Annotated in this window: 208 protein-coding genes, 2 tRNA genes and 1 pseudogene (2 of these 211 only partly in view); 101 read left to right on the top strand and 110 right to left on the bottom strand. The window is 59.3% G+C overall.

The genetic code is table 11. The annotated features are described in order from the left end of the window. From ABIE63_RS05730 to ABIE63_RS05690, 9 genes are all read left to right on the top strand, one after another. On the top strand, positions 1-559 hold the 3' portion of the coding sequence (locus ABIE63_RS05730) for an SDR family NAD(P)-dependent oxidoreductase (protein ID WP_183414998.1). Its footprint begins 194 nt before the window's first position; only the last 559 of its 753 coding nucleotides appear in the window; its start codon lies beyond the left edge, outside the window; its stop codon occupies positions 557-559. An 8-nt stretch (positions 560-567) separates the two neighbouring features. Then, positions 568-1,473: a sugar kinase gene (locus tag ABIE63_RS05725; protein ID WP_354503511.1), complete on the top strand. Its 906-nt coding sequence runs from the start codon at positions 568-570 to the stop codon at positions 1,471-1,473. A 307-nt stretch (positions 1,474-1,780) separates the two neighbouring features. Further along, positions 1,781-2,557 carry a DeoR/GlpR family DNA-binding transcription regulator gene (locus ABIE63_RS05720; protein ID WP_354503510.1) on the top strand — a complete coding sequence of 259 codons (777 nt, stop codon included), beginning with the start codon at positions 1,781-1,783 and terminating at the stop codon, positions 2,555-2,557. Next, entirely contained in the window at positions 2,554-3,603 is a 1,050-nt protein-coding gene (locus ABIE63_RS05715) for an ABC transporter ATP-binding protein (RefSeq protein ID WP_354503509.1), read from the top strand. The genes ABIE63_RS05720 and ABIE63_RS05715 overlap by 4 nt, the downstream gene beginning before the upstream one ends. 160 nt (positions 3,604-3,763) lie before the next feature. Next, entirely contained in the window at positions 3,764-5,056 is a 1,293-nt protein-coding gene (locus ABIE63_RS05710) for an ABC transporter substrate-binding protein (protein WP_354503508.1), read from the top strand. A 73-nt stretch (positions 5,057-5,129) separates the two neighbouring features. Next, on the top strand, positions 5,130-6,014 hold the full coding sequence (locus ABIE63_RS05705; RefSeq protein ID WP_183414993.1) for a carbohydrate ABC transporter permease: 885 nt from the start codon (positions 5,130-5,132) through the stop codon (positions 6,012-6,014). Then, a complete protein-coding gene (locus tag ABIE63_RS05700; protein WP_354503507.1) occupies positions 6,011-6,832 on the top strand; it encodes a carbohydrate ABC transporter permease in 822 nt (273 codons plus the stop codon). The genes ABIE63_RS05705 and ABIE63_RS05700 overlap by 4 nt, the downstream gene beginning before the upstream one ends. Next, the gene (locus ABIE63_RS05695; RefSeq protein ID WP_354503506.1) at positions 6,832-7,716 is read left to right on the top strand and encodes an endonuclease/exonuclease/phosphatase family protein; all 885 of its coding nucleotides are present in this window, start codon (positions 6,832-6,834) and stop codon (positions 7,714-7,716) included. Before ABIE63_RS05700 ends, ABIE63_RS05695 begins: the two co-directional genes overlap by 1 nt. A 254-nt stretch (positions 7,717-7,970) precedes the next feature. Beyond that, a complete protein-coding gene (locus ABIE63_RS05690; RefSeq protein ID WP_354503505.1) occupies positions 7,971-9,104 on the top strand; it encodes a C4-dicarboxylate TRAP transporter substrate-binding protein in 1,134 nt (377 codons plus the stop codon). Between the two features lie 77 nt (positions 9,105-9,181). Here the strand turns inward: ABIE63_RS05690 and ABIE63_RS05685 are convergent, their stop codons facing one another. Genes ABIE63_RS05685 through ABIE63_RS05655 form a run of 7 tightly spaced genes read right to left on the bottom strand, consistent with a single transcriptional unit; the run spans position 9,182 to position 19,454 of the window. Then, entirely contained in the window at positions 9,182-10,036 is an 855-nt protein-coding gene (locus tag ABIE63_RS05685) for a nitrilase-related carbon-nitrogen hydrolase (RefSeq protein ID WP_354503504.1), read from the bottom strand. Positions 10,037-10,050: 14 nt separating this feature from the next. Next, positions 10,051-11,358, bottom strand: coding sequence for a TRAP transporter large permease (locus ABIE63_RS05680; RefSeq protein ID WP_183414989.1), 1,308 nt, complete (start codon positions 11,356-11,358; stop codon positions 10,051-10,053). Beyond that, complete coding sequence (locus tag ABIE63_RS05675; protein ID WP_354503503.1) at positions 11,351-11,953, bottom strand: TRAP transporter small permease; 603 nt, start codon at positions 11,951-11,953, stop codon at positions 11,351-11,353. Before ABIE63_RS05675 ends, ABIE63_RS05680 begins: the two co-directional genes overlap by 8 nt. An 18-nt stretch (positions 11,954-11,971) precedes the next feature. Then, complete coding sequence (locus ABIE63_RS05670) at positions 11,972-13,669, bottom strand: hydantoinase B/oxoprolinase family protein (RefSeq protein WP_354503501.1); 1,698 nt, start codon at positions 13,667-13,669, stop codon at positions 11,972-11,974. Positions 13,670-13,671: 2 nt separating this feature from the next. Then, a complete protein-coding gene (locus ABIE63_RS05665) occupies positions 13,672-15,732 on the bottom strand; it encodes a hydantoinase/oxoprolinase family protein (protein ID WP_354503500.1) in 2,061 nt (686 codons plus the stop codon). 6 nt (positions 15,733-15,738) lie between these two features. Then, positions 15,739-17,409: a hydantoinase B/oxoprolinase family protein gene (locus ABIE63_RS05660; protein ID WP_354503499.1), complete on the bottom strand. Its 1,671-nt coding sequence runs from the start codon at positions 17,407-17,409 to the stop codon at positions 15,739-15,741. A 29-nt stretch (positions 17,410-17,438) separates the two neighbouring features. Beyond that, the gene (locus ABIE63_RS05655) at positions 17,439-19,454 is read right to left on the bottom strand and encodes a hydantoinase/oxoprolinase family protein (protein ID WP_354503498.1); all 2,016 of its coding nucleotides are present in this window, start codon (positions 19,452-19,454) and stop codon (positions 17,439-17,441) included. A gap of 285 nt (positions 19,455-19,739) precedes the next feature. Between ABIE63_RS05655 and ABIE63_RS05650 the strand changes: the two genes are divergently transcribed. The 3 genes from ABIE63_RS05650 to ABIE63_RS05640 all read left to right on the top strand — a co-directional run bounded on the left by ABIE63_RS05650 (position 19,740) and on the right by ABIE63_RS05640 (position 22,740). Next, positions 19,740-20,690 (top strand): DMT family transporter, encoded by a 951-nt coding sequence (locus ABIE63_RS05650; protein ID WP_354503497.1) that lies wholly within the window; start codon positions 19,740-19,742, stop codon positions 20,688-20,690. A 113-nt stretch (positions 20,691-20,803) separates the two neighbouring features. Further along, the gene (locus ABIE63_RS05645; RefSeq protein ID WP_354503705.1) at positions 20,804-21,394 is read left to right on the top strand and encodes an XRE family transcriptional regulator; all 591 of its coding nucleotides are present in this window, start codon (positions 20,804-20,806) and stop codon (positions 21,392-21,394) included. Positions 21,395-21,447: 53 nt separating this feature from the next. Beyond that, positions 21,448-22,740 (top strand): FAD-dependent oxidoreductase, encoded by a 1,293-nt coding sequence (locus tag ABIE63_RS05640; protein WP_354503496.1) that lies wholly within the window; start codon positions 21,448-21,450, stop codon positions 22,738-22,740. Positions 22,741-22,851: 111 nt separating this feature from the next. Here ABIE63_RS05640 and ABIE63_RS05635 read toward each other — a convergent pair whose 3' ends face one another. Further along, a complete protein-coding gene (locus ABIE63_RS05635; RefSeq protein WP_354503495.1) occupies positions 22,852-23,673 on the bottom strand; it encodes an SDR family NAD(P)-dependent oxidoreductase in 822 nt (273 codons plus the stop codon). A gap of 228 nt (positions 23,674-23,901) precedes the next feature. On the opposite strand from ABIE63_RS05635, the gene ABIE63_RS05630 reads away from it, so the two are divergent. The 6 genes from ABIE63_RS05630 to ABIE63_RS05605 all read left to right on the top strand — a co-directional run bounded on the left by ABIE63_RS05630 (position 23,902) and on the right by ABIE63_RS05605 (position 29,566). Then, positions 23,902-25,041 carry a C4-dicarboxylate TRAP transporter substrate-binding protein gene (locus tag ABIE63_RS05630; protein ID WP_354503494.1) on the top strand — a complete coding sequence of 380 codons (1,140 nt, stop codon included), beginning with the start codon at positions 23,902-23,904 and terminating at the stop codon, positions 25,039-25,041. Positions 25,042-25,133: 92 nt separating this feature from the next. Then, on the top strand, positions 25,134-25,754 hold the full coding sequence (locus tag ABIE63_RS05625) for a TetR/AcrR family transcriptional regulator (protein ID WP_354503493.1): 621 nt from the start codon (positions 25,134-25,136) through the stop codon (positions 25,752-25,754). A gap of 2 nt (positions 25,755-25,756) precedes the next feature. Then, a complete protein-coding gene (locus ABIE63_RS05620; protein WP_354503492.1) occupies positions 25,757-26,305 on the top strand; it encodes a TRAP transporter small permease in 549 nt (182 codons plus the stop codon). A 15-nt stretch (positions 26,306-26,320) separates the two neighbouring features. Then, positions 26,321-27,631: a TRAP transporter large permease subunit gene (locus ABIE63_RS05615; protein ID WP_354503491.1), complete on the top strand. Its 1,311-nt coding sequence runs from the start codon at positions 26,321-26,323 to the stop codon at positions 27,629-27,631. 27 nt (positions 27,632-27,658) lie between these two features. Next, positions 27,659-28,888 carry an amidohydrolase family protein gene (locus ABIE63_RS05610; protein ID WP_183414976.1) on the top strand — a complete coding sequence of 410 codons (1,230 nt, stop codon included), beginning with the start codon at positions 27,659-27,661 and terminating at the stop codon, positions 28,886-28,888. A 33-nt stretch (positions 28,889-28,921) separates the two neighbouring features. Then, the gene (locus ABIE63_RS05605) at positions 28,922-29,566 is read left to right on the top strand and encodes an isochorismatase family protein (RefSeq protein WP_354503490.1); all 645 of its coding nucleotides are present in this window, start codon (positions 28,922-28,924) and stop codon (positions 29,564-29,566) included. A gap of 3 nt (positions 29,567-29,569) precedes the next feature. On the opposite strand, the gene ABIE63_RS05600 is transcribed toward ABIE63_RS05605, so the two are convergent. After that, the gene (locus ABIE63_RS05600; protein ID WP_354503489.1) at positions 29,570-30,514 is read right to left on the bottom strand and encodes a LysR family transcriptional regulator; all 945 of its coding nucleotides are present in this window, start codon (positions 30,512-30,514) and stop codon (positions 29,570-29,572) included. A gap of 128 nt (positions 30,515-30,642) precedes the next feature. Between ABIE63_RS05600 and ABIE63_RS05595 the strand changes: the two genes are divergently transcribed. The 4 genes from ABIE63_RS05595 (at position 30,643) to ABIE63_RS05580 (ending at position 33,829) form a co-directional block, all read left to right on the top strand. Then, a complete protein-coding gene (locus tag ABIE63_RS05595) occupies positions 30,643-31,269 on the top strand; it encodes a pyridoxamine 5'-phosphate oxidase family protein (RefSeq protein ID WP_354503488.1) in 627 nt (208 codons plus the stop codon). Positions 31,270-31,354: 85 nt separating this feature from the next. Then, positions 31,355-32,341 (top strand): methyltransferase, encoded by a 987-nt coding sequence (locus tag ABIE63_RS05590; protein WP_354503487.1) that lies wholly within the window; start codon positions 31,355-31,357, stop codon positions 32,339-32,341. Continuing rightward, positions 32,301-32,768, top strand: a complete 468-nt coding sequence (locus tag ABIE63_RS05585) for an enolase C-terminal domain-like protein (RefSeq protein ID WP_354503486.1) — start codon at positions 32,301-32,303, stop codon at positions 32,766-32,768. Before ABIE63_RS05590 ends, ABIE63_RS05585 begins: the two co-directional genes overlap by 41 nt. A gap of 29 nt (positions 32,769-32,797) precedes the next feature. Then, positions 32,798-33,829, top strand: coding sequence for a proline racemase family protein (locus ABIE63_RS05580; RefSeq protein WP_183414971.1), 1,032 nt, complete (start codon positions 32,798-32,800; stop codon positions 33,827-33,829). Here the strand turns inward: ABIE63_RS05580 and ABIE63_RS05575 are convergent. After that, positions 33,824-34,663: a hypothetical protein gene (locus ABIE63_RS05575; protein WP_354503485.1), complete on the bottom strand. Its 840-nt coding sequence runs from the start codon at positions 34,661-34,663 to the stop codon at positions 33,824-33,826. The two genes, ABIE63_RS05580 and ABIE63_RS05575, sit on opposite strands and share 6 nt — an antisense overlap. 262 nt (positions 34,664-34,925) lie before the next feature. Between ABIE63_RS05575 and ABIE63_RS05570 the strand changes: the two genes are divergently transcribed. The 3 genes from ABIE63_RS05570 (at position 34,926) to ABIE63_RS05560 (ending at position 37,755) form a co-directional block, all read left to right on the top strand. Beyond that, the gene (locus tag ABIE63_RS05570) at positions 34,926-36,551 is read left to right on the top strand and encodes an ABC transporter substrate-binding protein (protein ID WP_354503484.1); all 1,626 of its coding nucleotides are present in this window, start codon (positions 34,926-34,928) and stop codon (positions 36,549-36,551) included. Beyond that, a complete protein-coding gene (locus tag ABIE63_RS05565; protein WP_322091204.1) occupies positions 36,533-37,243 on the top strand; it encodes a TetR family transcriptional regulator C-terminal domain-containing protein in 711 nt (236 codons plus the stop codon). The genes ABIE63_RS05570 and ABIE63_RS05565 overlap by 19 nt, the downstream gene beginning before the upstream one ends. A 107-nt stretch (positions 37,244-37,350) precedes the next feature. Continuing rightward, positions 37,351-37,755, top strand: a complete 405-nt coding sequence (locus ABIE63_RS05560) for a hypothetical protein (RefSeq protein ID WP_354503483.1) — start codon at positions 37,351-37,353, stop codon at positions 37,753-37,755. A 10-nt stretch (positions 37,756-37,765) separates the two neighbouring features. Here the strand turns inward: ABIE63_RS05560 and ABIE63_RS05555 are convergent, their stop codons facing one another. Beyond that, positions 37,766-39,436: an SPOR domain-containing protein gene (locus tag ABIE63_RS05555; protein WP_354503482.1), complete on the bottom strand. Its 1,671-nt coding sequence runs from the start codon at positions 39,434-39,436 to the stop codon at positions 37,766-37,768. Between the two features lie 190 nt (positions 39,437-39,626). On the opposite strand from ABIE63_RS05555, the gene ABIE63_RS05550 reads away from it, so the two are divergent. The 8 genes from ABIE63_RS05550 (at position 39,627) to ABIE63_RS05515 (ending at position 47,815) form a co-directional block, all read left to right on the top strand. Further along, on the top strand, positions 39,627-40,229 hold the full coding sequence (locus ABIE63_RS05550; RefSeq protein ID WP_354503481.1) for a CDP-alcohol phosphatidyltransferase family protein: 603 nt from the start codon (positions 39,627-39,629) through the stop codon (positions 40,227-40,229). Between the two features lie 121 nt (positions 40,230-40,350). After that, positions 40,351-41,157 (top strand): helix-turn-helix transcriptional regulator, encoded by an 807-nt coding sequence (locus ABIE63_RS05545; RefSeq protein WP_354503480.1) that lies wholly within the window; start codon positions 40,351-40,353, stop codon positions 41,155-41,157. 130 nt (positions 41,158-41,287) lie between these two features. Further along, entirely contained in the window at positions 41,288-42,391 is a 1,104-nt protein-coding gene (locus ABIE63_RS05540) for an ABC transporter ATP-binding protein (protein ID WP_354503479.1), read from the top strand. Then, positions 42,391-43,380: an ABC transporter permease gene (locus ABIE63_RS05535; protein WP_354503478.1), complete on the top strand. Its 990-nt coding sequence runs from the start codon at positions 42,391-42,393 to the stop codon at positions 43,378-43,380. The genes ABIE63_RS05540 and ABIE63_RS05535 overlap by 1 nt, the downstream gene beginning before the upstream one ends. Continuing rightward, the gene (locus ABIE63_RS05530) at positions 43,373-44,203 is read left to right on the top strand and encodes an ABC transporter permease (protein WP_354503477.1); all 831 of its coding nucleotides are present in this window, start codon (positions 43,373-43,375) and stop codon (positions 44,201-44,203) included. Before ABIE63_RS05535 ends, ABIE63_RS05530 begins: the two co-directional genes overlap by 8 nt. Before the next feature lie 39 nt (positions 44,204-44,242). Continuing rightward, complete coding sequence (locus ABIE63_RS05525) at positions 44,243-45,280, top strand: extracellular solute-binding protein (protein WP_221205671.1); 1,038 nt, start codon at positions 44,243-44,245, stop codon at positions 45,278-45,280. 75 nt (positions 45,281-45,355) lie between these two features. Further along, a complete protein-coding gene (locus ABIE63_RS05520) occupies positions 45,356-46,591 on the top strand; it encodes a serine hydrolase (protein WP_354503476.1) in 1,236 nt (411 codons plus the stop codon). Positions 46,592-46,711: 120 nt separating this feature from the next. Next, on the top strand, positions 46,712-47,815 hold the full coding sequence (locus ABIE63_RS05515) for an NAD(P)/FAD-dependent oxidoreductase (protein WP_354503475.1): 1,104 nt from the start codon (positions 46,712-46,714) through the stop codon (positions 47,813-47,815). A 3-nt stretch (positions 47,816-47,818) separates the two neighbouring features. Here ABIE63_RS05515 and glpK read toward each other — a convergent pair whose 3' ends face one another. Beyond that, positions 47,819-49,315, bottom strand: coding sequence for a glycerol kinase GlpK (gene glpK / locus ABIE63_RS05510; RefSeq protein ID WP_354503473.1), 1,497 nt, complete (start codon positions 49,313-49,315; stop codon positions 47,819-47,821). Next, positions 49,312-50,841: a glycerol-3-phosphate dehydrogenase gene (gene glpD / locus ABIE63_RS05505; RefSeq protein WP_354503472.1), complete on the bottom strand. Its 1,530-nt coding sequence runs from the start codon at positions 50,839-50,841 to the stop codon at positions 49,312-49,314. The genes glpK and glpD overlap by 4 nt, the downstream gene beginning before the upstream one ends. Before the next feature lie 106 nt (positions 50,842-50,947). On the opposite strand from glpD, the gene ABIE63_RS05500 reads away from it, so the two are divergent. Continuing rightward, positions 50,948-51,853, top strand: coding sequence for a phytanoyl-CoA dioxygenase family protein (locus ABIE63_RS05500; protein ID WP_354503471.1), 906 nt, complete (start codon positions 50,948-50,950; stop codon positions 51,851-51,853). 27 nt (positions 51,854-51,880) lie between these two features. Here the strand turns inward: ABIE63_RS05500 and ABIE63_RS05495 are convergent, their stop codons facing one another. The 3 genes from ABIE63_RS05495 to ABIE63_RS05485 form a co-directional block, all read right to left on the bottom strand. Continuing rightward, complete coding sequence (locus ABIE63_RS05495) at positions 51,881-53,035, bottom strand: GGDEF domain-containing protein (RefSeq protein WP_354503469.1); 1,155 nt, start codon at positions 53,033-53,035, stop codon at positions 51,881-51,883. A gap of 107 nt (positions 53,036-53,142) precedes the next feature. Next, a complete protein-coding gene (locus ABIE63_RS05490) occupies positions 53,143-53,871 on the bottom strand; it encodes a GntR family transcriptional regulator (RefSeq protein ID WP_183414956.1) in 729 nt (242 codons plus the stop codon). A gap of 3 nt (positions 53,872-53,874) precedes the next feature. After that, a complete protein-coding gene (locus tag ABIE63_RS05485) occupies positions 53,875-56,877 on the bottom strand; it encodes an FAD-linked oxidase C-terminal domain-containing protein (protein WP_354503468.1) in 3,003 nt (1,000 codons plus the stop codon). Between the two features lie 511 nt (positions 56,878-57,388). Here ABIE63_RS05485 and ABIE63_RS05480 point away from each other — a divergent pair. The 12 genes from ABIE63_RS05480 (at position 57,389) to ABIE63_RS05425 (ending at position 68,854) form a co-directional block, all read left to right on the top strand. After that, positions 57,389-58,051, top strand: coding sequence for a hypothetical protein (locus ABIE63_RS05480; RefSeq protein WP_354503706.1), 663 nt, complete (start codon positions 57,389-57,391; stop codon positions 58,049-58,051). Further along, positions 57,949-58,230, top strand: coding sequence for a tetratricopeptide repeat protein (locus ABIE63_RS05475; protein ID WP_183414954.1), 282 nt, complete (start codon positions 57,949-57,951; stop codon positions 58,228-58,230). The genes ABIE63_RS05480 and ABIE63_RS05475 overlap by 103 nt, the downstream gene beginning before the upstream one ends. A gap of 212 nt (positions 58,231-58,442) precedes the next feature. Further along, on the top strand, positions 58,443-59,651 hold the full coding sequence (locus ABIE63_RS05470) for an aminotransferase class V-fold PLP-dependent enzyme (RefSeq protein ID WP_354503467.1): 1,209 nt from the start codon (positions 58,443-58,445) through the stop codon (positions 59,649-59,651). A 106-nt stretch (positions 59,652-59,757) separates the two neighbouring features. Continuing rightward, positions 59,758-60,744 carry a TRAP transporter substrate-binding protein gene (locus ABIE63_RS05465; protein ID WP_322091203.1) on the top strand — a complete coding sequence of 329 codons (987 nt, stop codon included), beginning with the start codon at positions 59,758-59,760 and terminating at the stop codon, positions 60,742-60,744. Between the two features lie 152 nt (positions 60,745-60,896). Further along, positions 60,897-61,445, top strand: a complete 549-nt coding sequence (locus ABIE63_RS05460) for a TRAP transporter small permease (RefSeq protein WP_183414952.1) — start codon at positions 60,897-60,899, stop codon at positions 61,443-61,445. After that, entirely contained in the window at positions 61,442-62,725 is a 1,284-nt protein-coding gene (locus tag ABIE63_RS05455; RefSeq protein ID WP_183414951.1) for a TRAP transporter large permease, read from the top strand. The genes ABIE63_RS05460 and ABIE63_RS05455 overlap by 4 nt, the downstream gene beginning before the upstream one ends. 28 nt (positions 62,726-62,753) lie before the next feature. Next, positions 62,754-63,533 carry an enoyl-CoA hydratase-related protein gene (locus ABIE63_RS05450; RefSeq protein ID WP_354503463.1) on the top strand — a complete coding sequence of 260 codons (780 nt, stop codon included), beginning with the start codon at positions 62,754-62,756 and terminating at the stop codon, positions 63,531-63,533. Positions 63,534-63,536: 3 nt separating this feature from the next. Then, the gene (locus ABIE63_RS05445) at positions 63,537-64,760 is read left to right on the top strand and encodes a CaiB/BaiF CoA-transferase family protein (protein WP_354503462.1); all 1,224 of its coding nucleotides are present in this window, start codon (positions 63,537-63,539) and stop codon (positions 64,758-64,760) included. 225 nt (positions 64,761-64,985) lie between these two features. After that, positions 64,986-65,846, top strand: a complete 861-nt coding sequence (locus ABIE63_RS05440; protein ID WP_354503460.1) for a xanthine dehydrogenase family protein subunit M — start codon at positions 64,986-64,988, stop codon at positions 65,844-65,846. After that, positions 65,846-66,322: a (2Fe-2S)-binding protein gene (locus ABIE63_RS05435; protein WP_183414947.1), complete on the top strand. Its 477-nt coding sequence runs from the start codon at positions 65,846-65,848 to the stop codon at positions 66,320-66,322. The genes ABIE63_RS05440 and ABIE63_RS05435 overlap by 1 nt, the downstream gene beginning before the upstream one ends. A gap of 3 nt (positions 66,323-66,325) precedes the next feature. After that, positions 66,326-68,569, top strand: coding sequence for a xanthine dehydrogenase family protein molybdopterin-binding subunit (locus ABIE63_RS05430; protein ID WP_354503458.1), 2,244 nt, complete (start codon positions 66,326-66,328; stop codon positions 68,567-68,569). 39 nt (positions 68,570-68,608) lie between these two features. Continuing rightward, complete coding sequence (locus tag ABIE63_RS05425) at positions 68,609-68,854, top strand: MoaD/ThiS family protein (protein WP_183414945.1); 246 nt, start codon at positions 68,609-68,611, stop codon at positions 68,852-68,854. Between the two features lie 13 nt (positions 68,855-68,867). Here ABIE63_RS05425 and ABIE63_RS05420 read toward each other — a convergent pair whose 3' ends face one another. Beyond that, the gene (locus tag ABIE63_RS05420; RefSeq protein WP_183414944.1) at positions 68,868-69,371 is read right to left on the bottom strand and encodes a GreA/GreB family elongation factor; all 504 of its coding nucleotides are present in this window, start codon (positions 69,369-69,371) and stop codon (positions 68,868-68,870) included. 132 nt (positions 69,372-69,503) lie between these two features. On the opposite strand from ABIE63_RS05420, the gene ABIE63_RS05415 reads away from it, so the two are divergent. The 4 genes from ABIE63_RS05415 (at position 69,504) to ABIE63_RS05400 (ending at position 74,149) form a co-directional block, all read left to right on the top strand. Next, complete coding sequence (locus ABIE63_RS05415; RefSeq protein WP_354503455.1) at positions 69,504-70,940, top strand: amidase family protein; 1,437 nt, start codon at positions 69,504-69,506, stop codon at positions 70,938-70,940. Between the two features lie 187 nt (positions 70,941-71,127). Then, positions 71,128-71,661, top strand: coding sequence for a peroxiredoxin (locus ABIE63_RS05410; RefSeq protein WP_354503454.1), 534 nt, complete (start codon positions 71,128-71,130; stop codon positions 71,659-71,661). Between the two features lie 132 nt (positions 71,662-71,793). Next, the gene (mtgA, locus tag ABIE63_RS05405; protein ID WP_183414941.1) at positions 71,794-72,483 is read left to right on the top strand and encodes a monofunctional biosynthetic peptidoglycan transglycosylase; all 690 of its coding nucleotides are present in this window, start codon (positions 71,794-71,796) and stop codon (positions 72,481-72,483) included. Between the two features lie 145 nt (positions 72,484-72,628). Next, positions 72,629-74,149, top strand: coding sequence for a PLP-dependent aminotransferase family protein (locus tag ABIE63_RS05400; protein WP_354503452.1), 1,521 nt, complete (start codon positions 72,629-72,631; stop codon positions 74,147-74,149). 416 nt (positions 74,150-74,565) lie between these two features. Here the strand turns inward: ABIE63_RS05400 and ABIE63_RS05395 are convergent, their stop codons facing one another. Beyond that, positions 74,566-74,967 carry a GFA family protein gene (locus ABIE63_RS05395; protein ID WP_354503450.1) on the bottom strand — a complete coding sequence of 134 codons (402 nt, stop codon included), beginning with the start codon at positions 74,965-74,967 and terminating at the stop codon, positions 74,566-74,568. Between the two features lie 166 nt (positions 74,968-75,133). On the opposite strand from ABIE63_RS05395, the gene ABIE63_RS05390 reads away from it, so the two are divergent. Then, positions 75,134-76,348: an aromatic ring-hydroxylating dioxygenase subunit alpha gene (locus tag ABIE63_RS05390; protein ID WP_354503448.1), complete on the top strand. Its 1,215-nt coding sequence runs from the start codon at positions 75,134-75,136 to the stop codon at positions 76,346-76,348. A 22-nt stretch (positions 76,349-76,370) separates the two neighbouring features. On the opposite strand, the gene ABIE63_RS05385 is transcribed toward ABIE63_RS05390, so the two are convergent. Genes ABIE63_RS05385 through ABIE63_RS05365 form a run of 5 tightly spaced genes read right to left on the bottom strand, consistent with a single transcriptional unit; the run spans position 76,371 to position 83,638 of the window. Beyond that, positions 76,371-77,156: a methyltransferase domain-containing protein gene (locus ABIE63_RS05385; protein ID WP_354503446.1), complete on the bottom strand. Its 786-nt coding sequence runs from the start codon at positions 77,154-77,156 to the stop codon at positions 76,371-76,373. A 33-nt stretch (positions 77,157-77,189) separates the two neighbouring features. Continuing rightward, entirely contained in the window at positions 77,190-79,241 is a 2,052-nt protein-coding gene (locus ABIE63_RS05380; RefSeq protein ID WP_354503444.1) for an FAD-dependent oxidoreductase, read from the bottom strand. A gap of 53 nt (positions 79,242-79,294) precedes the next feature. After that, the gene (locus ABIE63_RS05375) at positions 79,295-80,452 is read right to left on the bottom strand and encodes an aminomethyltransferase family protein (protein ID WP_354503442.1); all 1,158 of its coding nucleotides are present in this window, start codon (positions 80,450-80,452) and stop codon (positions 79,295-79,297) included. Between the two features lies 1 nt (position 80,453). Then, complete coding sequence (locus ABIE63_RS05370) at positions 80,454-82,046, bottom strand: FAD-dependent oxidoreductase (protein ID WP_354503440.1); 1,593 nt, start codon at positions 82,044-82,046, stop codon at positions 80,454-80,456. Beyond that, complete coding sequence (locus ABIE63_RS05365) at positions 82,046-83,638, bottom strand: NAD(P)/FAD-dependent oxidoreductase (RefSeq protein WP_354503437.1); 1,593 nt, start codon at positions 83,636-83,638, stop codon at positions 82,046-82,048. The genes ABIE63_RS05370 and ABIE63_RS05365 overlap by 1 nt, the downstream gene beginning before the upstream one ends. A gap of 212 nt (positions 83,639-83,850) precedes the next feature. Here ABIE63_RS05365 and ABIE63_RS05360 point away from each other — a divergent pair, with 212 nt between their 5' ends. Beyond that, positions 83,851-85,026: an acyl-CoA dehydrogenase family protein gene (locus tag ABIE63_RS05360; protein ID WP_354503435.1), complete on the top strand. Its 1,176-nt coding sequence runs from the start codon at positions 83,851-83,853 to the stop codon at positions 85,024-85,026. A gap of 162 nt (positions 85,027-85,188) precedes the next feature. Next, positions 85,189-86,304, top strand: a complete 1,116-nt coding sequence (locus ABIE63_RS05355; RefSeq protein ID WP_354503433.1) for an extracellular solute-binding protein — start codon at positions 85,189-85,191, stop codon at positions 86,302-86,304. 80 nt (positions 86,305-86,384) lie between these two features. Here the strand turns inward: ABIE63_RS05355 and ABIE63_RS05350 are convergent, their stop codons facing one another. The 4 genes from ABIE63_RS05350 to ABIE63_RS05335 are packed head-to-tail and all read right to left on the bottom strand — an operon-like array spanning position 86,385 to position 89,954. Continuing rightward, positions 86,385-87,512, bottom strand: a complete 1,128-nt coding sequence (locus ABIE63_RS05350; RefSeq protein ID WP_354503432.1) for an ABC transporter ATP-binding protein — start codon at positions 87,510-87,512, stop codon at positions 86,385-86,387. Beyond that, complete coding sequence (locus tag ABIE63_RS05345; protein ID WP_183414929.1) at positions 87,509-88,327, bottom strand: ABC transporter permease; 819 nt, start codon at positions 88,325-88,327, stop codon at positions 87,509-87,511. Before ABIE63_RS05345 ends, ABIE63_RS05350 begins: the two co-directional genes overlap by 4 nt. Further along, positions 88,324-89,253, bottom strand: coding sequence for an ABC transporter permease (locus ABIE63_RS05340; RefSeq protein ID WP_246377315.1), 930 nt, complete (start codon positions 89,251-89,253; stop codon positions 88,324-88,326). The genes ABIE63_RS05345 and ABIE63_RS05340 overlap by 4 nt, the downstream gene beginning before the upstream one ends. Continuing rightward, the gene (locus ABIE63_RS05335; protein WP_183414928.1) at positions 89,250-89,954 is read right to left on the bottom strand and encodes a TetR family transcriptional regulator C-terminal domain-containing protein; all 705 of its coding nucleotides are present in this window, start codon (positions 89,952-89,954) and stop codon (positions 89,250-89,252) included. Before ABIE63_RS05335 ends, ABIE63_RS05340 begins: the two co-directional genes overlap by 4 nt. 212 nt (positions 89,955-90,166) lie before the next feature. Here ABIE63_RS05335 and ABIE63_RS05330 point away from each other — a divergent pair, with 212 nt between their 5' ends. Next, the gene (locus ABIE63_RS05330) at positions 90,167-90,766 is read left to right on the top strand and encodes an META domain-containing protein (RefSeq protein ID WP_354503429.1); all 600 of its coding nucleotides are present in this window, start codon (positions 90,167-90,169) and stop codon (positions 90,764-90,766) included. 209 nt (positions 90,767-90,975) lie between these two features. Here the strand turns inward: ABIE63_RS05330 and ABIE63_RS05325 are convergent, their stop codons facing one another. The 4 genes from ABIE63_RS05325 to ABIE63_RS05310 all read right to left on the bottom strand — a co-directional run bounded on the left by ABIE63_RS05325 (position 90,976) and on the right by ABIE63_RS05310 (position 94,415). Next, the gene (locus ABIE63_RS05325; RefSeq protein WP_354503428.1) at positions 90,976-91,329 is read right to left on the bottom strand and encodes a DoxX family protein; all 354 of its coding nucleotides are present in this window, start codon (positions 91,327-91,329) and stop codon (positions 90,976-90,978) included. Between the two features lie 198 nt (positions 91,330-91,527). Further along, positions 91,528-93,471, bottom strand: coding sequence for an acetate--CoA ligase (acs, locus tag ABIE63_RS05320; protein ID WP_354503704.1), 1,944 nt, complete (start codon positions 93,469-93,471; stop codon positions 91,528-91,530). Positions 93,472-93,625: 154 nt separating this feature from the next. Then, on the bottom strand, positions 93,626-93,994 hold the full coding sequence (locus ABIE63_RS05315; RefSeq protein ID WP_354503426.1) for a Rieske (2Fe-2S) protein: 369 nt from the start codon (positions 93,992-93,994) through the stop codon (positions 93,626-93,628). A 7-nt stretch (positions 93,995-94,001) separates the two neighbouring features. Further along, a complete protein-coding gene (locus tag ABIE63_RS05310; protein WP_354503424.1) occupies positions 94,002-94,415 on the bottom strand; it encodes an EVE domain-containing protein in 414 nt (137 codons plus the stop codon). Between the two features lie 238 nt (positions 94,416-94,653). On the opposite strand from ABIE63_RS05310, the gene ABIE63_RS05305 reads away from it, so the two are divergent. Both ABIE63_RS05305 and ABIE63_RS05300 read left to right on the top strand, forming a co-directional pair. Beyond that, positions 94,654-95,892: an MFS transporter gene (locus ABIE63_RS05305; RefSeq protein ID WP_354503422.1), complete on the top strand. Its 1,239-nt coding sequence runs from the start codon at positions 94,654-94,656 to the stop codon at positions 95,890-95,892. Between the two features lie 24 nt (positions 95,893-95,916). Continuing rightward, on the top strand, positions 95,917-96,666 hold the full coding sequence (locus ABIE63_RS05300) for a creatininase family protein (protein WP_183414922.1): 750 nt from the start codon (positions 95,917-95,919) through the stop codon (positions 96,664-96,666). 33 nt (positions 96,667-96,699) lie between these two features. Here ABIE63_RS05300 and ABIE63_RS05295 read toward each other — a convergent pair whose 3' ends face one another. From ABIE63_RS05295 to tsaD, 3 genes are read right to left on the bottom strand one after another with little or no spacing between them, the layout of a single operon-like run. Next, positions 96,700-97,668, bottom strand: coding sequence for an NAD(P)H-dependent glycerol-3-phosphate dehydrogenase (locus ABIE63_RS05295; RefSeq protein ID WP_354503419.1), 969 nt, complete (start codon positions 97,666-97,668; stop codon positions 96,700-96,702). Beyond that, on the bottom strand, positions 97,665-98,231 hold the full coding sequence (locus ABIE63_RS05290; RefSeq protein ID WP_354503417.1) for a hypothetical protein: 567 nt from the start codon (positions 98,229-98,231) through the stop codon (positions 97,665-97,667). The genes ABIE63_RS05295 and ABIE63_RS05290 overlap by 4 nt, the downstream gene beginning before the upstream one ends. Before the next feature lies 1 nt (position 98,232). Further along, positions 98,233-99,270, bottom strand: a complete 1,038-nt coding sequence (tsaD, locus tag ABIE63_RS05285; protein ID WP_354503414.1) for a tRNA (adenosine(37)-N6)-threonylcarbamoyltransferase complex transferase subunit TsaD — start codon at positions 99,268-99,270, stop codon at positions 98,233-98,235. An 82-nt stretch (positions 99,271-99,352) separates the two neighbouring features. On the opposite strand from tsaD, the gene hemC reads away from it, so the two are divergent. The 5 genes from hemC (at position 99,353) to ABIE63_RS05260 (ending at position 104,006) form a co-directional block, all read left to right on the top strand. Next, entirely contained in the window at positions 99,353-100,291 is a 939-nt protein-coding gene (gene hemC / locus ABIE63_RS05280; RefSeq protein ID WP_354503411.1) for a hydroxymethylbilane synthase, read from the top strand. Positions 100,292-100,295: 4 nt separating this feature from the next. Next, on the top strand, positions 100,296-101,012 hold the full coding sequence (locus ABIE63_RS05275; protein WP_354503410.1) for a uroporphyrinogen-III synthase: 717 nt from the start codon (positions 100,296-100,298) through the stop codon (positions 101,010-101,012). Positions 101,013-101,056: 44 nt separating this feature from the next. After that, positions 101,057-102,430 (top strand): carph-isopro domain-containing protein, encoded by a 1,374-nt coding sequence (locus ABIE63_RS05270; RefSeq protein WP_354503407.1) that lies wholly within the window; start codon positions 101,057-101,059, stop codon positions 102,428-102,430. Between the two features lie 14 nt (positions 102,431-102,444). Beyond that, a complete protein-coding gene (locus ABIE63_RS05265) occupies positions 102,445-103,872 on the top strand; it encodes a heme biosynthesis HemY N-terminal domain-containing protein (RefSeq protein ID WP_354503405.1) in 1,428 nt (475 codons plus the stop codon). Between the two features lie 58 nt (positions 103,873-103,930). Then, positions 103,931-104,006: transfer RNA gene (locus ABIE63_RS05260), tRNA-Thr, on the top strand. Between the two features lie 33 nt (positions 104,007-104,039). Here the strand turns inward: ABIE63_RS05260 and ABIE63_RS05255 are convergent. Further along, on the bottom strand, positions 104,040-104,420 hold the full coding sequence (locus tag ABIE63_RS05255) for a cupin domain-containing protein (protein ID WP_354503403.1): 381 nt from the start codon (positions 104,418-104,420) through the stop codon (positions 104,040-104,042). Between the two features lie 126 nt (positions 104,421-104,546). Then, on the bottom strand, positions 104,547-105,002 hold the full coding sequence (locus ABIE63_RS05250) for a peptidoglycan-binding domain-containing protein (RefSeq protein WP_354503401.1): 456 nt from the start codon (positions 105,000-105,002) through the stop codon (positions 104,547-104,549). A 224-nt stretch (positions 105,003-105,226) separates the two neighbouring features. Here ABIE63_RS05250 and ABIE63_RS05245 point away from each other — a divergent pair, with 224 nt between their 5' ends. From ABIE63_RS05245 to ABIE63_RS05230, 4 genes are all read left to right on the top strand, one after another. Continuing rightward, on the top strand, positions 105,227-105,658 hold the full coding sequence (locus tag ABIE63_RS05245) for a heme-binding protein (RefSeq protein ID WP_183414912.1): 432 nt from the start codon (positions 105,227-105,229) through the stop codon (positions 105,656-105,658). A gap of 120 nt (positions 105,659-105,778) precedes the next feature. Beyond that, the gene (locus tag ABIE63_RS05240; RefSeq protein WP_354503399.1) at positions 105,779-106,270 is read left to right on the top strand and encodes a hypothetical protein; all 492 of its coding nucleotides are present in this window, start codon (positions 105,779-105,781) and stop codon (positions 106,268-106,270) included. A 29-nt stretch (positions 106,271-106,299) separates the two neighbouring features. After that, on the top strand, positions 106,300-106,731 hold the full coding sequence (locus ABIE63_RS05235) for a hypothetical protein (RefSeq protein ID WP_354503396.1): 432 nt from the start codon (positions 106,300-106,302) through the stop codon (positions 106,729-106,731). 141 nt (positions 106,732-106,872) lie between these two features. Further along, on the top strand, positions 106,873-107,631 hold the full coding sequence (locus tag ABIE63_RS05230; protein WP_354503394.1) for an SDR family oxidoreductase: 759 nt from the start codon (positions 106,873-106,875) through the stop codon (positions 107,629-107,631). On the opposite strand, the gene ABIE63_RS05225 is transcribed toward ABIE63_RS05230, so the two are convergent. The 11 genes from ABIE63_RS05225 to ABIE63_RS05175 all read right to left on the bottom strand — a co-directional run bounded on the left by ABIE63_RS05225 (position 107,628) and on the right by ABIE63_RS05175 (position 120,992). Continuing rightward, positions 107,628-108,668, bottom strand: coding sequence for a hypothetical protein (locus ABIE63_RS05225; protein ID WP_354503391.1), 1,041 nt, complete (start codon positions 108,666-108,668; stop codon positions 107,628-107,630). The genes ABIE63_RS05230 and ABIE63_RS05225 overlap by 4 nt on opposite strands. Positions 108,669-108,858: 190 nt before the next feature. Further along, positions 108,859-109,587 carry a Bax inhibitor-1/YccA family protein gene (locus ABIE63_RS05220; protein WP_183414907.1) on the bottom strand — a complete coding sequence of 243 codons (729 nt, stop codon included), beginning with the start codon at positions 109,585-109,587 and terminating at the stop codon, positions 108,859-108,861. Between the two features lie 163 nt (positions 109,588-109,750). Beyond that, positions 109,751-112,333, bottom strand: coding sequence for an FtsX-like permease family protein (locus ABIE63_RS05215; protein ID WP_354503390.1), 2,583 nt, complete (start codon positions 112,331-112,333; stop codon positions 109,751-109,753). 5 nt (positions 112,334-112,338) lie between these two features. Further along, positions 112,339-113,040 (bottom strand): ABC transporter ATP-binding protein, encoded by a 702-nt coding sequence (locus ABIE63_RS05210; protein WP_354503389.1) that lies wholly within the window; start codon positions 113,038-113,040, stop codon positions 112,339-112,341. Between the two features lie 73 nt (positions 113,041-113,113). Next, entirely contained in the window at positions 113,114-113,857 is a 744-nt protein-coding gene (gene phoB, locus ABIE63_RS05205; protein ID WP_354503388.1) for a phosphate regulon transcriptional regulator PhoB, read from the bottom strand. Then, on the bottom strand, positions 113,850-114,608 hold the full coding sequence (gene phoU / locus ABIE63_RS05200) for a phosphate signaling complex protein PhoU (RefSeq protein ID WP_183414904.1): 759 nt from the start codon (positions 114,606-114,608) through the stop codon (positions 113,850-113,852). Before phoU ends, phoB begins: the two co-directional genes overlap by 8 nt. 48 nt (positions 114,609-114,656) lie before the next feature. Then, complete coding sequence (gene pstB, locus ABIE63_RS05195; protein ID WP_354503703.1) at positions 114,657-115,403, bottom strand: phosphate ABC transporter ATP-binding protein PstB; 747 nt, start codon at positions 115,401-115,403, stop codon at positions 114,657-114,659. 110 nt (positions 115,404-115,513) lie between these two features. Beyond that, positions 115,514-116,806, bottom strand: a complete 1,293-nt coding sequence (gene pstA, locus ABIE63_RS05190) for a phosphate ABC transporter permease PstA (protein ID WP_183414902.1) — start codon at positions 116,804-116,806, stop codon at positions 115,514-115,516. Then, positions 116,806-118,185: a phosphate ABC transporter permease subunit PstC gene (pstC, locus tag ABIE63_RS05185; protein ID WP_354503385.1), complete on the bottom strand. Its 1,380-nt coding sequence runs from the start codon at positions 118,183-118,185 to the stop codon at positions 116,806-116,808. The genes pstA and pstC overlap by 1 nt, the downstream gene beginning before the upstream one ends. A 117-nt stretch (positions 118,186-118,302) precedes the next feature. After that, complete coding sequence (locus ABIE63_RS05180; protein ID WP_354503383.1) at positions 118,303-119,334, bottom strand: substrate-binding domain-containing protein; 1,032 nt, start codon at positions 119,332-119,334, stop codon at positions 118,303-118,305. Between the two features lie 194 nt (positions 119,335-119,528). After that, a complete protein-coding gene (locus tag ABIE63_RS05175) occupies positions 119,529-120,992 on the bottom strand; it encodes an ATP-binding protein (protein ID WP_354503382.1) in 1,464 nt (487 codons plus the stop codon). A gap of 170 nt (positions 120,993-121,162) precedes the next feature. Between ABIE63_RS05175 and ABIE63_RS05170 the strand changes: the two genes are divergently transcribed. Continuing rightward, positions 121,163-122,044: a hypothetical protein gene (locus ABIE63_RS05170; RefSeq protein ID WP_354503381.1), complete on the top strand. Its 882-nt coding sequence runs from the start codon at positions 121,163-121,165 to the stop codon at positions 122,042-122,044. Between the two features lie 35 nt (positions 122,045-122,079). On the opposite strand, the gene ABIE63_RS05165 is transcribed toward ABIE63_RS05170, so the two are convergent. Then, complete coding sequence (locus tag ABIE63_RS05165) at positions 122,080-124,368, bottom strand: NADP-dependent malic enzyme (RefSeq protein ID WP_183414897.1); 2,289 nt, start codon at positions 124,366-124,368, stop codon at positions 122,080-122,082. 202 nt (positions 124,369-124,570) lie between these two features. On the opposite strand from ABIE63_RS05165, the gene mutS reads away from it, so the two are divergent. Both mutS and ABIE63_RS05155 read left to right on the top strand, forming a co-directional pair. Then, entirely contained in the window at positions 124,571-127,204 is a 2,634-nt protein-coding gene (gene mutS / locus ABIE63_RS05160) for a DNA mismatch repair protein MutS (RefSeq protein ID WP_354503702.1), read from the top strand. Positions 127,205-127,267: 63 nt separating this feature from the next. Beyond that, a complete protein-coding gene (locus tag ABIE63_RS05155; RefSeq protein WP_354503379.1) occupies positions 127,268-130,147 on the top strand; it encodes a [protein-PII] uridylyltransferase in 2,880 nt (959 codons plus the stop codon). 8 nt (positions 130,148-130,155) lie between these two features. On the opposite strand, the gene ABIE63_RS05150 is transcribed toward ABIE63_RS05155, so the two are convergent. The 7 genes from ABIE63_RS05150 to ABIE63_RS05120 form a co-directional block, all read right to left on the bottom strand. Further along, positions 130,156-130,833 (bottom strand): thioesterase family protein, encoded by a 678-nt coding sequence (locus ABIE63_RS05150; RefSeq protein ID WP_354503378.1) that lies wholly within the window; start codon positions 130,831-130,833, stop codon positions 130,156-130,158. A 23-nt stretch (positions 130,834-130,856) separates the two neighbouring features. Beyond that, positions 130,857-132,647 carry an acyl-CoA dehydrogenase C-terminal domain-containing protein gene (locus ABIE63_RS05145; protein ID WP_354503377.1) on the bottom strand — a complete coding sequence of 597 codons (1,791 nt, stop codon included), beginning with the start codon at positions 132,645-132,647 and terminating at the stop codon, positions 130,857-130,859. A gap of 31 nt (positions 132,648-132,678) precedes the next feature. After that, the gene (locus tag ABIE63_RS05140; protein ID WP_354503376.1) at positions 132,679-135,021 is read right to left on the bottom strand and encodes a 3-hydroxyacyl-CoA dehydrogenase NAD-binding domain-containing protein; all 2,343 of its coding nucleotides are present in this window, start codon (positions 135,019-135,021) and stop codon (positions 132,679-132,681) included. Positions 135,022-135,038: 17 nt separating this feature from the next. Next, on the bottom strand, positions 135,039-136,178 hold the full coding sequence (locus ABIE63_RS05135) for a thiolase family protein (RefSeq protein ID WP_354503374.1): 1,140 nt from the start codon (positions 136,176-136,178) through the stop codon (positions 135,039-135,041). A 16-nt stretch (positions 136,179-136,194) separates the two neighbouring features. After that, the gene (locus ABIE63_RS05130; protein WP_354503372.1) at positions 136,195-136,599 is read right to left on the bottom strand and encodes a MerR family DNA-binding transcriptional regulator; all 405 of its coding nucleotides are present in this window, start codon (positions 136,597-136,599) and stop codon (positions 136,195-136,197) included. Positions 136,600-136,668: 69 nt separating this feature from the next. After that, a complete protein-coding gene (locus tag ABIE63_RS05125) occupies positions 136,669-138,357 on the bottom strand; it encodes a long-chain fatty acid--CoA ligase (RefSeq protein WP_354503370.1) in 1,689 nt (562 codons plus the stop codon). A gap of 199 nt (positions 138,358-138,556) precedes the next feature. Next, positions 138,557-139,828: an OmpP1/FadL family transporter gene (locus ABIE63_RS05120; protein WP_183414889.1), complete on the bottom strand. Its 1,272-nt coding sequence runs from the start codon at positions 139,826-139,828 to the stop codon at positions 138,557-138,559. A 486-nt stretch (positions 139,829-140,314) separates the two neighbouring features. On the opposite strand from ABIE63_RS05120, the gene pgk reads away from it, so the two are divergent. Then, positions 140,315-141,523, top strand: coding sequence for a phosphoglycerate kinase (gene pgk, locus ABIE63_RS05115; protein WP_354503369.1), 1,209 nt, complete (start codon positions 140,315-140,317; stop codon positions 141,521-141,523). Positions 141,524-141,527: 4 nt separating this feature from the next. Here the strand turns inward: pgk and ABIE63_RS05110 are convergent, their stop codons facing one another. The 3 genes from ABIE63_RS05110 to ABIE63_RS05100 all read right to left on the bottom strand — a co-directional run bounded on the left by ABIE63_RS05110 (position 141,528) and on the right by ABIE63_RS05100 (position 143,357). Next, positions 141,528-141,878 carry an AzlD domain-containing protein gene (locus ABIE63_RS05110; RefSeq protein WP_183414887.1) on the bottom strand — a complete coding sequence of 117 codons (351 nt, stop codon included), beginning with the start codon at positions 141,876-141,878 and terminating at the stop codon, positions 141,528-141,530. Further along, positions 141,875-142,609 (bottom strand): AzlC family ABC transporter permease, encoded by a 735-nt coding sequence (locus ABIE63_RS05105; RefSeq protein ID WP_354503368.1) that lies wholly within the window; start codon positions 142,607-142,609, stop codon positions 141,875-141,877. The genes ABIE63_RS05110 and ABIE63_RS05105 overlap by 4 nt, the downstream gene beginning before the upstream one ends. 61 nt (positions 142,610-142,670) lie before the next feature. After that, on the bottom strand, positions 142,671-143,357 hold the full coding sequence (locus ABIE63_RS05100; RefSeq protein WP_354503366.1) for a DUF1684 domain-containing protein: 687 nt from the start codon (positions 143,355-143,357) through the stop codon (positions 142,671-142,673). 192 nt (positions 143,358-143,549) lie between these two features. On the opposite strand from ABIE63_RS05100, the gene ABIE63_RS05095 reads away from it, so the two are divergent. Then, entirely contained in the window at positions 143,550-144,818 is a 1,269-nt protein-coding gene (locus ABIE63_RS05095) for a PQQ-dependent sugar dehydrogenase (RefSeq protein WP_354503365.1), read from the top strand. Positions 144,819-144,902: 84 nt separating this feature from the next. Here ABIE63_RS05095 and ABIE63_RS05090 read toward each other — a convergent pair whose 3' ends face one another. Together ABIE63_RS05090 and ABIE63_RS05085 are read right to left on the bottom strand one after the other, a co-directional pair. Continuing rightward, positions 144,903-145,388, bottom strand: a complete 486-nt coding sequence (locus ABIE63_RS05090) for a hypothetical protein (protein WP_354503362.1) — start codon at positions 145,386-145,388, stop codon at positions 144,903-144,905. Between the two features lie 119 nt (positions 145,389-145,507). Next, a complete protein-coding gene (locus tag ABIE63_RS05085) occupies positions 145,508-147,031 on the bottom strand; it encodes a YifB family Mg chelatase-like AAA ATPase (RefSeq protein ID WP_354503360.1) in 1,524 nt (507 codons plus the stop codon). A 170-nt stretch (positions 147,032-147,201) separates the two neighbouring features. On the opposite strand from ABIE63_RS05085, the gene ABIE63_RS05080 reads away from it, so the two are divergent. Together ABIE63_RS05080 and ABIE63_RS05075 are read left to right on the top strand one after the other, a co-directional pair. Further along, a complete protein-coding gene (locus tag ABIE63_RS05080) occupies positions 147,202-148,359 on the top strand; it encodes a tetratricopeptide repeat protein (protein ID WP_354503357.1) in 1,158 nt (385 codons plus the stop codon). A gap of 116 nt (positions 148,360-148,475) precedes the next feature. After that, positions 148,476-150,260, top strand: a complete 1,785-nt coding sequence (locus ABIE63_RS05075) for a radical SAM protein (RefSeq protein ID WP_354503355.1) — start codon at positions 148,476-148,478, stop codon at positions 150,258-150,260. A 16-nt stretch (positions 150,261-150,276) separates the two neighbouring features. Here ABIE63_RS05075 and ABIE63_RS05070 read toward each other — a convergent pair whose 3' ends face one another. From ABIE63_RS05070 to hisB, 8 genes and pseudogenes are all read right to left on the bottom strand, one after another. After that, entirely contained in the window at positions 150,277-150,825 is a 549-nt protein-coding gene (locus tag ABIE63_RS05070) for an NUDIX domain-containing protein (protein ID WP_183414881.1), read from the bottom strand. Positions 150,826-150,878: 53 nt separating this feature from the next. Further along, positions 150,879-151,247 (bottom strand): histidine triad nucleotide-binding protein, encoded by a 369-nt coding sequence (locus tag ABIE63_RS05065; RefSeq protein ID WP_354503353.1) that lies wholly within the window; start codon positions 151,245-151,247, stop codon positions 150,879-150,881. Between the two features lie 3 nt (positions 151,248-151,250). Then, positions 151,251-151,592, bottom strand: a complete 342-nt coding sequence (locus ABIE63_RS05060) for a phosphoribosyl-ATP diphosphatase (protein ID WP_354503701.1) — start codon at positions 151,590-151,592, stop codon at positions 151,251-151,253. A 21-nt stretch (positions 151,593-151,613) separates the two neighbouring features. Further along, positions 151,614-152,369, bottom strand: a pseudogene (gene hisF, locus ABIE63_RS05055) (imidazole glycerol phosphate synthase subunit HisF); the annotation flags it as partial. Continuing rightward, complete coding sequence (hisA, locus tag ABIE63_RS05050) at positions 152,369-153,100, bottom strand: 1-(5-phosphoribosyl)-5-[(5-phosphoribosylamino)methylideneamino]imidazole-4-carboxamide isomerase (RefSeq protein ID WP_354503351.1); 732 nt, start codon at positions 153,098-153,100, stop codon at positions 152,369-152,371. The gene hisA and the pseudogene hisF, both read right to left, overlap by 1 nt. Next, entirely contained in the window at positions 153,097-153,660 is a 564-nt protein-coding gene (locus tag ABIE63_RS05045) for a GNAT family N-acetyltransferase (RefSeq protein WP_354503350.1), read from the bottom strand. The genes hisA and ABIE63_RS05045 overlap by 4 nt, the downstream gene beginning before the upstream one ends. Beyond that, positions 153,657-154,301: an imidazole glycerol phosphate synthase subunit HisH gene (gene hisH / locus ABIE63_RS05040; RefSeq protein ID WP_354503347.1), complete on the bottom strand. Its 645-nt coding sequence runs from the start codon at positions 154,299-154,301 to the stop codon at positions 153,657-153,659. The genes ABIE63_RS05045 and hisH overlap by 4 nt, the downstream gene beginning before the upstream one ends. Positions 154,302-154,326: 25 nt before the next feature. Further along, a complete protein-coding gene (gene hisB, locus ABIE63_RS05035; RefSeq protein WP_183414875.1) occupies positions 154,327-154,941 on the bottom strand; it encodes an imidazoleglycerol-phosphate dehydratase HisB in 615 nt (204 codons plus the stop codon). Positions 154,942-155,148: 207 nt separating this feature from the next. Between hisB and ABIE63_RS05030 the strand changes: the two genes are divergently transcribed. From ABIE63_RS05030 to hslU, 3 genes are all read left to right on the top strand, one after another. Continuing rightward, on the top strand, positions 155,149-156,471 hold the full coding sequence (locus ABIE63_RS05030; RefSeq protein WP_354503345.1) for a trypsin-like peptidase domain-containing protein: 1,323 nt from the start codon (positions 155,149-155,151) through the stop codon (positions 156,469-156,471). A 69-nt stretch (positions 156,472-156,540) separates the two neighbouring features. Further along, a complete protein-coding gene (hslV, locus tag ABIE63_RS05025; protein WP_354503343.1) occupies positions 156,541-157,107 on the top strand; it encodes an ATP-dependent protease subunit HslV in 567 nt (188 codons plus the stop codon). Positions 157,108-157,129: 22 nt separating this feature from the next. Beyond that, complete coding sequence (gene hslU, locus ABIE63_RS05020; RefSeq protein ID WP_322091202.1) at positions 157,130-158,449, top strand: ATP-dependent protease ATPase subunit HslU; 1,320 nt, start codon at positions 157,130-157,132, stop codon at positions 158,447-158,449. On the opposite strand, the gene ABIE63_RS05015 is transcribed toward hslU, so the two are convergent. From ABIE63_RS05015 to ABIE63_RS04980, 8 genes are all read right to left on the bottom strand, one after another. Then, positions 158,446-159,360, bottom strand: coding sequence for a DMT family transporter (locus ABIE63_RS05015; RefSeq protein ID WP_354503341.1), 915 nt, complete (start codon positions 159,358-159,360; stop codon positions 158,446-158,448). The genes hslU and ABIE63_RS05015 overlap by 4 nt on opposite strands. Next, a complete protein-coding gene (locus tag ABIE63_RS05010; RefSeq protein ID WP_183414870.1) occupies positions 159,360-159,725 on the bottom strand; it encodes a helix-turn-helix domain-containing protein in 366 nt (121 codons plus the stop codon). Before ABIE63_RS05010 ends, ABIE63_RS05015 begins: the two co-directional genes overlap by 1 nt. 10 nt (positions 159,726-159,735) lie before the next feature. Then, positions 159,736-160,323 carry a Smr/MutS family protein gene (locus ABIE63_RS05005; protein ID WP_354503339.1) on the bottom strand — a complete coding sequence of 196 codons (588 nt, stop codon included), beginning with the start codon at positions 160,321-160,323 and terminating at the stop codon, positions 159,736-159,738. Positions 160,324-160,325: 2 nt separating this feature from the next. Further along, positions 160,326-161,021 (bottom strand): lactate utilization protein, encoded by a 696-nt coding sequence (locus ABIE63_RS05000; protein ID WP_354503337.1) that lies wholly within the window; start codon positions 161,019-161,021, stop codon positions 160,326-160,328. Further along, positions 161,018-162,451: a LutB/LldF family L-lactate oxidation iron-sulfur protein gene (locus ABIE63_RS04995; RefSeq protein ID WP_354503335.1), complete on the bottom strand. Its 1,434-nt coding sequence runs from the start codon at positions 162,449-162,451 to the stop codon at positions 161,018-161,020. Before ABIE63_RS04995 ends, ABIE63_RS05000 begins: the two co-directional genes overlap by 4 nt. Further along, a complete protein-coding gene (locus tag ABIE63_RS04990; RefSeq protein WP_354503334.1) occupies positions 162,451-163,218 on the bottom strand; it encodes a (Fe-S)-binding protein in 768 nt (255 codons plus the stop codon). Before ABIE63_RS04990 ends, ABIE63_RS04995 begins: the two co-directional genes overlap by 1 nt. 94 nt (positions 163,219-163,312) lie before the next feature. Further along, complete coding sequence (locus ABIE63_RS04985) at positions 163,313-164,536, bottom strand: MltA domain-containing protein (RefSeq protein ID WP_354503332.1); 1,224 nt, start codon at positions 164,534-164,536, stop codon at positions 163,313-163,315. Between the two features lie 43 nt (positions 164,537-164,579). Next, complete coding sequence (locus tag ABIE63_RS04980; RefSeq protein ID WP_354503331.1) at positions 164,580-165,296, bottom strand: Tim44/TimA family putative adaptor protein; 717 nt, start codon at positions 165,294-165,296, stop codon at positions 164,580-164,582. Positions 165,297-165,462: 166 nt separating this feature from the next. On the opposite strand from ABIE63_RS04980, the gene ABIE63_RS04975 reads away from it, so the two are divergent. The 3 genes from ABIE63_RS04975 to secB all read left to right on the top strand — a co-directional run bounded on the left by ABIE63_RS04975 (position 165,463) and on the right by secB (position 167,060). Beyond that, entirely contained in the window at positions 165,463-165,945 is a 483-nt protein-coding gene (locus tag ABIE63_RS04975; protein WP_354503329.1) for an FxsA family protein, read from the top strand. Continuing rightward, complete coding sequence (locus tag ABIE63_RS04970) at positions 165,942-166,469, top strand: histidine phosphatase family protein (RefSeq protein ID WP_354503328.1); 528 nt, start codon at positions 165,942-165,944, stop codon at positions 166,467-166,469. Before ABIE63_RS04975 ends, ABIE63_RS04970 begins: the two co-directional genes overlap by 4 nt. An 87-nt stretch (positions 166,470-166,556) precedes the next feature. Beyond that, the gene (gene secB / locus ABIE63_RS04965) at positions 166,557-167,060 is read left to right on the top strand and encodes a protein-export chaperone SecB (RefSeq protein ID WP_183414861.1); all 504 of its coding nucleotides are present in this window, start codon (positions 166,557-166,559) and stop codon (positions 167,058-167,060) included. Between the two features lie 5 nt (positions 167,061-167,065). On the opposite strand, the gene dnaQ is transcribed toward secB, so the two are convergent. Genes dnaQ through ABIE63_RS04940 form a run of 5 tightly spaced genes read right to left on the bottom strand, consistent with a single transcriptional unit; the run spans position 167,066 to position 170,668 of the window. Then, positions 167,066-167,743 (bottom strand): DNA polymerase III subunit epsilon, encoded by a 678-nt coding sequence (gene dnaQ, locus ABIE63_RS04960; protein ID WP_354503325.1) that lies wholly within the window; start codon positions 167,741-167,743, stop codon positions 167,066-167,068. A gap of 11 nt (positions 167,744-167,754) precedes the next feature. Then, on the bottom strand, positions 167,755-168,390 hold the full coding sequence (gene coaE, locus ABIE63_RS04955) for a dephospho-CoA kinase (protein ID WP_354503322.1): 636 nt from the start codon (positions 168,388-168,390) through the stop codon (positions 167,755-167,757). 3 nt (positions 168,391-168,393) lie between these two features. After that, a complete protein-coding gene (locus tag ABIE63_RS04950; protein ID WP_354503320.1) occupies positions 168,394-169,242 on the bottom strand; it encodes a shikimate dehydrogenase in 849 nt (282 codons plus the stop codon). Beyond that, positions 169,239-169,838 carry a Maf family protein gene (locus ABIE63_RS04945; RefSeq protein WP_354503319.1) on the bottom strand — a complete coding sequence of 200 codons (600 nt, stop codon included), beginning with the start codon at positions 169,836-169,838 and terminating at the stop codon, positions 169,239-169,241. The genes ABIE63_RS04950 and ABIE63_RS04945 overlap by 4 nt, the downstream gene beginning before the upstream one ends. Then, positions 169,835-170,668, bottom strand: a complete 834-nt coding sequence (locus ABIE63_RS04940) for a pyruvate, water dikinase regulatory protein (protein WP_183414856.1) — start codon at positions 170,666-170,668, stop codon at positions 169,835-169,837. Before ABIE63_RS04940 ends, ABIE63_RS04945 begins: the two co-directional genes overlap by 4 nt. A 419-nt stretch (positions 170,669-171,087) precedes the next feature. Here ABIE63_RS04940 and hemE point away from each other — a divergent pair, with 419 nt between their 5' ends. The 5 genes from hemE to ABIE63_RS04915 all read left to right on the top strand — a co-directional run bounded on the left by hemE (position 171,088) and on the right by ABIE63_RS04915 (position 177,086). Further along, positions 171,088-172,161, top strand: coding sequence for a uroporphyrinogen decarboxylase (gene hemE, locus ABIE63_RS04935; RefSeq protein WP_354503317.1), 1,074 nt, complete (start codon positions 171,088-171,090; stop codon positions 172,159-172,161). Between the two features lie 7 nt (positions 172,162-172,168). Further along, positions 172,169-173,209 carry a ferrochelatase gene (gene hemH / locus ABIE63_RS04930; RefSeq protein WP_354503315.1) on the top strand — a complete coding sequence of 347 codons (1,041 nt, stop codon included), beginning with the start codon at positions 172,169-172,171 and terminating at the stop codon, positions 173,207-173,209. Positions 173,210-173,256: 47 nt separating this feature from the next. Further along, complete coding sequence (gene hemJ, locus ABIE63_RS04925) at positions 173,257-173,700, top strand: protoporphyrinogen oxidase HemJ (RefSeq protein ID WP_183414853.1); 444 nt, start codon at positions 173,257-173,259, stop codon at positions 173,698-173,700. A 283-nt stretch (positions 173,701-173,983) separates the two neighbouring features. Continuing rightward, on the top strand, positions 173,984-175,240 hold the full coding sequence (rho, locus tag ABIE63_RS04920) for a transcription termination factor Rho (protein ID WP_183414852.1): 1,257 nt from the start codon (positions 173,984-173,986) through the stop codon (positions 175,238-175,240). 70 nt (positions 175,241-175,310) lie between these two features. Further along, positions 175,311-177,086, top strand: a complete 1,776-nt coding sequence (locus ABIE63_RS04915; RefSeq protein WP_354503313.1) for a sulfotransferase — start codon at positions 175,311-175,313, stop codon at positions 177,084-177,086. Positions 177,087-177,148: 62 nt separating this feature from the next. On the opposite strand, the gene ABIE63_RS04910 is transcribed toward ABIE63_RS04915, so the two are convergent. The 4 genes from ABIE63_RS04910 to ABIE63_RS04895 form a co-directional block, all read right to left on the bottom strand. Continuing rightward, positions 177,149-178,123 carry a quinone oxidoreductase gene (locus ABIE63_RS04910; RefSeq protein ID WP_354503311.1) on the bottom strand — a complete coding sequence of 325 codons (975 nt, stop codon included), beginning with the start codon at positions 178,121-178,123 and terminating at the stop codon, positions 177,149-177,151. A 27-nt stretch (positions 178,124-178,150) separates the two neighbouring features. Further along, the gene (locus ABIE63_RS04905; RefSeq protein WP_354503310.1) at positions 178,151-178,843 is read right to left on the bottom strand and encodes a dienelactone hydrolase family protein; all 693 of its coding nucleotides are present in this window, start codon (positions 178,841-178,843) and stop codon (positions 178,151-178,153) included. 75 nt (positions 178,844-178,918) lie between these two features. Continuing rightward, positions 178,919-179,413, bottom strand: a complete 495-nt coding sequence (locus tag ABIE63_RS04900) for a methylated-DNA--[protein]-cysteine S-methyltransferase (protein WP_354503307.1) — start codon at positions 179,411-179,413, stop codon at positions 178,919-178,921. 2 nt (positions 179,414-179,415) lie between these two features. Further along, the gene (locus ABIE63_RS04895) at positions 179,416-181,452 is read right to left on the bottom strand and encodes a thioredoxin domain-containing protein (RefSeq protein ID WP_354503305.1); all 2,037 of its coding nucleotides are present in this window, start codon (positions 181,450-181,452) and stop codon (positions 179,416-179,418) included. A 171-nt stretch (positions 181,453-181,623) separates the two neighbouring features. Between ABIE63_RS04895 and ABIE63_RS04890 the strand changes: the two genes are divergently transcribed. The 7 genes from ABIE63_RS04890 (at position 181,624) to ABIE63_RS04860 (ending at position 188,083) form a co-directional block, all read left to right on the top strand. Then, positions 181,624-181,887: a DUF6489 family protein gene (locus ABIE63_RS04890; protein ID WP_354503303.1), complete on the top strand. Its 264-nt coding sequence runs from the start codon at positions 181,624-181,626 to the stop codon at positions 181,885-181,887. Then, a complete protein-coding gene (locus tag ABIE63_RS04885) occupies positions 181,887-182,255 on the top strand; it encodes a (2Fe-2S) ferredoxin domain-containing protein (RefSeq protein WP_354503301.1) in 369 nt (122 codons plus the stop codon). The genes ABIE63_RS04890 and ABIE63_RS04885 overlap by 1 nt, the downstream gene beginning before the upstream one ends. A gap of 55 nt (positions 182,256-182,310) precedes the next feature. Beyond that, a complete protein-coding gene (mnmE, locus tag ABIE63_RS04880; protein WP_354503299.1) occupies positions 182,311-183,678 on the top strand; it encodes a tRNA uridine-5-carboxymethylaminomethyl(34) synthesis GTPase MnmE in 1,368 nt (455 codons plus the stop codon). Positions 183,679-183,789: 111 nt separating this feature from the next. Beyond that, complete coding sequence (gene mnmG / locus ABIE63_RS04875; RefSeq protein ID WP_354503700.1) at positions 183,790-185,664, top strand: tRNA uridine-5-carboxymethylaminomethyl(34) synthesis enzyme MnmG; 1,875 nt, start codon at positions 183,790-183,792, stop codon at positions 185,662-185,664. A gap of 23 nt (positions 185,665-185,687) precedes the next feature. Then, positions 185,688-186,302, top strand: coding sequence for a 16S rRNA (guanine(527)-N(7))-methyltransferase RsmG (rsmG, locus tag ABIE63_RS04870; RefSeq protein ID WP_354503699.1), 615 nt, complete (start codon positions 185,688-185,690; stop codon positions 186,300-186,302). Next, positions 186,292-187,122, top strand: a complete 831-nt coding sequence (locus ABIE63_RS04865) for an AAA family ATPase (RefSeq protein ID WP_354503297.1) — start codon at positions 186,292-186,294, stop codon at positions 187,120-187,122. Before rsmG ends, ABIE63_RS04865 begins: the two co-directional genes overlap by 11 nt. A gap of 16 nt (positions 187,123-187,138) precedes the next feature. Beyond that, a complete protein-coding gene (locus ABIE63_RS04860; RefSeq protein ID WP_354503295.1) occupies positions 187,139-188,083 on the top strand; it encodes a ParB/RepB/Spo0J family partition protein in 945 nt (314 codons plus the stop codon). An 89-nt stretch (positions 188,084-188,172) separates the two neighbouring features. On the opposite strand, the gene acnA is transcribed toward ABIE63_RS04860, so the two are convergent. Continuing rightward, on the bottom strand, positions 188,173-190,926 hold the full coding sequence (gene acnA / locus ABIE63_RS04855; protein WP_354503292.1) for an aconitate hydratase AcnA: 2,754 nt from the start codon (positions 190,924-190,926) through the stop codon (positions 188,173-188,175). Between the two features lie 182 nt (positions 190,927-191,108). Then, complete coding sequence (locus ABIE63_RS04850; protein ID WP_354503291.1) at positions 191,109-193,223, bottom strand: penicillin-binding protein 1A; 2,115 nt, start codon at positions 193,221-193,223, stop codon at positions 191,109-191,111. A 140-nt stretch (positions 193,224-193,363) separates the two neighbouring features. Between ABIE63_RS04850 and ABIE63_RS04845 the strand changes: the two genes are divergently transcribed. Continuing rightward, complete coding sequence (locus tag ABIE63_RS04845) at positions 193,364-194,083, top strand: ribonuclease activity regulator RraA (RefSeq protein ID WP_183414839.1); 720 nt, start codon at positions 193,364-193,366, stop codon at positions 194,081-194,083. 29 nt (positions 194,084-194,112) lie between these two features. On the opposite strand, the gene ABIE63_RS04840 is transcribed toward ABIE63_RS04845, so the two are convergent. Further along, positions 194,113-195,144: an NAD(P)/FAD-dependent oxidoreductase gene (locus tag ABIE63_RS04840; RefSeq protein ID WP_354503289.1), complete on the bottom strand. Its 1,032-nt coding sequence runs from the start codon at positions 195,142-195,144 to the stop codon at positions 194,113-194,115. Positions 195,145-195,340: 196 nt separating this feature from the next. Between ABIE63_RS04840 and tsaE the strand changes: the two genes are divergently transcribed. The 6 genes from tsaE (at position 195,341) to ABIE63_RS04810 (ending at position 204,545) form a co-directional block, all read left to right on the top strand. Next, a complete protein-coding gene (gene tsaE / locus ABIE63_RS04835; RefSeq protein WP_183414837.1) occupies positions 195,341-195,853 on the top strand; it encodes a tRNA (adenosine(37)-N6)-threonylcarbamoyltransferase complex ATPase subunit type 1 TsaE in 513 nt (170 codons plus the stop codon). Between the two features lie 37 nt (positions 195,854-195,890). Beyond that, positions 195,891-196,622, top strand: coding sequence for a nucleotidyltransferase family protein (locus ABIE63_RS04830; protein ID WP_354503286.1), 732 nt, complete (start codon positions 195,891-195,893; stop codon positions 196,620-196,622). Positions 196,623-196,629: 7 nt separating this feature from the next. Further along, the gene (gene addB / locus ABIE63_RS04825; RefSeq protein WP_354503284.1) at positions 196,630-199,668 is read left to right on the top strand and encodes a double-strand break repair protein AddB; all 3,039 of its coding nucleotides are present in this window, start codon (positions 196,630-196,632) and stop codon (positions 199,666-199,668) included. 1 nt (position 199,669) lies between these two features. Then, positions 199,670-203,227 carry a double-strand break repair helicase AddA gene (gene addA, locus ABIE63_RS04820; protein ID WP_354503282.1) on the top strand — a complete coding sequence of 1,186 codons (3,558 nt, stop codon included), beginning with the start codon at positions 199,670-199,672 and terminating at the stop codon, positions 203,225-203,227. 93 nt (positions 203,228-203,320) lie between these two features. Next, the gene (trxA, locus tag ABIE63_RS04815; RefSeq protein ID WP_183414833.1) at positions 203,321-203,641 is read left to right on the top strand and encodes a thioredoxin TrxA; all 321 of its coding nucleotides are present in this window, start codon (positions 203,321-203,323) and stop codon (positions 203,639-203,641) included. A gap of 274 nt (positions 203,642-203,915) precedes the next feature. Beyond that, complete coding sequence (locus tag ABIE63_RS04810) at positions 203,916-204,545, top strand: hypothetical protein (RefSeq protein WP_354503280.1); 630 nt, start codon at positions 203,916-203,918, stop codon at positions 204,543-204,545. Here ABIE63_RS04810 and ABIE63_RS04805 read toward each other — a convergent pair. From ABIE63_RS04805 to aroA, 13 genes are all read right to left on the bottom strand, one after another. Continuing rightward, on the bottom strand, positions 204,542-205,873 hold the full coding sequence (locus ABIE63_RS04805) for a folylpolyglutamate synthase/dihydrofolate synthase family protein (RefSeq protein WP_354503279.1): 1,332 nt from the start codon (positions 205,871-205,873) through the stop codon (positions 204,542-204,544). The genes ABIE63_RS04810 and ABIE63_RS04805 overlap by 4 nt on opposite strands. Beyond that, positions 205,848-206,825 (bottom strand): acetyl-CoA carboxylase, carboxyltransferase subunit beta, encoded by a 978-nt coding sequence (gene accD, locus ABIE63_RS04800; RefSeq protein ID WP_354503276.1) that lies wholly within the window; start codon positions 206,823-206,825, stop codon positions 205,848-205,850. The genes ABIE63_RS04805 and accD overlap by 26 nt, the downstream gene beginning before the upstream one ends. A gap of 45 nt (positions 206,826-206,870) precedes the next feature. Further along, on the bottom strand, positions 206,871-207,716 hold the full coding sequence (trpA, locus tag ABIE63_RS04795) for a tryptophan synthase subunit alpha (RefSeq protein ID WP_354503275.1): 846 nt from the start codon (positions 207,714-207,716) through the stop codon (positions 206,871-206,873). 25 nt (positions 207,717-207,741) lie between these two features. Next, entirely contained in the window at positions 207,742-208,962 is a 1,221-nt protein-coding gene (trpB, locus tag ABIE63_RS04790) for a tryptophan synthase subunit beta (protein ID WP_354503272.1), read from the bottom strand. A 100-nt stretch (positions 208,963-209,062) separates the two neighbouring features. Continuing rightward, positions 209,063-209,710, bottom strand: coding sequence for a phosphoribosylanthranilate isomerase (locus ABIE63_RS04785; RefSeq protein WP_354503698.1), 648 nt, complete (start codon positions 209,708-209,710; stop codon positions 209,063-209,065). A gap of 78 nt (positions 209,711-209,788) precedes the next feature. Beyond that, positions 209,789-210,613: a hypothetical protein gene (locus ABIE63_RS04780; RefSeq protein WP_354503270.1), complete on the bottom strand. Its 825-nt coding sequence runs from the start codon at positions 210,611-210,613 to the stop codon at positions 209,789-209,791. Further along, positions 210,610-211,332 carry an orotidine-5'-phosphate decarboxylase gene (gene pyrF / locus ABIE63_RS04775; protein WP_354503269.1) on the bottom strand — a complete coding sequence of 241 codons (723 nt, stop codon included), beginning with the start codon at positions 211,330-211,332 and terminating at the stop codon, positions 210,610-210,612. Before pyrF ends, ABIE63_RS04780 begins: the two co-directional genes overlap by 4 nt. Before the next feature lie 75 nt (positions 211,333-211,407). Continuing rightward, a complete protein-coding gene (locus tag ABIE63_RS04770; RefSeq protein ID WP_354503267.1) occupies positions 211,408-213,162 on the bottom strand; it encodes a sulfotransferase in 1,755 nt (584 codons plus the stop codon). A gap of 69 nt (positions 213,163-213,231) precedes the next feature. Further along, entirely contained in the window at positions 213,232-213,591 is a 360-nt protein-coding gene (locus ABIE63_RS04765) for a LapA family protein (RefSeq protein WP_354503265.1), read from the bottom strand. A gap of 88 nt (positions 213,592-213,679) precedes the next feature. Next, a complete protein-coding gene (ihfB, locus tag ABIE63_RS04760) occupies positions 213,680-213,958 on the bottom strand; it encodes an integration host factor subunit beta (RefSeq protein WP_183414824.1) in 279 nt (92 codons plus the stop codon). A gap of 311 nt (positions 213,959-214,269) precedes the next feature. Beyond that, entirely contained in the window at positions 214,270-216,102 is a 1,833-nt protein-coding gene (rpsA, locus tag ABIE63_RS04755; RefSeq protein WP_354503264.1) for a 30S ribosomal protein S1, read from the bottom strand. A gap of 148 nt (positions 216,103-216,250) precedes the next feature. Then, positions 216,251-216,910 carry a (d)CMP kinase gene (cmk, locus tag ABIE63_RS04750; protein ID WP_354503262.1) on the bottom strand — a complete coding sequence of 220 codons (660 nt, stop codon included), beginning with the start codon at positions 216,908-216,910 and terminating at the stop codon, positions 216,251-216,253. Continuing rightward, positions 216,910-218,238, bottom strand: coding sequence for a 3-phosphoshikimate 1-carboxyvinyltransferase (aroA, locus tag ABIE63_RS04745; RefSeq protein ID WP_354503259.1), 1,329 nt, complete (start codon positions 218,236-218,238; stop codon positions 216,910-216,912). Before aroA ends, cmk begins: the two co-directional genes overlap by 1 nt. 300 nt (positions 218,239-218,538) lie before the next feature. Between aroA and ABIE63_RS04740 the strand changes: the two genes are divergently transcribed. After that, entirely contained in the window at positions 218,539-219,039 is a 501-nt protein-coding gene (locus ABIE63_RS04740) for a TIGR02300 family protein (RefSeq protein ID WP_354503257.1), read from the top strand. 107 nt (positions 219,040-219,146) lie between these two features. Continuing rightward, positions 219,147-219,222: transfer RNA gene (locus ABIE63_RS04735), tRNA-Ala, on the top strand. A 77-nt stretch (positions 219,223-219,299) separates the two neighbouring features. Here ABIE63_RS04735 and ABIE63_RS04730 read toward each other — a convergent pair. After that, a complete protein-coding gene (locus ABIE63_RS04730; protein ID WP_354503255.1) occupies positions 219,300-220,811 on the bottom strand; it encodes a glycosyltransferase family 87 protein in 1,512 nt (503 codons plus the stop codon). A gap of 284 nt (positions 220,812-221,095) precedes the next feature. Here ABIE63_RS04730 and ABIE63_RS04725 point away from each other — a divergent pair, with 284 nt between their 5' ends. Both ABIE63_RS04725 and ABIE63_RS04720 read left to right on the top strand, forming a co-directional pair. Beyond that, positions 221,096-221,548 carry an Hsp20 family protein gene (locus ABIE63_RS04725; protein WP_183414818.1) on the top strand — a complete coding sequence of 151 codons (453 nt, stop codon included), beginning with the start codon at positions 221,096-221,098 and terminating at the stop codon, positions 221,546-221,548. A gap of 40 nt (positions 221,549-221,588) precedes the next feature. Further along, a complete protein-coding gene (locus tag ABIE63_RS04720; protein WP_354503253.1) occupies positions 221,589-221,807 on the top strand; it encodes a DUF1150 family protein in 219 nt (72 codons plus the stop codon). Here ABIE63_RS04720 and ABIE63_RS04715 read toward each other — a convergent pair. The 8 genes from ABIE63_RS04715 to ABIE63_RS04680 form a co-directional block, all read right to left on the bottom strand. Then, complete coding sequence (locus ABIE63_RS04715; protein WP_354503251.1) at positions 221,794-222,933, bottom strand: NAD(P)/FAD-dependent oxidoreductase; 1,140 nt, start codon at positions 222,931-222,933, stop codon at positions 221,794-221,796. The genes ABIE63_RS04720 and ABIE63_RS04715 overlap by 14 nt on opposite strands. A gap of 125 nt (positions 222,934-223,058) precedes the next feature. Beyond that, positions 223,059-223,523, bottom strand: coding sequence for a PTS IIA-like nitrogen regulatory protein PtsN (gene ptsN, locus ABIE63_RS04710; protein WP_183414815.1), 465 nt, complete (start codon positions 223,521-223,523; stop codon positions 223,059-223,061). A gap of 23 nt (positions 223,524-223,546) precedes the next feature. Then, complete coding sequence (gene raiA, locus ABIE63_RS04705) at positions 223,547-224,146, bottom strand: ribosome-associated translation inhibitor RaiA (RefSeq protein WP_354503249.1); 600 nt, start codon at positions 224,144-224,146, stop codon at positions 223,547-223,549. 150 nt (positions 224,147-224,296) lie between these two features. After that, positions 224,297-225,637, bottom strand: coding sequence for an RNA polymerase factor sigma-54 (rpoN, locus tag ABIE63_RS04700; RefSeq protein WP_354503247.1), 1,341 nt, complete (start codon positions 225,635-225,637; stop codon positions 224,297-224,299). A 5-nt stretch (positions 225,638-225,642) separates the two neighbouring features. Further along, on the bottom strand, positions 225,643-226,467 hold the full coding sequence (gene lptB, locus ABIE63_RS04695) for an LPS export ABC transporter ATP-binding protein (RefSeq protein ID WP_183414812.1): 825 nt from the start codon (positions 226,465-226,467) through the stop codon (positions 225,643-225,645). A gap of 92 nt (positions 226,468-226,559) precedes the next feature. Next, entirely contained in the window at positions 226,560-227,405 is an 846-nt protein-coding gene (locus ABIE63_RS04690) for an LptA/OstA family protein (RefSeq protein ID WP_354503245.1), read from the bottom strand. Next, the gene (gene lptC / locus ABIE63_RS04685) at positions 227,402-228,091 is read right to left on the bottom strand and encodes an LPS export ABC transporter periplasmic protein LptC (RefSeq protein ID WP_354503243.1); all 690 of its coding nucleotides are present in this window, start codon (positions 228,089-228,091) and stop codon (positions 227,402-227,404) included. Before lptC ends, ABIE63_RS04690 begins: the two co-directional genes overlap by 4 nt. A 55-nt stretch (positions 228,092-228,146) precedes the next feature. After that, on the bottom strand, positions 228,147-228,271 hold the final stretch of the coding sequence (locus tag ABIE63_RS04680) for a KpsF/GutQ family sugar-phosphate isomerase (protein WP_221205696.1). 877 nt of this gene lie beyond the right edge of the window; 125 of the gene's 1,002 nt are visible here — the last part of the coding sequence; its start codon lies off the right edge, out of view; its stop codon occupies positions 228,147-228,149.

Below are 228,271 nucleotides of genomic sequence, written 5' to 3'. Positions count from 1 at the left end.
GACGGATTGGCACAGCGTTAGTTCAACCGCCGAGGAAACCCATGCCCACCTCGGTAAAATCGACATTATGGTGAACAACGCCGGTATTTCGGGTCTCAATGCGTCCGTCGCCGATTATCCGATCGAAGAGTGGCATCGCGTGATCAATCTGGACCTGAACGGCGTCTTCCACGGCTGCAAGGCGGCGGTCCCCTTGATGACGGCGGCAGGCTACGGCCGAATCATCAATGTCGCTTCCATCGCCGGCAAGGAGGGTAATCCGAACGCAGCGGCCTACTCAGCAGCCAAAGCAGGCGTGATCGCCTTGACCAAATCACTGGGCAAGGAATTGGCCGAATTCAACATCGCGGTAAACTGCATTACCCCGGCGGCAGCCAAGACGGCAATTTTTGATCAAATGACAGAGGAGCACATCAATTACATGCTGTCGAAAATTCCGCGCAAGCGCTTTGTCGAGGTTAAGGAGATCGCCGCCATGGTGGCTTGGTTGGCCTCCGAAGATAATTCCTTCACGACCGGTGCGGTTTTTGACCTCTCCGGCGGCCGCGCAACCTATTGAGCGAGTCAATGCCCAGAATACTGGCCGTTGGCGAATGCATGGCCGAGTTGAGCCCGCCTGACGATCAGGGACGGCGATGCTTGGGCTATGGCGGCGACACCCTGAACACCGCACTTTATATGGCCCGCCTGCTGGGCAAGGGCCTCGTGGGATATGTAACCCGTCTGGGCGACGACGCTCTGAGCAAGAACATGGCCGACGATTGGCGTTTGGAGGGTCTCGACACCACACTGGTTGAAACGGCAGCGGGGCGAACCGTCGGCCTTTACGCCATCGATCTGGATGATCGTGGTGAGCGCAGCTTCACCTACTGGCGCGGGGAATCACCCGCGCGCGAGCTCTTTAATCAAGGAGCCTACGCAAAGCGGCTGGAGGCCATCGAACGGGCGGCCTTGGTCTATATCAGCGGCATCACGCTCGCCATCTTGCCGAACCAGTGTCGCCAAGCCCTGCTCGATGCGCTGGCGAAGGCTCGAGCCGCCGGCGCCATAGTCGCCTGCGATCCGAACTATCGGCCGCAGCTTTGGCCCGATATGGCCGCGGCGCAACATTGGATGGGCGAAGTTTACCGCACTTCCAGCATCGTCGTAACCAGTCCGGACGAGGAGCAACGGCTGTTTGGCAACCAGGAGATCGCTACTCGGACCGCCGCCGAGATCGTGGTGAAACAAGGAGGAGCGCCATGTCTTCTGTTGCTTCAGGGGAAGACCTTTGAGGTCACGCCACCCGCCGTTCTTAAACCACGCGACACAACCGGCGCGGGCGACGCTTTTAACGCCGCTTATCTGGCGACCCGTTTCTCCGGCGGCGACCCAATGGAAGCAGCCCGGGCGGGCCACCGCCTCGCGGCGAAGGTCATTATGTCCCCCGGCGCCATTCTGCCGAGCAATGTCATGATAGAAAGCGCCCCATGAGCCCCGGCCATTCGAGAAGTGAGACTTTGCGCGGGTACTTGCAGCGCGCACCTGTTATTCCGGTGCTGACCCCCATCTACCGCTAGAGCACGCTGCCCAAAGCGACATCCGGCTGAACCCCGCGCGCATTGTTCCGTGCAACGGCGAGGGCTTTGCCGGGTGTATTTGCATGGGAATTTTCAAATGAACATTGCTTGGAGGTATTGCAACTATTTTTACTTATTTATGACATTTAATTTTCATGTTGCCGTGCTATTGTGTTCACTTGAAACAAAATGAACGCGATTTATGTGTGAATGAGCATCGAATGAGCCTGACTGGACGACAACACACAATTGCGGGCATCGTGGCCAGGGAGGGTTTCACGACGGTCGATAGTCTTGCCGCGGCTTTTAGCGTCACCACACAGACCATTCGCCGCGACCTGCGTTCACTTTGCGATCGCGGTATCCTTCGCCGTCGGCATGGGGGTGTTGACCTGCCATCGGGTAACGAGAATCTGCCCTACCCAATGCGACAAATACTGGCTCTTCGGGAAAAGCAGCGCATCGCCCGTGCCGTCGCCGATTATGTGCCTGACGGCGCGTCCTTGGCTTTTAGCATTGGAACGACACCGGAGATTGTCGCCACGGCGCTGTCCGGCCACAAGAACCTTCGGGTTTTTACGAATAACATCAATGTCGCGGCGGCGGCCTGTCGTAATGCCAGCTTCGAGGTAACGACGGCGGGCGGACGACTTCGCAACCAGGACATGGACGTCATCGGCCCTTCAGCTGACGCGTTCTTTGCCTCTTACAAGGTTGACTTCGGGGTATTCGGTGTTGGGGGCGTCGATGCGGACGGGTCCCTTCTGGATTTCACGGAGGACGAGGTCAAGGTTCGAGAAACCATTCGCCAGAATTGCCGCCAGTCATTGCTGGTGCTCGACCATACAAAATTTGGGCGGCCCGCGCACGTCCGGGGCGGGTACATACATGAAATGTCCGTCGTCTTTTGCGATCAGGACCCACCGGAGACAATCCGCAAGTCCTTATCGGATGCGGGCGTAAAATTTGTTCTGGGACGAGGACGACCCGAGGAATGAGCAGGATCGAAGTACAGTCCCTGGTAAAGGAATGGAGCGGCCAACGGGCCGTCGACAATCTTTCTTTCGTCGTGGAAGAAGGCAGTTTCACGGTCCTTCTCGGCCCCTCCGGCTGCGGAAAATCAACAACTCTGCGGATGATCGCCGGCCTCGAGGACGTCACAGGCGGGCGCGTCATGATTGGCGAAAGAGACGTTACCAACCTGGACGCAGCACAGCGCAATTTGGCCATGGTGTTTCAGTCCTATGCGCTTTTCCCGCACCTTTCCGTGGCTGAGAACATCGTTTTCGGCCTGAAGGTCCGAAAGGTAAAGCGGGCGGAACGGGAACAGCGATTGCAGCGTGTGGCCGAGATTGTTGGACTGGAGGGATATCTGGAACGTAAACCTGCGCAGCTTTCGGGCGGCCAGCGGCAGCGTGTTGCCCTGGCGCGGGCGATCATCGCCGAGTACCCGGTTTGCCTGATGGACGAACCGCTGTCGAACCTCGACGCCAAGCTGCGCGGTGAAATGCGGGCTGAGATCCGTGGCCTGCAACGGAAGTTGGGAATCACGATGGTCTATGTCACTCACGACCAGACGGAAGCTATGTCGATGGCTGATCAGGTTGTGTTGCTGCGTGACGGTCGATGCGAACAAATCGGCACCCCAGACACGCTCTACAATCGCCCCCAAACCGCCTTCGCCGCTCGTTTTCTCGGACTTCCCCCCATGAACCTTCTGCGTCTTTCGAGAACGGCCAACGGCACGGGTATAGTCGGCCTGGGGGACCAAGGGGCCATATCATTTGAGGCAGACGAGGGCTGGCATCTCGGCTTGCGACCCGAGGACATTGAGTTTTGTGACGAGGGCGTGCCTGCAAGGGTCACCGCCATCGACTACTTGGGCGCCGATTCCGTTGTCAGCCTTGAAATTGGTGGCCAGGGCCTGGCGGTACGCACGGCCGGCCATAGCAACCTGAAACTGGGCGAAGCGGTGCATATCGGCTGGAACCCGACGGCGGCGCACCTATTCGATGCCCAAGGAGTGAGGGCTGCAGTCAGTTAGTTTCTTGAGTTCACCGGTCTGGGCACCGGTTATTCCGAGGCAATGATAAAGAAACGTTTCCGTCACCTCGGATCAAGCAAGGCCCCTGAGATGGGAGGATTGGAAGTCGGTTTCTTCCGGAACTCTCAAAATACGGCAAACCATGGAGGAACAGAATCCCATGTTTAGGATCATCAGAAATACCGCTTTCGGAGCCGCCGTAGCCCTCGTGGGCCTGGCCGCCACCGCGACAGCGGACGCAAAGACCGAATTGACCATGTATTACCCCGTAGCGGTCGGCGGACCCTTGACTGAGGTGGTCGATAAGCTGGTTGCCGACTTCGAAGCGGAGAACCCGGACATCGATGTCAACGCCATCTATGCCGGCAACTACAACGACGCGCGCATCAAGGCGCTGGCAGCGCTGAAGAGTGGTGAGCCCGCTCAGCTTGCCGTCATGTTCTCCATCGATATTTACGAGTTGATCGAGCAGGACGCGATCATTGCCTTCGACGACATCGTGAGCAGCGAGGAAGACAAGGCTTGGTTGAAGGGCTTTTACCCGGCTCTCATGGAGAACGGTATTACCGATGACAAGACCTGGGGTATTCCCTTCCAGCGCTCGACCATCGTGATGTACTACAACAAGGATGCTTTCCGCGAAGCCGGCCTGGACCCCGAGAATCCGCCGCAAACCTGGGATGAGCTTGCCTCCATGGGCAAGAAGCTCGTCAAGAAGGCAGGCGACGGCACCGTCGAGAGATGGGGCGCCATGATCCCCTCCACCGGGTATCCCTACTGGATGTTCGGCGCGTTGACCAAGCAGAACGGTCAGGTTCTGATGAGTGGAGACGGCGCCACGACCTTTTTCGACGCACCCGCCACCATCGAAGCGTTGGAGTACTGGAAAGGCCTTGGATCGGAAATGGGCGTAATGCCGGAAGGGACCATCGAATGGGGTACCTTGCGGCAGAACTTCCTGGAAGGCAAAACCGCCATTATGTGGCACTCCACGGGCAATCTGACCGCCGTGAAGGACAACGCAAGCTTTGATTTCGGTGTAGCGATGCTACCCTCGAAGGTCAGCCGCGGAACGCCAACCGGCGGTGGCAACTTCTACATCTTCAAGGACACCAGCGAGGCCGAACAGCAGGCCGCTTTGAAGCTGATTAAGTTCTTGACACAGCCCGAACGAACAGCGGAATGGAGCATCAAGACCGGTTACATCGGCACGCGCCCCGATGCCTATGAGACTGACAAGCTAAAGAACTACGTGGTCGAGTTCCCGCCGGCCGCGGTGGCTCGTGATCAGCTCGAATTTGCAACGGCTGAGCTTTCGACCTACCAGACAGGCCGGGTACGAAAACTGCTCGACGACGCCATTCAGGCGGCCCTGACCGGTAGTAAGTCACCGGCCGAAGCTCTTACCGAGGCTCAGAAAGCTGCTGACGGCCTGTTGCGGCGGTATCGCTAACAGACGGAATGCCTCCTTGTTTCCGAGGGCGCGGCAAGCCGCGCCCTCGGGACCTTTCTCGGAGTAACAACACATGGGTGGGCCCAGATTCATCAAGAACCAGGTTTACGGCTGGCTGCTGTTGATGCCCGCCGCGACCCTGCTTGTGGCATTTACCCATTACCCCGCCGTTGCAACGTTGCTGCAAAGCTTCTTTTCCTCGGGAACAGCCCGACGGCCAAGCAAGTTCGTCGGGCTCGACAATTATGCCTACATGCTGGAAGATCCGGTCTTCTGGAAAGTCCTGACAAACAACCTTTGGTATGCAGTCGGCACCATTCCGACCAGCGTCGCCATTGCGATCTTAATGGCGCTCTGGGTCAACGAACGACTGCCGCTGCGAGGCGTCGTGCGCATGGCCTACTTCACGCCGACCGTCCTGCCGATGATCGCCGTGGCGAACATCTGGCTTTTCTTCTATTCGCCCGATATTGGTTTGCTCGACCAAGTGACGCGGGTGTTCGGCTTTCACTCTCAGAACTGGTTGGGCGACCCGGACACGGTTCTTGCCTGTATCATCGTGATGACCGTTTGGAAGGAAGCCGGTTTCTTCATGATCTTCTACCTGGCCGCCCTGCAATCTCTACCCCATGAATTAGAGGAAGCCGGGCGCCTGGAAGGTGCCAGCCGCTGGTACTTCTTCTGGCGCGTAACATTCCCACTATTGATGCCGACCACGCTCTTCGTCCTGATTAACGCAGTGATCAACTCCTTCAAACTTGTGGATCATTTATTCATCCTGACCAAGGGTGGGCCGGACAACGCCTCATCGCTTCTGCTCTATTACATCTACGAAGTGGCTTTCAGTTTCTTCGATCAGTCCTACGCTTCTACCTTGACCGTTGTACTCCTCCTGCTGCTGGCCTTGATAGCGGTCGGTAAGTTCACCGCGCTCGACAAAAGGATTCACTACAGATGAGCGCGGTCAGAAACACACCGGGACGCTGGCTAGAGATCATCGGCGCCTGGATGGTAGCCGTTCTGTGGCTGCTGCCGTTGGTTTATGCATTCTGGGCAGCCTTCCATCCTCCGGAGTACGCCACCCGCTTCGATCTTTTTGCGCCTCTTACACTGGAAAATTTCGCCACCGCCTGGTCGCAGGCGCCCTTTGGCCGGTACTTCGTCAACACCTTCTTACTTGTGACGATGATACTGATCGCGCAGCTTTTCCTGTGCACCCTGGCGGCCTACGCCTTCGCCCGTTATGACTTCTGGGGTAAGAATCTGGCTTTTGCCTTGGTGCTTCTACAATTAATGATCATGCCCGAAGTTCTGATCGTCGAGAACTACCGGACGATGAGCAATCTTGGCTTGGTCGACAGCATCCTGGCCATCGGCCTCCCCTATATGGCCAGTGCGTTTGGCATCTTCCTGTTGCGCCAAACGTTCAAGACGATCCCCAAGGAACTAGAAGACGCCGCCCGCATCGAGGGTTGCTCGGAAATTTCGATCCTGTGGCGTGTCTTCGTCCCGCTGGCAAAGCCTACCTACATTGCCTTTGGGCTGGTTTCCATTAGTCATCACTGGAACAATTTTCTCTGGCCTCTGATTATCACCAACTCGGTTTCAACTCGTCCCTTGACCGTTGGTCTGGCAATCTTCGGCGCGCCGGAGTCCGGGGTCGATTGGTCAATCATAACAGCCGGAACGCTGCTCGCCGTCGCGCCGCTGCTGGTTGCCTTCCTGTTGTTCCAACGCCAGTTTGTCCAATCCTTTATGCACGCAGGCATCAAGTGATGGAGATTGTTACCTGGAATATCCAGTTCGGTCTCGGTACAGACGGCATCGCTTCGTTGGAGCGCATCGCGGCACGAATCCTGGAAAAAGGCAGGCCGGAGGTCGTCTGCCTCCAGGAAGTCGCAAGATTCCTGCCAAGCTTGGGGCCCTGCGCTGCAGGAGACCAGGTCGCAGCTTTGGCTGCCTTGTTCGATGGCTATCGCGCTGTCTATGGCCCGGCGATCGAGCGGCAATCGGCAAGCGGAGTAAACAACCGAACGCTGGAGTTCGGCAATCTGATTCTGTCACGACTCCCCGTCATTCAAGTCTTCCGGCACCCGCTGCCGCAACCCGCCGCGGCGGGCGTCAAGCACATGCCGCGTCAGGCGACAGAAGTGGTCGTTCAATCGGGTGAGCACCCGTTGCGCATCATTACAACACACCTGGAGTTTCATTCGGAACCGCAGCGTAAGGCACAGGTGGAACGCTTGAAAGCCCTGCAGCAAGAAGCCCATGATAACGAGCGGCTGGTTGCAGCGACCGTATCGGAAGGCCCCTACGCTGCGGTGCCGCGCCCGCAGGATGCCATTGTCTGCGGAGATTTTAACGCTGAGCCTAACGACGCGGTTTATCGTGCCATGCTATCGTCCATCGAAGGCCGGTCCGGCAATCTCTTCCAGGATGCCTGGCGGGTCTTGAAGGGTGATGCCCCGCATGACGGCACTTGCGGCCTAGACGACCCAAAACAATGGCCGCAGGGTTTGCATTGTCGCGACTACTTTTTTGTCAGTGAAAGACTGGCGGCCGGTCTCGTCGACATCTGGATCGACCAGGAAACCTGCGCCTCGGACCATCTTCCGGTATGGCTTCGCCTCTACCCCACGGCCGCCAAGCCTGAGCCCTGACTGACCACGGCCGGGTTAATAACACCTCGGCGTGATTCCCGCTGCGCTTTTTTCTTCTCATAGGTGGTTAGAAAATCAAGTTCACTGTAGAACAACGGGGATAATTGCTAACATGAGTTAAAAATTGTGACATTTTTTTCATTTTTGTTGAATAAATAAAAAGCATCCTTAGACTGAATGCTCGTGTTCCGGCCGCGGCGACAGCATCGCCCGCCGCAGAACATACTCTGAGAATTCATGGATGGGAGAAGGCTATGAAATTTAATATCCGCGCGGCAGGGATGGGGCTGGCCGCTGCCCTGGCAATGACGACCGGCGCACAGGCAGCCACCGAAATCAATGCGAGCATCTGGTTCCCGGATACGCACCCCTTGACCAAGTATGGCTACGTTGAGTGGGCCAAAACGCTTGAGGCCGCCTCGAATGGCGACATCAAGGTTAACCTGTTTACCGGCACCGCATTGCTGCCGCCTAACGCACATCTGAGCGGTCTGCAGGATGGCATTGCGCATCTAACCTACCACGCTGGCACCTACACACCGACCGACCTGCCCGAGGACAATACGCTTTCGATCCTTGGCTTCGGACTGCGCGACATCATGACGCCCTCCTTCGCAGTGACGGATTTCTTCATGAACGATCCGGAGATGAAAGCCCGCTTCGATTCTCTTGGCATTGTCTTTGCCGGCGGCTATGCAACGCCGCAGTACACCATCATGTGTGCCAAAGAAGTCAAAAGCCTGGATGACATGAAGGGCCTGAAAATCCGCATGCCCGGACCGGTGCATGCTGAATGGGCGCGCAGCATCGGCGCCGTTCCGGTCAGCGTCCCCTCTTCGGAGATGTTCACCGGCCTAGAGCGTGGGCAACTGGATTGCGCCTCCAACGCAGCCAATGATCTGAAGAGCCGGTCTCTTTGGGACGTTGCGAAGTACACCTATAACATTCCCCTCGGTGTCTATTTCGCCGGTTGGGAATACGCCTTCAACAAGGATTTCTGGGGCGATTTGGAAGCCGGTCAGCGCCGCATCATCCTGGACACCATTTCCGACACCTTGGTCGACACGATGATCGGCTACGTTAACGCGGCCGAAGAGGCGTTGGCTGAAGCGCCGTCGCATGGCGTGACAGTCACTCAAGCCTCGGCCGAAGATCTGGCGGCGACGAACGAGTTTGCCGCGAATATCGTCCGGGCCACGGCTATCAAGGAAGGTACGGAGCGCTTCAACGTTCCTGATCCCGAGGGTCTGGTAGCTCGCTTCGAGGCAACGTTGACCAAGTGGGAAGGCTTGCTCGATGGCATTGACCGCGCGGATGCCGCCGCGCTCAAGAAGGTTCTGAAGGACAATCTTTACAGCCGGATCGACGCCGCTTCCTACGGCAACTGAGTTCGGTCTGAAGATAGACGAAAGAAAAGGGCCTCTCCGTCGGAGAGGCCCTTTTTTCTACGGTATTCCATCCGATCTCAGGAACCTCGGAGGGTCCGATAAAGCGCCGGACGGCGTTGATCCAGCAAAGGATAGCGGCGGCGCACTTCCTCGATGAACGACAAGTCGATCTCCGCGGTTACGCAACACTCCGTATCGGATGCCGTTGCCACGATGGTCCCCCAAGGGTCCACGATCATACTCCGCCCGACAAAAGCCAGCCCGGATTTGGGCTCCACGCCATACTGTCCCGAAGCCACGACAAAGCACTGGTTCTCGGTCGCACGAGCGCGCAGGAAGAACTCCCAGTGATCGTAACGCGGGCTGAGGAATGCGGACGCACAAACCATGATATCGGTCCCCTGGAGCGCCATCTCCCGGTAGATCTCCGGGAAACGCAGATCAGAGCAGACCGAAAGGCCAACGCGACCCACGTCCGTTTGAAACACGTCAAGACAATCGCCGGCGGTAATCTTATCGGATTCGCGGATGCCCGGAGGAATGTCAGTCCGGTTGGGTGCGTCGAACAGATGCGTTTTCCGATAGGTGCCGACGATCAAACCCTGCGGATCGATAAGCGGCAGGCTGTTGTGGTAACGCCCGTCGGCCGCCTCCTCATAAAGCGATCCACCGATATACATGCCGTACTTCTGGGCTTTTTCCGCCAGCAAATTGGTCACGGGACCCGGAATTGGCTCGGCGATCGACCGGTAAACCGTCGCATCGGAGAACCCAAGGCCAGTCCATAGTTCCGGCAGAACACAAAGGCGCGTTCCCCGCTCCCCCGCTTGGTCGATCAAGTTGAGCATCTTCTCAACCGTAGCGTCCTTTTCACCGTCCACTGCGGTGATCTGAATGGCCGAAACGACAAGCCGATCAGATTGACTGGGCATAAATCTTCAACTCCTTACTGCATCAATGCGGGCAACCAGAGCGATAGCAGCGGGAAAGCCACGATAATCGCAAGGGTTACGATCTCGATTATGACGAACCAGGTAACGCCTCGGAAAATCTCCTGCAGGCTAACGATACTGCCAAGGGCGGCCTTCATCACGTAAACATTGAGCCCTACGGGGGGCGTGATAAGCCCGATTTCGAGCAGCTTTATAAGGATGATGCCAAACCAGATGAAGTCGATTCCGGCTTCACGTGCGACCGGCAAGATAATCGGCAGCGTCAACAGCAGTATACCGATGGAGTCCAGGAACATGCCAAGGGCCAGGTAGAGCACGGTAACCATGATGATCACGGTCAGCTCGTCGCCGCCGAACATCAGTAGCTCTTTCGCGATGAAGGTAGGTACGCCGCTCAGAGCCATAAACTTGCCCAGCAGAACGGTGCCGATCACGACCATGAAGATGCCAGCAGTACTCGAAAGGGTACTGAGAATCGCGTCCTTGAGCACCGGCCAGGAAAGGGTCCGACGAACGGCTGCCAGTACGATTGCCAGGAACGCGCCAACAGCGCCTGCTTCCGTCGGCGTGAATAGCCCGATGAAGATACCGACGAGCACACCCAGAACAAGCACAGGAAGGGGCCAAACTTCTTTTAGGGCATCCCACTTTTCCTGCGCGGAAAAGACCTCCTCAACCCGTGGCGCCAGCTCCGGATTGATCTTGACCCGGGTGATGATCATCAGGGACAGCATCACCGCCGACAGTAAGCCGGGGACAATACCGGCAATGAACAACTGAGAGATGGAGACCTCGGCATAATAGCCGTATAGCACCATCAGAATACTCGGCGGAATCAAGGAGCCCAAGGTACCAGCGGTAGCCACCACTCCTGTGGCAAGGCCCGGATTATAGCGATACCGCAGCATTTCCGGTGTTGCGATTCGCGCCATAGAAGAGGCCGTGGCAACACTGGAGCCGGAAGCCGCCGACATCAGCGCACAAGCGCCTACACTGGCAACCGCCAAGCCACCGGGCAAGCGCGACAGAAAGATCCGCATCGCCTTGAACAAACCCTGCGTCAGGCCCGACGAAGACGCCACGTAGCCCATCAGCAGGAACATCGGGATTGCCGTCAGGTTCCAGTCGCCGACGAAGTTGAAGGGGACTGCCGTCAGCATGCCCCACGCAGCCTTCATATTCAGGATCACGCCAATGCCGATGAAGGATACAAAACCGACGGCCACGCCAATCTGAATCCTCAGTCCAATGAGGACCAGTCCGGCGGCCAGCCCAATGAAACCGATCAGTACATTATCCATGCTTCTGCCCCTGGGCCGGCTGAGCCGAATCCTGTTCTTCCAAAGATGTTGGTGCACTCGGCGTCGGGTCGAAGTCCGGCTGCCTCAATGCTTTCCAAGCGTGGAGAAGGATCGCCATCAGAATGACTGCGAAACTGATCGGCAGGATGAATTTGGACGGCCAGATTTCGATGAAATCGACCCCCATCACCATTTCCTGTATGCGAAAGGACTTAACGGCGTCGAGCCATGTCTGATAGGCCAGAATTCCGAAGAACACGGCGCTTATCAGGTTGCCCATGATATAGAGGCCCCGCTGCGCCAATTTAGGTAGCAAACGAACGAAAAGATCTACCTGGATGTGCTCGTGCCGTAACTCCACAATGGCCAGCGGCAAGAAAACCACCGCAACCATGTAGTAAATTGAGACCACCTCCAGGTTGCTCTCGATAGGTGCATGAAAAACGTTACTCATAAACACATCGAGCACCATTTGGACCATCATCAGCACAAGGCTGATGCCGCCCACGACAGTCAGGCCCTTCGCGAAGGAGCTGATGAAACGCTCCGCCGTCGAGGCGTGGTTTGCCGCCGTCTCGCTAGATCGTTGTTCCACTTCTCTCCCCTAGAACTCTTATGATCCGCCGTTCCAGCCGTAGGATTCGGCGGCCGATTCGGGCGACACCTTACCGTTTGCAATGTCCGATGCAATGGCTGAGTTGGCACGCTTTTCAGGCTCGCCCCATCCACCTCCGCCTGCGGTTTCGACCACCAGACGATCGCCCCGGTGAAGTTGTGTTACGGTCTTGGAGCGAATCTCCTCAACTGCGCCATCGACCCTAAAAATCCGGGACCTGGCGACCCCGCCTTCCTTGCCACCGTTAAGTCCGCCGGCCGGAACGAAATGGCGCTCGCCACGGTGGGAGAAAGACACCGGTCCACTTACATCGTCGAGAATCTCGAACTCCTTGATCACACCAAGGCCCCCGCGCGAAGACCCGGCGCCGCCGGAATCCCGGCGCAACGCAACCCTGTTGATGCGCAAAGGCGCCTCCATCTCCATGGCTTCGGCAGGCAGATTCATACAGTTCGTTGCGTCAGTCTCTATCGCATCGACACCATCCAGATCGTTACCCGCGCCACTACCGCCCGCGATCAACTCCCCAGTCACGAAGGCCTCGCCCGAGCGCCGCGCACCACCAAAAGCCATGACAAGCAACTGACCAGCATTGGGGGCGGGAACTTTGCCGGGCAGCGCCTCCGCAAGCGCCGAAAGCATGCAGCCGGTGATCCGCTTGATTGTCGCGGTCCGCGCATTTACCGGTGCCGGCGACTTCGGATTGACTAATGTACCCTCTGGCAAAGTGAGACGGATGGGCTTGAAACACCCGCCATTGTTGGGGATCGACGGGTCGGTAACGGCCCGTACCGCATAGCAGGCAGCGGCCAGGCTGCCCGAGGGTACGCAGTTGATCGGACCGCGCACCTGCGGGCTGCTGCCCGTCAGGTCGAAATGGATATCGCCGTCCGCAAGAGTGACCGCGACTTCGACGCGAACCCGTTTGTCCAGATCGATTCCGTCATTATCCAACCAATCGGTGAAGCGGTAGGTGCCGTTCGGAATTTTCTTCAAGGCATCGCGGGTCATGGCTTCGGCGCGCTCGATCAGCAACTGGAACATCGTCAAACAGGCGTTGTTGCCATGCTTGTCCACCAATCCCGCGAGGCGTAATGCACCGATCTTGCAGGCCGCAATCTGAGCATGTAAATCTCCCAGAAAGATATCCGGAATCCGGACATTCAGCCGCAGCAAGGCTGTCAGTGTTTCGTCGAATACGCCACCGTGCGCCCAACGAACAGCGGGCAACCGTAGGCCTTCCTGGTAAATCTCAGTAGAGTTCGTGGGCACCGATCCGGCGCTCATTCCGCCGACGTCCTGGTGATGGGTCATGGTAGCCGCCAATGCCACCGGTCGGCCGTTGGCGAAAACCGGCATCACGACCGCGATATCGGGTAGATGTGTACCCCCATGGTAGGGATCGTTCAGCAGGTAAATATCGCCGTCGGTCATGGTCTCGGGAGGGAACTTCCGAATGATCTCGGCGACCGCCGGTATCAGTGTGCCCAGGTGGATTGGCACGGCACAAGCCTGTGAAAGCGTCGTGCCGTCCAGCATGAAAAGCGATGCTGAGGCGTCCAGCCCTTCCTTGACAATGGGGGAACAAGAACTCTTGAAGAGCGTGACCTCCATTTCCTGGGCGATTCCGTCCAGCTTGTTTCGAACGACTTCCAACGTAATCGGATCGACGCCACCAACTGTTTTCGAAACCATCTTCATTGCTCCTTGCGCTCGATGAGCAGAGAATTTCCCTCGACGACCAGGGCCTGCCAACCGGGCGGCACAAGGGTCGTGGTATCCGACTGCTCGACAATGGCCGGACCTTCGAAACGCTCGCCCGACGTCAGGCCGTCGCGATCGTAAACCGCTGTCTCCACGGCTGAAGAAAGGCCCTCGAACCAGGCTAGGCGCGACCCCTTATGCGCCTGCTTGGCAGCGCCATTCACCCGCGCCGTCAGATTGGGCGGCGCGAGTTGCGCCCGATGGACGGTCCTCAGATTGACGATCTTTGCAGGCGCGCCTGTGGCGTGACCAAAGATGCGGCGGTGGGTTTCCTCGAAGCGCGTGTACAACGCCTTGATGGGATCGGCGCCCGACAGGTCCAATACCACTTCCAATGTCGAACTTTGGCCCATGTAGCAAACATCGGCGGAGTAACGGCTCTCAACCTTCAGACCAGACAGGTTCTCGGCGGCCATAAGGTCCCCTGCCTGGGCGTCGAGTGTCGAAAGGAACTCGGCAAGGTTGTCTGTAATGGCGTCGTTCAAGGGCATCGGATAAGCGGCGGCAACCTCATGCTCGATGGGCGCAGCCAACAAACCCGCCGCGGAAAGAACGCCGGGATAGCGAGGCACAAGAACGCGCCGAATACCAAGCTCCTCCGCCAGCGGCACCGCATGGAGAGCGCCTGCGCCACCCAGAGGAACCAGCACGAACTCGCGTGGGTCCAAGCCTCTGTTCAAAGACACCAGACGAATGCCTTCGGCCATCTGAGCGTTGGCTATCCGATGGATGCCAAGAGCCGCTTCCGGCACCGAGAACCCCATTGGCTCGGCCACTTCCCTGCGGATGGCGTCCTCCGCTAATGCCGGATCGAGCCGCAACGTGCCGCCGGCAAAATAGCCGGGATCGAGATAGCCCAGAACAATTGATGCATCCGTCACGGTCGGCTGCGTACCGCCCCGGCCATAACAGACGGGGCCCGGTTCCGCGCCAGCGGATTCCGGCCCAACGCGCATACCCTTCGCGGAATCCAACCAGACAAGACTGCCGCCGCCGGCCCCCAAGGTTTCAATGTCAACCATGGGTACGCGTACACTATATCCAGCTATCGACGTTTCCGAACGTACAAGCGCCTCACCGCCGTCAACCAAGGCAATATCGCTGGAGGTGCCACCAACATCGATCGTGATAATTTTATCAATGCCTGCTTGGGCGGATTCGGAAAGTCCGCCAATCACGCCACCAGCGGGACCGGAGAGGAACAGCCTCACCGGACGAAGCCGTGCAACGGAAGAGATCGCAAGACCACCACGCGACTGCATGATCTGCAATGGCGCAGGCATCCCAGAGGCCGCAAGCGATTCCTCCATTTCCCGCAGGTAGCGATCGACGACCGGCTTCACATAGCTATCGAAAGCCGTAACGACCGTACGTTCGTACTCTCGGAAGGCCGGATCTACTTCAGAGGACAACGAAACCGGCAGATCAGGTGCCACCTCGGCAATGTAGGCCGCAATCGCGCGCTCATGAGCCGGATTCAAGAATGAAAACAGCAGCGTTACGGCGATGGCCTCGACTTTCTGTTCCAGCAATTCATCAACGGCGAGACGGACGCTATCCATGGAAAGCGCTGTAACGACCGAGCCGTCCGCGGACACACGCTCGTCGACCTCGACACGCCGAGCGCCTGGCGCCAGCCAAGCAGGAGTCTGCGACCTTAGCTTCAGGTCATACATCTCCCGCCGCATCTGGCGTCCGATCTCGAGCACATCCTTGAAACCGCGCGTTGCGATGATGCCGATCCTGGCACCCTTGCGCTCCAGCACAGCGTTGGTCGCCACCGTCGTGCCGTGGGCAAAACGGGTGATGCTATCAGGCGCAACCCCATGCTCGTCTTGGAGCTGCGCGATAGCGTTTCTGACGGCGATGCTTGGGTTGGACCGTGTCGAAGGAACCTTGAAAATTTTCGGTCCGTCGTCTGTCACACAAACGATATCGGTGAAGGTTCCCCCAATATCGATGCCAAGGCTAACCTCACGCCCATCCGTTGCCATGCTATTTCACTCCGCCGCTTCAAGGCCATAGACCGACTTGGCGGTCTCCGGCGTGATATAGCCATGCTCGACATCCCTCCGAACGGCCTCGCTTGGCCGTTCGCCGACCGGGCCATAACCTGCCCCGCCCGCGGTATAAAGGGTCAGAATGTCGCCCTTGCGGAGATCCAGCATGTCCTTGCTTTTCACCGAAATGATCTCGCCGCCCCGCTCCACCTCACAACGCGCGACCTCTCCATCGGTGCCGCCAAACAGACCATAGGGAGACAGGCGGAATCGATCGGCATAGATCGCAAAATTGACGTCGTCCTTGAGGATTTCATAACGACGGTAGAAGCCGAGGCCGCCGCGATGGCGGCCATGGCCGCAAGAATCCGGCAGCAAGCCATAACCGACAATCCGAAAATGGGAGAAGTCCATATCCGTCGCCTCAATCGGCGTATTGGCGCAATTGGAAAGCGGAGCATCGACGGCATCACAGCCGTCCGTATTTAATGACGCGCCGTAGCCGCCGCCAAACACTTCCAGATAGACGCGGTACTTGCCCTCGTCCAAATGCGAGATCGAGGTGACTGTTGTCGTATCGTTCCCACCCGCAATGACCCGGTCCGGCACGATCTGTGCCAAAGCCTTCATCACGGCATTGAAGCAACGATATCCGGCTTCCATGCGGGCGCGCACCGGCGCCGGGTAGTTGGGGTTCAGCAGGGAGCCCTTTGGCGCCGTGATGCTGATCGGCCGCTTTACACCCTCATTGAAGGGAATGTCAGGACTGGTCAGAACCGATTTAATGGCACTGAGTGTTGAGGAAACCGTAGAAGAGAACGGGCAGTTCAGATTACGGGTCACCTGCGGGCAGCTGCCGGCAAAGTCGACACTGATGGTGTCGCCCTTAACAACAAGGGTTGCCTTGACCTCAAGCGGCTTGTCGGTCAGGCCGTCATCGTCCAAGGCGTCTTCGCCATAATAAGTACCGTCCGGAATTTCGATCAGCGCAGCACGGAATCGGCGCTCCGAGTAGTCCATCAGTTCGGTCATGACCGCAGTGACCGAATCCACTCCATATTTCTCACAGATCTGCGTGACGCGCTGACCGCCGATCGCGTTGGCGGCGAACTGCGCGTTGAAGTCGCCGATGGTCTGGGCGGGCACGCGAATATTCGCAGCCACCAGACGCTCCAACGGCCCACCGTACCAATCCCGCTTCAGGTTGTACTTGGATGGCGGAAAGATAAAGCCTTCGGCATGAACGTCCGCTGCGGCCGTGGTCAGGCCGGGGTTGCCACCGCCAAGGTCAAGGTGGTGAGCAACTGTGCCGGCAAATCCGATTACCTTCCCGTCGACAAAGATCGGCGAATAAATGAATACGTCCTGTAGATGCTGACCACCTGCGAAGGGATCGTTGTTGATGTAGAAATCGCCTTCAACAAGCTCATCGACCGGATAGAGCGCCGCACAAGCGCGGAAGGTGTCGGCCATCGGACCGAGTTGCATCGGGATGAGTTCCGCTTGGGCAACAACGTTCCCATCTCTGTCCAGGAGCGCCGCGGAAGCGTCGGAGGCCTCTCGGACGATGGTGGAGTATGCCGAGCGGATCAACTTGGCGCCCATTTCACGGGCCGCCGCGATCAAACCTTGGCTGATGACCGCATAATCAACTGGGTCTAATGTGCTCATGGTATCGGTCCTTGTATTTGCTTCCGGCATTATTCGGCCCTCGTCAGAATCAAATTGTGGTTCTCGTCCTGCGCCGCGCTCCAGCCGGCAGGCACGAATAAAGTAGAGGTCGGGTCCTCAAGCAACATCGGCCCGGTCAAGATTTGCCCATCGCCTATCTGGCTGCGGCTCATCAGGGTGCCCTGCCACTTCTGGCGTTGATCAAAGAGTTCGATCTCACTGGCTTCGACACTGTAATCACCGGTCTCGACCAGCACCGGCAGATCCGCCAACTCGGCGGAAATCCCCAATCGGAAGGACACAAACTCGATCGGCTTATCCGAGCTGGCGCCAAAGAAATAGATCTTCTCGTGAGCGGTGCCGAAGAGCCGCTGAATTGCGGCGCCGTCCAGCTTGGCCACCTCCGACTCGCTCAAGGCAACAGGCACCTCAAAGGCCTGGCCAACGAAACGCATATCCGCGATGAAATCCAGTCGAAGATTGCTATCTAGCCCCAGTTCGTGGAAGCGCGTCAGCGCCCGATCCTTCATTTCCTTGAAAATGCCGCGCACCAGGTCGCCGGCCCCGCCATCGACGACGGCACGGTGGGTCATGCTCTCAAACTGAACAAAATCGGAGGCGATCAGGCCGTAGGCCGACATGACACCTGCATTGGGCGGTACGACAATGGTGCGGATGCCCAGATCCTGGGCCACCTGGGCCGCGTGCAAAGGCCCGGCACCGCCATAGGGAATCATCACATAGTCACGCGGGTCTTTGCCGCGCTCGGTCGAGATAAGCTGAATGGCGCGAACGATGTTCGCATTCGCCAATTGGATCGCGCTATCCGCAGCTTCCTCCAACGTCATGCCAAAGTGCTCGGCAATCGGCTTAAAGGCTGCGCGCGACGCTTCCGGGTCAATCTGCATGCGACCTCCGAGAAAAGCTTCGGGGCGCATGGTCTGACGGATGACATGTGCGTCTGTGATCGTCGGCAACTTACCGCCGCGACCGTAACACGCCGGGCCGGGGTCGGCGCCCGCGGATTGCGGTCCGGCGCGCAGCATGCCTCCTTCATCGATCCAGATGATGCTGCCGCCGCCGGCGCCGACGGTATTGATGTCGATGACCGGAATCCTTACCGGCAGACCGTCGATCATGAACTCGTTCGTCAGGCCCGGCTTTCCGCCGGTAACGACGCTGACATCGGTAGAAGTCCCACCGATATCCAGCGTAATGAGATTCTCATAGCCGGACCGGCTGGCTTGCCGTGTGGCGCCCATGACGCCGGCGGCCGGGCCGGAAAGCAAGGCGGTCACAGCGCTTTGACGCATGGCCTCGGCGGGCAGGCGTCCGCCGTTGGACTGCATGACACTGAACCGACCGTTGAATCCATTCTCCGCAAGGCGCCCCTCGAAACGCCCGATATAGCGGTCGATCACCGGCTGGACATAGGCGGAAATCGCTGCCGTCGATGCCCGCTCATACTCACGAAACTCGCGCGTCACAGCGGAAGACAAGGTCACGTGCAAATCCGGAAGCCGCGCCTGAATGATCGATCGAAGCTGCTCCTCGTGTGCCGGGTTCGCATAGGCATTCAGCAAGCAAACGGCGACAGCTTCATAACCACCGTTCTTAAGCGCGGGAATCAATGCCGTCTCCACCTTGGCTTCGTCCAACGCAGTAAGCACGCTGCCGTCAGCCAAGATACGTTCCGGAACTTCGAAGCAATCGGCGCGCTTAACCACCGGCGCGGGCTTCTGATACTCTAGATCGTAAATGCTCGTGCGGTTGTGCCGTTGCAGCGCCAGGATGTCCCTGAATCCTTCGGTTGTCACGAAAGCGGTCGGAAAGCCTTTACGCTCCAGAACAGCGTTGGTAGCCACGGTTGATCCGTGAGCCAGATCCTCGATCTCGGCGATCGTCAGCCCGCTGGCAAGCAACGCATTAAAGGCGCCTTCGTCCGGACGGGAAGGGACACTCGGCACCTTGGCGACACGTATTCCTTCCTTTCCGATAGCTACCAGGTCCGTAAAGGTTCCCCCGACTTCGACGCCAACGCGCATCTATACTCTCCTCCAGTTTTCTCATCGATCTGCCGATGCAGTTCCATTACGACTATCAATCTAATTGAATATTTTCTATAAAAATTTTTGCAAAAACGAAACTTTAATCTACATTAGCGGCGAACACCAAAGACGATGAGCAGGAAATAATGCCCTGGAATGTGCTGTGCCGCCTCCCTCAAGACGACGCTGGGAGCACCGATCGGATCGGGGAAACAAACGCGCCTTTTCGCGGCGGGGTCGATTCCATTCGGGACATCTTGAAAGATTGAGAGTGCACACCTGATGCCGACAGCACAAACGCCAGCGACGGCGGCGAACACGCCTAAATACGTGATCATCACATTGCTGTTCCTAAGCGTCCTCGTCTTTGCCTGGGGCGGTAACTACACTTGGGTCAAGCTGGCCCTACAGGATAGCGGCCCCTTGACCTTCAACGCCCTGCGCTTTTTGGGGGCGACAATCATCGTCGGCCTATGCCTGATTTCGCTTGGCAGGAGCAGAGTCCTGCTGCCGGAGCCGGGCGAGCGGCTCTTGCTCGGCGCCATCGGCTTTCTACAGGTCGCCTTGATGACCGGCTTGACCTCAATTGCCATGCTCTGGATCGAAGCAAGCAGGACCGTTTTGATCGCTTACTCGATGCCGGTTTGGGCGCTGCTGATTAGTATCTGGTTGCTGGGTGAGCGCACGACACCGACCGCGGTTGCCGGCGGCGCCTTAGGTTTATTGGGTCTGGTGCTGCTCACCGAGCCCTGGACAATGACCTGGGATAGCGGCAATGCCTTTCTCGGCTCAGCCATCGCCTTGATCGCCACCATCGGCTGGGCCACCGGCGCCGTGCTATACAGAACCCGACGCTGGCGCAGCAGCTTCTGGCAACAGGTGTTCTGGCAGTTGGCTGTTGCTGCGGTATCGGTATCGCTCTTGGCCATAATCATGGAGCGAGGGACTGCCTTTAACCCGACGCCGCAGTACCTAGCCATCTTGTTGTACAACTGGATCGTGCCTACCAGCTTCGGCTTCTGGTGCTGGGCACAAGCGCTCAGCAGGATATCAGCCGCAAGCGCGGGGCAGTTTCTGCTCCTCTCACCTGTTTTCGGCGTGTTTCTGAGCAATCTTGTTTTGGATGAGCCGCTTCATTCGTCACTGCTCATAAGCGCGTTTTTCATCTTGGTTGGCGCCTTCCTATCCTTTCAACGATCTGCCGTGCCACCGCAGACCAACACTCCCGGTTGACAGCCGATGATTTCTTTTCAATCTGATTCTAAATTTTCGGTTGAATTTTTTTTATATTTTTTTCAATCTAAGCAAAACAACAATAATGAAGGGGAGTCATACCTTTGTCTTTGATGCAAAAGAGAACGCGCAAATCGGAAATTGACGGCTCGATTGGCCAGAAGCTGCGGTTGCGCCGCAAGGTCAGGGGACTATCGCTTGCGGTAGTGGCACAAAACAGCGGCGTCTCCATCGGCCAACTGAGCCATATAGAGCGCGGTATTTCAGCTCCTTCGCTTCATTCCCTCAAGCAGATCTGCGAAGCATTGGACATGCCAATGGGCTGGCTGTTCGATGGGAAGGAGGTCGACGAGAAGAACGACTCGGATTATATCGTCCGCACCGCTAATCGGCGCATTCTTGATCTGGGTGAAAAGGGTATGACCAAGGAGTTGATGACGCCTGACTCCTGCCCCGGAATACAGATGATGCTAATCATCATCCAGCCCCAAGGCGGCTCCGGCAAAGAGCCTTATAACAATCCAGACGGCGCGAAGTGTGGGACGGTTGTTTCCGGTACGCTGGGTTTGGAGATTGACGGCAAGCAGTTCGAGCTTATGCCTGGGGACGCATTTGCTTTTGATGCCAGGCAGTTATGTCGCTTCTGGGCAATCGGTGAAGAGGTTTGCCAAGTGATCTGGACTGTGACTCCTGCCGTCTACTGATGACCTCTGAGAGTAACCCAAGCAGCACACGCCCGAAACGGATGGCCTGACCAATGATTGAACGCGAGCGTCCTCTTCTTGCCAATTCCCTCTGGGAAGCGACCGCCAACCAAGTGCTGCCACGCCGGCATCTGGGAGAGTCCCTGACCGTCGATACAGCTATCGTTGGTGCAGGTTTTGCCGGCCTTTCTTGCGCCCTTCACTTAGCCGAGCGCGGGTTGAAGCCGGTGGTGATCGAAGCGCGGACCCCTGGATGGGGTGCTTCCGGCCGCAACGGCGGGCAAGTGATACCCGGACTCAAGGAAGACCCCGACACGATAGAAAAGCTCTACGGGCCGGAGATGGGCGGCCGGATGGTACGCATATCGGGCGAGGGGCCGTCCCTGGTTTTCGATCTGATCCGACGCTATGGCATCGAATGCGATCTACAGGACAACGGATGGATACAGGCGGCACACGATTCCAGTGCGCTTGATCTGTTGGCCCGCCGCGCCGAGCAGTGGCAACGTAGGGGTGCCAAGATCGAGCACCTATCCAAATCCGAGACTGCACGGTTGATCGGCTCCGGAGCCTACGCCGGCGGCACGCTGGACAGAAGAGGCGGCTCCGTTCACCCGCTTAATTACGCGCTCGGACTAGCCGCCGCGGTCCGCAGTCTTGGGGTAGACATTTACAGCGACAGCCCCGCTGAAAGCCTCGAAAAGACCGGCCAGGGGTTCCTGATTAAAACTCCGCACGGCGAAGTGCGCGCCAAACAGGTGGCGCTTTGCACCAACGGCTATACCGACCACCTGTGGCCCGGCTTGGCGAAAACCGTAGTCCCATTCCGTTCCATACAGGTCGCAACCAAGCCGCTCTCCGAGAATGTCCGGCGGAGTATTTTCCCGGAAGGCCATGTCAGCAGCGACACGCGCAGACTCCTCAACTATTTCAGACTCGATGCGACAGGGCGCTTACTCATGGGCGGTCGAGGCGGCTTTACCGACGCTGGTCTAAGGTCCCGTTTCTCCGTGCTCAAGCATGTGACGCACCGCTTGTTCCCGCAAATCGGAGAGGTGGAGTGGGAACATGCCTGGGGCGGACTCGTTGCCATGACCCAGGACCATTTCCCGCATTTGAATGAGCCGGCGCCAGGCCTGCATGCTGCGCTGGGCTTCAACGGCCGGGGCGTGGCAATGGCCACCGCGCTCGGCAAGGTCCTGGCTGAACGCTTGGCTGGCAAGGCCGTCGAAGATCTGGATTTCCCGGTCACTCAGCCAAATCGAATTCCATTCTACGGTCTGCGAAAACCGGCCGTGACCTCGCTGGTAGTTTGGTACGGACTGCGCGACCGTTTGGGATTCTAGGTCACGCCTCCAATCCACTATTGCAATCCCAACACCCTCTGCCGGGAGGGTGGGCGGCCCTGGGGTATTAGGGCCGCCCTTTAATTCATGCTCCACGAAAAACCTGTGGGGTCACGGTGCAAGCACGCCCGAGAAAAGGCGCCAGCCGCCGTGCTCAGCCAGGTAAGTCTGAGAAGCCGGGTCCGTGATCGAGAGACCACCGTCAACCACCAACGTTGTCCCGGTGATGAAGGAAGCATCTTCCGAGGCCAGAAACAAAGTGGCGCAGGCTATCTCATCGGGCTGCCCCATCCGGCCGAAAAGCGACGCCTGCCGTTCCCACGCCGCGGATTTGCCTTCCTCGGCGGTTTCAAATGTCTTGATCCATCCCGGCGAGACCGCGTTGACACGCACGCCCTTAGGCGCCCCCTCTACCGCCAGACTTCGGGTCAAGGCTTCCAATGCCGCCTTGGCTACGCCGTAATGCCCCCATGTACCGTGCAGGCTGGCGGTCGAGGTGATGTTTATAATCGCGCCAGACCCTCGCTTTACTGCCGACTGCGCCAGATAGGGCAGGGCGCTTGTTGCAACGAAGTAAGCTACATCAAGGTTGGACTTGATCATCTTTTGGAACCGCGCGGTAGGCGGGTCGGTCTTCTCAACGCCCGCATGTCTGGCGCCTGCACCGACATTGTTCACTACTATGTCCAGGGCACCGGTCCAGGCTAGGCACTGTTCGACGAGGTCGCGCGCTTGCTTCTCCTCACGCACATCCGCCTGTATGAAGCATAAGCGGGGGTCGTCTCCGCAGTCTTTTAACAAGCCGAGTCCGCGTTCCCGGCTCCGCCCGCAAAAGGCCACGCTGGCGCCTTCCGCCAAAGCTTTTAGAACGATGGCGCGACCGATCCCGGCACTGCCTCCGGTGACGAGGATGGTCTTGTTCTTGAACCGCATAGTGCATTCTCCCGGTTTCGAAAGCTTGGCTCAGCCTGACGCCCCGATAGGAGGGATGCAACGCGGAGAGGTAACAATTTTAACTTACAGACAGTCTTGACTGTTTGTTTCTTACAAATTAGTTTTTCACTAACTATAAGAAATGTCCGCGGTCGCGACGGCTGAAGAACGACATTTTGGGCCGAAGCGACTTTCCCAGGTTCTCTGACCCCTACGGAGGCTATGTCTATGAAGAAACTAACGCTTATGATTGCCGGTGCGTGCGCGGCAATTTCCGCAGCCCTTGGCGGCGCACCCGCCACGGCGCAAACCGAGTTTATCGCCAATTCCTTTTATTCTGCCGAACACCCCCATTCCAAGTATGGCTACATCGAATGGGCGGAGATGGTAAAGGAGCTCTCCGGCGGATCGCTGGTGCCCGAGGTTTATACCGGTACGGTCCTGTTGGCGCCGCGCGCCAACCTTCAGGGCATCCGTGACAACGTTGTCCAGGTTGCCCACCACGCTGCGGTCTACACCCCCTCCGAGCTTCCGGTTGCCAACGCGGTTCAGGAACTTGGGTTCAACTACTCTGACGCTCTGGTGGCGATTTTCGCCGTGACGGATTTCAGCGTACACAACGCCACGCAGCTCCAGGAGTGGAAGGACAAGGGCGTCGTCTACCTCGGCTCATACGCCACGCCTCCATACATTCTCTTCTGCCGGGAACCGATCCGTAATCTCGCAGAGATTAAGGGCAAGCGTATCCGCACCGCCGGTTCGACCGTGTCGTTGTGGGTTGAGGAAGTTGGCGGAATTCCCGTCAACGTACCCTCCAGCGAGATGTACACTGGCCTGGAGCGCGGCACGCTGGATTGTGCGTCTAATGCCGGCAACGACCTGATCGACCGGTCTTTGTGGGAAGTCGCCAAGTACACGACGATCCTACCCACCGGCATGTACTGGTCCGGCCCACAGTGGGGTTACAATCCGGGCTTCTGGGCAAGCCTGAAGCCGGCCGACCGCCGCATTCTTATGGAAGCCACCGCCCGCGCCATGGCCCGCATGAACATCAACTATATCAAGCGCGCCGACAGCGCCCTTGAAGAAGGCAAAAGCAAGGGTAACACGATCTATCAGCCCGAAGCCGACCTGATGGCCTCTGTTGAAAGCTACCGCGAGAAAGCTCTTGGGCTGGTCTACAAGACTGCCGAAGAGAAGTACGGCCTGACGAACGGGAAGGAAGTCATCGACGATTTCCGCGCCGTTTATGCGAAGTGGGAGAAGCTGATCGCCAGCGTCGACCGCAATGACGAAGATGCCCTGACCGCTCTGGCGCTCAGTGAAATCTACGACACGCTGGACCCAGCCACCTACGGCGTTCAGTAATGGAAAGGGCAGACCGGAGCCTCTGTGGTACAATCTTGTTCCTTCAGGCATCCCGGTCTGCCCCTTCGCCTAATTAATCGTCTGGAGGTTCCATGCAGGTTCGACGCACACAGGCAGAGCGATCGCGCAAAACGCAGCGCAAAATTCTGGATGTGACGCTGACCTGCTTGCTGGAACAGGGTTTGCGGGACACTTCAACCGTCGACGTTGCCCGCCGGGCTGGCGTTTCCCGGGGCGCGTTGCTGCACCACTATCCGAGCAAGGACCTGCTTCTCAAGGAAGCGCTGAGGCACCTGCTGCACGATGAAATCCGCGAAGTCCGCCAGATGGCGGAGGGCGTGGACAGCGGTGAGATCGACTTCGATGCGTTTCTCGCAAATCTGTGGGACCGCTTCTCAGGTCCGATGTACATGATCACGCTGGAGTTCGTGACCGCTGCGCGCACCGACCCCGTAATCAAGGCGGCTCTTGTGCCCGTGGCGCTGGAATACAACGCCTCGCTCGACGAGATCTGGGAACAGCTGTTGCTTCGCTCGTCCAGCGAACCGCGCGACAGGCGACTGGCGCTGAACGCGACGCTCTGTTTTCTGCGCGGCATGGGCACACAATCGGTTTGGCGCGACGACGCACAGCTCTTTAATGACATGTTGGATTTCTGGAAACAGACGCTAGAAACCGCAGGCATCCTAAAAAGCAAAGATCAGAAAGGCTGACCATGGCCAGCGATCCACTGGACCTATCCGGTCACGACAACGACTACAGCGCCACTGACGGCTACCTTGAGCGCCTCTTCGAACGGCTGAACAAGGCCTTCCTTGTCGTGGGTTGCCTGTTCATGGCGATCATGATGCTGCACGTGAGCATCGACGTCGCGCTGCGTTTCTTATTCAACAGTTCCGTGATCGGCACACTGGAAACCGTCTCCTTCTACCACATGGTGATCGCCGTTTTCCTGCCGCTGGGTTATGTCGAATTGAAGGGCGAACATATTCGCGTCGATCTCTTCGTGCAGTTCCTTCCCAAATCCCTGCAGTTCGCACTGTATCTCTTTGCCTGCCTGCTCGGGTTGATCTACTTCGGAATGCTTGGATACCAAAGTTTCCTCGATGCCTGGCGGTCTACAGACCGTCTGGAAACCATCATGTCCAACTTCCTTTTCTACATCTGGCCGAGCCGGTGGGCCTTGCCTATCGGTTTTGCAGGAATCTGCCTCGCCATTCTCGCAAACCTGGTGCGGGCGCTCCGTCTGCGCCGTGCACTTTAGAGAGCCAGTCTCACCATGACTAATCTGGACATCGGCGTCGCAGGCATTGTCGTTACGCTTCTGCTCATAGCTCTGCGGGTGCCCATCGGGCTTACGCTTGGCCTCGTCTCCATCGTCGGCGTTGCGGCGATGACCTCGATACGCGTGTCCTGGGGTTTGATTTCGGCAACGCCGTTTGATTTCGTTGGGCAATGGGAGCTAACGGCAGCGCCAATGTTCCTCCTGATGGGTTACATCTGCTCCACAACGGATATGACCAAGGGTTTGTTCTCGGCGATGCGCCTGATGTTGGCGCGGCTTCCGGGCGGCCTCGCCGTATCCAGCGTCGCTGCCTGCGCGTTTTTTGCTGCGGCCTCCGGCTCCAGCGTCGCCACGGCGGCGGCTATGTCCCGTATTGCAGTCCCTGAAATGCTCGCCAACCGCTATGACAAAGGACTTGCAACCGGCACCATTGCCGCATCCGGCACCCTTGGGTCTTTGATTCCACCAAGCGTTTTGCTGATTCTCTACGGTGTCTATGCCCAGGTTTCCGTCGGTCAGCTTTTCATGGCCGGGTTCTTGCCGGGCATTGTGTCGGCGTTGCTTTACATGGCGATGATCGTTGTCCGCGTGCGCGCCAATCCGAGCCTTGCCGGCACCGTTCAGATCGAGGTGACCCGCGCTGAAAAAATCGCGGCCTTCAAGGATATCTGGCCTTTGCCGGTCCTTATCCTTTCCGTGTTGGGTGGCATTTTCACCGGTATCTTTTCCCCTACTGAGGCTGGCGCCATCGGTGCTTTCGTGGCGGCCGTCATCGCCTACAGCCGTGGAGCATTGACGCGCGAGGCCATCAAGAGCGCCCTGATCAATACCGCGAACAGCACCTCCAGCATCTTCATAATTCTCATCGGCTCTGTCTTTTTCACGCGCTTCCTTGCGCTCAGCGGCGTGCCGGTAGCCTTCTCCGAGTTGATCCTGGGGGTCAGCGATCAGATCTGGTGGATCCTACTGGCGGTCACGGTGATTTACGTGATCCTGGGCATGTTCATCGATTCGATCGGTTTGCTGCTTTTGACTTTGCCGCTGATCCTGCCGCTGGTGGACGGTGCCGGATTTGACCTTGTCTGGTTCGGAATCATTGTCATCAAGCTTCTCGAAATCGGGCTGGTTACGCCGCCAATCGGATTGAACGTTTACGTCATCAAGGGGGCGTTGGGGAACCTCGTCACCCTGCAAGAGGTCTTCAAGGGCGTGACCTGGTTCGTGGTCATGGACCTCGTTGCCCTGCTTCTCATCATCATTTTCCCAGCCATGTCGCTGTTCTTGCCAACGCTGGCTTACCGCTGACGCGCCTGCTTATTAGGGAGACTAAAAGTGACCACGACTATTTTCACCAATGCCAATGTTCTCGACACCCGCGCAGGCACGATCCTGCCGGACCACTCGGTTCTAGTCACCGACGGCAAGATCACCGAGGTATCCCAGACGCCCCTGAAGGCCGACGGCGCAAAAGTTATTGACATCAAGGGCCGCTATCTGATGCCGGGGCTTTGCGACGGCCACGTCCATGTGACCGCGATCACGCCGGACTTTCCGATGCTCAAGCGCCTGTCGCCCTTTTATGTAGCGGCGCGCAGCGGCGATTTACTTCGGGACATGCTGATGCGTGGCTTTACCACCGTGCGAGACGCGGGTGGTGCGGATTACGGCCTTTCGCGCGCGGTCGACGAGGACAAGCTGATCGGACCCCGCGTTCTCTTCTGCGGTCATGCTTTGTCACAAACCGGCGGCCATGGGGACATGCGCGGCGTCGGCGACCACGATTTGGACCAATGTTTCTGCTGTGCCGGACTTGGTCTCGTTTGCGACGGTATCCCGGAAGTCCGGCGTGCCGCACGTGACGAAATTCGCAAAGGCGCGACACACATCAAGATCATGGCCTCCGGTGGCGTGTCGTCGCCGACTGACCGGATCGACAGCACGCAGTTCGCACTGGATGAAATCGACGCCATTGTTGAAGAGGCCACCGCAGCCAATCTGCACGTCATGGCGCACGCCTATACCGCTAGGGCAATCAACCGCCTGCTGTCACGCGGTGTCAGGACCATCGAGCACGGCAACCTGATGGACGAGCAAAGCTGCGAGGCTTTCTTGAAGTATGGGGCCTTCCTGACCCCGACCCTGGCCACTTACAACGCGTTGGCCAGCGAAGGTGTTGAAGCGGGCATGGCGCCGGAGCTGCAAATGAAGGTCTACGACGTGCTTGATGCTGGCGCCCGCGCCCTGGAGATGGCCCAAAACGCCGGCGTGCGCATGATCTATGGTTCCGATCTGCTGGGCAGCATGCAACGCCACCAGCTCAACGAATTCAATCTTCGCAAGGATGTCGTCCCTGCCGCAGAGCTTATCCGTGCAGCAACCTGCACCGCCGCCGAAGCTTTCCTGCGCGACGGCGAGTTCGGCGTCGTCGAGCAGGGTGCACGCGCCGATCTTCTAGTGGTAGAGAGCAATCCACTAGAGGACGTGACGGTTCTAACCGAGCCGGAAAAGAACCTCACCGCCATCATGAAGGAAGGCAAGTTCTATAAGAACCTGCTGCCTTGAGAGTTTCTACACTGCCGGAATTAGGAGTAAGAAATGAGTAATGTAGAACCTATTGATTACCAGAAGCGCAGCTACGGCGCGATCGAAGTCGGCTTGGGTCATAAACCCGGAATTGTCGTCATCGACTATCAAAAAGCCTTCACGGAATCCCAGTACCGACTGGGCGGTGCCCCGATGGTTATGCGCGGCCTGGAGAACACCGCTCGCCTGCTGGAGGTCGCGCGGCGCAATAACGTTCCGATCGCAACCTGCTACACGGCCTACAAAAGCGAAAGGGACATGCCTTACTGGAAGGTCGGCGCAGTGCGCGAGGAGCTGATCCACGGCCATCCCTGCACGGAGCTGGACCCGATGATCTATCAGGAGGATTACGACGTCGTCGTCTGCAAGACCGGGCCGTCCATCTTCTTTCAGACGCCCGTCGTCCCCTTCTTCCTCAAGGAGCGCGTCGATACAGTGATTGTCACCGGCTGCATCACCAGCGGTTGCATCCGCGCATCGAGCATCGACAGCTTCCAATGGGGTTTCCGAACCATCGTGCCGGAGGACTGCGTCGGCGATCACGAAGAGCAGCCACACCTCGATAACCTGCGCGATCTGTCCCGTCGCTACGCGGACATCTCCAGCGCTGACGCCATGATCGAGTACATTGAGGAAACCGGCCGCAGAAATAACTGAGGATCAGCCGGGCGCTTCGGCGCCCGGTGTTTCTCCTTGTGGATCGACCGCCAACTCTTGCAGCCTCCGACTCAGTTTTGGTGCGGCAAAATCAATGAAGGCCCGAACCTTCGGCGCCACCAAGCGGTTATGGGGGTACACCAGGTGAACCGGAACCGGGGGCGGCGTGACCGGCTCCAGCACCGGCACAAGGGCACCGCTTCGAAGCTGCGCCGCGACCATGTAAGACAAAGCCACCGTTATCCCATCGCCAGCGGTGGCGGCGGCAATTGCAGTGGCTGCATCATTAATCTCCAAGCGCGGCTCAAACGATTGGTAAGCGACCCCGCCACGGTCAAGGTATCCCCACTTGCGATTTGCCACCAAGCCAGTGAATGCGATTATGGAATGAAGTTTCAGATCGCTGGGATTTTGTGGCCAGCCATGCCTATCCAGATACTTCGGACTTGCTACCAGCAAGCGCCTGACTTGACCGACACGCCTTGCAATAAGGCTCGAGTCAGAAAGTGGTCCGATACGCACGGCAACGTCGATACCTTCTTCAACCAAATTTACCGTTCTGTCGATCAGCAGTACGGAGAGGCTGACTTGAGGGTGCGCACCCAGAAATTCGGAGACGATCGGCGCCAGTGCCGTTCGACCGAATGTGAACGACGTGGTGACGGTTAGTCGCCCTTGGGGTGCGGCCATCTCCCCCAATGCCTCTTTCTCCGCAGCCTCGATGCCGGCAAGCACCGAGCGGGCGGTTTCCAGAAACCGCACGCCGGCCTCGGTCATGCTCAAGCTGCGGGTCGTCCGATTGAGCAGCCGCACACCAAGGCGCGCCTCGAGCGAAGCAACGGCACGCGTCACCGCAGGAGGAGAGATATGCAGACGCCGCCCCGCCGCGGCAAAACTGCCGACGTCGGCAATCGCGACCAAAACCTCCATTTCATGCACACGGTCCATCTTTATTCCTTTTAGCGAAATAAAGTATTTCATATTCCTTATATTATTTTATTTCACGTCGAATGCCATCTTCCTTTGTGCCGGTGATCAGTAGCCACCGATGATTCAACCACTATACGAGAGTCACCATGTCACACCGCTATGCAGACATCGCCTTCACGGAAACAATCAAGAAGGTGCAAGAGGCCCACGGTAGTCGGAAGAGTTACGCGCGCTTCGAAGTGATCGAAGAACCGGTGAACCAGGTACTTGGCCCCCGAGAGGCAGGGTTCATTGGTGAGCGCGATAGCTTTTACATGGCTTCGGTCAGCGAAACAGGCTGGCCCTACGTCCAGCATCGCGGCGGACCGCCGGGGTTTGTGCGTGTTCTGGATGAACGAACGATTGGTTTTGCCGACTTTCGCGGCAACCGGCAGTACATCAGCGTCGGCAACATGATGACGGATGACAGGGTATCGCTCTTCTTCATGGACTATGCCCATCGCACCCGCTTGAAGATACTGGGTCGTGCCCGCTTGGTGGACTTGGAGGAAAACACCATCCTCAATCGCCTGGAGCTTCCGGAGTACCGCGCCAAGGTAGAACGCGGTATCGTGATTCGCATCGAGGGCTTTGACTGGAACTGCCCGCAGCACATCACGCCGCGCTACTCCACCGCCGAATTTCAAGAGGCCATAATCCCGCTCAAGCAACGGATTGCCGAGTTGGAAGCCACCTTGACCGCAATGTCGGAGACCACAGCGAATCCCCCTTGAATTATCCGGCAATCGGAATATCTATGCGCTCCTGCGGGAACGCGGGCTGTCGCCCCGTCAGCATGTGATTCCGGATGGATTGCAAGTGACCTATGAACGAGCAGGGGCGGGACGGCGGCTTGACGTAGCCTTGGCGCTTCTTGATGACGGCGATGGCTCCGGCGCGGCGGAACTGGCCCGGGAGGCCGTTGCCTTGGCGCCGTCCTGGGCCGAAGCTTGGTTCGTACTGGGTGAGGCACTGGAGTTGGCCGGTGATAAAGATGCCGGTGTCGCAGCCTTCCGCAAATATCTTGAACACGACCCCAGCGACCGTCTGGGGTCGTCACCGCGACTGGCTTTGCTGGGCGCTGCGGATACGCCTGAGCGGCTCCCTCCAGCATACGTGCGGCAGCTTTTCGACCAGATAGCGCCCGCTTTCGAAACCCAACTCGTGGATCGTCTCGGCTACTGTGGACCGCGTTTGCTCTGGCAAACGCTCCAAGCCTTCAAGCAGAACCTTCCAGAGTGCCCCACAATCCTGGACCTTGGTTGCGGCACTGGCCTCGCCGGCGAGATATTTTCGGTGCTGGGCGGCGTCATGGACGGCCTGGATATATCACCCGGAATGCTTGCACAGGCGCGGGCGAAGGGCCTTTATCGCGCGCTTCAATCGGGCGACATCGCAACCCCACCGGATGATCTTTGTCTGCGTTACGATCTGCTTATCGCCGCGGACGTCTTCAACTATTTGGGCGATCTTGCTTCCACCTTCAGCAGTTGTGCCGGGCGGTTGAAACCGGGTGGTTTGCTGCTCTTCACCGTGGAAGCGGATTTGGAAACGCCCGACGACCTCCGATCCGCCTACAGCCTCGGCCCCGGTCAGCGCTTCCGCCACGATCCGATGGCCTTGCGCGCCTGGCTCTCAGGGAACGGATTTTCCCTTCTGGCTCAAGATCGCGCCACACTCCGCCGCGAAAAGGGCCTTCCCGTCGAAGCTTTGGTAATTCTGGCCCAGAAAGACCAACCGGCGGCGATCGGCCGCTCCACCGGCGGTGCAGCGCCCGCACCCTGGACGTTGCCCGGCGCCGGTTGAGGAGGGAAGTAGGCAAGCAACCAATCTGCCGTTTATCCTGGATGAAAACATCGATGAGATAGGCGCCTTGCAGCGCGCTCATGCCAACGGCGCGATGGATGCTATCAATCTCAAGATCTCCAAGGTGGGCGGCATTACCAAGGCCCGCCAGATAAGGGATCTTTGCGTTACTTTTGGCTTGCCGGTGACGATCGAAGATTCCTGGGGCGGCGATATCGTAACGGCTGCCATCTCCCATCTGGCACACTCGACGCCCGAGCGGTTTCGCCTCGCTGCCACCGATTTCACCTCTTATGTCTCGGTCACCAACGCCAAGGGCGCTCCCAAGCGCATAAACTGTAAGATGCGCGCCGGCGACGCTCCTGGTTTGCGGGTCGAGTTGCGTTATGATGTCCTCGGTCAGTCGCTTTTTCAGATTACCGGATGAGATCCGGCCGATCGGAGTAGGGGGAGTCGATGCGAAGCAGCCAGGTCATCCATATCGTCAGTTGCCACGCCGAAGGGGAGGTTGGCGACGTGATTGTCGGCGGCGTAGCCCCGCCGCCGGGTGAAACTCTCTGGGAGCAACGCAATTTCATCGCCAACGACCAACGCCTGCGCAATCTAGTGCTCAATGAACCGCGCGGCGGCGTCTTCAGGCACATCAATCTTCTAGTGCCGCCCAAGGACCCGCGCGCCCAGATGGGCTGGATCATCATGGAGCCGGAAGATACACCGCCCATGTCCGGATCAAATTCGATCTGTGTCGCCACCGTATTGCTCGACAGCGGAATACTGCCGATGAGCGAGCCGGAAACACGCATGATTCTAGAGGCACCCGGCGGCCTCGTTGAGGTTTTGGCGGAATGTCGCGACGGCAAAGCGCAGCGCATTACGGTCACCAACGTTGCTTCTTTCGCCGACAAAATCGACGCCAAACTGGAGGTCGAGGGGCTGGGAACCCTGAAGGTCGACACGGCTTATGGCGGGGACAGTTTTGTCATCGTCGATTCGGCTTCCTTGGGATTTGAGATTGCGCCTCACGAAGCACGTGATCTGGCGGCGGCGGGAATCAAGATCACCGAAGCCGCCAATCAACAGTTGGGCTTCACGCATCCCGTCAACCACGAGTGGGACCACATCTCCTTTTGCCAATTCGCCGGCCCCTTGGATCGAAAGGGCAAGCGGCTCAGCGGCGCCAATGCGGTGACGGTGCGCCCCGGCAAGATTGATCGCTCACCGACCGGCACCGGTTGTTCGGCCCGTATGGCGGTCCTCCATGCCAAGGGGCACATGACCTTGGATGATCATTATCAGGCACGCTCCATCATCGGTTCGGAGTTTCATTGCCGGATCGAACGAACGACCGAGATTGCCGGCCGGCCCGCTATCGTGCCCGTCATCAGCGGGCGGGCCTGGATCACGGGCACCCATCAGGTCATGTTGGACCCGGACGATCCCTGGCCGCAAGGCTACCGCCTTTCAGATACCTGGCCGAAACTGTCATGAGGCCGCAGGGCCCGCGGTAACCCGCGCACCATAGACCGTCTCGTTGACCTCTGGATCGCCAATGACCCCTGGTTCATTCTCGTAAACGAAAACGCCCATCAAGCGGCGCGTGTTCCCAGATACAGGCGATACGCGGTGCAACGAATTGCAGCCCCGAAATATACATAGAGCGCCCGGCTCACGGGAAACCCGGATGGCGTCCCCCGACCGCTTTCCCTGAAGGAAGCTGGCGACATAGGCGTGATTCTGGTCATCATCGCTTCGCGCGTTCGGGACGATCTCGAAGTCACCACCACCCTCGGGTGCCTGCAACATCAAGGTGACTGTAAAAGCATTGCAGGAATCGAAGTGCCAGGACGAGCGATCACCGTCATGGAAGCAAAGCGTGTTGACCGGCTGGTAGGGATCCTCGTTATCGAACAGCTCCTTGACCCCAACGATCTCCGCAATGAAAGCGCGGGTTTCATCCCAATGATACAAGGTTTTCAGAGGTGAATCGTCCGGCAGAAGATCGTAGGCGATCATTCGCGAACTGGCCTCCATGAAAATGTTGCGGGGATGGTCCGCGGGCAGGGCAGGGTCCGGTTGGCGCTGTAAATAGCAGTTGCGGCGCGAACTGATATGGTGCGCCTGCTCCTGGCGCTCCAGGGCATCCTCGACCGCTCGCTGGCGGGCTGTCGAAAGAATGAAGTTCGGCAGAACACAGTACTGCTGCGCCTCCAATTCGCGCCTGCATCGATCGATCACTGCGCGTCTTGTCGGGCTGTCCCGCTGGTCCAGCGGATAGGTGTCAAGATTAATGACCTTCTGGGGTTGAGTGAAATCGCCGCGCATTCTGAGCCATTCCTTTCCATCGCACTCGACGGCTGGACTCCGTCGTCCTTCCGACCTTACAGGCTGAAAAGCGACCTGATCCGGGATAGGTCGCGGTGTATCGACTACAACTGTTTCATATTTTTGTTGGACGCTCAACAAACTTTTTGATAAGAATGAAACCGAGATGCATGCAACCACCTCGAAGAAACCTGAGCCACCAGCCATCCACCGACCTTTCCAACAAGCGACTGGGAAGGCTTCTGACAGGGAGAGAACCAAGATGGACGACTTGAACCGACTCAAAGACCTGCTGCGTAGCGGTAGGATCGCGCGGCGTGATTTCCTGCGCCAAGCAAGCGCCCTCGGCGTGACGACGGCCCTCGGAACGGCTCTAACGGCCGGCTTGGTCACAGCATCGGGTGCCCTGCCCGCGCACGCCGCGACACCCCGCAAAGGCGGCCATATGCGCTTCGGCATGGGGCACGGCGATACGTCGGATTCGCTGGATCCGGCGCACGTCAACAACGGATTCACCGTCGTCATGCACTATACAATCTCCAACACGCTTACCGAGGTGGACGCGGCAGGACGCCTGCTGCCGAAGCTCGCTGAAAGTTGGGAAGCTTCGGCGGATGCCTCGCAATGGCGGTTCAAGCTGCGCAATGGACTTACATTCCATGACGGCCGACCGGTGACGCCAGCAGACGTGGTCGCCGCCATCAACCATCATCGCGGTCCTGATTCCACCTCGACCGCAAAGCCCATCGTCGAGCCAATCACCAGCGTCAAGGCGGAGGGTCCACTGGAAGTCGTCGTGACCTTGGCCGCTGGAGACGCGGACTTCCCCTTCAAACTCAGCAGCTTCAACTTCCCGATCTATCCCGCCAACGCAGACGGTACCTTGGATTGGCTGTCAGGAAACGGCTGCGGTCCCTACAAGCTCAAAAAGTTCGAGCCCGGCATTCGCGCGGATTTCGAGCGCAATCCCGCATATTGGCAAGCCGATGATCGCGCGCATTTCGATAGCTGCGAGCTCTTGGCCATCGTAGATGTAACCGCCCGGCAGAATGCCTTGATCAGCGGCGAAGTTGATGCGATTGACCGCATCGACCTGAAGACGGCGGACCGATTGGCCGCGTTGAGCAATGTGGAAGTGCGCGAAGTTGAGGGAAAGACCCATTATACCTTTCCTATGCGAACCGATACCGCACCCTTCGATGACATCAACGTCCGCATGGCCCTGAAACACGCATTGGACCGACAAGCACTGCTGGACACCATCCTTTATGGACACGGCACGATCGGCAACGATCACCCGATTAGCCCGGCCTATAGCTTCCATGCGAGCGATATCCCACAAACCGACTACGACCCCGACAAGGCGAAGCATTACCTCAAGCAAGCCGGGCTATCGTCACTCGAAATCAACCTCAGCGGCGCGGACGCAGCCTTCGCCGGTGCCGTCGACGCCTGTGTCTTGTACCAGGAGCACGCCGCCAAGGCGGGCATCAACATCGAGGTGGTCCGCGAGCCGTCGGACGGCTACTGGTCCAACGTCTGGATGCAAAAGCCCTGGTCCGCCTGCTACTGGTATGGAACGCCGACCGCCGACGGCATCTTCACCCAAGCCTACTCCGCGGGAACGGCCTGGAACGATTCCTACTGGAACAACCCGCGCTTCAATGAATTACTGGTGGCTGCCCGGGCCGAACTGGACAACGCCCGCCGCATGGAGATGTACCGAGAAATGCAACTCCTTGTTCACAGCGACGGCGGGGTTGTTATACCTTTGTTCGCCAACGACGTCTTCGCCGTTTCGGATAAGGTCGGGCACGGCGATCTTGCCAACAACCTAGAGGTCGACGGCCGGATGTTCTTCGAGAGGTGGTGGTTCAACAAGAGCTGATCCACAACCGCGTCATAACCTTGGAGGTCGGGACAGAGGTGAAAAAACCCGTAGCGCGTACCGCGACACTGCGACCGCGCACCCACCCGGAAATAAACGAGTTCCGTCGTCGCGCCCTGATCGAAGGGACCATTCGCTCACTTGCGGAGCATGGCGTCGGCGGCACCACCGTTCGGACGATCTGCGAGGCCGCGGGAAGCTCCCGCGGCCTGATCGGCCACTACTACAACAGCAAAGAGGATCTGCTCGCGGCCGCCTTCCAGCATCTTTTCAACACTATCAGCGAACAGGTACACGAAGCCGTCTCACGCAGCGGTCCCTCGGCAGTCGCGCGTCTGAAAACCGTCCCTTCAGCGCTGCTCACACCACCGGTTTTCACGGAGTTGAACCGGCATGCTTTCCTCAGTTTCTGGCATGAAGTGCGCTTCAACACATCCGTGCGCAAAGCAAACCGGCAACTGTACCGCGACTATATCGACCGCGTCGAAACGCTGTTCGAGGATGCTGCGCAGGAAGCCCACGTACAAATTGATTATCGACGCGCCGCCTTGGCACTGATTGGGCTGATGGACGGTTTGTGGCTGGGATTGTCGATCCACGACAAGGTGATTTCTCAAAAACAGGCCATTGATATTTGCCACCAGTATATCAACCAACAACTCACACCGCCTCAATCTCCCGCATCGTCTTGAGCGCTGCTTCCCTTCTGATTCTCGCCACGCAATTATTTATTAAGTAATTCGCCTCAAAATCTAGGCATTCGATTTGTCATGCATGTTCATGGCCCTGGAGAAAAGCGATGCCTACTACGTGCAAGAACTGTAATCGGTTGGAGGTGGCCTACAGTCTTCTCCAATCGGACCAGAGAGCCGGTCTGGACGCAATTGCCGCGACGATCTCGCCGTTCTTGGAGCACCTGAGCAAGGCCGAATCCCGGGCCTACGATCTCGCTATGAAGGCTCACGCACGAATGCAGGAAGATAATCTGCAATCGGCAAAGGCCTTTCTTGTCGAGTATGGGCGGAATCTGGCGGGAATTCTCAATTCACAAGGCTGCGACGTGGCATTGGCCAAACGGGAAGTCTGCTCCTGGGTGACGCCGCAGGATGAAGATTACACTGCGCTTCGCATTGGCCTGTCGCTTATAGAACGGGCGCGCTCAAGCAAACCGGAAGACGCCGGCAAGCAATCCATGACCGCCTGAGCGAACTGCGCTAGCGCGCGGGCTTGGAGGCGAAGACAAAGCAGTCGTCACCGCCGTTCTTGATCTTCTGGCACAACGCAATTGCATCCGAACGACGAACAATCAGACCGCTACGCACCATATGTAACCCATTGTCGTCGGGCGCAGTTATCGGCTCCAGAGCGACACCGGCGCCATCAAGGTAAGCGCGGTAGCTATCGGATATCTGCGCATGGAACTTCATCGCGCCCTCTTTGACCCGAAAAGCGCCGAACTGGATCTTGTATCCCCCCGATTGAACCATGCTTGCTGTGGCTGGAACTTCCGTCTTCTCGATCTTTGCCACCTGGGCACCCGCCGCTGGCTTGCTGGGTTGCAAAGGCGGCGCTTCGGTAAGAGGTTTAATCGCTTGCGCTTCAGGTGCGGGGGGTTGGGCGATGGACACAGGCAACACGGGTTTCTCGACGGGTAAAACGGCAACCTCCACCATAACTTTTGGCCTCGGCGTTTCCACCGCCTCCACGCTGATCGGCTTCGACATCGACTCGCCAATCAACGGCCCTTTCAACTGGCCGACCGAAAAGGTTCCAGGGGCCGCGACCGTGGTTGTCGGCTGTGCAGACACGGCGGTTGTCGCCCCGGCGCTTTCCACTGAAGCAGTTTCGCCATTTTGCTTCTCAACATTAAGCGGCTGTGGCTCAGCCTCTTCCTGTTGAAGGGCCGCCGCATCAAGAGATGCGACCTCAGGTGTGGCCTCTGGGGTGACGGCCTCTGGGGTGACGGCCTCTGGGGTGACGGCCTCTGGGGTCGATTCAGGTGTTGCAGGCACTTCGGTTGCAACCGTGCTCGGCGCTAACCTGATGGGGTTGGATGAATCTGCTTGCACAGATGGCTCCACCATTGGTGCCATCGATTTCCCGCCAACGTCAGGGGCATCGAGCGCTTTATCTAGCTCCTTAATTCCGGACAGCGGGATCAGGGAAACCTCTGTAGCGGTGTCAGCGGCACCCTCTTTGGGGGGCGATGCAACGTCGGTTTCCGACGGCTCAATCAACGCGGCCTCGGCCGGTGGGGATGATAGGGTTTCCTGGTCAAGCGTGTCGGATAGCGGCGGCGAAGCAGCCGGCGGGGCTTGTGCTCCTGATAGCAGAGGTGTCCCATCAGCCGCGGGACTTGATATCGAAGGTTCGGGTGACCTGAATAATTTCGAGGTTTGCCAAGTCACGATGAACAGGGCAAGGAGGGAAACGAGGACCGACCCAAGGATAACCGGCCGGCGCACTCTGGAAAGCTCCGGCCATCCGCTCCGCTCTCTCCGGTACATAACCTCCAGAGCTTCAAGCAGCATTCTGCTGCTTTTTTCGCGCTCGGCAGCACTCTTTGGTTCCCCGGAAACGCCGCTGACCGATCCGACCACGCCGGGCGCCAGGTCGCGCTCATCGGTTATCAAACGCCGTCCCAAGGGCGTCAATCGGCAGGCGAGGAAAACGCTGTGAGGCTTCTGATCGCCAACCTGCCAGGGCTCAACCCACAGCTGATCAAGGCAACGGCGTACGATGGTCGGGTCGATAGGTTCATCTTCCTCGTCGAACAAAAGCAGCTTGCCGCCGGGTTGCTTCAGCCCACCGCGCATCCATTCTTTCTCCGCCGGAGACGGCCGAATATCTAGAAACCGGGGTATCTGATCAGGAATATCGCTCACGGAATCCCTCATTTATCTCAAATTACATATATATTATTTTCGCTTTTTTGTCTCTTAAGAAAATCTTCTAGGCCCTTTACTCTTAAGAGGGAATCTTGATTGGACGCAGCGGCGGAGAGTTATTGCGCCACTAGCTGCGAATGCTTCGGCTGTGGCATTGTTGATATGCCAACCCTTTTGGATGAGAGGCATGCTGGACAGAATTCTGCGACCTTGGGTCGAGCCACCGTTGCAGCGAATGGCGCGCGTCACCGCCCGACTTGGAGTAACCGCGAACGCTGTGACGCTCTTTGGTTTCTTGGTTGGTCTACTGGCTATCCCTACGATCGCTAACGAACTTTATCTGCTTGGGCTGTTCTTCATTCTTGCCAATCGGGTCCTGGACGGCCTGGATGGTGCCGTGGCGCGAATCCTCGGACCAAGCGATCTGGGTGGTTTCCTGGATATCGTCCTTGATTTCATCTTCTATGCCGCCGTGGTGTTCGCCTTTGGACTGGCGCGGCCCGACGACGCCCTGGCTGCCGCCTTCTTGATCTTGTCTTTCGTTGGAACCGGCAGTTCTTTTCTTGCCTATGCAGTCTTTGCGGCCAAGCGGGGGATGTCCACGGAGATCGGAGGCTCTAAATCACTCTTTTACCTGGGCGGCCTGACAGAGGGCAGCGAGACAATCCTTCTGTTCGTGATCTTCTGTCTGTTTCCCGACAGTTTTGCCACTGTCGCACTTATCTTCGGGGCAGCCTGCTGGATCACCTCCGTTTCACGCATTTTGGCGGCGGTTCGTACGTTTCGCTAACCGCTGCGCGAGCGTGCCGTCAGGCCGGAAATTGCCGCATTGCCCTCTGGATTTGATTTGCTTGGCATGATTGGATTATCTCGCGGTATCGTCGCGATGACGTGGCGTAAGGGAGACCAGCTTGAAGGGCAGCGAGGATAGTCCGGAAGAGTGGGCAGCGCAGGCAATCGATGCGTTGGGCACCGCGGCCTTCATGGAAACCGGTATCAACTATCTGCGCGCACTGGCGCCCTTCGTAGGCGCCTTTGCTGTGGCGCTCGACGGATCACGGCGACCGGCGCACCTTTACGATAACGTTCGCGCCCACCGCCGGGTGGAAGTCGTCGACCAATACCTTGAAGGCGCCTACCTTCTGGATCCCTTTTATGATGCCTATCGCTCTGGAATGAGTGACGCCGTCCTCCACCTCAACGAGATCGCTCCCGATCGTTTCCAGCAAACCGCTTACTATCGGCGCTATTACAAGACGATTGGGTTGAAGGATGAAGTAGGCTTCTTGATCGACCTCCCGGACCGTCGCACCTTTTTTCTGTCTATCGGGCGGCGCGCCGAAGAGCCACGCTTCACGCGTCGGCAACTCGACGCCTTTCGGGGCGGCTTTCCGATCTTTGCGGCATTGGTGCGCAGGCACTTCCTGGCTGGGCGCCCCTACCACCCCGCGGAAGAGTCAGGCGTAGCGAACGAGCTGGAGTCCGAAGCTCTTCTGGGTGTCGATCTGGCTATCGATGCTTTCGGACGCGAAGACCTGACGGCCCGCGAGATGGAGATCGCCGGGCTCATCTTGAAAGGGCATTCCAGTAAGTCGATTGCACGGCTGACCGATATCAGCCCCGGGACCGTTAAGCTGCACCGCAAAAGCATTTATAGGAAACTCGGGATCACCTCGCAAAGCGAGCTCTTTGCGAGTTTTCTGCAAACCCTGGGCTGAACCGGCCGCGGTAAACTGCCTGCTTCCGACCGTCTATCCCCAGGGGGATATATACACGCTTGAAGCTGTCCCGTAGGCTTTTGCTATCCATCTCATGATGGCGCCGGACTAGAACAGGGAGACGGCGAGTTTGGAGAAAAACGCAAATAAAGCGGCAATCGAAGCCCGCTCTGTGCGAAAAATTTACGGTGCTGGCAGCGAGCGGGCTGTGGTAGCGCTGGATGACGTATCGCTGACGATCAACGACAACGAGTTCTTTACTCTTCTCGGTCCTTCGGGCTGCGGGAAAACGACACTTCTACGCTTGATCGCCGGCTTCGAGCAACCGACCGAAGGTGAGATTCTTCTGTTTGGCGAACACCTTGAAGGCCTGCCGCCCTATCAGCGGCCGGTCAACACCGTTTTTCAGCAGTACGCGCTGTTCCCCCACATGACCGTGGCCGGGAATATCGGCTTCGGATTGGAGATGCTGGGCGAACCCAGGAGCGAGATCGACGCAACCGTCGCACGCATGTTGGTCTTGGTACGCATGGAAGAGCTGGCCAACCGGCGGACCGACCAACTTTCCGGCGGACAACAACAGCGCGTAGCCCTGGCGCGCGCTTTAGCGCCGCATCCGAAAGTCCTGCTTCTGGATGAACCGCTGTCGGCGCTGGATTTGAAGCTGCGAAAGGAAATGCAGATCGAACTCAAGCGGTTGCAGAGCGAGACCGGCATTACCTTCATTTTCGTCACTCACGATCAGGAAGAAGCGCTCACCATGTCGGACCGCATCGCCGTCATGAGCGAAGGTCGCATCCTGCAGGTTGGCGCACCCCAGGATATCTACGATCACCCGGCGCGCCGTTTCGTCGCCGACTTTATCGGTGAGATCAACATTCTAAGCGCCGAACTGCTTTCCAGTGATTCGGGTGTGGCGCGGGTTCGCTTGCCCTCCGGCAAGGAACGCAACGCCAGTTTACCCGACGCCCAGATGAAACCCGGCCAGGTGAACGTTGCCGTCCGACCCGAGCACGTCACCATCACCGACAATGAGCAGGATGCCGCGCTGAACGCCACCGTGCGTAACGTCGTCTACTTCGGCACGGGAACGCACTATCACCTGGAAAGCGCCGAAGGCGATGCACTGGTCGTTGAAGTGCAGAATCGCCACGGTGCACAGTCGGACTATGAAGTTGGTCAGCGGCTTGGTGTCGCGATTCCCGACGGCACCTTACAGGTTCTGGTGGACTGATGGCCAAGCCCGTCGACACCACCGAAAGCCGTGCGGCCAGATCGCCGCAAAGCGCGGCGGCACGGCAACGGCTGGAGAAAACGACCGCCGATCTGCTGCGGCGCAGCCGCAACACCCGGCTTATGCTCCTGACTCCTGCGATTGCTACAATCCTGTTGTTCGGCATCACCCCCTTGTTCATCATCCTCGTCTATTCGTTCCTGGAGCCGGGGTCCTATGGAGGTGTCACCTGGAATTTCTCGCTTGAGGCCTACATCCAGTTTCTATTTGAGCGGGATATTTTCGACGACACCCTGGTCTTTCACACCTCATACCTGCAAATCTACGGTCGTTCTGTAGGCCTGGCGCTGATTGCCACGCTGGGCACTCTGGTGATCGGGTTTCCCACCGCTTACTTTATTGCGACGAAGCCTCGCGAACAGCGCAATTTCTGGCTTTTCCTGGTGACGCTGCCCTTCTGGACCAATCTGCTGATTCGCACCTATGCGATGCTGCTGATCATTCGCGACGAAGGGGTCATCAATCATGGGCTGCAAGGCGTCGGCTTGATCGAGCAGCCGATCAACATCCTCTACACCGATTTCGCGGTCTGCATGGGGCTGATCTACAGCTACCTGCCCTTCATGGTCCTACCGCTCTACGCCAGCCTGGAGAAATTGGATTTTCGTTTGGTCGAAGCAGCTTACGATCTTTATGCCAATCGCTTCATGGTGCTGCGCCGGATCATCATTCCGATGGCCAAACCCGGTATCATCGCCGGATGCATCCTGGTGTTCATACCCGGCTTGGGTGCCTACATCACGCCCGAGCTGCTGGGCGGCGGCAAGAAGCTGATGATTGGCAACTTGATCGCCATTCAGTTCGGCTCTTCGCGCAACTGGCCCTTCGGTTCCGCGGCGGCTCTGATCCTCATGACCATCGTCATGGTGGCCTTGTTGATCTACTTGAAGAACGCGAAGCAGGGGCAGGGGGCCGGCGGACATGGCTGACCTCAAGCAAGCACTCAGGTTCGGAGGGCGCCGGAAAGACCTTCGGTATCAGCCGGGTTTCACCCAGATGGCCTGGCTGTGCATCTTCGTGCTCTATGCGCCCATTTTCATGCTGGTACTCTATTCCTTCAACGACAACCGCTCGGTCACGCTCTGGACGGAGTTCAGTCTGCGTTGGTACATGGCCGCCTACGAGAACGCGGGCATCCAGCGCGCCGCTCTGATCTCCGTCGAGGTCGCCCTGGTGGCTACGGTCTTTTCGACCATCTTTGCAACGATGGCAGCCTTGGCGACGACGCGAACGGCGCCTTTCAAGGGACAGGCCGCGGCCTACACCATCGTCAACCAGCCGCTGATGGTGCCTGAGATCGTCACCGCGATCGCCACCCTGTCGTTCTTTGCCTTGATCAAGCAGCTGACCGGTGTTTCGGGCATCGGCTATCTGATGGTGGCCCATACGGTCTTCTGCATCCCCTTTGCGTATATGCCAATCCGGGCGCGGCTGGAGGACATGGATCTAACGCTCGAACGCGTGGCGGCGGATCTCTATGCAAAACCTTTTCAGGTTTTTCGCCGGGTCACGCTTCCACTTCTTATGCCCGGCATTGTCGCAGGGGCGATGTTGGCTTTTGTGGTTTCGCTCGACGACGTGATCATCAGCTTGCTGGTCGCTGGGCCAGGCGAGACAACCCTACCGATTTACATTCTGGGCCAGATACGGCGCGGAATCACACCGGAGATCAACGCTATCTCCAGCGTGTTCCTGCTGATCTCGGTCCTTTTCGTGACGCTGTTCTTCATCATCGAAGGAAAGCGCAAATAGGGCGCGGGAAAGCACCCTTTCAGCAGAGGAGGCTGAACTATGAAGACCCGATTGTTATCAATGGTTGCCGCCGCGGCGATTGCCGTCGGCATCAGCAGCAACCCGGCCAGCGCAGCTGGTGAACTCAACATCTACAACTGGGGTAACTACACCAGCCCCGAGTTGATTGAGAAGTTCGAGAAAGAGCACGACGTCAAGGTCACGCTCGACGGGTACGATTCCAACGAGACCATGCTCGCCAAGGTCAAACAGGGCAGCACGGGCTACGACATCGTGGTCCCCGGCGACTACATGATCGCCATCATGATCAAGGAAGGTCTGCTCGAGAAGATCGAACCCAATAAGATGTCGAACTTCAAGCACATGGACCCCAATTGGGTCGATGTGTATTGGGACCCAGGTCGTGAATATTCGGTTCCTTGGCAGTGGGGCACGACGTCCTTCACGGTTGATACCGCCGTCTACAAAGGTGACGTCAACACCCTGGCGCTTCTGTTCGATCCCCCAGCCGAACTGCAGGGTCGGATCAACATGCTCAACGACACCAACGACGTGATCAATGCCGGTCTGCGCTATCTCGGCTATCCACGCTGCAACAAGAACAAAGAGCAACTCAAAGAGTTGACGGCGATGTTGCTCAAAGCCAAAGAGCACTGGCGTACGATGGATTACAGCACCATCGAAAAACTGACTTCCGGTGACGTCGATCTATCGCAGAACTGGAACGGCGCAGCGATGCGCGCCCGTGCCCAGCGACCGACGCTGCAGTATGCCTACCCGAAGGAAGGCTACACCGGCTGGATGGACAATGTGGCCGTGTTGAAGGGCGCTCCGAACCTGGAGAACGCCAAGCTCTTCGTCAACTTCATCATGGCGCCGGAAAACGCCGCGTTGATTTCCAACTTCGCGCGCTATGCCAACGGCATCAAAGGCAGTGAACAGTACATGGACCCAGAGATGCTGAGTGCTCCGGAAATCGTGCCACCCGAAGGCGTACCGGCACCTGACTTCGTGACGCCTTGCGATCAGGAGGTTGCGGATCTCTACAACAAGATCTGGACCGCTCTGAAGAAGTAACCGACAGGCATACTCCGGGGGAAGAGCCAAGCTCTCCCCCTGGAGGCCGCCTGATGAGTCGAACTGGAAAACTTGATGAGTAAATCCCTGCCTAGAAGCGCATTCTCACGCCCCAAAACGGCGCGCGAGCTTGGCATCATGCAGGGGTTCCCGCCACCGCCTGAAAAGCGCCCGACGCTGGAAAACTGGGATCTGCCTCCGTTCAACCGTTGGAGTTTCCAGAATGTGCGCAGCTTGATCCCCACCGCCGAAGTACATCGAAGCGAAGGGCCGGCGAGCATTCTGCCGGAACAGAAGGCCGATCTCGGCGCCATTGAATTCGAAACCGAGGACGGCAACAGCAAAACCATCGAAGCCAGCCTTCAGGATACCTACACCGACGGCTTCCTGGTCATGCATCGCGGCAAGGTGGTCACGGAGCTTTATTTCAACGACATGACGGCGACGCGCCCGCATTTGGCGCAATCGGTATCTAAGTCACTGGTTGGCACCTTGGCCGGAATTCTGATTCATGAGGGGTTTTTAGACCCCCAACGCCCCCTGGCCGACATCGTCCCTGAACTTGCGCCCAGCGGCTTTGCCGACGCAACCGCTCGCCATCTTCTCGATATGACCAGCGGTGTCCGCTTCATCGAAGATTACGGCCATCCCGATTCCGATATGACACGCATCGATGTCGCTTCCGGGTGGCGGCCGCCGCATCGCGGACGAACACCGGAAACCATCCGGGACGTGATTATCACCCTCCCCAAGGTACGCGAGCACGGACAGCGGTTCGACTATCGCTCTATCGAAACCGACGTTCTTGCCTGGACGCTTGAGCGCGCCACCGGCCAACTACTCGTTGATTTGCTTTCACAGTACATTTGGGGGCCATTGGGCGCGGAGAGAGACGCCTATTTTACCGTGGACTCCGCTGGCACCGCCCTTGCCGACGGCGGCTTCAATGCCTGCCTGCGCGATTACGCACGCTTTGGTCTGATGATGCTCAACGGCGGCGAACTGAACCAGCGGCGCATCGTACCGGCTGCCTGGGTCGAGGATTGCCGAAGCGGAGATCATAGCAAGTTCGGTGATATCTATAGGCAGACCAGCCCAAACGGAGCATACCGCAACAAGTGGTGGGTCAACGACATAGCGCGCGGGGACTTCATGGCGCGCGGTGTCTTCGGCCAGATGATCTACATCGATCCGGAAGCGGACTTCATGGCCGTCAAGCTGTCAACTTGGCCCGATTATCTGATCCCGACCTTCACGCGCGAGACATTGCGCTCCCTGGTCGCCATCCGCCAGGCGCTTGCCGCAACCTGACACCCCTGCGCCTGACGACCATTGAGACCAGCTAAGTCGTGGCATTCCCCAGCGACAACCGCTAGACAGTACCGACGCGCCACGTCGCAGCGAGTTCGATTCCAGTAGAGGTTCATCAAGGTGGAGAAAGTAGAGGTCGTTGTCATTGGCGCCGGCGTTATCGGACTGGCGATTGCCGAAGCCCTCGCCGCGACCGGGCGTGAGGTCGTTGTTGTGGAGCGCGCGAACTGCATTGGCTCCGAGACATCATCACGCAATTCCGAGGTTATCCATGCGGGCCTTTACTACCCTCCCGGAAGCTTGAAGGCACGGCTTTGCGTCGCTGGCAAAAAGATGCTTTACACCTACTGCGAACGCCATGGCGTCGGCTACCGTCGCTGCGAAAAGCTAGTCGTCGCTTCCGCCGATGACCAACTCCCCGCACTGGATGCGATTGCAAGGCGCGCAACGGAAAATGGTGTCGAGACCCAGCGCCTGACGGCGGACGAAGCCAAAAGCCTGGAGCCCGAGTTGGAAACGGTTGGCGCTCTGCTATCGCCCTCCACGGGCATCATTAATTCCCATGATCTCATGCTCTCGTTGCAAGGTGGCCTAGAGGATTCCGGCGGATTCCTGGCCTTCAACACCCCGGTCATGGATATCGCATTGAGCGAAGATGGCCATACCGTCAGAACGGGCGGCGCGGAGCCCATGACCTTGAAAACCAGCATCCTGGTGAACGCCGCGGGGCTTTACGCAGAGCAGATCGCCCGCAAAATGGCTGGCCTGGATCCACGGCACGTCGCCCATCAACGGTTTGCGCGGGGATGTTACTTCACGCTGCAAGGTCGTTCGCCCTTCTCCAGGCTGGTGTACCCAATGCCTGAAGCCGGCGTGCTTGGCATCCATCTGACATTGGACCTTGCCGGGCGCCCCCGTTTTGGCCCCGATATCGAATGGATTGACGAACCTGACGATTACCGGTTGGACCCGTCACGCGCGACGAAGTTCTATGAGTCCGTCCGCAAGTACTGGCCCGCATTGCCGGATGGCGCGCTGGAGCCAGGTTACAGCGGTATCCGCCCTAAGATTCATGCGCCTGGCGAAGCCGTACCGGATTTCCGCATCGATGGCCCGGCGCACCATGGCATATCCGGGTTGGTCAATCTCTTTGGCATGGAAAGTCCCGGCCTGACATCGTCACTGGCGATTGGAGAGTATGTCTGTCAGTTGTTGCGTCGCTAGAGCCTAACGGCCGCTGCGCACACGTCCCACCGCATCTTTCCAACCGGCATATTTCGCCGCCCGTTGGTTTTCGTTCATATGCGGCATGAAACGCCGATCCAAATGCCAAAGCTTGGCGAAGTCATCCAGATCTCCATATAGCTCCACCTGGCGGCCGGCCAGGTAGGCAGCGCCCAACGCGGTGGTCTCGAGAATCGTCGGGCGATCCACGGGTGAATGAAGGATGTCGGCCAGGAACTGCAGCGTCCAATCACTCGCCACCATGCCGCCGTCAACGCGCAACACAGTCTTGGCGCCGCTGGCATCCGTCCAGTCACCCTGCATTGCTTCCAGAAGGTCGCGGGTTTGATAGCAGACCGCCTCCAGCGCTGCGCGCGCCAACTCATTCGGCCCGGTTTTCCGGGTCAGCCCGAAGAGCGCACCGCGCGCATCGGCATCCCAGTGGGGCGCGCCCAAGCCCGTAAAGGCTGGCACCAGATAAATCTGCTGCGCAGGATCGGCGAGGTCCGCCATCTCCGCGGTTTGCTCGGCGGAATCGATAACGCCCAGACCATCGCGCAACCATTGAACAGCGGCTCCGGCGATGAAAATCGACCCCTCAAGCGCATAGCTGCGCTTGCCATCAAGCTGGTAAGCAATCGTGGTCAGCATGCGATTGCGGGAGATGACGCTTTGCGGTCCCGTATTGAGCAAAGCAAAACAGCCGGTGCCGTAGGTAGATTTCATCATGCCGGGAGAAAAGCAGGCCTGTCCGACAGTGGCGGCTTGTTGGTCGCCCGCAATCCCGGCAATGCGAATAGCGCCGCCAAACAAATCAGGCAATGACTCACCGAAATCTGCCGCGCAATCGCGTACATCCGGCAGCACGGAACGCGGGACGCGGAAAATCTCCAGCAGTTCCTCGTCCCAATCTCCCTCGTGAATGTTGAACAGCAGAGTTCGCGACGCGTTGGTCGCATCGGTGGCGTGAACAGCGCCGCCGGTCAACCGCCAGAGCAAAAAGCAATCCACGGTCCCAAAGGCCAGATCACCCGCCTCGGCGCGTGCGCGCGCGCCTTCGACGTTATCAAGAATCCAGGCCACTTTGGTGCCTGAAAAATAGGGGTCCAGCAACAGGCCCGTTCTCGCCGTGACCTGTGTTTCGAGCCCTTTTGCCTTGAGGGCCTGACAAATCGGCGCGGTTCTGCGGTCCTGCCAAACGATCGCGTTGTGCAGGGGCTTGCCGGACTTCCGATCCCAAACAACAGTCGTTTCCCGCTGATTGGTAATACCTATCCCGGCAATTTCCGACGCCGTTGCCCCCGCTTTCTCCATGGCTTGGCGACAGGTTTCGACGGTCGTGCGCCAGAGATCCTCCGGATCATGTTCAACCCAACCGGAATCCGGAAAGTGCTGGGCAAACTCCTGCTGTGCGGTTGCAACCACGCCGCACGCCGCGTCGAAAACGATCGCCCGCGATGACGTTGTGCCCTGATCGATGGCGAGGATATAGGACGTCATTCTGCTGCGTCTCCTCTTGAGGTTGCTCTACGGCGACTCATCCAGTCGTCTAGCGCAGCTTGCTCTTCTCGCGTCATTCGCAACACCAACTTGCTACGGCGCCATACGACGTCGCGGGCGCTGCAAGCCCATTCGCGATCCATCAGGTAGACGACCTCGGCCTCGTAAAGGTCGGCGCCGAAATGTTGGCCGAGGTCTTGCAGCGACCTCGCCTTCCCCAGCAAGTCACGCGCCCTGGTTCCATAGGCTCGCACCAGACGCTGCGCGAGTTTGCGCTCAAGAAACGGGAAGTCCCGGCACAAGTCCGAAGCGAGCTGCTCCGCGCCATCCCACGAGAAATCTCCCCCAGGAAGATGCGACTCCTTGGTCCAGGGCTGGCCAAGCGTCCCTAAACTCGCTTCCAGCTTCTCCAAGGCCGCCTCGGCCAAACGACGATAGGTCGTAATCTTGCCGCCGAAAATATTGAGGAGCGGCGCCTCGTTCCCCGTACCCTGCAGTTTCAGCACGTAATCCCGTGTGGCGGACTGGGCGGCGCTGGCCCCGTCGTCGTAAAGCGGACGCACCCCGGCATAGGTCGTCACCACATCCTCCGCGCTTATCTCAGTCTTGAAGTATCCATTGACCGCATCGATCAGGTATCCGATCTCCTTCCTGGAGATTTCCGCCGTCGCCGGATCGCCTTCGAAATCCTCGTCGGTCGTGCCTATCAGGGTGAAATCCTGCTCGTAGGGTATCGCGAAAACAATCCGGTTGTCGGAATTCTGAAAGATGTAAGCGCGATCATGCTCAAAAAGCCGGGGCAGAATAATGTGGCTGCCCTTGACCATTCGGACTTTCGCGGCGGCATTGAGCCCCAGGCCCTTCGTTAGGAACTCCGTGACCCATGGGCCTGCCGCATTCACCAGCGCACGCGCCCTGATCGTTTCACAGTTTCCATTCTCGTCTTCAATTGACAGGACCCACAACCCGTCTTCGCGGCGGGCCTTCGTGCAACGTGTTCTTGTGCGCAGATCGGCGCCCTTCTCGCGCGCGTCCAGGGCATTCAAGACTACCAGCCTGGAATCCTGAACCCAGCAATCCGAATATTCGAAAGCCCGCGTGTAGGCGTCTTTGAGTGCCGTGCCAGCGATATCCTGACGCAGATTGAGGCTCCGGGTCGCCGGAAGCAACTTGCGCCCACCGAGATGATCGTAAAGGAACAAACCGAGACGGATTAGCCAAGCTGGACGCAAGCCCCTGTGGTGGGGCAGGACGAATCGCAGCGGCCAGATTATGTGTGGCGCCATGCGCAACAGCACCTCTCGCTCCTGCAACGCTTCGCGTACCAGACGAAACTCATAATACTCCAAGTATCGCAAGCCGCCGTGAATCAGCTTCGTAGAAGCCGAAGAGGTAGCGCTTGCAAGATCATTCTGTTCGCAAAGAAAGACAGCCAGTCCCCGACCAGCCGCATCGCGCGCTATGCCGCAACCGTTGATGCCCCCGCCGACGATGGCGATGTCATAGCTTCTTTGATCTTCTGCCATTGTGGATGTTCACTGCGTCTCTTGTTGATTTTCTATCCCGATATAGGAATTCAGCGTCTTCGTAATGCCCCCGGCAAGGGCAAACCTATCACGAAAACCCGATGTCATGGAAAGAGCCCTTCAGCCGTCGCGATCCTTGCCTGTCATCGATCTTGATGCTGAACTATTCTTTACCTATGAGAGGGCGTGCTATCGGGAGAAAATGGTCATGAAGCTGACAGGCGAACAACTGAGAACGTTCGAGGAGGAGGGTTATCTTTTCCTGCCGGAGTGTTTCTCCCGGACGGCGGCGGCCTATCTCCTGGAACAGGCACAGAAAATCTACGGCCTGGACCGCAAGGAGGTCTGGCGCGAGAGCAACGGCGTCGCCCGCACCGCCTTTGCGGCGCATCGATACAACGAGGGGTTTCGGCGCTTGGGCGCCCATCCGCGATTGATCGGACCAATCGAGCAAATCCTCGGCGAGCAAGTGTACATGCATCAATACAAGGTCAACGCAAAGGCAGCGTTCGACGGCGCCGTCTGGCAGTGGCACCAGGACTATGGCACTTGGCAACGTGATGATGCGATGCCTGAACCTCGCGCCATGAACATTGCTGTGTTTCTGGAGGATGTAACTGCCGTAAATGGACCCTTGATGTTCATTCCTCGGAGCCACAAGAGCGGTGTCCTGCAAGCCGGGCACGATCTGGAAACGACCTCCTACCCCCTTTGGACCCTGGATCGCGAAACCGTTTCGCGCCTGGCTGATGAAGGCGGCGTCGTGGCGCCGCTGGGGCCGGCCGGTTCGGTCTTATTGTTCCATGGCAACCTGGTCCACGCCAGTCCGCCGAACATCAGCCCTTACAACCGAACCATCGTTTATCTTAGCCTTTGTGCCGTCTCGAACCACATCCGCCAATTCAAACGGGAAGAATGGATCGCACACCGGGATTTCGACCCGATTATACCGCTTTCCGATGACTGTTTGGATGCATTGCTGGCCGAAGAGGGATATCGCCAACCGACCTAGGGGCTAGCCTGAGAGTACCGAAGAAAGTCACGCCGCCTCGATACGATCACGGCCGCCTTCCTTGGCCCGATACAAAGAGGCATCCGCCTGCCGCAAAATAGAGGCGAGGAGGGTCTCTTCAGTTTCCTCGCTGTCCGCCAAAGGCGGCTGTACGAAGGATAGACCGACACTGATGGTGATTTTTTGCGGTTTTCCGTCTTCCAGGACGAAGCGGTGATTTGCGACCTCCTGCCGCAATCGCTCGCTGACAAGAAGCGCATCGGTGCGATCCGTATCGGGCAGCAGGATCACGAATTCCTCGCCGCCATAGCGAGCCACAAAGTCGGCTGAACGAACCATGCGCTGACAAACTGCTGAAAACTCTCGCAAAATGCTGTCGCCTTGTTCATGGCCGTAACGGTCATTGATCGATTTGAAATGATCAATGTCCAACAAAAGTACCGCAAAGGGTGAGTCGCTACGCAGCGCTCGGGCAAAAAGCCGCCTGGCGTGGTCTTCCAAGTACCGGCGATTTGGAAGTTTGGTCAGCTCATCGAACATCGCCTGATAGTGCAAATCGGCAAAAAGCCGCTCAACGGTCAACATCATCAACAAGAAGGCTTCGGTAATCAGGAAGATAAGCAACCAGTACTTGACCGCCAGCGTGGCGGCGCCGCGCATCTCGGACAAGACCCCACCGAGAAGCGATTCCAGCACCATGAAGAAACAGGCGTTGATGGCGAACAAGACCAACGCCGCAGCCCGTAGGATCGAAAAACGTCCGTCGGACTTGTAGATCTGATGCGCGACCAGCACCGAGATCATGGCGGCGATCAAGCCGATAAAGACCGCGCTCGCCTGATGCATGAACGCCAAGGCGCTCACGCCGACCAATCCCCCGAACGTGTAAAGCAGGAAGTTCTTGGAGCGCTTGTCCTGACGCCCCGAGAAACCTTGATGCACCCCAAGAAACACCAGCAAAAGGTGGATCGTCAGACCGCTCTTAAGGAGATTCATCTGCTCCTGACCAATCAGTTTTGGCAGGAAAGAATTAGCCATGGCGATAATCGCCATCGACAGCATGGCCGCGGACCACAATGCCAAGGAAAGAGACGCTTTCTCGACAAACCAGGTAAGGATAAAGGCGCCGGACAACACCATCGTTATCAACGCGATCATAAAATTGATGGCAACGTCATCCATTGAGCGAGCGTTCCACAATATATGGTGGGTTACATTTCAATAATGTACCACAAATGGAGTAATGGCGAAGCGCAAAACACATGACGGTGTTATTGCGCTTGATCCATCTATCGCCCGCTCGCACCCGTTGGGCCACCTTGCCCGGATTCAGCGAGAAGAGCCTCCTTGACCGTTTCGCATTTGTTTTGCAGGTGCTGCTTTAAGATGCGACCTAAGCGTTCCGCGTCGCGTGCGGTCAGGGCTTTGAGAATCTCTTCGTGCTCTTCGACCGCGTGTTTCCAGCGACCCGCAGACATGTTTGCCTGGTAGCGCGCCCGTCTGACGCGACCCGCCAGGCTGCGGTGCTGATCCAGAAGCGTCGCATTCCCGGCAACCGCCATGATTTTCTCGTGTATGGCTTGATTGAGTCGGAAATACTCGGGCAGCTCGCTGCGCTGATAGTGCAACACCATTTGATAGTGCAGCGCCCTGACCTCGGCGAGGTCTTCTTCGGTGACGTGTTTGCAAGCCAGTTCGCCTGCCAAACCTTCCAATGCGCCCAAAACCGGAAACACCTCTTCCAGATCCTCGAGTGTCAGACAGGGCACGACCGCACCACGATGAGGTGTCAGTTCCAGCAAGCCTTCAGACGCCAGGACCTTCATCGCCTCGCGCAAAGGTGTTCGGGAAACCGCAAAGCGCTCGCAAAGAACGCGCTCGGGAACACGGCTTCCCGGCGTTAGATCACCTTCGATCACCATCGACCGTAAGCGTTGGACAAGTTCGTCATGCAGCGACTGACGGCTTATCGGCGCCGAACGATCGGTCTCAACTGTTTCAGAAGCATTGTCGTTCACAGATCAGGCTCCCCCTGGTTGATCTTTGTCGAGGGCCGCAGCAAGGACCCTGGCGACATGGAGTGCCGCCCGCCCCGCACCGTCCGCAATCTGATGGCGACAGGAGGTGCCGTCCGCCACAATCCACTCGTCATCACCCGCTTGCCGCACTTTAGGAAGCAGCGCCGACTCAGCCATCGCCATGGATATAGCATAGGTTTCGGCTTGATACCCGAATGCCCCGGCCATGCCGCAACAAGACGAGGGAATCAAACGCACGTCTGAACCCGGAATCCGCCCAAGAACGCGCTGGACCGGCCCCATGACATTGAAGGCCTTCTGGTGGCAGTGCCCATGCAGCCACAGGCGTTGCGCGGGCAGCGCATGGAGAGGTAGCTTGAGATGGCCTGCATCCATTTCCCGATCCAGAAACTCCTCGAACAGCAACGCCTGCTCTCCGAGCTTGCGGCTGTCATCGCCGGGCAGCATGGCCTGCAGTTCATCGCGCAGCGTGAACAAGCAGGAAGGCTCCAGCCCAATGATGGGAACGTCGCGATCGACATAAGGCTTAAAGGTCGCCACCAGTCGGCGTGCCTCGGTACGCGCCTCATCAACGAGACCTGCTGCCAGAAATGTTCGTCCGCAGCACAAAGGGCGTTTACCGCCCTCGACGGCATCGGCGGGGCGCAGAAGATGCACCCGGTATCCACCTGCGGTGAGCACTCGCAAAGCAGCTTTCAGGTTCTCAGGCTCGAAGGCACGGTTGAAGGTATCCGCGAAAAGAACGACTTCACGTCCCCCGTCTGGACCAAAGGTTTCCCCATCCTGATTGAAGGAGTCCCGGCGCCACTTCGGTAAACGTCGATGCGCCGACAAGCCCAGCAACCGCTCGCTCAACGCAGCCAAGCCCGGCAGGCGGTCGCGTAAGTTGAGAAATGGTCCGAAATGCCGGGCCCAAGGGGCGTATCGCGGCAGATAGGCAACGAGCCTGTCGCGCAGGCTCAAGCGATGAGTCTTGCTGCGTTGATATTGCACTTCAATCTTCATGCGGGCCATATCGACGCCGGTGGGACATTCGCGCTTACAGCCCTTGCAGGAGACGCAAAGATCGAGTGCTTCCCTCATGGCGTCGCTTGTCAACGCGCCGGTGCCCAACTGGCCCGAGATCGCAAGGCGCAAGCTGTTTGCCCTGCCCCTGGTCAAATGCTGTTCGTCTCTCGTGACACGATAGGAAGGACACATAACGCCTGCATCCAGCTTGCGGCAGGCGCCGTTGTTGTTGCACATCTCCACAGCGCCGGCGAAACCGCCCCAACCCGACCAATCCAAAGCGGTTTCCAAGGGCTCGGTCTTGTAGCCCGGCTTATACCGAAAGAGGCTTCGGTCATCCATCTTCGGCGGATCGACAATCTTGCCGGGATTCATCCGACCGTCCGGGTCGAACAGATTTTTGACCTCCTTGAAGGACTCCACCATGCGCGCGCCGAACATCGGCTGGTGAAACTCGGAGCGTACAAGGCCATCGCCGTGCTCGCCCGAGTGCGAGCCTTTGTACTCTCGAACCAACGCGAAGGCCTCCTCCGCGATGGCACGCATCTTACCGACCTCGATTTCGCTTTTCATGTTCAAGACCGGCCGAACATGAAGGCATCCGACGGAGGCATGGGCGTACCAGGTTCCCTTGGTGCCATGCTGCGCAAAAACCTCGTCCAGACGGGCCGTGTAGTCGGCCAAGTCTTCCAGCGCCACTGCGCAATCTTCGATGAAGGACACTGGTTTGCCGTCGCCTTTCATCGACATCATGATGTTGAGGCCTTGTTTGCGGACCTCCCAGATCGATTGCTGGAACTCGGGCTCCAGCGCCTCTACGACACCGCCTCGGAAGCCAAGGTCTCCCATCAACTCACCCAAGGCGGCCAGCCGGCGCAGATTTTCCTCGTGATCGTCTCCGGCAAACTCGACCAGCAGAATTGCCTCGGGCCGCCCTCGCACGAAACGGTCCACCACCGGCCTGAACAAAGGAATCTCACGACCCAGTTCGATCATGGTGCGATCAACCAGCTCCACCGCGCTCGGCCCCAGTTTGACGATGTGCTGCGGTGCGCTCATGGCCTGGTAGAACGAGGGGAAATGGCAAACTCCCAGAACTTTCTTGGTCGGTAACCTCGCCAGTTTCACATCAATGGCGCTGGAAAAGGCCAGCGTGCCCTCCGACCCGACGAGCAAGTGTGCGAGATTGGGCCGCGCGTGTTCCGGCGTGAGGGCATCGATATTGTATCCTCCGACCCGGCGCATGAGCTTTGGAAACCGCGCGTCGATCTCCGCGGCTTCTCGATCGCCCAGAGACAGCAAACGGATGATCAGCTCGCGGACTTGCGATGGTTCATTCCGGCCATATTTAATCTGGTCGCGCCCCACCTCCTCGAAGCGCGCCGGCGTTCCGTCCGCCAGGATGGCGTCGATAGCCGCCACGTTGTCGCGCATTGTTCCGTAACGCAGCGATCTCGACCCACAGGAATTGTTCCCGGACATGCCGCCGATAGTGGCCCGGCTGCTTGTGGAAACGTCGACGGGAAAGAACAACCCTTCGGGCTTCAAGAAGGCGTTCAGACTATCCAGCACAATTCCGGGCTGAACACGCGCCGTTGCGGAACCGGGGTCGAAGTCGATGACGTTGTTCAGGTATTTGGAGACATCCAGAACCAAGGCTTCGCCGACCGTCTGACCACACTGCGAGGAGCCGCCGCCCCGCGGCAGCAGTGGCAGCCCTTCTTCACGGGCAATTTCGATTACCGCAGCAACGTCAGCGATCGTCTTCGGAACGACGACTCCCACAGGCTCAATCTGATAGACCGAGGCGTCGGTCGAATAACGGCCCCGACTGAAGGCATCGAAATGGACCTCGCCCTCGATGGCGCGGCCAATCCGGGCTGCTATTCGCGGATCGCCCTTGGCCCCTGCTTGGCGCGCTGATTTTCCGGCGGCACCTTCGGTGTCAGACCTTCCGGCAGTGGACCTAATGGTCATGGGCAGTGAACTCCCGTTAATCAGATCACGCTGATACCATTTTGTATGCAAAATGACAATTCCCGGGAATGCCATTGACAGCGCATCCCTAACGCTTTGATTTATCTTTGGTAATTGTTGCTGTGCAAGAGGTCATGGGAATTCCGCGGCAGCGTTTTGTATGCAAAGTGAAATCGCAAGGATGGTCTCAGTCGAAAAATCAACCCGGAGGCAGGGCCGACTTTACGCTCAGTGGCCTCAAAAATCTCCTGCGAAAAGATCTCGTCATCCACTTCCCTACCGAAATGGGTACTGACTTCTGAACTCAAGACATCGCCGTGACAAGGGCCTGTCACCTTGGCAAGATTGGCGTTCGTCGCGCAAAACGAAAAAAGGGTTTGGTCTATGCTGGGGGGGTCGTCGAGTCATTATCCACGCTGGCTTTCATAAAAGTGGCACTACTTTCCTCCAATCGACTCTGTTCGCCGATCGAGGCGTTCTTCAAGAACGCGGTATTGATTATTTCCCCTTCATGACCAGCCATAGTTGGCCAATCTATCTACGTTTCGCCGATCACCCCTTGGGGCACCATCTTAGCCTCCGGCACAAGCTTGGATCGAAGGATCACCTGAATCTGGTTCAAGATCTGGTCGAACAATCTCTGCGGCGATTTCTCGCAAACGGCTCGACGAACACCAAGATAATATCTGGCGAGAGCATAAGTGACCTGAGCGAGGCCGCGCTGGAGAGACTGCGAGATTTCCTATTGGAATTCTGCGACGACGTCACCGTTGTGATTTACTGCAGAAACTACTTCGAGTACCTGGACAGCGTCGTTCAAGAGCACATCAAAAACGGCGCTTCCATGGAGGAGGCAAGAAGCGCCCTCTTATCAGGCATGAACCCTCATTCCGACATTTGCATGCCAGGGTATTTTCCAAACTACCGTATTAAGATCGAAAAGTTCGATAACGTATTTGGAGAACCCAACACAGTTGCGCGCGCCTTCCATCCGGAGGCTTTCCACGACGGCGATCTCCTGAGCGACTTCTGCGCGGCCATTGACTTTGAAGGGATTGCATCAACCCTGAATTGTCTGGAAACCGGCCGCAACGCCTCGCAGAGGATCTTCTTGCGCAATCCGACGTTGATCCGGTCGCTTGGCGACAGCTGGGGATCAGCCTTGGCGGGCTGAACCAAATTGAGCAGGCCCGGAAAGCGCTGGCGCGCGCCATCGAGCTCGCACCAAAAGATCCGCAGAATCACTTCCAGTTAGGCAACCTATTGCTCAAAGTAGGGCGCTTTGCCGACGCCGAGCAGGCTATTCGAGCAGCGCTCTCCTTGTCCCCCGGCGATGACCGGTCCAATGAGTAAAGTCGACTGGACCCGACGACTCTAAAGCGTATTCCGCACGATAATTTTTGTATGCAATATATTTTCGGTTCAACAGCCAGTTGGTAATTGGTCTCCTTAGGCTTTGAAATTTACCGACTTTCTGACGTATTCAGGAAAATTCAAAATCCTTGTCGCCCTCCATATTGTATGCATAATTCATTTTCTGCTTTTGCTCTAATCAGAGGGTCGGCATGACGCTGCATACTGGACGCCACTTCCTTCAGATTCCCGGCCCAACGAACGTACCAGATCGAATTCTGCGCGCCATAGACCGACCCACGATCGACCATCGCGGACCGGAGTTTCAGGAACTGGGCGCCAGCGTACTCGCCGGCATCCGGCGTATTTTCCAGACAGAGTCTCCCGTCATCATCTATCCGGCTTCCGGCACCGGGGCCTGGGAGGCAGCGCTCGTAAACTGCCTGTCGTCAGGGGACCGGCTCTTGATGGCCGAAACCGGGCATTTTGCCAGTCTGTGGCATAAGATGGCCCAGCGCCTCGGACTGAAGGTGGAGTTCATTCCCGGGGATTGGCGCCGCGGCGTTGACCCGGCCGCCGTCGCCGAGCGCCTTGCCAAAGACAAGGCCCATACGATCAAGGCCGTGTGCTGTGTCCACAACGAAACCTCGACGGGTGTCACCTCGCGCGTCGCCGAGGTGCGTAAGGCGATGGATGCTGAACGGCACCCGGCATTGCTCATGGTGGACACAATCTCATCCCTCGGATCCATCGAGTATCGGCATGATGCCTGGGGTGTCGATGTGACGGTCGGCGGCTCGCAGAAAGGTTTGATGCTGCCGCCGGGTTTGAGCTTCAACGCGATCAGCAAGAAAGCCTTGGCTGCCGCCGAGAAAGGCGGCATGGCGCGGTCCTTCTGGGATTGGTCCGATATGTTGGGCCCGAATGAGAAGGGCTTCTTTCCCTACACGCCGGCCACAAACTTGCTTTATGGTTTGCAGGAAGCGATCGCCATGCTCGAAGAGGAGGGGTTGGAGAACGTCTTTGCCAGACACGCCCGCCACGGTGAGGCGACTCGTCAGGCCGTACAGTCCTGGGGGCTTGAAGTTCTTTGCCAGGACGAACGCGAATACTCGGATGCACTGACAGCTGTCGTGCTCCCCGACGGACACGATGCCGATGCCTTTAGAGCGGCCGTTCTGGAAGCCTTCGACATGTCCTTGGGAAGCGGCCTGGGAAAACTCCAGGGCCGCGTGTTCCGGATCGGCCATCTGGGTTCTTTCAACGACCTGATGCTGATGGGAACATTGGCGGGTGTTGAGATGGGATTATCTCTCGCGGGCGTCCCGCACCAAAGAGGTGGAGCTCAGAGGGCTATGGATTATCTGGCTTCCACCTCCGGCAACAGCGCTGCAGAACCGAAATTGCGGGTAAAGGCCTGAAGGAGGCCCGAGGGGAACCCAAGAGTTTATACGAGACCCAAAAGAGCGTGACGCTAAACGCCTAAGATCGATTGCAACGGCCAATTTCAACGGGAGGAAAGAACCAATGTCTATTCGAAAACTGGCACTAGCGATGGGGTTTGCGGCTGCAGCCGCCTTCGCCACAGTCTCCGCCGAAGCGCAAACCGAACTCACCTTCGGTCATGTAGGAGAGCCCGGCTCGCTCTTTGAAGCTTCGGCCAACCACTTCGCCGAGGTTGCCAACGCCAAGCTCGCGGGAACGGGATACAGCGTTGCAACCTACGGATCGAGTCAGCTCGGCAAGGACAGCGAGTTGCTGAGCAAACTGAAGCTCGGCACGGTGGATTTCGCTCTGCCATCGAGCGTGATGTCGTCTGTGGCTCCAGAGTTCGGCGTTTTCGAGATGCCCTATCTGGTAAAGGATCGCGAACACATGAAACGGATCGAGGCCGAAGTATTTTGGCCGCAGATCGCTCCTGCGGCCGAAGCGCAGGGTTTCAAGGTCTTGGCAATCTGGGAGAACGGATTCCGTCACATCACCAACAATGTTCGCCCGATAACGGTCCCCGACGACTTGAAGGGTATCAAGCTGCGGACGCCCAAGGGCGAATGGCGCGTCAAGATGTTCCAGTCCTACGGCGCAAACCCAACACCGATGGCTTTCTCCGAGGTTTTCGTGGCGCTGCAGACCGGGGTCATCGACGGACAGGAAAACCCCTTCGCACAGATTACCAGCGCGAAATTCCAGGAAGTGCAGAAGTACCTGTCCCTGACCGGCCACGTCTACACACCTGCTTACATCACCGTGGGGATGAACAAATTCTCGTCCCTGCCTGAGAATGTGCAGGCACTGCTGAGTGAAGCCGCTAAGGAAACCCAAGCCTTCGTCTACGAGACGGCGGCAAATCTGGAAGTCGAGCTTCTGCAAGTCCTCAAGGACGGTGGCATGGCGGTCAACGATGCGGACAAGGACGCCTTCGTGAAAGCCAGCGCCGGGATTTATGAAGAGTTCGCAACTCAGGTGCCCGGCGGCAAAGAGATGGTCGATAAGGCCCTGTCTCTGGCCAACTGAACCGCGGCTTGATCTCTGGCGGCAATCCTTGGAGCCCCGGTCGGTCTGTCCCTTCCGGCCAGGGCTCCAAGGGCAACCGCAACGACCACTGTCATGGGGGTCGACGATTTCTGCGCTTTCCCAGGCACTCCAGTAAGGGTCCATAAACATTCATGGCTAAGCCTCTGTCGTCCTTCTCACGCTGGCTCGAACGCCTGCTTGTCGGCATCTCTCTTCTGTTGATGGTCGGCCTGACCGCACTGGTCATTATCGCCGTGGTTTACAGAAAGCTCGGCGCATCCCTGTCCTGGTATGACGAAGTGGCTTCGATCATGCTGGCATGGCTCACGTACTACGGGGCAGCCCTTGCAGCTTTGAAGCGCGCGCACATCGGGTTTGATGGCTTCCTGCTTTCCTTACCGCCGCGCATTCGCATGAGCGCGGCTGTGCTGGCCGAAGTCTTCGTTATCGGGTTTTTCCTGATCATGACCTGGACCGGCTGGCAAGTCGTCCAAGTCCTGCAGGGCTCGTCCCTGATCAGCCTGACCTGGGTCTCGCAGCAAATCACTCAATCGGTCATTCCCATAGGTGGAGCGCTTTTCATCCTGACCGAGCTCGTTAGCCTTCCGGCGTATCTGCGAAACTTGATGGACGGCGGCGATAGGATCGATCCGACCGCCCCTAACGTGACGCCCTGCAAGCCAGCGGGGGACTTCCTATGACCCTCCTCCTCATGCTTCTGGGGCTCGTTGCCCTCATCCTGATCAACGTACCGATCGCCGTCGCCCTTGGGGTTGTTGCCGTGGTGGCCATGGTGACGACTCAAGGCCTTTGGATACTGCCGAACGTCGCACTGGTGATGTTCGACGGCGCGACAAACTTTCCGCTGCTCGCCATTCCGATGTTCATCCTGGCAGGCGCGATCATGAACTCAACCGGCCTATCGCGCCGGATTATCGCCTTTGCCTCGGCGTTGTTAGGCTTTGTGCGCGGCGGCCTGGCGATGGTCAACGTGGGGGTTTCGCTCTTCTTTGCGGAGATCTCCGGATCTGCCGTGGCGGATGTCGCGGCCATCGGCTCGATCCTCATCCCGGCGATGCGCAAACGCGGTTACCCCAAAGCTTTCTCGGCCGCACTGACCTCTTCATCGGCCAGCCTCGCCATCATCATTCCACCGTCAATCCCGATGATCCTTTATGCTGTCATGGCGGATAGTTCCGTGGTGCAGCTGTTCGTGGCCGGCATCGTCCCCGGCCTGCTGGGCGGCCTTGGTATGATGGTCATGATCTACTATCTCGCCAAACGTCATAACTGGCCGGTTGAAGAGACCTTCCAGGTGTCCCGTGTCTGGGAGACGTTCAAAGAGGCCTCCTGGGCTTTGCTACTGCCCCTCATTATCCTGGGGTCGATTTTCGGCGGTGTCGTCACGGCGACCGAAGGCGGCGGCTTTGCCGTTCTGGCAGCCATCCTGATCGGCGGCCTGATCTACCGGGAGGTCGATTGGCGGTTCCTGAAGGAAGCCATGGTCGAGGGGGCGATGCAGACTGCGGTGGTCATGCTGCTGGTGGCGGCGTCCGCCCTGGTCGGCGTTTATCTGACCGAGCAGAAACTGCCGCAGCAGTTGGCCAACGGCATTCTGTCTTTCACCGAGAACAAGTACATGATCCTGGCGTTGCTCAACGTCTTCTTCCTGATCATCGGTTTGTTCCTGCATTCGGCGGCCGCCATTATCCTGGTCGTGCCCGTGGTTTTGCCCCTGATCAAAGCCGTGGGTATCGACCCCGTGCACTTTGGCTTGGTCGTTACGCTGAACCTGGCTATCGGCCAACAGACGCCGCCGGTCGCCAGCGTTCTAATCACGGCCTGCTCCATCGCCAAGGCGAATGTCTGGGAAGTCAGCAAAGCCAATGTGCACTTTATCGGCATCTTGCTGTTCGTGTTGCTGATCGTGACCTACGTACCCTGGATACCCATGGCGCTGGTCGAGTACTTCTATCGTTGAGCGGGCGCTGAGAAAGGAAACATAAGCGATGAGCGATGCCATTTTGGTTGAGCGAAAGGGCAACGTGGCGACGGTTACTTTGAATCGCCCGCACAAGCTCAACGCCCTGACCAAACCCCTGTGGCAACGTCTTGGCGATTTATTGATCGAACTGGGCGCAGATGAATCACTTCGCTGTATTGTCCTGCGCGGCGCAGGCGGCAAGGCCTTTTCTCCGGGCAACGACATCAGCGAGTTCGAAACGGATCGGAGCAATCCCGAGCAGGCAAAGGCTTATGGTAAGCTCATGCACAGGACCCTCCAAGCCCTCCGTGACTGCCCGGTACCCACACTGGCGCTCATCGAGGGTATCTGCGTGGGTGGCGGCATGGAGATTGCCGGACTTTGTGATTTGCGCATCTGCGGACGCTCTAGCCGCTTCGGCGCGCCGATCAATCGATTGGGTCTCGTCATGGCCTATCCCGAAATCGAGAGTCTGCGCGACCTTGTGGGCGAGAAGCGGGCGCTTGAGATTCTTCTGGAAGGCCGAATTTTCGGCGCCGAGGAAGCGCAAGATATGGGCATCGTAACCCGCGTGGTCGACGATGATGCGGTAGAATCCGAGGCCTATGCCACCGCTGAAAGAATAGCGGACGGCGCGCCGCTGGTGGCAAGATGGCATAAGAAATTCCTCAAACGCCTGCGAAGCGCGGCGCCGCTGAGCGAGGCTGAGTTCGATGAGGGTTTTGCCTGCTACGGAACCGAGGATTTCGGCATCGGCTATCGGGCGTTCCTGGCCAAGGAAAAACCGGACTTCAAAGGACGCTGATCTATGTCTGGCAAGGCAAAGAACCAAGCGCGCAAGGGGCCGCTGAGCGGCCTTCGCGTGATCGAAATGGCACACATCATGGCTGGCCCGGTTTGCGGCATGATGCTGGCCGACATGGGCGCAGATGTAATCAAGGTCGAAAAGGTTCCCGGCGGCGACGATACCCGACGCATGGTGCCGCCCAAACAGGGCGGTGAGTCGGCGGCTTACATGATGATGAATCGCAACAAGCGTGCGATCGCCGTAGATCTCAAGCAGCCCGAGGGCGTTACACTTTTACGCCGCCTCATCGATGGCGCGGACATCGTCATTGAGAACTACCGAAAAGGGACCATGGAGAAACTGGGCCTGGGTTATGACACTTTGGCCGCGACAAATCCCGGGATCATCTATTGCTCGCTGTCGGGCTTCGGCCGCAGCGGTCCCTTCGCCGACAAGGGCGGTTTCGACTTGATAGCCCAGGGCATGAGCGGCCTCATGTCGATCACCGGCGAGGGGCAAGGACGGCCGCCGGTCAAAGTCGGCGCACCGGTCAGTGACATCACCGCTGGAATCCTAGCCGCGATGGGCGTGCTGGCGGCACTTGCTGAACGCGGACGTAGCGGCAAGGGCCAGATTGTCGATACCTCGCTTTTCGAGGCCGGTATCACCCATACCTATTGGCAGTCCGCGATTTGCTTTGCGACCGGTCAATCTCCTGGCCCAATGGGTTCGGCACATCCGCTCAACGCGCCCTATCAGGCGCTTAGAACGGCCGACGGCTATATCAACGTAGGCGCCGCCAACCAGGCGAATTGGGAGCGCCTTCTGAAAGCTATAGACGCCGAGCCACTCTCGAGCGACCCACGCTTTCTCGACAACGCCAGCCGCATGGCCAACCTGAATACGCTTGTCGAGGAGTTAGAATCGGTGTTCGTCCAGCACCCCACCAACTACTGGATGGAGCGGTTGAATTCAGCAGGCGTTCCTGCCGGTCCGGTTCTATCGGTTGGCGAAATGCACACACATCCCCAGACCATCGCGCGCGACATGGTGGTGGAGTTGCGCCACCCCTCGGCAGGCAGCGTCCGCAGCCTCGGGTTGCCGGTAAAATTCTCGCGCACGCCGGGTGCCGTCGATTCAGCGGCGCCACTGTACGGCCAGCACAATGCCGAAGTTCTGAAGGAGCTTGGCTTGGACGATCGAGCGATCGCCGAGCTCGCCGGCAAAGGCGTTCTTGCCTCCTGACCACGCACGAAGATCGCTGAACGCTTGCTCGACAATGGTCGCGCCTGCTAGCCTCCGGCGCGCGACATTGCCATGCCCATAAAAAGGCGCGACAAATCGGTTGCGCGGCTTGCATCGCCAGGGCTACCACCCCTAACCTGAGTGGAAAAAGATCCGATGCCCCGGGGGGTTGTTCGAGGCGGTTATTTGGGTTCGTTTTAGGTCAGTTCCTTGAGGGATTCTAACATGCGATATGAAGCGCCAAGTTCGATTGAGGGAGCCGTCAAACTCTTGGCGGCCGAAGCGGGTATGGCCCGTGTATTGGCTGGGGGTACCGATCTTCTGGTGCAACTCCGGTCAGGACGCTTCGAACCCGACCTCATCGTCGATCTGAAGCGCATCGACGGAATGCACGACATTCGCGAGGAAAATGGTGGCTACCGGATCGGTGCGGCGGTCAGCGGCGCAGAGTTGAATGAGCACGCAGGCCTGATTGCGCTCTGGCCGGGTGTCGTGGAGGCCGCAGGCCTGATCGGCTCGACCCAGGTTCAGGGGCGCGCCACCATGTCCGGCAACCTTTGCAATGCCTCGCCAGCTGCCGACAGCGTTCCCGCGCTGATTGCCGCTGGCGCCCTTGCGCGGATCGCAGGGCCCGAGGGTGAACGCGATGTTCCTGTGGAAGAGGTGCCCACCGGGCCCGGTAAGACATCGCTGAAGAAGGGCGAGTTTGTGACATCGCTGTTCTTGCCTGGCCGTCCCCCGCATTCAGGCGATGCCTACTTGAGGTTCATTCCACGCACGGAGATGGATATCGCCGTTGTGGGTTCAGGCGTCAGCCTTTCGTTGGATGATGACGGGCGGGTCGCATCTGCGCGTGTTGCGTTGGGCGCGGTCGCCGCACAGGTCTTGTTGGTCGAGGAAGCCGCAGCGGCCATCATTGGCACGAGCCTGGAAGCGGCCGCGTTGGAAAAGCTTGCGAAAGCGGCCTCTGCAGCCTGTAGGCCAATTGATGACAAGCGCGGCACCAAAGAATTCCGGATCAAAGTCGCGGGCGTTCTGACGCGCCGCGCCGCACTGATAGCTTACGAACGCGCGAGGGCAAAGTAATGAAGCAGATGACTGTCTCTACAACAATCAATGGCGACGTGGTGGAGTTTCTCTGCGAGCCGGACGAGACCTTGCTCGATGTTCTGCGCAACCGCCTCAACCTGACCGGCAGCAAAGAAGGCTGTGGCACCGGCGACTGCGGCGCCTGCAGCGTGACGCTGGACGGACGTCTGGTTTGTTCGTGCTTGGTCTTGGGAGCGGAGGTGAACGGGCGCGAGATCGGCACCATCGAGGGTGTCGCCGACGGCGATACCCTGCATCCGCTGCAGAGCAAATTCCTGGAGCATGCTGCCTTGCAATGCGGCATCTGTACGCCGGGCATCCTTGTTGCGGCGAAGTCATTGCTGGAACGCAATCCGGACCCCACGGAGACCGAGGTCCGTTACTGGCTTGCCGGCAACCTTTGCCGCTGCACCGGTTATGACAAGATTATCCGTGCGGTTCTCGACACCGCCGCCGAGATGAGGGGAGCCTGAGCCATGCCCTTGGACAACAATAATCGCGTATTCAAATCTGTCGGCACCAGCCCGCTGCGGCCCGACGGCCTGGACAAGGTCACAGGACGCGCCCGATTCGGCGCCGATGCCACGGCCTCCGGCATGCTTTGGGGCCGGATCGTCCGCAGCCCCCATGCCCATGCCCGCATCCGCTCGATCGATACCAGCAAGGCCGAGGCGTTGCCGGGCGTAAAGGCTGTGGTGACCCGGGCCGACTTTGCGACCGGCCTGGACGGCGACATCGGCGATATCCTGGAAAATGTCATGGCCGGCGAGAAAGCGCTCTATCAGGGCCATGCCGTCGCTGCCGTTGCAGCCACCAGTCCATCGATTGCGCGTAAGGCGGCGAAGCTCATCGTGGTGGATTACGAGGTTCTGCCGCATGTCACCGACGTGGACGAGGCTATGAAGCCGGACGCGCCGGTCTTGAACGAAAAGATTTTCACCGAGGGGCTGGCGAAGAAGCCGACGAAACCTTCCAACGTGGTCAAGCGGATCGAGATCGGCCATGGGGACGTGGAAAAAGGCTTCGCCGCCGCCGATGTGATCATCGAACACAGCTTCCGCACCGAAGCAACACACCAGGGCTACATTGAACCGCACGCCTGTCTGGCAAGCGCCGGACCGGACGGCCAGGGCGAACTGTGGTGCTGCACTCAGGGTCATTTCATGGTGCGCGACACCTGTGCCCAACTGCTGGGCATGGATGTCTCCAAGCTGCGCGTCACTGCCTCTGAGATTGGCGGCGGCTTCGGCGGCAAGACCACGGTTTTCATCGAACCGACGGCCTTGGCGCTATCGCGCAAGGCAAACCGCCCCGTGAAGATCGTGATGCCCCGCGAGGAGGTTTTTGTGGCCTCCGGCCCCACCGCTTCAAGCAGTATCGACATCAAGATTGGCGCCACTAAGGATGGGCGCATTACCGCCGCCGATGCGGTTTTGCGGTATCAGGGCGGCGCTTTCCCCGGCTCCCCGGTGGAGATGGGGGCCATGACAGCTTTTGCCTGTTATGAACTGGAGCATGTTCGCTGCATTGGCTTTGAGGTTGTAACCAATCGGCCAAAAGCGGCCGCCTACCGTGCGCCAGGCGCGCCAATGTCAGCCTTCGCGGTTGAAAGCGTCATCGCCGAATTGGCCGAAAAACTGAATATCGACCCGATCGAGCTGCGTTTGAAGAACGCGGTGAAGGAGGGTAGCCGGTCTTCTTACGGGCCGGTCTTTGGGCCAATCGGTCTGATCGAAACGCTGGAGGCCGCGAAAGCGCATCCGCACTATTCCGCACCTTTGGGACCGAACCAGGGCCGCGGCGTGGCCAGCGGCTTTTGGTTCAACTTCGGTGGTCAGACCTGCACCAGCTTGAACGTCAACATCGACGGCACGGTGACGCTGTCGGTCGGCACGCCCGACATCGGCGGGTCACGGGCCTCGATGTGCCTTATGGCGGCCGAGGAATTGGGTATTCCTTATGAGAGTGTTCGCACGATCATCGCCGACACCTCGTCGCTTGGTTACAACGATGTGACGGACGGCAGCCGCGTGACTTTCGCCAGCGGGCTTGCCACCATTGCCGCAGCACGCAACGCCATCAAGGTGCTCTGTGAAAGGGCGGCAAAGATGTGGGGCATTCCCGCCGACGCCGTCATCTGGGAAGAGGGTTATGCCAAGCCCGCCGGCGCGAATGCGGGTGAGTTCGAGCCGTTATCCCTGGCGGATATCGCCAGGGTTGCCGGGAACACTGGCGGCCCAATCGCCGGGCACCATGAGGTTAACATCGAGACTGCAGGACCCAGCTTCGCCACGCACATCGTCGACGCCGAGGTCGATCCGGAAACCGGACGCACCCAGATCACACGCTACACCGTGGTTCAGGATGCTGGAAAGGCCGTTCACCGCGCCTACGTGGAGGGCCAGTTCCAGGGCGGCGCCGTACAGGGTATCGGCTGGGTTCTGAACGAATGCTACATCTACGGCGAGGACGGCGTGCTTCAAAACGCAGGGTTCCTGGATTATCGCATCCCGGTGGCCTCGGACCTGCCCATGATAGATACCGTGATCGTGGAAGTGCCGAACCCCGGCCATCCTTACGGCGTCCGTGGGGTCGGCGAAACGAGTATTGTGCCGCCGTTGGCTGCGGTTGCGAATGCCGTCTCCGCAGCAGCGGGCGTGCGTCTGACGGAGTTACCAATGTCGCCGCCTCGCATCCTGGTAGCCTTGGAGGAGCGGTAAGCGCGCGGTTGGACCAGCGACGCAAAAGGACCGGTTGAGATGATCAAGGTGGTGCTGCAGGGAAGTCTGAAAGCAGCCGCGGGCGGGCGCAGCGAATTCGCGCTTGAGGCCACCAATATCCGTCAGTTGCTCGATCGCCTGGGAGAAGCCGATCCGGCCTTACTGCCCGTTTTGGAGCGCGGCGTCGCGGTTTCCATAGACGGGCAGCTTTACCGGGACGCCTGGTATCAGGCAATCCCGCCGGACAGTGAAGTTTTCTTGTTCGGCAAAATGGCAGGCGGATAGCCGCCACACCCCGCTAATCGGCAGGATAGACGAACGACAGAACCTCCAGTTCAACATCCCCGCTGGGCTTCTTCCAGATCACAAGATCACCGGCGCCAGCGCCTAACAGCGCCTGGGCGAGAGGAGACACATAGGAAATAAGGCCGGCTTCCGGATCGGCTTCGTCCTCGCCGACGATGCGATAGGCATGCTCTTGGCCCTGGTCGTCGGCAACGGTCACCAATGCACCAAAAGCAATCTCATCATCCGTTTGGTCCGCATGATCGATTCTGATGGCACGTTTGATTCTCTCTTCGAGGTAATGCAGGCGGCGCTCGGTTGTGGCCAGCAGTATTTGGCTATCGATCTCATCTTTGCGAGCGCGCAATGCGGCCAGTTCGTCCGCCGCCTGATCAAGAGCAGCCTGCAGCTTGCGCAGCCCGGATGCCGTCACGTAATTCGGATGAGGGCTTTGCGGTAGATCGGGGAGTTGCTCACCCTGCGATCCATCGTCTTCCTTCACGAATGCCCGACTCATCTGCCTGTCCTTTCTTCTACCGGTAAGAGTCTCGCGCCTTTTGGGGGTCGGTGACAAGGGCATCGCTTGCGGCAAACCCTCGGAGTTATCTATGGTTGGGAATAAAACTCTGGCTGGAGCCTACGCCAAATCATGTCGGACCTTTGCGACCTCACCGCCCTTGAGCTGCAAACGAGCATTGCCAAGAAGGCGATCTCACCTGTCGATTTATGGAACGCCTGCGTAGCAAGGATCAAGACCACCAACACCGCACTCAACGCCGTTGTTACGCTCGACGAGGACGCTGGCCGCAAGGCTGCCAAGGAGGCGGAAGCAAAGGTGGTGCGCGGCGATCCTCTGGGCCCTCTCCACGGCCTCCCGATTGGCATAAAGGACCTGAACGAAACCAAAGGCCTGCGCACGACTTGGGGTTCCGAGCTGTTCGCTGACCATATTCCGGTCCGCGACGATACGCTCGTCACAAGCATCCGTGCGAACGGTGGGATTATCGCGATAAAAACCAATACTCCGGAGTTTGGCGCAGGTGCAAACACCTGGAATCGCGTGTTCGGTGCGACCGGCAATCCCTTCAACACCTCCTTGACTTGCGGCGGCTCTTCGGGCGGCTCGGCCGTGGCTCTCGCTGCATCGATGGTGCCCTTGGCGAGCGGATCAGACCTGGCTGGTTCCCTGCGCACGCCTGCCGCATTTTGCGGCGTGGTCGGCATGCGGCCGACGCCGGGTTTGGTTCCGACCACAGATAGCGTGCTTGCATTTTCACCCTTGGCGGTCGAGGGGCCGATGGCGCGCAACGTCCGGGATTTGCACCTTTTCCTCCAAGCGATTGCCGGCAACAACCATCTCGATCCCTTCAGCCGCCCTGCCGACAGTGGAGCCGGAATCGCAGAACTGAAGCCTGCGAACCTGCGCGGGCTTAAGGTTCGATTCAGCGCGGATCTCGGTTTTGCCCCGGTCTCCAACAATGTCCGAGCCTTGTTCGGAACCAGGATCGCGGCATTGGAGGGGTGTTTCGCGAGCCTGGAGGAGCGCGACCCTCCCATGCAGGGAGCCGACGAGACATTTCAGGTATTGCGTGCCGTTCGATTCATTGCCGCTCACCTGGATCGCGTTCGGAACCATGCCGCCAAGGTGGGGCCGAATGTGACTTCGAATGTCGAACTGGGGCTGACCTTTGACGCCGAGCAGATTGCACGGGCGGAAGCGGCGCATAGCGATCACTACCGGCGCTTCATTCGCTTCATGGACGATTGTGACCTGTTGATTACCCCTGTCGCCGCCGTTCAGCCCTTCGACAAGACCCAGAACGCGCCGACAGAGATCGATGGTCAGGCCTTGCAGAACTACGTGTCATGGCTTGGATTGGCCTTCGGTATAACCATGACCGCTCACCCGGTGATATCCCTGCCCTGCGGCCATGACTCCCAAGGCCTTCCCTTCGGATTGCAGTTGGTTGGGAAGCGACATGGTGACCAACGCCTGCTGGAAATCGCCCTGGCGCTTGAAGACGTTCTGGCAAGCAGTATTGAAACCCGGCGTCCTCTCGTCGATTTTGCTGGGCTCGCCGGATAGCCGGGAACCCTGGCGTTCCAGTCCCCTAACAACGATTCTTTGACGCAGCGCAACTTTCCTGCTGCGATTCTCCAAAATTTGAAATCATTTTCTGTTGAAATTCAATCTTGAAACCATTACTTCATAATTATTCTAATTCGCATGCTGCACTGCATCGACTGTCTGATATAGCAAGGAGAAGACGCACATGATTGGCCGCACCGTTCCCCAGGTAACCTTCAAGACCCGTGTCCGCGACGAGTCTATCGAAGGCCCGAACCCCTACCGCTGGCAGGACGTAACCAGCGACGATTACTTCAAAGGCAAGCGCGTCGTGATTTTCTCGCTGCCTGGCGCCTTCACGCCGACCTGCTCGACCTACCAGCTTCCCAACTTCGAAAAGCTGGCCGAGACCTTCAAGGAGAAGGGGGTTGAGGATATTTATTGTATCTCTGTCAACGATGCCTTCGTGATGAACGCGTGGGGTAAGCAGCAGGGATTGACGAACGTGAAGCTGATTCCCGACGGCTCGGGCGAGTTCACCCGCAAGATGGGGATGTTGGTTTGCAAGGACAACTTGGGCTTCGGCATGCGCTCCTGGCGTTATGCGGCCATTGTTAACGACGGCAAGATCGAATCCTGGTACGAAGAGCCCGGCTTCTCCGACAACTGTGAGACCGATCCGTACGGCGAGTCCTCACCGGAGAATCTGCTGGAGAATCTCGAAAAGCTCGCAGCCTGATCTCAGGGTGTAACGAGGCAACGGTTTTGTTTTGAGCGCCGATCCGCGAGAACCGCGGGTCGGCGTTCTTTCTTTAGCGCGCGCGCCTGCCTATGCTTGCCCAATGACGGCTATAGGCGATAACTCCGAACCATGAAGCGACTCTTCAAACGCTCCGCACGATTCCTGCTTCGTGGCGCCCTTCTTTGTTTCGTCGTCTCGCTGCTCTGGGTAGGGCTCTATCGCATTGTCGATCCGCCCGGCACACCCTTGATGGTGATCCGCTGGGTCGAGGGCCATCCGCCCCATCGTGACAGGGTAGCGCTTAGCCAGATATCACCACACCTGGTGCGGGCCGTGATCGGCGCAGAAGACAGCCGATTTTGTCTGCACAGCGGATTCGATTGGCAGGCGATAGAACGGGCCTGGGATAACAATCAATCCGGCGGGCGCCTGAAGGGTGCTAGCACGCTTACGATGCAGACCGCCAAGAACCTGTACCTTTGGCCCGGCCGAAGCTGGTTGCGCAAGGGACTTGAGGCTTACTTCACACTCCTGGTCGAAGCGGCCTGGAGCAAATCCCGTATCCTAGAGTTGTACCTGAACAACGCGGAATGGGGGCCGGGAATTTATGGCGCTGAGGCGGCGGCGCGCCATCACTTTTCCCGTAGCGCCGCCGACCTGAGCCGCCAGCAGGCAGCCCAACTCGCCGCGGTCCTGCCGTCGCCGCTCAACTGGTCGGCCAGCAACCCCAGCAAGAACGTGCTCAATCGCGCCGCGACCTACCGACAGCGGATGGCCATTGTCGAGCGGGACCGGTTGGACGCTTGCTTGCACGATTGAGCCGTCAACCAAAGGCTTCAATCAACCCTGTAAAATTGGTTACAAGGCCTCACTCTATGTATTATAAGTTGTGGGTCCAATTTAATGGTGCCCATTGATCGGCCCTACTTGAGTGAATGACCGCGGCAGGAATGAGAAGCATAGAATGAGTGGAGCATGGATTTGGATTGAGGACCTGCGCGATGCCCTTCGCCATGACGAAGAACTGCCGCACTACCAAATCCTTAGCAACAGTCTGCGTGACCTTATTTTACAAGGCAATCTCGCACCTGGAACGAAGCTGCCGCCCACCCGCAATCTCGCCGACGATCTGCAATGTTCACGAAATACGGTGATTGGCGCTTTCCAACTCCTCATAGAGGCCGGATTCATTGAAAGCCGTGTTGGGTCTGGCACCTATGTGTCCAAGGTTTTGCCGACGTCCGTGTTGAAGATGCGGCGAGATCAAGCTCCGAAGCATTCGCAGCGCAAGCGTTTCCTTTCCGACCGAGGACAGCGTTTATCTCGCTTCACGCCGCCGTTCAAAGGCCCGCGCAAACCTGCATTCATCCCGGGTTTGGCGGATGGCTCCCTTTTCCCTTTCGATGTCTGGGCACGTCTTGTGATGAGCACACAGCAGGAACTCGGCGGTGCGCTCCTAGAGAGTACAAGCCCAAGCGGATACTGGCCGCTTCGCGAGGCCATCGCAGACCACCTCCATAAGACCCAAGGCATTCGACGCTTGCCTCAGCAGATCATAATGACCGGCCTGTCCGTTCAGGCCGTCGATCTCATAGCCCGTATGCTTGCAGATCCCGGCGACAGCATCTGGGTTGAGGACCCTGGGCCACGGCATCTGCGAGAGCCGCTGCTGGCCGCGGATATGGTCATGGTCCCGGTGCCGGTTGACGATGAAGGTTTGATGGTCGAGCACGGCATAGGGTTGGCGCCAGATGCCCGCCTCGCGGTGGTAAACCCTTCCAGTCACTTTCCGCTTGGCGTCAATCTTTCATTGAGCCGGAAGCTCAAGCTTTTGGGCTGGGCCGCCGAGACCGGCGCTTGGATCATCGAGGACGGAATACCTGAAGTGCGCGGGTCGGGCCACCAACCGGACGATTCTCTGCTGCGTCTGGATACTAGGAGTCGGGGTGGCTACGACCGGGTCCTGCGCATCGGGAGTTTCTCGAGGACCTGCCTGCCGGATATAAAAATGGGCTACGTCGTTGTACCGGAGGATCTCGTAGACTCTTTCGAGCGCGCGCGCGCCGGGGCTGACTACTCGATATCGACACTGATTCAGCCGGCGTTCTCGCGCTTCCTCGATCAAGGCCATTTCACAGCACACCTCCGGCGCGTGCGGACTCATCTCGCCGAACGACATACGGCGATGGTTGAGGGGTTGGGGCAGCACCTCGACGACCTGCTCGAGCCGGTACCCAGTCAGCCCGGTAGCGAGATTTGCTGTTACCTGACAAATGGGGTTGCCGCCAAAGTCAGCGATGGCGACATCGAAAAAGCCTGCGCTTCCGCCGGAATTACCGTGACCGCGGTTTCCAAACACTACCTGGAAGCACGTAGAAAGCAGGGATTGGTTCTTGGATACACAGCGGTACCGGCAGAAAAAATCACAACATACCTTAAGGAACTTGAACAGGTGATCCGAAAGCTGATCGCGACGAGAGCGTAAAAAAAGCCCCGGCCGAGAAGCCAGGGCTTGAACGTCGAGCATACATCAGGATCGTTGACCGATCTTCTCACGAGATATGCCACCTGACCCCCCAAGGCCCAACCTACCAATGTATGGATTACGGCGACTTTTTTGTTTTGCCCAAACATCGGAAATTGGCACGGCATTCTCAGTTTTTAATTCCGTCTTGATCGTCCCCCGTGTGCCGTCTCGTTGTCTCGTCGGTTAGTACTATGCATATATTTTGGTTCTAATCAATACGTTTTTTGTAGTTGTAAAATAGAACCATTGTGTTTGGCTTTTCACTGTCCGGATGAGTCGCATTTGGCCCCGCAATACAATCCCGGCCAGGGCCTGTTTGATTGTGAGGTCGCCCGGATTTAGCGGAGTTCCAAATTTTCAGGTCTGTCTCTCGGCTATTCGTCATGCGGCGGTGGGCCAGGGTACCGCGGCAAGTCGTCCACTAATGTCAACCACTTCAGTTTCCGCGCCGCAAACCCGTGGGCCGAGGGCGACACCTGCTCCGGATCATCCAAACCGGCAATGGCGATGCCGATCGACCGACCCTCGTCGTCCGACATATAGACCTGCGCGCCGCACCTTGCGCAGAAGTGACGGTGACTTCCTGGCGCTGCGGTGAAGTGCCGTACATTGCCCGAAAGCAGTGTGAACTGCGCAGGCGGAACCTGCAGCCAGGCAACCACTGGCGCACCACTTGCCCGTCGGCAGTAAACACAGTGACAGTAATCCGCGACCCCTCCCGCAGTTTCAATGCTGTAGCGCAGATCGCCGCAAAGGCAGCCTCCCTTGAGCAACATCGATTCAATCCTTCCCATTCCCGAATCAAGCGTCAGTCTATTCCTGTCGTATCATTCGACGACAGACGGAAGTCGGCATTTCACTTGACAAAATCACATAATTTCGCTATACGTTTGTTCAATAAACTTCATTTAATCATAAACCTTACAAACGTTTGAGGGCGCTATGTCATACGATGAGGAGCTTAAGCCGGAAGCGGAAAACGATACGCCGCTGAGGGCCGGGCTACCTGCCTGGACCTATGGCAACGCCGAGCTGCTGGAGCTTGAGTACCAGCGCGTGATCCTGCCATCCTGGCAGATTGCCTGTCACGTTTCCGACGTGGCCGCCCCCGGCAGCTATTTCACCCTGCAGCTAATGCGCGACAGCATTCTGATCGTACGCGATGAGACCGGCGCCTTGCGTGCGTTCCAGAACGTTTGCCGGCACCGCGCCTCCAAACTGCTGGAGGGAGAAGGCCGCTGCAAGAAGAGGATCATCTGCCCTTATCATGGCTGGAACTATCGCCTCGACGGCCGCCTCGCGGCAGTGCCGTCCGAAGCCAGCTTCCCTGGGCTTGTGAAAGAAGATCACGGCTTGCGTCAGGTCGACCTTGAGGTACTGCACGGCTTCATCTTCGTGCGTGTCGCCACCGCCGATGATCCCGAAGGTGGGCCCAGCGTCGCCGACATATGGGGTGACTTCGCCAAACTGCTGGCACCCTACGACATTCCCAGCATGGAACGGCTGGAGGAAAGCTGGGAAGATATTTGGGAGGTCAACTGGAAGGTCGCAATCGACAACAATCTTGAAAACTACCACATTCCAATTGGCCACCCCGGATATCACCGTATGCTGGACAATGACCTATTGGGCGAAGCGAACGCCCACGGTGTGGCTTATTCAATATCGCGGATGAAAGATCGACCCTCATCCAACTGGAGCGAACGCCACTATCAGGCGCTATCAGGCAAAGCCTTGTCACACCTGTCCGGCGAGCGCGCCAAACGTTGGATGTTCTTTTCCATGCCGCCCAATCTCGGAATCGACGTCTACCCGGACTGTGTGGATTTCTTCCAGATCCTTCCGCTCGGCCCGAAGCGTTCGAAAGTCCGGACCTTGGTTTACGGCCACGCCGATAGCCGCCGGGAGATGCGCGCGCTTCGTTACCTGAATGGCCGAATAAACGGTCAGGTCGCCGCTGAGGATTTTCAGCTTTGTCACCGCGTGCAGCAAGGCTTGGGAAGTCACGGATACGAACTCGGCCCCCTGTCGGAATACGAAACCTCGGTTCGGCATTTCCATGACTTGATACATGAAGCCGTTCCTGGTTCCCGATTGCCGGAGCCCCCGGCCCCCGGCGAACTTGTGAAGCTGGACCGCGAGCACTATCAGGACTGAATGGCTGGTTCTCCGTCACTGGCTAGGCAGGTTTCCTAGCGCGCAGGTGATGCGGGCAATGTTCGCCGCTGCGCAGGACTTTCAGCATCGCTTCCCAGGTTCGAATGTTGTGATCGACCGTTTCCCGGCCCGCCGCTTCGCAGGCCGGTCCGTAAAGCTCCCCGGCGATGGCGGATAGCTCGCGCTCCGCCACCGATCGGTACCAGGCATTCCGATTGCTGAGCGCAACCTCGACAAACCCAGCGCTTTCGAGCGCTTTGGCATAGCGCTGCGGAGAGGCCATGCCAAAACTCAAGCCCTCCAGTGCTACGTAGGCTTTCATGTCGTCCGATGGTTCGCCGTCGTGACTGATGAGCCAGTCGCTGGCAACAAACCAACCGCCGGGCTTGAGGACCCGGAAGACGTCGGCAAAAAGGGCCTCCTTGTCTGGTATATGGATCATCGAGTCTTTGCTGAAAACGATATCGAAAGCCGTCTCTTTGAATGGGAGCGGCCCAGGCGCCACCTTGCGCAATGTGATGCGGTCGGCAAGGCCAGCGGCGGCAATGCGTGTCTCTGCGCGTTTGAGAACGCCGGCTTCCACATCGATCCCGACGACAGCCCCCGCCGCATAGCGAGTTACCAACTCCATCGCGATTCCTCCCGAACCGCATCCGATATCCAGCACACGCCGACCAGCAAGAGACAGGCCTTCCAGAATCCGCGAGACCTCCTCGCCACCGCCCGGAGAGAGGTAACCTTCGCCCCAAACCACCTCCAGGAAATCGATCAGGCTATCGCTGTACTCTTCCTCATGCTGACCACTCATGGTTTTCTCCCTTTGATCCGATTTCCACCCGTTTCATGGGGCGGCTAGCTCACGTCTTGCGGCATCCCTGGGTTTGGATGCATCGAGTTCCCGGGCGAACCTATGCCCCGCATGCACCGCATGGGCGATCAGCGCCGGCGCCAGACAATCACCGACCCGCTGCAGCAACCTGATCCCCGAATCCCGCAACGCCGCCGGGTTCTGGATAAGCTGCCGGTAGAGTGAATCCTCCGGGCTGCGTGCCGTTACCGTCACAAGCCCGACAGCGGCCAATACTTCTCGACGATCGGAGAAGAGACAAGACACCTCCGCACCCGCGCCATCGAAGGACACAACGGCGCTGCTGGTGCGAAGGGTCACGCCTAGCGATAACAAACGCGCGTTGGTCCGATCCAGCTCCTCGGTGAAATAGGCCCAGGCGGCAGCCGTCCCACCCGTTGTCACAAGCGTTACCGCCCGCCCTCCAAGAGCGAGCTTCTCGGCCAACACCGCCGCCATGTAATAGCGGTCATCGTCATAGATGACGACAGGACCGGGTGGCAGGTCGGGGACCTCAGGTGACATCAGATCGTCCGGCGTCAAAACGGCCGCCGAGTCGAACCCAGGCTGCGGCGCACGGTGCAGTCGGCCGATGCCGTCACGTCGCCACGCCGCCCCCGTGGCGAGTGCCACCACCGGCGCGCCAAATCCAAGCACATCCGCCGCACTCATGCGGCTCGCCGGATAGACTTGCAGATTCGGCAGCCCCTTCATCAGTTCCAAACGATGATCGCGTACCCGTCCCCAGGCCGCGAGGCCCGGCAAGCGGCTTTCACGGGTAACCCGCCCGCCAAGGGTGTCGGAAGCTTCGGCCAAGGTCACCTCGTAACCGCGACGCGCCAAGGCGACGGCGGCCTCCAGCCCGGCGGGCCCCGCCCCGACGACCAGTACGGAATCCTTAGAGCCGGCGGGTTCAATCTGTTCGGGGTGCCAGCCACTTCGCCACTCTTCACCCATCGTCGGATTCTGCGTGCACCGGATGGGGTTGCCGCGCGAGTTCGAGGCATAACAGATGTTGCAGCCAATACACTCGCGAATCTCCTCTGACCGACCCTCCTCGATCTTGCGCGGCAAGAAAGGGTCGGCGATCGAGGGGCGCGCCGCGCCGATGAAATCCAGGACGCCGCGTTTTACCATGCCGACCATGGTGTCCGGTGAGGTGAAGCGACCCACGCCGACCACAGGCTTGCCGAGCAGCTGACGCAGGCCCGCCAAGTATGATTCTTGCGCACCTTCCTCGACGAACCGGGAGCTACCCATCTCCAGCGTGTAGTCGTCCACCACCAGATCCCAGATATCCGCTAGTGGTCCAAGGATCGACAGCATCTCGCGCAGCTCTTCGGTCGGGGCGCCTTTTCCTCCCAGATTCGCCGCCGTAAAGCGCACCGCCAAGGCACGGTCCGGGCCGATGGCCTCACGAGTTTCAATGAGCAGTTCACGGAGGATGCGCACGCGGTTCTCCAGGGAGCCGCCGTACTCATCCGTTCTTTGATTGCTCACCGGCGAAAGAAAGTGATCAAGCAAGTAGGCGTGGGTCGCATAGACGTAAACAAGATCGAATCCAGCCTCGACGGCGCGTTTGGCGGCGTCGCTGTGCCAGCGCCGCAGAGCGCGTATATCCTCCTTGTAAAGAACCCGGCTCTGCACCGGATCGGTACGGGAAGGCAGACTCATGATATCGATAGGCGGCTCGCGGCTAGCGAGATTCGCCACATAGTTTCCGCCATGCCACAGCTCTACGCCGGCCAGCGCTCCTTGATCATGAACAGCCTCGGTCATCCGCGCATTGGCCCGCACATCGCCCGCATCCCAAAGACTGGCGTAAGGGTAGGGCGTGTCGTCCGATGAGGGATGGATGGAGCAGTATTCGGTATTCACCACGGCCCAGCCGCCCGCGGCCTTCATGGCCCGTATAGCCGCCAATGCTTGAGGCCAAGCTCTGCCCATACCTGAACAGTGTGGCACTTGGTAGAAGCGATTGCGCGCCGTCAAGGGCCCGATCCGAACCGGCTCAAAAAGCACATCGTAACGAGGGTCGCGGGTCATGGTGTTCCTGACTTAAGACTTACGTTGCAAAGACGACCTCCAAACACGCCCAATCAAAGCCGTCGGTGATCCGGCTGATAGAATCTGTGATCCACGACCCTTACCGATGCTTCCACCTTCGCCTGTGTAATCTCTTTCACGTAGTAAATCTCAGCGCTCAACATCGTGCCCGGGGTTGCAAAAGCGGCATCGACCGTTGCCAACGCGATGTTGCGTTTGAGAACCGGCGACCAGGTGGCGGATGTAACCTGACCGACTTCTCTTTTCCCATCATACAAGTAAGCGCCGTCTGCGGGTTTGCGGCCCTGGATATCGATCCCAACCAAGCGTTTGGGTGGCCCGCCCTTTGCCCGTTCCTTGATCAGCGCACGACGGCCGTTGAAATGCGGTTTGTCCAGGTGCACCGCCCAACCCAAACCCAGCCCATAGGGGCTGCGCATCTGCGACTCACGTACAGCAAGATGTGCGGGTACGTACTCCGCACGAACCTGAATATGGCCAGCTTCGATGCGGGCCGTATTCAAGGCCCTTGCACCTATAACCCGAATGTAGCGGCGGTGCCTCATCTCCATTATGCGATCCCAAAGGGCGAGGGCATCTTCCGGCGCCACCCAGAGTTCATATCCCAAATCTCCGGTAAACCCGGTCCGGCTGACCAAGATTCCATGGCTGCCAAAGTCGAAGCGCTCTAATCCGAGGTAAGGAAGATTTGCAGCGCCTTCCAAACCCAGGTCTTGCAAGAGCGCGCGCGAAAGAGGCCCTTGCAGGGCCAATCCAGCGATCTCGTCGCTTTCGTCGCGCACCTGACAGTCAAAACCCCAAGCCGACGCCTCGAACCATGTCAGCAGATGTTCGGCGCAATTGATCCGGAAATCATTTTCTCCCAGGCGGAAAATCGTACCTTCCTCGATCACCCGGCCCTTGCCATCGCACCAAGGACTGTATGCCGCCCGACCCGGCGTCAGCTTGGATATGTCACGCGTCATGATGCGATCAACGACCCGGGCCGCCTCACGTCCGGTCAGCCGATACTTGATCATCGGTGATACGTCATAGAGCGAGGCGCCGGTCCGGATACCAAAGTACTCGTCCTGCTCCGAATAGAGCACGCTGGCCGTCGTCCAGCCTTGCCAAGGTTCCCAGGCATTGAGGAGGTTGAGTGGCGCGATACGCGCGTGGAAGGGTGTCGGCTTGAGAACTGGCGGTTCCACATCAACCTCCTTTTGCGCGTAGCGTCTTGTTGCGGGCCTTATGGTGAAGTAGCGCCCGATGGGCTGCATTGGCGCCAGCAGCGCCTTGCAATCCGCCGCCTGGATGGCAACCGGCCCCGCAGAGAAAAAACCCTTCGACTGGCGTGCTGTACTGACCCCAACCGGGCAGGGGTCGCAGAAGATAGATCTGATCGAGCCCCAGTTCGAGATGATGCCAGTGACCGCCGGGTAAACCGTAGGACGCAGCCAAATCCGACGGGGTCTGCATCCTGACGCCCTCGACACAGGCATTGAAGCCTGGATAGGCCTCCCCCAGGCGCCGGAGGATCGATCTCTGAAGTTTCTCTCCCTCTTGCTGCCAACTGGATACCTTGAGGTTCTCCGGGCAGTACTGCGCCGTCACCTGCATGCGGAACGTCCCGGGCTTCTCGCCCGTGGATACGCTCGCTTCGAAAGGCGGATCATCAGGTAGCTCGCCATACTTTGCGCTGTCGTGAGCCGCCTCCAGTGCTCGGATACCGCCGGCGAACACAAAGCGACGGCGCAGCCATCCGGCAGCGCTTCCCTCGGTCTCGGGCAGGCCAGCAAGCGAAAGAGTCAGCGCCGCATTGACCCCACGCCCGCGGGCGTGCTGCAGATTGCGAACCCAATCGGCGTCCAGATGCTCCACACCCAAAAGATCAAGGCAGGAGCGGCCGGGGTGCAGGCTCGATAGGATCAGCGGCGCGCCGACTTCTTCGCCACTTGTCAGACGAACCGCGGCAGCACGATCATCGACAAGCAACACGCGCTCAACTTCGGCTTCGGACCTCAGAACGGCTCCCAAGCTGCGCGCCTGGCGCACCAGCGCACTAACCAAGGCGTGTGCGCCGCCCAGCGGCCGCACAGGCGAACCGCTTGCGCCATCAAAGGCCGTCGCCCAACGGTAAAGGAGCGTGAAGACCGTGTTGGGTGAACGCGGGCCGAAGAGATTTCCCAAGACGCCATCGAAGGCGAACAGGCCTTGCGCGGCCTCTGATTCAAAGACTTCTTCGAGCAAGTCCGCCTCATTCATGGCTATGATCCGCAGAAAATCGCGAAGATCGGCCCGGCCAAGGCGCTTCAAGGAAACCCCCAAGCACAAAAGCTCGAGGCGATCCGCGAGCACCATTTCGGCCAAGCGCGGCGGCGTCCGCTCCAGAAAGGGTTTCAGAGCCGACGCCAAGCGCGTAAGCCGCGCTCTGAAGACCGGCAACCTGTCCGCGTCCTTGGGGCTGAACCGACTCATGACAGCCTGCTGCTGGTCCGCGTCCCCGGCAAAGAGCCTGAAGCTGTCATAGCCTGGATGATGAAATTCCTGATCCAGCCGTTCAGGCTGAACGCTCAGGCCCTGGCTGCTTAGATTCAGACTCCGGAAAACCGAGGGCGAAATCATACCGCTCTGCGCCAGGCTGGGCGCCTGCGGTTGTCCTTCCGCATCAACCTGTGCGGCTAACCCGCCAAAACCACCGCCTGCCTCCAGCAAAAGCGTTGACAGGCCAGCCTTCTGAAGCAATCCCGTGGTCACGAGCCCGTTGATGCCGCCGCCGATGATTATTGCGTCGTACTGCGCCATCAGACGACCCTCCGACCGATATCGACCAGGACTTCCCTCGCGGCATTGGCGCCCGGCGCGCCCATGACACCGCCGCCCGGGTGCGTACTGGAACCGCACATATAAAGACCGCGCAGCGGCCCTCGGTATTGCGCATAACCCGGCAGCGGCCGGTTAAAGAGCAACTGGTCAAGCGTCAGTTCGCCCTGAAAGATGTTACCTTCGGTCAAGCCGACCTCATTCTCCAGATCCCAGGGCGTGCGCACCCAACAATCGAGAATGCTTTCCCGAATGCCGGGACAATGGGCCTCGATCGTGGACAGCACCGTCTCGCCAAAAGCATCGCGCTTTTCCGGCGTCCAGTCGCCATCGGCAAGCTTGGCCGGAACGTACTGCACGAAGACGCTCATATAATGTTGATCGGGAGGCGCCATGGTCGGATCGAGCGTGGAAGGCAAAACGATATCGAGGAAGGGCTTTTTCGACCAGGTGCCGCGCTTCCAGTCGTCGTATCCGCGTTCCATGTACTCCATGGACTCGCTGATCATGATGCCACCGCGCTTGAGGGTCGGCTCGTCCCGCAGCGCCGGAAAGTCAGGCAGCCGGTCGAGCGCTATGTTCAGCTTGCCGCTGGAGCCCCTTATCTTGAAGTTACGAACGCCCTCCAGGAAATCGGGCGCCAACTCCTTTTCAGGCACCAACTTCAAGAAGGTTCGCTTGAAGTCGAGATTTGAGATGACGCGGCGCGCGCGAATCTCCTCACCATTGGCAAGGACCACGCCTTGAACCTCGCCGTCACGGATCAAGAATTGATCGACTTCCGCTCCTGTCCGGATCTCCGCGCCGTGACTCCCGGCGGCGGCGGCGAGCGCCTGACTGATGGCGCCCATTCCACCGACCGCAAAACCCCAGGCCCCAACATGGCCATCCAACTCGCCCATCACGTGGTGCAGCAACACATAGGCGCTGCCGGGTGAATAAGGGCCGAGCGCTGTACCGATGATGGAGTTCCCGGCCAAGCTCCCCTTCAGCAGATCGGACTCGAAGTAGCGGTCCAAAAAATCGCCGCAACTCATGGTCCAGAATTGCATGGCTTGGTAGATGCCATCTTCACCCAGTTGCCCAAACGCCCTACCTAGATCAAGCAATCCCCTGAGATCGCGCGGCTTCATGGACGTCGGGTCGGGCGGTGTCTTCAGCAGCAAAGGGCGGATCAGGCGGCACTGTCGGTAAATATCCCGGTTAAAGGTTTCGTAAGCCTCCGCGTCGCGCGGCGAAAGACGTGCCAGGGAGCGCCGCGTGCGGTCGTGGTCCGCATAGAAACCAACATAGCGGCCATCCCGGCCGAGCGTTGTTGAGTTTTCATATGGAATGATACGCAAGCCGAAACGCGAAAGCTCAAGATCGCGCATGATCTCTGCCCGTAGAAGGCTGCAAACATAAGAGCAGGATGAATAGAGGAATCCTTCGTGGCGTTCCTCACTAACCGCTGCGCCGCCGACAATATCCCGGCGTTCGAGCACTAGAACCGACAATCCGGCACGCGCCAGATAAGCCGCAGCCGTAAGACCATTGTGACCGGCCCCAACGACGATGGCGTCCCATTGCTTCATGCGCGACGTCCCTCAGACTAGGGGACGGCACCTTAACAGCACCGCACCCCCGTGGCTCCGACATCCCACCATTTGTAGGGCAACTCACCCATACTGTCCAGTCGCTGATTGACCCTTCATTCAATGACTTTTGTTAAAATGTAGTTATTTCATTGTGCTAATCGTAATTTGCCCATAATATTCAAATGTGGATTATTGAGGAGACAAGGCCTTTGGCGTACCCCTTGCCCGCATCGGTCCGAAAGCGACAGAAGAGCGTTCGCACGTTCGTGGATCAGGAGCTGATCCCGCACGAAATCTATGCGGAGATGCACGAAGGTGAATTTCCGCCCGGCGTCCAGGCCCGGTTGGAACGGCAAGTCAGCGATCTGGGCTTGCGGGCAATGAACATTCCGCGCGATCTGGGCGGCGGCGGGCTGAGCTTCCTCGAACAAGCAGTGGTATCCGAGCAGATTGGGCGTGTGACCAACGGCCTGGGATGGATCATCACCACGCCCGCCCGCTGTATCGTTGAGGCCGCGACCCCTAAGCAGATGAGAACCTGGGTGGAGCCGACAATCCGCGGCGACCGTAGCGAATGCTATGCGATTACCGAGGCCGAAGCAGGGTCGGATGTCGACGCTATACGTACAACGGCGCGACCGAGCAGCGGCGGCTATTTTATCGACGGCGAGAAATGGCACGTAACAAGCTTCAATCACGCCGATCATTTGATTGTGCAGGCCAAGATCGACGGCGGACCAAACGATGGTGCCCACGCATTGTTCTTCATCGACAAGGACACACAGGGCGTCGATGTGCTGCGCACGCCGGCCTACAGCCACACCTATAGCCACCATCATCCGGTGGTCGCCTTCAATTCGGTGAAGGTACCCGCCGAGAATCTGATTGGGCGGGAAGGCCAGGGCATGAACTTCACGCATGACTGGTTTCGCTACGAGCGTCTCATGATCGCCGCTCGCTGCTGCGGCGCTGCCGAGCGCCTGATCGACGAGGCCAGCAGCTTTGCCAAAGAACGAAAGGCGTTCGGTCGGCCGGTCATCGAAAATCAGTTGATCCAGGCCATGTTGGCGGACAGCGTAACGGAGCTTTGGGCAGCGCGCCTCATGACCTATCGACTGGCAGAGGCCCATGACGCCGGAGAAGACGTGAAGTTGCTGCACGCGCAATGCTCGATGGCCAAGCTCTATGCTTCGGAAATGGCAAACCGGGTCGCCGACAGGGCTGTACAGATATTCGGCGGTCGCGGCTACATGCGCGAGAACGTCGCCGAGCGGTTTTACCGTGAATTGCGGGTCGATCGCATCTGGGAAGGCACAAGCGAAATCCAGCGCATCATCATCGCCGGACAGTTGGCAAAGCGGGGTGCGGGTACGCTAGTTGGGTAAGGATGAAGAGCCGACGGGCGCTGCCAATTGCGTCCCTTTCACTGAACGATTGGACAACGAAACAACTTTATGGGAAGCTTTTGCCATCATGGGCCGCCGACAAAAGGCAAGAGCAGCAGATCAGCAAACCCAACACATAGGCGGCAAGGGAAGGAGGCTTCGATGAAACGGAGAAACATCCAACAGGCGCTGATGACGGCGGGCTTGAACCGGCGCGAATTCGGCAAGGTCATGGCCGCTGCCGGAGCGACGCTGGTCGCGACATCGCCAACCGCGCGGCGCGCTTTCGCCGCACCGAACCTGACGGTCTTTGAATGGTCCGGCTACGACGATCCGACGCTCTGCCAAGAGTTCGTCGATAAGCACGGCGAGCCGCCCAACTACGCGATCTTTGCCGAGGAAGAGGAGGCCTACCAGAAGCTGCGCGCCGGCTTCAAGGTCGACATGTCTCATCCCTGCACCCTTTCGGTAGCGCGCTGGCGGGATTCCGGGCTCTTGAAGCCCATTGATACGAGCCGCGTACCCCGTTGGAACGAGATTCCCTCGGATATGCTGGGGGCCAAGGGCATCCAGCATGACGGCAAGATTTGGATGATGCCCTTCGATTGGGGAAATTCCACCATCATCTACCGAGACGACGAGTTGCCTAACGCAGCGCAGAGCTACAATCTCTTGCTCGATCCAGCCTTGCGCGGCCGCGTTTCGATCTTCGATTCGGTTGACGAGGCCTTCGTCATCGCGGCCGGTATCCTGGGCTACGAAAGCCACATGGATCTCAGCGACGACGAGATGCAGAAGTGCGCCGAAGTGCTGCGCGAGCTACATAAGAATATCCGCTTCTACTGGGGCGACCCGACAGCACTGCAACAATCCATCGCCGCTGGTGAAATTCTCGCGGCCTGGGCCTGGACGGACAGCTACATCTCACTGCGCTGGGAAGAGGTGCCGGTCAAGTTCATGTTCCCGACGGAAGGCCTCTCGACCTGGATGTGCGGTTTCGTGCTGAACGCCGATGGGCCAGGTGACGAGAATCTTGCCTACGAGTACCTCAATGCCACGCTGGACCCGAACGTCGGCAAGGTCTTGATCGATGAATGGGGTTACGGCCACGCGAACGCGCAATCCTACAAGATCTCCGAATCCGATCTGGCCAAGGAGCTTGGTCTAACCGACGACCTGACGAAGTTCCTCAAGGGAACTCGGTTCCAGGGTGAGATCGTGCCGGAGAAGCGCGAGAAGATGATTGAAATCTTCGAGACGGTTAAGCTGGGCGGTTGATCCTGTTCAGAGCTGATCGAAAGAGGAAAGGGCCCGGCTTCTAGTCGGGCCCTTTTTCCAAGGGCAGAGACTGCTCCGGCTCACCCGTCCTGATCGGCGGGCAAGACCACCAATGCGTTATCGGACCAGGTGACCCAGACATCGACGCCGGCTTCGAGCCATCCCTCGACGCTACGGTCAGCATTCTGCGCAGAGACCGCCAGGGGACTGTCGACGCCCTCAAGCTTGACGTAGTAGTGGCTGCGGTCGCCAAGGTAGGCCGCCGCGGCGACCTTGCCGTTGACCGAATGCAGGCCTTGGCGTTCGGGCCGTTCGGTGGTCAGACCAAGTTTCTCCGGACGCACGGCCACCATGATTCTGTCGCCAGCATTCCAGGCGTGGCCATTGGCCGAAGCGTTCACCGCCCCGAATCCCGCGGCCTGAACCGCCAGCCGGTCGCCTTCCAGGCCGCGCACTTCGGCCGGTGCGAAGTTCATCGAGCCTATGAACGCCGCGACGCGTGCGCAATTTGGTCGTTCGTAGAGTCCGTGCGGGTCGGCAACCTGGAGGATCTTGCCCGCGTGCATGACCGCGATGCGGTCCGACATGGTCAGGGCCTCTTCTTGGTCGTGGGTGACAAATACAAAGGTGATGCCTAGCCGCTCCTGTAGCTCTCGCAGCTCAAGTTGCATCTGTTCGCGCAGTTTCTTGTCCAGGGCACCGAGCGGTTCATCGAGCAGCAGAACCTTGGGTTGGCGAATCAGCGCGCGCGCCAGAGCAACCCGCTGCCGCTGCCCACCGGAAAGCTGGTCTGCGCGCCGCTCGGCGTAGCCGGGAAGCTTGATAAGCGCCAGCATCTCCTCAACCTGCTTTTGGACATCCGAGGCAGGCAGGCGCAACTTGCGAAGACCATAAGCTATGTTCTGCCCCACGTTCAGATGCGGGAATATGGCGTAGCTTTGAAACACCATGTTCGTGGGACGCAGATGTGGCGGAACCGCCGACATCGGTTGTTGGTCGATATAGATTTCACCTTCACTGGGCGCTTCGAATCCAGCCAGCATGCGCAGCAAAGTCGTCTTGCCGCAACCGGACGGCCCCAACAGTGAAAAGAACTCGCCGCGACGAATGGTTAAGTCGACGTTGTCCACGGCGCGGACCGCACCGAAGTTCTTGGTGACTTGTTGGATATCGATGAAGCGCGTGATGTCGCTTGTTTGATTTGTCATAGGGGTGTCTGGCCTCCGATGCCACTGCCGCGACGGCGCACCCACTCCGCAAGCGCCACGACAAAGAATGAGGAGAGCAGGATCAAGGCGCCGAGCGCCAGAGTACCCGGCAGCTTATTCGGGAAGCGAAGCTGGCTCCAGATGAACACTGGCAAGGTGCCTTCGGTTGAAGAAAGGAAGAAGGCTATGATGAATTCATCGAAAGATATCGTGAAGGTCAAAAGCAGGCTGGCGACGATACCGGGCATGACCAGGGGGAAGGTTACCCGCCAGAAAGTCATCCAACCGGTCTCACCCAAGTCCTGGGAGGCTTCTTCCAAGCTTTTGTCGAACCCTTCGAGCCGGGACATCAAAACGGCAACCGCGAAAGGCAGGCAAATGAGCGTGTGACCCACCGCCACCGAATGCAGGCCCAGCCCGATTCCGACCTGCGAAAACAGCACCAGCAGTGAAACCCCGACGATAATCTCCGGCATGACCATTGGCAGCATGACCAGGCCCAGAACCGGCCGCTGGCCTCGAAAACTGTAGCGGGTGAATGCGCGGGCCGCGAACATGGCCAGGGCCGTCGAAAGTACGGCAGCGGTAACGGCGACCTTCAATGAGTTCCCAAGCGCTGCATGCATCTGTTCATTCGTCCAGAGCGTTGCGTACCACTTGAACGTCAGATCCTTAAGCGGCAGGGCTATGTAAATGGAGTCGTTCAACGAAAAGAGCGGCAGAAACAGCACCGGGACATAGAGAAAGCCCAGATAGAAAAAGGCATAACCGCCACGCCAACGCCGCCCTGCTTTCTCGAAAGTCGTGACACTCATCCGATGCGCTCCGTCAGCTTCTTGGCAATCAATACGAAGGCACAGGCTATCAAGGTCACGGTCACCATCGAGGCAACCGCCAAAGCTGCGCCCAAGGGCCAGTCGTTGGCCTTACTGAACTGTGTCTGAATCAGATTGGCGATCATCAACCCGCTCGGACCGCCCACCAATGTCGGGGTCACATAGTCGCCGACTGTCGGTATGAAGATAACGATCGAGGCGGCAATCACACCGGGCAACGACAACGGAAAGGTGATGCGCCAGAACCGGGCAACCGGACCATCACCGAGGTCTGTTGCCGCTTCCAGGTAAGAACGGTCGATCTTTTCAAGGGATACGTAGATGGGCAGGATGGCGAAGGCAGCCCAGGCGTGCGCCAGCGTGATGATGACCGCCGTCGGGTTGTAGAGCAAAAACTCAAGCGGTTCTCGTATGACACCAAGCCAGGCGAGGCCGGAATTAATGACCCCGTCATAACCCAGGATAATTTTCCAGGCGAAAACCCTGAGCAAATAGCTGGTCCAAAAAGGCAGGGTTATGAGAATCAGCCAGATAACCTTGCGGCGCTTCACATCGAAGGCAACATAGTAGGCTAACGGATAGGCTAACAGGACGGTGAGCAGCGTCACCAGTCCCGAAATTCCCACCGAACGCAGAAAAACCTTCAGATAGATCGTTCTGGAAGCAATCTTCTCGTAGTTTGCCGTCGTCAGATTGGTATCGATATCGACGTAGTTCTGAGTCCAGAAGCTGTAAAGGACCAGCAGCGCGATAGGCATGGCCAGGAGCGTTACGACGACGAAGAGGGCCGGTGAAGCCAAGGTCAAACCACGCAGCGCCTGGCTTGCTCGGTAGAAACGGCTCAAACGCCGACGAAGGCCGCTTGGCGTCCCGTGACCGGGCTTTGTCATCGCAACATCGCTCATCCATCGCCCTCTGTCTGCAAGCGGTCGCTGTCGTCATCAGTGGAGGTCGCACCGGGTTCAGCACTTGGCCGATCGATATGCTTCGGGAAGAGTTGATGGGCGAAAAGGCGACACAAGCGCTTCGAACGCTCGCGGTCGAAACTTGCCGGAGACAGCAGAAGCTCTAGCCACTGTCCGTCAATCAGCGATCGCAATCCCCTGGCGGCGAGGTCCGGATCAACATCGTACTTACCTTCCAGGACGATCTGCGTACAAAGGCTCTCCAACATTTGCGCGAAAGCGCCGTCAGCCTTGGCGCTGATTGCCATGTAAATGGGCCTCGATTTTGCCTCACCCCAAAAGGCATACCAAACAGCTATTTTTTTGCGATTACAGACCTGAGGATGAAAATCCGCCTGGATCAAAGCCACCAAACGCTGGGCCGGGCTGTACTCCGGTTTTTCGACGGCCCTTCGCCAGAAGGTCAGGTATTCCTGAGTGAGATGCCGCAGCGTTTCGATCAGCAGCTGGTCCTTGCTTTCGAAGTGAAAGTTGACCAGGCCGCGGGAGACCTTAGCGCGCTCGGACACCTTTGAAAGCGTCGTTTCCGCAAAACCGCTGGCCGCTATGCAATCGATCGTCGCAGCGATCAACTGTTGCCGCGTCGCCTCCTTGCGTTCGGCCCGTCTGGTCGGCGCTGTGCCCGCGTTTCTCTGATGCATACTGAGCGTTGATTCCTCCTCTGGTTCCTGGCCCCAGAACACGCCGAGATCATGTCTGGAACAGGAAAACACGGCACCATAGCGACTTTCACCGCCTCAGGCATTCATCTATCATCATGCGATAAAGGCTGAAGGGATCAAAGAAAAATTTTGGCTGAATGTTTGTTCAATTATAGAGCCTGTCGTTCACGCACTCGGGGAAGGTAGGGTTGATGCCGCCAACATGGATCACCGCAGCGTCACGAAGCCTGCAAATGCTCTCTGCCCTCCGCTCCGCTTCACATGGATGCCGCTCGATGCTCGCCCTGCCGTTGGTTGCCGTAATCTCCGGCGACATCGCATCAAAAGCGCTTGCGGGTGGTGATCCTTTTGAACCCTTTCTCGGCGCCTGGCACATGGCCGTTCAGCCAATCGCCAACAGCGCCCAAGGAGAGACTGCAGCCAATGAAGAGCCATGGCTGCAACTTGATACGCAAGGCGCTATTCACGGCTGGACAGGGTGCAATCGCGTTACGGGAAAGCTTCGAAGGACGCATGACGGGATGTTGACCGCCGCTCCGCTTGCCACCACGCGGATGGCCTGCTTCGCCAGGGAGGGCACGTCCGAGAAAATATTTCTCGCTGCACTCGGGAAAATGCGGGACTTGCGTCGTGTGGATGGGCGTTTGGAGTTGTTGGACGGTGCCGGGCGGGTACTTTTAGCGATGGAGCCGTCGCAGGTCGGCCAAGACAACGCGGGCGCCGACAAAAATAAGCCTTTTCCAGGGCGTCTCAAGTGCCAAAGCTGCGGTGTGCCGGCCGCGGATCCGTGATCGCCGCCGACATCACCACAAACACGGTATCGCGTGAGGTCGCTCGCTCTGTTTTTCTGAGTTGAACCTCTCGCGATCCCACTGCTTGGCCCTCGACAATTGTCGTTCGGCCTGTCTCCTAGGCCTCAACCCGCTCCGCGGCGACACCAGCCTCCGAAAGGCGAAACGATGGCTTCAAGGCATAGCTACCATCCCCCAAGAGGAACTGGCTAACCGATAGCACGACAAGGTACAGCGGGTATTCCCATCCGCCGTTTTTGCGACGTGAACACCCAGCCATTGCCGATGTGAACCCAAGTGGCACCCACAAGGATTGGCGTCAGAGCCAGCGCCACCCACCGCGCTTGTATGCCTAGGATCAGCATGACACCGCCCACGACCTCCATCGCGAACACGAGATAGGCCAGCGCGCCGGGCAGGCCGATAGAGGTAAAAAACTGGGCGGTTCCAGGCAACGTGAAGACGATCAGCTTAAGGATCACCGAATGGGCGAGGAACATGATCCCCAGGGAGACGCGTAACAGCAACACCGCATGAGGTCCTAGCTTATTATCGAGGGGCATTGTCTCATCCTCCATTAAATGCATTTGCATGTAATATAGCGAGGGGGCACCACGGCGTCAATATAAATGCAACTGCATATATGTTGACGCAACAGAGCGCGCAAGCTTCCCCAAAGAAAAAGGCGGCGGGACTCGATCCCGCCGCCTGTGGGTTCCGTAACAGCAGCGCCTGCGCAGGTCGCTTGCTGCGGAGCGTACTCAGCCTTGGTTCATGCGATTCTCAACCAGATCGGCGACCACGCTCGGGTCCGCCAGCGTCGAGGTATCACCGAGGTTTGAAGCATCGTTCTCAGCGATCTTGCGCAGAATCCTGCGCATGATCTTGCCGGAGCGGGTTTTCGGCAACCCTGGCGCCCACTGAATCAGGTCCGGGCTGGCGATCGGGCCGATATCCTTGCGTACCCACTGAACGAGCTCCTTACGAAGCTCTTCCGTCGGCTCTTCGCCCACGAGCAGCGTGACATAGGCGTAAATGCCCTGTCCCTTGATATCGTGCGGATATCCAACGACCGCCGCCTCGGAGACCTTCGGGTGGGCAACGAGCGAACTCTCGACCTCGGCGGTTCCCATCCGGTGGCCCGAGACGTTGATCACATCGTCGACGCGCCCGGTAATCCAGTAGTAGCCGTCCTCGTCCCGTCGGCATCCATCCCCTGTAAAATAGCGCCCAGGATAGGTGGAAAAATAGGTCTGTACGAAGCGTTCATGATCGCCGAAGACCGTCCGCATCTGCCCCGGCCAAGAGGTAGTCATGCATAGATTGCCCTCGCAAGCGCCTTCGAGAGGCTTGCCATCGGCATCGACGATCTGAGGCTGCACTCCGAAGAACGGCCGGGTCGCCGAACCGGGCTTCAGGGGCGTTGCGCCAGGCAGGGGCGTGATGAGAATGCCACCGGTTTCGGTCTGCCACCAAGTATCAACAATCGGGCAGCGCTCGTCTCCGACAACCTCGTGGTACCACTTCCAGGCTTCTGGGTTGATAGGTTCACCGACCGACCCCAGCAACCGGAGTGAGGAGCGATCGGTGGACTTCACCGGTTCCTCGCCTTCACGCATCAAGGCCCGGATCGCCGTCGGCGCGGTATAAAAAATATTGACCTTGTGCTTGTCGCAAACCTGCCAGAAACGAGAGGCGTCCGGGTAGTTTGGAACGCCTTCGAACATCAGTGTGACGGCACCGTTGGCCAGAGGCCCATAAACGATGTAGCTGTGCCCCGTCACCCAACCCACGTCCGCAGTGCACCAATAAATGTCACCGTCGTGATAATCGAACACGTACTTGTGGGTCATGGCGCTGAACAGCAGATACCCGCCCGTGGTGTGCAACACACCCTTGGGCTTACCGGTGGAACCGGAGGTATAGAGAATGAACAGAGGGTCCTCGGCGCTCATTTCCGCGGCGGGCGTATCCGGCGACGCCTGAGCACAAAGTTCGTGGTACCAGACGTCCCGCCCGCTCTGCCAGCCTATGTCGCCGCCGGTCCGCTTGACGACGACGCAGTGCTTGATCGACGGACAATTGGCCATTGCCGCATCCGCATTCTTCTTCAGCGGCACCTTGCGGCCACCACGCAATCCTTCGTCGGCGGTGATCAAAATATTGGAGTCGCAGTCCTGAATACGATTGGCCAGCGAATCCGGCGAAAAACCACCAAAAACCACCGAATGAATTGCACCGATCCGCGCACAAGCCAGCATTGCTGCAGCAGCCTCGGGAATCATCGGCATGTAGATGGTAATGCGATCGCCTTTCTTGGCACCCAGTGATTTCAACCCCCCGGCCAGTCGGCAAACCATTTCGTGAAGCTCACGATAGGTGATCTTCTTGTCTTCGCCGGGATCGTCGCCTTCCCAGATAATCGCTGTCTGATCGCCACGCTCAGCCAAATGACGGTCGAGACAGTTGTATGAGGCGTTGAGTGTGCCGTCCTCAAACCACTTGATCGACACATTGTCTGGCTCGAAGCTCGCGTTCTTGACCTTGGCGTACGGCTTGATCCAATCCAACTGCTTGCCTTGTTCGTCCCAAAAGGCGTCTGGGTTCTTGATCGACTTTTCGTACATCTCGAAATATTTGGATTCGTCGATCCAGGCGCGCTGACTTGCGTTGGTTGACACCGGATAGGTCTTGACCTCACTCATGATCGTTTCCTCGTCTAGTTTTCTGCTGCCGCCGCCCAACCCCGAGAGATCATCGGGGATCTTCAGGAACGCCAAAGGCGCCGCAGCCCGTTTCATTCTTTGGCGATTAAAACGGGAAATGTCTCACGAGACAAGGAGGCGCCCGCATCCTGCGTCAATGCGCTTCGGAATCCGCGGGATCGGGCGCGCTAAGATGGACGGCCCCTTCGTCATCGACACGCAACGCAACGGGCTTCAGATTCGAACCGGCGCAGGGGCCGGAAATACAATGGCCTGTCTCCACCTCGAACAGTGCGCCATGGGTCGCACAGAGGATGTAGGAGCCGTCCGCGCTCATGAACTGGTCGGGCACCCAATCCAACGGCGTCCCGATATGCGGGCAGGAATTCACATACCCGAAAAGCGCTTCGCCCTCGCGAACCACGAATATCTCGCACCTCGAATCGCCGCTACCGAAGGTGAACCCCTTGGCTTCACCGTCCTCAATGTCGTGCCGATGGCAAAGGTAGCGCGGCGAAACCATTCCTGGATCAAGCCTTCTTTCTGCCCATTTTTAGGATCAGTTCCCACTGCGCCTTCGTGACCGGCATGACGGACAGTCGGGACTGTCGGATAAGGGGCATGTCAGCCAGCGCTTCGGTCGCTTTGATTTGCGCCAGCGTCACAGGGTTGGCAATCGGCTCCACCATCTTGACGTCGACCATACCGAAACGACCGGAAGGATCGCTGTCATCAGGGTAGTATTCCTTCACCACCTCGACAATTCCGACGATCCGCTTCTCGTTGACGGAGTGGTAAAAGAAACACAGATCGCCGATCTTCATGGCCTTGAGATTGTTCGACGCCTGGTAGTTACGCACACCGTTCCAGTGCGTTGTACCGTCACGCACCTGATCGTCCCACGACCAAGCGCCCGGTTCCGATTTGATCAGCCAATAGGCCATACTGTCTTCCTTCCCTTCGATCGCCCCCAAATTCGCCCCTCTGATGCCTGCAACACACACGGCCTGGGAAAAATCATCGCGCTTTTGTGAGAGACCCAGTGCGCAGGCATGATGCAAGCTAGCGCCTCAAGTGATAACCAAAAGCTGTAGGGAATCAACCGGGTGAGGGACTGCGTCCGCTCGAACAGGGTTTTTCGCCGGCTCCCAATCGGGTAAAGACCAGGCGAAGAGCGGACATGTGAGGAGAGGTTTCCTGATCGGAACGAAATGGCCTGCGCTATTGTTGCTGGCACTGTCGGAGGTCGCCGCGATGGCTCTATGGTTCTCCGCCTCTGCCGTTCTGCCCGTACTGACGGCCCAGTACGATCTAAGTCCCTTCCAGCAATCCCTCTTCACCTCAGCCGTGCAGGTGGGTTTTGTTTGCGGAAGCCTGGTCAGCGCCTTCTTCGGCCTGGCTGATCGCCTAGACGCGCGCCGCTTCTTCTCCGGCGCGGCAATCATAGCCGCGCTGGCCAATGCCGGATTGCTGCTGGTCGAACCCACCTCGCCCATCGTGCCGCTCTTCCGGTTCATCACGGGCGCCGCCATGGCCGGTGTTTACCCAGTCGGCATGAAAATGGCTGCTTCCTGGGCCAAAGGCGATATGGGACTGCTGGTCGGCCTTTTGGTTGGCGCCTTGACGCTGGGTTCGGCGGCGCCACACCTTTTCAACGCGATGGGCGGGTTGGACTGGCGCTTTACGTTGGGCACCGCATCGATGTCGGCGGTTGCGGCGGCCGTCTCTATACACTTTTTCACGATGGGCCCGAATGTCACCGCCGCACCCCGATTTCGACCGGACAACATGCTTTGGGCCTGGCGAATCAAGCCGCTGAGGCTGGCGAACTTCGGATATCTGGGACATATGTGGGAACTCTATGCCATGTGGGCTTGGATCGGTGTCTTCCTTTCGGCGTCCTTCGAGCTGTGGGGCGCAGGGAATGGCAACGTGGGGGACGACAGCGCGACCGCCGCCAAGCTCGCAACCTTCGCCACCATTGGCGCCGGAGCCGTTGGCTGTCTGGCGGGTGGCTATCTTGCCGATCGCATCGGCCGGACGGCCCTGACAATGGCTGCCATGACAGTAAGCGGCGTTTGTGCTTTGACAGTCGGCCTGCTGTTCGGCGCGTCCCCCTGGTTGCTGGTGCCGCTCTGCATCGTTTGGGGTATTTCCATCGTGGCCGATTCAGCGCAATTCTCAGCCGCCGTCGCGGAGTTGTCGAACCGCTTTCTGGTAGGCACAATGCTGACCTTGCAGACAGCGGTTGGCTTCACACTGACCTTGGTCACGATTCATCTGATGCCGGTGTGGGTCGAATCTTTGGGATGGCACTACGCCTTCATGCCGCTGGCCATTGGACCCTTCCTCGGTGTTGTGGCCATGTGGCGCCTGCGTTTGCATCGGGATTCACACCGCATGGCCGGCGGCCGGCGGTAACTACTGAAGGACTCGGACCCAATCATGCAGCTACAAACAGCGACCTGGCAGGAAGTTGAAAGCTACCTCAAGCGTTCTTCCGCCATCATCATCCCCATCGGTTCGACCGAGCAACACGGCCCCAATGGCTTCATTGGCACAGATGCGCTTTGCCCGCAGGTTTTGGCGCAGGGGATCGGTGAGACTACGGGGGCTCTCGTCGCCCCCACGATCTCCGTCGGCATGGCTCAGCATCACCTGGGGTTTGCCGGATCCATAACCCTCCGGCCGTCGACCTTGATGGCGGTCGTGCAGGATCAGGTCAACTCCCTTGCGCGCCATGGGTTCGACCGCATCTACTTCTTGAACGGCCACGGCGGCAACATCGCCACGGTCACGGCTGCTTTCTCTGAAATCTATGCCGAAAGCAGCCTGGGAACGGCGGGACACAATCGGCCGGCGCTGCGCTGCAAGCTCCGCAACTGGTGGGACGCAGAGGGTGTGGCGGAGGTTTCCAAGCGCCGTTTTGGCGCGGCAGAGGGAAGCCACGCCACCTGTTCGGAAGTCTCGCTCACTTACTTCGCTTATCCAGACTTCGTAAAGAAGGTCGCCATGACGCCGGAAATCGCACCGAACGGCCCGATTTACGACGCCGATGATTACCGCCGCCGTTTCGCCGATGGCCGAATTGGTTCGAATCCTGCCCTGGCTTCAGTTGAAGCGGGTGAGGAACTTTACAATGTGGCGGTGCGCGATCTGAGCCGAGATTACCTGGCTTTCGCCCAGGAGGACTAAAACCGGCGACAAAAAGCAACGTCCTGTCGGTTCCTATTCGTTGCGCAACGGACGCGAGAGCAGGCGCTCGATCTGCGGCGCTAACGCAGCCCCTTCGTGAAGGACTGCATGAACGGCTTCGCAGATCGGCATCTCAACATTTAACGACTTGGCCAACCCAAGGACCGCAGGCGCTGAATAGTACCCCTCCGTAAGCAGCGATGACCGGCTCTCACCGCTAGCCACACAGTATCCCAGGCTGAAGTTGCGGGACTGTCGGGAGGTACAGGAAAGCGTGATGTCGCCCAATCCGCTCAAACCCATCAGGGTTGCAGGGCGGCCTCCTTTCGCGACAGCAAGACGGGTTACTTCCGCCAAGCCCCGCGTGATCAACGCGCTGCGCGCATTCTCCCCCAGTCCCAGCCCTTCGACGATACCACAAGCAATGGCCAGCACGTTTTTGACCGCACCGCCGATCTCCGCCCCGATCGGATCGTCGCTCGCGTAGGGGCGAAAGCTCCGCGTACCCAGCTGCGCTGCCAGGGCTTCGGCCCTCGTCAGTGTCGCGGAAGCCAAGGTCACTGCGGTCGGCAGCCCCCGTGCGACTTCACCAGCAAAGGTTGGACCCGATAACACCGCACAGCTGTGTCCGGGCAGCTCTTGGGCCGCGACCTCGCTCATCAGCGCGAGGGTCTTTTGCTCAACCCCTTTTGCAGCAAGCAACAAGGCGGCGTTATTGCGGATGACGGGCCGCAACGCCGCAAGAATGGCGCGGGTGGCTTGCGCTGGGACGACGATTACCAGCAGATCGCAGTCGGCGAGATCGGTCATAAGGGCGGTTGGCGCAATCTCAGGCAACAGCGGTACATCCGGCAGATAGCGCACATTCTGCCCGGCTTGGATCATCGTATCGATCAGTTCTTGATCGCGACCCCACAATCGCGTGTTGTTTCCAGCCGCTGCCGCCACCTGCGCCAACGCCGTACCCCAGGCCCCTGCCCCCACGATGCCGATTGTCGTCATGATGCGCGCTGCTCCGGCCAAGCCATCAAGCTAGCGAGCACCGATGACTGCCACAGGACATGGACAGCATAAAGGCCCGTCAATTCGAATACCGGGATCAGCTCGACCGCAGTCCCGGCGACGGCACCTGCAAGGGCCGCGAGGCCCAACCGTTTGGCAAGATGCGGCAATCTCACCGAACAGAAAAACGGACCCAGGGTGATAGTCGCGCCCAGCGCGCCGGCAATTGCACCGCCTGCGGCCAGGGACTCAGATACGCCGCCGATCTCGAGCGCCACAATGTAGGCAACCCAATAGCTCATTACGCTGCTGGGAAAGATCAAAAGTAACCGGCGTCCCGCGTAGGGCCAAAGCCGACGGAGAATCCAATAGCCGACACCTGCAAAGATCAGCGACAGGACCCAAAACTGCGGATACAGCAGCGCGAGCCAGTTGTCGCCGGGAAAGCCGCCGTTGCCGAAGATTCGCTCAAGCGGGTCGCCGATCCGCACTCCCAGCAAACCGCTGACGCTACCGCCGAGCAAGGCGACCGCCAAGTTCGTTTGTTCTCGAGTCAGGCGCATTTCAGGCGTCCCGGGCAAGGGTTGGATCATCCAGGGGCCAGCGCGGCCGCGGCGCAAAATCCAAAGGATCGACTAGCCCAAGCTGTAAGCGCTCCAACCCGGCCCAAGCAATCATGGCGCCGTTATCGGTGCAAAGCGCCGGCGGCGGCGCATGAAACCCGGAGCCGGCCGCAGCCGCGGTTTCCTCCAGGGCGCTGCGCAAAGTCAGGTTGGAGGCCACGCCGCCAGCCACGACCAGCGGGCCTGGCTGTCCGGTTTCCCGAGCAAAACGCCGCAATGCTCCGGTCACCCGGTCGGACAACACTTCCGCAACGGCCTGCTGAAACTCCGCGGCTAGGTCGCTGACCGCCTGCGCGTCTTCCAGGTTCAATGATTCCGCTTGCTGACGCAGCGCCGTTTTCAAGCCTGAAAACGAGAAATCAAGCTCCGGTCGGCCTTTCATCGGGCGCGGCAAAGTGAAGCAGCCCGCCTTGCCGCCCGCCGCCGCGCGCTCGACCGCCGGCCCTCCGGGATAACCGAGCCCAAGCATCTTTGCCGTCTTGTCGAAGGCCTCGCCGACCGCGTCGTCAATTGTCGAGCCATAGCGGCGATACTTTCCAACACCCTCGACCGCCAGCAACTGGCAGTGCCCACCGGAGATCAGCAAAAGAAGATACGGAAACGCGATGCCATCCGTCAGCCGGACAGTCAATGCATGCCCCTCGAGATGATTCACGGCCAGGAACGGCAGGCGCCGGGCCGCAGCGATAGCTTTGGCGGTCAGGACGCCGACAAACACGCCGCCGATCAGTCCGGGCCCTGCCGTTGCGGCGATACCATCCAACTCATCTAGCCGCATCCCCGCCTCGTCCAACGCTTCGGCAATCAAACGATCGAGGTGATCCAGATGACTACGAGCGGCAATCTCCGGCACCACGCCGCCGTAGGGCCGGTGTTCAGCCAATTGTGATAGTACGCGATTGGACAGAATTCTACGTCCGTCATCCACTATGGCGGCCGCGGTCTCGTCGCAACTTGTTTCCAGTCCCAGAACTATCATCGGGCAAAGATAGGGGCTGTTGCGCTCGGGTCCAAGCCTTCACCGCTTGCAGATCATCCTCGTTGCTCTTAAAGCTACCTCCATGAGTGAAGGAACATTGAAAATTGGCACCCGCGGCTCGCCGCTGGCTCTGGTTCAAGCCGAGGAGGTACGGCGGCGTTTGACCGAGCTGAATCCGGTCTGGGGTGAGGAGGGCCGCACGGAGATCGTGGTCGTCAGGACAACCGGCGACCGGGTCCAAGATCGCCTGTTGGCTGAAATTGGCGGCAAAGGGCTCTTCACCAAGGAGATCGAGGAGGCGCTCCTCGATGGCACCATTGATATGGCGGTTCACTGCATGAAGGACATGCCGACGGTGCTACCTGATGGACTGGTGATTCCGACCATCCTGCCGCGAGAGGATCCAAGGGATGTGTTTTTTGCCCGCAATGGAGAAAAATCTCTTGCCGATCTAAAAGCGGGCGCGGTCGTCGGCACGGCCAGTCTCAGACGTCAATCGCAGGTCCTCGCAGCCCGTCCTGATCTAACCATTGCACCACTGCGCGGAAACGTCGAAACCCGGTTGCGGAAAATGCATGCCGGAGAGGTCGACGCAACGTTACTGGCGGCCGCCGGTTTGATCCGACTGGGCATGGAATTGCCGCCGATCCTGACTTGCGAGGAAATGCTGCCGGCGGTGGGCCAGGGAGCCATAGGTTTGGAGGTGCGTGCGGGCGACAATCGTACGCGAGATATCATAGCGCCCCTAAACGATGTCGAGAGCGCAACAATGGTTACCGCCGAACGGGCCTGTTTAGAGATTCTGGACGGCTCTTGCCATACGCCCATAGCCGGACTTGCTGAACGTACAGAGGACAATCGATTGCGCCTGCGCGCTTTGATCGCCTTGCTTGACGGCACCCAGGTCATACAGTGTGAACTGTTTGGCGAAATGACACAGGCGCGAGAGATTGGCGAGGAGGCCGGTCACATCTTGCGGTCCAAGGCACCGGAAGAGTTCTTCAGTCAGCTTGGGTTCTAAAGCCATGCGAATTCTCGTGACCCGGCCGCAGCCGGACAGCGCAGCGCTGGCAGCCAGCCTCGAAGCCAAAGGTCACGAGGTTCTGGTTGCGCCGCTCCTGGAGATTAGGCCTCTGGATACGCCGATAGACCTGTCTGGCGTCACAGACCTGGTTTTCACCAGCGTCAACGGCGTGCGAATGTTTGCCGAACGCTGCGCCACGGCACGCGACCTCCCGGTCCATACCGTTGGTGACGCCACCGCCGACATGGCGCAAGCCTATGGTTTCAAGCGCGTTTTCAGCGCGAACGGCGATGCCGCGACCCTCAATGCGCAGCTTCAAAGAACGCTGCGGCCCGAAACCGCTCGGATTCTGCATGCTTGTGGCAAGCACCGGGCGTTCGATCTAGCCGCAGCGTTGCGTGAAAAGGGCTTTGCGGCTACCTCGGTGGCTCTCTACGAAGCTCATATGGCGCACGCCTTTCCGCCGTACGTACGTACGGCCCTGGAATCTCGCCAATTAGAGGCGGTATTATTTTTCTCTCCCCGTACGGCCTTGAGCTTTGTATGCTTAGCTGAACGGGACGGCTTGGCGGAGACCTGTACAGGGCTTGTCGCGCTTTGCCTGAGCGACGCAATTGCGCAAGCAGCGAGAGCGCTGGCTTGGGCGGAGATTCTGACGGCGCCTCATCCCAGTCGCGATTCACTCCTGGACTTGCTGAACACGCTAGAACCCAGGTGAAATTCAGAAGCACCAAGGATTAACGGTACGAGGGGCAAGTGGCCATGGACCACAAGGACAGCGGCAAGACGGCGGCGGCTTTGGAAGTTATAGAGGCCTTTGGCGGCATTCGTCCGATGGCGCAGAAGCTTGGCGTCGCCGCAAGCACTGTCCAGGGCTGGAAGGAACGTCTGGCGATTCCCGAGGCCAGGCATGAATTGATTCGCAAAATCGTTGCCGAGGAAGGCATTTCCCTTGCCCCTGAGGTTTTAACCGCAAGCGCCCATCCGCCCGCGGCTGACTCCGCGGGACCGGCGGAAAGCGATGCCAAAGCGTCAAGCGATGCTGGCAGTTCCGACACGGCGTCGGTCGCCTGGACCGGCGCGGACGATGAGGCGGCAGCAATCGCTGAGGCGGAAGTTGCCGATAACATCGCGGAAAGCCCTGAGGCCGCGGCTGCCGGCACGAAGCCGAGCGCGCTCCACGGAAACGGCTTTTCCTTTTCCGCCTTTGTGCTGGGCGCTCTAGCCGTGTTGGTGATCGTCGGCATCACGGTAATGGCGCGCGGTTTGTGGCTGCCAGCGATCGATGGTTCCGTTGGCAATGACCGGTCCTTGGACCGATTCGAGGCCCGAATCAGCAAACTTGAGGCCCTACCGTCGCTGGCGACGGACCTCGCTGAACTGGAGGCTGAAGTCGGCGGAGCGCTGGCTGCGGCCAATGCAGCGCGGGAAGAAGCTGCGCGCGCACTCGCGGAAAGCAGCGGCGGTGTTAGCGAATCAAATCTACAGGCCCTGGATGCCCGCCTTGCCGAACGCCTGCAGGTCGAGCTTTCCAAGGTTTCCGCGCGGCTTGACCGCATCGAGAGCCATCAGGTCGTCCGACCGGTTTCGACCGACGATCTGATTTTGACGCTGTCACTCGGCCGTCTGCGCGAAGCAATCCTGCTAGGCGACGCGTTCAAATCGCTACTGGACAGCGCCCGCAGCGCTGCGGCAAGCAACCGTCCGGCTGTCTCGCTGGAGCTAGCCGCCCTGGAGCCCTTCGCCGTAACCGGCGTGCCCCGTATCGTAACTCTACAGAGGTCTTTTGAAGACACGGCCCAAGCCATCGTCGCAGCGGCGGCGGGCGAAGGCGAAAGCGATGGCCTGCTGGCCGGCATCAAGCGTCGTCTGGCGCGGGTGGTAACGGTCCGGCCGCTATCCGCCGAGGCGACAGGCGATGGCACGGCGGCGCGGGTCGCGCGCGCCGAGAAGGCGCTGGAGGGCGGCAATCTTGCCGGCGCAGTGACCCAAATCGAAGGATTGGAGGGTTTGTCGGCGGAGGCAGCGCTGCCCTGGCTGGAAGAGGCAAGACGGCGCCTGGAAGCCGAGATGCGGCTTGCCGCAGCGACTGAAGTGTTCCTAGCCGAGCTGTCCTCGGCACCAGCAAATAATTGAAGGAGAGGCCAGCCATGCGCGCGATACTCTTCTTCTTCATAAAGCTGGCGATTGTCATCGCAGCGGCGATCTGGCTTGTCGAGCGGCCTGGACGGGTGTCCGTGGAATGGCTGGGCTACAGAATCGATTCCTCCGTAGGTGTTCTTTTGCTCGCAGTATTCCTTCTGATGATAGCCGGGACCCTGCTGTATCGATTCCTGGCAACACTCCGACGGGCACCGGGATCCATTCGTCAGGGCTTGCGCGACGGCAGGCGCGAGCGTGGATATCTGGCACTGACACAGGGCATGGTGGCGGTCGCCGCCGGTGACCCCGAGGAGGCCCGGAAGCTGGCAACCCGCGCCAATCGTTTGTTGGATGAGCCCCCCTTGACGCTGCTGCTCTCAGCGCAAGCTGCGCAATTGAACGGGGATGAAGCTGCCGCCGAGCGCTATTTCTTAGCCATGCTTGAGCGTGAGGAAACTGCCTTTCTCGGCCTTCGCGGGTTGGTCAATCAAGCCTTGAAGGCAGGCGATGAGGACAAGGCGTTGCGCTATACCCGTCAGGCACGAGACCTTCGCCCGGAAACGCCCTGGGTTGCGCAGACGCTTTTCGATCTGGAATTGCGCCATGGAAGGCTTGAAGGCGCGGCGGAAGCACTGGCGCTTGTGAAGAGCAGCAACGCCCTGAGCCACGCAGAGTGGAAAAGGCGGCGCGCGGTCCTGCTCACGGAGGAAGGCCGAACGCTTCTGGCTGCCGGCAAGAACGACGAGGCGGCGGCAAAGCTACGCGAAGCCAACCGCCTGGCGCCGACCCTGACGCCTGCCGCCGCTTTGTTGGCGCAGGCCTGGGTTGCTTTGGATAGCAAGAGAAAGGCGCAGCGTTTACTGAAGAAATCTTGGACTTTGGCCCCGCATCCCAGCTTGTTGGAGCCCTTCTTCGATCTTGCCCCAGGCGAAGCACCCCTGGCTCGCGTTCGGCGCTTGGAAAAGCTAATTTCCGGTCAACCGGACCACATCGTGAGCCATATGTCGGCCGCACGGGCCGCCTTGGACGCCGAACTCTGGGGCGAGGCCCGCCGGCATCTGGAAAAGGCCGCCCAGCTAGAGACGACCGAAAGCGTATGCCGCCTCATGGCAGAACTTGAAGAGGCAGAGCATGGAAACAGCGCTGCCGCGCGGCAGTGGTTCCAGCGCGCCTCGGGGGCTGCGGCCGACCCCACGTGGGTCTGCTCTAACTGCGGTGCCGCCACATCGGACTGGGGCGCCCATTGCCGGGCTTGCGGCAGTATCGACAGCCTTGATTGGCGCGCGCCCGCTTTTGTGGGGGGTAGCCTTTTACAACCCCTTGAGAGCGACGACGAGGCCGTGGATGAGAGTGGCGAGGAGGAAACCGGTGCCACGCGACGGAACTCGACAGCCAAGCCCGTGCTACCACTGGCGGCGGGGCGCTCCGCCGGATAACAGCCCACGATTGACGTACAGCGCGCCCTAGATTAGAAGAAGCCCCGTCGGTTGGTAGGCCGCCATAGCTCAGCTGGTAGAGCGGCGCATTCGTAATGCGTAGGTCGGGTGTTCGAGTCACCCTGGCGGCACCATCCCTTCTTCAAATTCACACTGCCTTTCGGGGTCTAGGGCGCGGCGTCAAGCTCTCGCGTGTCGAACTCGGCGGGGAGGGTGATCTCGATAAGCTCCAGGTCATCAGAGTGCGCCACTTCACGGTGATGAATACCGGGCGGCTGATGAACGCAAGATCCCGGTTCGAGCATTACCTCGCCCACACCCTCGTACCAGAACTTCACCCAGCCCTTCAAAATGTAAACCATCTGGAAATCCAGCCCATGGAAGTGCGCTTCGCCGCTGGTGTGCTTCCCAGGAACTGCGCGTATCACATGTGCGCCCACACGGCCGTCGGTGGCCGCTTTGATCCCAAGGTCCCGATATTCAAAGAAGCCGCGCAGTCCGCCGCCTTCAAAACCGCCGTCCTTAGCATGACTGATGGAAAATTTCACGTCTCCGCCTCCCTGACACTCTGTTGTCAAAAGGTCAGTCTAGCAGAAACATTCCCCCTTACGAGCCAGAGTCACGCCGCAGCGGTCAAGCCCCGCGCCCAACGGCGCCTTCACCCTCTTTGGGCCTCAACTTTGGCGGTTGATCTCATCCAGCAACGATTGGGAGGGTCGGCCATCCACCGGCAAGCCATTGTTGGCTTGGAAGGTGTTGATCGCCTGCCGGGTCCGCGGCCCCATAACGCCATCCGCCGGTCCCGCGTCGTAACCCAAGCGGTTCAATCCGATCTGCGTGTCGCGGACCATAGAGCTCTGCGCCCCGTCCCTCCAAATCGGCTTGCCGAGATTAACGTCGGATTCATCGGTAAGCGCCCCCGTGGCGCCCCCGACCACCGCGCCGATCGCGGCCCCCTCGAGCAAGCTGAGGCCGGTCACCGCGCCCACAGCGGTACCGGCAGCAGCGCCGATACCCGCGCCGCTAAGCGTGCGGTCTTCCGTTGAGCTACCGCAGGCGGCCAGAACGAGTGATGCGGAAACCGCCAGGGGTGCCGTTACTCTTGGCATGAATATGTTGCGCTTCGTCATCTCGGTTCTCCTTACGACAGGTCGTTGCCCGCATCTGATATTATATCTAATCCGGTTAATGATTTCTTCGAGCATTTTCCTTGGTGATTGGACGCAAAAAACAAGGGCCGCCCGGATGGACATATCTGCACCGGCCCGGCATTCTGCCTTGGCATCACTGGACGCCAGGTTGTTCTTGAGCGCCCGGCTTGCTTATCAGAACTCGACACCTGGAGATATTCACCATGCCATCGCTTACGCTTGATCAATGCCGTCAAATCATTGCTGTTGCCTTCGAGAAAGGCGCCGCGCTGAAATTGAAGCCGCTTTCCGTCGTTGTGCTGGATGCGGGTGGTCATTTGAAGGCCTTCGAGCGCCAGGACGGCGCAAGCAACCTTCGCTACCAGATCGCCAATGGAAAAGCTTACGGCGCGCTAGCGGTCGGCATGGGCTCGCGCGGACTTTTCAAGCGGGCCCAAGAGCAGGCTTACTTCGTGCAAGCGCTGAACGGCTTGGCGAACGGTGCGGTCGTTCCGGTTCCCGGCGGCGTTCTGATCAAGGATTCGGCCGGTGAGATTATCGGTGCGGTGGGCGTGACGGGCGATACGTCGGACAATGATGAAATTTGCGCTGTCGCCGCAATAGAATCGGTCGGGTTTACCGCAGATCCGGGCTGATAGCTCCACCAAGCACTGCGGCCGCCGGGGCGGTGGTTGGTCGGCCGGTTTAGAAGCAGCCGCCCTTCAGACTACCGCATCCAAGTAAATTGTCGTAAAAGACAGGAGATGAGAGGATCCATGGACGAATCCGTAACTCCCGCAGCCCCCGGCACCTACATGACCGCCGTTCATTTTCCGACGGCCTTCAAGCAGATTCGCGAAGAGATCTTGGCTGTTCAAGGTGACCTTTCAGAACCGCCGCACCCTGTGGATTTACGTGAATGGATCAAGGAGTCCTGGCGATCAATTGTTGGAATGGTGCCAGTGATCGCCTGGCGTATGGATGCCAAGACCGGGGTGCTCCCCTTGCTCGCAGGCCCCCACTCGAAAGAGCTGGATAGCTTCTACCTCTATAGCGCATCCGGCGAGAAACGGCGCAGCTACAGCCGCGGATTCATCGTCTTGCCAGACGGCAACTTCTGGAACGGCAGCTTGAAGGTCATGAAGGAGCCAGAAGTCGTTACCTTATGGTCGGAAGAGGTTCTGGCCGCTATCACCGCACAGATAGCAGCGGAGAAAAGGGCGCGGGGAGGGGAGCGTGCCGACGGCGGTGGGACCGTTGAAACCTAAGCCTACACGAACTGATCCGAGGAGTTCCCATGCATAAATCACTTATTGCCCTTGGTGCAATGATCATGGCGTTGACAGCCCTGCCGGCAGCGTCCCAGCCCGTTTATTTGGAAGGTGGCGTCTTGCGCGTAACCAGCGGCGATAGTCTGCAGGCCGCCGGGTTCGATATTCAACTCGCCGGGATCTACGCGCCCGAGCCAGGTGTGCTGTACGGCCATACGGCGCAAACAAAACTGGCGGCTGTCTTGGCCGGCAAGTCGGTCCGCTGCAGCCTGACGGGACAAACCGGCGCACAAGGGCGAGAGATAGCCCACTGCACGCTTGGGGATCAGGATCTTTCCGCCGTGGCGGTCAAAGCCGGCGCAGCGCTTGACTGCACAGCGCAGTCGGGAGGGGCCTACAAGGCGATGGAGCAACAGTCAATGCGTGACCGCGTCCCGTTGCCCGCGCACTGCCGCTAGGTTTCTGTTCGACGGAACCATGGGTCTCGGATCATCGACACTAACCCCTCCCCGTGATCATACAATGTTTGCAGCCTTGGCATTGGGTAGGTGTTCGGGACCTGGGTCGGTTCCATTCCATAGAAAGTAGGAAGATTTCGCATGCGTCTTGAAGGAAAAGTCGCCGTCATTACCGGTGCAGCCTCTGGATTTGGCGAGGGAATCGCCAAGCGTTTCGCCGAGGAAGGCGCCGCGGTCGTGGTTGCGGACCTGAACGCAACCCGCGGCGAGGCGGTCGCACAAAATCTCTCTCAATTGGGAGGGCGGGCGGCGTTCCAACGGGCTGATGTTACAAGTCGCGATGATGTCGAAACGATGATTCAGACGGCCCTGGATCGCTTCGGACGCTTGGATATTCTGGTGAACAACGCTGGATTCAGTCACAGAAATCAGCCCTTGATGGAGGTCACAGAGGCGGATTTCGACCGCACCTATGCGGTCAACGTGAAGGCGATCTACCTAGCAACACTGGCCGCTGTTCCGGCGTTCCGCTTGGGCGGCGGCGGCGTGATTATCAACACCACCTCCACCGCCGGGCTGCGCCCGCGACCGGGCCTAACCTGGTATAACGGATCCAAGGGCGCGGCGAACATTCTGACGAAATCCATGGCGGTTGAGCTTGCGCCGGAAAAGATCCGCGTCAACGCTATCTGCCCGGTGATCGGCGAAACCGGCCTTCTGGAAACGTTCATGGGATTGCCGGACACGCCCGAGAACCGCGCAAAGTTCACCGCCACGATACCATTGGGCCGTATGTCACGACCGCTCGATATCGCTAACGCCGCACTATACCTTGCCTCGGACGAGGCAGAGTTTTTGACCGGCGTCCTTCTGGAGGTCGATGGCGGACGTTGCGTCTAGATACAAGACGTTCCGATTTGATTGAGCGTCGCCAGATTGAGGCTGCCGATGCAGCGCGCCGTCGTCGAGGCCTGCGTCAGGACCGGCCCCGAAATCCCGCTGGCAAAGACCGCCACGAAATCATTGGTCCAAAGGTCCAGCGCGGCTGCGATGCCGAATAGCGACACGGAATGAACCAGAACCTGCGAACTGCCGCTCGACGAGAAGATCGCCGTCGCATTCGAATCACCCCGAATATCGATGGTTGAATCCCGCACGACAATGCCGCTGTTGCCGCCACTCAAGAAGATACCAACAGAATTACTACCGCTTGTTCCGATGAACACACTATCCAGCACGAGGTTCGCGACCCCCTGGTTTACTAGAACAGGGGTGCTGGAAGCACCGTCGCTTCTGAAAGCCAGGTCCGTCAATTGAACGTTTGGGCCGGCGACCGTGTTCACCAGCCCCAGGATCGTCGTGTTCGTTGAGCTTTCCCCGCGTATGGAGATATTGCCGGGAATTGAAATCCCACCGGAGCCGCAATCATAGACGCCCGGTTCGACCCAAAGAGCTTGAGGCGTTTGAGACGTAGCAAAACCGGACGCGGCGCTGAGCACACTCTGTAGCTGCGTGCAGTTTTGCGCTTGGGTGCCAACCGGACTAACGATCCAAGTGGACTTCAGCAAGGCCGACGCCACTGCTCCAGGCGCAAACTTGGCAGCCGTAACGGCACCGTTTGCGATAACCGAGGCGTTGATCGAACCCGGAATCAGTTTGTTTGCGCCGACTGAGCCGTTGGCGATGGTCGAGGCATTTATCGATCCTGGAACCAGCTTGTTGGGACCGATGGAGTTGTTGGCCACGGTCGCGGCGTTGATTGATCCTGGAATCAGCTTGCCGGGACCAATGGTGCCATTAGCGATATCGCTCCCATGAACGCAACCGCCACACACGACATCCGACGCCTGTGCGTAAACAGCGTTCGGCGCGAGAGCCGCCGCAATCAAGAGCACGCCAACCCCCAAAATGCCCAAAGTCGGAAAGCTCTTTCCCATAACACCCCCTCGTCCGGGTGGCTGAGCCTTTGCCGGACTATGGGCTGTAAGGGTAAAGACTAAAAAGTCGTTTAAGTGTCTTTTAATGTCCTTTTGTGTCTCTAGCGCCGCTTCGGCTTGGTCAGCAAAAAGGCCCGACGGAATCCGCCGGGCCTTTCCTTTTACCGTCAGCAGATTTTGCCGCCGGTTGTTACTCGCCGCGCATCATGCCCAGGATATTGAGAATCCAGATGAAGAGCGTGATGAAGCTGCCATAGAGCATGAACGCGCCGAAGATGGCTTTCTTCATCGTCACGTCATGGCCATCTGCCTGCAGGTACATGTTCTTGATCATCTGTGTCTCATAGGCCGTAAGGGCAGAGAACACCAGCACGACCACGACCGAGAGGAACAACTCGAAGCCTACGGACTGCACGAAGAAGATGTTCACCAAAAGGGCGATCAGGATACCGATGGTCGCCATTGAGAGAAAGGCCCCCATCGGCGCCAAGTTCTTCTTCGTTGTGTAGCCAACGAGGCTCAACCCGGCAAAGGCCGCCGCGGTGATGAAGAAGGCGCGAACCAACAGCATCGGGTCCACCTGCGCATAGGCGAAGAAGGTGGGTCCCAGCAGCAAACCCCAGAGGCCGGCATAGGCCCAGAAGCAGACCTGTGCCGCGCCAACCGACTTGCTCATCATGATTCGGGGCGCAAACCAGCCCAGGCCAATGACACCGATAAACAGAATCCAGATGCCGCCGCTTGCCAGCGCCATTACAAACTGCGGGTTCATGGCGACGATCATGGCAATGGCGCCGGTAAAGGCCACGCCAAGCGACATATAGTTGTAGACCCGCAGCATGTAGCTGCGCAGCCCGGCATCAATCCCCGCGGCTTGGGCTCTGCCGCGTGAAATGGTTTGAGAATTCGGACCGAGCATCTAATTCTTCCTCCTGCTGCATACCACCTGCTTAACCGCAGATGCCGTTAACCCTTCGGTGACATCACCGATTGAGCCTAAATATTGGTCAAAGCCGTCGTCTGTTCAATAGATTCTCGCACTCCTGTTGCGTAATTTCCATAATATCCCGCGGCATTTCCAGTTATTCGTTGCGCAATAGCGGTGCCGGTTTGATCGAAAGGGCCCGCCAAGTGCCGACGAAACCGATCCCCAAGGTCAAAGCCGCAGCCAATAGTGCCGTCGGGAAGACGGCCATCGGCAGAAAGATAAAATCCGCTTTCATGACCTGCGTCACCACGACATATCCGGCCAAGGAACCAATGGCCGCAGCAATGGCTGCCGTAATCAGCCCCAACAACCCGTACTGCAACAAAAAACTGGTCGCTACACGCCGGCGGGTCGCACCCAACACCTTCAGAACAACGGAATCATAAACGCGGCGCCGGTGACCCGCCGCGAAAGCCCCCGCGAGTACCAGCACGCCCGAAAGGAGCGTCAAGCCCGCCGTCGCTCGTATGGCCACGGCGACCTTGCCGAAGAACTCCGCCGCCTGCGCCAGCGCTTCCTTGACCCGGATAGCCGATACATTAGGGAAGCGGTTGACGACCAGCCTTTCCAAGTAGTCTTCCTGGTCCGGGTCCAAAGTAACCGTCGCGATCTGACTCTGTGGTGCGCTCTCGAGCAGGCCCGGCGAGAACACCATGACGAAATCGATCTGCAGATCCTGCCAGTCGATCTCCCTGCTGTTGGCGATCTCTACCTCGACATTACGCCCCAGGATATTGACCGTAAGGGTGTCACCAAGCACGAGGCCCAACGCCTCCACGACATCGTGGTCCAGTGAAACCAGGGGTGGGCCGTTGTAGTCAGGAGTCCACCACTCACCCAGGACCAACGGGGAATCCGGCGGCATTTCCCGTGACCAGGTCAGTCCGCGATCGCCTTGGAAAACCCAGGCGACATCCGACGGCAGGTCCAACTGGTCCGGTGGCACCCTGTTTACTGCGGTAATGCGGCCTCTCAACATCGGGACACGCTGCATACGCTCCACTCCCGGCACGCTGCGCACGGTTTCCTCGAAGGCCATCGCCTGTTCGGGCTGTATATCGATAAAGTAGAAGCCCGGCGCCTCCTCTGGAATGCGCTCCGTCACTTGACGAGAAAGGTTGCCTTCGATCAATGCGATGGCAACCAGCACCGTCAGGCCCAACCCTAAGGACACGACCACGCTGGCCGTCGAAGCGCCCGGGCGGTGCAGACTGGCAACCGCAAGCCGCAGTTCAACCGTACGAAAGCGTGGCAAAGCGCGCGCCGCGGCCATGACACCCGCAGCCGCGAGACGGAACACCAAAAGGCTACCGACCGATCCGGCAACAAACCCCGCCGCGAACAGGCGGTCCGTTGAGGTGATGATTGCAAGACCGGCAAGTGCTGCCGCGGCCATCAGCGTAACGATCACAACCCATGGGGCCGGCAGACGGCGCTCGCTGCTGCCCTGCTCCCTGAAAAGCCCGGCTGCCCGTTCGGCTTGAGCGCGCCCAAGGGGCCAAAGAGAGAAGGACAGGGTCACCAACAGCCCAAACAGGGCGGCAAGCAGTAAGGGCTGCGGATAAAGGCCGCCCAAGCTTGAAAGGTTAAGCCGGTCGGCCAAGAGAGGACCGACCGCCAAAGGTACGGCTGCGCCGATGGCAAGCCCTATGGCTATGCCAAGTCCGGCGATGGCAAGAATTTGCAGAAGGTATGTCAAAAAGATCTGACGGGCCGAGGCGCCGAGCGCCTTCAAGGTGGCAATCACCTTGCGCTTCTCACCCAGGTAGCTGCGCACGGCGTTGGCGACTCCGACGCCCCCAACCAGCAATGCCGTCAGCCCAACCAGAGTCATAAAAAGGGTGACACGTTCGACGAAACGCTCCATCCCAGGCGCACCACCCGCTACGTCGACGATCCGCCACCCTGCCTCGGGAAAACGCTCCTTGGTCGCATCTATCCATTGCTCCGGCGTCAATCCGTCGCGCGGCTCAAGACGATAGTGGTGGTAGGCGAGGCTCCCCGGCTGCAGCAACCCGCTCCCTTCGAGGCTGGCCAACCCCACAAGCACCCGCGGCCCCAGGGTAAAGGCGCGCGCCGCACGGTCAGGCTCGCGTTTGACCGTACCGCGAACCTCATAGTCGACGTTACCGATTCGCAAGGCATCGCCGGCCTCTATTTCCAGCGCCACCAACAAAGCGGTGTCGACGAGCGCACCCCAGCGGCCGTCTCGATAGGCCAGAAGGTCCGGCAGGTCTGATTGCGGGTCGCTTTTGAACGCGCCATACAGCGGGTAGGCCTCATCAACCGCTTTCAACTCGACTAACCGCTGTCGTCCCTGCGTCGTGCCATCCGGTTGCAGACCGCTGCGCGCCATGGTGCGCAGGTCGGCTGTGCGCGAGAGGCGCTTGCTGCTGTCACGGAACCAGGACTCCTCTGCCGCGCTGGCCTCACGATGGATCAATCGAACCTCAACGTCGCCGCCGAGCAGTGCGCGCCCGTCCGTACGAAGCGATGAAAGCATCGCCTCGGACAACGACCCGACCCCTGCGATCGTCGCTACTCCCAGCGCCAGGCAGGCTATAAAAATCCGGAATCCCTTCAGGCCGCCTCGTAATTCTCGGCGTGCCAGTCTGAAAGGCTGGGCTAGGCTTCCTAGAAGCGACAAGGTTTGCTCGTTCTTTGTGATGCTGGACAAGAAATTTACTGAGCCGCCGCCGACAGACGGCTGTCCGCTTCGATGCGACCGTCCAGGATTCGTACTTGGCGATCACAGCGCTCGGCGAGGGCAGGATCGTGCGTAATCAACAAAAGAGTCGTACCTTGCTTGCGTTGCAAAGTGAAAAGCAGCTCTATCACCTGACGCCCCGTCTCGCCGTCCAGATTGCCTGTTGGCTCGTCGGCCAACAGCAGTCGCGGGCCTGAGGCAAACGCGCGCGCCAGAGCTACACGCTGCTGCTCACCCCCGGAAAGCTGCCAGGGGAAATGTGTGAGGCGCTGACCGAGCCCAACTTGCTCCAATACCTCGGCTGCACGCGCAAAAGGGTCAGGTGCTGCCGCGAACTCGAGGGGCACCGCGACATTCTCCAGGGCGTTCATCGTTGGAATCAGGTGAAAATCCTGGAAAACGATGCCGATACGATCACGGCGAAAGCGCGCGAGCGCGTCCTCATTGAGATTCGTCAAATCGGTTCCATCGATTTGAACTCGGCCCGCGGTTGCCCGCTCCAGCCCGGCGATCAACATCATCATGGAGGACTTGCCGGACCCGGACGGCCCCACGATGCTCACCGTTTCGCCGGCCTCGATTTCGAGGTCGAGCCCGCGCAGTATCTCCACCGGGCCGGAGGCCGCCGACAGGGTCAAACGAACGCCTTCCAACTGAATTACCTTTGATTCTTCCATAACGGATCTCACGGCGTTCGCTCCCAAATAAAGACCCTAACGATTTGGGCGCGAGGTCCGCTAAATCAAGCGGCTATTTCATGGCTATCGCGTCACCGTCTGTCATGGGCTTGTCGAGAGCATAGCCCGCCGCCCTGACCGTGCGGATCAAATCGGCCTCGTCGCCCTCGTTCAACGCCTTGCGCAAACGCCTGATGTGCACATCCACCGTACGCGGCTCAACGTAGACATCGTGTCCCCAAACGGCATCGAGAAGCTGCTCCCGGCTAAATACGCGCCCCGGGTGCTGCAACAGATGGCGCAAGAGCCGATACTCGGTCGGGCCGAGATGAACGTTGCGGCTTCCACGTCGGACCCTATGCGCAACGAGATCCATGATCATGTCTTCGAACTCAAGAGTATCCGCCGCCAAGGCCGGCTGCGCCCGACGCATGACCGCCCGCAATCGGGCGACCAGCTCCGCAGGGGAGAACGGTTTGGTAATATAATCGTCCGCGCCGCTGTTGAGCCCGCGAACCTTGTCGCCCTCTTCGCCACGCGCCGTCAGCATCACCACGGGCACATCTTTGGTCTCCGGCCTGCGACGGAGTTGGCGGCACACTTCGATGCCCGATGTCAGGGGCAACATCCAGTCGAGCAGAATGATATCCGGCGTTTCCTCCTTGACCATAACCAAGGCTTCTTCACCGTCACGGGCCGCAGCCGTTCGGTACCCCTCGCGTTCCAGGTTGTAGCGCAGCAATGTCACCAAGGCGTCTTCGTCCTCAACGATGAGCACCAGCGGTTTGACGGCCTGCGAAGCGTTACGTTCAAGCATCGTGGTTCCCACCCTCCGCCTCCTGGCTGTCTTGCGTGAATACAGTGTAGCTCGTGGTATCGCCTTTGGGGCGCCCTTCGGTCAGATGCTTGCCTGTCACCAGAAAAGTCACGACCTCCGCGATGTTAGTCGCATGGTCGCCGATGCGTTCGATATTCTTGGCTATGAACAGCAGGTGTGTACAGGTCGTGATTGAGCGTGGATCTTCCATCATGTAGGTGAGAAGTTCGCGGAACAGGCTGGTGTACATCTCGTCCACTTCCTCGTCCCGTCGCCACACTTCCGCAGCGCGCTCGACATCGCGTTCCACATAGGCATCGAACACATCCTTGATGGAGGTTTCGACAAGCTGCGCCATACGCGGGATCGCGTACAGCGGTTTGATCGGCGGCAGTTGGTTGAGCGCCAGTGTGCGTTTGGCGATATTCCGGATGTAATCGCCGATCCGTTCCGCGTCGGAGGAAATTTTCAGGGCGGAGATTACATCGCGAAGGTCGATGGCCATTGGCTGGCGAAGCGCCAGCAGCCGGACCACCATTTCGTCGACCTGGTGCTCCAGTCTGTCCAGTTCGGCGTCGTTTGCGACCACTTTCCCGGCCAGGTCGGAGTCGCGCCTCACCAACGCTTGGATTGATAGCGAAAGCTGACTTTCGGCTATCCCGCCCATCCGCACGATCGACTGCGTCAGCAGATCCAACTGCTCGTCGAAAGACCTGACGATATGATCCTTGTGCTCGTTGCCCGTTCCCATGTTCTTCTCCCGCCTCTGCTGGTTCGGCCCTACCAAGTCTATCTTTGATTAGCCAAACCGGCCCGTGATGTATCCTTGAGTGCGTTTGTCCTTCGGAACGGTAAACACGGCGTCGGTGTCACCTTCCTCGACTAACTCGCCCAGATGGAAAAACGCCGTGCGCTGCGACACGCGCGCGGCCTGTTGCATCGAATGTGTGACTATGACGATTGTAAAGTTGCGGCGCAGGTCGTCGATCAACTCCTCGATCCGCGCAGTCGCTATGGGATCAAGAGCGGAACAGGGTTCGTCCATCAGGATCACCTCGGGGCTAACCGCTATGGCCCGGGCGATACACAGGCGTTGCTGCTGGCCGCCGGAAAGACCCGTGCCCGGCCCATCAAGCCGATCCTTCACTTCCTCCCAAAGCCCGGCCTTACGCAGACTCGATTCGACAATCTCCTCGACGTCGGACCGGTTGCGTCCGATCCCATGTATGCGGGGTCCATAGGCGATATTGTCGAAGATCGACTTCGGGAAAGGGTTCGGTTTCTGAAATACCATGCCGACGCGGGCGCGCAGCTGTACCACATCCAACCTGGGATCGTAGATATCTTCGTTGTCCAGATGCAGTTCGCCCGTCACGCGACACCCGTCGATAACATCGTTCATACGGTTCAAGCAGCGAAGATAGGTGGACTTGCCACAGCCGGACGGCCCGATCAGGGCAGTCACCTGGTTGGCGTTTATGTCGAGATTGACGCCGCGCAGCGCATGCTTCTCGCCGTAGTGAACATTCACGTCCCGCGTCACCATCTTCGGATTCGCGGGGTTGGCAAGCGGTGCTTCACCAACGCCTTTGGAAGCCGGTAATTCTTCCTGCGCGATCTCGGCGACCTGCTCCGGCTGGGCCATCTGTTGCTCTCCTACCATTTTCGTTCCAGACGCTGACGTAGAAACACCGCCACGCCATTCATTACGATGAGAAATCCGATCAACACCAAGATCGCCGCAGAGGTTCGTGAAACGAAGCCTCGCTCTGGGCTGTCCGCCCAGATGAACACTTGCGTTGGCAGCGCGGTCGCAGGTTCGGTGATGCCGCCCGGTGCCGAGGTGATGAAGGCATTCATGCCGATCAACAACAGGGGCGCCGTCTCACCCAAAGCTTGCGCAAGACCGATGATAGTGCCGGTCAGAATGCCCGGGATGGCAAGCGGCAATACGTGGTGCATGACAACCTGGTGGCGCGAGGCACCCACACCCAACGCCGCCTCCCGGATCGAGGGAGGCACCGCCTTGAGCGCCGCCCTGGTCACGATGATCATCGTCGGCAAGGTCATCAACGAAAGAACCATGCCACCAACCAGCGGCGACGAGCGCGGCAAACCGAAGAAATTCAAGAACACCGCAAGACCGAGCAACCCGAAGACAACGGACGGCACCGCGGCCAGGTTGTTGATGTTCACCTCAATCAAGTCCGTCGCCCGGTTTCTAGGCGCAAACTCCTCCAGATAGACGGCGGCGGCCACGCCAACCGGAAAGGATATGAGAAAACAAACCATGAGCGCGTAAAAGGAGCCCACCAAGGCGCCCGCCAGCCCCGCCAGTTCCGGGAAGCGACTGTCCGCATTGAAGAACAGCGCCCAGTTGAAGGGCTTGGATATGGCGCCGGAAGCGGCCATCTCGTCATACCAGGCAATCTGCTTGTCGGAGACGCGGCGCTGGCTCTCCGGCGTATCGCGGTCGATCAGACCCTTGTGGAGCTGATCCATCGGATCGGCAAAGGGGTAGGTGACCGTTATCGTCTGGCCGATCAATCGCGGATTCTCCACGACCGTATCGCGAAGCATGTACTGAGCGCCCCGACTCAGCATGTCGTGAAAGTCCCGACCATCACGACGCGAGAGTTCTTGAGAAACCAACCCCTCGAAGCCGCGACGAACAATGCCCCGGAAATCGCCTGACCCCGGGTCTTCGGCCTCGACCTTTGCCGGGTCGACAAACACCTGGAAGGTGACGTGGCTTTGAGTAAAGGCGGGCGAGCCATTCATCATCAGAGATACCAGCAGAACGCCCAGAAGCAAAATCGCCGTGCCAATGGCCGCGATTCCATAGAACTGCAAGCGTCGATCCGCCGCGTGACGGCGACGGCGACGGGCTTCCTGGGCCTTGCCAAACCAATCGAACTTCGCTGTTTGGGGTGATTGCATCGAGGCCATCAGTCGTACTTTTCCCTGTATTTCTGGACGATCTTCAACGCCAACACATTCAAGAACAGCGTGATGACGAAAAGCAGCAATCCGAGCGCAAAAGCGGCCAGCGTCTTCGGGTTGTCAAATTCGGTATCGCCAATCAGCAATGTGACGATCTGCACCGTCACCGTCGTTACGGAATCAGCAGGGTTAACCGTCAAAGTGGCGATCAGGCCCGCCGCCATCACCACGATCATGGTTTCGCCAATGGCGCGTGAAACCGCGAGCAGAACACCGCCGACGATGCCCGGTAGGGCTGCCGGCAACAGCACGTTGCGGATCGTCTCAGCTTTCGTGGCGCCCATCGCGTAGGAGCCCTCGCGGAGCGATCGCGGCACTGCGGCTAACGCGTCATCGGACAACGAAGAAATGAATGGCAAAATCATGATGCCCATCACCGATCCGGCCGCCAGGGCGCTGTTCGGCGCGACATCAAGCCCGAGGGAGTTTCCAGCCTCGCGTAAGGCCGGCGCCACCACCAGAACGGCGAAGAAGCCGTAAACCACCGTCGGTATGCCCGCCAGAATTTCCATGATCGGTTTCACGATTGCGCGGAGCCGGCTGTTGGCGTACTCCGCCAGATAGATAGCCGCAAAAAGCCCGATCGGCGTTGCCACCAGCATTGCAATCGCGGCAATCAACAAGGTGCCCATGAAAACCGGGATGGCGCCAAAAGCGCCCGATCCGGCAACCTGATCGGCGCGGATGGGAATCTGCGGTTCCCAATTGAGGCCGAACAGGAACTCGCTCACCGGCACGCGTTCAAAGAATCGGAAAGCCTCGAACAGCAAAGACGACACGATGCCCAAGGTTACAAGTATGGCCAACACTGAGCAGGTGACCATCAGTCCGGATAGTATTCTCTCCACGGCCTGACGCGCGCGGAAATGAAGGGCGATGCGTCTGTAGCTGACGAACAAGATGGCGGCAGCAAGGCCGAGAGAGGCCGCCAGCATCGACCAGGAGGCAACGGCTTTCCACGCGTTCAGCCGGGCTGCCGCTTCCACCACAAAGGGGTCCGGCTCGCCAAACACCAGACCACGCGAAACCGAGCGTATCTCGGCCAGCAGGAGGTTTTCCTCGCCCTGCAGCAAGCCTTGCAGTTGCTCCGGCGGAAGTGAGGCGAGCAGGGCGGCGTCCAGGATAACAGGCTCGAGCGCCGCCCAGACAAGAACGAACAACAGGCAGGGTACGCCAATCCAAAGCGCTACGAAGCTACCGTGGTAAGAAGGCAGGGAATGGGTGGCGGCGTTGGCTTGGGCCGCCAGACGGACAATGCGGTACCGTCCAAGGATGAAGCTGGCCAGAGAGATCGCAATCAGCAAGATGAAGGTGGTCGACAGCATCTTGAACGGGTCGCTTCCTTATGCCTGTTCGAAAGCTTGAGCAGGCTGGTTCGGGGGTCGTTTGCAAAAGACGCTCACGGCCGCCTTTTAGGGGCGACCGTGAGTTTCCCAGGTTGATTAGTTGGTGTAACGGGTCATGCCCATTGCGCCAATGACTTGCTCCTGCACCGCCTGACGCTTCTCGTCGGAAAGGGCGACCAAGCCACGCTCGTTCAAGTAACCGTCGGAGGCCATCGCTGCGTCGCTCATATACTCGGCAACGAACTCCTCAAGGCCGGGGATCACGCCGCGGTGCGCGTTCTTGATGTACACGAACAGCGGGCGGGAAACGCCGTAGGATCCATCGGCAATGGTGTCAAACGTCGGCGAAACACCCTCGACCTTGATGCCCTGCAACCGGTCCTCGTTCTCGTAGAGGAACGAATAACCGAAGATACCGTACGCATTCGGATCGGCTTCGAGGCGCTGAACGATCAGGTTATCGTTCTCGCCGGCTTCGATGAAAGGTCCGTCCTGGCGCATACGCTGGCAGACGGCTTTCTTTTCGTCCTTGGGCAGCGCATCAATGGCTGCAAAGGTCTCACAACCTTCTTCCATAACCAGTTCGACGAAAGCATCGCGGGTACCCGACGTCGGGGGCGGGCCGAAGACCTGAATCTTCGTGTCGGGGAGGCTAGCGTCGATTTCGCTCCACCTTTGGTACGGGTTGTCCACAATCTGGCCGTCGATCTCGACCTTCGCGGACAGCGCCTGGAAGAGCTGAGCCTTGGTAACGTCGATCTCTGCGCCTTCTCTGGAAACGGCGATGGACAGACCATCGAAACCGATCAGGGCCTCGGAGACGCTGGTGACGCCGTTCTTGTTGCAAAGCTCCCATTCGGATTGCTTCATGGCGCGCGACGCGCCGGTGATATCCGGGTGCGCTTCGCCGACGCCCTGGCAGAAGATCTTCATGCCGCCACCGGTACCGGTGGACTCGACCACGGGGGCCTGCATTCCGGTCTTGTTGGCGAACTCTTCAGCGACGGCCTGAGTGTAGGGGAATACGGTGGAGGAGCCGACAATCTGGATGCGATCACGGGCCTCGGCGGCCTGCGCAACCAGAACGGCTGCTACGGCTGCTGCCGAAAAGATTACAGTCTTTTTCATAATGCGTTTGCTCCGCATGTCTGTGGGAAGTGCTTTCCACGAGGTTCTCATTCAACCGCTCTCGACCCATCGAGAACGTGAGCGGACCCTACCCACTGCCTGCAAAGTATTTACGACACTTCTGTTACACTTGTGTGACAAGACCTGAGAAAAGCGACTTTCCCGGCGCTTTTCCGCAGAGAAGTATCATCGAGTCATTCCGCCGCCTGACTTCCTCGATTGGAACCGGCAAGCGGCAGGTAAACCGTAAAGCTGCTTCCCTTCCCCAACTCGCTCTCGATCTCCAACAAACCGCGGTGGCGATTGACTAAGTGCTTGACGATCGCCAGCCCTAGCCCGGTGCCGCCCAGTTCGCGAGAGCGGGCCGGGTCTACGCGGTAGAAACGCTCCGTCAAGCGCGGCAGATGTTCTCGCGGAATGCCCTCACCTTGATCGATTACCGATATCGCTAGGCTCGGTTGATCGAGACGACGACCGCGACGCGTTGTGCCGTCGCCTACGGGCCATGCTTCAATACGCACATGGCTGCCCTTGCGCCCATACTTGAGGGCGTTCTCTATCAGATTCTGGAAGATCTGCGTCAGTGCTTCGGTATCCCCGACAACCGCAGGCAACTGTGAGTAGGTGCAATCGACGGTTATCTGTCGCTCCCCGGCTCGTATCTGCAAACCATTGACGATGCCGTCGAGCACGGCGCCAACCTCGATAGCCGCCGTCGGCTGGGTATGCTCTTCCATTTCGATCCGCGACAAGCTCATAAGGTCGGAAACCAAGCGCGACATCCGTACCGCCTGATCATGCATGATCCCCAAAAATCGGTCCCGTGCTTCCGCATCATCGGCCGCCGGGCCTCGCAGCGTCTCCAGAAAGCCGATCAGACTGGACAATGGCGTACGAAGTTCGTGGCTCGCATTGGCAACAAAATCGGCTCGCATGCGCTCGGCTCGCTTGATGCCGGTGACATCATGAAGAGTCAATAAAACGACCGATCCCTCCAGGTTTGCTTCATTCAAGCGGACCACGCGCGCGATCATATGACGATCAATCTTGCCGGTGATCGGAAAGGTAACAACCTGCTCCTCGCCACCTGCCAACACCCGATCCACTGCATTGGTCAGTGTCGGATTCCGCAGCAGGCTGGAAATATCTCTGTTTAGAAGACGCTCGCCAAAGATCGCCTGGGCCGCCGGATTCATGCGAACGACACGACGCTCCTCATCCAGCAGGATAAGCGGATCAGGCAGGCTCGACAGGATGGCCTGATTTCCGTTCAGCGCTGCCTGCAGCTCAGCGCGGCGCTTTTGCCGCTCCACGCTGGCGGCGACAATTACGTCCGCCAGGCCCGTCGCCAAGAGCTTCCCGCCGCGATCCGAAGGCGGCGGCGGCAGTTGGCCGGGCGAGCCGCGTTCAGGCAATCCCATTGCACCGAGTGCTTCCACATAGTCTTGCAATTCCGCAATATGGCTGAAGTGACGGTAAAGAAGCGCCGCTACGCCTCCGGTAGCTAACAAAGCGGTCGCCGCCGCATAGCTAGGCGCCAACGAACCCGCGACGACAAGGGCGGCAGAGGCCAGGACAAACGGCGCCGAGAAGACTGCACTCGTACCCAGCCAGTGCCTCAACAGCCTTTGCCGTCGCTGTTTTTGCGTCGGAGTCATGCCTCCGCCCTCTATCCAAAGCAAACCCGTCCCGCCCGCAGCGGATTTGGGACGATTGATAGCAGAAGAATATCACAATTCAATGAAAGCCCGCTCGGCCTTCTGCCCGGACGGACTTTGTGGGATGATACCTAGAGAAACGCCTCAATGAACGAGAAAGGAGCAACGCCATGCCCGCATTCCTTCTGGCCGTTGCCTTAGTCCTGTTGACTGCTGTAAGTACCCCGGCCCGCGCCGCCAACGACGAGGCGCAGATCGACAGCATGATTGAGGACTTGCAAGGTCTGGTCGATAAAGCCGAAAGAGAGAAGTTGGCCGACCCGTGGTTTATCGAAGATCTGCGCGGGCTGATCTCCCGCTACAGCGAAACCTGGCCCGTTGTGCTCCTGGATCATTCCTTCGACAGTCGCGAGGCCGCGCCGAAGGCACCCTGGCAGATTCGCCAAGGCAAGATGCAGATGGACTGGTCGCGCGGCCTGAGGTCCCGTGTTGAGTTGAGCAAGCCGACCCAATCGGACAACGAGGTTGTGGGGCAAATCATCGGCGGGCTCTTGAACCAAGCGCTGACCGGCCAGCAGGCCGCCCCCGCGGACGATCCCACGGTCCCCGCCATCGCCTCCGCGACCCTTGCCGTCTCCAATGCCTTCCATCTGGAGACAGTGATGACCGCGCGGCCGCTGGAGCGCGGCTCGGAGGGCGGACTTGAAATCGGTGTCTTCCAGAAAGACGGAAATGCAGGCTATCGCCTGACCATCGCCCCAACGGCCGACGGCCAAGGCGGCACCCTGGAAATGTTCGTTATCTCGTCGCGTGGAACCTCTCGCCTTGTGGAAACAGCGAGTTTCACCGGCGGATTCCTGGATGATCAGCCGCTCAAGGTAGCCCTCTCCAGAGACCCGGCAGGCCGTATGCGCGCCGCCCTCGACGATGTGGAATTGATTTCCGTTGAAGACCGCAGCTTCCGCGATCCTTTTTCAGGTATCCTGATCGTCAACAAGGGGGGCGACTATGCCCTCAAAACCATGCTCGTAAAGGGCACCGCACCGAATTAATCACCACGCTCTGTCGAACGGCCGGTTGCCGGGGGTCAAACCCCGGGCAACCGGCTATCAGCCTGCAACGCATCGTGCGCCACGAGCGCTGCAGCCGTGACCAGATCATGGACGGTTGAACCCATCGGCACGATCTGAACTGGCTTGCTCATGCCAATCAGCAACGGCCCGATTACCGAACCGCCGCCCAGACGCGACAACAGCTTGGCGGAAATGTTCGCCGAGTGCAGGGCCGGCATAATGAGAATGTTGGCCGGGCCGGACAGACGACAGAAAGGATAAAGATCGCGCATTAACTGATAGTCCAGCGCGACATCCGCCTGCATCTCGCCGTCGTACTCAAAGTCAACTCGCTTGGCGTCCAGTAAGGCCACCGTGTCTCGGATGCGCTTGGCTTTCTCGCGCATCGGCTGGCCGAAGTTGGAGAAGGACAAGAACGCAACGCGGGGTTCATGACCGAGCAAGCGGGCCTGGTGAGCGCTTTGAATTGCGATGTCGGCAAGCTCTTGCGGTTCGGGCAGCTCATGCACCGAGGTGTCCCCGATGAAGACCGTGCGTCCACGCTGCACGACAATGGACAGTCCAAACACAATGTTGCCGGGCTTCGGATCCAAGGCCTTCTGCACATCCTGAAAGGAGATACCGAAGGACCGCGTGAGCCCGGTGACCAACGCATCGACCTCGCCGTTGGCCAGCATGCAAGCGCCAAACACGTTGCGATCCTGGTTCACCATCCGCTGACAATCACGATAGAGCAGCCCTTCGCGCTGATGCCGTCCATAGAGGTAATCGGTATAACGCTCATTGTTTTCAGACAAACGGGCGTTGTGAATCTCCAGGTGCTCGGCCGAAACGCCGATGCTCTTCATCGTCTCCCGAATGCGATGTTCGCGGCCAATCAACACCGGATGCCCATAGCCGGCTTGCTGAAAGGCGATGGCGGCGCGAATGACGCGCTCTTCCTCTCCTTCCGCAAAACAGACCCGCTGCGGATAGTCGCGGACCTGGTCAAATATCTTCTGTAGAGCCGCAGCCGTGGGATCGAGACGCGCGGTAAGTTGGCGCTCGTAGTCGCGCATATGCTTGGGCGGCTTGCCGGCGACGCCCGTCTTGATGGCGGCCTGTGCGACTGCGCGCGGAATGGCCACGATCAGACGCGGATCGAAGGGTGTAGGGATAATGTAATCGCGCCCGTACCGCAGACGGCGGCCGGAATAGGCGGCATCTACCTCGTCAGGCACATCCTCGCGTGCGAGCGCCGCCAAGGCTTCCGCCGCGGCGATCTTCATCTCCATGTTGATGGTCCGCGCCCGAACATCGAGCGCCCCCCGGAAAATATAGGGAAAGCCCAGCACGTTGTTGATCTGGTTCGGATAGTCAGATCGGCCCGTGGCAATAATCGCATCCTCGCGAACCGCCAGGATTTCCTCCGGCAGAATTTCGGGATCCGGGTTAGCCATCGGGAAAATGATAGGCTGATCCGCCATCGATCGGATCATATCCTGCGTCACGGCCCCTTTCGCCGACACGCCAAAGAAAACGTCCGCGCCCTCCAGCGCCTCGGCCAGGCTCCGCCGATCAGATTCCGCCGAATGAGCAGATTTCCATTGGTTCATGCCTTCCTGGCGGCCGTGATAAATAACGCCGCGCGTATCGCAAAGCAGGACGTTGTTCGCCGGAATGCCCATGGCCTTGACGATCTCCGCGCAGGCGATTCCCGCCGATCCGGCGCCGTTGATGACCATCTTGGTTGTCTTGATATCGCGATCGGTCAGGTGCAAGGCGTTGATGAGCCCAGCCGCGGCAATGATTGCCGTTCCATGCTGATCGTCATGGAAGACAGGTATATCAAGCAACTCCTTCAGGCGCTCTTCAATGATGAAACACTCCGGCGCTTTGATGTCCTCAAGATTGATGCCGCCAAAGGATGGGCCCAGGAACCGGACGCAATTGATCAGCTCGTCCACATCACGCGTATCGACGCAAAGATCGATGGCGTCGATATCGGCAAAGCGCTTGAAAAGAACCGCCTTTCCCTCCATTACCGGCTTGGAGGCCAGCGCGCCTAGATCGCCTAAACCCAACACGGCCGTACCGTTGGACACCACCGCTACAAGGTTTCCCTTGGCGGTGAGGTCATAGGCGCTCCCGGGATCTTCCTGGATCTTCAAGCAGGGCGCGGCGACACCGGGTGAATAAGCAAGCGACAGTTCCCGCTGTGTTGTCAGGGGCTTAGACGCCGTGATCTCGAGCTTTCCCGGGCGGCCTTGCGCATGAAACCGGATAGCATCCTCGTAAAGCGTCTTACTTTTTTCTTCTGACATGCCTGTCGTTTCCTCGTTGGTCTTCGATGGATTAGGGGCGCTATCCTAGGACCCGAAGCCGTACTCGCCAAGCCACGTTGTTGACCCATAGGACGGGGGGCTGCCATGTGCTAGGGTCTCGCCTCGCGACCTCAAGACGACAGAGACATACCCCGTGCCAGATAGCGCAAAGAGCAAGCAAAGTACCGCAAGCGCCTCCGCGATGACGCCGATGATGGCGCAGTATCTCAGCATAAAGGAATCTCATCAGGACTGTCTCCTGTTCTACCGAATGGGCGATTTCTATGAGCTTTTCTTCGATGATGCCGTCGCGGCGGCCGAAGCACTCGACATCACGCTGACCAAGCGGGGCCAGCACCTGGGCGAGGAGATTCCCATGTGCGGCGTACCGGTCCATTCTCATGAAAGTTACCTATCGCGTCTGATTCGGCAGGGATTCCGCGTTGCTGTATGCGAGCAGATGGAAGACCCGGCAGAAGCCAAGAAGCGCGGCAGCAAGTCCGTCGTAGCCCGCGACGTGGTCCGAATCATCACGCCGGGTACAATCACGGAGGATGCGCTTTTAGAAGCCCGCGCCAATCACTATCTGGCGGCACTCACGCAGGTCGGCGGCGAGCTGGCTTTCGCCTGGCTTGATATCTCGACTGGCGCGTTCGAAGTCGAGGCCTTGGCCGCCGGCGATCTGGGTTCGTCGCTGGCGCGGGTGGCGCCGCGGGAAGTTTTGCTGCCCGACCGTCTGCTTGAACAGCCGGAGCTTTCGGAAAAGCTGGCCGATTGGCGTGATATCCTCGTGCCACTTCCCTCGCCTCGCTTCGACAGCGCCAATGCCGAAGCGCGACTCAAAAAACTCTATGACGTCGGATCGCTGGACGCTTTCGGTAGTTTTCGGCGCGCCGAAGTCGCCGCTTGCGGCGCTTTGGTCGACTATCTAACCCTGACTCAGAAGGGGCGTCTGCCGCGCCTGATGCCGCCACGACCGTTCCTCAAGGGCAGCCGTATGGTGATCGATATGGCGACGCGGCGGAACCTTGAGTTGACGGAAACGCTGGGCGGCGGCCGAAAAGGCTCGTTGCTGGCGACGATAGACCGGACCGCAACAGGCGCCGGCGCCCGACTTCTTGCTGGCCGGCTGGCGGCCCCTTTAGCCGAAAGCGCGGCCATCGAAAGCCGCCTGGACGCTGTCGATTTTTTGACAACCGAGGAAAGCTTGCGGGCAGATCTTCGGGAGGCGCTCAAGGCTTGCCCCGATCTGGAGCGCGCCCTATCGCGCATATCCCTGCAACGCGGAGGGCCACGGGACTTGGCAGGTGTCAGGGATGCGCTCAACCAGGGTCAGGCCATACGCGCACTGCTCGCGGACAGCCGTCTGAGGTCCGCGCCCGCGATTATCGTCGCGGCGACCCGTAAGCTGGGCGGCCAGGACGAATTGGTTGATCGTCTGGAGCGCGCCCTGGCGCCCGACCTGCCCTTGCTGGCCCGAGACGGCGGTTTCATTGCGGCGCTCTACGCCCCTCAGCTCGACGAACTCCGCGGATTGCGTGATGAAAGTCGGCGGCTGATCGCCGGATTGCAAAGCGGCTACGCCGAGAAAACCGGCATCGCGAGCCTAAAGATTCGCCACAACAATGTGCTGGGTTATTACATCGAGGTGTCGGCAGCGCAGGCAGAAAAAATGCCGAGCGATCCCGAGTCCGGCTTCATTCACCGCCAGACCCTGGCCAGCGCAGTGCGCTACACGACCGTTGAGTTGAACGAACTGGAGCAAAAGATCGCAAGCGCCGGGGACAAAGCCCTGGCCTTGGAGCTGGAGCTTTTTGAAGAGTTGGCCGAACAGGTGCGTGCACGGCTCGATCCCCTGGCGCAGACCGCGGCCGCCCTCGCCGAGCTGGATGTCACGGCCGGCCTGGCGGAGATCGCGATACAGGAGAGCTGGTGTCGGCCGCAAATCGAAGAGTCGCGCGTGTTCGACGTCAAGGGCGGCCGCCATCCGGTGGTAGAGGCCGCGCTTCGCAGCAGCCAAGGCGGGCGCTTCGTAGCCAATGACTGCGATCTTGGCGAAGCCGGTCGCCTCTGGTTGGTGACCGGCCCCAACATGGCGGGAAAATCCACGTTCCTGCGCCAGAACGCCCTGATCGCCCTGATGGCTCAGACCGGCTCCTTTGTTCCCGCGGATTCCTGCACACTCGGCTTGGTTGACAGGCTGTTTAGCCGCGTAGGCGCGGCGGATGATCTGGCGCGCGGACGCTCGACCTTCATGGTGGAGATGGTCGAGACCGCCGCCATCCTCAATCAGGCCAGTGAGCGTTCGCTGGTCATCCTGGACGAAATCGGTCGCGGCACCGCGACATTCGACGGCCTTTCCATCGCCTGGGCGGCGGTAGAGCATCTGCACGAAGTCAACCGCTGCCGGACGCTCTTTGCCACCCACTATCACGAGCTGACCACGCTAACCGCGCGGCTCAGCGCCTTGTCTTGCCATTCCATGCGCGTGAAAGAGTGGGAGGGCGATGTCGTTTTCCTGCACGAGGTCACGGCCGGCACCGCTGATCGGTCCTATGGAATCCACGTCGGCAAGTTGGCGGGCTTGCCGCCCGCCGTCATCGCCCGCGCGGAGGAGGTCCTGAAGATGCTCGAACAAGGTGAGCAGGCCGGGAACCTGGCCCGACTAGCCGACGACCTGCCGCTCTTCGCCGCCAAGGCGGCGCCTCGCCCGGCGGTATCGGAGTCCGGCCCATCAGATTTGGAAGCCCGGCTTGCCACCTGCGATCCGGATGCCCTGACGCCGCGCGAGGCTCTGGAACTGCTTTACGAGTTGCGCAGCCTTTTGAAAGACTAGGACTTTGAGTGTTATTCTGGCAGGTCCGCTGCTCACTCCAGGGGTTGCGGTAAGGGAGACCAAATGGACGTAAGCCTTCTTGACAGCGCGCAGCTTAAAGAGGTCAAAGGTCGGCGGGCTATCATTAACCGCGCCGTCCTCGAGACACGCCTCAAGGAGATTTACGAATCCGGACTGCCGGCAGGCGAAGCGCGCGCTCAGGTCCTCAGCCTCCTGCGCGGGTCCCTTGATCAGGGGCGCGGTGAAGTTCGTCGACGCTTCCTGGAAGAAGGCGAGACCGGCCACGCCACCGTCCGGGCAAATTGCTTTTTGATCGATCAGCTGTTGCGGCTTCTTTACGACCACGTAACGCAGCGCTTGTATCCGCTCCCCAACCCTTCGGCAGGCGAGCGCCTGGCTTTGATCGCTACCGGCGGCTATGGCAGAGGCGAGCTTGCGCCTGGGTCGGATATCGATTTGCTGTTCCTCTATTCCTACAAGCTGACCGCGCGCACCGAGCAGGTAATCGAGGAACTCCTGTACTTTCTGTGGGACTTGGGGCTGAAGGTCGGCCAGGCAGCGCGATCGGTCGACGATAGCCTGCGCCAGGCGCGCGCCGATCTGACCATCCGGACAACGCTTCTCGAAATGCGCTATCTATGGGGCGATCAAGACCTCTACAAGGAGTTGAAAACCCGCTATCAGGGCGAGATTCGGGGGAAGGACCCAGCCCGCTTCATCGAAGCCAAGCTCGGCGAACGCGATCAGCGCCACAAGAAACACGGTTCATCGCGCTACATTCTCGAACCCAACATCAAAGACGGCAAAGGGGGATTGCGCGACCTACACACGCTTTTCTGGATTGCCAAGGATGTCTACCGTGTCGATGAGATTCCAAGCCTGATCGACAAAGGTGTTTTCACCCGCGCCGAAGTCCGTAGTTTTGAGAAAGCGCAAGAGTTTCTCTGGACACTGCGCTGCCAGCTTCACTACCAGACCGGGCGCGCCGAAGAGCGTCTGACCTTCGACTTTCAAACCATCATCGCGGAGGCCATGGGCTATGTGGCGCACGCTGGCACCCAGGCGGTCGAGCGTTTGATGAAGCATTACTTTTTGGTGGCCAAGGACGTCGGCGACCTGACGCGCATCTTCTGCGCAGCGCTCGAGGCCCAGCACAATCGGCGCTCGCGATTCCGCTTGCTGCCCTTGGGCCGCCGCCGGTCGGTTGGCGGTTTTACCATCGACGGCGACCGATTGAGCGCGACCGGCCCGGAGGCCTTCATCAAGGATCCTTGCAATCTGCTGCGCATCTTTCACGTCGCCCAACAGCATGATCTGGATATCCACCCGCAGACTTTGCACTGGGTGACGCGTAACCTAAAACTGATAGATCGGGACCTGCGGAAGGATCCCGAGGCCAACGGCCTGTTCCTGGAGATGCTGACCAGCAAGAAAGGTCCGGAAACAACCTTGAGGCGCCTCAACGAGGCTGGCGTGTTCGGCCGTTTCGTTCCGGATTTCGGCCGTGTGGTAGCCCAGATGCAGTACAACATGTACCACCACTACACGGTCGATGAGCACACGATCTTTGCGATCGGCATTCTGCATGCGGTCGAGCAAGGCCACCTGAAAGAAGAGGTGCCCATAGCCAGCGAAGTGATCCACAAAGTCCTTTCGCGCCGCGTCCTTTATTGCGCCGTGCTGCTGCATGACATCGCCAAGGGGCGCCCCGGCGACCATTCGGAGTTAGGCGCCGAAGTCGCCTTGAAACTATGTCCGCGTCTGGGCTTGAACGAAGAGGAGACGGAAACGGTCGCCTGGCTGGTTCGTTGGCACCTGCTGATGAGCGAAACCGCTTTCAGACGCGACATCAGCGACGCCAAAACGATCCGGGACTTTGCCGACCAGGTGCAATCCCTGGAGCGCTTGCGGCTGCTCTTGATCCTGACGGTTGTCGATATCCGCGCTGTCGGCCCGGGCACATGGACGGCCTGGAAAGCGGCCTTGTTACGCGACCTTTATTGGTTGACCGAGGAGGTCCTTGCCGGCGGCTTCCTGACCGAAGGCCGGGAAGCCCGTATCGAGGTTGCCCAGCAGGCGCTGCGCGAGGGCCTTACCGACTGGGAACCGGCGGAAATCGAAAAACACCTTCGGCGCGGATACCCGTCCTACTGGCTGTCATGCGACACGCCCACCCATCTCCACCACGCGCGCCTGGTGCGCGAGGCTGAGCAGGTCGGCCGCCCTCTGACCGTCGATACGCGGATCGACCGCTACCGGGAAACGACCGAGGTCACGGTTTATACCGCGGATCACCCCGGCCTGTTCAGCCGCATCGCGGGCGCTATGGCCGTGGCCGGGGCTTCGATCGAGGCCGCGCGTATCTTTACGCTCTCCAACGGCATGGCTTTGGACATTTTCTGGATTCATGGGGCGAACGGCGAACCCTTTGAGCGTCCGGATCAGCGCGCACGTCTCTCGGCGGCAATCGAGCGCTCGCTGGGTGGCAAGATGAGGCCCCTCACGGAACTCAAGAAGCGGCAGAGTGTACTCCCCAGCCGCCTCAAGGTCTTCAAGGTCCGACCCCGCGTGCTGATCGACAACGGTGCCAGCGCAGGCCACACGGTTGTCGAGATCAACGGGCGCGATCGCCCGGGATTGCTGTTCCAGGTAACGCTTGCGCTTTCCAAGCTGGGGCTGGTTATTCACAGCGCCCTTATTTCGACTTACGGCGAAAGCGTCGTCGATGCCTTCTACCTACGCGACGCCCTTGGCAGCAAGATCACCGACGAAACCAAGCTGAAGCGCATCCGCGAAAAGCTGCTGGAGGCGTTGCAGGATCCGGACTGTAAGCCGGAGCCTCCTCGAAAGGTCGCGGCGAGGCGCAGACGCCGCGCCGCCGCCACCGCCAACCGCAAGGCTGTCGAAGACATGAAAGTCGAAAAGGCTAAGGAGTCCGAATAACCTGTTTCCTAGGAAACGGTCTGTTCGTCCTCTTCCGTGCCCCTTGTCGCCTGCTTGTCGGCTTTCTTCCGAGCTTTCATCTCAGCCTTGCGGTGCGCCTTGGCCAGCGCTGGCGTTTCGGTCAAAGGCGATTCGGCATTTAACGACGGGTGCTCACTATGCGGATCGTCCATCCACTCGGCCGCCAATGCCCAAGCCTTTATGCCCGGTGGGATCGGTGGAGATTTCCGCTTCTTGATACCCAACGCTACGAAAAGCTCCTCGGTCTTGACGCTACGCGTTTTACTGACGATCGCCGCCCGCACCAAGGCCCGCGCAGCGACCTTGCCGTTAGCCTTTGCAAAGACCTGCTCCAGATACAAGAAACGCTCGTCCCAACAAAGCAGGCGGGTCGTGAGTTCGTAGCGCTCAAGCGGGGTCAAGGAGCGTTTGAAGGAGATGGTCTGTGCAGCCACCACCGGCATCCAGCGACGCTTGCGGAAACCGCCCAGCGTTCCCATACGGGCCATCATGTCCAGGCGCCCCAGATCCATCACCGTCAGGTAGCGGCCATTGTTCATATGCCGGTTGAAATCGAGGTCGTTGAGCCAGACACGCAACCGCAGCACCGAGGGCTCGAACAAACCAAGGGGCTTGCGGAACCTCGCCGCCATCAGAACCCAGAAAAGCCTGAACACCAGGTTCATTCAAATTGATCCTTCAGCCCGCTCTAGAAGTCATCGGCCGCCATGGCCATCAGTGGCTTTTTACCCGCCATGATTTGCTGAAACAGAGCGTTCGACTCCGGCAGTATCCGTGCCATATAGAAATCCGCGGTGTTGATCTTCGCCCGATAAAATCCGCCACCGTCACCTTCCTGTTTGGCCAAGCAAAGCTTGGCTGTGCGGGCCCAAACGTAAGCCAGCGCCACAAACGCGAAAAGCCGCAAGTAGTCGCTGGCCGCCGCGCCCGCCTCTTCGGGATCGCGAAGGCCTTGTTGAGCGACCCAGGCCGTCGCCTGCTGCAAACGACTGAAGGCCTTCGCAAGAGGCAACACATAAATCGCCAGGGCAGGGTCCGTCTGATTTTCTTCGATAAAACCGTGAACAGGGTGGAAAAAACGCCGCAAAAGCCGGCCCATGTTCTGGCCCAGTTTACGGCCGACCAGGTCCAGCGCCTGGATGCCGTTGGTGCCTTCATAGATCTGTGTGATTCTGGCGTCGCGCACTAATTGCTCGATACCTTGCTCCTTGATGTAGCCGTGTCCGCCATAGATTTGCTGTGCCCGAGTGGCGGCATCGAACCCATGGTCGGTGCAAAACGCCTTGATGACCGGCGTCATCAGCGCGACAAAGTCATCGGCCTCCTGGCGGCGCGCCATGTCCGGGTGTCGCTCGGCCACATCCAGTTCCATGCCCACCCAGATTGCCAAAGCGCGGCTGCCCTCGGTCAGCGCTCTCATCGTCATCAGGTTCTTTCGTACGTCCGGATGTACGATAATCGGGTCGGCCTTCTGCTGCGGTTCGGCAGGACCAGCGAGTGAGCGCCCCTGGCGGCGTTCGCGCGCATAGGCGACCGCCGATTGATAGGCGGTTTCGGCAAGACCCAGCCCCTGTATCCCAACGCCAAGGCGCGCGGCATTCATCATCGTGAACATGGCTTTCATACCGCCATGAGGCTCACCGACCAGATACCCTTCAGCGCCATCGAAGTTCATGACGCAGGTTGAGGAAGCCTTGATCCCCATTTTTTCCTCGATCGACCCGCAACTGACACCGTTGCGCTGGCCCAGGTCGTCGCCACTCTCGCCGAGCAGGAACTTCGGCACCAGAAACAGCGATATACCCCTGGTTCCCGAGGGCGCATCCGGAAGCCTTGCCAGCACTAGATGCAATATATTCTCGGTCAGGTCGTGTTCGCCCGCCGAGATGAAGATTTTTTGGCCCGTGATGGCATACCGCTGACTTTCCAGGGGCTCCGCCCGTGTGTGAATCAAACCTAGGTCGGTACCGCAATGGGGCTCGGTCAGGCACATGGTCCCCGCCCAACGACCATCCGCCAGATGTGGCAAGGTGCGCGCCTTGAGATCATCGCTTCCCCAGGTTTCCAACGCATTGTAGGCGCCGTGGGAAAGCCCGGGATACATACCGAATGACATGTTGGTGGAACAGATCAACTCCTGAACCAGAAACTCCAGAGTTTTGGGCAGGCCTTGCCCGCCATAAGTCGGGTCGGCGGCAAGGCCGGTCCAACCGGCGACCCGATAAGCTGCGTACGCCTCCTTGAATCCCTTGGGCGTACGTACAACACCCTTATCGAAATGGCAGCCCTCGCTATCGCCGCTTTGGTTGAGCGGAAGAAGCTCGTTCTCGCAAAAGCGAGCGCCTTCCTCCAGGATGGCGTCCACCACGTCACGCGTGGCCTCCTCGCACCCTGGCAGTGTCGTGACGCGATCGTCATAGCCGAGCAGGTCGTAGAGGCAGAAGCGGATGTCATCGAGGGGCGCTTTGTAGCTCACCATTGGTTCGCTCCGTCCGTTCGTGGTGCCATTGCTAGTTCCGCAGCGGCTTACCGGTGGTCAGCATGTGCTCCATTCGAGCCAGCGTGGCTTCGTTGCGGACCAACCGCATGAAGGCCTCGCGTTCGAGATCCAGAATTCTCGCCTCCGGCGTCGGGGTTGTGTGGTCGGCCTCCGGGCCGCCGATCAGCACGCCGATCAGTTCGTTGACCACGGTCCTGTCGTGCGGCGTGACGAGACCTTTTAGCGCCAGGTCGTGGACGGCGAAGTCTAAAGACGCCATTCCATTTGGCCCCGGCAGCGAAAGTTCCGCGGGATCGGGCGCCCGGTAGCCCTCGGCCAGAACCAGGGCACGCGCCTTGGCCCCAGCCAACAATCGATCCCGATTGAAAGTGATGCCGTCGGTATCCCTCAAAAACCCAAGTTCCCGGGCCTCAAAGGCGGATTTCGCCACCTTCGCGGTGCCTATGGTTTCGAAAGCTTCGACAACGGGGGGCATCGGCCCTTTGGGACGCCGCCGGTCCGCCGCAAGACGCGCCAGCAATTCTGTACAGCCGCCCCAACCGGGGATCACCCCGACGCCGACCTCCACCAAACCCATGTAGGTCTCGGCGTGGGCCTCGATGGCGTCGGCGGCAAGACAGATCTCGCAACCGCCGCCAAGAGCCAAACCCGACGGGGCCGCCACCACCGGGAAGGGCGCATACTTGAGCTTGCGGTATAGTTTTTGGCCTTGGACTACCAAGTCTTCGATCATCGGCCAGAGGGCCGTGTTCGCAGCGAAGAGCGCCAATCCCAAGTTCGCGCCTGCGGAGAAGTGGCTTGCCTCGTTGTAGATGACCAGCGCCCTATGGTTTTTCGGAACGATCTCCAAAGCTTTTGCGATGATGGCGAACACGTCTTGGTCGATGGTATTGAGCTTGGTGTGAACTTCGAGGCAAACCACGCCGTCACCGACGTCCCAAAGGCTGGCCGACGCGTTTCCAGCCATGCGTTCGGTACGACGCTTTACATCTTCCAGCAAAACGACCCCTGGGGGCCGCTCCAGATTCTGATACACGCCATCGGGAAGCAGTTGCTGCAAGGCCCCGTCGTGTTCGCGGTAGAAGCCTTCCTTCCCCGCGGCGGTTTCGAGAAGCACCGGGACGGCCATCTTTTCTGCTTTAAGGCGTTCGACGAACGGCGCTGCACCAATTTCGTCGAGCAGTTGGAAGGGGCCAAGCTTCCAGTTGTACCCAAGGGTCATAGCACGGTCGATCGCGGCAATGTCGCTCGCGATCAGGGGCACCAGAGAGGCCGCATAGCCAAGGGTTTTCGACAGAACGGCCCAGGCGTAGGCCCCCCCCTTGTCAGGGTGGGTTACCAAAGTCCGAGCGGCGTGCTTGCGACCAACCGCCTTGGCGGCAGACAGACTATCCAAGATGGGCTTGCGAACGGGTGCATACTTCCCGGTCGTCAGGTCGACGGCCTCTTTCACCTTGCCGCCGTCGCCGCGATTGATCCGGTAGAAGCCGCCCTTGCCCTTACGGCCGGTGAAGCCTTCTTGGATCATACGCGCGACTACCGGCAAATCCCGGCGCAGCGCATGATAGGGGTCGTCCGACGGCAGATTCTCCGCAAGGCTGCGGTCAACGTGCGGCATCAAATCGATGCCTACGAGGTCCATCAGCCCAAAGACGCCGGTTTTCGGGAAACCCAGGTATTTACTCATGACCGCGTCGGCTTCCTCGACGGAAAGGCCGCGATCAATCGCTTCGGTTACGGCGGCTTGAATCCAGAAGGTACCGATCCGATTGGCCACGAAGCCTGGCGTGTCCTTGCAAACCACGACGCCCTTGCCGAGACGGCGATCAGCAAAATCCATCAATTCTTGCGTCGCCTCGTCGCGTGTATCCGGTCCGCTGACGATCTCCAGCAAGCGCATGTAGCGGGGCGGATTGAAGAAGTGTGTGATCAAAAAATCCCGCCGGAGCCCCTTGGGCTGCCCATCCATGAGGCGGGCCAACGGTAGCGTCGAGGTGTTTGACGAAACCAGCGAGCCGGGTTTGCGGTGTTTTTCGATCTTCGTATAGAGGGCCCGCTTCACTTCCAATCGTTCAATCACCGCTTCGATGATCCAATCACACGCGTCCAGCCGCGCGAGATCGTCCTCGATGTTGCCGGCTTGGATTCGTCGAGCCGCCCGCTTCGACATGAACGGCGCCGGGTCTTCCTTCAGCATTTTTGCCAGCGCTGACTCGGCGACAATACTGCGATTTTCCGCATCCTCGGGCACCAGATCGAGAAGCAGCACTTCCAGCCCGGCGTTGGCAATCTGGGCGGCGATCCCAGCACCCATTACGCCCGCACCGATGACCGCAACTCTCTCGATAGCCATAGTCGCTCTCCCGCCTGTCAGACCGCTTCGAGTATGGTGGCGATGCCCTGGCCGCCGCCGATGCACTGGGTTGCCAGCGCGAACTGCTTGCCCTCGCGTGCCAGAAGCTGCGCGGCCTTGCCGGTGATGCGTGCGCCCGTCGCACCCAATGGATGGCCAAGCGCCAAGGCGCCCCCATCCAGATTGATCCGCGACCAATCGAGACCCAATGCGTCCGCGCAGGCCAAGGCTTGTGACGCGAAGGCTTCATTCAGTTCAATCACGTCGAGGTGCGACGCCTCCAAGCCAGCTCGCTTCAAGGCTTTCTGAGAGGCTGCCACTGGCCCCATGCCCATTAATTCCGGCAAGCAGCCCGCCACCGCGACGGATTTGATCCGCGCAAGGATCGGCAGGCCCCGCGCCTTGGCATAGGCCTCGGATACAACGAGACAAGCCGACGCTCCGTCGGTCAGGGGCGATGAGGTCCCGGCGGTCACGCTGCCATCGTCCTTGAAGGCTGGTTTCAAACCAGCCAAGTCCTGGAGGTTGGCTTCAGCGCGTATACAGCCGTCGTTCTCTATCGTCCGGTTGCCCTGGCCGATAGCAACGATTTCCTCCGTGAACTTTCCGGCTGCCCGCGCTGACGCTGCCCGCTTGTGGCTTTCCAAGGCCAGGTCTTCCTGGCGGCGACGGTCAATACCGTACTTCGTGGCAACGTTCTCGGCAGTTTCGCCCATCGACATGTATGCTGCGGGATAGGTTTGGGCGAGGTCTGGGTTCAGCATCGGGTTGAAGCCCGCCATCGGGATGCGGCTCATGGACTCAATGCCCGCGCAGATGAAAACGTCACCCGCGCCCAAGCTGATCGCCCCCGCTGCCATGTGAATGGCTTGCATTGAGGAGCCACAGAAACGATTGACTGTCGTACCTGCTACGGCAAGGGGCAGATCGGCAAGGAATCCTATTAGTCGGGCGACATTCAGCCCCTGCTCGCCTTCAGGAAAAGCGCAGCCGACGATCAAGTCCTCGATATCGTCCTTTGCAACGCCCGTCCGCGTGACCAATTCCGCGACCACCTGTGCGGCCAGATCGTCGGGCCTGACCCGCGTCAGGTCGCCTTTCTTGGCAAAATGAAACGGCGAACGCGCATAACCTGCGATAACCACGGACCTGTTCATCTTACCACCTCTTTGGCTACTGCTTTGATTTGCGTTCCGAAATCTCTGCGGTCCGGCTCAAATGGTCCGTAGCTTGCCTCTGAATTTCCCGCAGTTCCGTCAACGTTGCTTCGATATCCCGCTTCTGGCTTTCCAGCTGTGCAGCCCGCTTTTCGATCTTTTCAAGCAACACGCGAGTCTGCGCAGTCTGGCTGGGGTCTGCATCGTAAAGGTCCAGCCAGTCGCGGATTTCCTTCAGGCTGAAACCAAGGCGCTTGCCGCGTAGGATCAAGATCAGCCTTGCGCGGTCTCGCGCCGTGAAAACCCTGGTCGCTCCTGCCCGCTCGGGCGAGATCAAGCCCTTGTCCTCATAGAACCGGATGCTGCGTGCTGTAACCGCCAACTCGCTGGCTAACTGGCTGACCGTGTAAAGCTTCCGCATGGCCTAACTCTCCTTGCTCACCACAATGTGGTGCCGATCGCACTAAACGTCAATTCGTTTACGTTTACGTTAAGCATGATCATTGGCGCGTTTGGCGGCCTCCTCGGCAATCAGCTCCTTTTTCGAGAGCTTCCCGATCATCGTTTTCGGCAGGCTGTCGCGAAACTCGACCTCGCGAGGTAACTCAATCGGGGATAAACGAGCAGACAGAAAGGCCAAGAGCGTTTCGGCATCTGTTCCTTGATGGCCCTCGCGCAGCTTTACGAAGGCTTTGGGCGACTGGCCACGGTAGGAATCGGGTATGCCAATGACCGTTACCTCGACGACATCGGGATGCTCGTAAAGCGCCTCTTCGACGATGCGCGGGTAAACTTTGTAGCCGCCACAAAGAATGACGTCCTTGATCCGATCGACGAGGAATACGTACCCATCTTCATCCATGTATCCGACGTCGCCGGTATGAAGCCACCCGTCCCGAAGCGTAGCAGCGGTAGCGTCGTTTTTTTGCCAGTAGCCCTTCATTACTTGAGGCCCCTTGATGCAAATTTCGCCGTTCTCACCAAGCGGGACGCAGGTTCGAGAGTCTTCCAGGTCGCGCACTTCGACCTCGGTTCCGACGAAAGGCAGCCCGATGGAGTTCGGCTTATTTAGGCCAAACACAGGGTTGCAGGTCACAACCGGCGATGCCTCGGATAGTCCATAGCCTTCGACAACCCGGCAGCCGGTTCGCGCTTCGAAGGCCTGCTTCACCTCCAACGGCAAGGGCGCGCCGCCGGAAATACAGAAATTTAGGCTGGAAAGGTCATAACGGGCGATGTCGGGATGGCTGTTTATCGCGTTGAAAATCGTGGGCACGGCTGGAAACAAGGTCGGCTTTTTCCGGTCAATGACACGCAAGAGGTCTTGGAGCTCGAACCGCGGGAGCAAGATCATTTCCGCGGCAATGGCAACGGCCAGATTCATGGCGACGGTCATGGCAAAGACATGGAAGAAGGGCAACACGCTCAACATCCGCTCTTCGCCGTCTATGAGACGGGGGTCCCAGCTGCGCACCTGGCTGCGATTGGCGGAGACGTTCGCGTGAGTCAGCATGGCGCCCTTGGGAATGCCAGTCGTTCCGCCGGTGTATTGCAGGACAGCAAGGTCCTCCCGCGGATTGAGCGCCACCGAGCGAAGAACCGTCCCGCTTTTCAGAAGGGCGTCGAAGGGGACATAGGCCGGAGCGTTGGGAACCTTCGCCAAACTACCCCTTTTCAATAGGGAAAACAGAAGACCCTTTGGAAATGGCAAGGCATCGGTGAACTTGCAGACCACTACCTTTTCCAAGTCGCCGCTGGCGACAAGACCTGCCAATTTGGGCAGCATCAACGTCATGTCGAGGGTGATCATTACACGGCAACCGGAATCGCGTGCTTGCCGCTCAACCTCTGGCTGGCTGTAGAGCGGGTTGAAGTTAACGACAATCGCGCCCGCTTTCAGCGCACCATAGTAACTGATCACGAAAAACGGTGTGTTGGGTAAAAACACCCCAACGCGGTCCCCTTTCTTGACGCCGAGCGCCTGAAGGCCCGCAGCCGCCTGATCCACCAGCGCGCCGATCTCGGCATAACTGTATTTGCGCCCGAGGAAATCTATGCAGGGTCGGGTCGGGTAGGCGGCAACGGCGCGATCCATCGCCACGTGTACAAGCTCAGGCAAAATCTCCTGATCCCACTGGATATCTTCAGGATAGCTGGCGATCCAAGGCTTATCGGTCATGCGCAGCACCTCCAAAAGCAAAGCGCGATGAAAACCGGCTTCACTTCCTAGATTTGGTGAGGCGCAGACACATAAACCAGTGACAAAGAGTCACCATTTCGGGAGCCGAGGACCACAGCAGCAATTGCGCTCAGGTCGAGCACCGGCCTTTCGGCGATTTGCCGAAAGGCCCCCAAGCGCGCGCAATACCGATTAGCGGTTAGAAGCTAATCTTCCCCTGCACCGACAAAATATCGACATGGCTTTCGTACTCGGCGGTAAGGCTACCGCGGAGCAGGTTTTCACCAGCGCCGCTCAGATTGACATCCGAATCTTCCACGAAGATATGGGCATATCCGGCATCCACCGTGAACCAGTCACTGACTTGATAGCTCGCGCCGACGGTGACCCAATAGCGGTTGGCGTCGGGAATACGCGGCGTGCGGAAGTTATCCGGCACCGGCGATTCATCGAAAGCCACGCCAAAACGGAAGGTCCAGTCTTCATCCATCTTGTAGGTCGCGCCCGCTGCGACGAAAACGGAGTCGTCCCAGTTCTCAGTCGTAACGTTGTCCGGCATTCCGTTGTCGAACTGAATTCTGATTTCGTTGAACTTATGCCACATGGTCAACTGAGCTTCGCCCATGACCGACCAGTTGGAGTTGATATCGTACACAAAACCGAGGCTGAAACTGTCGGGAAGAGTCACATCCGCCTGCGCGCCCAAAGTCGGCAGATTGCCAATTCCGGGTACAAAAATATTAACGTCACCTTCCAGCGTCGACTTCACCTGAGAGCGGTAAGCGGCGCCCAATTGCAGTTGGTCGAACGGCTTGACGAGAATACCGAGGTTGAACCCGTAGCCCCAATCATCGCCCTCCAGGCTTGCGTGGCCTTCACCGACTTGCGTCAAGGTCGCATTCGTTAAGTCGGCTTCGATATACTGAATCTGCGCTCCTGCACCGATGGAAACCTTGTCGGTTATCTGCCACCCGATCGCCGGATTCACATTAATCGTCAGCAATTCGGAACGAACGCCATGAAAGCGCCCCACCCAGTCCGGTGAGTACTCCGTCTCCAACCCGAAAGGCGTATTGATAGCCAAGCCGAAGTTGATGTCCTCGGTCAGGGGTATGGCGCCGTAGAACGCCGGCAGCGCCGCACCCGACCCAATATCGTTCTGAGTCGATGGGCCTGTCAGGGCGCCCCCCGCGAAGGCATTGAAACCGCTAGAACTCTTCAATTCTGAAACCGGGCGAATATAGCTTGCGACTGTCAGTGCCTGAACACCTTCAACCTCGGCCAACGCCGCCGGATTGAAAAACATGTAGCTCAAGTCCTCAGCACCCGCCGTCGCGCCTGCAAAGGCATTGCCCAATCCCGAAGCGCTCTGCTCCTTGAGTGCAAACCCCGCCGCGTCCGCCCCCGTGGCTACGAAGGGAAGGCCGGCCAGAACACACAACGATGCTCCGTACTTGATCCAGCTTCTCATTTCACCAAAGTCCCCTGTTTTTATTATAAACCGCCCGCGCAACGAAATCTGACCGTCGGTGTCGATATCCCATTCCATCAATCCGACCGCTCAGCCTTCCCGAAGGCTCGTTCAGAAAACCCAAACTCCTTAACGTACTCATAACTTATCTAATACAATAGTAAAAGAAGTGTGAACAAGCCACTGGATTCGCACAGTTTTACAAACTCGTGCATTTCTGCGAATCGGTTTATGCCGTTTTTTCAGGGTGTAGGGAATTAAGATGGCGGTCGAAAAGGCCCGCGCTCGAATCCCACTGGGGCCAATTCGACCTGTGGGCGGCTTGCGATCAATCCGCCGTTGGTCCTTGCACTGCAACGGGCCTTGGCTGGCATCCGTCGCATCGTGTATCACTCCAATTGGCTGAAATCGCCACGAGCCTGGTCCGCCTTGCCGCGCCCCTTTGACCACATCCCATTGACCGCAAACAGAGAGACCTGCTGAGAGATGACGAGTTATAGAACCTTGGACGACCTTGATCCCGCGGGCCAGCGCGCTCTCGTACGCGTAGATTTCAACGTGCCGATGAAAGACGGCAGGGTAAGCGACGCTTCTAGGATCGAGCGCGCGGCGGTTACAATTCGAGAGTTGCGGGATAAGGGAGCGCGCGTGGTCTTGCTCTCGCACTTCGGACGCCCGAAAGGTAAACGTGTCGCCGAAATGTCCCTGAAACCGGTTGCAGCCAGCCTCGAGGCCATTCTAGGTCACCCGGTCGCCTTCGCCGACGATTGCATTGGTCCGGAAGCGGAAGCCACGGTCGCAGCTTTGGCAAACGGCGAGGTAGCGCTGTTGGAAAATTTGCGATTCCACCCCGGGGAAGAAGCGAACGACGATGCCTTTTCGGATGCCCTTGCAAAGCTCGGCGATCTTTTCGTGAGCGACGCTTTTTCCGCGGCCCACCGCGCCCACGCCAGCGTCGAAGGCTTGGCACGACGACTACCCACGGCAGCAGGGCGTTTGATGGAAACTGAGCTTACGCACCTGGCGCAGGCATTGGAACGACCCGAACGTCCGCTTGCCGCCGTAGTGGGCGGCGCCAAGGTATCAAGCAAGCTGGCTTTGCTGGACAACCTGGTACAAAAGGTCGATGTGCTGATCATCGGCGGCGGCATGGCCAACACCTTCCTGTACGCACAAGGGTACGAGATTGGAAAGTCCCTTTGCGAAAAGGAGATGGCGGGTACGGCGCGACAGATCTTGGAAACCGCAGAAGCAGCGGGTTGCGACGTCTTGTTGCCGAGTGATGTGGTGGCTGCCGAGGCTTTTTCCGTCAATGCCCCCCATAGAACGGTTGCCACGAGCGAGGTCCCTGCGGAGTCCATGATACTGGACGTCGGCCTTGAAAGTCTGGCCACGCTCAAAGCGCGCCTTGCCGACTGTCGAACGTGCGTTTGGAACGGGCCTCTAGGCGCTTTCGAGATAGCGCCGTTCGACCATGGAACCAACGTACTGGCAAAGGAAGTCGCGGATTTGACCCGTGCCGGGAAGATTCTTTCGGTGGCTGGCGGTGGCGACACGGTCGCAGCCCTCGCTCATGCTGGCGTCGTCGAGGATTTTTCCTACGTGTCGGCCGCCGGCGGCGCCTTCCTGGAGTGGCTTGAGGGGAAAACTCTGCCTGGCGTCCGCGCTTTGCGGGATGCAGTGGTTAAGGCTTGATCGGTTACGGCGTCAGCCAGCCAGAAAAACTGAGCATGACGAGAACTGCGACACCCCCGGCAACGCCCAGCAGAATGTTGCGGCGGGTCAGGAAGAAAATCACTAATGCCAGCCCCGTTGCCGTCAGGCGGTAGGTGAGTGGCGTTTCAGTCAACGGTGGTCCTAGCGGCAGGACGATCATGCGGGCAATCAATGCAGCAAGCAGAGCGTAAGCGACCGCACCGACCCACTCGAAAAGATTGCTATCCGGATCAATTCTGCCGGACAACAAGACGCCGATGAACCGCCAGAAGTATGTCGCCAGCGCCCCAACAGTCAAAACGCCGGCGAGAGTCCAGAATCCCAACCCGCTCATACCGATCGCCTCTTGAGTAAACGATCGACGGCGAAAGCGAACGATCCTGCCAGGAACCCAGCAATAACCAGCCCCCAGTCCGGCGTTGCCAGATGCAGCAATGGCCCCAGGACCGCACCGAAGGCGAGCGCCAAAATCTTGGCGCGCTGCCGCAGGTCCGCCGCGAACACGAGCATGAAGTAAATGGGGTTGATGAAAACCAACCCAAGCGTCACATAGGCCGGTAGGCCGCCCGCCATCAGGAAGCCGACAGCCGTTGCGATCAGCGTCGCTGCCCAGAGCGTGATGGCATAACCGAAGAAATAGGGCAGTCTCCAAGCCCGGTCGATGGCGTGTCCGTTGCGCATCAATTCGGCCCAGGCCGTCACCGCGATCCAATGGGACGCCACGTAGTAAACCCATCGTCGGTACCCCGGAACACGTAGAAGCGGCACCAGGGCAACCGTCATCGGCAAGAGCCGGGCATTGGTCAAGGCAACCACAGAAATGATCGCCACAATCGAAGCGCCGACCGACAGCAACTCCACCAAAGCCACCTGACCCGGCAAGGCCCAGCCCGTAGCCGTGGAAGCCAGCCCGAACCAAAGCGGAAAGCCACTTTCACGAACCAGCGCGCCAAAGCCCAGGAAGCTTGCTGCCATGACGACCGCGGGCACACCCATTGCCTCGCGCACGCCGCGCCGCACAGCCTGGCTCTGTGTGTCAAATTGAAAGGAACGTGTCTGCCTCATGCGGCCTAGAGGCTATAGAGGTACGTGTCGTTAAAAAAGCCCCTGAGTTGCATAAGGGTTATCACAGCGCCGCATGGCTTATCCCGCTCGATCCGGACGCGCGTGGCGCTTTCTCGCCGGCCATCACCGGCCGGGTCAGTTTGTTTTCGGGTGGAGCAAGCGGACAGGTCCAATCCGGAGAATAAGCGCATGACGGGTTGTAGGCGAAGTTGAAGTCCAGTAGCAGGCGCCCTTCCCGAAAGCCCAGATCTGCGCTCTTGATTGAATCCAGAAGGTATCTGCCGCCGCCATAGGTTTGCCTTGCGCTGGTTGCATCGCTAAAAGGCATGAAGAGCCCGCCGCCGTAACCCAGCAACCAATAAAGCGTCAATTCCGCCCCAAGGGCGGCCGCCAGCCCTGATGTACGTGCCACCGCCTGCAAGCGCAGCGTACCATCCGCGCCGATCTCCCAGGCCTCCTCAGAACCATCGACCGCCACCAAATCCACAGTGAAACGATACGCCGGATCATAGTCGAAGAAGGGCAGCGGCAGAGCCCTCGCACGCTCCGACTCAACCAAAGGGGATGCCGTGTGATCGCGGATCAGGGCATCGCGACCTTCGCGCCACTCCCTCCACGCAACCTCACAATCGCCTTTCCGGCGTGCTGCTGCGAAGAGCTCCGCCATCTGACGGCGCCAATCCGCAACCGCCAAGATCGGGAACCGTTCAAACAACAAGCTGTTTTCCGGGCGACCCATGCCGTCCATTGCGCTCTCCTTCCTCTCGACATTCGGTTTCGATCCTGCCAATCGTTCCGCCGCGTCGTCCAGGTTCCTCGGTCTTCCTGCGATCAATAGCGCGTGAGGATGCTTGCCTAGAACAGTTCCCGGCGGTCTCATGGAAACGCCTGTTGATGTAGAAAGGACCCGGCGACTGTTTATCAAGGGAGGCGCGGACCGATGAGTATCAAGGCGCTATTGTCCGCCTGTTTGCGTATGGTCGTGTTGTCGATGGCAATCGCGTATTGGCCATCCTTCGCTGTTTTTCCCACCCAGGCGGCAGATCCGGTGCCGGGGACGCAATTTTCGATATCGGCGGAAGAACTACCACAGCCCTATGCCTCGCCCAGCGCTTCCAACAGCCCGCGTCTGGTGAGAAGGCCCTCGAACCAGAAGCCCGACGTTCCAAATGGCTTTGAAGTAACGCTTTTCGCTGAAAACCTGGGCCATCCGCGCAATCTCATTGTGGCGGCCAATGGTGACGTACTGCTGGCCGAATCGCGCCCGGGCCGTATCACCTTGCTGCGGGACAGCGACGGCGATGGTCGGGCCGACCTGATCGACACTTTCGTCGCCGGCTTCAGGTTGCCGCACGGCTTGGCGCTAGCCGAAGGTGTGCTCTATATCGCAGATGCACGCGCAATCTGGCGGCTTCCCTATCATCCGGGTGATGAGAGCGCCCGAGGTCGGGCCACACGCATTACTGCCAAAGGCGCGTTCGGCGATCCAGGCGGTCATTGGACGCGGAACCTGGCAATCCACCCGCTAGACGGCCGTCTGTTCGTCTCCATTGGCTCGGAAGGCAACCTGGCGGAAGAGCCGCTGCCGAGAGCGAGCATTCAAGTCTTCGACCCCGACGGGTCCCGGCAGCGAACCTACGCCAGCGGTCTTCGGAATCCGGTCGGCATTGCCTTCCATCCAAACAGCGGCGCGCTCTACACGGTCGTGAACGAGCGCGATGGGTTGGGTGACGAGTTGGTTCCCGATTACCTGACCGTCGTCGAGGAGGGCGCCTTTTACGGCTGGCCCTACGCCTATAGCGGCAATCACCCACAACCAGGCTTTGCCGATCTGCGCCCCGACTTGGTCGCCGCCGCCCGTTTGCCCGATCTGTTGTTTCGCAGCCATTCGGCGCCGATCGGCTTAACCTTCTATGACGGCGCGTCGTTTCCGCAAGACTATCACGGGGACGCTTTTGTCGCACTCCGGGGTTCGTGGAACGCCGATCTGCCCAGGGGTTATTTCGTCGCCCGCGTTCCCTTCCGGAACGGCCGGCCTTTAGGTGGATACGAGGTTTTTATGTCAGGGTTCCGACTGGACGACAAACCAACCGGCCGGGCTGAAGTCTGGGGGCGGCCAACGGGTGTTGCGGTCACCCCCGGCGGTGGCCTTTTGGTCTCCGACGACAGCGGCGGCACCCTTTGGCTGGTCCGCTGGCGTGGTGAATGAACCCGAAGGCCTGAAAGAAAAGGGGCGGCGCAACACAGGCCGCGCCGCGCCCTCACTGATAGTATGTGAGGCGCTTTAGCGCCATTAACGGTATGAGTACCCGATGAAGAGGTACTTGATCAGATAGCGGCTCCTATCGGAAATATATCCACGCCCATACCTGTCGTAGCACTGAATGCCGCCGATCTTGGCCGGATGCCCGCGCCAATATCCCTTGGTTGCGACCTTGTGGCACTTCTTGCTGTGGCCATAAGCGTATCCGTGCCCGTAACCATGGCCGTGATTGTGGTGGCCACCGTAATATCCATAACCGTTATGATGGCGCCTGCCGCGTTCATAACGCCCATGCTTACCGTCATGGTCGTGACGCCGGTGGTATCTGCGGTCGCCGGACCTATCGTGATCGCGCCGACGGTCATAGTCGTGATTGCTGTGCTGGTTCTGATAGCGGTCACTCCGACGGTCTTCACCGCGATCCGCCGCTGCGTCGCTGGGAAGGGCAACGCTAAGCGCAAATGCCGAAAGCACACCCAGGGCCATCCCTTTTATTGTCTGCGTCTTTGCATTCATCGTTATCTCTCCTTTCGTCGAGCATCGAAGCGCCCATCCCCGGCCTCCTAACCTAGTGGTACGAAACGACCCCTGGGAAACATCCCCTTGCGCGGTTCTGCGTCGTTGGAGAAGTGGGCTTATCGGCCCGGCTGCAAGCGGCGGTAAGCCATTGCTTCTGCGATGTGGAGGCGCCGAACCGTGGGCGAGGATTCTAGATCGGCCAGCGTGCGTGCGACCCGGAGCACACGGTGATACCCGCGCGCCGACAATCGCAGCTGTGCCGCCGCTTCCGTCAGCAGGCGGCGGCCTTCAGAATCCGGGGCTGCAACTTCTTCGAGCAGTCGTCCGTCCGCTTCCGCGTTGCTTCGTGGTAGGTCTGCCGCCTCGCCAAGGCGGGCATAACGTTCCCGCTGCACACGGCGCGCCGCCGCCACCCGTGCGGCGACGGCCGCGCTATCTTCGGCAGGTGGCGGGAGCGACAAATCGGCCGGGCTGACGGCCGCGACCTCGACATGCAGATCGATGCGATCAAACAGCGGACCCGAGATGCGGGCTTGATAATCCTGGGCACAGCGCGGTGCGCGGCTACAGGCCTGCGCCGCGTCGCCCAGATAACCGCAGCGGCAGGGGTTCATGGCCGCGACAAGCTGGACCCGCGCAGGGTAGGTGATGTGGGCATTGGCCCGCGCCACGGTCACGCGACCCGCCTCCAGCGGCTGGCGCAAGGACTCCAGAGCCTGGCGGCTGAACTCCGGCAATTCATCCAGGAAAAGGACCCCTCGGTGCGCTAACGAAACCTCGCCGGGGCGCGCGCGCAGACCGCCGCCGGTCAGGGCCGCGATGGACGCCGAGTGATGCGGCGCCCGATAAGGCCTAATGCGCAGCAGCCCACCGGCGGCCAGGGCCCCGGCGACCGAGTGGATCATGGAAACTTCCAGCGCCTCGGCAGGCTCAAGCGGTGGCAGGAGGCCCGGCAGGCGCGCCGCAAGCAACGACTTTCCTGCCCCTGGGGGTCCCAGCATCAGCAGATTGTGACCGCCCGCCGCCGCCACCTCCAGTGCCCGTTTGGCGCTTTCCTGTCCTTTGACATCGCGCAGATCGAGTTTGCGCTCCTCGCTCGGCGCCAGGGTTGGCGTCGGGGCGGTGAGAAGCTGGCTACCCTTGAAGTGGTTGACGAGGCTCAGCAGATCGCCCGCGGCCAGCACGTCCAGACCCCCGGCCCAGGCGGCCTCGCCGCCTTGCGCGGCAGGGCAGATGAAACCCTTGTCCCGCCCCAGGGCATGCACCGCCGCCGGCAACACGCCGGCCACGGCGCTGATGCGCCCGTCCAGGGCCAACTCGCCCAACGCCACGAATTCGGTGATCTCCTCGGCCGGCAGAACCCCCATGGCGGCCAGCAGGGCGATTGCAATGGGCAGATCAAAATGACTGCCTTCCTTGAGTTGATCGGCGGGGGCAAGATTGACGGTAATACGTTGCGGCCGCAGCGCCAGACCCAGCGCGGCAAAGGCCGCCTTCACGCGCTCCCGGCTTTCCCCCACCGCTTTATCCGGCAATCCGACGACGGTAAAGGCGGGCAGGCCCGCCGCAAGCTGCGCCTGCACATCGACCTCGATCACCTCGATACCCAGAAACGCGACCGTGCCGACGCGCGCGACCATGCCAGACCCCCCGGTTAGAATTTCCGGCCCTCTTCGGAGGGCTCGTTGCCCTCGCTTCTACCATGGGGCGTTAAAGTCCGCAAAGTTTGCGCGCCAGTGTCATTGAGCCGCTTCATCTTACCCTGCGCCCATGTTTTACTGTCGCGCGGGGCAAGCGTGGGGGAGAAGGTATGGAGCCGGAACACAGGGAAGCCTTGAAGCTGTCGGAGGCTGGGCGCTTCAGTGATGCAGAGGCACTGCTGCGCGACCTGATCGCCAAACGGCGCGCTGGCGGCAAGGCCCATTTGCAGGACCACTTGCTGCTGGGCCTCAGCCTTTTCAACGCCGGGCGCTTCGAGGACACCGTCGCGGTTTTCAAGGAGGCAACCACGCTCTTTCCGGACGAACCCAGCGTCTTCGAGAACCAGGGCGTGACGCTGATCCGGCTCGGCAGAATCCAGGAAGCCGTACAGGCCTTGGAGAAGTCACGCTCACTCGGCAACCGCACGCCTAACTTGATGGATGGCCTCGCCAATTGTTATGGACGTCTTGGCCGCTTGGCAGAGGCGCGCGCGGAGGGTGCCGCCGCCCTGCTGGCCAAGGACCAACAGGCCTGCAAGGAAGGAAAGGCCTTCCCGCTACCCAAGGAAGCGCCTCCGCTTTTCGATCCGACCCAACCGCATCGGAACATTATTTCCTTCAGCTTGTGGGGCAGCGATCCCCGCTATACGCAAGGCGCGCTCCGGAATGCGCTGCTGACGCCGGATATCTATCCCGGTTGGACCGCGCGTTTCTATGTCGATGACAGCGTCCCCGAGACCGTCACCAAACAGCTAACATCGCTTCGCGCCGAAGTTGTTCAGCGACCCAAACCCAAAGTTTTCTATGAGGGTCTTTTGTGGCGCTTCGAGGTGGCAAGCGATCCGGAGGTGCGGCGTTTTCTAGTGCGCGACGCCGACGCCGTCATCAATACCCAAGAGCGGGCCGCCGTCGATGAGTGGCTGTCCAGCGGGCGCTATTTTCACATCATGCGCGACTGGATCAGCCATACCGACCTGATCCTGGCCGGGCTATGGGGCGGCGTGGGCGGCGTTCTGCCGCCGGTCACCGAGCTGCTCGCCGCTTTCCGAAACTTCCGCGCCGCGTCACCGACGTTCGATCAAGACCTGCTGCGTTTCATGGTTTGGCCGACGGCAAGGCTGAGCTGCCTGATTCACGACAGCCATTTCGATTGCCTGGACAGCCGCCCCTTCCCAAAGGTGGGGCGCCTGCCGCCGGGCATGCATGTCGGACAGGACGCCCGCGCCAGAAAGATTCGCAAGCCACGCCGAGAAGACAGTCGCCGCTAGTTTCCGCGCCTTGCGCGGGCCGTCCTTCACTTACGGCCGTTTGCGCAGAAGCCCGGCTATAGCTAGACTAGCGGCGCGCCCGTTTTATGAGGCGCTGTATAGGGGGGGCCTGTCGCATGGGCAAAAATGCCGCTGCCGGTACAGGGAAGAACCACGCAAAGAAATCCTTCCGGCTGATTCTCGTCAAACCGTCGCATTACGACGACGACGGCTATGTCATTCAGTGGCTGCGTTCGGCCATTCCGTCGAACACGCTGGCGCAGCTCTACGGCCTTGCGCGGCTGTGCAAGAACGAAGACATCCTGGGGCCGGACGTAGAGGTCACAATCGACGCCTATGACGAGACCAATCGCGTGCTGCCGATTAAGCGCATGCTGCGCAATCTTGCAGACGCGGATGGCGGTATGCTCTGTTTGGTTGGCGTACAGTCCAACCAGTTTCCGCGCGCCATCGATGTCGCCAGGCCCTTCAGGGACGCCGGGCTGCAGGTGGGGATCGGTGGCTTTCACGTCAGCGGCTGTCTCTCGATGCTGCCGGAGCTACCGCTCGATATCCGCCAAGCCCAGGAAATGGGCATTTCGCTTTTCGCCGGGGAGGCGGAAGGGCGGTTCGACCTCATTCTCAAGGACTGTTACGCCGGAGCCCTGAAGCCGCTTTACAATTTCATGGCCGATCTGCCCAATCTGGAAGGCGCGGTCGTGCCGTTCCTGCCCGCTGACGTGGTGGCACATACGGCGGGCGCCAACACCTCTTTCGATGCCGGGCGCGGCTGCCCTTTCCAATGTTCCTTTTGCACGATCATCAACGTGCAGGGCCGTAAGTCTCGCACCCGCTCGCCCGACGACGTGGAGGCCATCGTCCGCGAGAATCTGGAGCAGGGCATCAAGCGATTCTTCATCACCGACGACAACTTCGCGCGCAATCGCAGCTGGGAGGAGATCATGGATCGCCTTATCCATCTGCGCGAAGAGGAGAAGCTCACGTTCTCCATTGTCATTCAGGTCGACACGCTCTGTCACAAGACGCCGAACTTTATCGAAAAATGCGCTCGTGCAGGCGTTAAGCGAGTCTTCATCGGCCTGGAGAACATCAACCCGGACAATCTTGTCGCCGCCAAAAAGCGCCAGAACAAGATCTGGGAGTATCGCAAGATGCTGCAAGCCTGGAAGGCCCAGGGCGTGCTGACCTATGCAGGGTACATTTTAGGATTTCCCGAGGACACACCGGAGAAGATCAGGCGCGATATCGAGATCATCAAACACGAACTGCCCGTCGACCTGCTTGAGTTCTTCTTCCTGACACCCTTACCGGGCTCGGAGGATCACAAGACCCTCTATTTGAAGCAAGTCTGGATGGACCCGGACATGAACAAGTACGACCTCAACCACCGTACGACCCATCATCCGAGCATGTCGGACGCCGCGTGGGAAGCCATCTACGCCGAGGTTTGGGAGTCTTACTATGCGCTGGATCACGTCGAAACCATCATGCGCCGAGCGGCTGCCTGCCGCATGAATGTCGGCAACCTGATGTTCCTGATGCTCTGGTTTTACGGCTGTGTATCGATCGAAAGGCTGCATCCCCTGGAAGGTGGCTGGTTCCGGCGCCGGGTGCGCAGCCAGCGACGCCATGGAATGCCGATCGAGTCTGCCCTGACCTTCTGGCCCAAACGCTTTGCCCAAGTCCTGCACAATCAGGCGTCCTGGCTGTTGCTGCTTTACCGCTTCGGCATGATTCGTCGCCGTATCAAGAAAGACCCCAAGGCGCGGGACTATATGGACGCTTCTTTGCGGCCCGTCACCGACGAGGAGGAACTGGAGACCGAGTTGATGCAGACGCACATTGATGCGCTGCCTAACACTTACGGCGCGCCGCACCGCAAGGTTGCGGCCGGCGTTTGAGCCGCTGACTACGCGATCAATAAACGCCGGTTTCGCCTTCGGGGTTTGAGAAGGGTGTAAAACTCTCCTGATCCCGGCTTTCCCGGTAATGGCCGAGCGCCCAATGGACCGAAGGGAAGGCTATTTCCTTCCAAGGAACCTCAGACCAATCGAAAAGCGCCACCTCCTGGCTTTCCGGTCCGGCCTCGAAACTGGGCTCGGCGAGACTAGCGCGATAGATAAGCTGGACCTGACTGATCCGCGGTATGGAATAAACGGCCAGAAGTCGTTCGATCTGGATTGCCGCCCGCGCTTCCTCCCAGGCTTCGCGGCGGGCCCCGGTCTCCGGGTCCTCATTCAATTCCATATAGCCGGCCGGCAAGGTCCAGTAACCGATGCGCGGCCCGATGGCGCGGCGGCAGAGCAGTATCCGATCGCCGAAAGTTACGACCGACCCCACTACAACCTTCGGATTCTCGTACTGGATGAAGCCGCAATCGCTACAGACCAGGCGTTCCTGATCATCGCCCCGCGGCACACGCCGCTCGAATTTCCTCTTGGCCTTGTAGTTTTCGTCGGTTGTCATGCCGCACAGTCTGGCCGAGCCCGGAAGCGCTCGCAAGTCCGTCGATCCAGGGACTAGCTCCGGTTCGGCTTGATCATGCGCCCCATGTCCTCACCCCCGCAAATATGCAGGTGAAAGTGCGGCACCTCTTGGCGAGCGTCGCGGCCATGATTGGCGATTATTCTGTAACCCGGTTCATCCAAGCCCAAATCGCTGGCGATGCGACCGACAGCCCGCGTAAAGGCAAGTATTTCGAGGTCGCTGGCCTGTTGCGAAAAATCGACGTACGACTGGTACTCTCCTTTGGGAATGACCAAAACATGCGTCGGCGTTTGCGGATTGATGTCCCTGAACGCTAGAACGTGATCGTCCTCATAAACCTTGTCGCAGGGAATTTCGCCGCGAACGATCTTGGCGAAGATATTGCTGCTGTCATAGCTCATGGTTCACGCCTTCTTCCTACTAGCCTTTTCCGTCAAGCCGGAGGTCGCGGTCCGCTCCTCCAGCTTCTCCCACACCGACTGCGGGTCAAGGTCGCGCGCTGCCCAAAGCACCATCAGGTGGTAAAGCAAATCGGCGCTCTCGCCCGCCAAGGCCTTTTTATCTTCAACCAAGCCGGCGATGATCGTTTCCGCAGCCTCCTCGCCAAGCTTTTGTGTAATTTTCTTAAGCCCCTTTGCGTAGAGCTTTGCGGTATAGGAACTCTTGGGATCAGCGCCCTTACGCGAAAGCACTACGTCATGGAGGCGGTCCAGGATATGGTCGCCGCTACAATTGCTGTTATCCATCACGTCCCCCTCTGCCTTGGCTGGCCGCACGGCTATTCCCGCCGACTGCAAGGCGTCTTTTGCTTCCGCGATAGTATGTTGACCAAAATGAAAAATCGAGGCCGCCAGAACGGCCGCCGCATGACCATCCCTAACGCCCGCGACCAGATGCTCAAGCGTACCGACACCCCCGGAAGCGATCACCGGTACGCGTACAGCGTCGGATACCGCTCTGGTCAATGCCAAGTCGTAACCGATCTTTGTGCCATCCCGGTCCATCGAAGTCAGCAGGATCTCGCCGGCGCCAAAGCTTTCCATCTTTCGCGCCCACTCGACCGCGTCAATGCCCGTCGCGTTGCGACCGCCATGCGTGAAGATCTCAAACTTGCCCGGACTCACTTGCTTCGCGTCAATGGCCACCACAATGCACTGGGTGCCGAACTTTTCCGCCGCCTCGCGCACGAACTCAGGATTGGTTATCGCTGCGGTATTGATCGAGACTTTGTCGGCGCCCGCCAGCAGAAGTTTACGGATATCCTCCAGCGTACGTACACCTCCGCCCACCGTAAGCGGCATGAAGCACTGTTCAGCCGTGGCGCGCACGACATCTAGGATAATGCCGCGATTCTCGTTGCTGGCCGTGATGTCCAGAAAGCAAAGCTCATCGGCCCCGGCGGCGTCGTAAATTCGCGCCTGCTCGACCGGATCCCCGGCATCACGCAAGCCGACGAAGTTCACGCCCTTCACGACACGTCCGTCTTTAACGTCCAGACAGGGGATTATGCGGGCCTTCAACATCACGCGGCCTTTCGAGCCAACGCCAGGGCCGCTGCCGGATCCAACCTGCCGTCGTAAAGGGCCCGACCGCAAATCGCGCCCGCGATGCCGCTTTCCTCACGCGCCTTGAGCGCCCGTATGTCCTCGATGGAGGCAAGACCGCCAGAAGCTATGACCGGAATACTGACGGCTTTGGCAAGAGCTTCCGTCGCCTCCAGGTTGATACCCTGTAGCGCGCCGTCCCGGTCGATATCCGTATAGACGATGGCGGCCACACCCACGTCCTCGAACCGGCGCGCCAGTTCGTCGGCCTGGAGACTGCTCGCCTCCGCCCAGCCCTCGACCGCCACAAGGCCCGCGCGCGCATCGATACCGACGACCACCCCTCCCGGATGCGCTTTACAGGCCTCGATAACCAAGGCCGGGTCGCGTACGGCGATGGTGCCAAGAATGACCCGCGTGATACCTGCTTCCAGCCAGCGCTCAATGGTCGCCCTATCCCGTATGCCGCCACCCAATTGCATCGGCAGAGTGACACGGGCGCGGATCGCCTCGACGGCTGCCGCGTTCACGGGCTTGCCCGCAAAAGCGCCATTGAGGTCAACCAAGTGCAACCACTCGAAACCCATGGCCTCGAACTTGGCCGCCTGATCGGCGGGATCGTCATTGAAGACGGTCGCTTGGTCCATCTCGCCGCGCAGCAAACGCACGGCTTGGCCGTCCTTCAGGTCAATGGCCGGATAGAGAATCATGCGGCCGACCCTTCTTCCTGATCCAGCGACTTCGTGAAGTACAGTCCACCGACCCAAGCGCCATCCGCCCGCGCATAACGAGGGTGGTGCCCCCATTGCTTGAAACCAAGGCTTTGATAGACCTGGATGGCACGCTCCTGGGTTTCGCGCACGTCCAGGTTCAATACTTTGACTCCCGCGGCGCGCGCCGCGACTTCGATGGCCTCGATCATTTGCCCGGCCAAGCCATGCCCGCGGGCCCAGGGTGCCAGGAAGTGCGAGGTGATCTGCCCAACCTCGGCTTGGGCCTCGTTATTGCGGGCGTTGCGCTGAAGCTGGGCCGATCCGGCGATGACCTTGTCGAGCCTGGCAACGAAGAGCTTGCGCTCGGGAACCAACAGAACGCCTTTCCAGTAGGTCTCGAGAGTCTGACGAGGCGGGGGTGAAAGCCAACCGAAACCGCCGCCCGCATCAATCGCTGCCTCGGTCGCATCGCACAGGTCGTGCAGATCACGTCCGGACAGACTCTCGATCCGCTCTACAGCGGTGAGAGGTTCGATGGCGGATAGGCGCTCACTCATGGTTTCCACTCCAGAAAATTCCCCAGCAGGTGCAAGCCCGCCGCTTGACTCTTCTCGGGATGAAACTGCGTCCCGATGATGTTATCTCGCCCGACGACGGCGGTAACCGAGCCGCCATAATCGACCCGCGCGAGGCGTAAAGCCGGATCCTTGGGCAAGAGATGGTAGCTATGCACGAAGTAAACGTGGGTCCCCTCGGCCAAACCGCCAAGGACCGGATGGTCCGGTCTGTCGATCACAAGTTCGTTCCAGCCCATGTGCGGTATCTTGAGAGCCCGATCAGCAGGGCATAGCGCAACGACTTCCCCGGCAATCCAATCGAAGCCCGCCGTGTCGCGGTGCTCGCGCCCGACACTCGCCATCAACTGCATGCCCACGCAGATACCCAAAAACGGTTTGGCCTGGACCATCGCCGCTTCTTGCACGGCGTCCATCATGCCTGAAAGCGCATCCAAGCCCCGGCGGCAATCGGCAAAAGCGCCAACACCCGGCAAGACGACGCGGTCGGCCTTGCGAACCACGTCTGGCTCACTGGTCACGACGACCTCCATCCCCAGCCCTCGGTCCCTGGCCGCGCGCTCAAGAGCCTTTGCTGCCGACCGCAGGTTCCCGGAGCCGTAATCTATGACGGCGACGCTCATTGCTTTCCCCTTCGAGGCGGCTGGCCTAGAGCAAGGTGCCCTTGGTCGAAGCAATCTCACCATCCAATCGCGGATCGATTTCGACCGCCTGCCTCAGGGCGCGCGCAAGCGCCTTAAAGCTCGATTCGATGATGTGGTGGCTGTTCTCGCCGTAGAGATTCTCCACGTGCAGCGTAATGCCGCCATGCTGAGCGAAGGCCTGGAAGAACTCCCGGAAGAGCTCTGTATCCATTTCGCCAAGCTTGTCCCGCGTGAAACCCACTTTCCAGATAAGATAGGGCCGGCCGGAAACATCCAAGGCACAGCGTGTCAGAGTCTCATCCATCGGAATGTAGGCGTGGCCATAACGGCGAATGCCCGCCCGGTCGCCCAGAGCATTGGCCACGGCCTTGCCCAGCACGATACCGCAATCTTCCGTGGTGTGATGGCCGTCGATATGGAGGTCACCTTCGCAATCCAGTTCGATGTCAATCAGGCTATGCCGTGCGAGCTGTTCGATCATGTGATCGAGAAACCCGATACCGGTCGAAACGTCGTACCGTCCGGTTCCATCCAGATCCACCTTTGCGGTGATCTGCGTTTCCTTGGTCTGGCGCTCCACCCGCGCCTGGCGCTGTGTCTTCGCTGCTTCGCTGCCCATCGTCCTTTGCCGCCTCTCCTCGTCAGGCTACCCCCAATGATGGCGGGACTTTTACCAGCTTGCGTGGCACTTGGCCACGGCACAATCGCATCCTGACGCGTTACGTGAAAATTTGTCTTCAAAGCACAAGGCCTGGTTGATCCGCCGCAGCCAGTCTGCTTTCTTTCCCTTAAGAAAAACAAAATAAGAACGACTGAAGGGGGGATCATGCCAAGATACCTTTTACGAAGCCTTATTCTGGTGCCATTTCTTGCCGTAGCCGCATGTCAATCGACCGCGCCAAAGATCAATGCGCCCTTGCCGCAGCCATCTAACCCGGTTGCACCGCTCCCGGTGCGCGAGAATTTGGCGCCAATAGCATATGACGGCACATTGGTTGACCTACCGAGAGGCGCCAATATCGGCGGGTACGAGTTTGTGCTCTACGAATGCTTCGCGGCTGATACCCACATCATTTGGGAACCGGGTCGCATCAACGACGACGACGCTGAGGTCTCTACGGAAGTGGAGAAGGTTCTTTGGAACAAGGGGTTGAACGTACCGGGTGGTTCAGGTGGACTTTTTACGCAATCCTTCAATCGCGCAGAGAGCCCCCTGTTTCTGCTTGGTGCAAAGGTCAAAAATATCTCGGCATCGCTTTGCCGGGACTGGGATACCTGGAAAGGCGTTTGGAGCGGCAAAGAGAGCGGTAAAGCGCTCCTTTCCATAGAATGGCAACTTTTCTCGGTTTTCGAGCGGCGCGTGGTGTTCGAAAAATCACTGCCGGGTTACTACGAAATTACGGAACCACGGGAAAGTCAGAGTTTTCTCTTTTCACTGTTCGTCGGCGCGATAGCGGACTCTGCGCAAACTCTTGTCGCTGACGAAGCATTTATCGGCACACTGCGACGCAACACCGGGCTTCAAACCGCAGGCGCCGAACCGACCGAGCCGCTTATTCTGGAACAGCGGAAACGCTTCAATGCGCCGGCCGCGGAGCAAATCGAAGACATCCGTGATGGCGTGGTCGTCGTCGGAGCTGGAAGGGGACACGGATCCGGCTTTTTCATTACACCGACGCTTCTTCTCACAAATTACCATGTTGTCGGTGAATCCAGAGAAGCGCCGATCGAGTTCCGAGACGGCAGGCGAGTGATCGCTACGGTGCTGCGGCGTGACGCAAGGCGTGACGTCGCCCTGTTACAGCTACAAGAAGGTGAAGGAAAACCTCTCCCTGTTCGTACTGAACCGCTCGCCGTGACCGAGGAAGTGCTTGCGGTCGGTGCGCCGCTTGTTGAAAGCCTATCCGGGACAGTCACTCGTGGAATCGTGAGCAATTTCATCCTAAACCAGGAAGGTTTGCCGGTTATCCAAGCGGACGTCGACATACAAGGCGGCAACAGCGGAGGAGCGTTGATCGATGCCAACGGAAACGCTGTTGGGATTTCTTATGCCGGGGTAGACGGCGGACGTTCGGGAACGTCGATAGGTGTCAATTTCTTCATCCCGATCCTGGAGGGCCTGAAACACCTGAACGTGCAATTGAATTAGCCTTCCTTGGTGTTTGTTTTCATGTGATCGCTTGACCCGGCGGCGGTGTCGGGCCATCTATGCCGGGTCATGAGCGAACAACAAAGCCAATCCGGTCCCGTCTGGCATGGGACAACAATCCTTTCGGTCCGCAAGGGTGACCGCGTGGTCATTGCGGGCGACGGGCAGGTAACGCTAGGAAACACCGTTATCAAGTCCAACGCACGCAAGGTACGACCGCTGGGCGACGGACGCGTGATCGCTGGATTTGCAGGCGCGACCGCGGACGCCTTCACCTTGTTCGAACGGTTGGAGGCGAAGCTTGAAAAGCATCCCGGCCAGCTCGTACGCGCTTGCGTCGAACTTGCAAAAGACTGGCGCACCGACCGCTATCTGCGCCGCCTGGAAGCGATGATGGCGGTGGCCGATGCGGAGCATTCCTTGGTACTGACCGGTACCGGCGACGTGCTGGAGCCGGAAGATGGCCTGATCGGCATCGGTTCCGGTGGTTCCTTTGCACTGTCGGCGGCCAGAGCGCTTATCGACATCGACGGGCTGGAGGCCGAAGCCATAGCCCGAAAAGCCCTGAAAATCGCAGCGGAAATTTGTATTTACACCAATGACTCAATCGTCGTCGAAAGCCTTCCGGCCAAATAGCGGAGAGCGTCAGGCCTCCGCCGTGAGCGCCTTCTCGCCCCGCGAAACGGTTTCGGAACTGGACCGCTTCATCGTCGGACAAGCCGACGCCAAGCGCGCCGTCGCCATTGCGCTCAGAAACCGCTGGCGGCGACAGCAGTTGCCCGAGGCCCTGCGCGAGGAGGTTCTGCCGAAGAACATCCTCATGATCGGCCCGACCGGCGTCGGCAAGACCGAGATCGCGCGCCGGCTGGCCCGGCTCGCCAATGCGCCCTTCCTGAAGATCGAAGCCACCAAGTTCACTGAAGTTGGTTACGTCGGTCGCGATGTGGAATCCATCATCCGCGACTTGGTGGAAATCTCGATCACCATGACACGCGAACGTCTGCGCCGCGAGGTTAGCGCCAAGGCCGAGTTGCAGGCCGAAGAGCGTGTGCTGGATGTGCTGGTGGGGGAGAATGCCTCGGCTGAGACACGCCAGAAGTTCCGCAAGATGCTGCGCGAAGGCAGTCTGGACGACAAGGAGGTCGAGATTCAGGTGGCAGCGGCCGGTGGCCTGCAGATGCCAACGCTCGACGTTCCCGGCATGCCGGGCGCTCAGATGGGCATGATCGATCTGGGCGACATCTTCGGCAAGGCGCTGGGCGGCGGCGGTACCAAGCCGCGGCGGCTGAAGATCAGCGACGCGATGACGGTTCTGACGGAACAGGAGGCCGACAAGCTGCTCGATGAAGAGCGGGTGAAGAGCGAGGCCCTGCGTGCCGTCGAGCAGAACGGTATCGTATTCCTGGACGAGATCGACAAGATCACCGCCCGCTCGGAAGGCGCGCGCGGCGGTGCGGACGTGAGTCGCGAGGGCGTGCAGCGCGATTTGCTGCCTTTGATCGAAGGCACCCAGGTCGCGACTAAACATGGGACCGTCAAAACCGACTTCATTTTGTTCATTGCCTCGGGCGCCTTTCACCTCGCCAAGCCCAGCGACCTGTTGCCCGAGCTACAGGGGCGGTTGCCGATCCGCGTTGAGTTGCAGCCGCTGACCCGCGAGGATTTCAAGCGCATCCTGACGGAGCCGGAAGCCAGTCTCATTACCCAGTATATCGCCCTGATGGGAACTGAAGATGTGACCCTGAGCTTCACCGACGACGCCATCGACGCCATCGCCGGCCTATCCGCCGAGATCAACGAGACGGTTGAGAACATCGGCGCGCGGCGCTTGCAGACGGTCATGGAAAAGCTGCTGGAGGAAATCTCCTTCACCGCAACAGATCGCGGTGGCGAGACTATCGAAATTCAGGCAAGCGACGTACAGGACCGCGTTGGACATCTGGTCAAGGACGCCGATCTCTCTAAGTTTATCCTCTAGCTGGCCTTACGCACCACCAGGGCGACACCGACGGCGGCCACCAGCATTCCTGCCAGTGCGAGCAGGCCCAGGGTTTCGCCGAAAATCAGGAAGGCAATCACCGCCGTACAGGGCGGCACGAGGTAGAAATAGCTGGAGACCTTCGATACCTCGCCCATGCGGATCATGAACATCAGCAGGCTGACGGCGCCAATTGACAGGACCAACACCAACCAGCCCAGCGCGAAGATAAACTCGCCGGTCCAGACCACCCGCATATCCTCGGTCGTCCAGGCGACGAACAGGGCTGCGACCGCGGCGACCCAATATTGCAGTGCGGTACCACTGCGCAGGTCCGCAGCCATGCCGAATCGCTTCTGGTAGATCGTCGAGGCGGTAATGGCCAGCAGCGACAAGGCGCAAAGACCAACCTCGACAAATCCAAACCCCTCTTGATCGGGCAAGGACGCCGGATCGATCTTTTCCACGACCACCAGAAAGACGCCGATTACACCCAGAACGAAGCCCAGCCACTGCCGGCGCGACACCCGCTCGCCAAGGGTCAAGCCGGCGAGCAGGGCAACGGTCAGGGGCTGCAGGCTGACGATCAACGCCGAAGGCCCGGCGGGCATCCCGCGTGAAACCGCAACGAAGACCCCGCCCAGGTAGACCGCCTGGAGCAGCAGTCCAACGACGGCGATATGACCCAAGGCTTTCCAGGAACTGGGCCAGGGCGCGCCCGTTGCCAGCGCCAGGAGAGTCAACAGGGTGCCAGCGGCAACAAACCGCAGGGTCAGGAAGGTCATCGGTTCGGCATAGGGTACGCCGAGCTTGGCGCCGATAAACCCGGTCGACCAAAGCAAGACAAACAAGCCGGGCGCCGTCAGACCCAAAAGCCGCTTCGTCCGCTCGCCTCCCGGAAGGTTAGCCATCAGGTCCGCTCATTACCGGCATCGACCAGAAGCAGCAGCGACTGCAGTTTTTCTTCGGAAAGCTCTCCTATGCGTTCGGCGAGCCGGTTTGCCAATAGCGTCGCGGTGGGTGTCAATCCACTGGTATCCACCACCACCCGGGGGTGCGATATGTCGGCAAGGCGCTGTATCTCTTCCGCGTCGTCCCAGATGATGCCCAGGTACTGGCAAACCCGGTGGACGAAGCGGCGGTTTGGCCTCCCGCGACGACCGTGCTCGAGCGCCGAAAGATAGGCAGCGGAAACTCCCAACCCGGCTGCCATCTCTTGCAGGGTCTCGCCGCGCACAGCCCTTAGGGCGCGCATCTTTTCTCCGAAAGGTGTCATCGCTGGGAGTTTAGCCGCGCAGACGCTTCAGGAGAATGTAAAAGGCGCCGCCGCCGCCATGTTTCGGCTGCGCCCGTGCGAAAGCGACAACACGGCCCCTATTGGGTTCGGCATTAAGCCACTCCCCCAAGCGTTGGCGCAGTATTCCGTCCTCCGAGCCCAAACGGCCCTTTCCGGTAATGACCAGCACACAACGCTTGCCTGCCGCTTGGCTGGCGGCAAGAAAACGGGCGAGGGCGTCCTCGGCTTCAAACTGTCGATGACCGTGTAGATCGAGTTTAGCCTCCAACTCGAGCTGGCCTTTGCGCAGCCGCTCCGCGTTGCGGCGGTCGATATCGACCAGCCGGCCCGGTTCAAGCTGCGGCGGCGTCTTACGGCGCAGGGCGGCCGACGGGCTTGCCACATGCAAGGGTTCTCTACTTTTCGCAACCTTTGGCTTATCCGCGGGCTTTTTGGCGGGCGCGGCCTCTGTTGCCGACGCCGTTTCATCGCTCTGGAGGGCGGGTTTCTTTCGTTTGCTTTTAAGGGGCGCCACGGTCTCGGCCACGCGAAACCAGAGAATCTCATCCTCCGGAGACAAGCGCGGGCCCCTGGCCATTGTCAGCCCTCGTCGCCGGCGGCAGCGCCAACCAAAATGACATGCAGGCGTTTGGGGCCGTGCGCGCCCAATTCGATCCGCTGTTCAATGTCTCCGGTTCGTGAGGGCCCGGAGATCATATTAACCGTTCTTGGCATCACTCCCTCGCCAAGCTTCGCGCGCAAGCGGTCGAAAGCTTCCTCGTAAGGCCCGACAACCTCGTCGCGGCGCAGCACCACGATGTGGGTTTCCGGAAGGAAGGCCAAGGTGACCGGGCTCTCTGGGCCGGATGGCAGCACCAGCGTTCCGGTTTCAGCAACACCCGCAAGCGCCCGGGTGACGGACACCGGATCCGGTTCTTCGGCCTTGCCGAAAGCCACCGCAAGAAGCGGCTGCGACGACCAATCGAGATCGGCGAGGTCCTTGGCGGGCGCAACCTTCAACTCGGGCGGCAGATTGTGCGATTTAAGGTATGCCGCTATTGCGTCAGGGACCTGCGCCATATCGCCGATCTCGTCGAAACTGGTTTGCACCTTTTCCGCCATCTGCCGAAACAACGCCACCTTTCTGGCCGCACCGCCATCACTGCGGGCCGGGACCAGATTGCGGTCATGTGCCGACAAACGCGCACCAACGCGGTCTCGACGGTCCATTTCGGAGCCGGTGACCTTTAGAGCGCGGCGAACCGCCGCCAGTATGTTGCTACGCGGGCCGCTCATGAGGCAGGCCTTTCCGACCGTTGGCGCTCCGCCCAAAGCTGCTGAAATGTCTTGCCCTCCGGCGCCGGAAAGTCGCGGTGTTTCGTCCAGCCGCCACCCAACAGCAAGGATTTCAAGCGCCCCTTGCGCCCGGCAAGCCGTGCCATCATCGCCGCAGCGATGCGCCCGCCCAGATGATAGAGACGGGGGCGCGTCGCAAAGAACCGCCAGGCCGAAAGCCCGGACCGAACCGCTGCCGGTGATAGGTGCTTCTCGAACTCCCGCTCGCGCCAGTGGCGCATAAGCTTCGGCAAGGGAATTCGCATCGGACAGACGCTCTCGCAACGCCCGCAAAAGGTCGAGGCATTGGGCAGTTGTCCGGCCTTTTCGACCCCAATCAGGCTGGGGGTCAACACCGCACCCATCGGCCCGGGATAGACCCAGCCGTACGCATGGCCGCCAACCGCGTGATAAACCGGACAATGGTTCATACAGGCACCGCAGCGAATGCAGCGAAGCATCTCTTCGAACTCGGTACCCAGCATCGCGCTACGGCCATTGTCGAGCAGAATGACATGATAGGCCTCCGGACCGTCGGGGTCTTCTGCGCGGCGCGGCCCGGTGGAAAAGGTCGTGTAGGACGAAAACTCCTGGCCGGTCGCCGAACGCGCCAGAACGCGCAGGATCGTGCAGGTATCCTCCAGGGTCGGGACGATCTTCTCCAGACTGGCGATAACCACGTGGACCTTGGGCAAACTCTGCGTCAGATCGCCGTTCCCCTCGTTCGTAACGATGACCGAAGTCCCGGTCTCGGCGATCAGGAAATTAGCGCCGGTGATGCCGACATCCGCTTCCAGGTAGCGTTGTCGCAGCATTTCGCGCGCCTCGGCGACCAACAATTCGGCCTCATCCAGCTTGCGGTCGTCTGGCAGGGTTTTGTGGTGGTTGCGGAAATCAGCCTCTACCTGTTCGCGCGTCACATGAACCGCCGGGGCAATAATGTGGCTCGGCGGCTCCTTGCGAAGCTGGATGATGTATTCACCCAGATCGGTTTCCACGACCGTCAGCCCTTCGGCTTCCAGGTGATCGTTGAGCCCGATCTCCTCGGAGATCATCGATTTGCCCTTGGTTACGGTTTTCGCACCCGCGGAGCGACAGATCTGAGCCACGGCATCTCGGGCATCGGCCGCCGTCGCGCACCAGTGCACCGTGCCGCCGGTGGCAATCACTTTTTCCTCATAGCGCTCTAGGTAGAGGTCGAGATGAGCCAACGTATGGTTCTTGATGTCGCGCGCAGCGTCGCGCAACGCATCGAACTCCGGCAGAGCGGCGGCGGCGGCGGCGCGCTTGTCGATAAAGCCGGTCTTGACGTTCGCGAGCGCCTTTTGCAGTTGCGCGTCCTGAAGCGCCGCGCTTGAGCGTTCCTTGAAAGCATGGCTCTGCGACTGCATCAGTTCCGCTCCTCACCGATTGCGGGCTGCTCGATATGTCCTGCTAGAACCTCCGCGACGTGGCGCACCTCGACTTGAGAGCCCAGGCGCTTGAGCTTACCCGCCATATTCAGCAAACAACCAAGGTCACCCGCCAGCAAGAGTTTTGCGCCGCTGGCTTCGATGTCCCGCACCTTGCTGGTCACCATTTCATTGGAGATATCCGGGTACTTGACGCAGAAAGTGCCGCCAAAGCCACAACAAACCTCGGACTCGCGGAGTTCGGTCAACTGCAGGCCTTCAACGCTGTTTAGCAGTTTCCTGGGTTGATCCTTCACGCCCAGCTCGCGCAGGCCCGAGCAGGAATCATGGTAAGTCGCGTGCGCGGAAAGCCGTGCGGAAACGCCTTGAAGACCACGTACATCGACCAGAAACGAAATCAGTTCGTGGGTTCGTTCGGCCAGGTGCCGGGCGCGCTCCCGCCAAGCATCGTCATCCTTGAAAAGTGTGGGATAATGTTCACGCAACATGGCGGCGCAAGAGCCGCTGGGCGCAACCACATAGTCGAAGCCCTCCATGGCTTCGATAGTCGCGCGCGCCACGGCCTGAGCATCCTTGCGATCGCCAGAGTTGTAGGCGGGTTGCCCGCAACAGGTCTGTGACTGCGGCACTTCTACCACGCAGCCGGACGCTTCCAGCAACTCGACAGCAGCGAAACCCACACTGGGCCGTAGCAAGTCGACCAGACAAGTCACGAAAAGGCCGATGCGTGGTTTGGAATCACTCATATCGTGGACCTTTCCTTCAACATTCCGCCGCACCCGTTCACTGCTGGTTGATGGGGCGGACAATGGTATGACCACTTTACAAATGCAATACCATCTAGCTATCCGGTCGTGATAGTCGCTGGGCCACAGCCTGCGGCAATAGCAACCAGTACTTTCCCGTTGCCTTCATTCTCCCAGCCTCGGCCAATGCCGGTTCGCCCGAGCCGAAAAAGAAATCTCCCCGCACAGCGCCCTTGATGGCGCTCCCGGTATCCTGTGCCACCATCAGCCGCCCGCGCGGCTCGGATTCATCAGGAGTTGCAACCACCAGCCACAGCGGCGCACCTAAAGGTATGACGCTGCGGTCCACGGCTAGCGAGCGACGTGGAGTCAGTGCCACCCCCTGCGTTCCGATGGGGCCTTCACCATTGACGATGCGGAAAAAAATGTACCTATCATTGCGCGCCATTAGTTCGCTGGCTCGATCAGGATTGGCGCGCAGCCAGTCACGAATGCCCTGCATCGAAAGGGAATCCCGCGGCAGCTCGCCGCTCTCTATAAGTGCCCTTCCGATGGCGTAGAATTCACGACCGTTGGACGCTGCATACCCTAGTCGCAGTTCGCTTCCGTCCGGCAGTGTCGCAACGCCCGACCCCTGAACTGAGAGAAAGAAAGCATCGACTGGATCGTCGAGCCAGATCAGTTCCAACCCTTGCCCGGACAGCTGCCCCGCATTGATCTCCGCACGGCTGTAGTAGGGAATCAAGCGTCCCTGCGCCACTCTTCCGACCAGGGTTTGCTTTGGCAAATCCGCACCAAACGCGCTGAGATCGACCGTCACGCGATCTTGCGGCGGTTGATAGAGCGGCACGTCGTACCCGGCCAACGGCACAAGGCTGGCCCGGACCTCCGCTTCGTAGTATCCGGTGAACAAGCCGTCCGATTGGCCGCCTTCATCGACAACCGCGAAGGGCTGGAAACGAGATTCGAAGTAGGTCCGCACAGCATCGACCCCGGCATCGAGTGCCGGGAGGTCGCCGCAGGCTTCGCGCCAGTCACCTGCTGTCATGGCTAACGCCTCCGGTTCCATCACCCGCTCGAGCGGAAGCGTGCTCAATCGCTCGCAAGATCGGATCAACGCCGGCAACGCCTCGGTCTGGCGGTCCTCCGACCATCCTGGCAGGTCATCAAAGTCGAGAGGCAGTAGGCGCGCCTGGGACCCCAGGTCAATTCCCGGGGGAGGCGTCGGTGTCAGGTACTCGGTAGGGGTGACGGTTTCCTCCGGCTGCTCCGTCTGTGGCTCGTCACAAGCCGCCAGCCCGACCAAGAGGAAACCCAACAAAGAAAACCATGCATAATGGCGCCTGGTCTTCTCTCGGCAATCAGTTGCCGCCATCGGTAGCGACCAGCGACCAATTCGGGTCGCGGCTCTTGGTGTTGCGTGCAAACGTCCAGATATCCGTGATGGCACTGACCTTGTTGGGGTCACCGTCAAGAATCCGCCCTTCCTCATCCTTGAGAACATTTATCTGCTCGGAAACAAAGGTGATGGTGACATAGGCGGTACGGTCGCGCAGCTCAGCATCGGTGATCTCAGCCTTCTGCATTCCGACGAAAGTCGTTTCCAGCGTTTGCTTGTCGGCCTCGCGCGCCTTGATTGCACCGGCAAAGTCGTCATAGACATCGCGGGCCAACAACGGGCGTAGCGTCTTCGTGTCGCCGGCAGCAAAGGCCGAGATGATCATTTCGAAGGCCGCCGTGGCACCCTGCAGGAAGCGGCCCTTATCAAAATCAGGGTCGGCAAGAGCGATCTGGGTCAACCCGGCTTCAGCAGCCTTGGACACCCCTTCACCCGAAAGATCCGGCTTGGCGTTCATAGCCGACTCTCGCCGGTCATTGCCAGGCAACTGGATCACGGAATCTTCGTCTTGAGGGTGCGCCGTCTTCTTTCCCGGACCTTCTTCGGTGCCTTCGAAGCCAGTCAGATCATTCGGCTCATCAAAGCCGGTCCGCCGACCCAAGACGCCTCGTAACCGGAAAAACAACACGCCGGCAATCACAGCCAGAATGAGGATGTCTATGAATTGAAATCCGTTCATGGGGTTGCAGTAATGCCCCTCTTCTCCCAAGTTTCAAGCCGGACCGCCATGAACGGCGGTACAGAGTACGGCTGCACAGGTTATCGTAGCCCTTCCTGAAGATAGGGCTTTTGTTGCATTCTACCAGACCTTCCACAAATAAGAACTACACAGACAAAGAGCAAGCATGCCAATCCTATTACTTCTCGCCATCATCGCTGTTCCGCTGGTTGAAATCGCGGTCTTTATCCAGGTAGGCGAGGCCATCGGTCTCATGGCGACGCTTGTAGCGGTGGTGTTGGGAACGATGGTCGGCGTGGCCGTGGTCAAGCAACAGGGCCTAGCCGTCTTGACGCGCGCTCAACAGCAGATGGACGCCGGCATCGTGCCCGACCGCGAGTTGTTCGACGGCGTGTGTCTGGTTGTCGCCGGATTCTTGATCCTGCTGCCGGGCTTCGTTACGGACACCCTCGGCGTGCTTTTGCTTTTACCGCCTATACGCGACCTATTGCGAAGCGGTACCGGGCGGTTCGTGAAGGTTCGACGCGACGGCACCCCACGCAGGCCTAGTCCGGGCGGCGGGGTAATCGAGGGCGAATTCGAAGAGGTCGACGAAAACGCCCCCCGTGGTGAAGGGCCTCACGATAGTGATCCAAGGTCGCTACCATGATTCTTTTGCGTCATGCCCAGTCGCACTTCAATTTGCATTTCGGCAAAACCCGGCAAGACCCCGGGATCGAGGATCCCGAGCTGACCGAGGAGGGCTTTCGGCAAGCCCGGGCCGCCGCGGAACGTTTGGCGACCGTTGGCTTCAGCCGCATCCTATCTAGCCCCTATACGCGAACACTACAGACCGCCTCGATTCTGTCGGAAGCGCTGAAACTACCGATAGAGATCGAGCCGTTAGTGCGCGAGCAGGCCTATTTTAGCTGCGATATCGGGTCGAGCCGGTCGAAACTCGCCGCCCGTTTCAGCAGATTGAATTTTTCCGATCTTGAAGAGATTTGGTGGTCCCCAGGGCCGGAAAGTGCCGCCGACCTGCAACATCGCTGCATTTCTTTCGTCGCCAAAACCCGAACCTCCCCCGACACTGACAAGACTCTCGTTGTCAGTCATTGGGCCTTTATCCAGGGCCTTACCGGCGAAGGACTTCAAAACTGCCACCATCTGACGTTCGACCCAAGCCGGCCCTGACCGCAGATTGCCGTCGGCTGCTTGCGCCCACAGCATCAGCCGTGCTAGCAGAACGCCAGGAAACCCGTTCAGGAGAAGCGAACCCTCATGGCTGACGAAGCGCCCCGCAGCGCCATTCCCTTTTCAATCAACAATCAATACGTGCGCGATCTCTCTGTGGAGAATCCGAACGCGCCCATGATTTACGGATCCATGAAGAGCTCTCCGGAAATCGGCATTAATGTCAATGTCGAGGCGCGGCGCTTGCAGGAAACGAGCTACGAGGTGGTGCTTTCGCTGCAGGTCGAAGCAAAGTCCGGTGACCAAGCCGCTTTCATGATTGAACTGCAGTATGGCGCACTGGTGACGGTCTCTGCCGAGATGGACGACGAACGTCTACAGCAGATTCTGTTGGTTGGAGTCCCGCACCATTTGTTCCCCTTTGCGCGCTCAATCATATCCAGCGCCACCATTGAGTCAGGCTTCCCGCCGTTGTTGATTAGCCCGATCGACTTCCGCCAGTTGCTGTCCAAGCAGCAGGCTGCCGGGGCCAGCGAGAACGGCTCTGCGGCGAAGGCTTCGACCGAGCAGGGCGACGCGCCGCAAGGCTGACAACACTACTTTTTAGCCCAGAGCGGGTCCTTGAGTTTCTCAAGCATTTGCGCGTGCGCATCGCGTTCCGCCTGGGTGGCTGCGTGGGGTCGTGGCTCACGAAACCTCCGCGCCTCGGCGTTCTGCACCTCGGAAGAAACGGTCGAGACGCTGGCCAGGGCCAAGCCCTGTTGCTGGCCACCCCTTAGTTCGAGATAAACCTCCGCCAAGAGCTGGCAGTCCAGAAGTGCGCCGTGGTGCGTTCTGTGTGAATTGTCTATCCCAAAGCGGCGGCACAGCGCATCGAGGTTTGCCGGTGCGCCCGGGAAGCGTTTGCGCGCAATCTGAAGCGTATCAATGGCCTGAGTTGAGGGTAAGGGCGGCCTCTCAAGCAGCGCCAACTCGGCGTTGATAAACCGCATATCGAATTCAGCATTGTGGATGACGAGCTTGTCGTCCTCAATGAAATCCAAAAACTCCTGCGCGATCTCGGCGAACTTGGGGTGCTGTCGCAAAAACTCTTCGGATAGACCGTGAACTGCGAAGGCTTCGGCGGGCATGTCGCGCTCGGGATTGATGAAGCGACGCCAATGACGCCCGGTCTGCACGTGATTCACCAACTCCAGGCAAGCGATCTCGACGATCCGGTGTCCTTCGGTGGGATCGAATCCCGTGGTTTCCGTATCCAGCACGATCTCGCGCATCCAACCTACCTCTATTCCATTCCCATGCCGTATTTCGGCGGCCAATGCCGCGACTCCAGCCCCCTGGCAAATTTGACGATACGTTTGAGACGCTTCAAGGCCCATCCCTTGGAAAGCCCATTTTTCAAAACGAAATCCGCACGACGTTGTTTTTCGTGGTCGCTGACCTGCTGCGCCAGAATTGCGTCCAGCCGCGCCTGGGTCATCTCGGTTCGTTTGAGCACCCGTCCGCGCTGCACGAAATCCGGCGCTGTCACAACCAGAACAGCGTCCACCCGCGTCTCCGCGCCCGTTTCGTAAAGCAGGGGAATATCCAACACCACCAGCGGATGCCGCATGCGCGCCTGCCGCCGCAAGAAGGCTGCCGTTTCAGCCCGCACCATCGGATGCAAAATAGCTTCAAGCCGACGTAGTGACGCGGGGTCCTGGAAAACCTTCGCACCTAATGCCTTGCGATCAATGCCACCATCTGCGCCCCGGGTGCCGGGAAAGGCCTTCTCGATAGTCGCGACCGCCGCGCCTCCCGAAGCCATCAAGCGGTGTACGGCCGCATCGGCATCATGGACGGGCACTCCCATACGGCGCAGCATTGTGGCCGTCGTGCTCTTTCCCATACCGATAGAACCTGTGAGGCCAAGGATAACCAAGGCCTATCCTCCCAGAACGAAGGCCCTGAGGTCCTCCGTCACCTCCGGTTCAACGCCAAACCAGGAGGCAAAACCGGGGCGCGCTTGGTGGAGCAGCATGCCCAAGCCATCGACGATTCCGTTGCCACGCATCCGCGCAGCGGCAAGCATGGCGGTCTCCAGCGGCGCATAGACGATGTCATTGACCGTGGCTGTCGACGGCAGAGCCGCCAAGTCTATCTCCAGGGGCGGTTGGTCCTGCATGCCAAGCGCCGTGCTGTTCACCAACAGATCGCAATCAGCAAAGGCCGTGCGCCAATCTCCCCAGGGCACGACCCGAACGCGGTTTCCAAACTCATCGGCAAGCACGGCCGCGCGCGCGGCCGTGCGATTGACGATACGAACCTCCGGCACGCCCTCGTCCAATAGCCCCACCAGCACCGCCCGCGCCGCGCCGCCCGCGCCCAGCACGCACGTCGGCGCCGCGCCGGCCCGCCATGCCGGTGCGTTTTGCTTCAGGTTGGAAATAAAGCCAAAGGCATCCGTATTGCTGCCGACGAGGTGCCCCTCAGCATCCACGACAACCGTATTCACTGCACCGATTCGCCGGGCGAGCGGGTCCAGGCGATCACAGAGATTGAGCGCCGCCTCCTTGTGGGGAATGGTTAGATTGCACCCGCGAAAGCCGAGCTTTGGTAGCGCAGACAAAGCTGCACCAAGGTTGTCGGGATGAACGGCTAAAGGAAGGTAAGCGCCGTCGAGCCCATGTTTCCTCAACCAAAAACCATGTAATCGCGGTGATTTAGAATGTGTCACCGGCCATCCCATCACGCCGGCCAGCTTGGTCTTTCCGGTCAATATCTGGTCTGTCATCGCGGCACGACCTCATGGTTTCTCAGAAAATCGAGCAAAGGCAATAGTGGCAACCCCAAGATGGTGAAAAAATCGCCTTCGACTTTCTGGAAGAGCTGGGCGCCGCGTCCTTCAAGCTGATAGGCCCCAACGGACTGCAGCGCCAGGTCGCCGACTGCAGCAAGATAATCCTTGATAAAGACATCATTGAACGGCCGCATTGTCAGGCGTGCCATATCGTTATGATGCCACAAAACCTCGCCGCCCCGCATCACGGAAACGGCGGTCAGGAGTTCATGGCGTTTCCCGGCGAGTTGCCGCAGATGGTCTGCCGCTTGGGTCATGTCGCCCGGCTTATCGAACCAGACCTTCTCGCACACCAGCATCTGATCTGCACCGATAACGAGGGCTGCCGGATGGCGCCTGGATACGTGACGGGCCTTAAGTTCAGCCAGGCTTTCCGCGACCTGTAGGGCGTTGGCGCCTTCGGCGCGCAGCGCTTCCTTAACCTCCGTTTCATCAACCGGCGCCGGTTCCGCTACAACCTCAACCCCGGCGTCCGCAAGCAGCCGCTGCCGGGAGCGGCTGGCGGAGGCGAGTATCACGGAGGGACTCATGACGCATCGACCTCCCGATGCTTGGCGAGCAGTGAGAGAATCGCAGCGGCCGTCTCCTCGATGGAGCGACGCGACACATCTATGATCGGCCACCCCTGGCGATTATAGAGCCGACGGGCGTCGGCCACTTCTTGCCTAACGGCTTCGGGGTCCACGTAATCGCTTTCGCCATCCTGATCCTCGTCTATTCGCAAACGATTGCGGCGCACCTGTACGAGGCGGTCAGGATCCTTGGTCAGCCCAACGATCAACGGCTTTTTCAGGGAAAAAAGCGGTTCGGGAAGCGGAAGGCCAGGAACAATCGGCACATTGGCTGCGCGAATACCACGGTTGGCGAGGTAAATGCAGGTTGGGGTTTTTGAGGTGCGCGAAACGCCAACGAGGATCACATCGGCCTCGGCCAGTTTCTCACTCTGCTGGCCATCATCATGACCTAGAGCATAGTTGACCGCTTCGATACGATCGAAGTATTCGGCATCAAGTGCGTGTTGAAGCCCCGGACGGCCGCTGATAGTTGCTCCGAAATAGGCTCCTAGCGTGTGTATGACCGGCTCCAGAACCGGGATACAGGGAACGCCCATTTCCCGACAGCCCTCGACGAGGCGTTGCCGCAAGACGTCGTTCAGGACAGTCATTAGCACCGGGCCGGGGGAGTCCTGGATGCCCAGCAAGACCTTTTCCATCTGTCCTTTGGTGCGAACCAAACTCCAGACATGCTCCCGTGGCTCCACATTCTCGAACTGAACCAGGCAAGCCCGGGCTACGGAGTTCAGCGTTTCCCCCGTGGAATCGGACACCAAATGCATATGTCGAACGATATTTTTCTTCATTGAACCGACTTCATTCATGGTGCCGAAATCTTATCCCCATCAAACGTGCATTACCGGGACAAATCGCTGTCTGTGCACAGGCGCTCCAAAACAATCCCTCAGCGCCAGTGGTGCTATCCTCAAGGCTGCCTGCTGGGTGCAAAGAATACAATGCTCTGGATAAATCCAGCCTTTGCATTTACTTCGTGCAAGTCATGCCCATCTTTCCATGGCGACACTAACACCAACGACTCGCCAGGGTTTCTAGCGCGGTGAAATTCGCTCCCCAGACTTATGCACCAAACAGGGTCATCAAAACGAGAGTCCATATCAGGCTGTGCGTGAATCGCTAACAACTCGCAATTACCGTGATTCACAGCCCCTACTACAACAACCACCTTTCTTTTTTTAGAAAAGGATTCTTTGTTGAAGGGAAGATTATGAAGCAACAGGAACAAGCTTTGGCTAATAGGAACGAAAAGACCCTTCTAGCCGTGCTAAACGGTAAATCCGCCAAGCAACCGCCGATATGGTTGATGCGCCAGGCTGGCCGGTACCTGCCTGAGTACCTGGCGACACGGAAGACCGCCGGATCCTTTCTGGATCTTTGCTATACGCCGGAGTTTGCCGTGGAAGTAACGTTGCAGCCGATCCGACGTTTCGGTTTTGATGCGGCAATCCTGTTCTCGGATATTCTCGTGATACCCGATGGATTGGGCCAGAAGGTTTGGTTCGAAGCGGGTTCAGGTCCGCGGCTTGATGCTCTGGAGACCCTCGGTGCGATTGATCGATTGAAACCGGAGGGAATGACCGAGCGCCTGAGCCCGGTCTACGAGGCCGTGAGAGGTTTGCGGGCGGCACTGCCCCCGGAAACAACCTTGATCGGCTTCTCCGGCGCTCCCTGGACATTGGCGACCTACATGATCGAGGGCGGAACCAGTAAACAATTCACGCGGGCAAAAACCTGGGCGTTCTCCGATCCGGATGGTTTTGGAAAGCTCATTAGCCTGCTTGAGGATGCCGTGGTGGCGCACCTTTGCGCTCAGGTCGAGGCGGGCGCCGAGGCGTTGCAGATTTTTGATTCCTGGGCGGGTGCCTTGCCGCCTGCTGCCTTGAAACGTTGGTCGCTGGATCCCCTGGCTAGGATCGTTGCGCTAGTGCGCGAGCGCCATCCGAATGTGCCGATCATATTGTTTCCCCGTGGTGCCGGGGAGTTCTACCGGGATTTTGCGACACACAGCGGCGCACAGGGACTTTCACTTGATAGTGGATTATCCTGTCGGTGGGCCGCGGAGACTCTTGATCGAAACGTTGTGCTACAAGGTAATCTTGATCCCATCTACTTGGTTGCGGGAGGGACTGCGATGGAAGAGGCGGCCCTTGCAGTGCTAGAGGAGCTTTCCGGCAGACCTTTCATCTTCAATCTTGGTCACGGCGTCGTTCCCGAGACACCGCCCGATCATGTCGCCCGGTTAGTGGAGTTGGTGAAAGGCTGGTCGGGCGGGAAGGACTGATGGTGATATGAAGGGTTACGTACGAGAGGTTTGGCCGCAAGGTCATCCAGACCTGCCTGAGTCAGGAATTGGCGTTTTGCTGGTCAATCTCGGAACGCCTGCGGCGACCGACTATTGGTCTGTTCGGCGCTACCTGTCCGAATTCCTTAGCGATCGCCGTGTCATAGAGCTTTCGCCCTGGCTTTGGCAGCCGATCCTCCAGGGTATCATTCTCACAGTGCGTCCCGGGAAAAGCGGCCGCGCCTATGACGCTATCTGGGACCGTGAGACGAATGAGAGCCCGCTGCGGCGTATCACCCGTGAGCAGAACGATGCCCTGGCCGGCAGGCTAGGCGAAAAGTATCCAAGCGTTCAGGTGCGCTGGGCCATGCGGTATGGCGTGCCGTCACTGAAATCCGAAATTGGAAGCCTGATAGAGAGCGGTTGCAGACGAATTCTCCTGTTGCCGCTTTATCCTCAATACAGCGCTGCAACGACAGCCACGGCCTGCGATGAAGCCTTTCGTGTCCTCATGAAACAACGCTGGCAAGCGTCGCTACGGGTCACGCCGCCATACCATGACGATCCGGCCTACATTTCAGCCCTGGTTGCGTCGTTACAAGGCATGTTGGAATCGCTCTCCTGGGAACCGGAAGTCGTCCTGGCTTCTTTTCACGGTTTGCCGCGCGAATGTCTTGAGAAGGGCGATCCCTATCATTGCCACTGCCAAAAGACCGGGCGACTGCTTCGCGAGGCGCTGGGTTGGAGAGAGGAAAAGCTGAGGGTTACCTTTCAGTCGCGGTTTGGTCCGAAGGCCTGGCTTCAGCCCTATAGCGACGAAACGGTGAAGCAGCTTGCCGGGGAGGGCATAAAGCGTCTGGCTATCCTGAGTCCCGGCTTTGCCGCTGATTGCCTCGAAACACTGGAGGAGGTGGCGATTGGTCTCAGGGAGACCTTCCTGGCTGCAGGGGGTGAGGAATTTTGCTATGTGCCCTGTCTCAATACGCGAGACGACCACATGGATTTCCTTGAGGGTTTGATCGAACGTGAGTTGAGCGGCTGGCTTTAAATCTCCGGCGGGAAGTCGGGGACAAAGAATTGTGAGGTGGTTGGACGATGTCGGAAATTCTTGGAGCTGGCTTCCTTTGGTTCAAGGCGATCCATGTCATCTCGGTCATCGCCTGGATGGCTGGTCTGCTCTATCTTCCGCGCCTGTTCGTCTATCATTGCGACGCCGAGAAGGGCTCGACCCAATCCGAAACCTTCAAGGTCATGGAACGCCGCTTGCTGCGCGGGATCATGAACCCGGCGATGATCGCCACCTGGATCTTCGGCTTGCTCTTGATGGTCGATCTGGAAGCCTGGCGGGAGCCTTGGTTTCACGCCAAGGCACTTCTAATCCTGGTCTTGACCCACCTCCACCACCTCTATGGTCGCTGGCGCAAGGATTTCGAGCGGGATGCCAACGAACGCTCGCCCCGGTTCTACCGGATCATGAACGAGGTACCCGCCGTGGTGATGGCGATCATTGTCATCCTGGTGATCGTGAAGCCCTTTTGATCACGCCTTTGACTGTTGAAGCTGCTTCCTCCCTTTTCAAATAGTTGACCTGAACCCCTGTTTTGCGTTATGACCGCCTGCAAGTCTTCTTCCGCCGATCGCTGGCGGCTTTCCCACGTGACAGAGTAAAACCACGCGAGATCATCGACGATATTCTAAGAGCGGGCTTCCGTTCCACTTCCCTGGCCCAAGCGCCCGCACAAGACACCCCCCTTCAATGACCTGAAGCCCCTCAAAGAGGTTTCCAGCTTCCAGCCCCCACATAGCAAGATCGCTCAAAACCATGAACCTCCAAGAACTTAAAGAGAAAACTCCGATCGAACTTCTGGCTTTTGCCGAAGAGTTGGAGATCGAGAACGCGAGCAACCTGCGCCGTCAGGACATGATGTTCGCGATCCTTAAACAGATGGCCGAAAACGACGTGGCGATTTATGGATCGGGCGTCTTGGAGGTGCTGCAGGACGGCTTCGGGTTCCTGCGCTCGCCGGAGGCCAACTACCTGCCAGGTCCGGACGACATCTATGTGAGCCCAAGCCAGGTCCGCCGTTTTGGTTTACGCACCGGCGATACGGTCGAGGGGCAAATCCGTTCGCCAAAGGATGGAGAGCGCTACTTTGCGCTCTTGAAGGTCAACACCATCAACTTCGACCCGCCCGATGCAACCCGTCACCGCATTAACTTCGACAACCTGACGCCGCTCTATCCCGATCAGAAGCTCACCCTTGAGATCGAAGACCCGACCATCAAGGACATGACGCCAAGGGTGATCGATCTGGTGGCGCCGCTCGGCAAGGGCCAGCGCGCCTTGATCGTGGCACCGCCGCGTACTGGTAAGACGATGATCCTGCAGAATCTGGCCAAAGCCATCGCGGCCAATCATCCCGAGGTCTATCTCTTGGTGCTGCTCATCGACGAGCGCCCGGAAGAAGTGACCGACATGGATCGTTCGGTCCAGGGTGAAGTGGTGTCCTCGACCTTCGACGAACCGGCGCAGCGTCACGTGCAGGTTGCCGAGATGGTGATCGAGAAAGCCAAGCGCCTGGTCGAGCATAAGAAGGATGTGGTGATCCTGCTGGATTCGATCACCCGTCTGGCACGCGCTTACAACACCGTCGTGCCGTCCTCGGGCAAGGTTTTGACCGGTGGCGTGGACGCCAACGCACTACAGCGTCCCAAGCGGTTCTTTGGCGCGGCGCGAAACATCGAGGAAGGCGGTAGCCTGACGATCATCGGCACCGCGCTGATCGACACCGGTAGCCGCATGGACGAGGTTATCTTTGAAGAGTTCAAGGGTACGGGCAACTCCGAACTGGTCCTCGATCGCAAGCTTGCCGACAAGCGGACCTTCCCGGCGATCGACATCGGCAAGTCCGGCACTCGTAAGGAAGAGTTGCTCGTCGACAAGGGCACGCTCTCCAAAATGTGGGTGCTGCGGCGTATCCTGATGCCGATGGGCGTGACGGACGCGATGGAGTTCCTCGTGGACAAGCTCAAGCAATCGAAGAACAATGCAGACTTCTTCGACAGCATGAATCAATAGCTTCCCGGGTGTGCCTTTCTCGGTTGCAGATTGACCGTGCAGGCAGGCGAGGGGAGCAGGTGAACCGAGGATGGTTGAACGCGGCAAAGAAGGAGACGGCGGGCTACCTTTCGGGGGGTTGGAGCCCAGCTCGGCCCTTTCCCGTGCCGGTGATTTGCTGCGCGAGGGCCGAACCGGAGAGGCCGAAGCGGTTGTCGCCGCCGCGCTGGAATCCGTCCCCGGCCATGTCGAATTGCTTGCCGCCCTTGGTGAGCTAAGACTGCGCCAGGGTCGCGCTGCCGAGGCGCTCGAGCCTCTGAAAAAGGCCGCCAAGAAAGCACCGCAGGCCCTCGCCTTACAGAACAATCTTGCCACCGCGTTACGCCTTTGCGGAGAGGCCGTTACGGCTGAGCAGGTTATCCGAAAGGCGCTTGCCGGGGCCGGGCGCGACCCCGCGGCGACGGCGATGCTGCACGCAACGTTGGGGTCGATCCTATTGGAGCGGGGCAAGCCGGGCGACGCCTTGGCAAGCTTCGATAAGGCCGCCGCCGGTCAACCAAACAACCCGCAAGTTCAGGTCAGTCGCGGTATCTGCCTGCGGGACCTGGGGCGCACCGACGAAGCGCTGGCAGCGTTGGACAAGGCCCTGGCTGCCCATCCCGGTTTCGGATCGGCTTTCTATCAGAAGCTTTTGGTTCTGGAGCGAGCCAGCCGTCTGGAGTCGGCACAGTCCGTCGCGGCCATCGCCCTGAAGAAAGTACCCGATCATCCCGGCGTCCTTTTGACGACAGCCCGTCTGTACCGGAGGCTTGGCCGCAAGGACGAGGCGGTCGCAATGCTGGAAGGCATGAAGGCGACCGGCGATTTCGCTTATGAGCGGCCCTTCCAGTTGGGCCGGCTATACGACGAAATGGACCGTCCGGCAGACGCCTTCGCAGCCTTTTCTGAAGGAAACCGCCTGCAGTCCGAGACGGTGATTGGCCGGGCAACGCGCAAGGAGCGTTTTCTGGAGCGTATTGCAAAGCTCGAAGAAACCGTCACCGCCGAATGGGTGGCCGGTTGGCAACCCTTGGCGCAGCCCGACGATTGGTTGCGGGACCCGGTGTTTCTGGTCGGATTCCCCCGCTCGGGCACGACATTGCTGGATCAGATTCTAAGCGGTCACTCCGACATCGAGGTGATTGAAGAGCAGCCGCTGTTGGAATCCCTGCGCAAGAAAATGGATAGCGGCGACCCGGGTTATCCGGAGCGGCTTTCGACGCTGTCGGTAAAGGACGCGGGGCGTTTGAGAACGCTCTATTCCGATGCTTTGAAGGAGGCCCTTGCCCAATCAGGCTGTACGGGAACAACGGCTATCCGGGTCGACAAGTTTCCCTTCAACCTGCTTGACCTGCCCTTGATCATGCGTCTGTTCCCGCAGTCAAAGGTTATCATGGCCTTGCGGCACCCTTGTGATGTGGTCTTGAGCTGCTTCATGCAACAGTTTCAGCTCAACAATGCAATGGCGCATTTCTTGAATCTGGAGGATGCCGCAGAGCTCTATGCGCGGGTTATGGCTTTGGGCCGTCGTTACGAGACGCTGTTGAGTTTACCGCTGCACCGGTTGCGCTACGAGGACCTGGTGACCGACACCGAGGGCCAGGCGCGCAAGCTGCTGACATTCCTGGAGCTGCCCTGGCAGGCCTCCGTCCTCGATCACGTCGCGACGGCAAAGGCGCGCCATATTGCCACGCCCAGCTACGAACAGGTCACACAGCCTATTTACAAGCACGCAAGCGGGCGCTGGCACCGCTACGAAGAACAGCTTTCGCCGCTGCTCCCGATACTTCAGCCCTCCATAGACGCTTACGGCTACACGATCGATTGAGGTTGGTTGGGATGTAGGGCCCCGCCAGGCGATTTCAGGCGGGGCCCTGCGATTCACTGAGATCAGGGCAGGAAAACCGTAGAGCCGGTGGTTTTGCGCCCTTCCAGATCGCGGTGCGCCTGAACGGCCTCGGCAAGCGGGTAGGTCTGGTTGACCTCTATCTTGACCGCGCCGCTGGTGACCACGTCGAAGAGTGCCGTCGCGCTCTCCACCAGATCCTCTCGCGAGGCGGTGTAGGTCATCAGAGTTGGTCGGGTCAGATACAAGGAGCCCTTTGCTGCCAGCGTACCCGGGTTGAATTGGGAAATACCGCCGGAAGCGTTGCCGAAATTCACCAATAGACCGCGCGGCGAAAGGCAGTCGAGCGACCCTTCCCAGGTATCCTTGCCCACACCATCGTAAACCACGGGGACACCCTTGCCGCCGGTCAGTTCCTTGACGCGCTCGACAAAATTCTCCTCACGATAGTTGATCATGTGATCAGCGCCGTGGGCCTTGGCCAGCGCCATCTTTTCGGGCGACCCGGCGGTGCCGATCACGGTCGCGCCCAGTTTCTTAAGCCATTGGCAGGCGATCAGCCCGACGCCGCCGGCGGCGGCATGGAACAGAACGGTCTGGCCAGCCTCGACCCGAAAGGTACGGCGGATGAGATACTCCACCGTCATGCCCTGCAGCATCATGGCGGCCCCGGTCTGGAAATCGATGCTGTCGGGTAACTTGACCAACCTATGCCAAGGCATGTTGCGGGCTTGGGAGTAGGCGCCCAGGGGCGGATTTGCATAGGCCACCCGGTCGCCCTCCTTGAACTGCGTGACGCCCTCGCCGAGAGCTTCGACAGTGCCTGCGCCCTCCAGGCCCAGGACCAGGGGCGGCTGGACCGGATAAAGCCCGCTGCGGTGGTAGACGTCGATATAGTTGAGGCCGACAGCGGCATGCTTAACCCGCACCTCGCCCGGGCCCGGGTCGCCGAGGTCCACCGTTTCATAGGACATGACCTCGGGGCCGCCGGTTTCTTTGATGATGATCGCTTTTACCATGTGTTTTATGCCTCGATTAGATTGGTTTCAGGAAAGCTGTTGCTTGAAGAAGGCTGCGGTTCGCGCATTCGCGGCTGCTGCGGCCTGTGCGTCGTAATGGGCGCCGCCTTCGCGGGCAAAGGCATGATCGTTCCCTTCGTAGACATGAAGGGTGACGTTCGGGTGGCCCTTCAAACCCTCGCGGATTTTGACCTGAGCGTCCTTGGGAACGAATTGATCCTCGGAGGCCATGTGCATCAGGAGCGGCTTGGAGATGTTTCCGGCCTCGCCGAGCAATTCATCAAGACCGACGCCGTAGTAACTGACATTGCAGTCGGCGTCCGAGCGCGCCGCCATCAGAAAGGCCATCTTCCCGCCAAGGCAGTAACCGACCGAACCGACCTTGCCCGTGCTGGCTGGGTGATCACGGAGCGATGCCAATGTGGCCTTGAGGTCTTCCGTTCCTTTGTCCGGGTCGAATTTCCCAAACAGCTCGAAGGCTTTGTTCCACTCCGCCTCGGTTTTATCGGTGATATCGACTTCGGGCTCGATACGCCAGAATAGGTCCGGACAGCAGGCGATGTAGCCCTGCGCGGCGAGGTTGTCACAGATGTCGCGCATGACGCGATTGACGCCGAAAATCTCCTGAATAACCAGGATGGCAGGCGCAGGGGTTTTGGTCGGAAGAGCGAGATAGGCGGAAAACGCACCGTCGGGACAGGAAACGGTCATCTTGGTCATGGGTCCAGATCCTCTAAATGTCGTTGTCGTGGTCATGTGTTTCCAGGGGAAGTCTAGCCCCCCGGCGCAAGCTTGTCAGCCGAGCGGCAGTCCAGGGCGCCCGGCTTCGAGATCAAGGAGCAATTGCTTGTCGCGGACGCCACCGGCTGCGGAAAACCCGGTCAGCTTTCCATTGCTTGCAAGCACGCGATGGCAGGGTATGACGATGGGTATAGGGTTGGCGCCGCAAGCGCCGCCGACGGCGCGCGCAACGGAAGATGTTGCTGCGGCTATTTCGCCATAACTGCGCGTTTGCCCATAAGGAATGGCGTAAAGGGCTTCCCATACGCGTTGCTGGAAACGGGAACCCGCGGGGGCGAGAGGAAGGTCGAAGTCCCGAAGTGTTCCGGCAAAGTAGGCGTCCAGCTGTTCGCGGGCTTTTCCAAAGAGCGGCTCAAGGCTGTGATCGCACCTCTTCTCCGGGCTTGCTGATGCCTTGCTAGACCAATAAAGGCGTATGATCGCACCATCCACAGCCTGGACCGTAATCGGACCCAGCGGGCTAGCAAAGGTGGCTTGGGCTGGATGCATGGCTAATCTCCAAGCGCCGATTCCAGCGCCGCGGGATCATGCATCGGTAGCGAACAGGTTTGATTACGGCAAACGAAAGCAAGGGGTCTGTCATCGGAGGGGCTTTTGCCGGCTGCCGGATGTTCCGGCGGTAGGTTGAATCCGGGCGATATCTGCTGGAGGACAATGTCGGAGTCGCCACTGCGCCGCACAATCTCCATAAGCGCCTTTGTCGCGGGCGCGTCGGGGCTGCCGACCACCACCACTTGGATAGCGTGATTGAGTAGATCGGATCCGTTTATCAGGCTGCAAAGGGCGAAAAAATTCCGCTCCAGCTCGCCGGTAAAAGCGGCAATGCAGGTGGCCGCGGCTTGCCGATAGGCATCCTTGCCGGTCAAGTGGAAAAGCTGAGCATAGTTGCGCACCATTACGCCGTTTCCCGAAGGTGTCGCTGTATCGTGGGCATTCTTGGCACGCACGATCAAATCATCGGCGTCGGCGGCGGTGGTGAAGAACCCACCCTTTGCGTTATCACGAAAGTGCGCCTCGACTGAAGCAACCCAAGTAAGTGCCTGGTCCATGTAGCGTGGATCTGAATCGATTTGATAAAGCGCTAGAGCCGCGTCGATCATGTTTGCGTGGTCGTCCAGTGTTCCTTTGTGTTTTCTGACGCCTCGCCGCCAGGAATGAAACAAACGGCCATTTTCATCTAGGGTCGTGGCGATAAACTCGAAAGCCTTCCGCGCGGCATCCAGCCAATCCTGCCGCTCGGCGGCAAATCCGCTCCTGGCGAGAGCCGCGATCATCAGGCCGTTCCAATCGCTGAGCACTTTGTCGTCCCAACCGGGCCAAACACGCTGGTCGCGGGCTTGGCGCAGTGTCTGCCGCATGGCGAGCAGGCGGTCTTCCTCCTCCTGGCCCAGCCAGTCGGTGGAGTGGAGCCGGTTGAGAATGTTTTTGCCTTCCCAGTTGCCGGTCGCGCCGACATCGTAGACCCGCTTAAAAAGCGCGGCGTCATCCGGCTCCAACAGGTCATCGATTTGCGATTCCTGCCAAACGTAGAATCGCCCCTCCTCACCCTCACTGTCCGCGTCCAGGGTTGCCGCAAAGGCGCCAGTGGGCTGGCCGTTCGCGTCTTCGGCTATCATCTCGCGCAACAACCAGGAAACCGTCTCCTCTCGCCGCTGAGCAAAGAGCGGAGACCCGGTTTTCAGATGAGCCAAGGTAAGCAAATCTAGGAGTTGGGCATTGTCATAAAGCATCTTCTCGAAATGCGGCGCCAGCCAACGCTCGTCCACGGAATAGCGAGCATAACCGCCGCCGAGATGGTCGTAGATACCGCCCTGACTCATGCGCTTGAGCGTCAGAAGCGCCGCATCGCGGCAGGCGGTGTCGCCGTTTCTTTGCCACTGACGCCATAGCAGTGTCAGGGCCGTTGGCTGAGGAAATTTTGGAGCCCGCCCCAACCCGCCGTTCACTGAATCCATTTCGCGCAGCAACCGGTGTGCCATCTGCTGTTGCTCGGCATCCGTGATGGCACCGCCAGGGGCCGGGTTTGCAAGGCGCTCGAGGGCCTGACCGATGGCCTGGACATTAGTTGTGATTCTGTCGGTGTCGTTGACATAGGCTGCCGAGACAGCCTGCAGTATTTGCGGGAAGCCCGCTCGACCGTAACGGGGCTCAGGCGGAAAGTAAGTGCCACCCCAGAAGGGCTCCGCAGCGGGCGTTAGGAACATGGTCAGCGGCCAGCCGCCGTGTTCGCCCAGAACCGCCAGGGCATTTTGGTAAATGGCGTCGAGGTCGGGCCGTTCCTCGCGGTCGACCTTGATGTTGATGAAATGCTCGTTCATCACACTGGCGATGGCTTCGTTCTCGAAGGATTCGTGGGCCATGACGTGACACCAATGGCAAGCCGCATAGCCAACGGAAAGCAGGATCGGCTTGCCGGTTTGCTTTGCCAGCGCCAAGGCTTCAGGGCCCCAAGGGTGCCAGTCGACCGGATTGTGCTGGTGCTGCAGCAGATAAGGGCTGGTTTCGCCGGCAAGGCGGTTTTGTTGCATCGGGTTCCTTCTTCGTCTTCGAATGGCGGTCCGGCGTTGCCGAAGCGACCGCACGGCGGCTAAGGTCTGCCTACTCAACCTATTTTTGGCCGCTGTGGTCCGGAAACAACCGTAAAATAGGGTGGGATGCTATTTTTAGCCGACTTAGGTGGAAAGAGGGGGCTTGAAGTTATGCAGATCAAGATCGACATCGATTGCACACCCGAGGAAGCGCGCAGTTTTCTAGGACTTCCCGATGTTGCGCCGATGCAGGCTGTGCTGATGAAAGAAATCGAACGTAGCATGACCAGCAGTTTGCATGCGATGGAGCCAGAGCAGCTTTTCAAGACGTGGTTGCCAGCCGGATTGCAGGGATTGGAGTCCATTCAGCAGGCGTTTTGGAAACAGATGGCGGGTGCGACAGGCACGCCGACGGACAAGAAGAAGGACAAGTAATGAAGAGTGTTGATCCAAGCCGCAGTAGGCCTGGCGATGCGGCGGCATACTACCGCTGTCATGTATTCTGTTGCATAAACGAGCGACCGGAAGGGCACCCGAGAGGCTGCTGTAAGGAAAGAGGCAGTGTGCGTTTGCGGAACTACATGAAAGCACGCGCTAAGGAATTGGGTATTGATGGGGTTCGGATCAACCAGTCGGGCTGCCTTGACCGTTGTGAACTGGGGCCGGTGATGGTCATCTATCCCGAAGGGATCTGGTATCGTTATGACACACTCGAAGACGTGGACGAGATCCTTCAGCAACATGTAATCGGCGGCGGTCGGGTGGAGCGCCTTCTTTTGCGCCCTGAAGACGGGCCGAAGTAGCGGCGGATTTCCGGACATCAGGATTTCAGGGGTGGCGTATAGGCGCCTTGGAAGCATGGTTAGCGATACCATTTTTGCGATGTCGAGCGGGGCCGGTCGTGCAGGCATAGCGGTTGTCCGAACGTCGGGCCCGCGGGCCGGTGAGGCCTTGAGCGCGATGCTCGGCGGCAAGGGATTGCCGCAACCGCGCCGGGCGCTTTTGACTGCGGTGGTCGACCCAAGAGACGGCATCACAATTGATCGCTGCGTGGTCCTCTGGTTTCCGGCACCCTCTAGCTTTACCGGTGAAGACGTTTTCGAGCTGCATTTGCACGGCGGTCGGGCGGTGCTCGATGCCGCGCTTGCCGCGCTTGCCGCCTTTCCCGGCCTACGCCCCGCCGAGCCCGGGGAATTCACACGTCGTGCCTTCGACAATGGTCTCCTCGATTTGACGGCGGTCGAGGGCCTGGCGGACCTGATTACGGCGGAGACGGAAGCACAGCGGCGTCAAGCCCTTCGCCAGTTGGAGGGGGGGTTGTCGGCCAAGGTACAGACTTGGCAGACTCGTTTGGTAAAACTCCTCGCGGAGATTGAGGCCTGGATCGATTTTCCCGACGAGGATTTGCCCGAGAATCTGGTTGCAGGGCATGCCCGTGAGGTGGAGAAACTTGCTCTGGAGATTGAGGGCGCCCTCGCGAACGGGCTTTCTGCCCGACGGCTTCGAGAAGGAATCACGATCGCCATCATTGGTCCCCCGAATGCTGGAAAATCGAGTATTATCAATAGGTTAGCAAAAAGAGACGCAGCTATTGTGTCAGAGATTGCGGGCACCACGCGCGATGTGGTGGAGGTGCATTTGTCGCTCTCTGGATTTCCGGTGACCGTTGCGGATACGGCCGGGCTGAGGGAGGCTGAAGCGGGCGAGCTTGACCCGATTGAACGTGAAGGTATTCGGCGCAGTCGAGATAGGGCCAGCTCCGCGGATTTTCTGCTCGGCGTGTTCGACCTCCGGGATTTTCCGGAGCTCGATCGCGAGACCTTGGGATTGCTAAGTGAGAAATCCTTGGTGCTGCTGAACAAAGCCGACTTGGCTTCGGAGCCGGATGCGTCGCTTCTTCAGTGGCAGTCGGGTATAGCGCCGGAAGTTATCTGCATCTCTGCGGTATCAGGGGCGGGATTTAATACCCTGGAAGCGGCCCTTGAAAAGCGCTTGAGAGCCGAGCTGAGCGACGCTCTTGCGGCCCCGGGCTTTTCTCGATTGAGGCATGAGCAATGCCTGAGAGACTGTATTGTCGCACTCAGAGGCTTCGATCCGCGCGCTGAGGTGGAGCTGCAGGCGGAGGAGCTGCGGATTGCCCTACGAACGTTGGGGCGGCTGCTTGGGCGGGTCGATGTCGAAGACTTGCTCGATGTGATATTTCGCGATTTCTGCATAGGTAAATGAACGCGGTAAGGTTGTCGGTGGGTTTAGGTTCTATGTTTCACGTGAAACATTGTGATGGTTTCATCGCACGCCGGTTTTGACAGCGATGGCGGACTGCCTTATCTAGGCGGCATGAAGCGGATTCTTTCATATGATGTGATCGTTGTCGGTGGCGGCCATGCCGGCTGTGAGGCTGCTGCGGCGGCAGCGCGTATTGGCGCGCGTACGCTGCTGGTAACCCATAAACCAGAAACTATCGGCGTCATGTCTTGCAATCCCGCAATAGGCGGGCTTGGGAAAGGGCATCTCGTTCGGGAAATCGATGCGCTGGATGGCTTGATGGGTCGGGCAATCGATCGCGCAGGCATTCAGTTCCGTGTATTGAACCGCAGCAAGGGTCCGGCCGTGCGCGGACCGAGGGCGCAGGCGGACCGGCAGCTATATCGTGAAGCCGTTCAAGCGCTTCTGGCCGATCAGGAGGGCCTTGATACGCTGGGTGCAGGGGTTGAAGACCTGCTTCTGTCGGAGTCAGGCCGGTGCATGGGCGTATTATTGGGTGACGGAAGGACGGTGTATGCCGGTGCGGTGGTCCTGACAACCGGCACGTTCCTGAAAGGAGTCATACACCGGGGCGAGACGCGCTTTCCCGCCGGTAGGTTGGGAGAAAAGCCGGCTGTAGGGTTGTCCGAAACACTCGCACGGTTCGGTTTCTCGCTAGGGCGCCTGAAGACCGGGACGCCGCCGCGTCTCGATGGACGAACGATAGATTGGGACGGTTTGGAGAAACAGGAAGGGGACAGCCCGCCGGTGCCCTTCTCGACGATGACGCGCAGGATTACGACGCCGCAGGTTAATTGCGCCATTACGCACACCAGCGATCGCACTCATAGCATCATCCGGGCGAATCTGCATCGCGCGCCGATTTATTCGGGCCAAATCGAAAGTGTGGGCCCGCGCTATTGCCCATCGATCGAGGATAAAGTTGTTCGGTTCGCTGACAAGCAGCATCATCAGATCTTTCTGGAACCTGAAGGGCTGGACGACCATACGGTTTATCCAAATGGTATCTCGACGTCTCTGCCGACGGAGGTTCAAATTGCGCTTCTGGGCACAATTCCCGGGCTGGAGCGGGCGGAGATACTGCAACCAGGGTATGCGATAGAGTATGATTACGTTGACCCAAGGGAACTGATGCCGACCTTGGAAACGCGAAAGATTCCAGGGCTTTATCTGGCAGGACAGATCAATGGTACGACAGGTTACGAAGAGGCGGCGGCACAAGGGCTGATGGCTGGGATCAATGCGTCGCTCAATTGTGGCGGTGTTCAACACGATGGCGCCGTGATTGACCGCGCGCAAGGCTATACGGGCGTGATGATCGACGATCTTGTGACCCGCGGTGTGACCGAGCCCTATAGGATGTTCACTAGCCGGGCGGAGTATCGGCTTCGGCTGCGTGCTGATAACGCGGACCAGCGACTCACGGAGTTGGGCATTGCCTGGGGATGTGTAGGGTCGGGGCGGCAAGCCGCCTGGTCGCAGAAGCAGCTGCGTTTGGCCGCGGGCCGTGCGTTGGTCGGGAGCTTGAAGGTGACTCCGGACGCGCTCGCGAAATATGGGATCGAAGTGAATCGTGACGGCCAGAGGCGCAGCGCTTTTGATCTGCTTCGCTATTCGGATATCACGCTGGAGCGATTGACGGCGGTTTGGCCGGAGCTGGGTGAGCTCAAAGGGGATGTCGCGGAACAGATCGAGATCGATGCCCACTATGCGGGCTATTTGGAACGGCAAGATGCCGACATCCGGTCCTTCCGCAAGGATGAATCCTTGGTTCTGCCGCAAGATCTGGACTTCCTGTCCATACCAAGTCTTTCCAAGGAGATTCAGCAGCTCTTATCCCGGGCCCGTCCGGCAACCTTGGGCGCGGCCTCCAGGCTGCCCGGCATGACGCCCGCCGCGGCCGTGGCTTTGCTGCGGTTTGTTCGTCGCAAGCAAACAGCGGCCTGAGGACGCTGGAAATGGCGCCCCCAATGACGCCGGAAGAGTTCTCGGACCTTGCCGGTGTTTCACGTGAAACAATGGAAAGGCTGCAGACCTACTTGGATTTGCTGCGGCGGTGGAACAAAGCGATCAATCTTGTCGGTCGGGAGACCCTAAAGGATCCCTGGCGCCGCCATTTTCTGGATTCGGCGCAATTGTGGTCCCTGTTGCCGGGTGATGCGCCGTCGCAAAGAATTGTGGATCTGGGAAGCGGCGCCGGGTTTCCTGGGCTGGTGCTGTCGATCATGGGGGCCAGAGAGGTTCATCTGATTGAGGCCGACCAGCGGAAAGTAACCTTCATGCGGCATGTTTCACGTGAAACAGGCGCGCCGACAGTCTTCCACAATGATCGCATCGAAGCTCTGACGCCCTTCACGGTGCCGGTTGTAACCGCCCGGGCCCTGGCACCCCTGCCGAAGCTTCTTGGCTATGCTGCACCATTTTTACAACAAGGCGGAATTTCTCTTTTTTTGAAGGGTCGCGAAGCAGAGCAGGAATTGACCGCGGCGGCAACAGAATGGAAGATGAAGGTCAAGCGCCACCGTAGCAAGAGCAGCGACGAGGCGATCATATTGGAAATAGGGGATCTTGCCCGTGTCTCGTGATCAGAAAACCAGCGACCAGGATAAACGGGCACGGGTACTCGCCATAGCCAATCAGAAGGGTGGAGTCGGAAAGACGACGACCGCTGTGAATCTCGCTACCGCGCTGGCTGCTTGCCACAAGAAGGTGCTTATCATCGACTTGGACCCGCAGGGAAATGCCAGCACCGGACTGGGCATCGATCGCGCCCATAGGCAGCGGGACATTTATCGCGTGCTGCTCGATGACATGGTAATGGCCGACGCCGTCACTCCGACGAAAGTGCCAAGGCTGTCGTTGGTGCCGTCGTCCTCGGATCTCTCCGGCGCTGAGTTGGAGTTGGTGGAGACCGAGAGGCGCGTCTATCGACTGAAGGACGCCTTTCATAGCGTGTTAAGAGATTTCGATTATATTCTGATTGATTGCCCGCCGGCATTGGGTCTTCTTACGTTAAATGCATTGGTTGCGGCGGACGGTTTATTGGTTCCTTTGCAGGCCGAGTTCTACGCCCTGGAGGGGCTAAGCCACTTAATGCAAACCGTCGAGCGTGTGAAGCAGCTATACAATCCAGAGTTGAAACTGCACGGCATCGCCGTGACCATGTACGATCGTCGCAACAATCTATCGGATCAGGTTGCCGACGATGTACGTGAGTATTTCGGCGATCTTGTTTTCAAAACAGTTATACCGCGCAACGTGCGCATGTCGGAGGCGCCGTCTTTTGGCTTGCCGGCCCTGCTGTATGATTGGCGCTGCCAGGGTTCACAAGCCTACATAAAGCTGGCCGCGGAGGTTTTGAAGCGGGATGGCGAGCGCTTCCGAAAGCCAGCGGCGGCACTGTAAAAAAGGGGGTGGTACGATGGCGCAGACACCGAAGAAACGCGGTTTAGGGCGTGGATTGGCAGCGCTCTTCAACGAGGAAGGCGCAGAGTCGGCCGTCCGCGAAGCCGAGGCGGCGGAACCCAAGAAAAGTAGCAAGAAAGGCGCCTCCGCAGCCCCGGCCTCAACGCCGCGAACAGGCCAGCTCGTTCCCGTTGAGCATCTGGAGGCCAGCCCGTTTCAGCCGCGCCACAATTTCGATGAAGATGCGCTGGATGCCCTGGCGCAGTCCATAAAAGAAAACGGCCTTTTACAGCCTATACTAGTACGGCCGCACGCGACAAAGAAGAACCGCTTTGAGATTGTCGCGGGTGAGCGGCGCTGGCGGGCTGCGCAGCGCGCGCAGCTGCACGAGGTTCCGGTCATCCAGCGCGATTTCGACGATGCGCAAACCTTGGAAATTGCCATCGTAGAGAACGTCCAGCGTCAGGACCTCAATGCGATAGAAGAGGCGGAGGGTTACCGTCGCCTCCAGAGTGATTTCGGCAACAGTCAGGAAGCCATTGCCCGGGTGGTCGGGAAAAGCCGCAGCCACATCGCCAATGCCTTGCGGCTCTTGTCCCTGCCAAATGCGGTGAAAGGCATGATCGAAGAGGGGACCATCAGCGCAGGGCACGCACGCGCCTTGATCGGCGCTCCAGATCCGCTGGCGATTGCCAAGCGCATCGCGTCGCAGGGCCTGTCCGTGCGAGAGACGGAGCGGCTGGCACAAGCGATCAAGCAGCCCGGCAAGACGCTCAAGAAGGTACGCGGCGCGGTCGAAAAGGATGCCGACACGATTGAGTTGGAGCGGGAACTGCAGGCAGCGCTTGGTTTGAAGGTTTCAATCAATCACAAGGGCGAAGCCGGCGACTTGGTCCTGCACTACACGACATTGGAGCAACTCGACGACCTGATCGCACGTCTGCAGCGCCCGGGGCGTTGACCCGGAAGGGACCGGCGGCTTGGAAGGAAAGCCGCACCCCCCCCCAGTGGGAGTGCGGCAATTTTTTTCGTAATATCAAATAGTTACAATCACACCGACTTGGCGAGGTTCCGGAGCACGTAGTGCAGGATCCCGCCGTTGGCGTAATATTCGACCTCGCCTGCAGTGTCGATCCGGCAGGTGAAGACAACCTCTTCCTTGCTGCCGTCGGGGCGATGCAGCGTGCAGGTGATATCCTGGCGTGGCGTGATGCCTCCTTCGATGCCGGTGAAGTCGAAAGTCTCCTCGCCGGTCAACTTCAAGGTATGGCGACTCTGACCTTCCTTGAACTGCAGCGGCAAGACGCCCATGCCAACAAGGTTGGAGCGATGAATACGCTCGAAGGATTCGGCGATGACAGCCTTGACGCCCAACAGGCGGGTGCCCTTCGCGGCCCAGTCTCGAGAGGACCCGGTGCCATACTCCTGTCCCGCGACGATCACCAGCGGCGTGCCTTCCTGGGCGTAGTCCATGGCGGCATCGTAGATTGCCCGCTGCTCTCCGGTCGGCACGTACTTGGTATAGCCGCCCTCGACACCCGGCACCATCTCATTGCGAATGCGGATATTCGCAAAGGTGCCGCGCATCATCACTTCGTGGTTGCCGCGTCGGGCGCCATAGGAGTTGAACTCCGCCGGCCGAACCTGATTGGCCAAAAGATACTCGCCCGTAGGACCGTCCTTCTTGATGGAGCCCGCCGGTGAGATGTGGTCCGTCGTGACGGAATCGCCAAGAATGGCAAGGGGTCGCGCGCCCTTGATATCCTGGATCGGATCGGGGTCCGCACCCATGCCCTCAAAAAACGGCGGATAGGCGACATAGGTGCTGCCGGGATCCCACTCAAAGGTTTCTCCGGTCGAGGTGGCGATAGAACGCCACTGTTCGGGCCCCTCATAAACGTTGGCATAGCGGGATTCGAACATCTCGCGAGACAAGGATTTTTCCATTGTCTCGTGAATTTCCTTATTTGAGGGCCAAATATCCTTCAGGAAGACGGGGTTGCCCTCCTTGTCCGTACCCAGCGGATCATTCAGAAGGTCAGCCTTCATTGAGCCTGCGAGCGCATAGGCCACGACCAGGGGCGGCGACGCCAAATAGTTTGCCCGACAGTGCGGGTTGATGCGCCCTTCGAAGTTCCGGTTGCCGGACAGAACCGAACAAACCGTCAAATCGCCCGCTTCGACAGCGGCGGAAATTTTCTCAGGCAAGGGGCCGGAGTTGCCGATGCAGGTGGTGCAGCCATAGCCGACCAGGTTGAATCCCAACCCATCGAGATCAGTCTGCAAACCGGCCTTCTCCAAGTAGTCGCTGACCACCTGAGATCCGGGCGCCAACGAGGTCTTCACCCAGGGTTTAACCTGGAGGCCCTTGGCCAAGGCCTTGCGTGCTAATAGACCCGCACCGACCATGACGCTTGGATTGGATGTATTCGTGCAGGAGGTGATGGCGGCGATGACCACGGCGCCGTCGTCCAGCGTGTAGGCTTCGTCCGCGACCGCTGAGCTTCGCCAGAAACCGTCAGCGGAATGCTCGGCCGCCGACGGGCTTTCAGCCGCGAAAGTTCCTTGCGCGCCGACGGGATCAACGCCGCGATCCTTCGCCACATACCGGGAAAAGGCCCCGGAGGCGGCCGAGAGCGCTATCCGGTCCTGTGGGCGCTTTGGTCCGGCCAATGCCGGCTCCACGGTCGAGATATCCAAGCCTAGGCTATCGCTAAAGACAGGGTCGGGCGTGCTTTCGTCGTGCCACATTCCCTGCGCTTTGGCATAGGCCTCAACCAGCTTTACCCGAGCCTTGTCGCGCCCGGTGAAATCAAGATACCGCAGCGTCTCGGCGTCGATCGGGAAGATCGCGCAGGTTGAGCCGAACTCCGGCGACATGTTGCCAAGCGTGGCGCGGTCGGCCAGGGTCAAATGCTTGAGGCCGGGACCGTAGAACTCGACGAACTTACCGACGACGCCCTTTTTGCGCAGCATCTCCGTGCAGGTGAGCACAAGATCGGTGGCAGTTGTGCCTTCCTTCAACTCGCCGGTCAGCTTAAAACCAACGACGTCGGGGATCAGCATGGTTACCGGCTGTCCGAGCATGGCGGCTTCTGCTTCGATACCGCCGACGCCCCAGCCCAAGACACCCAGCCCGTTAACCATGGTCGTGTGGCTGTCCGTGCCCACCAGAGTATCGGGATAGGCGATATTCTTGCCGTCAATCTTGGTCGTCCAGACGGCTTGCGCGATGTATTCGAGGTTCACCTGATGGCAAATACCGGTGCCTGGGGGCACAACCGAGAAGTTATCGAAAGCTTTCTGGCCCCAGCGCAGGAACGCATACCGTTCCTGGTTTCGCTCGAACTCGCGTTCGACGTTCTTTTCAAAAGCGCCTGCGCCGCCGAAATAATCAACCATCACAGAGTGGTCGATGACCAGATCGACCGGCGAAAGCGGGTTGATTTTTCGGGGGTCGCCACCCAGGCCCACCATCGCTTCGCGCATTGCCGCCAAGTCCACCACGGCGGGGACGCCGGTGAAGTCCTGCATCAACACGCGCGCCGGTCGGTAGGCGATTTCGCGATCATCCGGGCTGCCGCCCTGTACACGGGCAGCCAGCGCCTTGATGTCATCGACACTGACACTGTCGCCATCCTCGAACCTCAAAAGGTTCTCAAGCAATACCTTGAGCGAATACGGCAAACGGGATAGGTCGCCAAGTCCAGCCTCGGCGGCCGCCGGAAGGCTGTAATATTCGTACGACTGTCCCTCGACCGAAAGACTGCGGCGGGTTTTGAGGCTATCCTGACCTAACTTCACGGAGGAAACTCCCTTCTCTTGGCTGCGTTCCAAGACGTGAGAGTGCCACGGGCTCTTGTAAAGAGAGGGACAGCACACGCACGCCAGGGTGGCGCGTCGGTTCATCTGCTCGCTAACATACTAAAAAGCGCGCGCAAGTCCAGTTGCCGCGCTGCAGCATTCAAAAGGTTGTAACGGATTCTTTAGCGATCCGGCGTCTTGCCGAAGGTCTTGTTCTCCCGCGAAACATTGGATCCTGAGTTGTTGCTGCTCTTGGCTCCCGCGGACCCACCTCTCAAATCCTGCAGCAAGCGGCCGATGAAACCGCCGACGCTTGAGTCGCCGGATTGGTCGTCCCGGGCGCTTGGCGCAGAAGGTGCAATAGCGATTTCGCTGCCCGGCAGGGCGCCGCCCGGCGCCCCCTCGGATGCGGGCTTCATAAAGGCTGCCCAGGTTGTCGCTGGCAAGCTACCCCCTGAAACCCGCTTCATCGGCTTGCCGTCGTCGTTGCCGAACCAAACACCGGTCACGAGATCGCGCGTATAGCCGATGAACCAAGCGTCACGGAAATCCTGACTGGTCCCAGTTTTTCCAGCGACCGGTCGGTCTATTCGTGCGGCCTTGCCCGTACCCCACTCGACGGTTGCCCGCATGACATCGGCCGCTTTGGCTAGGGCCTGTTCGTCGATCAAGCGCTCGGTTGGTTGCTCATCATGCCTGAAAAGAACGTGGCCGTTTGTGTCACGCACCTCGACAATACCGTACGCCCACGCTCCGAACCCATTGTTTGCCAGCGCAGCATAGGCGCCTGTCAACTCGATAAGTGTCACCTCTGACGTTCCAAGCGCCAGTGACGCGTCGCTGGTCAAGGGTGTGGTTATGCCCATTTTCTGGGCCTGGGCAGCCACATTGCGCACGCCAACGGCCTGGGAAAGGCGGACGGTTGCCGTGTTCAGCGACAAGGCATAGGCCTCTCTCAAGGTGATTTCGCCGCGATACCGCTCGTCGTAGTTCTCCGGCGACCATTTGCCGATGGTCACCGGCGCGTCGAGGATCTGCGCGTCCGGGTGCCACCCCTTCTCGAAGGCGGCAAGAAACACAAAGGTCTTAAAGGCAGACCCTGGCTGACGCAGGGCTTGGGTCGCTCGGTTGAACTGACTTTCCTGATAATCGCGGCCGCCAACCATTGCCCTGACGGCGCCATCTGGTGTCAGCGAAACCAATGCGGCCTGCTGGACACCGCGATCACCGCTTGCCCCCTTCAAGGCGCTTTCCACAGCGCGTTCCGCCAGGCCCTGTAGCCGTGGGTCCAGCGTCGTTTGCACGATCAGGTCGCGGTCGGGGAAACCAACAAAATTACGCACCTCGCCAATGACCCAATCGGTGAAATAGCGCGCGCGCAGACTTTGGCGTGAAAGTTTGCGGCTTTTGTTCTTGTGGGCTTCGACCGCTTCGGCCTGGGTGATGAACCCGGCCTCGACCATCGCATTCAGAACGACTTTTGTCCGAGCATCCGCCGCGCCGGCATCGCTGGTCGGCGACAATCGGGAGGGCGCTTTGAGTAGTCCCGCCAACATTGCCGACTCATAAAGCGTCACCTCGGTAGCGGATTTTCCGAAGTAGCGGCGTGCGGCAGCGTCGACGCCATAGGCGCTTGCGCCCAGGTACACGCGGTTCAGATAAAGCGTCAGAATCTGGTCCTTGGAAAACTTTCGTTCCAGCCAGAACGCGAGCATAAGCTCCTGTACCTTTCGCTTCAGGGAGCGCTCAGGTGAGAGAAACAGATTCTTGGCAAGCTGCTGGGAGATAGTGGAGCCGCCTTGAACAAGCCGCCCTGCCTGCAGGTTCGTCAACATTGCGCGCGCCAGCCCCAGAAGATCCAGGCCTGGATGTTCGTAAAATCGCCGGTCTTCGATCGCCAGTACGGCCTGAGGCAGGTGCGGAGGGAGTTCCTCGACCCGTAAAGCCTCGCCGGTCAATTGGCCGGAGGCCGCCAGGATGGAGCCGTCTTTTGCCAGCAGAGTGACGGCAGGCTGGCGCTCAAGCACGGCCATCCGCGACACGTCGGGAAGATCGTAAGCATAGTAAGCCAGCAACCCACCTAGGCCGACAGCGCACCAAACTCCCAGCACAATCAGCCAGCGCAGCGCCCGGCCAAGCGTCAAGCCGCGCTTTTGCTTGCTCTTCTTTCGCGGCTGACCGCGCCCAGAGGCTTGGGGCGCTCGACGCGACGTGGAACGTCCGCCGCCGGGCCGTTTAGTCCCGGTCGTTCGTCGCGTTTGGCGGCCCTTGCTCTTATCGTCATCACGTCTTGCCATACCATCAAGGTCTAGCGGAAAGGGGGCCGACAGGCCAGGGGCAAGAATAAGACGACAGAGGGAATCCGCGGCCTTTCAACCGGCGGTCTTTTGTTGCAAAGTCGCGCCATTGAATTTCATGGACCACAGGGAGAGTGGCGATGGCTGAGACCGTGACCTTAACAGCCGATCAGCGCGATCAGTTGACGCGCATTTCAACAGCGACCCTGACGACGGTTCTGCTAAAAAAAGGTTTGCGGAACAATTACCTGCGCGGCCCGTTGCCCTTGATGGAAGATCAAGGTCGCATTGTCGGTGAGGCCTTCACGATGCGATTCGTGCCGATGCGCGAGGACTTGGCGACGCCGGAAAGCTGGTCGTCCCCGCGTTCGACCCGCGCCGCGATCGAAGAGATGCCGGACGGCGCCGTAGTGGTGATCGATGCCATGGGCGTCGACGATGCGGGCGTGTTTGGCGATATCCTCTGCGCGCGCATGGCCGTGCGCGGCGTGGCCGCGCTTGTGACAGACGGTGTACTCCGCGACGGCGAGGGCGTGGTCAGCAGCGGTTTGGCTGTCTGGTGCCGTGGCATTGCGGCGCCGCCTTCCATAGCGGGCCTGACCTTTGTTGGATGGCAGGAGCCAATAGCCTGTGGCGGCGTTGCGATCTTTCCGGGCGATGTGATCGTGGCTGATGGCGATGGCGCCGTGCTGATCCCCAAGGCTATGGTTGCCCAGGTTATCGAGGCCGGAGCGGAGCAGGAACTCTTGGAAGCCTGGTTGCTTTCCGAGGTTAAGGCTGGCGCCAAACTTCCCGGGCTTTATCCGCCGAACGAGGAAACCCGCAAGCGTTACGAGGCCTGGAAAGCAACACAAGAGTAAAGGCAAGAGATTGCGCCGGTTGTCGTGCGTTACTCGCCCGGTACGCCCTTGGTCGTTGAATACTCCCAATGCAGCTCTTCATCTGGATGAAGTTGGCTGCGGATTGCGTGAGCGGCCATAGCGGCTTCTGAGAATCCGCACAGGATCAATTTTAGCTTGCCAGGATAGTCGGCGATATCGCCGATGGCGTAGACGCCCTGCAAGTTGGTCTGGCAGGTTTCGGGCGTCACAGTGATGTGGCCGTGCTCCAGCGTAAGGCCCCAGTCGGCGATTGGGCCCAGGTTCATCGAGAGACCAAAGAAAGGCAGCAGGACATCCGCATCCAAGCGGCGTTCGTTGCCCGCCAAATCCGCGACGATCACGGCTTCCAGTAGACTGCCATCGCCCTGGAGCCCTCGGAGCTGATAGGGGATGACCATCTCAACCACTGACCCTTGTTCGGCGAGTTGGTTCAAACGGGCAACGCTCTCAGGCGCGGCCCGGAACTTTGGGCGGCGGTGGACGACATATACCTTCTCGGCCAGTTCGGCCAAGGAAAGTGCCCAGTCGACGGCCGAATCGCCGCCGCCGGCAATCACGATGCGCTTACCGCGATAGTTTTCGCGCTGGGTGACCATGTAGCGCACGCCTAGTCCGGGCCCCGCGTTCTCGTAACACTCGATCCCCGCCAGTGGGGGGCGATTCGGCCCGAAAGCCCCGACGCCACCAGCGATCATGACGGCTTTGACAAGAAGCCGAGTCCCTTTGGAAGTTTCCAGGAGCCAGCGTCCATCAGTCTGCTGCTCCAGGCCCACCACTTGCTGCCCATAGTGATAAACGGGGGCGAAGGGTACGGCCTGCTCGGCTAGCTTTCCGATGAGATCGGCAGCCATGATCTCCGGGTGGGCAGGAATATCGTAGATCGGTTTTTCCGGATACAGAGCGGAGCATTGGCCGCCAGGACCGTCCAACGCATCGATCACATGCGCCGTGATCTTGAGCATTCCCAGTTCAAACACTGCGAAGAGGCCCACCGGTCCTGCGCCGATGATAGCGACTTCACCTTCCTGGACGTTGCTCATCCTGGCTGTTCCTTTGTTTCTGGTCGAAAGTCGATGCTGATGCTATGCGATAGGCTAGGATGCGGAGCGATTCAGGGCTTTGCAAGTCTTGCGGCGACAGGTCGCGCTGTCACGGCGGCATCAACCGTGACTCTGTCGCCCTGGGCTTTCTTCCCTATTCATTGCAGGGGCCACCGATCAAGGGATAAAAGAGGCTATGATCGATCCGAGCGACACCGCAATCCATCAAGAGCAGCTACCCGACGAAGCGGCGACGGTTGCCTTTGCAAAGCGGTTGGCGCGCCTGGCGGCGCCTGGCGATGTCTTTGCGCTCTTCGGCGATCTGGGTGCGGGGAAAACGGCCCTGGCGCGTGCCTTTATCAATGCATTGCCCGACGAGTCCGGGCAACCCTGCGCAGAGGAGGTGCCGAGCCCGACCTTTACCCTTGTCCAGCAGTATCAGCGCAAGCCCGGACTTGTATGGCACTTTGACCTTTATCGGATCGAGGAGGCGGAAGAGGTCTGGGAGCTTGATTTTGAGGATGCGTTGGCCAGCGGTATCAGCCTCATCGAATGGCCTGAACGGTTGGCAGGATTGTTGCCAACGACGGCCCTTCGGATTCTGCTGGAGGTTGCGCCGTCCACAAGCGCTCCCGCCGGTCGGCGGATCAGCCTCTATGGGGCCAACACCTGGAAGGATCGCTGGGCCTCCCTCGATGAAGGCGCATGAACCGATAATGAAAGAAAACACGAAGGAGATTGAGACTATGAGGCCTAAGCGCGCAATGGTTCTGGCGGCCGGGTACGGCCTACGCATGCGCCCTTTGACCGACAAGACTCCCAAACCGTTGCTGCCGGTTCAAGGTCGCAGTCTTTTGGAACGCATCCTCGACCGCCTGGCCGAAGCCGGTGTCGAAGAGGCCGTCATCAACCTCCACCACCTCGGAGAGCAAATCGAGCAACGTCTAAGCGATCGCAAGAAACCCAAGATTCGATTCTCTTGGGAGCGTGAAATAGTCCTGGAAACCGGTGGTGGTGTCGCTAAGGCCCTGCCGCTATTGGGCGATGAGCCGTTTTTTGTGATCAATGGCGACGTGCTGTGGCTGAATGGTTATCAGCAAGCGCTGCACCGGCTGGCCGATGCATGGGAGGCACGGCAAATGGACGCGCTGCTGCTTGTCCACTCGACACCATATGCGGTCGGGTATGAGGGTAAGGGTGATTTCTTTCTTGCGGCTGACGGACGTCTTTTGCGCCGCTCGCCCGAGGAGGTGGCGCCGTTTGTTTTCGCAGGCATTCAAATTCTACATCCGCGCCTGTTCGAAGGTGCTCCTGAAGGACCCTTCTCGCTCAATCGAATCTATGATCGTGCGGCGGAGTCCGAGACGCTGTTTGGGCTGCGTCACGATGGCGAGTGGTTCCATATCGGCACACCTGGAAGCCTGAAGGAAACCGAGGAGCTGTTTGACTCCCGAGACTTTCCCATCGTTCTCAGATAGGGACGACATGAGCGACGAAAAAACGCGCCCCAATGTCTTCACGCTGCCGCCAGAACAGCCCTTTGCGGATACGCTGGCATTGGGGCTGAGCGCGCGCTTTGCGAAGCACCCCGAAAGGCTTGCCGATGTCTTGCTGCTGCTGCCGACACGCAGAGCCTGTCGAAGCTTGCAGGAAGCCTTTCTCCGGGTTTCCGAAAACCGGCCACGCTTACTTCCCCGCCTTCTGCCGCTGGGCGATCTCGATGAGGAGGAGTTGACCCTGACAGACCCGTTGGGTCTCGATCCAGAGGCGGAAACGACTTTACCACCGGCCATGTCGCCGTTGGCTAGACAGTTCCATTTGGCGCGGCTTGTTGCGCGGTGGCGTGCTGGTATCGCTGGTGGGGGCCAAAGCGGTGGAAGTGATGCGCAGGACCTAATGCTGGCCGCAGAACTTGGCCGCCTGCTGGATCAGGTTGAGACCGAAGGGCTCGATTTTTCGAGGTTGTCTCAATTGGTGCCGGAGGAGCATGCGGATCATTGGCAGGCGACCTTGCGGTTCCTGGAGATCGTAACCCAGTTCTGGCCGGAAATCGAAAAGGAAGCTGGTTCCATCGGGGCGGCGGCAAGAAGACGGCGCCTTCTTGAGTGGCAAGCCAAAGCATGGCGCCGCAATCCACCCCGGCACCCCGTCATCGCAGCGGGTTCCACGGGAAGCATTCCCGCGACGGCCGATTTGCTGTCAGTGATCCAGGGCTTGCCGGAAGGTGAGGTCGTGCTGCCGGGTCTGGACATCGATTGTGAGGCCGAGACATGGGAGACCATATCCAAGGATCCAAGCCATCCGCAGTTTGGAATGGCCAAGCTTTTGAAAGGGCTGGGTGTTGCACGTACGGACGTACAGGTATGGAACGGTGCTTCCGTGGGTGGTGAGCCTTACGGGCGAAGCCAAGTCGTAAACCTGAGCCTCTCCCCTGCGGAACTGACCCACCGCTGGATTGACAAGGGAGTCCGCTTTGAAGCCGAGAATGTCGGACGCGCCTTCACGCGCGTCCAGCGCATCGACTGTCCCGGCCTTCGGGAAGAAGCGATAGTGGCAGCATTGGCTTTGCGTCAAGTGTTGGAGGAAGAGGGCCGTACGGCTGCGCTCGTGACGCCGGATCGTGATCTGGCACGGCGGGTGGCGGTGGAGCTGGATCGTTGGGGTATCAAGATCGATGATTCCGCAGGACGGCCGCTCGGCGGCACACCAGTCGGCGCTTACCTGCGGTTGGTCGGACGTCTGCTGGCAGAGGGGCCGTCGCCGCTTTTGCTTCTGGCGGTGCTGAAGCACCCCAGGGCCGCGGCGGGCATGGCACCGGCTGGATTTCGCAAACGCGTTCGCAGCTTCGAGAGGCTGGTGTTGCGCGGACCGCTCCCAGCGGCCAGCCTGCCGCAGCTAAAGGGTTTGCTCGATGATGCTCTCGCTCTGGCGATTGCCGAGGGCGGCGAAAAGGAGATTGCCGAGCTTCGCAAGCTAGAGACTTGGTTTGCCGGGCTCTGCAAACTTCTGGAGCCGATTCAACGGGTCCGCCCCGCCAAGCAGCCGCTTGAACTCCTGTTGAAGGATCACACGGCCTTGGCAGAGGCTTTGGCACGCAGCGACGACCTAAGCGGGCCGGATCAACTTTGGAAGGGCGATGACGGTGAGGTCGCCGCGACCTTCTTGCGCCAGATGCTGGAGGCCGCGCACCTCTATGGCGAGGTGCGCGTCAGGGACTATGCGGAGGTCTTCGATACACTGCTGCAGGGGCAAACTGTTCGTCCGCGTTACGGCCTGCACCCGCGATTGTTTATCTGGGGCCCGATGGAAGCGCGCCTGCAAAGGGCGGATCGGTTGATCCTAGGCGGCCTGAACGAGGGGACCTGGCCGGGGGATGCCGATCCGGGCCCCTGGATGAGCCGGCCCATGCGCGCAGCCTTCGGGTTACCGTCCGCCGACCAGTCGATCGGGCTATCCGCACACGATTTCGCCCAGGCGATGAACGCCTCGGAAGTTTTTTTGACCCGCTCCGAGCGCGTCGGGGGGACGCCGACGGTTCCCTCGCGCTGGCTGCTGCGGTTGGATACCCTGCTGGCGGCTTTGGACGTACCGGCGGACCTATTGACCAGGGATGCTGCTCAATGGCTGAACTGGGCCGAGGCGTTGGACGCCCCAGAAAGCGTCACGCCAGCGCCGCCGCCGGCGCCGAGACCACCCGCCGAGCGCAGACCCCGCAAGGCTTCCGTTACGGCCATCGAACGATGGTTGCGCGACCCTTACGCCTTCTATGCGGGCTCTGTGCTGGGATTGCGCAAGCTCGACGACCTTGATGCGGAGCCGGGCGCCGCAGAACGCGGCACCTTGATTCACGAACTTCTTGAAGGTTTCACCAGAGATTATCCGAAGGCCCTTCCGGAGAATGTGGAAGCGGAATTGGAGCAGCGGATGGGATTGCTCCTCGACAAGTTGCAGCGCAGGCCGGCTTTGGCGGCTTACTGGGAGCCGCGATTGCAGCGCATCCTCGAATGGGTTGTTGAGCAGGAAAAGCAACGGCGGTCCGCAACCCTGGGGATTCATGCAGAGCTGCGAGGGAGCCTTGAACTCAAGGAGGCAGACGGTTTTTCGTTGTACGGCAAGGCCGACCGCATCGAGACGTTGAAAAACGGTTCCCTGGCGATTCTCGACTACAAGACTGGGACGCCACCGAACAAGAAAGAGGTCTTGGAGGGACGTGCACCGCAGCTTCTGTTGGAGGCGATTATGGCAGAGGCCGACGGTTTCGCGGGCTTGCAGGGCCAAAAGGTCGAAGAACTGGCCTATTGGCATCTGTCGGGCGGCGGGACGAAGGGAAGCGAGACATCGATCCCTATAGACGAAGCCCTGGTGGCCGAAACGCGTCAGCGCCTGGTCTCATTTGTGCTTGCATATGCTGATCCGGACAGCCCTTTTCTGGCCCGACCGCGGCCGGGCTTTGATCTGCGCTTCAACGATTATGCCCATCTAGCCCGCATCAAAGAGTGGGCCGCCGACGGTGGAGAAGGCTAGCATGAGCCAGTCACTCCAAGGCGCGACGAAAGCAGCCTACGACAAGACCAGCGCGAACCAGAAAGTGGGCGCTGACCCAACGTTGTCGGTATGGGTTGGTGCCTCCGCCGGCAGTGGCAAGACCCAAGTCCTGAGTGATCGGGTCTTACGGCTATTGCTGGCTGGATCGTCGCCGACCCGCTTGCTTTGTCTAACCTTCACCAAAGCTGCCGCAGCGGAAATGGAAAAGCGCATCGCGGGTCGGCTTTCCTCCTGGACGGCGGCATCGCTGGGTGATCTTGAGCTGTCATTGGAGAAGCTTCTGGGCCGGTTTCCGCTCCCGGAGGAAACGGCCAGGGCGCGCAGTCTTTTTGCGCAGATGCTGGATGCCCCAGGCGGCCTTAAAATTCAGACCATCCATAGCTTTTGCCAATCGATCCTGAGTCGTTTTCCGTTGGAGGCGGGGATTACGCCGAACTTCGAGGCACTCGATGAACGCAGCGCCCAGGAACTGCTGGCGCGTGCGCGCGAGGAGGTGCTGGAGGCCGTTTATCGCGCCGCGCCCGCGTCTGAACCCTGGGCTTTTGACCTCCACCAAGCGCTGCATTACCTGGCGGGCGGGTTGGGCGAGGAGGATTTTGCCAAGCTGTTGTCGGGGGTGACATCGCATAAGGACCGGCTCCGCTTAATGGTGGAAGGCTTCGGCGGCCTGGAGCATGCCGTGGTCGAAATCTATCGGCGTCTCGACCTCACGCCTGATCTCACGCAAGAAGCGTTGGTGGCCGAGGCGGGCGCCGAGGGTAACTTTAACCGGGCGGGCTTGACCCGGCTCGCCGAAGCCTATGGCAACGGCACCCCATCGGAGCAGACTCGGGGCGCTGCCCTTGCCGACTGGTTGGCCGGCGGGCATCTCGATCCGCAATCTATTGCCGGGTACTGCGTTCTTTTTCTCACCAAGGATGGGGAACCGAGGAAGAGTCTCCTGACCAAGGCGCTCCATGAAGCTCATCCGGAGCTGTTGGAGGTGGCGCAGACCGAAGCGGCTCGGCTGATAGCAGTCCGACAGCGGGCGGCAGCGTTGGGAGAAGCCGTGCAGACAGCGGCTTTGTTGAGGCTCGGCTGGCACATGACGGAAGCCTATCAGCGCGCCAAACGCGCAGCCGTTGCGCTGGACTATGACGATATGATCCTGCTGGTACGCGACCTGCTTGATCGCCCGGGTGTCTCTTCCTGGGTTCATTACAAGCTGGACGGCGGCATTGATCATGTCTTGGTCGATGAAGCGCAGGATACCAGCCCGCCGCAGTGGCAGGTAATTGAGGGATTGATCGAAGAGTTCTTCACGGGCATGGGTGCTTCGGAAGATCGCAGCTCGGGTGAGCTCCCGCCGCGCAGCCTATTCGTCGTCGGCGATCCGAAGCAATCGATCTTCGGCTTTCAGGGGGCTGCGCCCAGATTGTTCTCCGAGAAGAACCGAACTTACGAGCAGCGTGCCCGTGAGGCGGAGCGGCCGTTTGCGAGCCTGACGTTGGATATGTCCTTTCGCTCAACCCAACCGATCCTTGATGCGGTTGACGCCGTGTTCGACCGGGACGGCATGGAACAAGGCGTCAGTTTCGACGAAAAATGGCGGCCTCATAAGGCCTATCGCGCGGGTCAAGCGGGAAGCGTCGAGCTCTGGCCACCTGTCGAACCCGAAGAGGAAACGCCCCTGGATCCCTGGGCTCCGCCTCTGGTGCCGCAGGAGCGCAGACTGCCCCGTACCCGCTTGGCCGAACTGATCGCGGCGAAGATCCACTATTGGACCCGCGACCCCGCTGGAAAATCGGATCCGGCTTGTCGGTTGGCAGCGCGCGATCGCCGACTACGCCCCGGCGATTTCATGGTTCTGGTCCAGCGGCGCAACGCTTTTGTTTCAGAGTTGGTTCGCGCCCTGAAATCCCGTGATGTGCCGGTGGCCGGTGTTGATCGAATGCGCCTCATGGAACAGTTGCCGATCATGGATCTCGTCGCTTTCGGCAACTTCCTCCTGTTGCCGGAGGACGATCTGACACTGGCGACGGTCTTGAAAGGCCCGTTAGTGAACTTTGACGAGCAACAGCTTGCCGAGCTTTGTTGGGCGCGTAAGGGCAGCCTATGGCGCGCGCTGGCGGCCCGCAAGGATGACGATCCGGCCTTTGCGGTCGCGTTCGAATTTTTGTCCGAGCAACTGGGAAAGGTCGATCATCTCGATCCCTACGAACTCTATCAGGGCCTCTTGAGCGCGAATCAGGGGCGCCGGCAGATTCTTGCGCGCCTTGGGCCGGAGGCTAATGACCCGCTGGACGAGTTTCTTGCGCTGGCTTTGGAGTACAGTCGCCAACACGCTCCGAGCTTACAGGGATTGCTGCACTGGCTGAACGCCGACGGGCGCGAAATCAAGCGCGACCTGGAACAGTCCCAAGGCGTCGTCAGAATCATGACCGTGCATGCGGCCAAGGGGCTGCAGGCGCCAGTGGTCTTCCTGCCGGACACCTTTGGGTCCGACAAGCATGATCGCAGCCTGCTTTGGCTGGAGGGAGCGACCAAGGGCGGTAATGAACCGCCACTTTGTCTATTGCCGGGCGCTAGCAAGCAACGCAGCGCCCTCAGCGCTGCACTCCTGGCGGACAAAGAGACCGAATCCCTGGAGGAGCGTCGTCGCTTGCTTTACGTGGCAATGACCCGCGCCGAGGACAGGCTTATCGTTTGCGGCTACAAGGGCAAGCAGAACAATCGCCGAGAGCCCTGGTATGATCTTGTAAAAGCGGGCCTGGAGGCGATGGACCCACCCGCAGTCCAACAGGAGTTCGATTTCTCTGAATTTCTGGGAGAGAACGGGTGGCGTGGTCCCGGGCTTGCGGTCTCGTCGGACCAGCAGGCCGCGCCAAAGACAGACGCCGGTACCACTGTTAGAAGTCGTCCTGTTGCTTTACCAGATTGGGCGCTGCGGAAGCCTCAGAAGGAATCGAGTCCGTCACGGCCTTTGGCGCCCTCGCGTCCAAGCGAGATCGAACCGGCGGTAATCTCGCCGCTTGGCACAGACGAAACAAGTCGCTTCAAGCGCGGATTGCTGGTGCATAGGCTGTTACAGACCTTGCCCGACTTGCCAGAAGAGCAACGCCGGGTCCGTGGACTGGCCTTCCTTCAACAGCCGCTTCACGGGCTGTCGACGGAAGACGCCGAAGCGCTGCTGGCGGAGACGCTGGCGGTCATCGCCGCGCCGGCGTTTGCGGCGGTTTTCGGACCTGGCAGTCGTGCGGAGGTGCCGGTCACAGGCTGGATCGAAAAATCGGATGGCACGCATGATGTCATTTCCGCGCGGATCGATAGGCTGGTGGTGACGGACAGCGAAGTCTTGATCATCGACTATAAATCCAACCGGCCCGCCGCCAAGACCGAGGCCGACGTGCCGAGAGTTTACCTGCACCAGATGGCGAGCTATCGCGCATTGCTGCTGAAAATTTACCCGGACAAGGATGTTCGCTGCGCGTTGCTTTGGACGGAAGGACCGCGTCTGATGCAATTGACGCAAGCCAGACTTCTCGAGCACGCTCCTTGACGCTCGTGGGTATGGATTTCTATATGGAAGGCGAGGCGGGTCGCTAACAAGGCCCGACAATAAGAAGAACGACCCACCAGAAAGGAGTGCCAGATGAGCACCACGAAGATTAGCGATACCAGTTTCGATCAGGACGTTCTGAAAGCAGAAGGTCCGGTGATCGTTGATTTCTGGGCCGAATGGTGCGGGCCTTGCAAATCGATTGGTCCGGCCCTCGAAGAGATCGCCGCAGAGAAGCAGGGCGCCGTGACGATTGCCAAGCTGAATATTGATGACAATCCGCAAACTCCGCAGAAGTACGGAGTCCGTGGGATTCCAACCTTGATGCTTTTCAAGAATGGTCAGGTTGCCGCCACCAAAGTCGGCGCGCTTCCCAAACAACAGCTGCTCGCTTGGGTCGAGGAAAACATCTGACCGAACCTAGTCTTTAACCATTCGACAACATCCCCGGAGCAATTGTGTGCAATCTGTTGCTCCGGGGGCGCACTAGTCGGAACAATTCTTACTTTCTCTCTATTTGCTTTACGCAGCGTCTCTTTTCGGGTTTCTATTCGGTAGCTTTTCTAGCACTAGGCTGGATTGGCCGCTTAGAACCGCTCCCTTATTGTCTGGGACCAGCGGCCAAGAAGTGTGTTCCCGGGAGAGGTTTTGTATTTTGTCTTTTTTTAAGATTTTGAGTTGTGGGAGAGTGCGACCTAGCGTCCTCCTTACAGGCTTTTTCGTTATGTTCGCGGTGTTGCTTCTAAGCGCACCCGTCCACGCGCAGGTTCCTCCGGAAAAGCCGACGCCGCCCGCAATCAGTAAGCCCATGGCCGTTACCGTTTATGGGGGGCGGCTTTTGAACGGTAATTTCTCCCGGTTGTTCTACGACCCTTTCAGTGCGGATGCGTTGAACACGGGGTTGGTCGCAATAACAGGATCCTACCGAGTTCATCGTTTTGACTTCGGCCTCTCGTTTGAAGTCGAGGCGGGCGTTGCGCAGCGGTTTGGGGACGAGGACCTGACCGAAATCTGGGCGGCCGCCGTTGCACGCTGGGACCGCTTTCCGTGGAACGACTACGTTTATACGACGCTGGGCGTTGCCTTCTGGGGGCCGAACTATTCGACCAAGATTTCGGATCACGAGCAGAGCCGCAACAGCGGCAAGAAAACCCATTGGATGAACATGTTCTCGCCCGAAGTCACTTTCGCTCCGCCCGACCAGAAGGACCTCGAGCTGGTCCTCCGCCTACACCACCGGTCGGGCGTATTCGGTCTCTACAACGGAACCGACAGCGGCTCTACCTTCTGGACCGCCGGGGTGCGTTATCACTTTTAGGCCGAAAGGTCCGGCAATTCGTTCAGGGCCAGAACACGTCCGGCCAGATATAGGGATCCGCAGATAAGAACCCGGCCGGGCGGCTCGGAGCTGTTTGCTGCGGCCTTGGTGAGGGCCCGAAGCGCGTCCGGGACCGATGGGAAGGCCGTGGCGTCAAATCCCGCTTCCCTAGCGAAGGTGGCCGCTTCTTCAGCGCTCAACGAGTTTGGTTCGCCGGGAATCGCGACTGCTTGCAGGTTATGGGCGCTTTTTGCCAAAGGCGCTAGGAAGGCCCCGGCGGCCTTGGTGTTCAGCATTCCATAAATCAGGTGAAGCGGCTTGTCCGACCAGGCGCCCAGTGTTGCGGCCAAAGCTTTCCCGGCGCTTTCATTGTGTCCACCGTCAAGCCATAGCTCCCAGCCGTGAGGCAACAGCGAAGCCAAGGTCCCAGCCGTTATATGCTGCAGCCTTGCGGGCCACTCCGCTGAAACCAGCCCAAGTCCCCGTGCTGAAGCTGAAATCTCAAATCCCTGCTTTTCCAGCAACCGGGCAGCCATGAGCGCGACACCCGCATTCTCCGCCTGATGTGTACCGTAGAGGTTGGGCCGCGGTACGACCTCCTCAGTGCCATTGCAGGTAAAGACCAAGCCTTCGCCGTGAGACTCGATCTTCCAATCGCTACCGAAAGCATGCAGTGGGGCGGCGATAATCTTTGCGTGGCGCGCGATGGTCTCCATCGCCAACGCGGGTTGTGGCCCAATCACGGCGGGAACGCCCGGCTTTAGGATACCGGCCTTCTCGAAGGCGATGCTTTCCAGTGTCGTACCCAGGTACTGCATATGGTCCAACGATACCGGTGTAATGATGGAGAGCGCTGGATGAGACACAACGTTGGTCGCATCCAACCGACCACCCAAGCCGACTTCCAGCAGGAGGATGTCTGCGGGCTCCTCCGAGAATGCGAGAAAGGCGGCTGCGGTAGTGATTTCAAAGAACGTAATCGGCTCACCGCCATTGGCTTGCTCGCAACGCTCCAAAAGGTCCGACAGTCGTGTTTCGTCGATCAGCTTTCCGGCCAGGCGAATACGCTCATGAAATCGAACGAGATGCGGAGAGCTATAAACATGGACACTCAGCCCCGCCGTCTCTGCCATGGCGCGTAGGTAGGCGATGCAGGAGCCCTTACCGTTCGTGCCGGCGACATGTACGACGGGAGGAAGCGACCGCTCAGGATTCCCCAGAAGCGTAAGTAAGCGCTCCAATCTGCCAAGCGATAGATCGATTATCTTCGGATGTAGATGGAGCAGCCGCTCAAGGATGACGTCACTTGGAATCGTGTTCGTCTTCAAGATCTGCCTCGCTGCGCGCCGCCTTATTGGAATCCTTCATCTTCTTTTCCTCAGAAGACGATTTGCTCGCAGTTTTCTGACCTGACCCGGCACGTGACGCCTTTTCCGGCTTCATCAACAAAGAGAGGACGCGGCCTAAATCTTCCTTGAGCTCACGGCGATCCACGACCCGATCAACCATCCCGTGTTCCAAAAGATACTCGGCAGTCTGGAAATCGGGAGGCAGCTGCTCGCGGATGGTCTCTTCAATGACGCGCCGACCGGCAAAGCCGATAATGGCGCCCGGTTCCGAAAGCGTAATGTCGCCCAGCATCGCAAAGGAAGCGGAAACACCGCCAGTCGTTGGGTCGGTCAACAGCACGATATAGGGAAGCCCCGCCTCTTTCACCTGATCCAGTGCGATGATGCTTCTTGGCATCTGCATCAGGGATAAAATTCCCTCCTGCATGCGCGCGCCGCCCGACGCCGGTATCACCAGCAAAGCGGCTTTTCGCGAAACGGCCGTGCGCGCCGCGGTCAGCAATCCCTCGCCAACGGCCATACCCATCGAACCACCCATGAAGGAAAAGTCGAAACAAGCTATGACGGTGGGCAAGCCCGCGACCTCGCCGTGTGCAACGAGGATCGCATCCTGCTCACCCGTCTTGCTCTGCGATTCCTTCAGGCGGTCGCTGTATTTCTTACGATCACGGAACTTCAACGGATCAATATTGATCTTAGGCAGATCAACCCGGGTGTAGTCGCCGTCATCAAACAACATCGCCAAGCGGTCTTTTGCCGCGAGCCGCAAATGATGATTGCAATGGGTGCAGACGCGAAGGTTCTTTTCCAGTTCCTTATGGAAGATCATCTGTCCGCAACTTGGACATTTATCCCAAAGATTGTCAGGAACCTCGCGGCTTTTCACCAGCGCGCGAATCTTTGGGCGAACGTAGTTGTTGATCCAGTTCATGCTACCCCTTAAAGCCTTTCCGACACCCGGCTTAGCGCTTTTTGTCTACGAACGGCCGGACCGAACTCCTGCGGCCAAACCTTTGACGAAGTCTAGCACAGTATTGATCGTAGCTGGCTGTGCCTTGCCGTCTTCGTCGAGCGTGGCCTTGAGGCAGTCCACCAACGCGGAACCGACAACCGCAGCATCGGCAACGCGGGCGATCTCTCGCGCCTGCTCGGCGGTTTTGATTCCAAAACCAACCGCGACCGGCAGGTCGCTATGCCGCTTCAACCTGGCAACTGCCTCGGCCACGTCTGTAGCGGCGGCGGAGTGTGTTCCGGTAATCCCAAGGATCGAGACATAGTAGACAAACCCGCTGGTGTTCTGCATCACCTTTGGCAGGCGCTTCTCGTCGGTTGTCGGCGTTGCCAGCCGGATAAAATTCAAACCGGCTTTTAGCGCCGGAATACAAAGCTCGGCATCCTCTTCAGGGGGAAGGTCGACAATAATAAGACCGTCCACGCCGCTGTCTCTGGCTTCATTCAAGAAGCGTTCGTTGCCGTAGGCGTAAATCGGATTGTAGTAGCCCATCAGAACCAAAGGCGTTTCCTGATCTTGCTTGCGAAACCCGCGAACCATTTCCAGGGTCTTGGCAAGCGTCATGCCGCCCTTGAGCGCACGCAGGCCGGCAGCCTGAATGGCGGGGCCATCCGCCATAGGATCCGAAAAGGGCATGCCTATTTCAATGACGTCGGCGCCTGCCGCAGGCAGGCCTGAAAGAATGGCAGACGCAGTTTGCAGGTCCGGGTCGCCGGCCGTCATGAACGTTACGAGTCCGCCTCGATTCTCCGCCGCCAGGCTGGCGAAACGTTTGGTCAGGCGTCCGGAATCGGCATGGCTTTCGATCATAGCTGTCTGGCCCCTTTCCTGCGCTCTAGAGCTTAACGCCAAGGTGTTCTGCGACACTGAAGATATCCTTGTCGCCGCGACCGCAGAGATTCATCACCATGATGTGGTCGTTGCTTAGGCCGGGGGCGAGCTTCGAAACCACGGCTAGGGCGTGTGCCGGCTCGAGAGCAGGCAGAATGCCCTCCAACGCAGAACATAGCTTGAAGGCCTCCAGCGCTTCCTGGTCGGTGACGGCGAGGTATTTGACGCGCCCTTGTTCGTGCAACCAGGAATGCTCGGGCCCGATGCCCGGATAGTCGAGCCCGGCGGAGATCGAATGTGCGTCGAGGATCTGTCCGTCTTCGCTTTGCAGCAAATAGGTTCGGTTGCCGTGCAGAACGCCGGGCCGTCCACCGGTCAGCGACGCGGCGTGCTTGTGCGTCTCCAATCCAAGGCCCGCCGCTTCCACGCCGAACATCTGAACACTCGGGTCGTCAAGGAAGGGATGAAACAGGCCCATGGCATTGGATCCGCCGCCGATCGCTGCGACCAGACTATCAGGCAAGCGGCCCTCACCTTCCTGTTCTTCCAACTGCCAGCGTACCTCCTGCCCGATCACGGACTGGAAATCACGGACCATCGCGGGATAGGGATGCGGACCGGCCACGGTGCCGATGATGTAGAATGTGTCCTCGACGTTTGCGACCCAATCCCGCAACGCTTCGTTCATGGCATCCTTGAGGGTCCGGGTTCCCGATTTCACCGGCACGACTTCGGCCCCTAGCAACTTCATGCGAAAGACGTTGGGCGCCTGACGCTTGATGTCTTCCTCGCCCATGTAGACGACGCAGGGCAGATCGAAGCGCGCGCAAACGGTGGCCGTGGCCACGCCATGCTGCCCGGCACCGGTTTCAGCAATAATGCGCTTTTTGCCCATGCGCTTGGCGAGCAGCATTTGGCCCAGGCAGTTGTTGATCTTGTGCGCGCCGGTGTGATTGAGCTCATCGCGCTTGAAGTAGATCTTGGCGCCGCCCAGATGGTCGGTCAGCCGCTCGGCGAAATACAAAGGACTGGGCCGCCCGACATAATGCTTGAGGAAGTACTCGAACTCGGCCCAGAACCCGGCGTCATCCTTGGCGGCCTGATAGGCCTTTTCGACCTCCAAGATCAACGGCATCAAAGTTTCGGCGACGAAACGACCGCCGAAGATGCCAAAGCGCCCCTGTTCATCGGGGCCGGCGCGGAATGTATTGGGTGAATGAGACATGGTTCTCGAACTTTCCTAGATCACGCGGGCGCACTCTGCCGCAAGACGGAGATCGCTGCAAGACGCAGGCTACCGCCGGTTGCCGATCAAACGGCCGGATTCAAAGCGATCGGGCCTTTTGTAGGAAGAGGGCGATGCGCTCCGGATCCTTCTGCCCGGGTTTTACTTCAACCCCTGACGACACATCAACCGACCTTGCGCCGGAAACCTCAACGGCCTCGGCTAGGTTCTCCGGATTGATGCCGCCTGCCAGCATCCAGGGGCGCGGCCAACTTTTGCCCGCCAGGATACGCCAGTCAAAGGCGACGGCATTGCCTCCTGGAAGCGCATCGGCCTTGCCTTTTGGCGCCTTAGCATCGAAGAGCAGCCTGTCGGCCACCGGCAGGTATGCCTCGACGCCCGCGAGGTCTTCGGGAACCGAGATCTTCAGGGCCTTCATGACGGGCCGGCCGTAACGCTCACGAATGTCGGCGACGCGGGCCGGCGATTCATCGCCATGCAACTGAATCATATCCAGCGGAACGGCGCGGGTAATGCTGGCGAGAGTATCATCGTCCGGATCCACAAACAGCCCTACGCAACCCGCCCGCCCCGCAGCATGGCGGGCCAATTCGGCAGCCGTCGCCGGTGTGATCGAGCGGGGGCTGGGTGGATAGAAGACGAAGCCGATGTAACGCGCGCCGCCCTTCAGCGCCGCGTTCACGGAAGCCGCGTCCCTAAGACCGCAAATTTTTGCCTCTATAGCCATGGCGCATAGGTAATGCAGCAAACCCCATCCGTCCAGTGGTAGAGAGGGGTTCCCGGGCTGATCGGCCCAAGCATGGCCCTACTCTGGCGAGACCCAGCCACTGATCTGGCGGAAGGCGACGGAGAGCGTGGAGATGAAGGGCAGCACCATCAAGAGCTGGGCAAATGAAAAAAGTAGGATGACCGAAAGCGGCAAGCCATAAGGCTTGGCCGGATCGTGCCCCAGGGTATCGGCCAACATGGCCGCTACCATCAAGGTGACTAGAACGACGGGAACACTGGTCATCAACGCCACGATGAAGATGCGAAGTGTCTGGCCTTTGGTCTGGCGCCAGGAATCGCCCAGACCGTAACGCTCGCCCAATGCGCTGGCTGGAAAGACGAAGCAAAGCCTCAAATAGACGGCCGCCGAGGCTGCGAATGCCAATGCCAGAATGATCGGGAAGGCGGCGTCGGCCAGCCCGGAATCGCCAAGCGCTGCGATCAGCAAGGAGAGCGGCGTCGTCACCAGGAGTACGGACAGAAAGACGATAAGCCAGACGACCCAGAACCAGATGTAAAACGCCAAGTAGGGGCGCCCGACGCGCGGAAGCGATCCCGGCGCCTCGCCCAGCAACTGGAATCGGTGCCAGGTCACGGCGGCCAACGTCATCGGCAGAACGGCCAAGGGTAGTGCAAAAAACCGCGCGGGATCGTCGAGTGGCAGGTCCTTCTGCAGCACAGCCAGGAAGCTGGTCAGTAGCGCGGGCAGAAAAAGCGTCCGCAAGACCGCGCCGGGATGCTTGAAGATCGATGCGAAGACGGCCCGAACGGCTGCGCCGATATCCAGGTTTGCAACGGGCCCGGGCGGCGGTCCGGCATGGCCTGAGGAACGATTTGAGGGAGCGCCGGGTGACAAACTCATACCGCTTCCAGTTCTGCGCGAATACGTTTGGCCGCGCTGGCGGGGTCGGGGTCACCGGTGATGGGACGCCCTATGACCAGATAATCGGCACCCGCTGCGACGGCTTCCGCGGGTGTCATGACCCTTTTTTGATCACCGCTCGCGGCCCAGGAGGGCCTTATTCCAGGGACGACCAATGCGAAATCCGGACCGCATGCCTTGCGCAGGATTGTGATCTCCTTGGGGCTGCAAACCACGCCGTCAAGACCACTTGCCTTGGCCAGCTTGGCCAAGCGGACGACCGCCTCCGCGGTGTTGCCTTGCTGGCCGATCTCCGCCAGATCGGCATCGTCCAGGCTGGTCAGGACCGTCACGCCCAGCACCAGCGGTCGATCCATCTCCAAATCCTCTGCCGCTTCTCGGGCCGCTTCCGCGGCGGCCTCCATCATCGCGCGGCCCCCCGAGGCATGGACGTTCAGCATTTGCGGATGGAGGTGCAAGGCTGCCCGTACGGCGCTGGCAACCGTGTTCGGGATGTCATGGTATTTCAGGTCCAGAAACAAGGGATGGCTGCCAACGCAAGCGCGCACGCCGTCAGGTCCGTGGCTGGTGAAGAATTCCTTGCCAATCTTGAAACCGCCAACGCTCCCGCGAAGATCGCTGACTAGCGCCGCAGCGCGTTCAAGGTCTTGGGTGTCGAGTGCGACCAATACGCGCTCATGGGGCGTGAGACGGCTCATGCTACTTCTCCAGGCCGGTTGCAGAACTCAATGATGGCGCTTGGGACCCTGGCATGCCCGTCAGGGGAATTGCTGTCAAGCCTCCTCGAGTGTCTCCAGATAGGGCAGTAACGGGCCGAGGTGCTTTTCGTAGCGCTTCCACCGACCGAGGCTTGATTGATAGACGGGTTGGCGGACCTGCCAATGGCTGGCGGTCTTTACCTCGTGCGACGCCTCGTGGTGGCTCAAAACGGCCGGGTCCCAGGGCAGATCTAGGAAAGAGAGCAAGCGTCTTGCTTCGCGTTCGGTGTCCTCCACCAATGCTTCGTAATCAAGGTCGAACATCGGCAGGGGCAGCACGTTTTTCCAGTGCGCCATGAGGCGACGGTAATCCTGATAAGCCGCGCCTAACTCTTCAAGGTCATAGGCGAAGGGTAAGTAGCCACCGAATGACTGGAAAAAGATCGACAGGCAAGTGTCGGCTGGGTCCCGTCGGCAATGTATGATGCGCGCGCCCGGTAGCACCAGCGCTATCAACCCCAACCTTTGGAAGTTGTGTGGCATCTTGTCGATGATTCTCTCGGCCTCAGGTCCGGCCATGGCGACGACATGATCCAGATAAGCGGCGCCAAGCGCTTCGGCCTCCTGCGCCACGAGCGTCAAGGGGTCCTGGGGAGCATGTTTGGCGATCCGGCTCATGGCCCGGGCTTCCCCGACACCGACAACGGACGGATGGGCCGCCAGAATCTGCTCCGTCAAGGTCGTTCCCGAACGCGGCATCCCGACCACGAAGACCGGTCTGCGGTCCATTGCGCCGATACCCTGCTTCGCCTTGAAAAGGGCGGCATCGTAGCGTGCTATCAGATCTTCGTTCTCGGCGCGCGCCTCATTTCGGTCGTACTGATACTCCGGCCGCCGGAGACGATTGCCCTCCGCATAGAAGGCGAAGGCGGAATCATAGTTGCCACAATCGGCTTCTGCTTTACCGAGCGCAAAGGCCAGGGCATGTCTGTCGTCTCCCTCGGGACGCGCATCCTGCCAAAGGCGATGCATTTCCTTTAGCAGAGGGTCATCGGCCTTAAACTTCTGTATGTGAGCGATCCGATTGATCGCCGGATAGGTGTGAGGATCAATCGCCAGCGCTTTGCGCAGCAATGTCCCGGCTTCTTCAAAGGCTCCGAACTGCTGGGCAAGGCCGCCGCATTTGGTCAGGAGGCGGGGGTTGTCGCCGAACCGGGCGACGGCTTCCTTGAGCAGCCTCCAGGCGGCTTCATCCTGATCAAGTTCGACCAGCACGTCTGCCAGCCCTTCCCAAGCCGTTGCCAGTGACGGGTCGCCCTGCAGCGCGGTGGTGAAGGCGTCGTGGGCCTCCTGGAACTTCTGGAGCTTTAGCAGGCTGTTGCCGAGATTGTTGTTGAGAGCCGGGTGGGCCGGGAAATGCTCAAGGGCCGACCTGAACTGGCGGACGGCCTCTTCATGTTCGCCGCTCTTGCCCAGAAGCTCGCCTAGATTTGCGCGCGCGGCCACAAAGTTTGGGTCAAGGGCAATTGCTTTTTCAAGCTGAACGCGGGCCTTCCCCGTTTGGTCAAGAGCCAGCAGGATTTGCGCCAGGGAACGGCGAAAGGCAGCGTTGCTCGCCTGTACGGCAACGGCTTCCTCCAGAACTTTCAGGCCCTGTTTACTGCGCCCGGTCAGATGCAGAACGGTCCCCAGAAGATGCAGCGCGTCTGGATTTCGGCGGTCCAGCTTGAGCACCTGACGATAGAACCCTTCGGCTTTCTTCAAATCGCCGGCACGCTGCAGAGCCGCGCCCTTTTGTAAGAGGGTTCCAATCTTGCTCTGGTTCATCATGGGCGCAGTTTTAGGCTCCGGGTCACGAATGGCGGGTTCTGTTCGGGCGTTGCGGGGAAGCGCCTTCGATCAGGCGCGCAGGCTCGTAGCTTGGGCTTTGGGAAGGGCAGCCGTCGCCGAGGCAGTTGCAGGGCCGGTCGTATCTTGCTCTTGTTCCCGCTTCAGGCGGGCGACCTCGGCATTCAGTGACCGGACTTGCCGCTCTGCTTGGCGCGCCCTTTTACGGCTGGCGCCTGACGAAACCCACATCGCCCCTGCGCCAATCACAAACCCAAGAATAAGCGCCAGTATCATGACGAGATACAGTGGACCGGATAACGATAACTCAAGCGGCCAGACATCGATCTCTACGACCTGACGGTTCGATAGCACAAAGACCACGATAAGTATCGTGACCGGAATGGTTATGATCCAGGATATCCGCTTCACCCTAGGCTTTCCCGCTTCAACTCAATGACGCCCAAAGCTAGCAGGCGAGCAGCGTCTTGGGTAGAGCCCTTACCAGAAACCGCTTTTACTAATCGTTCAAAAGTTCGCGGAGCTGTTTGCCTGTCTTGAAGTAGGGCACGGCCTTGGCATCGACCTTAACCTTGTCTCCGGTGCGCGGGTTGCGGCCAATACGTGAGTCACGTTGCTTGATCGAGAACGCCCCGAATCCTCGCAATTCGACGCGGTCGCCGCGTGTCAAAGCTTGGGTGATTTCCTCGAAAATAGTATTGACGATGCGCTCAACGTCGCGGTGGTACAAATGCGGGTTCATTTCCGCGATACGCTGAATCAGTTCCGATTTCGTCATGCTGGCGTCTCCCCTGCCAGGTGCCGCCCGATGACGGGCGTGCCTCCCTTGATTCCCTTATTATCGGCTTATCTGGAACGACCCCCAAAATCCGCTCCAACAAAGCTTATTCAGCGACGCTGCCAGAGCGGAGCCGCACAGTCAACCCTAAGTACTTCTTTTGGAAGGATTTTCCCAAAATACAACGTGGTTTCTCCGATATCGTGGCTCCTATGGAACAGGGAAAGAAAAGGCCCCGTTCCATCGCTGGAAGGGGGCCTGATCTTCAACGGGACATCACAGCACCGGATGTAACCCGGTCGCCGTATGCCTTAGGCGTCGCTCTCGTCCTCGCCTTCGGCCTTCTCATCAGCCTTATCGTCAGCTGCGTCATCGGCCTTCTTGGCCTTCGTTGCGGCTTTCTTCGGCTTTGCGGCGGCCTTCTTCGGCTCTGCCTTTTCTTCGGCACCCTGCTTGGCCTGTGACAGAGCGGCCCCGAGGATTTCGCCCAGGGAAGCGCCGGAATCGCTGGACCCGTAGGTGTCCATCGCTTCCTTCTCTTCCTCAATCTCACGCGCTTTGATCGACAGCGAGAGCTTGCGGCTCTTGCGGTCGACGTTGGTGATCTTGGCATCGACCTTCTCGCCAACGGCGAAGCGGTCGGGGCGCTGATCGCTACGGTCGCGTGCCAGGTCGGCCTTGCGGATGAAGCCGACGGCTCCGTCTGCGATGGCAACCTCGACACCGGCGTCGTTCACTTCGGTAACCGTGCAGGTGACGACATCGCCTTTCTTGACGCCTTCGACGGCGCTTGCGAAAGGATCGCTCTCAAGCTGCTTGATTCCGAGGCTGATCCGCTCCTTGGTGACGTCGACGTCCAGGATCTTGACCTTGACCATTTCTGCCTTGGTGAAGTCCTGAATGGCGTCTTCGCCGGACTTTTCCCATGACAGATCGGAAAGGTGCACCATGCCGTCGATGTCGCCGGGAAGGCCCACGAACAAACCGAACTCGGTGATGTTCTTGATCTCGCCTTCGAGTTCCGTGCCGACCGGGAAGTTGTCCTGGAAGGACTCCCATGGATTGTCCATGGTTTGCTTCAGGCCAAGGCTGATACGGCGCTTCTGCTCGTCCACGTCAAGCACCATCACTTCGACCTCCTGCGAGGTGGAAACGATCTTGCCTGGGTGGATATTCTTCTTGGTCCAGCTCATCTCGGAGACGTGCACAAGACCCTCGATTCCGGGTTCCAGCTCCACAAAGGCACCGTAGTCGGTGATGTTCGTGACGCGGCCGACGAACTTCGTTCCGACCGGGTACTTCGCGGCGACGCCTTCCCAGGGATCAGCCTCAAGCTGCTTCATGCCCAAGCTGATACGCTGTGTTTCGGAATTGAAGCGAATGACCTGAACATCGACGGACTGGCCAATGGCCAGGACCTCGGAAGGATGGTTGATACGCTTCCAGGAAATATCCGTGACGTGCAACAGACCGTCGACGCCGCCCAGATCAACGAAGGCGCCGTAGTCGGTGATGTTCTTGACCACGCCCTGCAGGACCTGGCCTTCCTGAAGATTGGAAACGACCTCGGCGCGCTGCTCGGCGCGGGTCTCTTCCAACACGGCGCGGCGTGACACCACGATATTGCCGCGGCTGCGGTCCATCTTGAGAATCTGGAACGGTTGCGGCGTGCCCATTAGAGGGCCGACATCGCGCACCGGGCGGATATCGACTTGGCTGCCAGGCAAAAACGCCACGGCGCCGCCCAGGTCGACGGTGAAACCGCCCTTGACCCGGCCAAAGATTGCGCCGGTGACGCGCTCGGCGGCCTCAAAAGCCTTCTCGAGTTGGTTCCATGACTCTTCCCGGCGGGCCTTCTCGCGACTCAGCATGGCTTCACCGTTGCGGTTTTCCATGCGTTCGAGATAAACCTCGACCTCGTCGCCAGGCTTTAACTCGGCCTGCTTTCCGGGGCTGCTGAATTCCTTGAGCGCGACCCGGCCTTCCGATTTCAGGCCGACGTCAACCAGAACGTCGTCGCCTTCGATGGAAATGACGGTCCCGCGCAGCACGCTGCCTTCCAGGCGCTCGGTCTCACCGAGGCTCTCGTTGAGCAGTGCTGCAAAATCTTCTTTTTTGGAGGTGTCGCTTGCAGTGTTGGCCATTGTGAAATGGCTCCTTTTGGAACAAATCGCAACTATTCGGGCCTACCGGTTTTTCCGGCGGTCTTCCCGGCTTCGTTCCCGCAAAGGCTTTTGCGGGGGGAACGGTCGGGCGGTCGATCGAACAGCTAACGCGTTACGGAACCCTTTCCTATGTTCTTCGTGCCGGCTCGCGGGGTTCCATGCGCGAGAGCACAACAGCAAGAGCCTTTTCAAAAACGGCCTCTATGCTGAGATCGGTCGTATCAAGAAGAACGGCATCTTCGGCTGCGACAAGCGGAGCAGCGGATCTTTCGCTATCCCGGCGGTCGCGTTCATGCATTTCTTCCAGAACGCGGGCGTATATAGCCTTCTCGCCGCGATCTAGCAACTCTTTATGGCGTCGGCGCGCACGTTCTTCTGCGCTCGCCGTCAGGAAAAGCTTGGCTTCGGCCTCCGGGCAGACCACCGTGCCAATGTCCCGGCCATCTAAAACCGCACCTTCCTTGTTCCCTGGCGGCCGGGTGGCGAAGCTTCGTTGAAAGTCGAGCAGAGCTTGGCGCACGGGAATAAGAGCCGCGACTTTACTGGCGCCTTGCGACGTGGTTTCGCTGCGTAGGTCCGCGCGTGTCATATCCGCGGGAACCAAAGCACGAGCGACGGCCGTAGCGGTCTTCTCGTCTGCTGGATTACCGCCTTCGCTCAACACACGCGAAGCGACAGCGCGATAGAGCGCGCCGGTATCGAGATAGGCAAAGTTCAATCGTTCGGCAAGCCGCCGCGCCAAGGTGCCCTTGCCCGCACCGGACGGACCATCAACCGCGACGATCATCAGGGAGCTCCCGTGGTGATCCGGGCGCCGAGATTGTTCATCAGATCAACGAACCCGGGAAAGGAGGTGTCGATTGGCGATCCATCGTCGATACGGACCCCTTTTTCACTGATTGACCCAAGCACGAGAAAGCTCATGGCGATACGGTGATCGAGTTCCGCTTCGATAAGGGCGCCGCCGGTCACGGACCCACCGGTCCCGACGACCGTGAGCCAGTCCTCGCCCTCTTCCGTCGTAACGCCGCAGGCCTCCAGGCCGCGCGCCATGACAGCCAGGCGGTCGCTTTCCTTGACCCGCAGTTCGCCCAGCCCCTGCATCTCCGTACGTCCCTCGGCGGCAGCGGCGGCAACTGCCAGGATAGGGTACTCGTCAATCATGGACGCGGCCCTTTCGGCAGGAACGCAAATTCCTTGTAGCTTGGAGGCGCGGACCAGCAGGTCGGCCACCGGCTCTCCAGCCGCATCACGCAGATTCTCGATAGTGATGTCGCCGCCCATTTCACGAAGAACCTCGATCAGGCCGATGCGCTGCGGATTCATGCCGACGCTCGGCAGCCGCACTTCCGACCCTGGGAGTAAAAGGGCTGCCACCAAAGGAAAGGCGGCGGAGGAAGGATCCGCAGGCACCGCCACAGAACAGCCTTTCAACTCCGCCTGACCGACGAGCGTGATTCGGGTCCCGTTATCACTTGGCTCAACGGTAAGCTCGGCGCCGAAGGCGCGCAGCATACGCTCGCTGTGATCGCGCGTCGGCGTGGTTTCGATGACGCTGGTGTTACCTGCAGTATTCAGACCCGCGAACAAAATTGCCGATTTGACTTGTGCCGAGGGTACGGGAAGCGTGTATTCCACCGGAATCAAGGCGTCGCTACCGATCACCGTCATCGGCAGTCTGCCGCCTTCGCGCGTTTGGAATTCGCCGCCCATAGCCCGCAGCGGCTCGATGACGCGCCCCATGGGCCGCTTGCAAAGAGACGCGTCCCCGGTGACGACGGCGGTCAGTGGATGGCTTGCAAGGATGCCGGATAACAACCGCGCCGACGTGCCTGAATTGCCGAGATCCAACACACTCGAAGGCTCACGCAAGGATCCCACGCCCCTACCCAGAATGCGCCAGCTACCATCGGCTTGCCGCTCGACCATCGCACCCAGTTCACGCATGGCCGCCGCTGTCGCCATGACGTCCTCGCCTTCGAGCAGGCCTGTCACCGTGGTTTCCCCCAGAGCCAAGCCACCCAGCATTAGCGCCCGGTGTGATATTGATTTGTCACCCGGCACACGTGCGTCACCCTTCAAAGCTCCTGCAGGCGCCGCGTTCAACATCGTCATTTCCCGTCAAGCCTTCCTGGCAGGCGTCCCCGCCGCATTCATGGAAAGGATGGGCCGTCTAAAGCCTTGATTTAAGCGCTACCGCGCTCCCGACCTCTGGCCGGCAAGCTGTACCCGGAAAACGCCAATCCGACAAGCTGCCCGCGACAGGTTGTGCGGAAGGATGGATTTATCTTTTGACAGCCGACGGAGATCATGGCAATTGGCCAAACTATCCGGGGCGTAAAACCGCTGGCAGCGAATGCCGGCCAAGCCGTGTCGGGAGCGTTCAAAAGAGACTGAGTTAAGGAGGGTATCCTCGTGGCGAAAGCAGATTGGGGAACCAAGCGAGTGTGTCAGTCGTGTGGCACCAAATACTACGACTTCAGCAAGACGCCAATCGTCTGCCCCAAATGTGAAACGGAGTTTGATCCCGACGCGTTCTTGCGCGCGCGCAGAGTCAAGCCGTCGACACCCCCGAAACCGAAGGCAAAACCGAAGGTGAAGGATCTCGACGACGAAGAATCGGATGAGATCGATGATCTCGAGGATGACGAGGACGAAGGCGACCTTTCTTTGGATGAGCTCGCGGAAGAAGAGCTCGACGACGATATCGCGGACGAGGACGAGGATGATGTCGAGGGCGGCGGTAAGGTGAAACCGACCCTGGACGCCGAAGATCCGGTCGATGACGAAGACGACGAGCTGGATGATGGCGATCTCGACGACGACGACCTTTTGGCTGACGCCGACGAACTCGACGACGGCGACCTCGAAGATGATCTGGACATTGACCTGGATGATGAGAAAGAGGAACGATGAGCCCGCAGACGCTCGCCGGAATTTTTTCGCTTGAAGTGCGGCCTCACGCCCACTAGTTTCCGTTTCTCCCAACCTGTGGACCCCCGGTTCGCAGGCGTGAACCATAGGGGGCTGTAGCTCAGTTGGGAGAGCGCTACAATGGCATTGTAGAGGTCGTCGGTTCGATCCCGTCCAGCTCCACCATCAAAACCCCCGGGCCAAACCCGGGGGTTTTGTTGTCTCTGAAACGCTCCGGGCGCACGGCCGGATTGCTCGGTGGGTTATGGCAATGCCAACTTGCCGGACGTTGGAGGCGTCGCACCTCGCGTATCCCGGCCATCGGATTCTATGATTTCGTCATCACTGCTTTGCTCATCACTCTGATCTGCGGCGCCAGTATCCTGTGACGAGGGCGGTTCAAGTTCTTTGCTCTTGGACAGATGCCGGCTGCGACGAAGCAAAGCCGAGGCTTCGCGTTGACACAGCCCAGCGATCGTCACTGCAAGGATGATCAGGGCGTAGGTGTCGAATGCCGGATAGCCGAACCACTGGATCAGGCTGTCGTTGTTTTCAGCGCGCAGCACAGGGTAGGGCATCGCACAAAGTATCCAGGCAAGCAGGATACGCTCTCGCCAGCGCCAATCGCGCGGTCGGCGGGCGCAGGCCTCCAAACCGATACAGAAAGCCGGTAGCAGGAGAACGAAATTATGGAGCCATCCGAGCGGCGACAATAAAAGCGCCAAAGGTAGGCACAGCGCGAAACCTTGGTCGAAGATGGGTTTCGCGCGCTCCGTACCAAGTTTCTGTTCGATCGAAGTGACCATGCGGCCGAACTTCCACAAGGCCCGAAGGGCAAAGATTGTTGCGGCGAGGATCAGTAATGGCGTCAACCAGGCGGCCTCAATCAGCGGCGCGTTGGCGGAGTTTCCAAATAGGGGCGCTAGAAAGCCCACCAAGGACCCGTTCCAACCCGCCCCAAACCAGTTCACCGCTCCGAGTGCCGTAAAATAACCCTGCAGCACGGCGATATCGATGATGACGGCAGGGATAAACAGCCCAACAAGCGTGGCCAGTATCGCGGTTGCCAGGATGCGCAGGCGACCTAGTGAAAGCAGATAGAATGCAAGGACAATGAGTGCGGGCATTAGCGATACGGCTAGACCGAGCGCAAATCCAGCACGCTCGTCGCGGCCATCGCGGGCCCAGCCCCAACCCAGCGTCAAGAACAGCAGGGTGACGAAACCAGTTTGTCCGATGACCAGGGATACCCACGTTGGATAGAAGAAAATCGTCGCCGAGAGCAACAACGCAAAGCGGTGCGGCCCGGCTTGTAGGTTGGTATCGGTATGAAATCCCCCGAGACGCTCTTCAATCAGCAATAAGCTCGCTATGCCCGCCAGAACGGAAATGGCGACCCAGATCAGGAATGCCGTCGCCGCCTCAAGGTGTGCGAAAGGCGCTAGGAGCAGGAGCACCGTTGGAGATTCCAAGGTCTCATGCCGACCGGCTGTCGTGCGCGAGATGCTGGTGATTTGTTGGAGGTACTCTGCTTCGGCCAGGGGGGCGCTGTAAGGGTCCTGACCGGCAAGCATCTGTGTGCTGGCCAGGGTAAGGCGCATAAAGTCCGTGGTCCAAGGGGCCTGCAGGCTCGATTGCAGCGACGCGACGTAACCCCAGGCCGCAATTACCGTAAACATACCTACGATCAGGTAAAGAAATGGCCGTCGCGCGGTGGCCACTTCCGCCATCCGGGCTCGCTTACGGCTATCCTGACGTCCAGTAAGCACGATCACGGCTTGCTCTGGCTCCTCTATTTGCCGGCCCCCACCCCCTAATTCTGATGGGTTTTTGCCGATCTATAGAATTAGTCCAAGATTTCTAACAAAAGCTTAACAATGCCAATTTGAGGGCAATCGGATCGGACCTTGACCCGTTTAACCGGCTTCACCATCTTTTATTAGTCACCGCCGGTATGGGGTGACAATCGGTTGCTGCGTAGCGGACGCTGGTGCGTCGCCATAATCGTCAGAGCCGATTGGACCCACATCCTTGCTCATGCGGAGGAGGATTTTAGACTATGTCGCGCTTATCCTTATTTAATAGCCCGTTGTTGCTGGGATTCGACGAGTTCGAGCGCACACTGGACCGCATCAGCAAGGCGGCCGGGGACGGGTATCCGCCCTACAACGTAGAACAGGTTGGCGAACATCGACTTCGCATAACGCTGGCCGTTGCCGGATTCCAGCCGGATGAACTGTCAGTCCAGATAGAGGACAAACAGCTTGTGATCCGTGGAAAGCAATCAGATGACCAGGAGCGCATCTATCTGCATCGAGGCATTGCCGCCAGGCAGTTCCAACGCAATTTTGTTCTGGCCGAGGGGATAGAGGTTACGGGCGCCACGCTCGATAGCGGGTTGTTGCACGTAGAACTGTTGCGCCCATTGAGCGAGCCCGAGGTCAAAACCATCGAAATCAAGTCGAATCCGAAGACCAAGCCGCAGACGATCACAGGCAAGGCAGCGGAATGAGCGAGCGCTCACGAAGACGGCTAGAAAAGGAGCGTGAGATATGAGAATGCAATCGGAATCCAAGCCAACCATGTCGCAGCACGAGCTTGCCACCCTTGGGCTTGAGTTTATTGCTTACATGAAGCCGGTGGTGGTCGAAGGGCAGCCGTTGGTTGCCATTCACTCCGCCAATGGCGAAATGGTTGGTCTTGTACCCACGCGCGAAGCGGCGTCCTTGGCAATTCGGGAGAACGAACTGGAGCCGGTTAGCGTTCACTGACTGGATCGAGAAAGGATCCCAGTCCGGTAAGCTTCGGCAATCCCAGGCGCTTGTGAAAATAGATTTGCCGCGCCAGCCAAACGAACGGCGGCGTTTCGAGCAGTAGATTCTGCGCCAGATCAGGCGGTGCCCGGTCTGCAATGAGACGCAAAAGGCGTTTGAAGGTAAAATTGGATAGGCGCCGCGCCATTATGCGTGACGGCTCGAGCCCTCCATCTTCGAGGTAATCGGCGACCGCCATTCCGGCTTGCCGCCCGCTGTCTAAGGCGAGATGTATACCGCCTCCCGTGAGCGGCGACACCCAGCCCGCCGCGTCGCCGATCAGCATGACTTGTTTTGCCGCGAAAGGCGAAATGGGGCCGCCAGTTGGAATGATACCGGCGCGGCGGCCCACGGTCTTGGCTTGTGAAACATCGGCAAGGCTCTCAAGCTTTTTCATGATAAGACCCCAACGGTCTCGCGGCCGTTGCCCCCGTGGATCGCGAAAGGCCATTCCCACTTGCGTGACGCCGCCCACACCGGGTACGGCCCAGGCGATGTATCCTGGCGCTAGCCGGCGGTCCAGAAAGCAATGGAGAGCATCATCACCGATGCCGCTCAGGCCAGATACATGAAGCTCCATGCCGGTGAGCCAGCGGCGGTTCCGAGCGAGGCCGAAGGCTTTGGCAACCTGCGAGCGGGCGCCGTCGGCCCCTATAAGATAACGGCAGGTAAGCGGTATTTCGCCTTCAACAAGCAGGCCGCCGCGTTGGTATCGCGCAGTTTCGAACACGCGGCCGGGAATAATATCAACCCCGCCGTCCCGGGTGCGCTGGGCCATCCAGCGTAACAGGGCGCCGGTTTCGGTGGTCAGGAAGTAGTAGCCCGGTGCAGATAGCGCCAGTCGCTTCATGCTGGGGGCATAGAGAAGAACGTCGTGAATCTTATGAACCAGCGGTGCGGGCGGGCACAGCAGTTCAGCGGCCTCCTTCACCAGAATTCCTGTGGTGTGAGGTCGCGCACCCGGTTCCTTCTGCTTTTCGAGAACGGCTACCTGCTGCCCACGTTGAGCCAACGCCCGGGCGGCCGATAGCCCGGCGAAGCTGGCGCCAACAACAATCACATCATAGTCTCGACGCCATTTCATGGATAAACCTGCCTTGCGTCCTTTGGAAAGGGCGCAAGGTTGGCAGGCGTGTGTGTCGTCAAGAAGGCCCGCTTAGGGCTAAACCGGGACGCGATCTTTTCGTGCTGCTACCGGCGTTGACGAAGCTAGGCGGCTTCGCTGCCTTCGGGCTGCGACAGGATCGCGAAAAGGCCATCACTGGAATCGGCTCCACGCATCTTCTCGCAAGTGCCCCTGTCGCGTAAGATCCGGCTGACTCTGGCGAGGGCCTTCAAGTGATCGGCGCCAGCGGTTTCCGGTGCGAGCAACACACAGATCAGATCGACAGGCTGTTCATCGATGGAATCGAAGTCGATCGGCTGCTCCAATCTGGCGAACAAAGCGTAAAGACGATCGAGATCGGGAAGCTTGCCATGCGGGATGGCAATGCCGTTTCCGACGCCCGTTGTCCCTAAGCGCTCACGTTCTGTCAAAACTTCAAAAATCGCCCGTTCGGGGCGCCCTGTAAGCTGTGCCGCGCGTTTTGCAAGCTCTTGCAGGGCTTGCTTTTTGCTGCTCACGCGCAGGTTGCAGATTACACTATCGGGGCCAATCAGCTCAGTGAGCTCCATGGTTCGCGCCTTTGCTATAAAGGTTATTTCGAGCCATTTCCCTGTGGGTCGATCCATCCGATGTTTCCGTCTTCACGGCGGTGGACCATATTCAGACCCCCATGGCTGCTGTTGCGGAATAAAAGAGCGCCCAAATCACCCAGATCCAAACGCATTACCGCCTGACTCACGGTCAAGGTCGGAACTTCCGTCGTCATTTCGGCGACAACCAGCGGCAAATCCTCTGCCACCTCGTCGCTGCCGTTCTTTCCGATAGACTCCTCGGCCTCGTCGCCAAGAAGAATGTAGTGCTGCGCCTGCAGCGTTTCCGTTGCTTCGCGATCCGTTCGACGATGGTCGCGCAGCCGCCGTTTGTGGCGCCGCAGGCGTTTGGCCAAGTGCTCAGCCGCCGCATCGAAGGCGGCGTAAGGCTGATCAGCCTCGGCCGTACCGATCGCATCGACCTCGTGACCAATATGCGCGGAGATGGTCACCTTGAAGAGGTGTGCCTCGCGGGAGATGGTCACCGCAGCTTCGATTGCATCACCGAAGTACTTGTCGAGAATAGTGTCTAGCGCCTCCTCGACGTGCTTGCGAAAAGCATCGCTCACATCGACATGACGGCCCTGTACAGAGACTTGCATGACGTTTCCGGATTGTGGTGTTTGGCTCTCAGCAAATGAGGGTTCCAATGCTCCCCCTCCAAACGAGGCCGCGAACATAGGGGCGACCTTTCGATGAGTCAATACTAAGCGCTGACTGGCCCCTCTGGTCAAGCCACAGTGCTCGATTCTTTACGATTGAGTTGTTCTCATCCTCTTCTCCCTTCGCCGCTGGGGCGCGCTTGGAATCCGCAGTAACTCTCGATATTTGGCAACGGTACGCCGTGAGATCAAGATACCGTCAGCACACAAGTGCTCGGTGATGGCGGCATCAGAAAGAACGCTATCGGGTCGTTCCTCCTCGACCAATCGCCTTAGCCGCGCCCGGACTGCCGTCGCTGAGATCGTCTCACCCTCGCTTTTTAGCCGTGCGGAGAAAAAGAAGCGGAGATCGAACAATCCCCGCGGTGTCTCAACGGTTTTGTCGGCGACGGAGCGGCTGACGGTTGATTGGTGAAGCGCGAGGACACCGGCAATCTCCTTCAAGGTCAAGGGTTGGAGGACCTCAGGGCCTTGATCCAGGAAGAGGGCTTGCCGTTGGAAGATAGCTTCCGCGACGCGCATCAGCGTCCGCATTCGCTGATCCAGCGCGCGGGTCAGCCATCGGGCATGGCGCAAGCGCTCGGCTAGATAGTCCTTGTCCCGGCGTCGCTGCGCCGCGCTTCTGATCTCGCGTACGTAGCTTTCGTCAAGCAGCACGCGCGGCAATACGGCGTCATTCACCCTGATCTGCCAAACTCCGTTGAGCCGTTCCACCAATAGATCAGGCGGCGGCGTAAAGCGCTGCGGCGGCTCAAAATCACTCAAGGGTTTCGGGTTCAAGCGCCGAAGCGCCGTGACGAGTGGCTTCAGCGCCGAAGTATCGAGGCCGCAAGTTTTTTCCAGGGCCATGTAATCGCGTTTCGCCAGGAGGGAAAGGTTATCCAGCAATCTATCGGCGGCTGGCGACCAGTCGTCCCGCTCCTGCCATTGAAGGCGTAGGCACTCACCCAGATCGCGTGCGAAAATACCGGTTGGTTCTAGTTTTTGCAGGCGGCTTAATACACTTTCTACGTGCTTTGGGGTGCAAGAAAGATGGGTCGACGTGTCCCGCCAGTCCGGCATCAGGTACCCGCGTTCATCCAGGAGCGTCATAAGGTGAAACGCTATGGCGCTATCCCGTGGTTCGCTGAACGAAAGCCTGATCTGTTGGGTCAGGTGGCCGTAGAGCGTAGGCGTGTCGGCAGCATTATCTTGCCAGTTGGAGGTATCTTGCGTCTGCCCACCCCACGATTCCCGACGTGTACCGCCGCCGCTTGATCGTTTTGGCAGAGCCTGGCGGAGAAAGGGGTTCCCCTCAACTTGGGCCGCGACAAAACCAGCGATCTCGAGGTTGTTCATGCGCAGCAATTCGACCGATTGGCGCATGCGGGGCGTCATTGCAAGCTGCTGACGCTGGCCTTGGGTGAGTGAAAGGGATTGGCGCGTCGCCATTCCGATCAGAGGCTGAAGCGGTCACCCAGGTAGACGCGTCGCACATCCTCGTGTGCCACGATCTCCTCGGGCGCGCCTTCCATAAGGACCTGCCCTTCGTGGATGATGTAGGCCCGGTCGACCGTGCCGAGTGTTTCCCGGACATTGTGATCGGTAATCAGGACGCCGATACCGCGGTCTTTGAGGTGCAACACAAGCTCTCGTATATCGTTGACCGCGATGGGGTCGATGCCCGCAAGGGGTTCGTCGAGCAGAATGAACTCCGGGTTGGACGCCAGCGCGCGAGCGATCTCAACGCGGCGTCGCTCACCGCCCGAGAGGGCCAGCGCGGAGGTCCGACGCAAATGAGTGATCGAGAATTCGGCAAGCAACTCCTCCAACCTAGCCTCCCGAAGGTCGCGACTGGGTTCGACGACTTCAAGCACCGACCGGATGTTCTGCTCCACCGTCAGGCCACGGAAAATAGACGCCTCCTGAGGCAGGTAGCCCACGCCTAGCCGGGCGCGGCGATACATCGGCAAGGTGCTGATATCCAAGCCGTCCAACATCACCCAGCCACTGTCCGCCGTGATCAATCCGGTGATGATGTAAAAACATGTTGTCTTGCCGGCGCCGTTTGGGCCCAGCAGGCCAACCGCCTCGCCGCGGCGCAGCGAAACGGAAACGTCGCGTAGAACGGGGCGTTTCTTGTAGCTTTTTCCGATGTTGACGGCTTCGAGGCCGGACCCGACCTCCGATCCAACCCGCGATCCAATCTCTGCGGCGCGCGCTTCTGGTGCCTCCGCGCCGTTGCCGGCCTTGCCTGCGGGACTCTCGTGCCTGTCCGTCATTCGTTATCCCGTTCTTTTTTACCCGGCCCGCCGGGCCAATTTTATAACCTCAAGGGCACAGGCAAGCACAGGGTGCCCGGCCGGCGCTCAGTTTACTGAGTCCCGCTGGGGGCGGAACCCGGAATCAACAGACCCCGAACCTGGCCGGAGCCACTGGCCGAGCCTTTGAGTTTGCTTACCCCGGTTGCCAGATTGACCTCGGCGAAGCCCCCGTTCAACTGGTTGCCGTCGCTGGTAATCCGAACATTCCCCTCGAGTGTGGCAAGCTCATTGCGCGCGTAATATACGCCGCTATCGCCGCGCGCGAAATCCTTCGGTGTAGAGACTCTGACGTCGCCCTCTGCCTCTACACGGTCGATCACCAGATCCTTGCCTTCCTTGCCATGCTCGCTGGCTTCGACCAGGAAAGCCCGTAACAGGTCCGCGGCGACCCGCTGATCTCCCCTCACCACTGTTGCGTCGCCACGAGCAACGGCAATTTTGTTGGCCTCGTCGTATTCCAGGCTCTCCGTGGCCGTGATCAACTCGCTCTCTGTCTTCAGGGAAACGTCCGACCCGGATATGATGATGCTGTCCTTCTTCAGGTCGTAGACGGCTCTGTCGCCCTTGACCTGTTCGCGGTCCGTCGTAATACGCACGTTGCCGCGCGCCTCGATACGATAGATCTGGCTCGCGACCTGAACCGTTTTATCGTCGCTCGCCTGATAGTAGGCGATCAGTTCGTCGGCTCGAACCTCGGTGCTGCCTTGCGCCGCGCGCGCGTTGCCGCGGGCGATATACTGCTTTTGGTCGCGGTTCCACTCAATGCCTTGATCGGCGGTGATTTCCAGAGGGCCGCTCTGGCCGCCCAGCCCAAAGCTCTGTGCAAGCGCATCGCCGGCCGTCAGGAGCAACAGGCCTATCAAAAGTCCCCAGGCAGTCCGAAGTGGGCCAGTCATTTTTTCTCGCTCTCCCCAGTGTCATAGAGAATCACACGGCTCTTCCCCAGCAGGAAAATACGCGCGCCCTCATCCAGCAGTCTAAACCCCTCTCCCGTCAAGTTACCATCCGGGCCATGGCCTTCCACGGGCGAGTTACTAAAAGCTGTACCAGCTTTGATCCCAACCGACACCTCCTCGGTCGTCATGACGAAATCGTCTTCGTGGTTGAGATTCACCCGGCCTTTGAGATCCATGGTTTGCCGGCTTTGGTTGTAGACACCGCTTTGCGCATCAATGGTGACCCACTTGCCGTTCTCAAGCATCAGCTCCGCTTTGGGATTGTCGAGGTCGACAACCTCGTCGTTATCCGGCTTCTGGGTTGCCAAATCCGCGGTGACACTGAAGGGTCGATTCTCCTTGTCGAAGCCCTGGTACTGCGGATTGATCATCTGGCGGCTATTGAGATCGTCCGCGGTTATCCTTATCGACGGAAGGGTAAAGCGAGAATCGGAATCCCAGAACTGTGGCCAGACAACAATGAGCAAAACCAGGCCGACGGCGACGATCGGCAGGGCCAGCTTCATGAAGATGACGAAAGAGCTGTAACGGTTGCCGGGCGCATGGCGTCGCGGCGCCGAGTGCGCGTCCGACTGGTTCGCGCCAACTCGGCTATTAACAGGAAATCTGTTGGCGGTTTCGGCCAAGTCTCGCTGATGCTCCTTACTATGAACCACCGGGCTTTGAGTGGCGGCTTAGTTGTCAGGCGACGCCTGCGCGCAAGCAGTCATGCATGCGCACGATACCGATGGGACGATCGTCGCCCACCACGAACAGGCTGGTAATCAATCCGCGGTTCATCACGCCCAGCGCTTCTGCGGCAAGCG

Origin of the sequence: Limibacillus sp. MBR-115, from assembly GCF_040549425.1 — a bacterium.
GTDB classification, from domain to species: Bacteria; Pseudomonadota; Alphaproteobacteria; order Kiloniellales; family CECT-8803; genus Limibacillus; species Limibacillus halophilus.
Note: the sequence above shows the minus strand (reverse complement) of the source record. Positions and strands in the feature narration are given on the sequence as shown.

Bases quoted from the DNA above. Each gene is read 5' to 3' on its own strand.
- ABIE63_RS05725 (WP_354503511.1), top strand. From the start codon at position 568: ATGCCCAGAATACTGGCCGTTGGCGAATGCATGGCCGAGTTGAGCCCG.
- ABIE63_RS05720 (WP_354503510.1), top strand. From the start codon at position 1,781: ATGAGCCTGACTGGACGACAACACACAATTGCGGGCATCGTGGCCAGG.
- ABIE63_RS05715 (WP_354503509.1), top strand. From the start codon at position 2,554: ATGAGCAGGATCGAAGTACAGTCCCTGGTAAAGGAATGGAGCGGCCAA.
- ABIE63_RS05710 (WP_354503508.1), top strand. From the start codon at position 3,764: ATGTTTAGGATCATCAGAAATACCGCTTTCGGAGCCGCCGTAGCCCTC.
- ABIE63_RS05705 (WP_183414993.1), top strand. From the start codon at position 5,130: ATGGGTGGGCCCAGATTCATCAAGAACCAGGTTTACGGCTGGCTGCTG.
- ABIE63_RS05700 (WP_354503507.1), top strand. From the start codon at position 6,011: ATGAGCGCGGTCAGAAACACACCGGGACGCTGGCTAGAGATCATCGGC.
- ABIE63_RS05695 (WP_354503506.1), top strand. From the start codon at position 6,832: ATGGAGATTGTTACCTGGAATATCCAGTTCGGTCTCGGTACAGACGGC.
- ABIE63_RS05690 (WP_354503505.1), top strand. From the start codon at position 7,971: ATGAAATTTAATATCCGCGCGGCAGGGATGGGGCTGGCCGCTGCCCTG.
- ABIE63_RS05685 (WP_354503504.1), bottom strand. From the start codon at position 10,036: ATGCCCAGTCAATCTGATCGGCTTGTCGTTTCGGCCATTCAGATCACC.
- ABIE63_RS05680 (WP_183414989.1), bottom strand. From the start codon at position 11,358: ATGGATAATGTACTGATCGGTTTCATTGGGCTGGCCGCCGGACTGGTC.
- ABIE63_RS05670 (WP_354503501.1), bottom strand. From the start codon at position 13,669: ATGGTTTCGAAAACAGTTGGTGGCGTCGATCCGATTACGTTGGAAGTC.
- ABIE63_RS05665 (WP_354503500.1), bottom strand. From the start codon at position 15,732: ATGGCAACGGATGGGCGTGAGGTTAGCCTTGGCATCGATATTGGGGGA.
- ABIE63_RS05660 (WP_354503499.1), bottom strand. From the start codon at position 17,409: ATGAGCACATTAGACCCAGTTGATTATGCGGTCATCAGCCAAGGTTTG.
- ABIE63_RS05655 (WP_354503498.1), bottom strand. From the start codon at position 19,454: ATGCGCGTTGGCGTCGAAGTCGGGGGAACCTTTACGGACCTGGTAGCT.
- ABIE63_RS05650 (WP_354503497.1), top strand. From the start codon at position 19,740: ATGCCGACAGCACAAACGCCAGCGACGGCGGCGAACACGCCTAAATAC.
- ABIE63_RS05645 (WP_354503705.1), top strand. From the start codon at position 20,804: ATGCAAAAGAGAACGCGCAAATCGGAAATTGACGGCTCGATTGGCCAG.
- ABIE63_RS05640 (WP_354503496.1), top strand. From the start codon at position 21,448: ATGATTGAACGCGAGCGTCCTCTTCTTGCCAATTCCCTCTGGGAAGCG.
- ABIE63_RS05635 (WP_354503495.1), bottom strand. From the start codon at position 23,673: ATGCGGTTCAAGAACAAGACCATCCTCGTCACCGGAGGCAGTGCCGGG.
- ABIE63_RS05630 (WP_354503494.1), top strand. From the start codon at position 23,902: ATGAAGAAACTAACGCTTATGATTGCCGGTGCGTGCGCGGCAATTTCC.
- ABIE63_RS05625 (WP_354503493.1), top strand. From the start codon at position 25,134: ATGCAGGTTCGACGCACACAGGCAGAGCGATCGCGCAAAACGCAGCGC.
- ABIE63_RS05620 (WP_354503492.1), top strand. From the start codon at position 25,757: ATGGCCAGCGATCCACTGGACCTATCCGGTCACGACAACGACTACAGC.
- ABIE63_RS05615 (WP_354503491.1), top strand. From the start codon at position 26,321: ATGACTAATCTGGACATCGGCGTCGCAGGCATTGTCGTTACGCTTCTG.
- ABIE63_RS05605 (WP_354503490.1), top strand. From the start codon at position 28,922: ATGAGTAATGTAGAACCTATTGATTACCAGAAGCGCAGCTACGGCGCG.
- ABIE63_RS05600 (WP_354503489.1), bottom strand. From the start codon at position 30,514: ATGGACCGTGTGCATGAAATGGAGGTTTTGGTCGCGATTGCCGACGTC.
- ABIE63_RS05595 (WP_354503488.1), top strand. From the start codon at position 30,643: ATGTCACACCGCTATGCAGACATCGCCTTCACGGAAACAATCAAGAAG.
- ABIE63_RS05580 (WP_183414971.1), top strand. From the start codon at position 32,798: ATGCGAAGCAGCCAGGTCATCCATATCGTCAGTTGCCACGCCGAAGGG.
- ABIE63_RS05575 (WP_354503485.1), bottom strand. From the start codon at position 34,663: ATGCGCGGCGATTTCACTCAACCCCAGAAGGTCATTAATCTTGACACC.
- ABIE63_RS05570 (WP_354503484.1), top strand. From the start codon at position 34,926: ATGGACGACTTGAACCGACTCAAAGACCTGCTGCGTAGCGGTAGGATC.
- ABIE63_RS05560 (WP_354503483.1), top strand. From the start codon at position 37,351: ATGCCTACTACGTGCAAGAACTGTAATCGGTTGGAGGTGGCCTACAGT.
- ABIE63_RS05550 (WP_354503481.1), top strand. From the start codon at position 39,627: ATGCTGGACAGAATTCTGCGACCTTGGGTCGAGCCACCGTTGCAGCGA.
- ABIE63_RS05535 (WP_354503478.1), top strand. From the start codon at position 42,391: ATGGCCAAGCCCGTCGACACCACCGAAAGCCGTGCGGCCAGATCGCCG.
- ABIE63_RS05530 (WP_354503477.1), top strand. From the start codon at position 43,373: ATGGCTGACCTCAAGCAAGCACTCAGGTTCGGAGGGCGCCGGAAAGAC.
- ABIE63_RS05525 (WP_221205671.1), top strand. From the start codon at position 44,243: ATGAAGACCCGATTGTTATCAATGGTTGCCGCCGCGGCGATTGCCGTC.
- ABIE63_RS05520 (WP_354503476.1), top strand. From the start codon at position 45,356: ATGAGTAAATCCCTGCCTAGAAGCGCATTCTCACGCCCCAAAACGGCG.
- glpK (WP_354503473.1), bottom strand. From the start codon at position 49,315: ATGACGTCCTATATCCTCGCCATCGATCAGGGCACAACGTCATCGCGG.
- glpD (WP_354503472.1), bottom strand. From the start codon at position 50,841: ATGGCAGAAGATCAAAGAAGCTATGACATCGCCATCGTCGGCGGGGGC.
- ABIE63_RS05500 (WP_354503471.1), top strand. From the start codon at position 50,948: ATGGAAAGAGCCCTTCAGCCGTCGCGATCCTTGCCTGTCATCGATCTT.
- ABIE63_RS05495 (WP_354503469.1), bottom strand. From the start codon at position 53,035: ATGGATGACGTTGCCATCAATTTTATGATCGCGTTGATAACGATGGTG.
- ABIE63_RS05485 (WP_354503468.1), bottom strand. From the start codon at position 56,877: ATGACCATTAGGTCCACTGCCGGAAGGTCTGACACCGAAGGTGCCGCC.
- ABIE63_RS05480 (WP_354503706.1), top strand. From the start codon at position 57,389: ATGACCAGCCATAGTTGGCCAATCTATCTACGTTTCGCCGATCACCCC.
- ABIE63_RS05470 (WP_354503467.1), top strand. From the start codon at position 58,443: ATGACGCTGCATACTGGACGCCACTTCCTTCAGATTCCCGGCCCAACG.
- ABIE63_RS05465 (WP_322091203.1), top strand. From the start codon at position 59,758: ATGTCTATTCGAAAACTGGCACTAGCGATGGGGTTTGCGGCTGCAGCC.
- ABIE63_RS05460 (WP_183414952.1), top strand. From the start codon at position 60,897: ATGGCTAAGCCTCTGTCGTCCTTCTCACGCTGGCTCGAACGCCTGCTT.
- ABIE63_RS05455 (WP_183414951.1), top strand. From the start codon at position 61,442: ATGACCCTCCTCCTCATGCTTCTGGGGCTCGTTGCCCTCATCCTGATC.
- ABIE63_RS05450 (WP_354503463.1), top strand. From the start codon at position 62,754: ATGAGCGATGCCATTTTGGTTGAGCGAAAGGGCAACGTGGCGACGGTT.
- ABIE63_RS05445 (WP_354503462.1), top strand. From the start codon at position 63,537: ATGTCTGGCAAGGCAAAGAACCAAGCGCGCAAGGGGCCGCTGAGCGGC.
- ABIE63_RS05440 (WP_354503460.1), top strand. From the start codon at position 64,986: ATGCGATATGAAGCGCCAAGTTCGATTGAGGGAGCCGTCAAACTCTTG.
- ABIE63_RS05435 (WP_183414947.1), top strand. From the start codon at position 65,846: ATGAAGCAGATGACTGTCTCTACAACAATCAATGGCGACGTGGTGGAG.
- ABIE63_RS05430 (WP_354503458.1), top strand. From the start codon at position 66,326: ATGCCCTTGGACAACAATAATCGCGTATTCAAATCTGTCGGCACCAGC.
- ABIE63_RS05425 (WP_183414945.1), top strand. From the start codon at position 68,609: ATGATCAAGGTGGTGCTGCAGGGAAGTCTGAAAGCAGCCGCGGGCGGG.
- ABIE63_RS05420 (WP_183414944.1), bottom strand. From the start codon at position 69,371: ATGAGTCGGGCATTCGTGAAGGAAGACGATGGATCGCAGGGTGAGCAA.
- ABIE63_RS05415 (WP_354503455.1), top strand. From the start codon at position 69,504: ATGTCGGACCTTTGCGACCTCACCGCCCTTGAGCTGCAAACGAGCATT.
- ABIE63_RS05410 (WP_354503454.1), top strand. From the start codon at position 71,128: ATGATTGGCCGCACCGTTCCCCAGGTAACCTTCAAGACCCGTGTCCGC.
- mtgA (WP_183414941.1), top strand. From the start codon at position 71,794: ATGAAGCGACTCTTCAAACGCTCCGCACGATTCCTGCTTCGTGGCGCC.
- ABIE63_RS05400 (WP_354503452.1), top strand. From the start codon at position 72,629: ATGAGTGGAGCATGGATTTGGATTGAGGACCTGCGCGATGCCCTTCGC.
- ABIE63_RS05395 (WP_354503450.1), bottom strand. From the start codon at position 74,967: ATGTTGCTCAAGGGAGGCTGCCTTTGCGGCGATCTGCGCTACAGCATT.
- ABIE63_RS05390 (WP_354503448.1), top strand. From the start codon at position 75,134: ATGTCATACGATGAGGAGCTTAAGCCGGAAGCGGAAAACGATACGCCG.
- ABIE63_RS05385 (WP_354503446.1), bottom strand. From the start codon at position 77,156: ATGAGTGGTCAGCATGAGGAAGAGTACAGCGATAGCCTGATCGATTTC.
- ABIE63_RS05380 (WP_354503444.1), bottom strand. From the start codon at position 79,241: ATGACCCGCGACCCTCGTTACGATGTGCTTTTTGAGCCGGTTCGGATC.
- ABIE63_RS05370 (WP_354503440.1), bottom strand. From the start codon at position 82,046: ATGGCGCAGTACGACGCAATAATCATCGGCGGCGGCATCAACGGGCTC.
- ABIE63_RS05365 (WP_354503437.1), bottom strand. From the start codon at position 83,638: ATGAAGCAATGGGACGCCATCGTCGTTGGGGCCGGTCACAATGGTCTT.
- ABIE63_RS05355 (WP_354503433.1), top strand. From the start codon at position 85,189: ATGAAACGGAGAAACATCCAACAGGCGCTGATGACGGCGGGCTTGAAC.
- ABIE63_RS05350 (WP_354503432.1), bottom strand. From the start codon at position 87,512: ATGACAAATCAAACAAGCGACATCACGCGCTTCATCGATATCCAACAA.
- ABIE63_RS05345 (WP_183414929.1), bottom strand. From the start codon at position 88,327: ATGAGTGTCACGACTTTCGAGAAAGCAGGGCGGCGTTGGCGTGGCGGT.
- ABIE63_RS05340 (WP_246377315.1), bottom strand. From the start codon at position 89,253: ATGAGCGATGTTGCGATGACAAAGCCCGGTCACGGGACGCCAAGCGGC.
- ABIE63_RS05335 (WP_183414928.1), bottom strand. From the start codon at position 89,954: ATGCATCAGAGAAACGCGGGCACAGCGCCGACCAGACGGGCCGAACGC.
- ABIE63_RS05330 (WP_354503429.1), top strand. From the start codon at position 90,167: ATGCCGCCAACATGGATCACCGCAGCGTCACGAAGCCTGCAAATGCTC.
- ABIE63_RS05325 (WP_354503428.1), bottom strand. From the start codon at position 91,329: ATGCCCCTCGATAATAAGCTAGGACCTCATGCGGTGTTGCTGTTACGC.
- acs (WP_354503704.1), bottom strand. From the start codon at position 93,471: ATGAGTGAGGTCAAGACCTATCCGGTGTCAACCAACGCAAGTCAGCGC.
- ABIE63_RS05315 (WP_354503426.1), bottom strand. From the start codon at position 93,994: ATGGTTTCGCCGCGCTACCTTTGCCATCGGCACGACATTGAGGACGGT.
- ABIE63_RS05310 (WP_354503424.1), bottom strand. From the start codon at position 94,415: ATGGCCTATTGGCTGATCAAATCGGAACCGGGCGCTTGGTCGTGGGAC.
- ABIE63_RS05300 (WP_183414922.1), top strand. From the start codon at position 95,917: ATGCAGCTACAAACAGCGACCTGGCAGGAAGTTGAAAGCTACCTCAAG.
- ABIE63_RS05295 (WP_354503419.1), bottom strand. From the start codon at position 97,668: ATGACGACAATCGGCATCGTGGGGGCAGGGGCCTGGGGTACGGCGTTG.
- ABIE63_RS05290 (WP_354503417.1), bottom strand. From the start codon at position 98,231: ATGCGCCTGACTCGAGAACAAACGAACTTGGCGGTCGCCTTGCTCGGC.
- tsaD (WP_354503414.1), bottom strand. From the start codon at position 99,270: ATGATAGTTCTGGGACTGGAAACAAGTTGCGACGAGACCGCGGCCGCC.
- hemC (WP_354503411.1), top strand. From the start codon at position 99,353: ATGAGTGAAGGAACATTGAAAATTGGCACCCGCGGCTCGCCGCTGGCT.
- ABIE63_RS05275 (WP_354503410.1), top strand. From the start codon at position 100,296: ATGCGAATTCTCGTGACCCGGCCGCAGCCGGACAGCGCAGCGCTGGCA.
- ABIE63_RS05270 (WP_354503407.1), top strand. From the start codon at position 101,057: ATGGACCACAAGGACAGCGGCAAGACGGCGGCGGCTTTGGAAGTTATA.
- ABIE63_RS05265 (WP_354503405.1), top strand. From the start codon at position 102,445: ATGCGCGCGATACTCTTCTTCTTCATAAAGCTGGCGATTGTCATCGCA.
- ABIE63_RS05250 (WP_354503401.1), bottom strand. From the start codon at position 105,002: ATGACGAAGCGCAACATATTCATGCCAAGAGTAACGGCACCCCTGGCG.
- ABIE63_RS05245 (WP_183414912.1), top strand. From the start codon at position 105,227: ATGCCATCGCTTACGCTTGATCAATGCCGTCAAATCATTGCTGTTGCC.
- ABIE63_RS05240 (WP_354503399.1), top strand. From the start codon at position 105,779: ATGGACGAATCCGTAACTCCCGCAGCCCCCGGCACCTACATGACCGCC.
- ABIE63_RS05235 (WP_354503396.1), top strand. From the start codon at position 106,300: ATGCATAAATCACTTATTGCCCTTGGTGCAATGATCATGGCGTTGACA.
- ABIE63_RS05230 (WP_354503394.1), top strand. From the start codon at position 106,873: ATGCGTCTTGAAGGAAAAGTCGCCGTCATTACCGGTGCAGCCTCTGGA.
- ABIE63_RS05225 (WP_354503391.1), bottom strand. From the start codon at position 108,668: ATGGGAAAGAGCTTTCCGACTTTGGGCATTTTGGGGGTTGGCGTGCTC.
- ABIE63_RS05220 (WP_183414907.1), bottom strand. From the start codon at position 109,587: ATGCTCGGTCCGAATTCTCAAACCATTTCACGCGGCAGAGCCCAAGCC.
- ABIE63_RS05210 (WP_354503389.1), bottom strand. From the start codon at position 113,040: ATGGAAGAATCAAAGGTAATTCAGTTGGAAGGCGTTCGTTTGACCCTG.
- phoB (WP_354503388.1), bottom strand. From the start codon at position 113,857: ATGCTTGAACGTAACGCTTCGCAGGCCGTCAAACCGCTGGTGCTCATC.
- phoU (WP_183414904.1), bottom strand. From the start codon at position 114,608: ATGGGAACGGGCAACGAGCACAAGGATCATATCGTCAGGTCTTTCGAC.
- pstB (WP_354503703.1), bottom strand. From the start codon at position 115,403: ATGGTGACGCGGGACGTGAATGTTCACTACGGCGAGAAGCATGCGCTG.
- pstA (WP_183414902.1), bottom strand. From the start codon at position 116,806: ATGGCCTCGATGCAATCACCCCAAACAGCGAAGTTCGATTGGTTTGGC.
- pstC (WP_354503385.1), bottom strand. From the start codon at position 118,185: ATGCTGTCGACCACCTTCATCTTGCTGATTGCGATCTCTCTGGCCAGC.
- ABIE63_RS05180 (WP_354503383.1), bottom strand. From the start codon at position 119,334: ATGAAAAAGACTGTAATCTTTTCGGCAGCAGCCGTAGCAGCCGTTCTG.
- ABIE63_RS05175 (WP_354503382.1), bottom strand. From the start codon at position 120,992: ATGACTCCGACGCAAAAACAGCGACGGCAAAGGCTGTTGAGGCACTGG.
- ABIE63_RS05170 (WP_354503381.1), top strand. From the start codon at position 121,163: ATGCCCGCATTCCTTCTGGCCGTTGCCTTAGTCCTGTTGACTGCTGTA.
- ABIE63_RS05165 (WP_183414897.1), bottom strand. From the start codon at position 124,368: ATGTCAGAAGAAAAAAGTAAGACGCTTTACGAGGATGCTATCCGGTTT.
- mutS (WP_354503702.1), top strand. From the start codon at position 124,571: ATGACGCCGATGATGGCGCAGTATCTCAGCATAAAGGAATCTCATCAG.
- ABIE63_RS05155 (WP_354503379.1), top strand. From the start codon at position 127,268: ATGGACGTAAGCCTTCTTGACAGCGCGCAGCTTAAAGAGGTCAAAGGT.
- ABIE63_RS05150 (WP_354503378.1), bottom strand. From the start codon at position 130,833: ATGAACCTGGTGTTCAGGCTTTTCTGGGTTCTGATGGCGGCGAGGTTC.
- ABIE63_RS05145 (WP_354503377.1), bottom strand. From the start codon at position 132,647: ATGGTGAGCTACAAAGCGCCCCTCGATGACATCCGCTTCTGCCTCTAC.
- ABIE63_RS05140 (WP_354503376.1), bottom strand. From the start codon at position 135,021: ATGGCTATCGAGAGAGTTGCGGTCATCGGTGCGGGCGTAATGGGTGCT.
- ABIE63_RS05135 (WP_354503374.1), bottom strand. From the start codon at position 136,178: ATGAACAGGTCCGTGGTTATCGCAGGTTATGCGCGTTCGCCGTTTCAT.
- ABIE63_RS05130 (WP_354503372.1), bottom strand. From the start codon at position 136,599: ATGCGGAAGCTTTACACGGTCAGCCAGTTAGCCAGCGAGTTGGCGGTT.
- ABIE63_RS05125 (WP_354503370.1), bottom strand. From the start codon at position 138,357: ATGACCGATAAGCCTTGGATCGCCAGCTATCCTGAAGATATCCAGTGG.
- ABIE63_RS05120 (WP_183414889.1), bottom strand. From the start codon at position 139,828: ATGAGAAGCTGGATCAAGTACGGAGCATCGTTGTGTGTTCTGGCCGGC.
- pgk (WP_354503369.1), top strand. From the start codon at position 140,315: ATGACGAGTTATAGAACCTTGGACGACCTTGATCCCGCGGGCCAGCGC.
- ABIE63_RS05110 (WP_183414887.1), bottom strand. From the start codon at position 141,878: ATGAGCGGGTTGGGATTCTGGACTCTCGCCGGCGTTTTGACTGTTGGG.
- ABIE63_RS05105 (WP_354503368.1), bottom strand. From the start codon at position 142,609: ATGAGGCAGACACGTTCCTTTCAATTTGACACACAGAGCCAGGCTGTG.
- ABIE63_RS05100 (WP_354503366.1), bottom strand. From the start codon at position 143,357: ATGGACGGCATGGGTCGCCCGGAAAACAGCTTGTTGTTTGAACGGTTC.
- ABIE63_RS05095 (WP_354503365.1), top strand. From the start codon at position 143,550: ATGAGTATCAAGGCGCTATTGTCCGCCTGTTTGCGTATGGTCGTGTTG.
- ABIE63_RS05090 (WP_354503362.1), bottom strand. From the start codon at position 145,388: ATGAATGCAAAGACGCAGACAATAAAAGGGATGGCCCTGGGTGTGCTT.
- ABIE63_RS05085 (WP_354503360.1), bottom strand. From the start codon at position 147,031: ATGGTCGCGCGCGTCGGCACGGTCGCGTTTCTGGGTATCGAGGTGATC.
- ABIE63_RS05080 (WP_354503357.1), top strand. From the start codon at position 147,202: ATGGAGCCGGAACACAGGGAAGCCTTGAAGCTGTCGGAGGCTGGGCGC.
- ABIE63_RS05075 (WP_354503355.1), top strand. From the start codon at position 148,476: ATGGGCAAAAATGCCGCTGCCGGTACAGGGAAGAACCACGCAAAGAAA.
- ABIE63_RS05070 (WP_183414881.1), bottom strand. From the start codon at position 150,825: ATGACAACCGACGAAAACTACAAGGCCAAGAGGAAATTCGAGCGGCGT.
- ABIE63_RS05065 (WP_354503353.1), bottom strand. From the start codon at position 151,247: ATGAGCTATGACAGCAGCAATATCTTCGCCAAGATCGTTCGCGGCGAA.
- ABIE63_RS05060 (WP_354503701.1), bottom strand. From the start codon at position 151,592: ATGGATAACAGCAATTGTAGCGGCGACCATATCCTGGACCGCCTCCAT.
- hisA (WP_354503351.1), bottom strand. From the start codon at position 153,100: ATGATTCTCTATCCGGCCATTGACCTGAAGGACGGCCAAGCCGTGCGT.
- ABIE63_RS05045 (WP_354503350.1), bottom strand. From the start codon at position 153,660: ATGAGTGAGCGCCTATCCGCCATCGAACCTCTCACCGCTGTAGAGCGG.
- hisH (WP_354503347.1), bottom strand. From the start codon at position 154,301: ATGAGCGTCGCCGTCATAGATTACGGCTCCGGGAACCTGCGGTCGGCA.
- hisB (WP_183414875.1), bottom strand. From the start codon at position 154,941: ATGGGCAGCGAAGCAGCGAAGACACAGCGCCAGGCGCGGGTGGAGCGC.
- ABIE63_RS05030 (WP_354503345.1), top strand. From the start codon at position 155,149: ATGCCAAGATACCTTTTACGAAGCCTTATTCTGGTGCCATTTCTTGCC.
- hslV (WP_354503343.1), top strand. From the start codon at position 156,541: ATGAGCGAACAACAAAGCCAATCCGGTCCCGTCTGGCATGGGACAACA.
- ABIE63_RS05015 (WP_354503341.1), bottom strand. From the start codon at position 159,360: ATGGCTAACCTTCCGGGAGGCGAGCGGACGAAGCGGCTTTTGGGTCTG.
- ABIE63_RS05010 (WP_183414870.1), bottom strand. From the start codon at position 159,725: ATGACACCTTTCGGAGAAAAGATGCGCGCCCTAAGGGCTGTGCGCGGC.
- ABIE63_RS05005 (WP_354503339.1), bottom strand. From the start codon at position 160,323: ATGGCCAGGGGCCCGCGCTTGTCTCCGGAGGATGAGATTCTCTGGTTT.
- ABIE63_RS05000 (WP_354503337.1), bottom strand. From the start codon at position 161,021: ATGAGCGGCCCGCGTAGCAACATACTGGCGGCGGTTCGCCGCGCTCTA.
- ABIE63_RS04995 (WP_354503335.1), bottom strand. From the start codon at position 162,451: ATGCAGTCGCAGAGCCATGCTTTCAAGGAACGCTCAAGCGCGGCGCTT.
- ABIE63_RS04990 (WP_354503334.1), bottom strand. From the start codon at position 163,218: ATGAGTGATTCCAAACCACGCATCGGCCTTTTCGTGACTTGTCTGGTC.
- ABIE63_RS04980 (WP_354503331.1), bottom strand. From the start codon at position 165,296: ATGAACGGATTTCAATTCATAGACATCCTCATTCTGGCTGTGATTGCC.
- ABIE63_RS04975 (WP_354503329.1), top strand. From the start codon at position 165,463: ATGCCAATCCTATTACTTCTCGCCATCATCGCTGTTCCGCTGGTTGAA.
- ABIE63_RS04970 (WP_354503328.1), top strand. From the start codon at position 165,942: ATGATTCTTTTGCGTCATGCCCAGTCGCACTTCAATTTGCATTTCGGC.
- secB (WP_183414861.1), top strand. From the start codon at position 166,557: ATGGCTGACGAAGCGCCCCGCAGCGCCATTCCCTTTTCAATCAACAAT.
- dnaQ (WP_354503325.1), bottom strand. From the start codon at position 167,743: ATGCGCGAGATCGTGCTGGATACGGAAACCACGGGATTCGATCCCACC.
- ABIE63_RS04950 (WP_354503320.1), bottom strand. From the start codon at position 169,242: ATGACAGACCAGATATTGACCGGAAAGACCAAGCTGGCCGGCGTGATG.
- ABIE63_RS04945 (WP_354503319.1), bottom strand. From the start codon at position 169,838: ATGAGTCCCTCCGTGATACTCGCCTCCGCCAGCCGCTCCCGGCAGCGG.
- ABIE63_RS04940 (WP_183414856.1), bottom strand. From the start codon at position 170,668: ATGAAGAAAAATATCGTTCGACATATGCATTTGGTGTCCGATTCCACG.
- hemE (WP_354503317.1), top strand. From the start codon at position 171,088: ATGAAGCAACAGGAACAAGCTTTGGCTAATAGGAACGAAAAGACCCTT.
- hemH (WP_354503315.1), top strand. From the start codon at position 172,169: ATGAAGGGTTACGTACGAGAGGTTTGGCCGCAAGGTCATCCAGACCTG.
- hemJ (WP_183414853.1), top strand. From the start codon at position 173,257: ATGTCGGAAATTCTTGGAGCTGGCTTCCTTTGGTTCAAGGCGATCCAT.
- rho (WP_183414852.1), top strand. From the start codon at position 173,984: ATGAACCTCCAAGAACTTAAAGAGAAAACTCCGATCGAACTTCTGGCT.
- ABIE63_RS04915 (WP_354503313.1), top strand. From the start codon at position 175,311: ATGGTTGAACGCGGCAAAGAAGGAGACGGCGGGCTACCTTTCGGGGGG.
- ABIE63_RS04910 (WP_354503311.1), bottom strand. From the start codon at position 178,123: ATGGTAAAAGCGATCATCATCAAAGAAACCGGCGGCCCCGAGGTCATG.
- ABIE63_RS04905 (WP_354503310.1), bottom strand. From the start codon at position 178,843: ATGACCAAGATGACCGTTTCCTGTCCCGACGGTGCGTTTTCCGCCTAT.
- ABIE63_RS04900 (WP_354503307.1), bottom strand. From the start codon at position 179,413: ATGCATCCAGCCCAAGCCACCTTTGCTAGCCCGCTGGGTCCGATTACG.
- ABIE63_RS04895 (WP_354503305.1), bottom strand. From the start codon at position 181,452: ATGCAACAAAACCGCCTTGCCGGCGAAACCAGCCCTTATCTGCTGCAG.
- ABIE63_RS04890 (WP_354503303.1), top strand. From the start codon at position 181,624: ATGCAGATCAAGATCGACATCGATTGCACACCCGAGGAAGCGCGCAGT.
- ABIE63_RS04885 (WP_354503301.1), top strand. From the start codon at position 181,887: ATGAAGAGTGTTGATCCAAGCCGCAGTAGGCCTGGCGATGCGGCGGCA.
- mnmE (WP_354503299.1), top strand. From the start codon at position 182,311: ATGGTTAGCGATACCATTTTTGCGATGTCGAGCGGGGCCGGTCGTGCA.
- mnmG (WP_354503700.1), top strand. From the start codon at position 183,790: ATGAAGCGGATTCTTTCATATGATGTGATCGTTGTCGGTGGCGGCCAT.
- rsmG (WP_354503699.1), top strand. From the start codon at position 185,688: ATGACGCCGGAAGAGTTCTCGGACCTTGCCGGTGTTTCACGTGAAACA.
- ABIE63_RS04860 (WP_354503295.1), top strand. From the start codon at position 187,139: ATGGCGCAGACACCGAAGAAACGCGGTTTAGGGCGTGGATTGGCAGCG.
- ABIE63_RS04850 (WP_354503291.1), bottom strand. From the start codon at position 193,223: ATGGCAAGACGTGATGACGATAAGAGCAAGGGCCGCCAAACGCGACGA.
- ABIE63_RS04845 (WP_183414839.1), top strand. From the start codon at position 193,364: ATGGCTGAGACCGTGACCTTAACAGCCGATCAGCGCGATCAGTTGACG.
- ABIE63_RS04840 (WP_354503289.1), bottom strand. From the start codon at position 195,144: ATGAGCAACGTCCAGGAAGGTGAAGTCGCTATCATCGGCGCAGGACCG.
- tsaE (WP_183414837.1), top strand. From the start codon at position 195,341: ATGATCGATCCGAGCGACACCGCAATCCATCAAGAGCAGCTACCCGAC.
- ABIE63_RS04830 (WP_354503286.1), top strand. From the start codon at position 195,891: ATGAGGCCTAAGCGCGCAATGGTTCTGGCGGCCGGGTACGGCCTACGC.
- addB (WP_354503284.1), top strand. From the start codon at position 196,630: ATGAGCGACGAAAAAACGCGCCCCAATGTCTTCACGCTGCCGCCAGAA.
- addA (WP_354503282.1), top strand. From the start codon at position 199,670: ATGAGCCAGTCACTCCAAGGCGCGACGAAAGCAGCCTACGACAAGACC.
- trxA (WP_183414833.1), top strand. From the start codon at position 203,321: ATGAGCACCACGAAGATTAGCGATACCAGTTTCGATCAGGACGTTCTG.
- accD (WP_354503276.1), bottom strand. From the start codon at position 206,825: ATGAACTGGATCAACAACTACGTTCGCCCAAAGATTCGCGCGCTGGTG.
- trpA (WP_354503275.1), bottom strand. From the start codon at position 207,716: ATGATCGAAAGCCATGCCGATTCCGGACGCCTGACCAAACGTTTCGCC.
- trpB (WP_354503272.1), bottom strand. From the start codon at position 208,962: ATGTCTCATTCACCCAATACATTCCGCGCCGGCCCCGATGAACAGGGG.
- ABIE63_RS04785 (WP_354503698.1), bottom strand. From the start codon at position 209,710: ATGGCTATAGAGGCAAAAATTTGCGGTCTTAGGGACGCGGCTTCCGTG.
- ABIE63_RS04780 (WP_354503270.1), bottom strand. From the start codon at position 210,613: ATGAGTTTGTCACCCGGCGCTCCCTCAAATCGTTCCTCAGGCCATGCC.
- pyrF (WP_354503269.1), bottom strand. From the start codon at position 211,332: ATGAGCCGTCTCACGCCCCATGAGCGCGTATTGGTCGCACTCGACACC.
- ABIE63_RS04770 (WP_354503267.1), bottom strand. From the start codon at position 213,162: ATGATGAACCAGAGCAAGATTGGAACCCTCTTACAAAAGGGCGCGGCT.
- ihfB (WP_183414824.1), bottom strand. From the start codon at position 213,958: ATGACGAAATCGGAACTGATTCAGCGTATCGCGGAAATGAACCCGCAT.
- rpsA (WP_354503264.1), bottom strand. From the start codon at position 216,102: ATGGCCAACACTGCAAGCGACACCTCCAAAAAAGAAGATTTTGCAGCA.
- cmk (WP_354503262.1), bottom strand. From the start codon at position 216,910: ATGATCGTCGCGGTTGATGGTCCGTCCGGTGCGGGCAAGGGCACCTTG.
- aroA (WP_354503259.1), bottom strand. From the start codon at position 218,238: ATGACGATGTTGAACGCGGCGCCTGCAGGAGCTTTGAAGGGTGACGCA.
- ABIE63_RS04725 (WP_183414818.1), top strand. From the start codon at position 221,096: ATGTCGCGCTTATCCTTATTTAATAGCCCGTTGTTGCTGGGATTCGAC.
- ABIE63_RS04720 (WP_354503253.1), top strand. From the start codon at position 221,589: ATGAGAATGCAATCGGAATCCAAGCCAACCATGTCGCAGCACGAGCTT.
- ABIE63_RS04715 (WP_354503251.1), bottom strand. From the start codon at position 222,933: ATGAAATGGCGTCGAGACTATGATGTGATTGTTGTTGGCGCCAGCTTC.
- ptsN (WP_183414815.1), bottom strand. From the start codon at position 223,523: ATGGAGCTCACTGAGCTGATTGGCCCCGATAGTGTAATCTGCAACCTG.
- raiA (WP_354503249.1), bottom strand. From the start codon at position 224,146: ATGCAAGTCTCTGTACAGGGCCGTCATGTCGATGTGAGCGATGCTTTT.
- rpoN (WP_354503247.1), bottom strand. From the start codon at position 225,637: ATGGCGACGCGCCAATCCCTTTCACTCACCCAAGGCCAGCGTCAGCAG.
- lptB (WP_183414812.1), bottom strand. From the start codon at position 226,467: ATGACGGACAGGCACGAGAGTCCCGCAGGCAAGGCCGGCAACGGCGCG.
- ABIE63_RS04690 (WP_354503245.1), bottom strand. From the start codon at position 227,405: ATGACTGGCCCACTTCGGACTGCCTGGGGACTTTTGATAGGCCTGTTG.